The organism is Luteibacter sp. CQ10 (assembly GCF_040900725.1).
Lineage (GTDB): Bacteria > Pseudomonadota > Gammaproteobacteria > Xanthomonadales > Rhodanobacteraceae > Luteibacter.
The window spans coordinates 170,635-397,835 of the sequence record NZ_JAEUYM010000003.1 but is presented as its reverse complement, the minus strand read 5'-3'; the positions used below and the strand labels follow the sequence as shown (position 1 = coordinate 397,835).

The following is a 227,201-nucleotide window of genomic DNA, read 5'->3' as shown; positions in this document are numbered from 1 at the left end:
GAATGACCATGTGCGGATAGACGACAACGTCACGCAAGGGCAGGACCGGAAGCAGGTCCAGCTCGGCGCCGCTCGTGGTTTGGCTGCGATTCTTCGCCATGTGCTTGGGGTTTCCCTCGGAGATTTTTTAGGGCTCGCCCCGACACTGCGCCGGAGCCGCCATGAACGTCAAGTGGTGGCTCGGCAAGGATCGATCAAGTGCCGGACGCCGAAACGAAAACGGCCCCGGCGCCTAGGGACGCCGGGGCCGCCGGGAGGGCGGGAAGCAGCCGTCAGGCCGCGTCGCCACCCTCACCCGCGATGCGCTGCTGCTGCAGGTTGCCGCGGTAGATCAGGTAAGGCTCAGCCTGGCCTTCGATGACGGCATCGTCGACCACGACTTTGCTCACGTGCTCCAGGGACGGCAGCTCGAACATCGTGTCGAGGAGCACCTGCTCGAGAATGGTTCGCAGTCCACGTGCGCCGGTCTTGCGCTTGAGCGCGCGACGGGCGATGGCGGACAAGGCCTCCGGACGGAACTCCAGTTCGGCGCCTTCCATCTCGAAGAGCTTGCGGAACTGCTTGGTCACCGCGTTCTTGGGCTCGGTGAGAATCTGCACCAGGGCAGCCTCGTCGAGCTCATCGAGCGTGGCCACGACCGGCAGGCGGCCAACGAACTCCGGAATGAGACCGAAACGGACCAGGTCGGCCGGCTCGACGTCGGCGAGCAACTTGCCGACGTTTTCCGTGCGCGCCTTGGAGCGCACTTCGGCGCCGAAGCCGATGCCGGTGGTCTCGGAACGCTGCTGGATCACCTTCTCCAGTCCGGCGAACGCGCCGCCGCAGATGAAGAGGATGTTGCGCGTATCGACCTGCAGGAATTCCTGCTGCGGGTGCTTGCGGCCACCCTGCGGAGGCACCGACGCCAGCGTGCCTTCGATGAGCTTGAGCAGGGCCTGCTGCACGCCTTCGCCGGACACGTCGCGGGTAATCGACGGGTTCTCGCTCTTGCGCGAGATCTTGTCGATTTCATCGATGTAGACGATGCCGCTCTGCGCCTTCTCGACGTCGTAGTCGCACTTCTGCAGGAGCTTCTGGATGATGTTCTCGACGTCTTCACCCACGTAGCCCGCTTCGGTCAGCGTGGTGGCATCGGCGATGGTGAACGGTACGTTGAGGAGACGGGCCAGCGTTTCGGCCAGCAACGTCTTACCCGAACCGGTGGGACCGATCAGGAGGATGTTGGACTTGCCCAGCTCGACTTCGTCGTTCTTCTGGCGCGATTCCATGCGCTTGTAGTGGTTGTAGACCGCGACGGACAGCGCCTTCTTGGCGCGCGTCTGGCCGACCACGTACTGGTCGAGCGCATCCATGATCTCGCGCGGCTTGGGAAGGTGCGTACGGCCGGTGGCCGCCTTTTCCTCGAGCTCTTCGCGGATGATGTCATTGCACAGCTCAACGCATTCGTCGCAGATGAACACGCTGGGACCGGCAATCAGCTTGCGCACTTCATGCTGGCTCTTGCCGCAGAAGGAGCAGTAAAGGATCTTGCCGCCGTCGTTGGAACGGCTCTGCCGCTCGTCGCTCATGCTATGTGCCCTACTGAGAATCCAGGTGCGCTTTGAGAATAGCACAGCACTCCGCCCCTGGTTCCAGGGGCGAAGTGCCGGTTTTCACAAGCGAAAAGATGAATCAAGCGGATTTGACGGTTTCAACCGTGCGCTTTTCGGCCACCGAGTCGATCAGGCCGTAGGCCTGGGCTTCCGCCCCGCTCATGAAGCGGTCGCGCTCGGTATCACGGGCGATTTCGTCGACCGTCTTGCCGCTGTGGTGGGCCAGAATCGCATTGAGGCGTTCACGCATCGTAAGAATTTCACGGGCGTGGATCTCGATGTCGGTGGCCTGGCCGGAAATGCCACCCGCCCACGGCTGATGGATCATGATGCGGGAGTGCGGCAACGAGAAACGCTTGCCGGCCGCGCCCGCCGCCAGCAGCAAGGCGCCCATCGAAGCCGCCTGGCCGATGCACATGGTGCTGACGTCCGGCTTGATGAACTGCATCGTGTCGTAGATCGCCATGCCCGCGGTGACGGAACCACCGGGGCTGTTGATGTACAGGTTGATGTCCTTGTCCGGGTTTTCGGACTCGAGGAACAGCATCTGGGCGACGATCACATTGGCCATGTAATCGTCGACCGGGCCGACCGCGAAGATGATGCGCTCCTTGAGGAGGCGCGAATAGATGTCGTAGGAACGCTCGCCGCGCGAGGTCTGCTCGACGACGATGGGCACCAGGTTGAGGTTCTGGATCGGAGCCATGGACATTCGGTCTCTCCTTCGTATGGGGCCCGGGTGGTAATCAGACGATCGGCGCTCAGGCGCCGACCGGTCGCATCACCTCGTCGAAGCTCAGTTCCTGGTCGGTGGTCTTGGCGTTGTCCGCCACCCACTCGGCCACCTGGTCTTCCATCACGCGGTTCTGCAATCCCTGCATCAGTTGGGGGTCGCCGTTATACAGTTCAATGACCTTTTCCGGCTCTTCATAGGTAGAGGCAATCGCCGTGAGCATCTCGGCCAGGCGCTTGCGATCCAGGCGCAGCTCGTTCTTGCGGGCGATCTCACCCATCAGGAGAGCGGCCGTGACGCGCTTGCGGGCGAACGGCAGGGCTTCGGCGACCATCTCCGGCGACGGCTGCTGGCCACGCGGCAGGTTGCCCGCGGCGAGGCTCTGCGCCTCGGCGTTGGCCATGAGGTCGGGCACGTCGAGGTCCGGATAGGCGCCGGCCAGCTTCTCGGCCACTTCGGACTTCAGGCGGGCCATCACGGTGGCCTTGAGCTCGCGCTCGAGGTTGGCGCGGACTTCCTTGCGGAAGGTCTCGATGCTGCCGTCGGCCACGCCGAACAGCTTCACGAAATCGTCGTCCACCGCCGGGAGGTTGGGCTCCTGCACCTTGACGATCTTGAAGGTGACCTTGGCGGTCTTGCCGGCCAGCTCGGGGTTGCGGAAGTCCTCGGGGAAGGCGACGTCCTGGACCAGGTCCTCGCCCGCCGTGCGACCGGTGAGGGCCTCGTCGAGGGCCTTGAACAGGGTGCCCGAGCCCAGCACGCTGCCGGCACGTTCCAGGCCTTCGGCCGGGAAGCGGTAGTCGCCGGCCTCGGCGGCGTATTCGAACATCACGAAGTCGCCGTCTTTCGAGGCGCGGGTCACTTCGTCGAAGCTGCGGCGCTGGGTGCGCAGGGTTTCGATCATCTTGTCGATGTCGGCGTCCTTCACCTCGGCCTTCGGACGGGCGATTTCGAGCGAGGCGACGTCGATGGCCGGGAACTCCGGCATCACTTCGAAGGTGGCCGTGTAGGCGATTTCGCCATCGACCGGGTTGCCCGTGGTGTCGACCGACGGGTTGGCGATGGGCTGCAGCTTCTCCTGCTGCACGGCCTCGCGCAGCGTGCTGCCGATGAGTTCGGACAGCGCCTCGCCACGGACCTGCGCGCCGAAACGCTGCTTGATCACGTTGGTGGGCACCTTGCCGGGGCGGAAGCCCTTCAGGCGTACCGTGCGGCCCATTTCCGCGATGCGCTCGCTGACCTGGGTCTCCAGGCGCTCCGCCGGAAACTTCACCGTGAGCTTGCGCCCGAGCTTGCCGACATTCTCAACCGAAACCTGCATGACCTCTCCTGAAACCACCACGTGCCGTGGCGCGATGGCGAACGTCCGTCGCCGTAACCGAAACAAAGGGAATCGCCGCGAACGCCGGGCCGCCGGCGCGACCCCATCCCCGGTGGCGAAAAACCCCGCAAATGACTGCCCATTCTACGTTTCCGCTCCGTACCGCCGCAACCTGCCTCACTCGCCCGCCCAACGCCTGGGGCCACCCCCTTCGGCGCCCAGGGCATCGCCAGGATTGGCCAGGGAACAGGCGGTCAGGGAAAGGCAACCGCAGCCGATGCAGTCCGTCAGGCGGTCCTTCAGATGGCTGAGCTGGGCGATCCGCTGCTCCAGCTCCTTCCGCCACGTCTCGGACATGGCGGCCCAGTCCTCCTTGTCCGGTGGGCGCCCTGGCGGCAGCGAGGCGAAGGCCCGGCCCACGGCCTCCAGCGGGATGCCTACCCGCTGGGCCACGCGGATCACCGCGATCCGCCGCAGCACGTCGGCCGCATAACGGCGCTGGTTGCCGGACGTACGAAGGCTTTGGATCAGCCCCTTTCGCTCGTAGAAGTGCAGGGCCGAGACCGCCACCCCTGCCCGCCTCGCCGCCTCGCCCACGCTCAATTCGCGCATGCCCTTGACCTGAACATTGGTTGAGGTTGCATCCTGCGTCAGGAAGGGTCGCCGCGCAAGCGTGCGACACTGGTCCGATTCGCAAGGAATGTTCATGAACGTGCGCACCCAGGACGCCGATCTTCGCCAGGCACCGGCCGACGAAACGGGCGGCATTCTCTCGCCGCCCTATCGCGCCGCCACCGTCGGCATGGTGGCCCTGATATCCCTCATCGCCTTCGAGGCGCTGGCCGTCACCACCGCCATGCCCACGGTCGCCCGCGAACTGGACGGCCTACGCCTCTATGCCCTGGCCTTCGGTGGCGTGCTGGCCACCAGCATCATCGGCATGACGCTCTCCGGCCGCTGGAGCGACCGTCGCGGGCCCGGGCCCGCCATATGGACGGGCCTGATCGGCTTCGTGACCGGTTTGGTCATCGCCGGGCTTGCCCGGACCATGCCCATCCTCCTGCTGGGGCGCCTGGTGCAGGGCTTCGGCGCGGGATGCCTGTTTCCCGCGCTTTACGTGATCGTCGGACGCCTCTACCCCGAGCGACTTCGGCCGAAGGTCTTCGCCTCGTTCTCGGCGGGCTGGGTGATACCCGCCCTGATCGGGCCGGCGATCAGCGGAGCGATCGTCGAACACTTCGGCTGGCGATGGGTTTTCCTGGCGGTGCCGATCCTCGCCGTCCCGGCCGCCATCGCGCTGCGCGGCGCGCTCCGCACGATGGAACGACCGACCGGCATGCCTGCCGGCCAGCCCGGCCGCTTACCCAACGCCGTGGGCGCCTCCATCGGCGCGTGCCTGCTGTTCGTCGCCGGACAGGAAAGTGGCTGGCTCGCCCTGGCGACATTCGTGCCCGCCATCGCCCTGCTCGTCGGCTGCGGACGCCGACTGCTTCCCAGGGGCACGCTCGTGGCCGCCCATGGCCTGCCCGCCGTCATCGTCTTGCGCGGCGTGGCCGCGTCGGCCTTCTTCGGCACCGAGGCCTTCCTGCCGCTGATGTTCTCGCACGAGCACGGTATGTCCCCGCTGTGGGCCGGCGTCGCCATCAGCGGTGGCGCACTGGGATGGTTCACGGGCTCGTGGTACCAGGGTCACTACGCGACCATCTCGCGCCAGGCGCTGCTCAACCGCGGCACGGCGCTGATGCTGGTCGGCACGATCCTCGCCGCCCTTGGCACCTTCCACGGGACGCCCGTCGCGGTATCCATCGCCGGCTGGATGCTCACCGGCCTGGGCATGGGCATGGCCTACGCCACCGTGTCAGTGCTGACGCTGTCGATGTCGTCGACGGAGGAACAGGGCACGAACAGCTCGGCCTTGCAGCTGTGCGAATCGTTGCTGGTGGCCTCGACGCTGGCCATCGGCGGATCGCTCTTCGCCGCGCTGCTCAACGTGTCCTACACGCTGGCGTTCGCGGCGAACTTCGTCATTACCGTGCTGCTCGCGGGCGCGGGCATCGTGATCGCTCGCCGCACCGATGCGCCGCGCTGACCTTAAGAAATAACCGAAGCAAACCCTCGAAGGCAGCCACGTGATGGCGTCCCGTCGGCGCACGACACGGGATTGCAAAGCGCACGGCGTATCAAATTAGGATCATACTCAACCTTGCCGAATTTACCCGACAAGTTCCGGTGAAAGTTATGAAAAGATTTCGCCTGCACCTCCAACTGCTGACTCTGTAGAGAGACGCACAGAAGATCGTGCGTCTCTCTTGACCAAGCCCATCTGGAATACCAATGGTTCGCGTGGGACGCTCAGTCATCTTGGTACTAGCCTGCGTTGCGTTCGCCCCGATGGTGAACGCCGCCACGATGCAGCAACGATTCGCCGCACTCGATGCGCTATATGAGAAGAGCTACTCGACCTCCGGCGAGCGCGCCAAGGCCGTCGATAGCGCCTTCCTCGCTAGGTTCTCCGATTTATTGAATCCCTCAAAGGTCTCCGCCCTGAGCAATGACGATCTCCGATACGCGTTCTCTGCTGCGAACATCGCTGCCTCCGCCACTTCCGACGCGTCGATAACCCGAGCGATGTGGCAAGTACTCGATGCTCTCTCGAAGAGAAAGCTGGCAACGCGGTCTGATCGCGCGAACTATTGGGGCCAACTGGTGATGGAACGGCGTATGGATGAGGCGAACGCGTACAGCCGAGCCATTCCTGGCAACGCGCTTCCGCTTCAGCCGGTAATCAAGAGGGCTGCTTCGGCCGGTTCGCCGGCTTTTCTCGAGGCAACCGATGCTTCCAAGCGGGTGTTTATTAGTGTTCCGGTCGACGTGACCGAGGGAGCGCGGGTAATCGTTGTCGGACATCCCTATTGTCATTTCACGCGAAATGCTGTGGCCGCGATTGATCAAGAGCCCGAACTTAGTGCGGCTATTGGCAAGGTGGCGATGTTCATCATGCCGCCTCGGCGCACTCTTGACTCGACCGAAGCTGAGGACTGGAACAAGGCACATCCCCGGGAAGCCATGCACCTTGTAGAGCGCAAAACGGACTGGCCCATGGTGGATAGCTGGGATACTCCTACGTTCTACTTTCTCCGCAACGGCCGCGTCGTAACGAAGGTAACCGGCTGGCCTCGCGAGGGTCACATGAGCGAACTAATGGCTGGATTGGCACGTATCGGTGTCAACGTATCCGGCGAGCCCTAAAGGGTCACTAGCAGGACGGTCGAGGAACATCTCCCATTTCCCGTCGAGGAAAATGGGAGATGACGGAGAAGATCGCCTAAGCCACACGACGTTCAAGACCACGGCTGACACCCACGCCCCAGGTCGAGACGGACAGCATGGTCGACGAAGCTGCGCACTCACTGCCTTGCGCAAGTGCAGATGATCTAGCATTTACCTACACGCCACGTGGGCCCACGGCATCGCGGCCGGAGTGCAAAACCTGCAACCATTACCAGCGTCTACTACGCCCTCTGCATAGCCGGTACCTGCCACGCCCACAATCTTTTCCGCTTCGGTTACAAAAACGTCATATGCGACCACCTTCACGTATGAAGCGATCCTCACTCGTAGCTGGTCCGGCGAAATTGCCACATGCGCTTCGGCTGTCGCGGCGATTAGCGCCAATGCCAAGCCCGGTGCTTCGTGATACGTATTCCCTCAAGCAAGCCGTAGCAGTGCTTTGGCACCCAGCGTGCTAGGTGGCAATGGTTAAGGCAGATGCAACTCTTACGATGTCGCAACACCTAAGCGCTTGATTTATCGAAATTAACCATGGTGCAAGAAGAGGGACTCGAACCCTCACGGATTACTCCGCCAGAACCTAAATTTTCCGGAGCCCCTTTCGCGCCAAGCACTTACCCGCCAGATGCCACCACAGGTGCCGTTTCTCAGGTGCCGCGTTGCCACTCAAGTGCCGCCAGGTGCCGCGAGGGGGTAAAAGGTCGAGCCTCAGGGGAACGATAGTTCCTCCCTCCTAAAGATTCCTATAGGGCAATGAAGGACTTCCTTCAGATACCCCAAAGAGACGCCCCGGTTCCCCACGGAGCCGGGGCGTTTTTCGTTCCGGTTCCACCAACAACCCGTCGTCCCACCAGGCCCCCACGAGGGGCCTTTTTCGTTTCTGGAGATCCCGCATGAATATCGTGCAGCCCACCTTGCGTGCTACGTTCGCGCCACAGGGGAAAGGGAACCATTTGGAGGTAGATGTGAAAAGGCATTTTCTAATTGCTTGGACTGCTTTGATATTGAGCTTTATGTCCGTTGAATCTGGCGCTTCGGCCATCGATGTGCAGATAGCTCCTCATTCGGTAGTAAATCAAACGCCTTCCAGCGTCATAACGGTTACGGTCAAAAATACCAGCGGTGGCGTGGTTTACATTCCAAAATTTCTTAGCCCGTTCTATACACCCGACGGCCATTTAATGACGAAACTGTTCGACGTGAAAGATGCGAGCGGCAAGGAAGTTACATTCACAGGCCGAATGGTCCGAGTTGCGCCGAGAGACCCGGATACTTTCTTTCTAAAGATGGAAGCTGGACAATCAATGTCACAGGATATTGACCTGTCCGCCGACTACGACCTCACTGCGGGCGGAACGTTTCAAGTGAGCTACACCCAGGGCTACTCGGTAACTGTCCATACTGACGACAGAGGCGAGATTGATGGCGATTTCTACTTTCAAGCCAGTCAATCCGCGACTGTGTGGATTGACCCAGCGATGGCCCACGCAGTCACGGCGGTATCGCATAGCATGACAAGCTTGCAGGCGCCTCAGGCGTTAGGCAGCCAGCAATGCACCAGTGAGCAGCTCACCACCATTCGTTCGGCCGCGCTGGCGGCTTACAACGTTTCCTACAACGCTCTTCAAGGCATCAAAGCCCTGTACGTTGTCGTAGAGGGTCAAGACTCTTCAGGCACAACGACCTATCAAGGCCGGATCAAGGACGATGCTACTTATACGACTTGGTTCGGCCCTACACAGAACACAGGTGAAGTGCATTACGCAGAGCCTCGGTACGATCAATATTGGGACACGGACGTCGATTTTGAAATGATCCATTTCATGAACTCGATCAGCCTTCGAATCGGTGCTGGGACTTATCTGTGCGGCTGTCCTGGGTATGATTCCCGAGTTGCAGCGTGGACAATCCCGCAGACACAGACAATTAATTTCTGTGATGGGTTCTTCAACCTGAAGCAAATCGATGGAGGCTACGATAGCCAAGTGCTGACCGTGATCCACGAAGTCTCGCATTACGTGGATATGTGGGGCGGCGGAACCGGAGACTACGCGTACGGACGCGGAGCCGCCCGCGTGCTTGCGACAAATGACAAGTTCCTGGCCGTCAGAAATGCCGACAACATCATGTATTACGAAGGCACGTATGTCCGCTAAATATTTTTAGCCTAAGCATCCTGATTCCTCAGAAACCCCGGCCTCTGCCGGGGTTTTCTTTTGTACCTGCTGCGCCTGTAGCTCTCGTTTGGAAATAAGCGTTTTCGGCCAATAACAGCTCGCTGCATGAACCTTTTTCCATAGCCGCCCATGAGGCGGCTTTTTCGTATCCGCACGTCCACCGAAAGGAATCCCCGAAGGTCCCTTCAAGGATCTCAAAGACCGCCGCGCGCGGGACATCTGGGCGCGTGCGCGGAAGGCAGCAGGCATCAAGCATCGGGACTGCGTCATCCACTCCCTACGCCATACATGCGCAAGCCGCCTGCTGGAGAGCGGCGTGGACCTGAAGATTGTGAAGGAGTGGCTGGGCCATAGCTCGATAGCTACCACCGACATCTACACGCACTTACAGACGAAGCAGCTTACGAGCGCGGCGCAGAGCATTCACAGGCTTCGACAGGAGACCAGCGTCGGGGTATGAATCAAAACCCTTTGACCATCCAAAGACAGGAATGGCCGAGAAGATCAAATGCTTGACGAGTCAACAAGAGATAACTGTTTGATCTTTCTCAATACAGGCTGGTGCGAGAAGGGGGACTCGAACCCCCACGGGTCACCCCGCCAGAACCTAAATCTGGTGCGTCTACCAATTCCGCCATACTCGCGCCCGGCAATTCTATGGTTTCCCGCGCCCTTTGGCGACCGGCGGCTATCCGGGCCGCCGGCCTTCACGGCTTACCACTGGTTGTCGTCGAAGTCGCCACTATCGCTCGACGAGCCGTCATCCCACGAACTGCTGTCATTACCCATGTCGATCGGCTCGTTGCGAAGGTCGTCGTAGGCCTGTGAGGACGGACTCTGGCCCGCATCGCCGGAGGTGCCGACGGCACCGACATCCCGGGTCGCTTCGCCGTCGCGGTGGGAGCGGAACGCCTCGTCGAGCAACGCACCCGCCGCCAGTCCGCCCAGGCCGGCCGCGACGGCCGTACCGACGCCCGACGAGGGCGGAGGCGCATAGCCCTGATAGCCACCGCCGTAGGGCGGCGCGCCGTTCATCGGGGGCAGCGGCGGATAACCGTTGAACGCGCTGGCCGTGTCACGCCGGCGGCGCGTCCAGAAGAACGCGATGAGCGCGATCACCACCACGGCGATCAGGATGCCGGTCAGGTGCGACGATCCCCCTTCCCTGCCCTCCGCCGGCCGGCCGGCGCTCAGTAGTGCGGGCGATGCACTGGAACGTCCTCTCGACGCGGGCGCGAGGGCGGCGTCCAGTTCGCGTTGGAAGTGCTGGAACTTCGCCGGGTCGGTGAAGTGCGTGGCCGGGTCCAGACTAGCCGCCTTGTTCGCCTCGGCCTTGGCTTCGCCGATGTTGCCCTCGTGGGCAAGCACTTCAGCGAGCACGTAGTGCGCCTTGGCGCTGCTCGGGTGCTCGGAAACCGCTTCGCGAAGCGCGGCCTCCGCGCCGGCGTAATCGCCGCGCCCGATGAGCGCCTGTACGTCCTTGGGCGAATCGCCGGCGTGGACGCCCGCCGATGTGAGTGCGATCAGCAGAAACGCGAACAGCGATTTATTCATGACGTTCTCAGACGACCGAAGAAAGCCCTTTGACGGGCAAGCGCTACGAAAGTTCGCATACGCTAATCGCGGCCTGAAAAATCACACGTAAAAAAACAGCCGCCTGGATTAATCCAAGCGGCTGTCCGAATTGGTGGGCCGTGTAAGATTCGAACTTACGACCAATTGATTAAGAGTCAACTGCTCTACCAACTGAGCTAACGGCCCGTAAACTTCAATTGTAACATGTCAAAAGTGGGGTGGACGATGGGATTCGAACCCACGGCATCCGGAATCACAATCCGGTACTCTAACCAACTGAGCTACGCCCACCATAAACCTTAATTGGCGCGCCCGACAGGAATCGAACCTGCAACCGTCGGCTTAGAAGGCCGATGCTCTATCCGGTTGAGCTACAGGCGCAGGCACTGTACGTAGAACGCCAATTGGTCGGGGCAGAGGGATTCGAACCCCCGACATCCAGCTCCCAAAGCTGGCGCTCTACCAGACTGAGCTATACCCCGAAACTTCAAGTTTCACCATTATTACCCGGTGAAGCTTTCAGATGCTACGGGTCAAAGCCTAGCCCGTCAATCCGTATGAACACACCACACTTTCAACTACCGCTGCCACCGCATGAATGATCACGATAGCTTGCTTAAAGATGGTGCGCCCGGAGAGATTCGAACTCCCGACCACCAAGTTCGTAGCCTGGTACTCTATCCAACTGAGCTACGGGCGCACACTTTAAACCTTAGACCCGGTGACTATCGCCGTGAAGCGTTAGCGCCGTGCCGAGAAGCGGAATTATTCAGATATTGAGGGTGGGCGTCAACACTTTTCTGAAACTTTTTTTCGCGCAATGGTAACGAAGTGGCGCAAATGGACGTCCAAACCCTTTCGAGAGAAGCAGTTGCACGATGGCTGGAGGCTTCTTCCGCCCTCATCGCGGACAGGGTCCGTCCCCACCCTTCGGTCGAACGTTCGCGGTCTCCACCCGCTCAACGAAGAAGGGCGGCCTCGTGGCCGCCCTTCTCTTTTACAGCTGCGTGGCCGGCTTGCCGACCTTGTCCGGCGCCGAGCCGGCGTCGCCTCGCGGCGGCGGGGGCGGCGTGGAGCCCGGCTTCTGCCAGTCGGCCGGGGGACCCGGCTCACGACCGTTCATGATGTCGTCGATCTGGCGCGCGTCGATGGTTTCGTACTGCAACAGCGCCTCCGCCATCACGTGCAGCTTGTCGATGTTGGTGGTGAGGAGTTCCTTGCTGCGCGCGTAGGCGCGGTCGAGGATGGTGCGCACCACTTCGTCGATCTTGCGCGCGGTCTCGTTGGAGACGCTCTTGTGCTGCGTGACGGAGCGACCGATGAAGACCTCGTCTTCTTCCTCGCCGTACATGACCGGGCCGAGTTCGTCGGACAGGCCCCACTTGGTGGCCATGTTGCGCGCCATCTTGGTAGCGCGCTCGATGTCGTTCGAAGCGCCGGTGGTGATCTTGTCGTGGCCGAAGATGACCTCCTCGGCCACGCGACCACCGTACAGCGAGCACAGCTGGGACTCGATGGCCACCTTGTTCATGCTGTAGCGGTCGCCTTCGGGCAGGTACATCGTGACGCCCAGCGCACGGCCGCGCGGAATGATGGTGACTTTGTAGACGGGGTCGTGCTCGGGCACGAGGCGACCGATGATGGCGTGACCGGCCTCGTGGTAGGCGGTGAGACGCTTCTCTTCGTCGTTCATCGCCATCGAGCGGCGCTCAGCACCCATCAGGATCTTGTCGCGGGCGCGATCCATGTGGCTCATGCGCACTTCGCGGGCGTTCTCGCGCGCGGCGAACAACGCGGCCTCATTGACGAGATTGGCTAGGTCGGCGCCCGAGAAGCCCGGCGTACCACGCGCGATGGTCATCGCGTCCACGTCGGACGACGTCGGCACCTTGCGCATGTGCACCTTGAGGATCTGCTCGCGACCCTTCACGTCAGGCAGGCCGACCACCACCTGGCGGTCGAAGCGGCCCGGGCGAAGCAACGCCGGGTCGAGTACGTCGGGACGATTGGTGGCGGCGATGACGATGATGCCTTCGGTGCCTTCGAAGCCGTCCATCTCGACCAGCAGCTGGTTGAGGGTCTGCTCGCGCTCGTCGTGACCGCCGCCCATACCGGCGCCGCGATGGCGGCCGACGGCGTCGATCTCGTCGATGAAGATGATGCAGGGCGCGTGCTTCTTCGCCTGCTCGAACATGTCGCGCACGCGACTGGCGCCGACGCCGACGAACATCTCGACGAAGTCGGAACCGGAAATGGAGAAGAACGGCACCTTGGCTTCGCCGGCGATGGCCTTGGCCAGCAGCGTCTTACCGGTACCCGGCGGGCCCACCATGAGCACGCCGCGAGGGATCTTGCCGCCGAGCTTCTGGAACTTGCCCGGGTCGCGGAGGAACTCGACCAGTTCGCCGACTTCTTCCTTCGCCTCGTCGCAGCCGGCGACGTCGGTGAAGTTGACCTTGACCTGGTCTTCGCCCTGCAGCTTGGCGCGCGAGCGTCCGAAGCTCATGGCGCCTCGGCCGCCCGAGCCGGCCTGCATCTGACGCATGAACCAGATGAGCACGGCCACGAAGATGATGATCGGCAGCCAGTTGAAGACCAGCCCCAGCAACGAGAAGCCGTTGTCGGCGGGCTCCTGGCGCAGCTCGACGCCCTTGTCGCGCATCTGCTTGACCAGGTCGCTGGTGGACAGGCCGACCACCGGCACCACGGTACGGTAGGAGCCGCCGTCCTTCAGCTTGCCCGTGATGGTGGGCGGCGCCGTGGAGGTGATGGTGGCACTGGCGACGTTGCCGTTATCCACCTGCTGGGCGAAGGTCGTGTAGGACATGTCCTGCGACGATCCGCCGTGCGGGTTGAAGGTCTGGAATACGGTCAGCAGGACCACCGCGATGATCAGCCAGAGCAACAGGTTTTTTGCCATCTCGTTCATGCGCGGTTCTCGCCAGGTTGCCGGGACGCGGACTTGAGGCCGGTCGCCAGCGCATAGACCTCTCGCGAACGCGCGCGGGAGGCCTTCGGTTTACGCATCGTCACGCGACTGAAGTCCGCGCGCAAGTTCTTCAGGTAATCGTCGAAGCCCGCGCCCTGGAAGAGTTTCACGAGAAACGACCCACCGGGCTTCAGCCAGTCGAGGCTGAACTGCCGGGCGAGGTCACACAGGTCCATGGCGCGGATCTGGTCGGCGAGTGCCACACCGGACATATTGGGGGCCATGTCCGACAGGACAAGATCGACTTTCTTGCCTTCCAGCATGCTTTCGAGTTCCCGAAGGACGGATTCTTCACGGAAATCGCCCTGCATGAAGTCCACTCCGGCCAGGCCGGTCATCGGCAGGATGTCCAGGGCAATCACCTTGCCCGTCTCACCCAGGCGCTGCCGGGCCAGCTGCGACCAGCCGCCCGGGGCGGCGCCCAGGTCGACGATGGTCATGCCCGGCTTGATCAGCCGGTCGCGGTCGATCACTTCCTCGAGCTTGAAGACGGCGCGCGAACGCAGGCCCTCGGCCTGCGCCCGTTTGACGTAAACGTCGTCGAAATGCTCCCGAAGCCAGCGGGAACTGCTCTTGCTGCGTGACATCGGGTAACGACCGGTGAAGTAAGCTGCGGTGCCGCATGATACCCTTTGACGCCTATCCGCCGCGAACCGAACCTGAACGCAATGTCGCTTTCCCCTACCCAGCGCCGCTATCTCCGTAGCCTTGCCCACGATCTCCGCCCCGTCATCCTGCTGGGCAACAAGGGAGCCACCGAGGCCGTGGCGAAGGAACTGGCCCAGGCGCTGGACATCCATGAGCTGGTCAAGGTCAAGCTTTCCGGTGGCGACAAGGACGACCGCCGGGAACAGATCGACTACCTCACCGGCCAGACCGGCGCGGAAAACGTCCAGGAAATCGGCCACGTCGTGGTCCTGTTCCGTCGCAACGAACAGGATCCCAAGCTGGCCCTGCCCCGGTAACCCGCCATGGACCTGACGCTCGACCGCCCCGGTGAGTATCTGTTCGTGCGCCGGGTCGGCCCCGATACCGTCACGGTGGTCGACCGCGATTTCCACGCGAGCCTGCTCATCACCCCCGAGCAGGTGATCGACGACTGGGCCGTCACCGACGCGAAGGCCATGAGCCTGGCCGACGTGGACGCCATATCGGCGCTGGGTCCGGAGATCGTGGTCATCGGCACCGGTGAGCGCCAGGTGTTTCCGCCGGCCGAGGTCATGGCCGGCTTCCTGCGTCGCGGCATCGGGGTGGAAGCCATGACCAGCGGCGCCGCGGCGCGCACCTACAGCCTGCTCGCCGGTGAAGGCCGTCGCGTGCTGGCCGCATTCATTCTCCCCCCTCGCGGATAGCACCCATGCGGATCCTGGTCCTCGGTGCCGGCGGGACCGGCGGCTACTTCGGCGGCCGACTGGCCCAGTCCGGCGCGGACGTCACCTTTCTCGTGCGGCCCGAGCGCAGCGCCGTTCTCGACAGGCAAGGGCTCGTCATCCGCAGTCCGCTGGGCGATGCCACCGTGAAGGTCAGGCACGTCACGGCCGAAGGCGCCGCCGCGGCAGGTCCTTTCGATATCGTGCTGCTCTCGTCCAAGGCCTACGACCTGCATTCGGCCATCGAGGCCATCGATCCGGCCGTGGGCGAGCATACGGCGGTGCTGCCGATCCTCAACGGCCTCGCCCACTTCCCCGTGCTCGATAACCGCTTCGGCCCCGATCGGGTGATCGGCGGCCTTTGCGTCATCAGCGCCGCCAAGGGACCGCAGGGCGAGGTAATCCATTTCGGCAACGGTGCGTCGATCACGTTCGGCGAGCGCGACGGACGATCCCACGGCGATCGCTGCGCCAGGCTCGCCGAGGCCTTCGCTACCGCCCAGGTCGACCATCGCCACTCCACCGACATCGTGCGCGACCTGTGGGCGAAGTTCAGCTTCCTCGCCACGCTCGCCGGCATGACCTGCCTGTTCCGCGCGAGCGTGGGCGACATCGTGGGTACCGACGACGGACGTCGGCTCATGGAGCAGTGCTACGAGGAATGCCTCGCGGTAGCCCGTGCCGCGGGTCACGCGGTGCCCGACCAGGCCCGTTCGATGGCGTGGAAGACGCTTACGCAAGAAGGCTCGCCGCTGACGGCATCGATGCTGCGCGACCTGGAGTCGGGCCAGCGCATCGAAAGCGACCACATCGTCGGGGACATGCTCCGGCGTGCGCACGAGGCAGGTGTCAGGGCGCCGATGCTGGAAGCGGCGTGGGTGCATTTGCAGGCGTTCGAGGCGCGCCGATCGCGTTCGCCCTGAGCGAATCGCCGATACGATCGGCTCCCACTCCTTCGGTAGCCAGTTCGCAGAAACCCTGCTACCAGAGGGGTGGGAGCCGATCGTATCGGCGATGGCCGGCGAAGCCGGCCGCACGACTACTTCTGCGGTGGCAGGTACTGCAACGGATCCACTGGATTACCGTCGCGGCGGATCTGGAACTGCAACTCGTCGCGCGTGGCCCCTGACGAGCCCATCTCCGCCACCACCTGCCCGGCCTTCACCTTCTCGCCTTCCTTGACCAGGCGCTTGCGGTTATGGCCGTAGGCGGAAAGGAAGCTGTCGCTGTGCTTGATGATCACCAGCTCGCCATAGCCGACCAGGCCGTTGCCGCTGTAGACGACCACGCCGTCGGCTGCCGCGCGGATGGGATCGCCGTTCTTGCCCGCCACTTCGATGCCGGGAATGGCATCGCCCGATGAAAACTTCTTGATGAGCGAGCCGTCGGCCGGCCAGCGCCAGGTGATGCCGCCCGCGCTGCGCGTGGCGCCGCTGGCGATGATCGGCGTGGCCGCCGACGGATTCTCCACCGGTGCCGGAGGCGCGCTGGCCGGAGCGGCCGGCTGAGGGGGCGGCACCACCGATTCGGCCGGCTTGCCCGCGACCACGACCGGCGTGTTCGTGGTGGTGGCCGGTGCCGGCGCGGCAGGCGGTTGGGTGTCCGCCGCGGTCACCGGCTCGAAGCCGGGTTGAGCGGCCGGCGCTGTCGACGGCTGGCTGGGCGGGGACGGATGCGACGGCGGCGGCGTTGGCACGGCCGCGACGACGGGTGCGCGTTTTGCCGAATCCGGGGGAGACAGGCGGAGTTCCTGCCCGGGCCAGATGGTGTAGGGCGAGGAAATGCCATTCCAGCTGGCGAGCGAGCGGAAGTCGACCTTGTTGCGGAACGCGATGCTGTAGAGCGTGTCGCCCTTCTCCACCCTGTAGCTGCCGCCGGGCGGTGCCGGCGTGGCGACCGCCGCGTGTGACGGCGCCTCGTAACTGCCAGGCGAACGGGTGACGACGACGGAGCTGCGCTCGATGCCGCAGCCGGAGAGGACGAGCCCGGTACCGACGACGGCAGCCAGGGCCAGGGGACGAGTCAGGGACATCGCGGAATTCCTTGCACGGTCACTCATCGCAAGAGGAACCACCATAGGGCCAGGAGTACGAGCACTACGATAACAGCCCACCCGATCCACTCGATGTGTTTGCGCAACATCTGTTCGGCACGTTCGCCGAACAGGCGCACGAGGAGCGCCAGCAACCACACGCGCTTGCCACGCCCGATGAGCATGCACAGAAGGAACGGAACCACCGGCACGCCGACGATGCCGGAGGCCCAGGTGACGAACTTCATCGGCACCACCGGTTGCAGGGCCGCCATCGCCAGCACGATGTACAGGCCGAGCGAATGGGCTTGCATATCCTGCCGGAGGTTTTCCACACCTTTCATGATGGGGTCGAGCAGGTGCATCGACGCCAGCAGCGGCTTCAACGCCTCGAAGGCGAAGTGGCCCAGCGCGTAACCCACCAGGGAGCCCAGCAGCGAGAACAGCAGGCTCCAGTTGGCGAACCGGAAGGCCTTGCGCGGCTCGGCCAGCATCATCGGTGCGAGCATCACTTCCGGCATCACCGGGAAGATGAAGGCTTCGACGAAGGAAAGACCGGCGAGATAGCGCACCGCATGGCGGTGTCGCGCCCAGACGATGGCGCGGTCGTAGAGCGAGGCGAACATCCGCATTCAGCGGGTTTCCTTGTGATGGAGCCGCATCAACCGATGCCGCCCAGAAGCGGAACGAAGCTCACCGGGCCGAGTTCCTCGCGCTCTACCTCACCCCCGGCCGTCTTGCGCAGGCGTACCAGCACCTGCTGGCTGGGCGTACCCACGGGTGCCACGAGCACCCCGCCGGGCTTGAGCTGGTCGAGGAGCTGGAGCGGAACGCGGTCGCCCGCGGCGGTGAGGATGATGGCGTCGAAGGGCGCGTCGGACTCCCAGCCCAGCTTGCCGTCGTCATGGCGCGAGCGGAGGTTTTCGATACCCAGTTGGCGGAAACGGCGCCGAGCCTGGCGAAGCAGCTCTTCTATGCGCTCCACCGTATAAACGGTGGGCACGATGCCCGCGAGCACGGCCGCCTGGTACCCGGAACCCGTGCCGATTTCGAGCACGCGCTCGGGAATGCCGTGCTCGATGAGGGCTTCGGTCATCCGCGCCACGATCCACGGCTGCGAGATGGTCTGCCCGTGCCCGATGGGCAGGGCGGTGTTTTCGTAGGCGCGGGAGTGCAGCGCCTGGTCGATGAAATGGTGCCGGGGCAAGGCGCGGATGACCTCGAGCACGCGTTCGTCGCGGATGCCCTCCTCGGCCAGCTTCGCCACCAGCCGATCGCGGGCGCGCTGGGAGGTCATGCCTTCGCCGCGCAGGGCCGAGGGTGGCAGGGCGTGCAGGTTCACCACGTCAGGCCGCCTCCTTGCCGATGGACGAGGACAGCGCGGTGGCCCACTGGCTGACCTTGTCGAGCGCCTGGAAGCGCGTGAGGTCGGTGTGGATGGGGCTGACCGACACGTAGCCACGGCGCACGGCGTCGAAATCGGTACCCGGGCCCGCGTCTTCCACGTCGCCCGGCGGACCGATCCACCAGATCTCGCGCCCGCGTGGATCTTCACCGCGGATGGCGGGAGCCGAGCGGTGACGCTTGCCGAGACGGGTGACTTCGAAGCCGTGGATGTCGCTCCACGGCACGTCGGGCACGTTGACGTTGAGGATGGTGTCGGCCGGCAGCGGATCGGCGATGAGGCGGCGCATCAGCATCAGCACGGCGCTGGCCGCGGTGTCGTAGTGATGGCCCGAGCCCTCCCGGGTCACCAGCGAAACGGCAATGGCCGGCAATCCCAGGAAGCGACCTTCCATGGCGGCGGAGACCGTGCCGGAATAGATCACGTCGTCGCCGAGGTTGGCCGTGTTGTTGATACCGGACACGACGATGTCGATATCGCGGTCGAGCATGCCGGAAAGGGCCAGGTGCACGCAGTCGGTGGGCGTGCCACCCACACGATAGAAGCCGTTGTCGAGACGATGCGCACGGATCGGCGCGTCGAGCGTGAGCGAATTGCTCGCACCGGAACGATCGCGGTCGGGCGCGACCACGGTGACCGTACCGAACTCGGCCAGACGCCCGGCCAGCACCCGGATGCCCGGGGCGTCCACACCGTCGTCGTTGCTTACCAGAACCTGCATGCTGATCCAGATCGAAACACGGGGAAAGCGACCCCACCTGGGAAGGGGGATGCCGACCGCCCAAGTCTACCGGACCGGGGCGCCGGATTCACCGAGGCGGTGCCCGGATGATCTAGGATGCGGGTCATGAAAAAGCGCACGACATCGGTGCACGACGACGACAGTCGCCTCTTTCGCGAGGCGATCGGCGACGTTCGCCCGATGCAGCCGGTGGAGGACGTGCCCGAAAAGCCCCGTCCCGCGCCGCATCCGTTCATGCGCGATGCCGACGAAGCCGCCGTGCCGGCCGAATCGTTGCTGTTCGACTACGACCCGGCCGACCTGGAGGTGGGCGAGGAACTGTCCTACCTGCGCGACGGTTATCCGCCCAAGCTGCTGCGCCACCTCAAGCGCGGCCAGTTCAGCATCCAGGCGGAGGTCGACCTCCATCAGATGAACGCGGCGGCGGCGCAACTGACCATCGCCGAATTCCTGGCCGAATGCCATCGCGACGGACTGCGCTGCGTGCGCATCATCCATGGCAAGGGCTTGCGGTCCAAGGCCGGCGGCCCCGTGCTCAAGGGACTCACCGACCGGCTGCTCCGGCGCCGGAACGACGTGGTGGCGTTCGCCTCGGCACGACCGATGCAAGGTGGCACCGGCGCGGTCATCGTATTGCTGAAAGCGTAGCCCGCCCCGTCATTCCTGCTAACGCAGGAATCCAGCGCCCCAGTTTTTTTACGCGCCCGGCCGCGCGATCGGCCCTTGCGGTCAATCCCACCGATACGTCGCGCTGGCGTAGTAGTAGCGCCCGTTCCAGCTCAGCGGCGAAAACAGGCTGTACAGGAAATTCCCGTTGGTGGAGTTCGCGTATTTCGTCCGCTCCGGCTTCGCGTCGAACGCGTTGTCCGCCCCCGCCGTGAACGTCCAGCGGTCGATGGTGTAGTCGGCCGAGAGGTCCAACGTCCACCGATGGGAGAAGTTCTGGTCGAGCGCGGGACCGCTGTTGCTGTAGACGGTGAAGGAGCCATACCGCTGTACGTTGGCATGCCCCGCCCATGCGCCGTGCAGGTAATCGAAGCCCACGTCGAGCTTGGTACGCGGATTGGTGTCGGCCAGGATGCCCAGGCGCTCGCGACGCTCCACGCGCTGCACCGCCACGCCGAGATCGTCGAGGATCGGCGGATTGGCCTTCACCTTGGTGACCTCGTTCTCGTTGTACGACCAGCTCACCGTGGTGTTGAGGCGATCGCCGTTGGAGAAGTCGAAACCGTATTGGCTGACGAGGTCGAGGCCACGGGTGCGCGTATCCACCGCGTTGGTGAAATAACGGATGGACTGGTAGGTGGCATCGACGCCGTTGGCGGCGAGATAGCCGTTCACCGCCGGCGTGTTCACCGGGATATTCGACGAAAGGTTGATGCGGTTGGTGATCTTGATCCAGTACGCGTCGACGCTGAGATTCCAGCCGTCCAGCGGAGCCAGCACAAGGCCCAGCGTGGCGCTGCGCGATTTTTCCGGCTTGAGCTTTTCGGCGCCGAGCAGGCTCGCCGCGCGCGAGTCCACCGGGAAGGTGCCCGACTGCACGATGACCTGGCCCTGGCCGAGGTCCTGCAACTGCGAGGAGATGTCGGCGTAATGCTGCTGCACCAGGGTGGGCGCGCGGAAACCCGTGCCGACACTGCCGCGCAGGGCGACGCGTGGCGTGAAGTCGAAGCGGCCGGACAGCGAGCCCGACGTGGTGCCGCCGAAGTCGCTGTAATTCTCGTGGCGGCCAGCCAGCGACACCGCGAACCGGTCGGTGAGATTGGTTTCCAGGTCGATGTATTCGGAGGTGTCGTGGCGCTGCCAGTTGCCCTGAAGGTCGGCGGTGATGCCGCCGTTCGGGCCGTATTGCGATACGGCGTCGCCGGGCTGCACCTTGTAGGCCTGGCGCAGGTACTCCACGCCGAACGAAACGCTTACCGGGTTCGGCAGCCACGAGGGAGAGAATTCCTTGCCGATGTCGAGGTTGGCCACCTGCTGCTGGGTCTTGTAGTCGGGCCCCTGGATGAAGAACGGCGTGGAACCGAACGCACGGTAGTAGTCGGCATTGATGTCGTGGGCACGCTGGTCGTACTCGTTGGAACCGTGGCTCGCCGACAGGTCGTAATGCCAGCCGTCGCCCACTTCACCGCGTACGCCCGCGGTGAGCGTGGTGTCGTCGACGATCGGCACGCTTACCGGCAGGTAGCCGTCGGGATAGATGGCCCGCGCGTTGTTCGAGGCACCGGCCTCGCGATAGAGGCTGGCCGTCTCCGCGCGATCGCGGCGATACAGGGCTTCGACGTAGACCTCCGCCGCCTTGCTGAACTCGTACTGCCCCACCAGCGATACCTTGTTCGAGCGCACCGCCGGATCGCCGAGCCGGTACACGCGCTTGCCGAAGGTCGGTCCCGGCGTCTGGTCCAGGCCGGCACGGTTGGTGTAATCGTTGTTCTGCGAGTCGATGGCGACGTGGACCGAGCCCTTGTCGCCGAGCTTGAAACCGGTATCGGCCGTGAGCTGGCGTTGCAGACCATCGCCCGCGTCGTACCCGCCGAACTTGGCCGTGACTTCGCCGCCCTGCCCCGACTTCTTGAGGATCACGTTGATCACGCCGCCGATGGCATCGGAACCGTAGCGCGCCGACTGCCCGTCGCGCAGCACCTCGATGCGGTCGATGGCCGACAGCGGGATCGCGTTGAGGTCCACCGGATTGGAACCGCGTCCGATGGCGCCGCCGAGGTTGAGGAAGGCTCCCGCGTGCTGCCGCTTGCCGTCGATGAGCACCAACACCTGGTCGGGACTGAGCCCGCGCAGCGTCACCGGGCGCACCACTTCGGCGCCGCTGATCGTGGTGGGCTGCGGAAAGTTCAGCGACGGCACCAGTCGGGCGAGCGCGGCCGACAACTGCGTGGCCCCCGTCTGATGGAGCTGCTGGGGCGTGATGACATCGATGGGTTGGAGCGAGCTGGACACCGTACGCTCGGTGTTGCGGGTGCCCGTGACGATCACCGTGTCGAGCTGGCTGGCCTTGGCCGGGGCCGCCTCCTGGGCGAAGGCAGCGGGCGCCACGCCACTGGCGAGGGCGACGGCGAGAAACAAGGGCGTGCGGCGATACGAAAACATGAGGCGTGGATCCCCTGGACAAGGAGCAAGGCGCCGGCGCGCGACCGCGCCGGAACGGGAACGGACGGCCTCCGGCGGCGACGCGACATGCATCGCCGACCGTAGCGGCCGGAAAGGAATGGAATCGTGACCCGTGACTCAGATCACGGAAGGCGCGAGCGTTTCAGCGCGTGGCGGCTTGGACGCCGCGAATCAGCCCGGTCGACAGCGACAACACGCCGGCGCCACCGAACATCGCGGCGAGGCCACGAACGTCTTCGGAAGGGTCGGCGTGTGAAGGTGGATGTCGGTCACTGGGAGAGTGGATCGCCTGGTGATGAAAGCCGCCGCAGCGGAACGATTGGCAGTGGGCGCGCACCGGATCGCGGCGCGGGAGGGTATTTGTTGCACCGCAACCATCGTTTGTCAACAAGAGTGCATGGGCGGTATGCGATCATCGCGCCCATCCCCCGCAGGCGTGCCGCCATGAACGAATACGACGATTACGACGACGACCGCGATGACGACGAAGACGGCGACGACAGCGTCGAGTCGCAGGTCTGGCAACTTCTGTTGCTCATCAATCCCGGCGACGAAGACGGCGCCCTGCAACAATTCACCGAATACCGCGACCTCGTCGAGGAAGAAGGTGACGACGATCCGATGCGCATCGTTGCCCAGGTCACCGACTGGCGTTCCGGCTTCGAGGTGGATGCCGACGATACCCGCGGCCTGGTCGATGCCATCAACGAACTCGTGGCGCGATGGAACCTCCAGATCGACTGGGATGGCGATCCCGACGACGACGAATTCCACGAAGACATCGACGGGCCCGAACTCTTCAATCGCGCCTTCGACCAGCTCAACGCCCACGGCTATACGCTCTGGTCGCGCGAAGCCGATGCGGACGACGTCTACGCCGGCTGGATCACGCGATCGACCGACGACGAGCCGATGCGCATCGTCGCCACCACCTTGGGCATCAACCTGCGTCTGGGCAGCCAGGTCTCCTGATCGCGAAGGCTTGCCGCCCGGATCGTCCCGACGCATAGTCGGGGCGACCGTCGTCCGGGAGGGGCACACCTTGAGCGGCATACGCGACCTGCACGTTTCCCATTACGCACCGGGGGGCCAGATGGCGCCCCACCATCACGACGAGGCATGGTTCTGCCTCGTCGTCGACGGCGGTTACGAAGAACGCATCCTCGGGATGCGCGACGAATACGCCCCGGGCGACCTGCTCTATTGCCCTGCCCATGCCGAACACGCGCAACGCTTCGGGCAAACCGGCGCGCGCAAGGTGATCTTTTCCGTCGACCAGGCCCTCGGCGAGCGACTCGCCGACCACGAGGCCCGCCTGGACGGACGCCCCCTGCTGCGCCGTTCGCGCGAACTGCTCGCGCTAGGCCGGCGAGTGGTCGCCGAGATGTCGCTCGACGACGCCTTTACCCCCCTGGCCGCCGAATCGGTCGTGCTGGACATGCTGGGTTTCGCCGCGCGGGGCCTCCACGACGAGCGCCATCGTGAACCCGGCTGGCTGAGGCGCGTCCGCGATTACCTGCACGAGGATCCGGGCCGTGACGTCAGCCTGGAAGCGCTCGCGGTGGTGGCCGAACGCCACCCGGTTCACCTGGCGCGCAGCTTCCGGCGTCATCACCACTGCACGGTGGGCGATTACGTGCGGCGGCTACGCGTGGACCGCGCCGCCCGTCTGCTGCGCACCACGCGCCGGCCGCTCATCGACATCGCCCTGGACTGCGGGTTCGCCGGTGCGGCGCAATTCTCACGCTCGTTCCGCGCGGTGCATGCGACCACGCCGAGCGCCTGGCGTGCCATCGTGCGCTAATCCAGGTAAAGCGGGTGGCGCGACGCCTTGATAGCGTCGTCACCATGAAAAAGACACCGCTGTTCGCCGCCCTCGTCCTTATCATCGCCACCTCGTCGCGGGCGGCCGATTACCATATCGACCCGGCGCCCTACTTCGCGACGCCCGTCGCGGAAGCCGCCGACCTCAAGGCGCTGGAGACGGATGTCGCGGCCCTGGCCTCCCCCGCACCGCTCACGCCCGGCAGCCTGCTCGACTACCTGCGGCGTGCGGAGACGCTGCTTTCCCGCGCGCAGCGACACGCCGCGTACCTGCACCTGCGCACGGCGCTGGACATCGATGACCACGAGGCCGCCGACGCGCGCTCGGCCGCCGGGAGCCTGCAGGGCGATCTGATGCTGAAGGTCCGGCAGACCCTTCGACAACTCGACGACGAAGCGTTTCGTGAGGCGGAGGTGGCCGAGCCAAGGCTGGCCCACTACGCCTACGTGCGCGACCGTGCCACCCGGGGCGTGCCGCATGAACTTCCCTCGGCCGAACAGACCGTGCTCGACGCGTTATCGGATACCTCGAGCGACGCGCTGTGGAACACGTACCAGAAGACGCGGCGCGCCACGCGATACGGCACCGTGCACACGGCTCACGGGGATCTGGACGTGGCGAAGGACGCGTCCGCCCTGGCCTCGGATCCGGACCGCGACGTGCGCCGTCAGGCCTGGCGGCAGAAACAGGAGGCCGACGCGGCCCAGGCGGAAACGTATGCGGCCGTACTGGCGGGCGTCGTGCGTCTGAACGACCGCACGGCGAAGCTTCAGCATTTCGACGACGCGCCCGAGGCGGCGTATTTCTCCCGCCTGTTCGACAAGGCGGATGTCCATGCCACCGCTACCGCGGTGGAAGCCCAAGCCGACGTGCTTAAGGACTATCAGCGCCTGCGCGCCGCGAGGGTCGGCAAGCAGCAGGGCATCGATGCCGTGCACAGTTGGGACATGGGCGCCACGGAGCCCGGCTTCACCGCACCGACGTTCGACTACGATCGTCTGCGCGAGATGATTCCCGCGGCACTCGCGCCCTTGGGCGCGGACTACGTCGCCCATTTCAAGTCCCTGCTCGACCCGTCCACGCATCGCACCGATCTCGCGATGGCACAGGGCAGTCGCGTCAACGATGCGTTCTCCATCGCCGCGTCGGGCGTCCCTTCCGGGCTGTTCCTCGGCAAGTGGGAGCACACCGCCCGCGGGGCCAGCGTCGTCGCCCACGAAGGCGGTCACGCCATCCATAGCCAGCTCATGAACGAGCATGGCGTGTCGCCCTTCTACAACCACGGCCCGAGCTGGATGCACGAGGGCATCGCTATCCTCAACGAGATGCTCTTCTACGAATACCTCTACCGGCACGCAGCGGACGCGAAGACCAAGGCGTGGTATCTCCAGGCGCAGCTGGACGAGATGACGCTGGAGATCTTCACGTCCGCCGAGGAGGCCCAACTGGAGGAAGCGATCTATGCCGGCGTGATGGCGGGGCGCATCCGCAAGGCTGCCGATCTGGATGCACTCACCCTGGACACGACCTCTCGCTTCGAGATCTGGCCGTCGATCGATCCAGAGCTGTCCCACGTGTGGATAAGCAAGCGCCTGATGTATGAAGATCCCTTGTACCTCGTGAATTACCTCTATGCGGGACTATGGGCGGCGCGGATGTTCGATATGGCGACGACCGATCCCGCCGATTTCCGCAAGCGTTACGACGCATTGATGGCCGAGGGCTTCGATGCGCCTCCGAAAGCGTTGCTGCGGACGTTCTTCGGGCGCGACGTGTCGCCGGGTGAACTGGTCGAGGCGGATATGGCGTTACTACGGAAGAAAACGAACGACCTCCGCCAGCTCTATTCGGAGATGTAGCCGCCCGCAACCTAGCGCGCCATCCGCTCTTTCAACAGGTCGATGAACGCGCGCACCTTCACCGACGTCTGCTTGCCGGGGTAAACGGCATACACGCCGCCGTCGGGCAGCCGGTAGCCGTCGAGCAACGAAGCGAGCCGACCCGTCGCGATATCCGCGTGCACCACGTAGTCGGGCAGTACCGACATGCCCAACCCGGCCACGACGAACGCATGCGTCGCCAGGGTGCTGTTCGCGCTGGCTACCGGGCGCGTGCGCACCGTGTGCTCGGTACCTGCTTCGTCGGCGAACGTCCAGCGGGTGGGCGACGAAAGTACGCTAAGGGAGATCCAGTCGTGCGCGGCGAGTTCGTCGGGAACGGACGGCTTGCCACGCCGAGCCAGATAGGCGGGCGACGCGACCAGGCATTGGCGAAACGAAGACAGCTTCGCCGCGCGCAGGCTCGAGTCGCGCAGCCAGCCGATGCGAATGGACAGGTCGAAACGTTCCGCGATGACGTCGACGATCTCGTCGCTGACCACCAGTTCCACGCTTACCTGCGGATGAAGCGCCGCGTATTCGGCGAGTACGGGTGCCACGATGGCCGGCCCGTGATCACCCGCGGCGGCCACGCGCAGCGTGCCCGTGGGTGAGTCACGGCATTCGCCGAGGCGGGTGACCGCCGCCTCGGCATCGGCCAGCACCCGCGCACAGTCCTCGTGGAAGCGCTCGCCCGCGTCCGTCAGCGACATGCGCCGCGTGCTGCGTACGAGCAGGGTCACGCCAAGCTCGTCCTCCAGCTTCGCGATGTGCTGGCTGACCATCGCCTTGGTCGTGCCCAACCGCTCGGCGGCGGCGGTGAACGACCCGGCCCGCACAAGGGCGACGAAGACGGCGAGGCGATTGAGGTTGATGTCCGGCGAAGCCATCGGCGCCTCCGATTGTAAAGCCATAATTTACGATGAATTGCCGTAAAGGGCGTTTTTCCGAAACGGCTCGGGGTCCATCCTTGTCGCCATCGTTTCCCCATCCAAGGACATCCACCATGAAGATCGTGCTCTTCGGCGCCACCGGCAACATCGGCCGGGTCATCCTCGATGAGGCCCTTTCCCGTGGCCATGAGGTGATCGCGGTGGTGCGCGACCCCTCGAAGATCACCGCCCGCGACCGCTTGCGCGTGGTGAAAGGCGACGTCACGGACGCGGCGTCGCTGGCGTCTCCGCTCACCGGCGCCGACGCCGCCATCGCCAGCCTCAACGGCGACGTGCGCTCGCAATCGAAGGCCTTGCTGGCCGCGGTCGACTCGGCCGGCGTGCGCCGCTTCGCCTGGGTCGGCGGCGCGGGCAGCCTGGAAACCGCGCCCGGCGTAAGGGTGATCGACGATCCGAATTTCCCTGAGGCATGGAAGGCCAACGCCACCGCGCAGGCCGAGGTACTCGACGCGTTCCGCGCCGCCGATGCCCGCGTCGACTGGACCTACGTCAGTCCTTCGAAGGTGATCGCGCCGGGCGAGCGCAAGGGCACGTTCCGCGTCGGCGGCGATCGGGTACTGAAGGACGCAAGCGGCGAGAGCTTCATTTCCATCGCCGACTTCGCCATCGGGGTGCTCGATCGCATCGAGAAGGGCGATGCCCCGAAGCAGCGAGTGACCTTCGGGTACTGACGTCATCCCCTTCGCCGATGCGATCGGCGCCCACCCCTTCGGTAGCGAGGCATCGGCGAATCGAGGCCACGGAAGGCTATACTCCGGCGATGAACTATCGCCACGCCTACCACGCCGGCAACTTTGCCGACGTCCTCAAACACATGGTGCTCGTGGCCCTGCTCGACGCGCTCAAGCAGAAAGCCACGCCTTTCTGCTACGTCGATACGCATGCCGGTCGCGGCCGCTACGACCTGCGTAGCGTCGAGGCGCGCAAGACCGGCGAGTCCGACGAAGGCTTCGGCGTGCTGCGTACGGCCACCGGCCTGCCGCCCCTGCTATGGAAATGGCTCGAAGCCGTTCGCGCGTGCAACGACGGCGACGAACTGCGTTACTACCCGGGCTCGCCCTGGTTCGCCGCCCACCTGATGCGCGAGGGCGACAGCGCCCAGCTGTGCGAGCTGCATCCGGACGAAGCCGCCGCGCTGCGCCAGGTGTTCCATCACGACGGCCGCGTGCACGTGCACGGGCGCGACGGCTACGAGGCCATGAAGGCGCTCCTGCCGCCGAAGGAAAAACGCGGGCTGGTGTTGATCGACCCGCCGTTCGAGGCACAGGAAGCCGAGTTCCGCCTGATCGAGAAGTCGCTCAAGGCCGCCCTGGAAAAATGGCCCACCGGCATGTATGCCGTGTGGTATCCGATCAAGCTTCGCAGTCATGTGCAGCCGTTCCATCGCTGGCTGACCAAGTGCGGCGCGAAACGCGTGCTGGTGGCCGAGCTGCTCCTGCGGCCCGACGATTCCCCGCTGCGCCTCAATGGCAGTGGCATGGTGATCGTCAACGCGCCGTGGAAGCTCGATGAAGCCCTGCGCGATTCGTTGCGCGTGTTGCCCCGTCTGCTCGGCACCCCGGGCGAATCGGAATACCGGCTTAGCTGGTTGGTGAACGACGAATCCGAAGAGGTGCCTGCCGTCAGGCCTTCCGCCCCACGTTCACCCCGGCGGCGCTAAAGTCGGTTCACCTGCGAAGGAGCCGACCCATGCGCCACACCATCCGACTCGCCCTGCCCGCTTCGCTGTTCGCCCTGGCCCTCGCGGCCTGCGCGCCGGCGCCCATCTACAAGCCCACGCCGAACAACGTCTCCGTGCCGCCCAGCCAGGTGTCACGCGAGCCGGAACGCTACGGCAACGCCGACGTCATCTGGGGTGGGCGCATCGTGCAGGTGCGTAACTTCAGCGATCACAGCGAAATCGAGGTGCTGTCCTATCCGCTCGACGGCTCGCAACGGCCCAAGGCCGACGATACCGGCGCCGGACGCTTCATCGCCTCGATGCCCGGTTACGTCGAAAGCCTGGATTACCCCAGCGGCGGCCTGATCACCGTGGCCGGCCGACTCAACGGCTCGCGCGCCGCCGCCGTGGGCCAGGCCCCCTATACCTTCCCGCTGGTCTCGGTGAACCAGTCGCACGTATGGACGGCCAAGGAAATGCAGGGCGGCCATCCGAACGTCAGCTTCGGCGTGGGTGTCGGCGTCATACGGTAAGATCCTGCGATTCGCCGCCGGCCACGAGGGCCGGCGGACTACCTTCAAAGGGCACGCCGATCCATGTCAGGACACGCCGATTCCAAACGCGCGATCTTCCTCGCGCTCGGGGCCAACTTCGCCATCTTCGTCGCCAAGCTCGTCGCGGCGATCTTCACCGGGTCGGGCGCGATGCTCGCCGAAGCCATCCATTCGCTGGCCGACTGCGGCAACCAGGGCCTCCTGCTGCTGGGCATGCGCCAGGCGAAACGCCCGCCGTCGGCCGACTATCCCCTGGGCTGGGGCCGCGCCCTGTATTTCTGGTCGTTTCTCGTCGCCATCCTGCTCTTCAGCGTGGGCGGCATGTTCTCGGTGTACGAAGGCGTGCACAAGCTCACCCACCCCGAACCGCTGCGCTGGGCGTGGCTGGCGGTCGGCGTGCTGGCGTTCTCGATCGTCACCGAAGGCGTGTCCATGCATGGCTGCCTGCAGGAGGTGAACAAGGCGCGTGACGGCCGCAGCCTTTGGCAGTGGTTTCGGGAAACCCGCGCCAGCGAATTGCTGGTGATCTTCGGCGAAGACCTCGCCGCGCTCGTGGGCCTGTGCCTCGCGTTGATGGCCGTGCTGCTGACCATGCTCACGGGCAACCTCATTTTCGACGCCATCGGCACCATCGCCATCGGCGTGCTGCTCATCCTGGTGGCGGTGGCCGTGGCCCGTGAGGTGAAGGCCCTGCTGATCGGCCAGGGCGTGGAGCCCAAGCGCAAGGCCGAGATGGTGGCCTTCCTCGACGGCCGCGCCGAGATCGAAGTGGTCTACAACGTGCTCACCCTGCAGATGGGTGCCGACGTGATGGTGGCCATCAAGGCGCGCATGGCCCCCGCACCCACCGCGCGGGCGATGATCGAGGCGATCAACATCGTCGAGGCGGATTTCAAGGCGCACTTCAAGGACGTGCGCTGGAGCTTCTTCGAGCCGGATATCGCGGACTGACATCGCCGAGGCCTCCGGTAGCCAGGTCGCCGGAGAGCGGCTACCGAAGGGGTGGGAGCCGATCGTATCGGCGAATCCTACGGGGCGAACACACCCGGGTAGTACAATCGACGGCTTGTCCGCCAACGCCAAAGCCGTCGAACGATGCCCGTAGCGCTTCCCCGCCCGCCGCTTCCCGCCAACGCCAAGACCCGCCGCTACTGGGCGCCCCCCCACGGCTCGTCCTGGGCCCTGGAGGTCGCCGAGGCGGCCCGCGCCCACGACGGCCTGCTGGTGGTGGTGACGCGCGACACGCGCAGCGCCGACAACCTCGAAAGCGAACTGGGCATCTTCGCCGGCGATCTGCCGGTGCTGCACTTCCCCGACTGGGAAACCCTGCCCTACGACGTCTTCAGCCCGCACCCCGAGGTCGTTTCCCAGCGCATCGCCACCCTTTATCGCCTGCCCGGCGTCAAGCGTGGCGTGCTGGTGGTGCCGGTGGCCACCCTGATGCAGCGCATCTCGCCACGCAGCCACATCACCGGTTCCGGGCTCGTGATGCGCAAGGGCCAGAAACTCGACATCGTGGCCGAGCAGCGCCGCCTGGAGGCGGCCGGCTATCGCTTCGTGCCGCAAGTGACCGAACCCGGCGATTTCGCCGTGCGCGGTGCGCTCATCGACATCTACGCCATGGGCGCGAGCGAACCCTATCGCGTCGAGCTGTTCGACGACGAGATCGAATCCATCCGCACGTTCGATCCGGAAACCCAGCGCTCGCAGCACCAGGTGGAAGGCGTGGAGCTGCTTCCGGCGCGCGAATTCCCGGTGACCGACGAAGCGGCCAAGTCGTTCCGCAACGCGCTGCGCGACCGCTTTCCCATCGACGTGCGTCGTTGCCCGCTCTACCAGGACATGAAGGAAGGCGTGACGCCGGGCGGCATCGAGTATTACCTGCCGCTGTTCTTCGCGAAGACCGAAACCCTGTTCGAGTACCTCGCCGGCGACACGCTGTTCGTGCTGGGCGAAGGCGCGCTCGAATCGGCGGCCGCCTTCTGGCAGCAGGTGGCGGACCGCTACGACCAGCGCGCCCACGACATCGAGCGCCCCGTGCTACCGCCCGCCGAGATCTACCTCGCACCGGAACAGCTTCGCGAGCAGCTCAACAAGCAGGTACGGATCGACGTGGTCGACAAGGCCCACGAGCACGCCGTGGACCTCGGCACGCAGCCGGCGCCCGAGCTGCCGCTCAACCGCAAGGGCGAGGAGCCCGGCACGGCACTGCGCCACTTCCTCGCGCATTACCCCGGCCGCGTGCTGGTGGCCGCCGACTCGGCGGGCCGCCGCGAGGCGCTGATCGAGCAACTGGGCGGCGCCGGCCTGAAGCCCGCCGGTATCGACGGCTGGAAGGCCTTTCTCGCCACCGACGAGCATTTCGCCATTACCGTGGCCTCGCTGGAACAGGGCTTCGCGCTGAACGAACCCGCGCTCACGGTGCTGACCGAGCGCGAGCTCTTCGGCGAACGCGTACGCACCGACCGGCGCAAGCGCGCGGGCGCGGCCCGCGACCCCGAAAGCATCATCAAGGATCTCACCGAGCTGTCCATCGGCTCGCCCATCGTCCACATCGACCACGGCGTGGGGCGTTACCAGGGCCTGCTCACGCTCGACGTGGGCGACATGCCCGGCGAGTTCCTCACCATCGAGTACGCCAAGGGTGACAAGCTCTACGTGCCGGTGGCCCAGCTGGGCCTGGTCAGCCGCTACACCGGCACGGCCCCCGAACTGGCGCCGCTGCATTCCCTCGGCGGCGACGCCTGGGAACGCGCGCGCAAGAAAGCCGCCGAGAAGGTGCGCGACGTGGCCGCCGAACTGCTTGCGATCTACGCGCAACGTGAAGCGCGACAGGGCGAGTCGCTGCCGGTGGACCGGCAGATGATCGAGGAATTCGCCGCCACCTTCCCCTTCGAGGAAACCCTCGACCAGCAGCGTGCCATCGACGCCGTCATCACCGATCTCGCCGCGCCACGGGCGATGGATCGCGTGGTTTGCGGCGACGTGGGCTTCGGCAAGACCGAGGTGGCGCTGCGCGCCGCGTTCGCCGCCGCCACCGCCGGCAAGCAGGTGGCCGTACTCGTGCCCACCACCCTGCTCGCCCAGCAGCACTACCGCAACTTCGCCGACCGCTTCGCCGACTGGCCGGTGCGCGTGGAAGTGCTCTCGCGCTTCAAGTCGAAGAAGGAAGTGGACAACGCCCTGGAACGCCTCGCCGATGGCCAGGTCGACGTGATGGTGGGCACGCACAAGCTGCTCCAACCCGACATCCGTTTCAAGAACCTGGGCCTGGTCATCGTCGACGAAGAACAGCGTTTCGGCGTACGCCAGAAAGAGCAACTGAAGAAACTCCGCGCCGAGGTCGATCTCCTCACGCTTACCGCGACGCCGATCCCGCGCACGCTCAACATGGCCATGAGCGGCCTGCGCGATCTCTCGATCATCGCCACGCCGCCCGCGCACCGCACGGCGGTACGCACGCTGATTTCCACCTACCAGCCCACGCTCATCCGGGAAGCCGTCCAGCGCGAACTGGCGCGTGGCGGCCAGGTGTACTTCCTGCACAACGAGGTGGAGTCGATCGAGCGCACCGCCCGTGAACTGGGCGAGCTGGTGCCCGAGGCGCGCATTCGCGTGGCCCACGGCCAGATGCCCGAGCGCGAGCTGGAACAGGTGATGGCCGACTTCCATCGCCAACGCTTCAACGTGCTGGTGTCCACCACCATCATCGAATCGGGCATCGATATTCCCACGGCCAACACGATCATCGTGAACCGCGCCGACCGCTTCGGCCTGGCGCAGTTGCACCAGCTTCGTGGTCGCGTGGGGCGTTCGCACCACCGCGCCTACGCCTACCTGATCGTGCCCGACCGCAAGGCCATGACGGCGGACGCCGAGAAGCGTCTGGAAGCCCTGGCGTCGCTGGAAGAACTGGGTGCGGGTTTCACCCTGGCCACGCACGATCTCGAGATCCGCGGCGCGGGCGAGATGCTGGGCGAGGAGCAGTCCGGCCAGATCCAGGAAATCGGTTTCGGCCTGTATACCGAGTTGCTCGATCGCGCCGTCCGCGCGCTGAAGTCGGGCAAGGTGCCCGATTTCGACCTCACCTCGGAGCACGAGACCGAGGTGGAGCTGCACCTGCCCGCGCTCATTCCGGAGGATTACCTGCCCGACGTGCACACGCGCCTGACGCTGTACAAGCGCATCGCCAGTGCGCGCGACGACGAGGGGCTTCGCGAGTTGCAGGTCGAGATGATCGACCGCTTCGGCCTGCTCCCCGACCAGACCAAGTGCCTTTTCGCTGTGGCCCAGCTGAAGCTGATGGCCACGCCGCTGGGTATCCGCAAGCTCGATTTCGGCCCCAACGGCGGCCGGATCACCTTCAGGGACAAGCCGGACATCGATCCGATGGCCCTCATCAAACTCATCCAGCAGCAGCCGCGGGTGTTCAAGATGGACGGGCAGGACAAGCTGCGCGTCATCATGGAATTGCCGGGGAGCGCGGAGCGGATTCGGACGGCTCAGGAAACGCTCGTGTCGCTGGGAGCACGTCGTCCCTCCTGACCTTCGCCGATACGATCGGCTCCCACCCCTTCGGTAGCAACCTTTCTACCGAAGGGGTGGGAGCCGATCGTATCGGCGAAAAGCGTGCCTCAGGCGACGGGCGTGGCGCGCACCAGATACTGCACGCTGAAGCGCTTATCTTCGTCCATCCACACCTTCTCGACCGAGAGGCCCGCCTTCTCCGCCATCTGCGCAAAGTCGTCGAGCGAGTACTTGCAGCTGTATTCCACCTGCATCGCTTCGTCTTCGCGAAACGCGTAGGTCTCGTTGCCCAGGCGCACGTCCTGGCGCTTCGTGCTCACCAGGGCGGTTTCGATGCGCCCGGCCAAGGCGTTGTAACGCGCGCGATGGCGGAAAGCGGCGACATCGAAATCGGTGCCGATCTCGCGATTGAGGCGAACCAGCATGTTGAGGGTGAAATCGCGCGTGACACCCGCCGCGTCGTTGTACGCGGCCTCGATCTCGGCGGGATCCTTCTTCAGGTCGACCCCGATCAGGATGCCGCCGCCGGCACTCATTTCGGCGCGCATCTGGCGAAGGATCTTCAGCGCATCCTTGCTTTCGAAATTGCCGATGGTGGAGCCGGGAAAGTAGATCACCGTGCGACGAGGCGAGCGCAAGGCCACCGGCAGGCGCAACGGCTGGGTGAAATCCGCGCAGACCGGCTGCATGGGCACGTCGGGAAATTCAGCGGCGAGAACCGCCACGCTTTCCATCAAGGCACTGCGCGAAATCTCCACCGGCACGTAGGCGGCCGGCGACTCCAGGTGCTCGAGCAGCATCCGCGTCTTGATGCCGCTGCCGCTGCCGTATTCCACCAGGCGCACCTCAGGCCCCAGCGTCGCGGCGATATCCGCCGCGTGATCGCGCATGATGGCGATCTCGGTGCGCGTGAGGTAGTACTCCGGCTGCTCGCAGATCGCCTCGAACAAGGCCGACCCGCGCTCGTCGTAGAACAGGCGCGAAGGCAGCTTCTTCGGCTTGGCCGACAGGCCGCGTCGCACCGTCTGCACGGTGTCTTCGATATCCGGATGCCGGTCGTCGACGCGGATGTCTTGGGGTTGAGCGCTCATCGATCGTTTCCCAGTCGAATCCCCGAAAACTGCCAACGGGCATGGGGAGGAAAAAAGTTGCGATACGTGGCTCGCACATGGTCGGCGGGCGTGGCGCATGAACCGCCACGAAGCACCCATTGGCCGTTCATGAACTTGCCGTTGTATTCGCCAAGCGAACCGGCCAGTGGCCGAAAGCCCGGATAGCTGATGTATGGGCTCATCGTCCATTCCCAAACGTCGCCGTACATCTGTCCGAGCGATGTCTCGAACGACGATGCACGGGGTTGGAGCATTCCCGTGTCCTGAAGGTTCCCCTGGACGGGCATATCCTCGGCCAGCGTTTCCCACTCCGTCTCGGTGGGCAGGCGCGCGCCGGCCCACCGCGCGAACGCGTCGGCTTCGAAATAGCTGATGTGGCAGACGGGCGCATGCGGATCGATCTCGCGCCGCCCTTGCAGCGTGAACTCGGTTTCCAGCGCGTCGTCCCAGTACAACGGGCGCTTCCAGCCTTCGGCCTGTACCGTGGCCCAGCCGTCGGACAACCACAGGCCCGGCTGTTCATAGCCGCCGTCGAGCACGAAGGCGCGGTATTCGGCATTGGTCGCCGGCCGGTTTGCGAGCGAGCCCGCCTGGCGATAGGTGCGATGGCGCGGCCCTTCGTTGTCGAAATGGAAGCCCTCGCCTTCGTAGCCGACCTGGACCACCGCTTCATCGAACGGTACGAACCGCAACGACGGCGCAACGACCGACAGGCTGCGCGGCGCATCGGCGTACGCGGGCTCCAGCGGATTCTGCGCGAAGGCATGCTTGATATCGGTCAGGAGCAGTTCCTGGTGCTGCTGCTCATGCTGCACGCCGAGTTCGACCAGCATCGGAAGCTCGGCGTCGTCGCCACGCGCGATCCGCTCCGCCACGGCATCCTCCACGCGACGGCGATAATCGACGACCTCGTCCAGCGAGGGACGCGTGAGCATCCCTCTACGGGGACGGGCATGCATCGGCCCGACGGACTGGTAATACGAATTGAACAGGTAATGCCACTCCGGATTCGACGTGACGTATGCCGGATCCCGGCCGAGCACGAAGTGCTCGAAAAACCACGTGGTATGGGCCAGGTGCCACTTCGTGGGGCTGGCGTCGGGCATCGACTGCACCACCGTGTCCTCCGGCCGGAGGTTCGCCACGAGGGCTGCCGTACGTCGGCGTACGGAAAGAAAGCGAGAGGCGAGATCCGCGCCCGTGGGCGGGATGGGAGCGATGCCGACCGGGCGAAGGCTCATTACGGGGTTCCACGTCGGCGAGGGGACGCCGACCATCGTGAAACGATGCCCGAGCAAACGTTCAACCCGCGTGAGCGGGCGTGGAGCCTACCTTAACGATCGGTGCACCCAGGGCAACGGCCATCTCGTTTTTCGGGACCAACAGGCTTAACGTCTAGCTTCCACACGGAGGGTTCCACCATGAACGTCCGCTACCTGCTCCTCGCCACTTGCCTGGGCTTCACCGGAGCCCTCCAGGCCCAGGATGCGCCCCAGGCGCGCCATGAACTGCCCTTCGCCGATTGCATGCGGACCGACCGCATCAGCAACTACGCGGAGGTCGACGACCGCACGGTCATCGTGGCCAACGGGCCCAATTTCTACCGGATCACCACCGACGTGGCCTGCCCGCGTAAATCCGTCGGCGGCGGCATCCATTTCAAGGGCTCGGCCAGCGTCAAGGCCATCGGTGCCATGCGGATCTGCGGCGGCATCGACGAGCAGATCGTGCGTCGTGACGATCCGCCGTGCCAGATCCAGACCGTGGAGAAGATCGACAAGAAGACCTACCAGAGCCTGGAGAAGAACGCCAAGAAGAAAGGCTCGGGTGCCGAGCCGAATGGCATGGTCAGGTGAGGCTCGCGGGGAGCCGACGTCGTCGGCTCCCACGGCAATAAAAAAAAGCCCGGGCATGGCCCGGGCTCTTTTTGTTCTCGGCGCTCTACCGATCAATAACCGTCGTCGCGCACGTACCGGGTGGAGTACCCGTCGTCGTACGTGGTGGTCGTGGTGGTCACGCGGCGGGTGACGACCGGGCCGTCGTCGTACACGACCGTGGCCGGGCGGCTGTAGTAGACAGGGCGGTCGACGACGACCGTGCGCGGCTGCGTGGCGTTGTAAACCAAGGCACCGACCGTACCGGCGACAATGGCGCCCGCGATCCAACGGCCTGAATGGTCGTAGTGGCCGCGGCCGTAGTAACCGCCGTGGTAGCCGTAGCCGCCGCCATGGTAGTAACCGCCGCGTCCCCAGCCGTGCGCGAACGTGGCGGGCGTGAACGCCATAAGACCCACGGCAGCAAGGGCGATGGCGGACTTGACGAACTTACCTTTCATGACAGTGACCTCCGGGTGTTGGGCGCAGATTCGCGCTACGGCACTGAATCGGAACTGAAGTTTTCTGCACGAGTCTTTCACGTTCTCCACGGGTTCACGAACGGCTTCCTTAGCAACCAGCAGCCATGGATATCGTGACGGCGGGCGAAGTCGAACGGGATGCTCTGCGCGCTCCAGTCTTCGATGGAAAGATGGGGCTCGAGGGCCGCCCGATCAAGCTGGAAACGGCGGAAATTGTTGGAGAACACGATCACGCCGTCAGGCAGCAACCGCTCGGCGCACAGGAGCAGCAGCTTCACGTGGTCGCGCTGCACGTCGAAGTCGTCGGCCTTCTTGGAGTTGGAGAAGGTCGGCGGGTCGACGTAGATCAGGCCGTACTGCATCGAGCGCTTTTCCAGGAACGCCACGGCGTCGTCCTGTACCAGGCGATGGCGGTCGCCGGTGAAACCGTTCAATGCGAGATTTCGCGACGCCCAGTCGAGGTAGGTGCCCGAGAGGTCGACGCTGGTGGTATCCCGCGCGCCGCCGGCGGCGGCATAGACGCTGGCCGTGCCCGTATAGGCGAAGAGGTTGAGGAAGTGCTTGCCGGCCGACAGCTCGCGGATCTTCGCCCGAACCAGGCGATGGTCGAGGAACAGGCCGGTGTCGAGGTAGTCGGTGGGGTTCACGAGGAAGGCCAGGCCGCCCTCGCTCACTTCCACGAATTCGCCGCGCTGGTCGAACTGGCCGTACTTGGAGCCGCCCTTGCCGCGCTCACGGGTCTTCACCGCAATGCGCTCGCGAGGGGTGCCGAACACCTCGCCCGCCACGCGGACGATCTCGCGCATGCGGATGCGCGCCACGTCGACCGGCACGTCCTGCGGCGCCTTGTACTCCTGGATGTGCAGCCAGTCTTCGTAGACGTCGATGGCCGCGGCGTATTCGGGGAGATCCTGGTCGTAGGCACGCCAGCAGGTGATGCCCTCCCGGGACAGGCGCTTACGCAGGTGGCGGACGTTCTTCTCGAGACGATTCTTCAGCATCTCCGCGCCCGCCGAGAGCGGCCTGGCCTCGCGGGGCGCTTCGTCGCGGGCACGCAGGCTGAAGGTCAGCAGCGGGGTCTCCAGGGCGCCGTTGAACAGCGCGTAGCGCTTGTCGGGAGAAAGACGCAGGGCACGGCCCAGCTCCTCGTCGCCGGCCAGCACGGCGGCGCGCCAGCCCGGGAAACGCTCCTTGAGCGCCTTGCCGAGATCCTGGTAGAGGCGCGGCAGTTCGGCACGATCGCCCAGGCGCTCGCCATAGGGCGGGTTGGTGATGACCAGGCCCAGCGGCGTTTCCGGCGGCGGCTCGACGTGCACGGCGTCGCGACGGTCCAGGTGGACGAAGCCGGCCACGTTGGCCGCCTGCGCATTGCGCTTGGCGGTCTGCACCATGTTCGCGTCCGAATCGCTGCCGAAGAACACCGGGCGCAGGTTGCGCATGCCCTCGTCGGCGCGGGCCTTGGCTTCGTCCCACAGGCCACGCCAGAGCGCGTAGTCGTGCTTGAGCCAGCCGAGGAAGCCGTAGTAGCCGCGGCGCAGGCCCGGCGCCACGTCGGCGGCCATGAGCGCGCCCTCGATCAGCAGGGTGCCCGAGCCGCACATCGGATCGACCAGGGCGCCGCCTTCGGCGTAGATGCGCGGCCACTGGGCGCGAACGAGCATGGCCGAGGCCAGGTTTTCCTTTAGCGGCGCCTCGCCTTGGCGCTCGCGCCAGCCGCGACGGTGCAGGGGCGAGCCGGAGAGATCCACCGACAGCGTGGCGCGATCGCGGCGCAGGCGCACGTTCACCCGAAGATCGGGCTCCTCGGGATCCACGTCGGGGCGCGCGCCGCTGGCGGCGCGGAACTGGTCGACGATGGCGTCCTTGGTCTTCAGGGCGATGAACTGGCTATGGGTGAGCTTGCTCTGGGCCGTGTTGGCGTCCACGGCCAGGGTGCCGTGTGCAGCGAGGTGTTCGGCCCAGTCCACCGATTGCACGCCCTCGTAGAGGGCCTCCGGCGTGTCGGCCTCGAACTCGGCCAGGGGCAGCAACACGCGACTGGCCATGCGCGACCACAGGCAGGCGCGATAGGCGGTTTCCAGCGAGCCTTCGAAGGACACGCCGGCCAGCGCCTCCTTCACGTGATCGGCGCCGATGGCGGCCAGTTCGTCCTTGAGCAGGTATTCCAGGCCCTTGGGGCAGGTGGCGAAGAACTTCATGCGAGGCCATCCAGGAAGCGGCGGAACGACGCCTCGATGTCGCCGAGGGTGGCGCCCAGGCGATGGTCGTCGTTCACCAGCAGGGCCGGCATGCCCTGTCCGCGGGCGAAGCCGATGGCCTCGTCGACGGGGCAGACGTCGTCGGCATAGCCGTGCACGAGGAACGACGGCACGCCCGGCCGCACCGCGATGTCGCGCGGATAGCCCGGGATGCGGGTCGGCAAGGCCAGCAGGAACAGCCCGGCCACCGGCGCGTCCAGCGACGCGAGGCCCGAGACGAACGCGCCCATGCTCGATCCGACCAGCACGGGCGGCACGGGCGACGCGGCGATGGCCTCGCCGAGGACGGCCAGGCGCGGATCGACCGAGCCGGCATACCCGTGGAGGTCGTGTTCGCGGTAATCCGGGCGGACCGTGGACCAGCCGAGGGACTCGGCCAGGGCCGCCAGCGCGCTGACCTTGGTGGCGTCGGGACCGGAATCGGAACCGTGGGAAAGGATGATGTGGCCGCGCATGGCGGTCTCCGTACGCGGAATGACCGGCTATGTTATCAAAGCGCCATGATCGACATCCTGTACGCCCCCCTCCCCTACGAAGCCCGCCTGCCCGAACGCGCCGCCGACGGCGTCGACCTCGTCGTGATTCACTGCACCGAACTGCCGGACCTGGCCATGGCGCGCGAATATGGCGAGCGCGTGCTCTACGAAGACCGGGGCACCGGCGCCAGCGGCCATTACTACGTCGACCGCGACGGCACCGTGCTCTGCTACGTCGATCCGCTGCGCACCGCGAACCACACCCGTGGGTACAACCCGCGCTCGATCGGCATCGAGCTGGTCAACCTCGGCCGCTATCCCGACTGGTTCCGCTCGGACAACCAGGTGATGACCGAACCCTATACCGAAGCGCAGCTCGACGCCCTGCGCGGGTTGCTGGTCCATCTCATCGAGCGCTTCCCGTCGCTGCGGCACGTCGCCGGCCACGAAGACCTCGACCTGGCCACCGTCCCCGCCAGCGACGCGCCGGATCGCGAGGTGCCGCGCAAGCGCGACCCCGGCCCGATGTTTCCCTGGGAGCGCGTGTTCGCCGCCCTGCCCCTCGAGCGGCTGGTCGCGGCGTCCCCGCTATAATCGGCCGAATCCGTCTCCATCGCGTGCCACCCAGGATCCCCATGTCGGACAACCACGTCGGCGAACTCGTCGAACTGCTGCAGCTCGAGCGCCTCGAAGACAACCTCTTCCGCGGCCAGAGCCGCGACATCGGCACCCGCTTCGTCTTCGGCGGCCAGGTGCTGGGGCAGGCCCTGTCGGCCGCCCAGCGCACGGTCGATCCCAACCGCGAAGCGCACTCGCTGCATGCGTATTTCCTGCGCGCCGGCGACATCGACGCGCCCATCGTCTACAGCGTGGAACGCACGCGCGACGGCGGCTCGTTCTCCTCGCGGCGCGTGGTCGCCATCCAGCACGGCCAGCCCATCCTCAACGGCTCCATCTCGTTCCAGGAGCCGGAAACCGGCTATGAGCACCAGATGTCGATGCCCGAGGTGCCGGCGCCGGAAGATGTCGAGCCGATGCCTGCGCTCAACGCCGAGCAACTGGGCCGGTTGCCCGAGAAGACCCAGCGCTGGCTGGGCATCGACGGACCCTTCGAGTTCCGCCACGTATGGCCGCGCGACGAACTGCGCCCGGCCAAGCGGCCGCCGTACCAGCACATCTGGTTTCGCCTGACCGGACCGGTCGACGACACGCTGTCGCTGCACCAGGCGTTGCTCGCCTACGCATCGGACTTCCACCTGATCGGCACGGCCACGCTGCCGCACGGCATCTCGTACCTTACCCGCAACATGCAGATGGCCAGCCTCGACCACGCGCTGTGGTTCCATCGCCCGTTCCGCATCGACGAATGGCTGCTCTATTCGTTCGACAGCCCCACGTCGCAGGGCGGCCGCGGCCTCGCACGCGGCATGATCTACTCGCGCGACGGCCGGCTGGTCGCCTCCACCGCGCAGGAAGGCCTCATTCGCGTGCGGCCCGACTGAGCCCCATGAACGTCGATCTGCGGCACCTGCGTTACTTCATCGCCGTGGCCGACGAGTTGCACTTCAGCCGCGCCGCCGAGCGGCTGGGCATCTCCCAGCCACCGCTCAGCCAGCAGATCCGCGATCTCGAGTCGATGCTGGGCGTGCGCCTCCTGCGGCGTACCAACCGCCGCGTGGAACTCACCGACGCCGGCACGGCGTATCTGGCCGCCGCGCGCGACATCCTCGGCCGTGTCGACGATGCCGCCGAGCTGGCGCTACGCGCCAGTCGCGGGGAGATCGGCGAACTGCAGGTCGCCTTCACCCGGTCGACGCCGTTGATCGAGCGCTTCTCCCAGGCCATCCATACGTTTCGCGAAGCGTATCCCGCCGTGCGGCTCGCGCTGGTGGAGCGAAACACGCTGCAGCAGATCGAGGCCTTGCTCGACGGTCGCCAGCAGGTGGGGCTGCTCCGCGCCACCGCCCTGCCCGCGCCGCTGATATCGCACAAGATCGTCGACGACCCGCTCGTGGCCGTGATGCGTGCCGATCATCCGCTGGCGAAGCGCGGTGCCCGTGGCATACGCATGCGGGAACTCGCCGACGAGCGATTCGTCACCTTCAATCGCGCCGCGGGCACCGGCATCCTCGATCAGTTCCTCGCGATGTGCCGCAACGCGGGCTTCACTCCCCGCATCGCGCAGGAGGCCGGCGAGGCCTCGACGATGATCGGGCTGGTGGCCGCCGGATTCGGCGTGGCGGTGTTGCCGCGCGCACTGCGCCACGTGCGGATCGACGGCGTGGTCTATCTCGCCATCGATTCACCGGACGCGGCCAGCGAATTGCACCTCGCCCATCGGCGCGACGACGCGTCGGCGCTGGTGAAGGTGTTCGCGGCGACCCTGCTTGCCGACGGCATTCGCAAATCGTGACGGCCTGAACGGCATTTTTGTACGTTTCCGGCGCGACTTGGAAAATGCCATCCCGTACACAGTTTCCCCACACGGGGGCGGTGCTAATCTCGGGAATGCCAGGCTTGTCTGGCGCCCATCCCCGAGGACCCTTCATGCGTACGTGGAAGAAACCCGCCTACACCGATCTGCGTCTCGGCTTCGAAGTGACGATGTACGTCTCCAACCGCTGATCGTGCTTCACCGCCCCGGTTCGCCGGGGCGTGTCCTCTTTTCCCCGACAACGGATTCCCGTGCATATCCAGGTCCTGGGTTCGGCCGCCGGAGGCGGATTTCCGCAGTGGAACTGCAACTGTGCCAATTGCGCGGGCTTCCGCGCGGGCACGCTCCGCGCCACCGCGCGAACGCAATCGTCCATCGCCATTTCCGACGATGGCGTGCATTGGGTGTTGTGCAACGCCTCCCCGGACATCCGTGCGCAATTGGCCGCGTTCGCGCCGATGCAGCAGAACCGCGCGTTGCGCGACACCGGCATCGCGGCCATCGTGCTATTGGACAGCCAGATCGACCACACCACGGGGCTGCTGAGCCTGCGCGAAGGCTGCCCGCATGAAGTGTGGTGCACCGACATGGTCCACGAGGACCTCAGCACCGGTTTTCCGCTGTTCCGCATGCTCACCCACTGGAACGGCGGCCTCGTGCACCGGCGCATCGTTCCGGGCGAACCGTTCGTCATCGGCGCCTGCCCGAAACTCCGGTTCGCGCCGTTCGCGCTGCGCAGCGCCGCACCGCCGTATTCGCCGCATCGCGGCAATCCCCACCCGGGCGACAACATCGGCCTGGTGGTGGAAGACATCGACACCGGTGGTCGATTGTTCTACGCCCCCGGCCTGGGCGAGGTCGACGACGAACTGCTCGCCGTGATGGCCCAGGCCAACTGCCTGCTCGTCGACGGCACGCTCTGGCACGACGACGAAATGCGTCGTCGCGGCGTCGGCACGCGCACCGGCCGGGAGATGGGCCATCTCGCGCAGTACGGGCCCGGCGGCATGCTCGAGGTGCTCGATCGCCTGTCGAGCGTGCCGCGACGTGTCCTCATCCACATCAACAACACCAATCCCATTCTCGACGACGATTCGCCCGAGCGCGCGGAGCTTACGCGACGCGGCATCGACGTCGCCTGGGACGGCATGGGCATACGACTCTAGGACGCCACGTGACCACCGCGCTCAGTCGCAGCGACTTCGAACAGGCCCTTCGCGACAAGGGCCGTTACTACCACATCCATCACCCTTACCACATGGCGATGTACGAAGGCCGCGCCACGCGGGAGCAGATCCAGGGCTGGGTGGCCAATCGCTTCTACTACCAGGTGAACATTCCCCTGAAGGACGCGGCCATCCTCGCCAATTGTCCCGATCGCGCCGTGCGCCGCGAATGGATCCAGCGCATCCTCGATCACGACGGCGCACCCGGCGAAGGCGGCGGCATCGAAGCGTGGCTCAAGCTCGCCGAGGCGGTGGGGCTCGACCGCGAACAGGTACTCTCGCAGGAACTCGTGCTGCCCGGAGTGCGTTTCGCCGTGGATGCCTACGTCAACTTCGCCCGGCGCGCGAGCTGGCAGGAGGCCGCGAGCAGCTCCCTCACCGAGCTGTTCGCCCCGGAAATCCATCGCGCGCGGCTGAACAGCTGGCCGCAGCACTATCCGTGGATCGACCAGGACGGCTACGACTATTTCCGCACCCGGCTCGGCCAGGCGCGTCGTGACGTCGAACACGGCCTTAGCATCACGCTCGACCACTACACCACGTGGGATGCGCAGCAACGCATGCTCGAGATACTGCAGTTCAAGCTCGACATCCTCTGGAGCATGCTCGACGCCATGAGCATGGCCTACGAGTTGCAACGCCCGCCATACCATACGGTCACGAACGAACGCGCCTGGCACCGGGGTATCGCCCCATGAGCCGCGAGCGTATCCCGCAATGGCGTCCCGGTTACCGGTTCCAATGGGAACCCGCGCAGGACGCCTTCGTTCTCCTCTATCCCGAAGGCATGGTCCGTCTCAACGAGAGCGCGGGCATGATCGGTGAACTCATCGACGGCAAACGCAGCATCGAAGCGATCGTCGTCGCGCTCGCCGCCGAATTCACCGACGCCGACGCCGACGAGATCGGTGCCGACGTCGACGGCTTCATGCAGGTGGCCCATGAAAAGCACTGGCTCCGATTCGACTGACCCCAACCGTCCCGGCATGCCTTTCTGGCTGCTCGCCGAGCTGACGTATCGCTGCCCGTTGCAGTGCCCTTACTGCTCCAATCCCCTGGATTTCGCCGCGCAAGGCCAGGAACTCACCACCGGCGAATGGGTTCGGGTGCTGCGCGAGGCGCGCGCGATGGGCGCGGCCCAACTGGGTTTCTCCGGCGGCGAGCCGCTGGTTCGCCAGGATCTTCCCGAACTGATCGGCGAAGCCCGGCGGCTCGGCTTCTACACCAACCTCATCACCTCCGGCATCGGCCTCACCGAAGAGAAGATCGCCCTGTTCCGCGAGCGCGGGCTCGACCACATCCAGATCAGTTTCCAGGCCAGCGACGAGGACATGAACAACCTCATCGCCGGTTCGCCCAAAGCCTTCGCGCAGAAGCTCGCCATGGCACGCATGGTGAAGGCCCATGGCTACCCGATGGTGCTCAACTTCGTCACGCACCGGCACAACATCGATCGCATCGACCGCATCATCGAGCTATGCCTCTCGCTGGAAGCCGATTACGTGGAACTGGCCACCTGCCAGTTCTACGGCTGGGCGCAACTCAACCGCCTCGGCCTGCTCCCCACGCGCGCGCAACTGGAACACGCCGAACGCGTCACCAACGCGTATCGCGAGCGGCTGGCAAGGGAAAACCATCCCTGCCAGCTGATCTTCGTCACGCCCGATTACTACGAGGAGCGGCCCAAGCCTTGCATGAGCGGCTGGGGCAGCATCTTCCTCACCGTCACGCCCGACGGCACGGCGCTCCCCTGCCACGGCGCGCGCCAGTTGCCCATCGAATTTCCCAACGTGCGAGAGCACGGCCTGGAACACATCTGGTACCGATCGCCCGGCTTCAATCATTTTCGCGGCGACGGCTGGATGCCCGAACCCTGTCGCTCGTGCGACGAGAAAGGCAAGGATTTCGGCGGCTGCCGCTGCCAGGCCTTCATGCTCACCGGCGACGCCGCCGCCACCGATCCGGTCTGCGCCAAGTCGCCCAGGCACGATCTCATCCTCGCCGCGCGCGACGAAGCCGACACGGCGGCGAAACGCATCGATGAACTGACCTATCGCAATGCACCCAATTCCCGGCTCATCGCCCGGGTGACGCCCTCATGAGGACGACGCTCGATGCCGCCCAGGCCGTCGCCGCCAGCGCGGACTTCACCGAACTCGCCGCGGCAGCCGGCATCCTCGCCTATGGCCGCTTCGATCCCGCCGACGGCGCGACACGCCTCTGGTTGCATCGCGACGGACGGGCCACCTGCCTTACGCCGGACGGCTACAGCGTGCGCAGTCGCGTCAATGAATACGGCGGCGGCACTTTCTGCCTCGCCGGGCATGCGGTGTTCTTCGTCAACGAAAGCGACCAGGCCATCTATCGCCAGGAATTCGACGGGAGCGCACCCGTCCGCTTTGGCGGCATCGACGGCGGGCGCTACGGCGACCTCGTGCACGATGCCGTGCACGGGCGCGTGCTCGCCGTGGAGGAACATCACGCGGACGGCGCATTTCCGACCCACCGTCTCGTCGCCTTCGACGGCTCGGGCGCACGGCGGGTGGTGGCCGAAGGCGACGATTTCTACGCCTCGCCGTGCGTGTCGCGCGATGGCGGCGCGATGGCATGGATCGCATGGAGTCGCCCGCACCAGCCATGGACCCGTACCCGTCTGCTGCACCAGGTCGACGGACAGCCGCCACGGATCGTCGCGCATGGCGACGAGGCCGTGCAGCAACCGGGCTTCGATGCGCGCGGTCGACTCGTCGCCCTCACCGATCGCGATGGCTGGTGGCGACCCTGGCGCTTCACCGATCGCGTCGAGCCGCTGCCCGCGCCGACGGCCGATCATGCCGGTGCGCCGTGGCAGATGGGCACGCATACATGGGTCGGGCTCGACGACGGGCGGCTGTTCGTCACCTGGTTCGACCAGGGTTTCGGCCGGCTGTCGCTGCTCGATGGCGATACGCGAACGGATCTCGCACCGTCGTACACCCGCTTCCGCGCCCTGGCCGTCGATGGGGGAACGCTGTACGCGATCGCCGCGTCGCCCACGCGACCGTCGACGGTGCTCGCCATCGATGCCGCGACCGGCAAGGTGACGGTCGTGGCAGGCGGTGAAGCGCCTCTCCCCGACGCATGCATTACGGTGCCGCGCGCCATCTCGTGGCCCGTGGGCGAGGCGACGGCAAGGGGCTTCCTCTACCTGCCCGAGGGCATCGAGCGACCGCCGCTGGTGGTTTTCGTGCATGGGGGGCCCACCTCGGCCACGCATCCGGTCTTCGACGCCCGCATCCAGTTCTGGACCGGCCGGGGCTTCGCCGTGGCCGACGTGAATTACCGCGGCAGTACCGGTTACGGACGCGCGTATCGCGATGCCTTGCACGCGGCCTGGGGCGTGGCCGACGTGGACGACGCCTGCGCGGTGGTGCCATGGCTGGCCTCGCAAGGCCTCGTCGATCCCGCGCGCGCCTTCATTCGCGGCAGCAGCGCGGGCGGGTACACCGTGCTTTGCGCGCTGGCCTTCCGCGACGTCTTCCGCGGCGGCGGCAGCCTCTACGGCGTGAGCGATCCGCTGGCGCTGGGCAGGGCCACGCACAAGTTCGAGGCCGATTACCTCGACTGGCTCATCGGCGACCCCGTGGCCGACGAGGCACGTTATCGCGAACGCACGCCGCTGCTGCACGCCGACGGCATCGACGTGCCGGTGATCTTCTTCCAGGGCCTGCGCGATGCCGTGGTGGTGCCCGAACAGACCGAATCGATGGTGGCGGCGCTTCGCGCGCGCGGCGTACCGTGCGAATACCATGCCTACCCCGACGAGCGGCACGGCTTCCGCCAGGCGGCCAACCTCGCTCATGCGCTGGAGCACGAGCACGCGTTCTATGCGCGGTTGGCGTTCGCGGATTAACCGGGCAGGCGACGCAACTTCAACGCGACGGCCAGACCGCCGAGCACCAGCAGCGTGACGTAACCGGCCACGCCCGCCCAACCGGCATGCGTCCACGCAAGCCCACCGAGCGAACCGGCGATACTCGAACCCATGTAGTACGAGAACAGATAGAACGACGACGCATGCGCCTTGGCGACGGCGGCACGCTTGCCCACCCAACTGCTCGCGATCGAATGCCCGCCGAAGAAACCGAAGGTCAGCATCGCGATGCCGCCGACGATCGCCCACAGCGTGTCGAAAGTGGTGAGCCCGACGCCCGCCAGCATGATGACGAGCGTGATCCAGAGCACGTGGCGCCGCCCCAGCCTTCCCGCGATCGAGCCCATCCAGGCCGAGCTGCCGACGCCGATCAGGTACACCATGAAAATGGCGCCCACGTGCGACTGCGAGAGCGAGAACGGCGGCGCCAGCAGTCGATACGAGGCGTAGTTGTACACCGTGACGAAGGCCCCCATGAGCAGGAAGCCCTCGGCGAACAGCCACGGCAATCCCGCGTCACGCCAGAGCGAACCGAAGGCCGAGGCCAGTGCGCGGGGATGTGCACGGCGACGTTCGAAATGCATCGACGGCGGCAAGCCCTTCGCCACGAGCGCGGCGGCGATGAGGCCCAACAGGCCGATCACGCCCACGGCGACACGCCACGACGCGTGGTCGGCGGCGAAACCCGCGATGAGGCGACCGCCCATGCCGCCGATGGCGTTGCCACCGATGTAAAGGCCCATGGCGAAGCCGAGCGAGTCGGCGTGGATTTCCTCGCTCACGTAGGTCATCGCCACCGCCGGCAGGCCGGCGAGCGTCACGCCGAGCAAGGCGCGCAGCACGAGCAGGGTGCTCCAATCGGTGGCCACCGCCGTGGCCAACACCAGCAGCGACGAGCCCAGCAGCGAGGCGAGCATGATGGGCTTGCGCCCCCAGGCGTCGGACAACGCGCCGGCGAACAGCATCGCCACGGCCAGCACGCCGGTGGTCAGCGACAGGGAAAGCGAACTTTCCGCCGCGTTCACGCCGAAGGCATGCGACAACGCAGGCATCAGTGGCTGCACGCAGTACAGCAGGCCGAAGGTGGCGAAGCCTGACGAGAACAGGGCGAGATTGGTGCGCCGGAAGGCCGGCGTGCCGTGCCGGATGCGGCGGTCGGCGGTGATATCGATGGCGTGGGTCATGCGATAAGGCTAGACCCTGAATTGAGTCGGATCGATATCGCGAAACATCCGGTTCGATATGTCTGGCGAATCATCGCCAGCCCGATTCGCCGATACGATCGGCTCCCACCCCTTCGGTAGCAAGCGTTCGGCGACCAAAGGCGAACCCACGAAGCCCGGCACTCCTGGGTGACTTAACGGTCGGCCTCCGCAGACCCACCACCATCCCATTGGACCGCGGACGCCATTTCCTCGTCCGACAAAGCCAACGCTCCCGCGCCCTCCCCCACCTGCGCCGTCACCACCCGCCCATCCCGCCGCGACAATTCCCGCTCCCCCGTCCCTTCCCGCACCTTCGCCTGCGCGTCGTCCCCGCTGCGCAGCGTCAGCACGGTTTTGCCATCGGTGACGAACCTCACCCCATGCCCCGACTCCAACGGCACGGCCTGCACCACGCCCGCCCATCGCGGCGGTCCGGTGAAGGTGTAACCGGCGGCGGCATCGTGCCAGACGAACCGGCGCATGGGCTGCGCCTCCGGGGCGGGCGAACGGTGCATCCCTGGCGGCGGTGTCTGTTGGGACAGGGGAAGGCCGACGAGCAGCGCGAGAACGAGGGTCTTCATGGAGAAACCTCCCTTGACGGTCGTTCCAGCCTACGCCGATCTGCCGTGACCCGTCAGGCGCCGCGATCGGTGCTTACCGCCGGGTCAGGCACCGATTCGCGCCCACTCGCCCAGGCGAACGCGACGATGCCCGCCACGATCGCTACCGCGCCGCACGCGGCCAACGGTCCCGGAAACGACTCACCGAGAAAGACGAAGCCGATCACCGTGGCGAACAGCAGCTCGGCCGCCTGCATCGCCTCTACCGCGGCCAGCGCGGTCGGCTGCCGCCCCACCCGCTCGGTGGCATGGAAGAACAGCACGGTGGCGATCACGCCCGATGACAGGGCCACCCCGCCGGCCAACATCACCTCGCGCCACGAAGGGGGCCCCACCACGATCCACGACACGATCGCCAGCACCCACCAGAACGGCCAGCTCGACAGCGTCATGCCGAACACGCGTTGCACGGCGCCCAGCCGCGTGCCGGTGCGCTCCAGGTGCAGCAGGATCATCCGATTGCCCAGGGGGTACGCGAACGCCGCGAGGACCACGGCAGCCACCGCCAGCCAGGCCGACGCGTCGAGTGCGCCGTGCGCATGGCCGAGCTGGAGCAACAGCACGCCGGCGACGATCAGAACACCGATCGCCAATACGCCGCCGTGCCAGCGCGCGCGTTCGTCGCGATAGATGAACGGCGCGAGCAAGGGTCCGGCGAGCACCGTGGTCTGGAAGCTTCCCGCCACCAGCCACGACGGGCCGCTGCTGGCCGCCCACGTCAACGGCACGCCGAACAGCACGAAGCCGACACCGCTCCACGCGAGCCAACTGCGTGGATGCGTACGCAGCTCGCGCGGCAGTTCGCCCAGGCCGCCCTGGAACGGCAACACCACCGCGAGCAACGGCAAGGTGAGGAGGTAACGCAGGATCACCGCCCACTGCCAATGGCCACCGCCGCTGACCACGGCGCGGTTGAGCACGTAGGTGAGGGTGAAGAACAGCGCCGAGAGGAGCGCGATGGCGACGGCTTTGGTGGCGTTGGATGGCATGGGCGGACTATGCCAGAGCTCAGACGGGTTCGAGATGCGTGAGCAGCAAGCGCAGGCTCTCCCTGCCCTGCCAATCGTTGACCGTCAACTCGTATGCCGCACGGAACCGCGGCGGCGGCGGCGTGCCGTCGTAGCAACCGAACATCACCGCATCGAGCGGTACGCCGCCCTGCGTGTGGCGCAATTGCAGACGGAGGTGGCGCGTGCCCATCGGTTTCCACGACGCGCACTCGAACACGTTCTCGAACAGCGGCGGCGGAAACCCCTGCCCCCATGGCCCGGCATGGCGAAGCTGCCGCGCGAGGTCGAGCGTGTGGTCGCGGTAGTCGAGTTCACCGTCGGTATGGATGCAGGCCTGCAGGCGCTCGTCGTCGAGGTGCGCGCGGGCCACCGTGTCGAACGCGGCGGCGAAACGGTCGAAGTCGCTCGCTTTGAGGCTCAGGCCGGCCGCCATCGCGTGTCCGCCGAAGCGCAACACGAGGCCAGGATGCCGCGCATCGATTTCCGCCAGCGCGTCGCGGATGTGGAAGCCGGGAATCGACCGTGCCGAACCCCGCAACTCGTCGCTCTCGTCGCCAGCCGGCGCGAACGCCAGCACGGGGCGATGCAGTTTTTCCTTGAGCTTGGACGCCACCAGTCCGACCACGCCGGCATGCCAGCCGGGATCGAACAACGCCACGCCCACCGCGCCCACGTGCGCGGCTTTCGCCACCATGCGCTCGGCTTCGTCGACCATGCCGGCCTGCACTTCGCGACGTTCCTGGTTGATGGCCGACAACTGCTCCGCGTAACGCCGCGCGATATGGACCTCGTCGGTCAGCAGGCAGGCCACGCCGAGCGACATGTCTTCCAACCGGCCGGCCGCGTTGAGGCGGGGGCCGATGGCGAAGGCGAGGTCCGTGGCGGACACGGAAGCCACCGAGCGGTTGCTCGCCTCGACCAGGGCCACGATGCCCGCGCAGGCGCGCCCGGCACGCATGCGCTTCAGGCCCGCCTCGACGAGCACGCGATTGTTGAAATCCAGCGGCACCAGGTCGGCGACGGTGCCCAGCGCGACGAGGTCGAGCAGCACGCCCAGATCGGGCGCCTCGTGCGCGAAGCGGCCGGCCTCGCGCATCGCCGCGCGCAGGCCGAGCAGGAGGTAGAACATTACGCCCACGCCCGCCAGCGCCTTGCTCGGAAAACCGTCGCCGGACAGGTTGGGATTCACCATGGCGTCGGCGTCGGGCAGCACCTCGCCGGGCAAGTGATGGTCGGTCACCAGCACGCGGATGCCGCGCGCACGGGCCGCCGCCACGCCGGCCACGCTCGCCACGCCATTGTCGACGGTGACGATGAGGTCGGGCGCGGGGTCCAGCGAGGCGACCAGGGCCTCGCCCAGGCCGTAACCGTGCACGAAACGATTCGGCACCACGTGGCTGACGTGCTTCGCGCCGAGCAACCGCAAGCCGCGCACGGCCACGGCCGTGCCGGTGGCGCCGTCGCAGTCGTAGTCACCCGCGACCACGATGCGCCAATCCTCGTCGATGGCCTGCATCAGCAACGCCACGGCGCGGTCCATGCCGCCGAGCAGGCTGGGCGCGAGCATGTGCGCGAGCTTGTGTTCGGCGCCGTCGGGCGTGCTCACCCCGCGTGCCGCGTAGAGACGCTGGACCACGGGATGCACGTGCCCGGGCCAGCCGCTGGGCGCATCGTCGACGACGCGGCGGCGCCAGACCTTCGCGGTCATGGCTTGCGCCAGAAGCGCAGGCGGTGGAGCTTGCGCAGCACCGTCCGGCGGCCGTCGGCGAAAGAAAGGCGCAGCTCGTCGCCGGATTCGAGGCGCCCGCGCAGCCAGGGCCACCAGTCGCGGTCGAACGCGGTGGGCTGCACGTCTTGCAGATCCAGCAAGGCGAACGGCACGTCCGTCGCACCCGGCCCGTCGGCGGGCACGCCACGCGCCACCGGGCGGGACTGCACGTCGACGCCGGCCTTCTGACCCAGCGCCCACACCAGCAGATCGTCGCTGTAGATGCGGCCCTGCCCACATTCCACCCATTCGGGCATGGCGCCCGCGCCCCACAGCCAGACGCTGTTCACCGGTGGAAGGCCGTCGCGCAGGCGTTCGGCGTTCTGCGGAAGGTTGTGCAGCACGACCTGCGCCTCGTTGAGCAGCGCGCGCCAGCGGCGTCCCTCCTCCCCTTGCGGCAACTGCCCGAAGAGATCTGCGCCGAGCGCTTCTTCCGGATCGGGAAACGCGGGCACGGGCAGGTCCCCCGGCACGCGCAGTTGCCAATGCTGCGGATCGCCGACGAGCAGGCTCATGCCCTGCTCGTCGAAGGTGTCGCGCAAGGCCGACACCATCGCGGTGGCGTCGTCGGCACTCACGGCGAGGTTGCCGCAACCGAGCAGTCGCGCGCCGTTGAGTTCGGGCTGCACCCAGGCGGGATCGGCGCAGACCCAGAGCGCGTCGCCCGCATCGCCGGCCACCGCCTGGCGAATCAGCGCCGCGGCAGGCAGCGGGCCGCCGGGCCAGCGGAAGTGTTCGGCCAGGGCATGCAGGTAACCGGCCCTGGCGACGGGAAACTCGGTGCCGCGCGCGATCCACCCGGCGAAGTCGGCGACGAAGGCGAGCTTGTCGCGTCCGGGAAGCAGGACGTTGAGCACGCGCGTCATCGTCAGGCCTCGATCTTCTCGAGGATCTCGAGCCATTCGATCTCGAGGGCTTCCTTCTCGCCACGCAATGCCGTCTGGCGTTGGCCCAGTCGCATGAGTTCGGCGGTGGAGCCCTCGTACACCGCGGGATCGGCGAGCTTCGTCTCGATGGACGTCAGTTCCTTGTCCATGTCGGCGATGAGCGATTCGATCTTCTTCACCCGCGCGCGCAGCGGCTTTTCCTTTTCGCGTTCTTCGGCGCTGAGCTTGCGCTTTTCCTTTGCCGACGCCTGGATGGGCGCCTCCGGCGCGGCGGAGGCCACGGCGGCGGTCTTGCGCGTGGTGGCACGGCTGCGCAGCCACTTCGCGTAATCGTCGAGATCGCCGTCGAAGGGCTCGACCTTGCCGTCGGCCACGCGCCAGAACTCGTCGCAAACCATGCCGAGCAGGTGGCGATCGTGCGACACCAGCACCAGCGCGCCGTCGAACGCGGCCAGTGCATCGGCCAGCGCTTCGCGCATGTCGAGGTCGAGATGGTTGGTGGGCTCGTCGAGCAGAAGGAGATTGGGCTTGTCCCAGGCGATCAGCGCGAGCGCCAGGCGCGCGCGCTCGCCGCCCGAGAACGCGTCCACGGGTTCGAAGGCGCGGTCGCCGGGGAAATTCCAGGTGCCGAGGTAATCGCGCAGCACCTGCGCGCCCGCGTTCGGAGCCTTCTGCTGGAGATGATCGAAGGGGCTGGAACCCTCGATCAGGCTTTCCACGGTGTGCTGGGCGAAGTAGCCGATCTTCGTGTCCTTGTGGAAACCGCGTTCGCCGGTCATCGGCGCAAGGTCGCCCACCAGCGACTTCACCATGGTGGACTTGCCCGCGCCGTTGGGTCCGAGCAGGCCGATGCGGTCACCCGACTCCAGGCCGAAGGCCACGTCGCGCAGCACCACGTGCGATCCGTAGCCCGCGTCGATGTGGTCGAGCTGGAGCATCGAGGTGGGCAGGCGATCCGGCGCGGGAAAGGAGAAGCTGAAAGAACGTTCGGCGCGCACGGCCTCCGTACCGGCCATCTTCTCCAGCCGCTTCATGCGCGACTGCGCCTGCTTGGCCTTGCTGGCCTTCGCCTTGAAGCGGTCGATGAACGACTGCAGGTGCGCGCGCTCGGCCTGTTCGCGCTCGTGCGCGATCTGCTGCTGGCGCAGGTGCTCGGCGCGCTGGCGCTCGAACTGCGTGTAATTGCCCGTGTAGAGCTTCGCCGTGCCGTCGTGCAGGTGCATCGTGTGCGAGATCACGCCGTCGAGGAATTCGCGGTCGTGCGAAATGATCAGCAGGGTGCCCTGGTAGCGGCGCAGCCACTCTTCCAGCCAGAGCACGGCGTCGAGGTCGAGGTGGTTGGTGGGCTCGTCGAGCAGCAGGAGGTCGGACGGCGCCATCAGCGCGCGGGCGAGGTTCAGGCGCACGCGCCAGCCGCCGGAGAACGAGGCCACCGGCTGCTCGTGCGTTTCGGGGCTGAAGCCCAGGCCGTGCATCAGGCGGCCGGCGCGCGAGCGCGCGTCGTAGCCGTTGAGTTCCTCGATGCGATGGTGCGCGGCGGCCACGGCTTCGTGGTCTTCCGCGAGGTAGGCGTCCTGCTCGGCCTTGAGCGCGGCGGCCACCTCCACGTCGCCGCCGAGCACGTACTCGATGGCGGGGTCGGGCAAGGCCGGGGTTTCCTGCGCCACCGAGGCCAAGCGCACCTTCGAGGGCATGTCCAGATCGCCCACTTCGGGTTCGAGTTCGCCCTTGAGCGCCGCGAACAGCGTGGACTTGCCGCAGCCGTTGCGGCCGATGACGCCCAGGCTCCAGCCGGTCTGGATGGTGAGGTCCATCTGCGACAGCAGCGTGCGGCTGCCCCGGCGCAGGGCGAGGTTGCGGAACGAGATCATGGCGTGAGGTCAGGCGTGTAGGCGACTGCGCATGATAGCCGCCCGGCCGTGCCCCCGTCGCCCGAAACGCGACGCAGCACACAGCCGTGAAGGCCGCCGCACCGCTCCCGTGGCGTGCCACGGGGCGATCTGCTACAACGGCGTCCTGCGCCGCATGGGGAGCGCAACGGAGCCGATATGCACACTTTCAAGCCTGTTTTCGTCGCGTTCGCACTGGCGGCGGCCGCCTCGTCCGTCCACGCCGGCGACGACCTCCTCGTGCATCGCGTGCAACAGGAAAAGGGCATGAACCTGCCCGCCAAGGGCATGACCATGGCCGAGGTGGAGAAGCGCTTCGGCGCGCCCACGTCGAAGCTCGACGCCCGCGGTGGCGGCAGCCGCCGGCAGCCGGTGATCAACCGCTGGATGTATCCGGGATATATCGTCTATTTCGAGCGCAGCCGGGTCATTCACACGGTGCTCAATACGCCGGCCGGGAACAACAAGGATCCCTCGAATCCGAGGTGATCGCTCCGCACGGTTCGCCGATACGATCGGCTCCCACCCCTTCGGTAGCCCGCTTGCCGAAGCCCGGCTACCGAAGGGGTGGGAGCCGATCGTATCGGCGATAGGCGCGCGGTCATCCTCAGGCCTTACAATAGAGGGCTTCCCCCAAGCCCCCTAGCCGACCATGACCGACACCTCCTACCGCCTGCCCGCCGAATGGGAGCCGCAGGCCGGCGTACTCATCGCCTGGCCGCATGCGGGTACCGACTGGGCCGACCGCCTGGCCGAGGTGGAGACCACCTACGTGGCCCTCGCGGCGGCGGTCACCCGTTTCGAACCGCTGCACGTGATCGTGGCCGACGCCGAGCTGCGCGAGCGCGCCCGGTCGCTGGCCGAACAGGCGGGCGCCGACATGTCGCGCCTGCACTTCATCGAGCTGCCCTACGACGACACCTGGCTGCGCGACTCCGGCCCGATCACGCTCACCGGACCCGACGGCGTGCTGCTCAACGATTACCGCTTCACCGGCTGGGGCGGCAAGTTCGGCGCCGAGCAGGACGACGCGATCATCGCCGGCCTGCTCCAGCGCGGCGTGCTGTCAGGCCTGCCGCACAAGCGCATCGACTGGGCGCTGGAAGGCGGCGGCATCGAGAGCGACGGCAAGGGCACCATCCTCACCACCTGGAAGTGCCTGGTGCAGCGCCATCCCACGCTCAGCCGCGAGTCGATGACCGACACGCTCGCCACCACCCTGCACGCCGACCGCGTGCTGTGGCTGGACAACGGCTACCTTGAAGGCGACGACACCGACGCCCATATCGACACACTCGCGCGCTTCAGCCCGGACGGCGGCATCGTCTACCAGGCCTGCGACGACGCCAGCGATCCGCACTTCGACGAACTTGGCCGCATGGCCGCCGAACTCGCCGCATTGCGCACGCCGGAAGGCGAGCCGTACGTGTTGCACCCGTTGCCCTGGGCTCAGCCGATCATCGACGAAGGTCGCCGCCTCGCGGCGTCCTACGCCAACTACCTGATCGTCAACGGCGCGGTGCTGGTGCCCGCCTATGGCGATCGCGTCGACGCCGACGCCGCGCGCGTCATCGGCCTGGCCCATCCGGGCCGCGAGGTGGTGCAGGTGCCGTGCCGTCCGCTGATCTGGCAGAACGGCAGCCTGCATTGCATCACCATGCAGCTCCCGGCCGACGTCGCCCACTGAATTCGAGGAAGAACGACATGACCCGCAAGACCCTCAAGGTCGCCCTCATCCAGGAAGTCGACCACGGCAGCCGCGACGCCAACCTCGACGCCATCGAAGCCGGCCTGCGCAAGGCCGCCGCGGCCGGTGCCGAACTGGCGCTGCTGCAGGAACTGCACAACGGCCCGTACTTCTGCCAGCGCGAAAGCGTCGAGGTGTTCGACCTCGCGGAGACGATTCCCGGCCCGGGCACCGATCGCGTCGGCGCGCTCGCCGAGGAACTCAAGCTGGTGATCGTCGCCTCGATCTTCGAGAAGCGCGCCACGGGGCTCTATCACAACACCGCGGTGGTGTTCGACCGCTCGCGCGAGATCGCGGGCAAGTACCGCAAGATGCACATCCCCGACGATCCGGCGTTCTACGAGAAGTTCTACTTCACGCCCGGCGACCTCGGCTTCGAGCCCATCCGCACCTCCGTGGGCAAGCTCGGCGTGCTCGTGTGCTGGGACCAGTGGTATCCCGAAGCCGCCCGCCTGATGGCGCTGGCCGGCGCCGACCTGTTGTTCTACCCCACCGCCATCGGCTGGGATCCCAACGACAGCGATGAGGAAAAGGCGCGCCAGCGCGAGGCATGGATCACCGTGCAGCGCGGCCACGCCGTGGCCAACGGGCTGCCCCTGCTCGCGTGCAACCGCACGGGCTACGAGGCCGATCCGTCGAACGTCGGCGCGGGCATCCAGTTCTGGGGTTCGAGCTTCGTCGCCGGTCCGCAGGGCGAGTTCCTCGCCCAGGCCGGCACCGACGCGCCGGAAGTGCTGCTGTGCGACGTGGACATGGAGCGCAGCGAGCACGTTCGCCGCATCTGGCCGTTCCTGCGCGATCGCCGCATCGACGCCTACGGCGACCTGACCAAGCGCTTCCGCGACTGACGCCCACGCCCAAGGACACACCACGCGCATGATGCCCATCGAGAACGACGCCACGCTGCCCGCCGCGCTGGAAGGCCAACCCATCGAGCGCGTCACGCGCGACGGCGTGGAATACGTCATCCTCGGCACGGCGCACGTATCGCGCGCCAGCGTGCAGGCGGTGGACGCGCTGCTCGATCGCGAGCACTTCGACGCCGTGGCGGTGGAGCTGTGCGCCAGCCGTGCGCAAGGCATCCGCGATCCGGAAGCCTTCAAGCAGATGGATCTCTTCCAGGTCATCCGCCAGGGCAAGGCCGGCATGGTCGCGGCCAGCCTCGTGCTGGGCTCGTTCCAGAAACGCCTTGCCTCGCAGTACGGGATCGAGCCCGGCGCGGAAATGAAGGCCGCGATGGACGGTGCCGAAGCACGCGGCATCCCGATGTGGCTGGTCGACCGCGAGGTGGGCACCACGCTCAAGAGGGCATGGCACAGCGTGGGCTTCTTCCAGCGCTTCGGCCTCCTCGCCGGCATGCTCGGCAGCGTGTTCGAGCGCGAGGACATCGCCGAGGAAGACATCGAGAAGCTCAAGCAGTCCGACCTGCTCGAAAGCGCCTTCAGCGATTTCGCCAAGGGCTCGGCGCCGCTCTACCGGGCGCTGATCGCCGAGCGCGACGAATTCATGGCCGCGCGCCTGCGCGAGAACGGCGAACGCATGGACGCCGACGCTCCGTCGCGCAAGGTGCTGGTGGTCATCGGCGCCGGCCACCTGAAGGGCATGAGCGCGCAGCTCGTCGAGCAACATGGCGATGCGCGGGCCACGGCCGACGAGCTGGCCGTGACGCCGGCACCGTCGAAGTGGCCCAAGATCGTTGCCGCGGGCCTCGTGCTGGCGATCTTCGCCGTCATCGGCTACGCCTTCTACCGCAACCCCAGCCTCGGCAAGGACGCCCTGCTCGACTGGGTGCTGCTCACCGGCGGCCTATCCGCGCTGGGCGCGCTCATCGCCGGCGCGCATCCCCTGAGCATCGTGGCGGCCTTCGTGGCCGGGCCGATCAAGCCGTTCCGTCCCGGCATCCCGTCGGGCGCGATCAGCGCGATGGCCGAGGCCTGGATTCGCAAGCCGCGCGTGGGCGATTTCGAGCGGCTGCGCGACGACATCACCCACTGGACCGGCTGGTGGAAGAACCGCGTGGCCCGCACGCTGCTCAACTTCTTCCTGGTCTGCGTCGGCACCATCGCCGGCGAGTACATCGCGGGCATCCACATCCTCAAGAGCATCCTCTGAGGCCGGGGTGAGTTGTCCGTCGTCGCGTACCGCTTCTATACTCCAGCGGATACTCGACCCCGGCCCCGCCCGGCACCCAGGGAACTCTTGATGAAGCGTTCGTATCTGATTGGTCTGATCGTCGTAGCTTTGTGCGCCGCATCCGCCGCGCATGCCGAAGGGGACAAAACCAAGGGGCGGCAGCTCGTCTACACCTGCCATGGATGCCACGGCGTGCCGGGCTATGCGAATGCCTATCCCGATTACCACGTGCCGCACATCGCGGGCCAGAACGAGCAATACCTCGTCAACGCGCTGAAGGCCTACAAGAATGGCGAGCGCAAGCACCCCACCATGGGCGCGCAGGCGCAGAGCATGTCCGACGACGAAATCGCCGACATCGCCGCCTATCTCTCCAGTCTCGCCAAGTAAGCCGCCGAGGACGACACGATGACCCGTGGGTTCACCCTGATTGCCGTCGCCGCCTTGCTGGCGCTCGCCACCACCACCGCATCCGCCGCCGGCGATCCCGCCAGGGGCAAGACGAAGGTCGCCACCTGCGTGGCCTGCCATGGGCAGGACGGCAATGCCGTCGATCCGCAGTATCCCCGCCTCGCCGGCCAGTATTCCGATTACCTCGCGCAGTCGCTGCACGAGTACAAGGACGGCCGCCGCGGCAACGCCATCATGAAGGGCTTCGCCGCTACGCTGTCCGACCAGGACATCGAGGACATTTCCGCCTATTTCTCCAGCATGCCGACGAAGTTGTCGGGGCTGGAGGGTCATGTGCAGGGCGATTGAGGCCGCCACTTACCGCGGGCCCCCTTCGCCGATACGATCGGCTCCCACCCCTTCGGTAGCCCGGTTAGAGCGACCTTTCGACTAAAGGGATGGGAGCCGGTCGCATCGTCGAATCAACCTGCCTTGCGGGCGAAGTAAGGATCCTCGCCGGTCTCGTGGTCGGTGGCGTCACGCACCTCGGTCACCTCGGGAATACGCTCGCGCAGCGTCTTTTCCACGCCATTCTTCAACGTGACGTCGACCATGCCGCAACCGTGGCAGCCGCCGCCGAAGCGCAGCACCACCACGCCGTCCGAGGTGACCTCCACCAGCGAGATGCGCCCGCCGTGGGAGGCGATCTGCGGCGCGATCTCCGTCTCCAGCACGTAGCGCACGCGCTCGACCAGCCCGGCACCCTCGCCTGGGGCCTCGCCCTTGATGCGTGGCGCGCGGATGTTGAGCTGGCTGCCGGTCGGCGTCATCTCGTAGTCGATGTTGGCCGGGTCGAGCCAGCGCATGCTTTCGCCATCGACGTAGAGGTTGAAGCCCTGGCACTCGATGGTCCATTCGTCGCCGGTGAGTTCCGCCGTGCCGCAGAATTCCAGCTCGCACTGCGCGGCCGGCGTGCCCGCCGAGACCACGCGCAGGCGGATGCCGAGGCCGGGCTCGTCCTGCTGGGCCAGCAGACGCTGGAAATGCGCCTGGGCGCGTTCCGAAATGTCGATCATGGGGGCTCCGGGGAAGAGGGCCGGCGGCGTCGCGCCGAAACAGCACCATTTTAGTACGCTTTCGACATGCGCGCCGACCTTTGACATTTCAACCGGTGGCGCGCCACGCTTCGCGACTTCCTCCCTCGGACGCGACCCCATGCCGCTTTCCCCGCTCGCCACCCAGCACTGCCAGCCGCGCAAGGGCGCGGAGCACGCGCTCGATCGCACCGCCATCGACGGCCACTTGGCCTCGCTCCCGGGCTGGGCCGTGACGACCGACGGCAAGGCCATCGTGAAGGATTTTTCCTTCAAGGACTTCCACCACACCCTGGGCTTCATCAACGCCGTGGGCTTCATGGCCAACCAGGAAGACCACCACCCCGACCTCGAAGCGGGTTACGGCCATTGCCAGGTCCTGTGGTCGACCCACGACGTCGGCGGCCTTTCGCTCAACGACTTCATCTGCGCCGCGCGCGTCGAGGCCCTGCTCGACCGCTGACGTGAGGCCACGCCCGTCGACGTGGATCGCGATCGCCGCGGCCGTGCTGGCCGCGATGGCGTTCGTCGGCCTGCCCCGCCTGGGGTCGCAGGTGGTGCGCGCATCGCTGGCCGCCGAAGGGGCGGCCGACCGGGCCGCCTATGCCGCCGGGTCGTCACCCTGGGCCTGGCGATTCGAACGCGCGGACGACATCGTCGCGGGCCACGCGTTCGGCGACGCCGCGCTCGACGAGCGCGGTCACGCGCTGGCCGTCACGACCCGTGGCAACGCGCCGGTCCAGATAGGCTTTCCCATCGCACGGCCCGCCGATCTCGGCGAACTCGATACGCTGACGTTGTCCGTGGACGCCCCCGCGGCCGGGCGGTATGCGCTGCTGGTGCGACAGACCCTCGACGCTCCCCTGCTTCGCGCACCCGTCGGCTTGACGGGGCACATCGCCCTGGACTCACTCGACTGGCGGGACGAGGCGAACCACCCGGCCGCGCCGCCTAAACGCGCGGCCATGCTGCGGCTGGAAGCCACGCTGCCGCCCGGGGAACCCTTGCTGCTGACCTCCGCCGCGCTGGTGTCGGCCAACCCGCGCAACGCCCCCATCCGGCTCGCGATACCTCCTGATCTCTCCACCGAAGCCCTCCTGCGCTGGCGGGACCGCCAACACGCCATTCGTCCCGCGGCCACCGTCGGCGATGCCGCGTCGACGCCTGCCGCCCCGTGGCGCCGAGATGTCGTCCTCGTGATCTACGGTGGCCTGCTGATCGCCGCCGGGCTCCGATTCCTCAAGCCTCGCCCCGCCCGGCTCCACGATGCCGCGCTCGTGCTGCTCGGCCCGATCGGGTTCATCGCGGGCATGGGCCTATCGGCCCGCCCGGCGCCCGTCGACGTGGCGATATTCGGCATGGGCGTGGCTTACGCCGTGTTTCTCACCTGGCGTCGAGCGATCCCGCCCCGGCAGCTCTACGGCTCATGGCGCATGGCCGGATGGCCGCTGCTCGCCATACCGGTGGCGATCGGGCTGGTCGCGGCGGCGGGGCACGCGCCCGCCTGGCCGTCGCCGGGCCGCGTGCTCGTCTATGTCGGCTGGGCCCTTTTCCAGCAATGGCTGCTGCTGGCCGTGTTCGGGGGCATCCTGGCACGGACCCTGCCCCGCCCCATGGCCGTGCTGCTGACGGCGCTGGCCTTCGCGCTACTGCATACGCCCAACGGGCTGCTGATGCAGCTGTGCTTCGTGGCGGAACTGGGGTGGGCGTGGTGGTTCTTCCAGCGGCGTGCCCTGTTGCCGGTGGCGCTGGCGCATGCGGTGGCCGCGGTGGTGCTGCAGGCCGGGCTGGCGGGAGGCATTTTGCGGTCGCTCGAGGTCAGCGCCCGCTACCTGCAGTGATGCCCGCTTCAACCGCGAAGATTGTCCAGGAACGCCTTCAATTCATCCGGCAACGGCGCCGAAAAATCGTAATTCCGGCCGTCCAGGTCGAAGCTCATCCGCGACGCGTGAAGGAACATCCGCTTCAACCCCTTCGCCCGGAACCGCTTGTTGGCTTCCTCGTCGCCGTACTTGGGATCGCCCGCCAGGGGATGGCCGACGTACTGTGCATGCACGCGGATCTGGTGCGTGCGGCCCGTGCCGAGGGTGGCCTGCATCAGGCGACAGCCAGGGTATTGCTCCACTTCCTGGAAGAACGTGAGCGAGGGTTTGCCCGCGTCGTCCACTCTGACCATGCGCTCCCCGCCATGCATCACCGATTTCAGGAGCGGCGCGTTCACGTCGAACTTCGCCTTGCGCGGCGTGCCGGTCATGAGGCAGAGGTATTGCTTGGTGACCGCGTTGTCGCGAATCAGCGCCTGCAACCCGGTAAGGCCCGAACGGGATTTGGACAGCACCAGGACGCCGCTGGTATCGCGATCCAGCCGATGCACCAGCTCCAGGCCGTCGTTGGGCCGGGCGGCCCGGAGCAGTTCGATGGCGCCATGGCTGACCCCGCTCCCCCCATGGGCGGCGATGCCCACCGGCTTGTCGATCACGAGGAAATGCCGGTCCTCGAAGATGACCGAATCGACCACCGCCCTGACCATGCCGGGGGGCGCCACGCCTTCTTCCCGCTCCGCCACGCGGACCGGGGGAATCCGCAACATATCGCCGGCCGCCAGGCGGGTCTCGGGCTTGGCCCGCTTACCGTTGATGCGCACCTGGCCGGTGCGCAGGATGCGGTAGACGAGGCTGCGTGGCACGCCCTTGAGCAGGGTCATCAGGGCGTTGTCCACGCGCTGGCCATCCCTGTCCGGGCCGATTTCGACCAGGCGAACACCTTGGGCCCCGTCGAGGGAAGTTACCGTCTGCATTGATAAAACTCGAAATTGATAGGATACTCGGCGAGCGCCAGGCTCCGCTGAAGACTCATCTCTCGCGGGGTGCCGGTTCCGTCGCGTAAGGCGAGTGTCGCGTCATGCCGTCCGAGGGGGCGGCGGACGAAAAGGCACCCCACATCGTAACGGTTCGGGTTGCGGTTGTCCGGCTGGTCCGTAGGGATGCGGTCCGGTTGCAAGGCGCATATTCACGAATCACGCCGGGCCCAGGTATCGGTCCCGGATCTTATGCCGCTTTAAGCCTCATCGCAGCGGCGCGATCCCCGGCAGGCCGCCCTGTGGCGCCACCGCGGCGCGCGGCCGCGCGGCAAGGCCGAGGAACCCACAATGAAGCGTATGTTGATCAACGCGACTCAGCGCGAAGAGTTGCGTGTGGCCATCGTCGATGGCCAGAACCTGTACGACCTCGATATCGAAATCCCTTCGCGGGAACAGAAAAAAGCCAACATCTACAAGGGTCGCATCACCCGCGTAGAGCCCTCCCTGGAAGCCTGCTTCGTCGATTACGGCGCCGAGCGCCACGGCTTCCTTCCGCTGAAGGAAATCTCCCGCGATTACTTCAATCCCAACGCGGAAGGCAAATCCAACATCCGCGAACTCCTGAAGGAAGGCCAGGAGATCATCGTCCAGGTCGAGAAGGAAGAGCGCGGCAACAAGGGCGCGGCCCTCACCACGTTCATCAGCCTGGCCGGCCGCTACATGGTGCTCATGCCCAACAACCCCCGTGCCGGCGGCGTCTCGCGCCGCATCGAGGGTGAAGACCGGCAGGCCCTCAAGGAGGCCATGGAGCACCTCTCGGTGCCCGACGAGATGGGCCTCATCGTGCGTACCGCCGGCATGGGCCGCGACGCCGAGGAGCTCCAATGGGACCTCGACTACCTCCTGCAGCTGTGGAAATCGATCTCGGCGGCCGCCAACTCGCAGAAGGCGCCGTTCCTGATCTACCAGGAATCCAAGCTCTTCATCCGCGCCCTGCGCGATTACCTGCGCAACGACATCGGCGAGATCCTCATCGACGAGGAGTCCCTCTTCAAGGACGCCCGCGACTTCGTGCAGCAGGTGATGCCCAACAACCTGCGCAAGCTCAAGCTCTACCAGGATCCCACCCCGCTCTTCTCGCGCTACCAGATCGAAACGCAGATCGATAGCATCTTCGAGCGCAACGTCCGCCTGCCCTCCGGCGGCTCGATCGTCATCGACCAGACCGAAGCCCTGACCGCCATCGACATCAACTCGTCGAAGGCCACCAAGGGCAGCGACATCGAAGAGACAGCGTTCAACACCAACCTCGAAGCCGCCACCGAGATCGCCCGCCAGTTGCGCATCCGCGACGCCGGCGGCCTGATCGTCATCGACTTCATCGACATGGACAGCCCGCGCCACCAGCGCGAGGTCGAAGAGCGCCTGAAGGACGCCCTGAAGGCCGATCGCGCCCGCGTGCAGATCGGCCGCATCTCGCGCTTTGGCCTGCTGGAGATGTCCCGCCAGCGCCTGCGTCCGAGCCTGGGCGAGGCCACGCAGATCGTCTGCCCGCGTTGCGAGGGCCACGGCCACATCCGCAGCGTGGAATCCCTGGCGCTGTCCACCCTGCGCCTGATCGAAGAACACGCGATGAAGGAAAACACCGGGCAGGTCCTGGTGCAGGCGCCGCCGTCGGTCGCCAACTTCCTGCTCAACGAGAAGCGCGCCAGCATCGTCGAGATCGAACTGCGCCACAGCGTCCACGTCGTGGTGGTCGCCGATGACAAGCTCGAGACCCCGCACCTGGAAATCACCCGCATCCGCGAAGCGGACATGGGCGAGCACAGCAAGCCGAGCTACGAGCGCACCACGCCCGTGGTCGCCACGGCCTTGCCGAAGATGGGCCAGATGCTCGGCAGCGGCGAACAACCCCTGGTGACCGGCGTCGTGCCGTCGTCGCCCGCCCCGATGCGCGACGAAGTCGAGCCGGTCGCGCCGGCACCGGCCGCCCAGGCCAAGGCCGTACCCGCCGCGCCCACCGGCGGCTTCTTCTCGCGCCTGTTCGGTAGCCTGTTCGGCGGTGGCGCCCAGCCCGCCCCCGCGGCCGCGCCGCCGGCGCCGCCCAAGCGCGAAGACACCCGCCAGGGTGGCCGCAGCGAACGCAACGGCCGTCGTGGCGAAGGCCGCAAGGGCGGCGAGCCACGCCAGGGCTCGTCGCAAGGCCAGCGCAAGGAGCATGCCCAGGGCAAGCCGCAGGGCCAGGGCCAGCAGCAGGCCAAGGGCAACAAGCCCCAGCGCCAGGCCGAGGACAAGCCCCAGCGCCAGAAGGGCAACCGCCCCGAGCAGGAAAAACAGGACAAGCCCCAGCAGCCGGCCGGTGAAGGCCGTCGCCAGCAGCCACGCGGCGAGCGCGCACCGCAGGGCGACAAGACCGAGAAGCTGGACAAGACGACGGCCGCCGCGGCCGTGGCCGCTACGGGTGCGGCCGTAACCGCCGCGCCGACGCGCGCGCCGGTCGAGAAGCCCATCGCCCCGGCGCCTGTCGTCGAAGAAAAGCCGGTATCGCCGGAAGCCGAAGCGACCGACACGGCCTCCACCGACGACAACCTCTCCGCGGCATCCGCCGAAGGCACGCGCGAAGCGGGCGAAGGCGGCCAGCGCCGCCGTCGCGGACGCCGTGGCGGCCGTCGTCGCCGTCGCCAGGAAGACGGTACCCAGGCTGGCGCCCTCGAGGGCTCGGCCGGTGCCGACGATCTCGATGACGAGGACGGCGACGAGACCCCGGCCACCGCTCGCGACAGCGACAGCGTGCCGCCGGTACTGGACACCGCCGAGGCCGCGAAGCATGCCTTCACCGTGGAGAAGCCCAACGAGGTCGCCACGCGCCCCGCCGGCACCACGGACGACGACGGCGACGGTGAAAAGGTGCCTTCGGCGCTCACCCTGCCCTCGCTACCCAAGCTGCCCCCGATCCCGGGCAGTGCGCCCTCCGACGCGCCGGTCGCCTCGGCTGAACCGACGGCGACGCCGGCCGATGCGGCCGACGTGCGTGTCTCCGAGCGTCGCCAGACCGAATCGGATGCCCCGCTGAAGAACGGCTCCCAGGCCGTTTCCGATGCCGAGGCGCCGGTCGAGTTGCCCATCGTCGGTACGTCATCGGACCCGGCGACGGCCTCCGTCGACGCGCCCTCGTCGGCGCTCGACGCGCCCGCCCGCGGACTGGTCGACGAAGCGCCCGCTGCTCCCGTTAAAAACGACGGCGAGCCATCGGTACGCGACGAACCCGCCCTCCCCGCCGAACCGGTGACGCCGACGTTCGCGCCGGTGGCGCCTGCCGCCGCCTCGCCCGCCGTCGAAGCGGCGGAAGAGCCAAGCGTGCCGAAGGCGGATGCCCCCGTCGCCACGGCGACCGCGCCCGCCGCTCCCGCCCGCGTTGAACCGGAAACCGCCGCGCCGAGCGACGAAGAGGCCAAGCGGGAAGCGGCCCTCGATACGCCCGACGTGACGAACACCACGGCGCCGGCTCCGGTCGAGGCACCCGCTTCCGCCGCATCCACGCCGAAGGCACCGGACGCGTCCAATGTCTCCCACGTGTCGCAGCCCTTGTGGGCGGCCCCGGCGCAAGGCGAGCTGCTTACGCGTCCGCGCCAGGAGCCGTCGTCCCACTCCCACGGCGACGAGTCGAAACCCGACGCCTAATCGACACCCAGGGAGGAGCCAGCTCCTCCCTGCCTGGTGTGGGTCGCACACGAAAAAACGCCGGGTCATGCCCGGCGTTTTTTCGTTATGCCGTCGATGCGCTAACTACCGACCTGATGATTGTGCGTATCGAGCAACCCATGAACGGTCATCAGGTGGGCCAACCCCACCACATGATCGACGTGCAGCTTCTCCATGAGTCGCTGTTTATAGGTGGAGACCGTTTTCGGGCTGAGATTGAGACGTTCGCCAATGGAGGTGAGCGGCATGCCGCGCACCAGCATCATCGCCACCTCCATCTCGCGCGTGGACAGGCTATCGAACGGTGAATCCGAGCCGTCGAGCGTCGCCAGCGCCAGCTGCTGCGCCACCGTGGGCGCCAGGTAACGGCGACCGCTGGCCACGCTTCGCACGGCGCTCAGCAGCTCCTCCGCGTTGCACCCCTTGGTGAGGTATCCCAACGCACCGGCATCGAGCAGGCGCTTGGGGAACCGTGCGTCGTCGACGACGGTGAGGATGACGATGTTGGTTCGCAGTTTGGCGCGGATGACCCGCTCCGTCAGCTCGACACCGCTCATGCCCGGCATGTGGACATCGACCAGAGCGATGTCGGGGGACTGTGCCCTGATGAGTCGCAGACCTTCTTCCGCCGTCCCTGCCTCCCCTCGAATCCGGAAATCCGCCTGTTGCTGCAGGATCATCCGAAAACCGGTCCGAACCAACTCGTGGTCGTCAACCAATACTACGTTAATCATTTGGTGCCCTCCCTGGGCCGACTGTACTTCTGAGCGCGCTCCATCAAAAGCGCACAGCCTGCGAATGCATACAATGCCAGATGTGCAGGCGAGACAACCAGCGTCCCAGTATGATCCGAACTGTCCCTGGCCTCATATAGCGGAGTTACCCTCGCTTTAAGCCAGGAAAATTCCCGTACACGTTGTCGCTGAAGCCTCACAGGAAAATGTGAGTGCTTTCTTAGTTTTCGCGCCATGTCGCCAGAAAGGGGTGTTCACTCCCCCTCACGGGACACTGACGAAACCGTCAGCCGCGGACACGCAAGGTGGACCCTCCCCACCCACCACGGAGGTTGTCCCATGGCCAATGAAAAAGGCCGTCCGCCGCAGCACCCCGGACAGAACGATCCGCCGCCGAAGGACCCGTCACCGTCGACCCGTCAACCGGAGACGGATGCGTCTGGCGATCCGCTGGACGATACCGGGGAAGACAACCAGCACAAGAAGCCGGACTAGTCCCTTACCCGCTCGTGGCGCAGCCTACGCTGCGCCTTTCCGGCCAGTATCCGCCTCACCAGCACGATGCCGGCAAGGACGGCGAGAACCGGCCCCCAGCGGCCACCCGTCGCCTGTACGAGCAGCCTGCCGGCGGCCATCGCGCCGATGGTGTTTGTTCGATCGTTCGGCATGTCCACGCCCTCGCCGTGCCCTGTGGCAGGCAGACTCCGATGCGGCGGATGCCGACGACGTGAAAGGGTTGCCTAGGGCGCCTGCACGCGACGCGACGACGCGGCGTATCATGCAGGCCGGTTCCATCCTCGCCACGTGCCATGCGCAAAAGCCTGTCCGACTACCTGCCGTGGATCGCCATCGTGCTCGCGGTCATCGTCGCGGCCGTGTATTTCGACACCCGCTCGAAAAACGCCGGGACACCCGAGACCTACGAAAGCTGCATCGCCCGCCTGACGGTATCGGACGAAAGCGAGGCAGATCGCGCGTTGAATCGTTCGATCTGTGCCGACAAGCCGAAAGCGCCGCCCACGAGTGCCGGCAAATAAAAAAGCCCCGGCGTTAGCCGAGGCTTTTTTGAATCTGGAGCGGGAAACGAGACTCGAACTCGCGACCCCGACCTTGGCAAGGTCGTGCTCTACCAACTGAGCTATTCCCGCTTGGTGAGCCGGTCATTATAGGGCGATTTTCGATTCGTGCAAGCCCGTCGAATTCAGGCGGGAAAAACCGCGGCAATCGCCTCGACGGGCCGACGCAGCAGGGTCTCGTTGAAGGCGATCGGCAGTCGGCCGTCCTGCGCCCCGCCCAGGGCGATGTCGGCCTGGTGGGCGCGCTCGCCCAGTCCCGCGGCCACGCGGTCGTCGAGGCGGAGGATGGCGATGTTGCTTGCCCGCGGCACGCGTTCCACACGGATACCTGGCACGGTGTCGAGGCGCTTGAGCAAGGCCTCGCCCGCGGCGCGGACCTTGGCGAAGCGTTCGGTGAAGCCATCCAGGTGGCGCAGCGCGGGAAGCGCGGCGGGCCAGCCGTGATAGAGGGTGCCGCCAAAGATGTGGCGTACGTGGCGAGCGCGCTCCATGCGTGCCTTGTCGCCGGCGAGGATCGCGCCGAACGGCGCGCCCAGGTACTTGTAGAGCGATACGTAGACCGTATCGAACGGCGCGGCGTACGTGCGGGGATCGAAACCCGCCTGCCCGCTCATCAGCAGGAGGCGCGCGCCGTCCAGGTGCATGCCCGTGCCGTTGGGCCTGGCCAGCTCCGACAGGCGCTGGATCACCGAAAGATCCACGCACGAACCGTCGAGGCGGCGTACCGGGCTTTCGATCGAGATCGCGCCGATCTCCACGGGATAGGGATCTTCCCCGCGCTGGTTGAACGCCGCTTCCGCGGATGCGACCAGCGCCTCGTCGGTGCCACCATCGAGCGGCACGGGATTGATGCCGCTGAGTACCGGCGTAGCGTCTTCTTCGTCACGGTAGACGTGGCTTTCCTTCTGCAGGAGCAGGTGGCGACGTTCGCCACAGAGAATGCGCAGGGCGACCTGGTTCGCCATGGTGCCGGTAGGCATGAAGACGGCATCTTCCTTGCCGAGCATGGCGGCGAAACGCGCCTCGAGCTTGCCTACGGCGCCTTCGTGCAGATAGGCGTCGCCGATGTCGGTATCGCCTTGCAGCGCGGCTTCCAGTTGCCCCGGGTAATGAATGGCCCGCGACGGGATGCCGTCGCCCACCAGCGCGACCACCTTCTCGACGGGAATCGGCTTGCCCGTCGGCGCGGCCCATGCCGAACCGCCCGTGGCGAGCGCGAGCGCGCCCACCGGTACCGACTGGATGAACTCACGACGACTGACCATGCCAAAGCCCCCGCGGTGGTGGATCACTGGAGGCTCGCACGGCAGGGGATCCGGGCCATGTGCCGAAAGGTGGAGGTATCCGCAAGTCGCTTCGCCGATACGATCGGCTCCCACCCCTTCGGTAGGACGCTATCTACCGAAGGGGTGAAGCCGAACCCCGCCTACCTCGGACAGACCTGCGAGGTCGCCCCCAGCAGCGCAGGCACCACGCGAGGAGCGACCACGATGCGATCGAGGTCGGGCGCGAAGCCGGTGGCATTGCCGAGCTGGATCGTGTTGCGTCCCTTCAGCAACCGCACCTCGACCACCTTCGCCACCGGATCGTCGAAACTGCTGCCGTCCAGGGCCAGGTCTTGCGGCGTGGCGCCGTTGATCGACATCTGCAAACCGCGCGGCCCGCTGGTCGCGTAGTCGATCTCGAGCTGGTAGATGCCCTCCCTCGGCACGCTGACGTTGGTGAACGTGACCGAATTGGCGCTGCCGCCGCCGATGTTGCCGGCCTTGGCCAGGCCCGAGAAGTAATTGCTGAAGCCGGCGGTGACCGTGCCGCCCAACGTCGCCGACTCGGCCTCATAGGTGGTGGCGTCCGAACGCGGCGCATCGCCGCGACCGCTGATGGCGATGCGGTCGAGGTCCGGCGGATAGCTCACCGCGTTGCCGAACTGGATGCGGTTGTTGCCCTTGCGCAGGCACACCGGCACGACGCTGCTCGAGGGCAACTGGAAGCTGCCGCCGCCGGAGTTGAAGGTCTGCTGCGGGCCATCGTTGACCTGGAAGAGATACGAACGCAGGCCTTGCGTCATCGAATCGATGCGCATCAGGTACGAACCGTCGCGCGGTGCGTACACATCGTTGAAGGTCACGGTATTGTTCGCACCCAGGCCGAGACCGCCGACCTTCTTTCCACCGGAACAGGCCACGCAATCAAAGGCGGTCGCCGTGCCGCCCAGCACCGCGGCTTCGGCTTCGTGGCTGACCGACGGGTCGGCCGCCACGTGTCCGGGAAGCGCCTGCACCAGCAGCAGCTGCGTGCCGTGCCCGGGAAGGATCGTCACGTGGTTGCCGAAGGACGGGCCAAGCTCCTTGTGGCTCCACAGGTCGCGAACGCGAAGCGCACCGGTGATGCCCATGTCCTTCCAAGGCAGCTCGACCACGGCCTTGGTCGCGTTCATGTTGAACAACGCCACGTAGTAACGCCCGTTGCCGAGATCGCTCACCCACACCGGCAATTCACCGCCGCGAAGCTGCTTCGCCGGCTTGCCCGACTGGTTCACCGCGATCACTTCGTCGTTGGTGGCGATGGCCTTCCCGTCGGCGTCGAGCTTGGTGAGGTCGCCGCCGAGGTAGAGCGGCGCATTGGCCATCGACCACAGCGTGAAGGCCGAGCGCTTCTCGTCGAGGCTCAGGCCGTCGAGCGCGCCGTCGCCGATATCCAGCGAATCGAGGTCGTTCCAGCCTTGCGACGGTCCGGTCACGTCCTGCCAGCCGGGAAGATCACGGAAGCGCTTCTCGATGCGCGGCCAGTTGGTGAGCGTAGCGCAGCGGCTTTCACACTCCACGTCGTCGTCGATGCGGCGCGCGTTCGACCAGGTGCGCCAGACGTCGATGTAATCCTTGTCCACCTGCCACGACACGGTGAACCAGATGGGCCGCCCGCTCCGCGCGATGGCCTTCGACCACGCGGCGACGTCGTCGCGGTTGTCGATGTGCAGGTCGTCGCTGTACGAACCCGGGGTGACGCCATCGAGCTTGATGAAATCCACGCCCCAGGACGCGAACAACGCCACCACCGAATCCATGTATTCCTGCGCGCCCGGCTTGGAGAAATCGATCTTGTAGTGATACGGCGATTCCCCCGGACCGCCGAAGGCGTTACCCGCGCGATGCGGCAGCGCCAGGATGTCCTGGATGTGGTACGGCGTGCCGAGGATGGGATAGTTGGCCTGCACCGCCGGCTCTTCCACGCCGGGAATCCAGTAGATGCCCGCCTTCTGCCCGTTGGCGTGGATGTGGTCGATCATCGCCTTGATATCGGGGAACGTCGTCGGATCGGGAATCGGACGGCCGTTGCCGTCGAAGGCGCCCATCCAGCCCGAATCGAGGTTGATGTAGGTGTAGCCATGCTCCTGCAGGCCCGACGCCTTGAGCGCGTCGGACTGCTTGATCATGTTGGCTTGCGTAAGGAAGTCGGACTCGATCGTCTGCTGGCTGAAACTGCTCCAGCCCAGATACGGCCTTTGCGCGACGCCGTTGACCTGGGCCGAAGCACCCGTGGCGAGGGCAAGCAATCCGCAGGCGATGGCGAGGCGGGTGCGTGACGGAAACGAAGCGTTGCGATCGTGCATGGCGCGACTCCATGGGTGAAGGAAGCACCCGCTCTCGCGGGCACCGGTAGAAACCCTTGGTCGAACGTTCGATGACGTGGCGCGCTGCGCGCCGCCGGCGCGGACGATCTCAGGACTCGCGCGTGAACACCGCGCCCGCCGCCACGAGATCGCCCTTCAACATCAGGTCCAGGCCGTGCTGCATCCAGTAGGCGCCGCTCGCCACCTCGGGCGTGCCGGGCATGGCCTTGCCGTGGATGAAACGCAGGCGGTAATGCGCTTTCGGATCGAGCCCGCGCAAACGCAGCGTCGGGAAGGGACGCGCTTCCTCGCCCTGCCGCTGGAAAGCGAACAGCACGGCCTGCTTGCCGTCGGTCGACACCGACTCGGTGGCCGACCACGGTGCCCGGTTCTGCGGCGACACCAGGCGGTAGAGGTCGCCACGCTGCACGGTGGCGCGAATGGTCTTGTACTCGGCGATGTAATGGCGTGCCGTTTGCTCGTCCGCCGGCGTCCACTCCAGCAGGTTCGCGCCGATGCCCAGGCCACCCTGCATCGAGGAAAGGAAACGGAAATCCAGCGAACTGGTGCGGTTGTTCACCCAATTGGGCGAGCCGGTGACCCAGGCCATCATCGTCGCCGGCGCATAGGCCTGGCTGAAGCCGTCCTGGATGGAGAGGCGATCGGACGGATCGGTATTGTCCGAAGGCCACACCTCGTCGGTGAGCGCCATCACGCCCAGGTCGACGCGCGCGCCGCCGCCCGAGCACGATTCGATCTCCAGCCCCGGATGACGCTCGCGCAAACGGCGGAAGATGTCGTAGAGGTTGCGCACGTAGGTCACGTAGACCTTCTGCTGCTCCTCCGGCGACATCTGCGGCCAGCCCGGCTCGGACCAGTTGCGGTTGTAGTCCCACTTCAGGAACTGGATGTCGTTCTCGGCGAGCAGCTTGTCGAGCACGTCGGTCACGTAGGCCTTCACGTCGTCGCGCGCGAGGTTGAGCACGAGCTGGTTGCGCCCCTCGCTGCGCTGGCGACCCGGAAAGTTGAGCACCCAATCCGGATGCGCGCGATAGAGGTCGCTGTCGGGATTGACCATCTCCGGCTCCACCCACAGGCCGAAGCTCATGCCGAGCCCGTGCACCTTGTCGATGAGCGGCTTGAGGCCATTCGGGAACTTCGTGCGGTTCACCGTCCAGTCGCCGAGGCCGGCATGGTCGCTATTGCGCGCGCCGAACCAGCCGTCATCGACCACGAAGCGCTCTACACCGAGCGCGGCGGCCTTTTCGGCCAGCTTTTCCTGCCCCGCCTCGTTCACATTGAATTCGGTGGCCTCCCACGAGTTGTAGAGCACGGGGCGCGGTTTCGCCGACGGGCCTTCGGGAAGGATGCGGTTGCGTTCGAAGCGATGCAGCAGGCGCGAGGCCTCGCCCGCGCCGTCCGGCGTGTAACCGGCGTAGAAGACGGGCGTATCCAGCGATTCGCCCGGTTTCAGGCGATAACCGAAGTCGAACGTATTGAAACCGCCGGTGACGCGCACCTGGCCGAGGATGTCCTCGTCCACGCGAATGCGCCACGAGCCGCTCCACGCCAGTGCGCCGAACCAGACGTCGCCGTGCTCTTCGCTCCATTCACTACCGCGGCCGATCGCGAACCAGGGATTGTTCTCGTCGCCGGTGCTGCCGCGACGGCTTTCCAGCACGGTGGCGCCCGGCGCGATGGCACGGGTCTGCAGGTGCCATTCGCCGGCCCAGGTGCCGGTGAGATAGCGCAGCGAGTAATCGCCGGCGGGAAGGCTCCAGGTGGCGGCGGCCGCCTCGTCGACGGTGAGCGCCTGCTTGCTCTTGTTCTCGATGTGCGCGGAGCGGCCGACGATGCCCGTGGCCGCGTCCATGGTGTAGCGCAGCGTCACTTCCACGCCCGCCTGCTTGTCATCCATGCGGATCGACAGGCCGTCGCCTTCCACGCGATAGCTTTCATAGCGAAGCACGAGGTCGCGATTGCCGTCGTCGAAGCGCACCTTCAGCGCGGGCGTGGTGGTGATCGCCCCGCCCCACCCTGCGTATTCCTGGCGTGTGACGGCGGCGGAGGGATCGAACGAGGAACGCTGCGGGGGGATCTGTGCCGGGCCGAGCGGATCGTCCTGCGCCAGCCGGGCACCCCAATAGAGCGTCTGCAGGCGGCCGTCGGCGTTCACGCCCATGGCATAGGTGACGCCGGCCGAGTCGAGGCGGAATACCTGGTGCTGCGCATCGTAGCGGGGCGTGACGTCTTTCGATGCCGCGAAGGCCGACGGTGCGATGAAGGCGCCACCGGCCAGGACCAGCGCAACACGGGATGCATGGAAACGGAACATCGGCGGATCGTCCTCTTTGTTCGTAGGTCGGCCAGTGTGGTGTCGCGAGCGCGGCGCACTCAACCGACGGGTGCTTCCACGCGAAAAAGGAACCTCCGTTCCATGGAGGTTCCGCGGGCAAGCTCGGTCATGCCGTTGGCGACGGCACCACCCGGGAGGTGGACGGCATCGATGGGATGGTCCACCGGTTCGAAACAGAAGAAATCCTCGCCGGCCGGCACGTAGAGCACGTAGACGTGGTCTTCCGCGTCGATGTGCAGCTTCAAGCGCTGGGCGGGCCACTCTACGGTCGCGTGGCCGGACCATCCGGTGAAGGCATGGTTGAGCCCCTCGTCGGGCAGCGGCGCCGCCGAGGTGAAGTCCCATGCGCGCGGCGGCGCGACATGCTCCGTCGGCATCGGACCGTGCCCGTCGTTGAGCCAGACGCCGGTGGCAGGCGCATGCAGGCGCACGCCACCGTGGCGGGGAAAGAACGGGTGCAGGCCGATGCCGAACGGCAAGGTCGCCTCGCCCGTGTTGATCACCCGCAAGCGCACGTCGAGCACACCGTTGGCGAGCGCGTAACGCATCGTGGCGTGATAGGCGTAACCGCCGGGCAACCGGTCTTCCAGGGTCATCCGCGCCGTGCGGGCGTCCCGGGTCTCCACCGTCCACGGCCTCTGCCAGGCACTGCCGTGGATCGGATACGGATCGTCGTCGCGATTGGGGGACAGGTCGACGCGTTGCTCCCCATGGGTGAAACCGCCGTCGGCGATGCGGTTGCTCCACGGCACCAACGGATAACAGGCGAGCCGGTTCGGCTCCGGTCGGCCCGGCGCCACCTCGCGGCTGCCGTCGTAAGGCCGCATCAAGGGCACGGCACCGTCGTCGGCCAGCCAGTCGAACCGCGCGACGCCTCCTCCCACCTCGGGCAGGAGCACAACGCGAAGCCGGCCATCTTCGAGCTCGATCACGTCAGAACGTTCCCCAGTCGTATGACGCGCCGACGGCGAAAGCCCGCCCGGTCTGCAACGTCCCAGGGGCCAATTGTAGTATTTTATTATAATCGGGCCGCAAGCTGCGGCGCAGCAAACGCCTGAACCGCGCCGACGCGACGGTCCGGCTAGCTCTTCCGGGCGCGGCGGCCACGGCCGCTGATGTTGTCGCGCGACTCGGCGACCATGCGCAGCATGGCCTGCCGGGCCACTTCGGGCTGCCGTTTCTTCACCGCTTCGTACACCTTCTCATGGTGCGGAAGGGCCAGCTTGAAGTTCTCCGAATTGCGCGCGGAAAGCAGGAAGAACGTGCCCAGCGCGGTCTCGATCACGGAGAAGAGCGACACCATGAGCTCATTGTTGGTGGCGCGCAGCATGGTCTCGTGGAAGGCGAGGTCCGCCTCCGCCCAGGCATCGAGGTCTTCGGAGGCGGCCATCGCCTCGTAGGCGGCCTTCAGATCCTCCAACTGTTTGGGCGTACGCCGCTTCGCTGCGGCCGCGGCCGCGGCGGGCTCGATAAGCTCTCGCATTTCCACGAGTTTTTCGACGAAGCTCTCCGTAGGCATCAGCGCGCACCGCCAGGCCAGCACGTCGGCGTCGAGCTGGTTCCAGTACATCGCATCGCGCACGCGGGCGCCGGTGCGCTGGCGCGACTCGATGAGGCCCTTGGTCACGAGCACCTTCATCGCCTCGCGCAGGGCCGTGCGGCTCACTTTCATCTGTTCGGCCAGCACCTCTTCGCGGGGCAGCCCTTCCCCCGGCTTGAGCTTGCCGCCGACGATCATCTGACCCAACTCCTGGACCACTTGGCCATGCAGGTTGCGCGTGGTCACGGGCTTCACGATGCGTCGCTCCTCAAGGACTTGGCGTGTCGAATCACGCGCGGCAACGCTACACAGCGCCGTCCTCGGGAGTCAAATCCGCCCGTGCGGCGGCCACGCGTGCCACCGGGGGAGCCTCGGCGCCAAGGTCGCTCAGGAATGTCGGAAGAAGAGGTACACGGCGCGATACGGAATGCGGACGTCGCTACCCGCGTGCGCGGCATCGCAACCCGACCCGGGAGCGACGCCCCCTTCGGTGCGCGTCCGCACGACGAACTCGACGGTCGCCATGCTTCCCGCGCCCTCATGCGCCTTCGCGCGCAGCACCAGCCAGGCTACCGCGCCCGCGTCCGGCGAGGGCGAGGTGTTCAACGCTTCGCCGACGACCGAACTGCCGTCCGACGACTGCCATGTGGGGCCGGCGAAATGCTTCCCGACGACGTTGCCCTTCGCGTCCTTCAGCGTCGCTTCCGGCGCTTTCAGTTGCCACGCGTAGGAGCCGGCCTTGGCAGTGCACGTGTAGATCTGCACGCCATCGGCGAACGCTTCGCTGGCTTTCGGCGATGTCGCAATATCTTGCGACATCGCGATGGGCGCGAAGGAAAAAGCGCATGCCGCGATGGCAAGGGACCGAAAACGACGAACCGGTGTCGATGAACGCATACGTCGTACCGCGAGTAGGTAATCGCTTCAATCATCGTCCATTGCGACGCCACGGAGTGAGGCACAGGTTGCAAATACGCATCGTCACGGCCGTCCATCCGTCCATCGCTTGGCAACCCAAAATCATCCTGATACAACCCAGATACACGCCATCGTCCCAGGCATCGGCAACGACGGTGGCGCGAAGCTGTTCGACGCGAATCCGCGTTTACCGGGGTGCCACCGACACGCTCCACGACGACGTCGCCGCCGGTGACCGTGCACGCGTTGCCCCGTGTTTCATTCCCTCCTATCCACGAAGGTGAGTCAACGATGCCCGACCGTAAGCGCGCCACCCTCGATCGCACCTCCCGGAAGGTCCTGGCCCTCTGCATGGGCATGGCCTTCGCCGGGAGCGTCTTCGCGCAATCCACCACCGGTTCGGTAGCAGGCACCGTCGGCGGTGGAGGGGCTGGGCAAACGGTGCGTATCGAGGGCTCGAACGGCGTACGCCGCGAGGTCGGCGTCGATGCTTCCGGTCACTACCAGGCATCGTCGCTGCCCGTCGGCACGTATCGCGTGAGCCTCGTGCGTGACGGCGCGACCGTCACCACGCGCGAGGGCGTCGAGCTTCGCGTCGGCGGTTCGGCGCAGATCGACTTCGCGGGTGCGGCGGGTGCGGGCGCCGCCTCCGCCACGGAACTGGGCGGCGTGAACGTGTCGGCGACCACGCAGCCGCCCATCGACGTATCGACCGTCGACTCGCGCACCGTGATCACGTCGCAACAGCTCAGCCAGCTTCCCCTGGCCCGCACCGCCGAGGACATCGCCCTGCTCGCGCCGGGCACGGCCAGCTCGGGCGCGCTTTACGGCAGCCGTATCGGCGGTGGCGGCAACCTCGTGTCCTTCGGCGGTTCGAGCGGCGCCGAGAACGCCTATTACATCAACGGATTCAACACCACCGACCCCTACAAGGGAGAGGGTGCGCTGCAACTCCCCTATGGCGCCATCGACCAGCAGGAGGTGCTCACCGGCGGCTACAGCGCGAAGTACGGGCGCTCGGATGGCGGCGTGATCAACCAGGTGGGCAAGAGCGGCACCAACACCTGGCACTTCGGCTTCCAGGCCCAGTGGAGCCCGCAGTCGCTCCAGTCCTCGCCCGACAACATCCGCTACGCGAACAATCGCTTCGCGGGCCAGTTGTACGACTACCGCAACGACGACAAGAGCTGGACGACGACCTATAGCGCCTACATCGGCGGCCCGCTGATCGAGAACCGCCTGTATCTCTTCGCGGCGGCCGAGGAAGACACGACGCGCGGCTACACCACGGCCACCAACGCCGATCCGTCGAACCCGGATGCCGCGGCTTCCCGGCTGCACTACAAGAACAAGACGCCGAAGTGGTACGGCAAGATCAACTGGAACATCACCGACAACAACATCCTGGAACTGACCGGCATCCATAGCGAGCAGTCGGGCTCGGGCACGAACACGAACTTCAGCTACGCCAACCTCGCCACCGACGGCACCACCGTGCCCAACGTGCTCACCAAGAGCGGCGGCACGGCCTACATCGGCAAGTTCACCAGCTACGTCACCGACGACATCACCTTCACCGCCCTGTGGGGACGGATGCGCCTGCACGACTACAACTCGCCGGCCGGTTACGATCCCACCCTGCCCTACCTTCAGAACATCACCGACCAGGACCCGCAGATCACCGGTGGCCGCTCGATCAGCAACCTGCAGACGATCTCGTCGCTGTCCGCGCCCGACCAGGGCTCACAGAACACCAGCCTGCAACTGAACGTCGAATGGAAGCTCGGCGACCACACGCTCAACCTCGGCATCGACAACGACAAGCCCGAGACCATCGACCAGGGCAACAACCAGTCCACCTGGACGTACGGACAGAGCGCGGGCGCCATCGACGTCGCCAACGGCATCGGCGCACCGGGCGGACGGGGCTATTACGTGGTCAACGAGATCACCAACGGGGCCGCGGGCGTAAAAACCGTGGAAAAGGCCCAGTACATCGAAGACAACTGGCAGGTCAACGACCGTTTCCTGCTCACCGTGGGCGTGCGCAACGACGCCTTCGCCAACTACAACAACAGCAGCGTCAAGTTCACCTCGCAGAACCACAACTGGTCGCCGCGCGCGGGCTTCAGTTGGGACGTGTTCGGCGACGCCACGCTGAAGGTGTTCGGCAACCTCGGCCGCTACTACCTCGCCATCAACAACAACACGGCCTACGACGGCGCCACGGGCTACCTGTGGCAGCGCGACTACTACACCTATACGGGCATCGCCGCCAACGGCATGCCGACGGGCCTGGCGGAGTTCGGCTCGTACAACGTCAACGGCCACACGGGCCAGGCGCCCGACCCGGCGACGGTAGCCTCGAAGAACCTCGGCGCGGAATATCAGGACGAGTTCATCCTCGGCGCCACCAAGGCACTGGGCGACGCCTGGATCGCGGGCGTCAAGGGCACGTTCCGCAAGCTACGGCAGATTTCCGACGACGTCTGCGACAGCGACAACCTGCTCATCGACAAGACCAAGGCCCTCTACGGACTCACCGACGACCAGATCACTGCCAATCGCGGCGCCTGCTACATCTTCAACCCGGGCAAGAGCAACGACTTCCGCGTGGCCACCACCAACGGCTACGTGACCACGCGCATGAGCGATGCCGACTGGGGTTTCGCGCAGGGGCCCAAGCGCAACTACTACGCGCTGGAAATGTTCCTCGAGCATCCGCTGGCGAACGGCCCCTGGGGCGGCCGGCTCGACTACGTGTTCTCGCGCAGCTACGGCAATTCCTCGGGCCTGCTCACCGCGAGCCGCGGCGACGACTCGGTGGGTGTGACCCAGGACTGGGACAACGCCTACGTGATGGAAAACGCCAACGGCCTGGCCAGCAACAACCATACGCACCAGATCAAGTTCAACGGGGTCTACCGCTTCTCGCCCGAATGGATGGTGTCCGGCGTGATCCGGCTCGCCTCCGGTGCACCGCGATACTGCCTGGGCTTCTACGGACCCACCCCCGACGACCCGGCCACCAACACGCCCGACGGATACGGCAGCCTCTACCACTGGTGCAACGGCCAGCCGTCCCCGCCCGGCAAGCAAGGCGACCTGCCCTGGACGCGCCAGGTGGACGTGAACCTCACCTATGCACCCGCCTTCGCCGACCACAAGTTGTCGTTCAACCTGAGCGTGTTCAACGCGCTCAACGAACAGCGGCCGCTGGCGATCTATTCACGCTTCAATTCCAGCGCCACGCCGTCGCAGCGCAACGACCTTTACGGCACCGCCACGGTGCTGGAGCCGCCACGTTACGTGCGTTTCGGCGTGAATTACGATTTCTGAGGTACGCGACACGATGTCAGTCAAGGCAACACGTTCGTTCGCCATGCTGGCGAGCCTAGCTCTCGCCAGCATGGCCTCCCTCGCCGACACGACGCCTTCGCTGCGCGAGGCGGCATCGACGGAGCCGCGCCTCGCGCGTCCACCGGGCACGGCGTGCGAGGTTCCGCTCTTCGAGGATCACGCATTCGGCCAGACGGGCGATCCCAAGGCCATGACGGCCACGCCGCTCGCGTTCGACTACCGACCGCCCGAGGGCTGCGCCGGGCCTTGGGCGAAGGTGGTGCTGGAAGCCGATTTCTCCGTTCCCGCCGGCAAGCAATACGATCGCACCGCGTCGATCTGGCTCGGCGGCGCGAACGTCTATTTCGGCACCACCCAGGAGCCCGATGCGAAGAACGGGGCAAGTTGGCACGTCGAGCGCGACCTCACTGACTATGCCGCCCTCTTCCGTTCCGCCCGGCCGGGGCAGGCCATCGTCAACAACTGGCTGAGCGAGCGCTACACCAGCGCGATCACCGGTAGCGCCCGCCTCGTGTTCTATCCCGCCGGAGCAGGCGCGCCGCAGGGCGTTGCCGCGGATGCCGTCTATCCCCTCGGCGCCGACCCACGCGGTAACGCGACCATCGTCCAGGACGGCAGGGAAACGCTGAGCCGCACGCTCACGCTGCCGCGTAACGTCACGCAGGCGTACCTGGACGTCATCGCCCAGAGCCAGGGCAACGACGAGCCCTGGTACACCTGCATCGATGACGCCTATGTCGCCCGTACGCAGACCTTCGCGCTGGAGTCGCCCTACGAGGGCGCCCCCTTGCAGGAATGCGGTGGCGGCAACCTGCGGCAGGTGCTGGTCAGCATCGACAACCAACCCGCGGGCCTTGCGCCGGTCTATCCGTGGACGTACACCGGCGGCGTCGACCCGCATCTATGGCGCCCCATTCCAGACATCCAGACGTTGAACTTTACACCCTATCGCGTCGACCTGACCCCGTTCGCGGCCCTATTGGACGACGGCCGTCCGCATGACGTGTCGGTGCGGGTGCTCGGCGCGAACCGGTTCTTCAACCTGGCCGCCAGCCTGCTCATCCACCAGGACGCAAAGCGAGAGACACTGACCGGAAAGCTGATATCCAACGACCTCGCGGCCCGTTCCGACCTGGGGACACCCCACGTCGAAAGCACCCTGCATGCCGCGAGTGACGGTCGCATCGAAGGCACGGTAAACACAACACGCAAGGACAGCTACCGGATCGTCGGGCAACTGGAAACCTCGCGGGGCACGGTCCGCACGGAAGTGGCGCAAGTGTCGTCGTTCGCGAATCGCCAGACCTTCATGCGCCCGGATGCGCCCACCTGGCATCAGGTGATCGATCAGGCATCGGACACCGACGAGACGACCACGACGCGCGTCGGCAACGCCCCTGCGACCGAGCGACACCGGACATCGTCCTATCCTCTCCGGCTGGACGTGACCAAACACGTAGCGAAGGATGGGAGCTTCCACGGTGTGATCGACATGACCCAGGGGCTCCGCGTGCAAAAGGGGATCCTTCGCGGAGGCGATCGCGCCTTCGATAGCCATCTCGATGTTTCCATGCAAAGCCGCGACGAAGCCGACTTCAACAGCATGGGAAGCTCGATCGCCAACTCTCGTCACCAGCACTCGATTCAGCGCCTGTCGTTCAAGGACTCCCTGGGTAGCTGCGTGGATACGACACTCGAATCGCGCGGCGAAGCGATGTCCCACGTCACGCAAGGCAACGGGTGCGACGGCGGATCGAATCGTCTGGGATGGCGGTCGACGGTGATGCCTTAGCGCGTCGTCGTGCGCTCATGGCGAGACGACTCCCCTCACGAGCATATGAAGGGAGGTCGCCGTGGCGGGAATCAGCTATTCAGCAGCGCGACCGCAGGCTTCTTGTTGGCCGGAGCCATCTGGTCCGACTTCTTCGGGGAGAGATTGCCCAGGGCCTGGCCGAACGTGTCGTTCACGGCCGGCGGCGGACACGAATTGTTGTTACACGTCCAACACGTGTCCGGGCTACCACCTGCGGCCATGCAGGTCTGGTAGTGGTTGTAGCAGGTCATGCAGGTCATTTCCGCCGACGCCGTTGCCGACACGGCGATACCCGCCATGAAAAGACCGCTCGCGATCGCACCTGTGAGGAACTTCATATGAAAAATCCTTCTGAATGATGGAATGACATGGCTTGCCGCGCGTGCCGTTGCCTCGTGCGTCCGAGCGATGGCACTAGCCGGAATGCCCCCTGGCCTGACCCGCAGGCAATTCAACGTATCGCGACATACCTGCCGCGTCTACGAACGCAGCGAGTCCGGGAACACGCGTGGATGGCGGCGGCCGCGCCGTACGGGGTTTCCCTCCCTTCGTGTAGTCCTTTCCCTACAAAATTTTCCGTGAAGACCTACAGAAGGCAACCCGGCAAGAACCAAAGCTTCCACCTGCAACCGGACCATGGGGCGGCGTATCCAAGGCATCAAGCCAACCCGTAAAGGAACGGAACGATGCCAGCCAGCGCGCTTACCCTTGCACTCGCTATCGCGATCGACGCGGCCGCGTCGTCGTCCTCCGCGCAGGTCGATGCCTGCGAGTTCGCTCGCCATCCGCCACCGGCCGCCATGAGCATCCCGTTCGACATGGTCGACGGGCGCGTTTACGTCCAGGCACGGGTCGACGGGAAAGGTCCCTTTCGGTTTGCGGTCGATACCGGGGCCAGCGGCATCGGTCGACTCGACCGGTCCCTGCTCGACGCCCTCCATCTTCAAACGAGCGGGCGGATGGACCATTCCGACGGCGTGCGAACGGCGACCGAGGAGACCACGCGCCTCGCGTCCCTCGCTCTCGGCGGATTCGTCAAGAAGGATGTCGACGTCATCACCCGGGACTACAAACGGCACGCGGCGAACGGCGCGTCTTTCGATGGCATCCTTGCCCGGGGCTTCTTTGCCGACGGCGTGCTGTCGATCGACTACTCGGCCCGGAAGCTGACTTTCAGCACCGATGCGTCCCTTGCCGATCACGATACCTTGCACTACGACCGCGCGTTCCGCGTGCCGATTCGCGTCCACGGTGACGTTTTGCAAGCGAATCTCGATACGGGTGCGAACGTCGCGATGGTCGTTCCCCGCGCGTTGTGGCCGACAGTGTCGAATACGCCGCTCGAACCCGCCGGCCAGGCCAGGCTCTCGAATTCGTCCATCGCATGGGACCGTGGCGTGGTCGACGGGCCCGTCACCGTCGGTTCCCTCTCGCTTTCCCGCGTGGAGGCCCGGGTATCCGATCGCTACCCGGAGATCCTGCTCGGTGCCCACGCCCTGAAAGACACGACGCTCGTCATCGACCAACGATCGCAACGCATCGCCCTCTGCCCGTCCTCGTCGTGATCGACGTCGTCCTCTAGACCTTGTCCCATTGCATCCGTGCATGCGCCTGCATGGCGCATTGCGTGCCCATGTCGGTCAGCACGCTGATGGCGCCCATGGAGAGCATCAGTCGGCGGCGATCGAGGATCTCCGAGTCACCGATCATCTCGCTCACCAGCTCGGTCAGACCCTTGGCGTACTGCAGCCATTCGGTCGCGTCGTTGAGCAGTTCGTCGGTGGTGGCTTCGGGCACGAGGCCATAGCTTCCGTTGCCGAGCATCCAGGGTTCTTTGCGTTCGTCCATTAGGTACTCCTTGTGTTTGCCCACGGCCTGAGGTGCGACACGCCTTGAAAGGGCGTGCCGCGGGTGGAGCCATCGCTCGAAGACGATGAGGCTCGACGGCCTGCCCGTGTCCGGGCGCCGGGCGTTTAGGTTGGGAAGTGGGGTGCGGCGTCAGCCGGATTCAGGCCGAGCGCTTACGCGCCGGGTCGTACGGCTGAGAAAAGTCGCAGTAAACACGGCGGGCGCCGCGGTTCGTCAACCGCGTCTGGAAGGTGGCCAGACGGCCCGGTAATCGTCGAAGGTGCTGCCGCGGGGAAGCGGCGGGCGCGTAGATGCCTTAGTATTCGGCTTAGCCATCGTCAATTCCATGATTGATTGTGGTCAGCGGGGTAGTCGGTGTTGGTAGCACCTCTGCCCCGCGCTCACCGCTTCGAGCGATGGTCGTCTGCGGCACCACGTGACCAGCAACGCAGACGACGTGAAGACCCTACCAAAACGACATCGTGTTGTCTGTAGGGCACGTCGATCCATGTCGTGTTCGATCGCACGAAGGGACATGACGGATGGAACTTCGCAATGGGGGCGACACATGCAAGGAGCGTCGGTTGAGCGGAAAGAATGACGCACGGCTGCACGACGCAACGCGACGCCACGGCGTGTGGATCGCGCTCGGCATCACGGGCGTGCTCATCGCGCCCCATCTCGGTGTGCCGACGCTGGTGTATCCGCTGTTCGGGTTCGCGCTATGCACCGCCATGCTCGCGATGCAGCGACGACGGTGGTCCGACGTGGGCTTCCGCTGGCGGGGATGCCGTCCCACCCCGCTACTAGTGGGAGGCACCCTGGGCGTGTTCTATGCCCTCGCCAACGACGTCGTCATCGGTCCGCTCCTGTTCCGGCTCATCGGCACGTACCCCGACTTCTCCGACTTCGACTTCGTACGCGCCCACGTCTCCGGGTATCTGATCGCGCTCGCCCTCTCGTGGATCGTCGGCGGGCTTTACGAAGAGCTGGTGTTTCGTGGATTCCTGTACGACGCGCTGCTGCGTTATCTCCCTGTGCGACACGCCCGCACGCCGATCGCCGTGACGGCGACGGCCGTCGCCTTCGCCGCCTACCACTGGCAGCTCGGTGCGTTCGGCATCGCCAACGCCTTTGTCTTCGCGTGGTTCGTGGCGGCGGTGCGTTACCGTTGGCCCGATAACCTCTGGTACGCCATCAGCTTCCATGCATGCGCCGACATGACGGCCTTCACGCTCATGCGGCTCGGCTACCTCTAAGGCCGCGACGCCGATGAAGGATCAGCGATCGCGCCGGACGAGCGTCACGGCCTGCAGGATGTTGTCGACGACGAACGAAGGATCCTCGTGCGGAAGCCCATGCCCCGCGGTCGCGGCGATGTTTTGATGGCTGTCCGACGACAGGGACAGGAATTGCTTCTGCATGCGCTGCGTGGCGTCTTCGAGCTTGATGGCCAAGGGCTCCGGGAGGCCGGGCGCCATGCGAAAGCGCGGGCTATGCGTCGCCACCACGACGGGCTTGGAACCCAGCGAACGCAAGGCCTTCGCCTGCGTGGTGCTTGCCGCGAAGTCCAGCATTTCCGGATTCTTGGACGGGTCGCTCGCCATCGAGGTGAGGAAATCGCGCGCCTCGGTGATGGCCTTGTTCTCGTCGCGCGCCGGCGGGGGAAGCAGCGACAGCCAGGTGCGCGCCTGGTCGGGATGCGTGGACGAGACCAGCACCAATCCCGCGGTGTCGTCCGGATAGCGACTCGCGAACACTTGCGCGTGGAGACCGCCGATGGAATGTCCGACCAGGAGATACGGACCGCGCACATGGGCGGCGCCCAGCGCCGCATGGAGGTCGTTGGCCGAGTCCATGCTGGTACGCGGTCCGGGCGGCGCCTTCGAACTCGCTCCCTGACCCGCGCGGTCGTAGAGACAGACCCTCGTGACCGCCGCGACCCGATGGGCGATCCGCTGCCAGCCCTGGTCTTCGACAGGCGCCGTACCCATGCCGGCATCGATCACGGCGACCGGATCCCCCTTGCCTTCGCAGGACAGATGGATGGACCGCCCGCCGATGTCGACATCGCCCTCCCACTGGCCCGCGGAAACGGCATCCGCTGCCGACACGTCGGCAACGGCCGTGAAGATCACCAGGAGAATCGCGATGAGGCGCATGGCACCAGCTCCATGGAAAGACCATGCGATGTTTCGCGCGATGGCGTCGGGCGAACAGTGCCATTCGGTAGGGAGGCTGGCAGTCATACGCAATACCGGCAGAAATCCGTGAAGCCGTCATCCGTTTTTCCCCGTCATTCGTACGGTGGGTATGCGCACCCAATACCGCCGCCACTGGAACCTGGCACGGCTGCTCTCGGGGTTGGAGCTGGCCGGACACCTGACCCCCGATGCCCAGTCCAAGGCACTGGGAGGCATCGTCACTTCCCGACGCCTCTTGCGGATCGTCCTGGGCGGGCGAATCCATACGGACACGGCGAGGGCCATCGAGCACCGCCTCAATCTGCCGAGGCGGTGGATGGATCAGGAACCGACCGGGCGTGCCGTCAGCGATAGCGTGCAAAGCCAGGAGGGAGAGTCGCCCGATCGATCCGCCCCCGCCGGTCACACGGCCGCACCCTCCTGATACGCCGCGTGACGCGTGGCCCACGTTCGCGCGGTTGGCTTATGCTTTACCGCATGTCCGCCGCCTCCCGCTTACGATGATTCCACCCGTCCCGCGCTGGATCTGGCCCTGGGCGGTGCTGCTTCCCGCCGTCGCCGGCAGCGTCAACGCCGCCGCCCTCCTGGCACTGAATCATGGGGGCGTCACTCACCTCACGGGCATCTCCACCGAGGGCGCCATCGGGCTCGGTTCGGGCCACGTCGCCCTCATCGTCCATGCGGCCGGCGTAATCGCCCTGTTCACCGGGGGCTGCGCCGTGAGCGCGTGGATCGCACGGGGACCGCGATGGATACCTTCCGTATCGGCAGCGGTGCTGCTTCTCCTGGTGTCGGCGCTGCTGGTGTCCGCGAGCGCGTTACTCGATACCACCCCCTGGCTCGGCGTCATGGTATGTGCCGCCGCGATGGGCGTGCAGAACGGCACCACCTCGGTGACCTCCGGGGCGGTCCTGCGAACCTCCCATCTCACGGGCATGTTCACCGACCTGGGCATCGCCCTGGGACAAACAGCGAGACGCGGGACCGTCGATCGTCGGCGTGTCGCGATCTGCCTGATCGTCACGGCGAGCTTCATCGTCGGCGCCGTGCTGGGGACCGTGCTGTTCGATCGATGGCAGGCTCGCGGCCTGCTCGTCAGTGCGCTGCTGGCGCTGGCGGCTGCTGGCTGCACTGTTCTATCTCACGTAAAACAGGCACAAAAAGGCGAGTGACCCGTGTCAGGTCACTCGCTCCGAACGGACAATCCAACGCACTCAGCCTATCTGGGCGAACGAGCCATGCGAGAACCGATAGAAATCGGCGTCCACTGGGCGGTCATCGAGACCGAGGAAGCGCCCGGCCAGCGGGGCGGCTGGGTGGCCCGCTGGGCCGTCTATGCGGATCGCGAAAGCGCATGCCACGACCCGGGGCTCCAGGGCGCTTCCCTGGTGTCCGGTTCGACTGCCCTCTTCCCGTCGCGCGAAGACGCCTACGCGAGGGCGATGCTGGACGCCAGCCGAACCGGATCGGTCATCAGCGGCACCTACCGGGGCAACGCCGCCCCCTGACGATACCGGTGCCCTAAAGGCCCGCCCCGAAAGGCGGGCCGAGTCGCCGTCAGGCTACGTCACGCTCGATCTGGCGCACGGGCGCGGCGCGCTCCGGCGACGTGCTGACCGGGATGGTGCGCGGCTTCTCCGCCTCGGGGATCTCGCGGGTGAGTTCGATGGACAGAAGGCCGTGCGCGAGCGTCGCCCCGGTGACTTCCATGTGCTCGGCGAGCTGGAAGCGTCGGCTGAACACCCGGGCGGGGATACCGCGATGCAGGTCTTCGCCCTGGGACGCGTCCTTGCGCTCGCCGCTAACGATGAGCGTGCCCTTGTGAACGGTCACGGCCACCTCGTCTTCGGTGAAGCCGGGCACGGCGATCGACAGGCGGAAGCGGTTGTCGGAAAGGCGGATCGAATCGAAGGGCGGAAAGTCGTCCCCCTGCCGCTGCGCGGTGGCCTCCAGGAGGTCGAAGACACGGTCGAAGCCCGTGCCGGAACGGGAAAGGGGCGAGATGTCGAGAAGAGTACGCATGGCAAATCCTCCGAAAGTGCAAGGACATGGAATGGGTGCTCGCCTGTCGTCCAGGCTAGGCCGGCGGGTGCCGGCGAATAGGCAGATAGGGGCTGGCCGTCGTGGTTCAAGGGGGGCGATTCAGGTTCTGTTTGGCCGTCTAAACCTTCCCCCCTGGCTCCACGAGCGCACCGCGGCATGCCGGATGCTCGAAGCAGACTGCGTGGGAAGTATGCCGGAGGACCACTTCCCTGCACTCCACACTTTTTATACGATCCGCAACGGGGAAAACAGGGATATGGCCTATGCGAAGGTTCGCGTTAATCGTTGCTACATGGCTGGCATGGCCACTTGCTGGCTGCGTTAGCGTGCCGCCACAAGCCCAAGGGCTCACGGCAGTGACGAGAAGCGATGCCCTCGTCATCAAGGAAGGTACGTATTACGACGAGGTGAAAGGCCTACTGAAAATCCACTGGCGCTACACCCTGCTGCCCGGCGTATACCGGGCCGAAAAGGAAAACGCGTCCGGCGTTTTCTATCGGGGCACGGACCGCGCTGTCGTCCTGGAACGCCTTGACGAAAACGGTCATACCAAAAGCCCTGGCGCGATTTACAGGACGGGAGGGGTCTGGGTTCCCAAGGGCAATCCCAAAGACCTGAGAATCTACAATGACGTGGAAGCGACGGAGCACCTTGGCCCGGGCATCACCGAGAACGGACGACCCAGCGCCATCGTCCATGTCACCGCGCCCCCGGGCGCATCCATAGCGCAGACTGGACTGGGTACGGGTATCGGTGCGGGCGCCGTCGGCGCGGCTATCCAGGCGGACGTCGGAAAGATCGTCCTCTGGGATCCACCTGGCGCCACGACGTTCGCGGACAGAGTGCTGCAGGATTTGCAGTGATGCTCGCGCGAGGACATCGCAGGGATACATCCATGGCGACTCGAGGTATTTTCGCGGGATCCATGCTTGCCGCCGCGTTGGCCGTTCCGGCCATGCCCGCGCCGGGAAACAAGCCGATGATGACGCCGGGCCCGCCCGTCTTCATCAGCTACGAGGAGCGGTGCACGATCGCGGCAGGCCTCGTCCAGCACGCTCGAATGGCTCATGACAAAGGTAAACCAGAAGAAGTCTACCTAAAGGAGATCGCCGACGGCCGTCTCACATCGGAGATACCCGATGCGAAGTTTATGGAAACCATCCGGACCACGGCCGATTGGGCATACGGCGCGCCGGCAGGAGGCACACCCGAGTTGGTGGGTAGCTACTACCGGAAAGGCTGTCTCGCCTCGTCACACTCGGCCGGGAAATAGGCTTGGCAACGCCCTTCCGATCCCATTACATCATCCGCATGTGAATAACGTTATGGAGAGACGACGGAAGCAGCGTGTGCAGAATTCAGTTTGGTGAGCGTCTCTCGGGACAAAGACAGCAGCGACGTACCTGAAGGCGATGGCGTCCGGCCGCCAATTCATCGATGCGATTCCGCTTTCTGGGAGTGGTCATGAAAACCGCACCCCAATTGCCGTGAAATACGCGTCACGCGCAGCCTTCATGGCCGCGTCCGCGCTATCGAGATAGTCCGAGGTCCAGAGCACCTTGCCGCTGGGCCGGTGCACAAGTTGCCCCTCCCAAGACGGCCCGTCAGGGCCAATGTGACTTTTGACATGTGGATCAACCTCCGACCTCGGGATTTTCTCGACCATGTGTGACGTCCCATTCGCTTCAGTGCGCCGATGGTGCGCCACTCAGAGGGGGCCGGCAAGCTGTGAGCGGCAATCACTACATCATCGACACGGCCAAGCTGAAGCGCCTCTCCGGGCTTAGCAGCCGGCCGCCGCGAAACGCCGAGCCAGCGCATCTCCGGCATGGACGGAGCCGAAAGACCGTGGACGAAAGTCGAGGTGGTCGACAGGGGGCTCGGTGTATCCTTGGCCGCTACCTATGGCACTTCGTCCCACGGTGCGATACGCAATGCGCTTGCAGGGTTCCGCGTGCCAGGTCAGCAAGCAACTTAGAACCGAAGTTCGACCGCCGCGCTGCAAGTGTTGAGTTCGATCGGAGCTACGTTCGCTGGAGGCACCAAGTCACATTCATCGAGCGCTCCGAATCTGACGATCCACTCGACCTACCCGGACGTATCGGCTTCGGAGGCATGGTGCTTGCAGCGTGGACACTCAAGGAATTCCAAAACATGCCGCTAAGGAGGCACCGTCGTTTTGGATGAATTTCCCTATGAAGGGTATTGGCACGGCTTTAGCGTTCATCGCTACGTTTGCGTTTATGGCGACGCCTGCGAAGGCTGGCAACGACACCGGGGACGAGCTTTACGCTTCCCTGAAGCGCTTCGTCGATTCGGTGGAAGGGCATCCTCCTTCACCGGATGAGGCTAAGGACTTCGCCATGGCACAAAGCCTGGGATACGTTCTGGGCGTATGGGACGGAATCATGATCCAGCGCGTCATGGATAAGAAGGACACGCGTTGTATGCCACCGAGCCTGTCGAACGTTGCGTTGTCTCGAACAATCCTTAAGCACATTGACGCGAAGCCAGGCGATAGATCGATCGGTGCCACCTATGTCGTGGCGAACGCGATTCTAGATGCTTATCCCTGCCTCAAGACTCTGAAGTAAGACGGCGTGGCCGAGGGCCCGTTTCAGCCAAAATCTGGGACTGAACCGTGCGACTGAAGTAGCACCGGATCGCTGTAATCCCCGGTCTCGACATTCACCGCCCGAGCAAAGGCAATCACCCCGGCACAGGTCTCTCCTAGCTGAGCCGCCCTGCTCCTCGGCTGGACCTCCGTTTTTGAAGGTCACGGGCGACATCGGCATCAGTGTCCCGTGCTGCCCAACATAAAGCCCTTCCATGGTGCCCCCGGTGTGGAATCGTGGCGCCACGATTTGCGTCAATACCGGAAAAGGCAAAGACGTTCGGGGATCCATCGAGCAATGCCTGGTCAAGGCGAGCAGCCGAAAGAAGCAGCCACCCATACGGACACCGCACGGCGGGGGATGGAGAGGTGCAGTCGTGAGCCTAGGCACCCTCGGCTTTGCTACTTGCGTCTCAGCACCCAAGGTATCCCTGTCATGAAAGGCGCGAAGGGCCGTGAACGACGGTCGAGGCGGTCAAGTTGAGGGAGGCGATCACGCTCGCCGAAGACGCGGAGACCGCCGAGGGTATCCGTCGCGGGGGCTCGCTCGACAACGTGGTTACCTGGACGCCACGCCTGCACGCGGAATGGGACGCGGCGAAAGGCTTGCGCGACAGGTTCCACGATCCATGGCCGTACCGATGCACGCCAAGGATCGGCTCGTGTTCGTGAATCAGACCGGTGTTCCACTCGAAGAGCAGCTTCGACAGTAGCTTGCGATCAAGGAAGGCATTCTGACATCGGAGCAGCGTTTCGGCCCGCATGACCTGAAGCGGATAGGCATCACCGGCACGAAGGGCACGCTTGGCGAGAAACAGCAAGCCAGCGATCACAAAGCTCAGTAGATACTGGACGCTTACGATTTCGACGTGCCGGTCGTTAGCACACCCGAAAAAGAGTAATTTTTACGGGTGCTTTGGAATGCGCTCATTGCGATGCGCCATACCCGCTGGCAGACATGGTGCCCGGAGTGGGACTCGAACACCACGGCGTAAGCTTTGGGAGACAATGTCCGGAGTTTATAACTGGCCGATCGTACTCACAGGTGTACTCACAAAATCACGCGCCTGCTAGAGATCCTTCCAGACTTCCGTGAGTTCCTTGATACGAGCCACCGGCAAAACCTTGTTGTGCGGCAGTGCGGCTTTCAGGGCCGTGATCACGTTTTTTGCCAGCACACCGCGGTAGACCTTGGGATTCTTCGCAACCGCGGACGCAATATCCTGCTCCTTGTATTCCCCAATGAGGTCTGTCATCGCCAGGTAGGAATTCCAGTCGAGAAACGGATGGTCGGCCTCAAGCATCGGGATGAGGGCCGCCATAAGGTCGGGGTTTCGTGCTTGCCCGGGGCTCGGCGCGCTATTGATCAGAAAGCACCGGGTCACCGGGGAGACGGTCGCCACGACAAAAAACTTATTCTTCGGCTTGGCGCATGTCTGGCATAGCAGGTGGTAGACCTGACCGGGAGCAACTTGGGTGGGCATCCGTGCGCTTCTCGCTCTTAAGCCGTGCCTGGGAACGGGTCACGCACGTGCTCGAGCACGTCTTGTCCAAGCATCGCTGCGATGGTTTCCACGGGCATGTAGTCAGCCTGTGTGGCCCGATCAGCCCACACCTCTTCCCATGCCTTGTCATGAGCTGCCCTACGGAGGCCAGCCCACCCGGTTGCCTTATAAGTGGCGATTGCCTCGTCCAAGCATTCGACGTCTGAACGGCTCAACTCGTCGTAGTCAGGATCCCGAGCGACGGTGAACTTATTGCTTCCGAGGAACTGAAAGGCGGCCTTCGCCGCTTCGGCGCCTGTCGCGCGAGGCTCGTCGCCTCGTACCGCCTTCAGCATGCGGTAGGCACCGTCCGGCGCCGGCCCATTCTCCATGGCCACGTATGCGTCGCCCGCGATAAAGCGACCGAAGCGCTCAAGATGCGCGCGGTCAGCCAAGTACATCATCTTCATCGCCGCGTAGAGATCGGCTTCTGAGTTACGGAAAAGATAGGCAAGTGCTGCCACCGCCTTCTCAACCTGGAAATTCATTCGAATCATGGCATGGCCTCCCGGCCATCATCGGCTCTCGTGATCGACACATCCCTTTGTGACACCCTGGCGTTCGCCTGAGGCTCGGAGCGTTGTCAACTCTTGACATGCCCATTGTAGGGTCGTAGTCCATAGATTTCCAGAGGCGGCCACAACCGGCCAAATCGTCCCTGAACGCGCCTCCTGCGGAATGTCGAGCCCGAGAACCTACCCGGGCTGGATCGCGAGCCCTGAGAACGGCTGGCGAAAAAATAGCCACATGCTCCGACATCCCCTGCTCAAGGCGCCCTCCCCTCGCCCGATCGATACCGCGGCCATCCAGCGTCGCCAGCTCGCCATGCGCGGCACCTGCCGCCGGCACGGAAACTATGCTGCCAACATCCTCGTGCGCGGCGTGGTGATCGCTTCGGGATGCCAGGGGTGCGGCCAGGCGGTGCGCCGCTGATGGGTTACCCGCGCGGCGATCGATGGGCTGCGCGGAAAGCAGCGCAGGACGATGCTCGCTACCGGAACGCCTGGATCGAGTGCCCCAAGCACGGCGGCTACAACCCCTATCGCAAGCACTTCGGCACCTGGGAGCACCAGGAGTGCCCGGGATGCCAGCGGGCGCGCTATGAGGCATGGAAGGCGGAAGACGCCGCAGCAACTACGAACGGTCATCCAGACCCTTCGGCTTCCGCATAGGCCGCGCGGCGGCCTGCTCAAGCCGCTCCACGCGGCGATGCTCGATGACGGCATCTACGTCCACCATGTGGTGCTTCAGCCATCGCTCGACGAAATATTTGGCGCGCCGCTCACTCGTGGCGTAGCAGTGAAGGCGGTCCCTCCACTCTGGTCCCGTTCGGACCTGGCTTAGCGAGATGCCTTCACGCGCCGTCGAGGAAGCCGCGCCCACGTCCACGCCGCCGGCGTAAGCCAACCACGGGCCGATGCCGTTCGTCTCCCACACGATGGGGAGCTCGGGAACGAAGAGCGGCGGGTGCGAGGGCATCGGCACACGCTACTAGACGCGTGTCTCACTCGATCGGATAACGACCGTCACACCTTCACGTCGTAGTAAATGGCATAAAAACCCCGCAGATGCGGGGTTCTGATTCAATCAGCTTGATCGTTCTTTGCACTGGCCTCTAGAGAGGCAACAAGCGTGAAAGCTCTCTTCAGTTCATTCTTCTGTGATTCCGACCATTCAAATGCGGGAGTTCCCGTCGGTGCCGAGGCACTCACGTTGCCAAGGCCTGTCTGCGGCGCGCTTCCATTGCGCTTCGAAAGAAATTCGTTGATGGTGGACACTTCTCTCGTATGTCTATTCATGATAGTTCCTCGCTGACCAAGGTCAGAATTAAGCTCGGCTGCTCCACTAGTGAAAGGGATCAAGTTGTGTTGCGACACGCCAAAATCTACGAAGCGCGTTGTCCCGCCGGTGCACGGATCCAGGCCGGCAGCCGTTGCCACAGAGGTCTTCACACACCTGTTCGTTGAAAAACAGGTCAGGGCGTGCGTAGCCCCAGTACCAGCAAATCTAGCTTCATCATTGTAGTCAAGCGTACCTCCTATCCCGGGATCGAACACATCGCCGTTAGAAGTTACGATATGGAACACTACGTGGCACAACTCACCGTTTTCTCGACGATTCAAGGCGGGCATATTTTCCAAATCCAGCTCATCCCTGCCGAACCACTCCATCCATCCTTCGATCAGAATCGCGTCGCCCGCGCAAACCATCGTACTCATGCGCTTCATGGCGATCTTGTGAAAGCCATAGTCGTCCAAGAACACAATGTGGTCGCCATCAACCTCCGCAGACCAGCGAGAATCGGAGGCAATCACAATTTTTTTCTTGTCGATCGCGTTTGTGGTCATCCCGTCCTGTCCTTTTCCACCGGGCGGAGAAACCCGGCGACCGGCAGTGGCCGGCACGACAAGAGGGCTCCCCCAAACCCAAACACTAGAGCCCCGTACTCCGCAGGGTGCAGGGGCCCTAACCTATTGGCGCGAAAGGTATCAAGCCTTGACGGTCACCAACAAGTATTACTTTCAGGCTAGCGACCTTTCGCCACACCTACGATTTCGGCAGCGAGGTGGAAAACTTGAGGCCAGGCAAGGGCCGGCCCGCTGAAACGAGTGGCGCCTGTAGGGCTTCCCCTACACGGGGATCAGGCTTTCCCTGACACGCCCGGGCGGCTCAGGCAGCGTCCTTCGCGACCAGCTCGTGCTCGTAGTAGGCGTCGATCGGGTCGGCAAGGATGCGCTCCATGTCGGCCAGTCGGCCGGGCTGGGGATCGAGCCAGGCATCCAGGTTTTCGGGCTTGATGGGGATGACGCACCGATCGTGACCGGCGGCCGCCACTTCGGGCGGTGGGTCGCGGGTGATGGCGGCGACGGAGTAGAAGCCAGGCTCGTCGCCCTCGGGCTCCACGTAGCGCCACAGGCGCGCCAGGAGCATCTCTTGCTCGGGCTCTGGGCGGAATTCCAGTTCCACGGGCACGTCGCGCTCGCCGGGGACCAGCTCGCGTTGCTGGAGACGATGGAGCGAAACCGACTCGAAGAAACGCCGGGCAACCATGACGCCGTGGTTGTAGCCCCACGGCTTCCGCCAGACGGTCGTCAGCGACTCCATGCGGGCGTTGTAGGTGCCGGGCTTGGCCCGCTCCTTGGCGTCGTCCCAGCCCGGCAGGCGGCAGCGGAGCGCATGGGCATCACCCGGCGCTAGCCGGTGGCGTGGTCGCGGATCAGCACGGGCACCAGGTCGCCGGGCCAGATGCGCGCGTATTCGGCACCGCCGGCATAGTGGCTGACCTCGGCCAGCTTCGCGCGGGCGGCAGCGATCTTGTTGGTGGCCACGCGCCGGTCGGTCTTCGTGGGCTTCGGGCCCGGCCAGCACGACCTCGGCCTTGGCCAAGCGTGCGGATTGCTTGGCGATCTCGTCCTCGATCGCAGCAGACGCTTCACGGTACGCCGCCCGGGAGACTTCCCTGGCCTCCTGCTCATCCGGCTCCGTCGAGTCGACGAAGGCGTCGCGCATCGCCTTCGGCACGCCCTTGATCCAAATGCCCTTCTGCCGGGTCCAGCCCGCCATCTCGACGAATGCTTGATGTCCATGTGTCCACCGAGGCGGCGGTACTTGGTGAAGTCGGCAACAATTTGGGCGGAGTAGCACATGGGTGCCAGCATAGCGCCGCGGCGTGAGGGCTATGTCAGGAGGTGACCTCGACCGGCGCATGCACGACATCGTCGATATGCCTTGTCCCCTGGTGCATTGGCGCATTGTTACGTGAACGTCAGATATCCTGACGGCCCGGCAACCAGCTCAAGGACAGCCCCATGCAACACCGCGTGACTCTATCTTTTGTCGATAAGGAGAATTGGGACCATGGAGTGAGTATCACGCTTACAGTTGAATCTTCGACGACCGTTTCGAAGCTTTCTGACTTTGTTGGCGGCGTTGCTAACTTAGAGAACAGCTACGCCCATAGCAATACCGCCTTCGCTATAGAATCTAGCCCGAGGTCGTGGTGCGTGTTTCTGCTAAACGCAAATAAGCAGTACGAGCTTATTGGACCCAAGCTTCCTCCTAAAGATGGGCCACGCGGAGATGCAATCGTCCTCGATCTCGTTCCCGGCACTGACATTTACCTCGCATGCGACAGCGGATCCTCGTATGAATATCGCGTTTCGCCTCAGGGCGTTCAACGCATTGATGCAACGCGCCAGTGGTAAGGACAATCAGGGGGTCGTTGGTTCGAGTCCAACTTCGGGCGCCAAATATCAAAGGCTTGCAGAGATGCAGGCCTTTTTTGCGTCTAACGTTCCCAGATTCGTCTAACGCCGGGCTCGTTGATGCGTCGACCAAGCAGAGCGTCCTCGCCGACGACCCGATACGGACGCCAGAGAAAGATGCCTTCGCCCGTGCGATCAAGCAGCTCGGCGGAATCAAGAAGGGTGCGGAACGGAAAAATCTGTCCGAGCATTACCTCCTCGAAATCATCTACAGCGGGAACGCTCCCGACGCGCACGACTGTGCCAGCGTCGAAAAGGCATGCAATCGCGCGGTAACCTGCGAAGAGATGCGCAAGGATCTCACCTGGTTTCGCGATCCCGCCGGCGAGGTAGTGGGTTATGCCGAACGGATCGACGCTTCCGCACATGACCTCGATGCTACTATCGCCGAGCATGTGCGCCAGAAGGCGTCAGCCACATCTTCTAACGGATCGATCGACTCTCTCTTCGGGGGCCAGAACAAGAACGCCATCCAGTTCTGGCAGAACGTGGCGCTCACTTCGTGGTCAGAGGAAGCGCTCAAAGGCTGTAGCGATGAAACCATGGGGCGAATCGCAAACGGCGCGGAGAATCTCCTTTCTGGGTTCGAGCGCGGCATCGCTTCCGCTAACAAGATTATTTGGGCGGCCATCCAGTCGAAGTGGCTCGACATGGAGGTAATCGCTGACCTTAACTGGCTTCTGTCAAGTATCGGCGAGTATGCCATCGAATTGCGCGAGCTCAAAAGCGATATGGAGTTCCACCTGAAGGAGCGCCGCGCATGATCTCCACCGCTCCCGAGATGGTCATCGATACTCCGGCCGAAGGCGCTGTCAGCCGCCGGGCCCTGTACCTCCCTCACCCGTTCGGCTGACGGAGGCACAGTGCAAACTGCATCGATCACGATCATCATGCGTCTCTTCACTGGCAATGTTGGTGCGCGTGATGAGCAGCGAACTGTGGCTGACGGCCGAGGAAGTGGCCGAGTTGACCGGCGATACTAGGGCGGAAGGCCGCTGGTCGAGCGAGTGGCAGTAGTGAAAAAGCAGAAAACTCCCACCGCCAAGAAGAGCGAACTCAATTGGGATGCGCTGATCGAGTTAGGGAAGCCTCGAAAGCGGAGTTGAGCGATGTGGCGAGCCTGCATGCCGCAAAGTGGTCACATAGCAAGAATGCTCTGCATGCAGACACTAAGATGGCCGTTTCAGCTGAATGGATTAACATACGCGCCGACCTGCTCAAGCCCGCCCCTCGCCAGCTCAAGCGAGGCCTGCGCGAGGCCCAGTTCAAGATTGATCTTGCCGAGCGCATCGTGCACCTCCTGAAATCCATCCCCAGGCTTGAGTTGCATTCCTTCATTGCCGAGCCACGCAACATAGTAGGTGGAGCTAATGCCCTGCGCGATGCTCCCAAGCCATCGGCGATCAAAGACGTCTATTCCAGACATCAGCGTCCGCATACCTTCCGTCACATTGATACCGCTGTTTCGAACCGCGCCCCTCGCCGCATCCCAGTTGCCCGCAGCTTGCGCGAATGCCACGGAACGCTGCACGTCCCGGAGTCTGGAGATCATGCGATCGATATCGTCGATAGCCAAGAATGCAAGAGCAAGCGCACGCGCCTGTCTTTGCTTTTCGAGTTCTTCCTGGCCGGCTCGTTGAGTGTACGAGGCTGCCCACATAGCGCCCATGACGGCAGCGCCGGCACCAACCATCGCGCCAACCAGTGTCGCGCTGTACTCAGGCAAGTGGAACCCCAGCGGCAGCATTGTGAAAAGACCCGCGGCGTATGCGCAGATCGCGCCGAACAAGGCCGGCGCATGGTCTGCAAGCCACCTACGAGCTTTCGCTGGAAACGCTGCCATGCATGAACTCCCCATCCTTTTCATCGCACCGTTGCTATCTCTATCAGTCGTCTTCGACGAACTCCGAGATGTCCTCACCCGCGACCAGCAGATTGGCAACGGCGATGCCTTCATTCAATGCCGCCTGCCGGGCCTTGAAAGCATCGTCGAAGGACGAGGTCGAACCGCCTGCGAGCGATTTATCGCCTTCCACGAATGGCCGCTTGTAGATAGACCAGTGGCCGCTGAACTTCCCGGCTCCATGCCCCAGCGCGCTAGGCGTCATGATCTCAACATCGTACTCGCCGACCGGATATCCCATGCGTGAAATCCCCCTGTTTACGATCGGCCCAATGGTGCGCCTTGACCAGGCCCGCCGCAAGAACGAGGAGGTGCCGCATGGCGGCTGAAGGGAATGGCAGCGTGCCGGCGGTGCGCAACCTGATAAGGCTGACCTAGGTGCAGAAGCGCACGGCCCTGAGCCGGAGCTCGATCTACGCCAAGGTCGCCGAAGGGACGTTCCCTCGCCCGGTCAAGCGGGGATCTTCCTCGGTTTGGGTAGACACCGAGGTGCAGGCATGGATCGATTCCCTCATCGCAAGCCGCGATCAACGGGCCGCGTGATGTCGATCACGTCGGCACCTCGGCGCAGTCGATCCAGCGTATCGGCCCACGCCTGCATCATCTTTCGCCGCTCCGGAAGGTATTGTGCGTAATTGTAAGCAGCGCGCACCCCGTCCTTCTCGCAGTGCGCCAACTGTCGCTCGATCCAATCGCCATCGAAGCCGTCCTCATTGATGAGCGTCGACGCCATCGAGCGGAAACCGTGCGCTGTCATCTGGTCGTTGCCATAACCCATCCGCCGTAGGGCGGCATTGAACGTGTTCTCGCTCATGGTTCGACTGGGACCGCGTAACGAGGGGAAGACGTATCGACCGCGCCCCGTGACCGGACGCAGCTCGTCGAGGATGGCTTGGGCCTGGCGGGACAACGGAACGATATGGGTGACTCTCGCTTTCATTTTTTCGCTGGGAATGCGCCACTCCGCCCCGTCCTCGGCGATCTCTTTCCTCTCCCACTTCCGCAGTTCCCCAGGCCGCACGAACGTAAGTGCCGAGAGCAACAGGGCGCATCGGGTTACGAAGTGCCCAGCGAAGCTGTCGATCGCCCGCATGAGCTCTCCGACGCCCGGCTTGTCGGTCACGCTGGCGTGGTGTCTCACCTTGGCCGTGGTCAGCGCGCCCTTCAGGTCAGCCGTGGGATCTCGCTCTCCCCTGCCCGTTCCGATGGCGTAGCGGAAAACCTGGCCGGAACGCTGCTTAAGCCGCTGGGCCGTTTCAAGCTTTCCAAGGCTCTCCGGTCGACGAAGAAGGACGAGCATTTCCGGTGCCGTCAGTGACCGCACGGGTCGCTTGCCGATCCATGGGAACGCATACGTCTCGAAGAGCCACAACGCTTTCGTGCGCGTCGACTCTGACCACTTCGCCTGTTTGGCCATCCACTCCCTGGCCACCGCCTCGAAACTGTCCTCCGCGGCGATAAGCGCTTGAGCCCTAGATTGCTGACGGGCTTGGGACGGATCGATTCCTTTCGCGAGTAGGTCGCGCTGCCGGTCCCGCTCCTTCCGCGCCTCCTGCAACGACATCGAGGGATAGACGCCCAGGCTGAGCATCTTCGCTTTGCCGGCATGCCTGTATCGCAGACGCCACGCCTTAAGCCCCGTTGGACGAACCTCGATGCAGAGACCCGCCGTATCCGAAACGCGGTAAAGCGCAGGCCGAGGCTTGAGGGCGCGGAGTTTCGTGTCGGTGAGAGCTGCCATGTGAGTAACGTTCGGGAGAGACGACGGAATACGTCGAGGTTACTCACACTCGTACTCACATGCTGAGCTGGATGCACATGGACAGCCATGGACGCCGAAAGACAAAAAAGCCCGCATTAAGCGGGCTTATCTATCTCAACTGGACGTGTGTGGATGCCCTTGGACGGGTTCCTGGTGCCCGGAGTGGGACTCGAACCCACATACCCTTGCGGATGAGGGATTTTAAGTCCCTTGCGTCTACCGATTTCGCCATCCGGGCTAAAGAAAAAAGGCGCATCGCGTGAGCGGTGCGCCTTGGAATGCGATGGAGGCCGAGGTCGGAATCGAACCGGCGTACGCGGATTTGCAGTCCGCTGCATGACCACTCTGCCACCCGGCCATCGCTGCGCACGCGGAGAGTATCCGATAGCGCTTAAAAAACAAAACCTCGGTCACCCGAGGCTTTGTGAGAATCCTGGAGCGGGAAACGAGACTCGAACTCGCGACCCCGACCTTGGCAAGGTCGTGCTCTACCAACTGAGCTATTCCCGCGTCGTGGTCCAGCTATTCTAGGGGAGAACCGGAATGTGTCAACCACTTTGCACAGGGTTTTTTTCCGTTTTTTTCACCTCTTCCACCCCGCCCTGCAGCGCCGGCCACGCGGCGCGCAGGTAGTCCAGGCCCGACCAGATGGTCAGGACGCCCGCCACCACCAGCAGGGCCTCGCCGATGTGGTAGAAGCGCAGGGTCTCGGCGTCGTGCTGGAGCAGCAGCACCACCAGCGCGATCATTTGCATGGCGGTCTTCAGCTTGCCCAGGAAGGCCACCTTCACCTTCGACCGGGCGCCGATCTCGGCCATCCACTCACGCAGGGCCGAGACGCTGATCTCGCGCCCCACGATCACCGCCGCCGTCACCGCCAGCAGGATGCCGGGCCAGCCGCCCGGGTTGGACTGCACCAGGAGGAACAGCGTGATGGCCACCATGAGCTTGTCGGCCACCGGGTCGAGGAAGGCGCCGAACGCCGAGGTCAGGTTGAGCCGCCGGGCCAGGTAGCCGTCGAGCCAGTCGGTGACGCCGGCCAGCACGAAGACGACGGCGGCGGTCAGGTTGGCCCCCCGGAACGGCAGGTAGTAGACGATCACCATCACCGGGAGCAAGAGCACGCGGAAAAGGGTGAGCCAGGTGGGCAGGTTGATTCGCATGGGTTCAGCCGGTTCCGGGAAGTGCCGCGTGGTCGCGCACCTCCATTCGATCAGGGGTGCAGCATGGCATAGATGCGTTCGGCGAGGCCGCGATCAATACCCTTGACGCTCATCAATTCTTCGACGCCCGCGGCTTCGACCCCCGCCAGGCCACCGAAGGCCTTGAGTAGCGCCGCTCTTCGCCGGGCGCCGACGCCGGCCACGTCTTCGAGCGTACTGCGTTCACGTGCCGCCTCGCGCCGCCTGCGGTGGCCGCTGATGGCGAAACGGTGCGCTTCGTCACGTACCGCGGCCACCAGGTGGAGCGCCGGCGACGACGTGCCGGGATGCAGCGTGCGGCCACTCTCGGCGAGCACGAGGGTTTCCTCGCCCGCCCGTCGGCCGGGACCCTTCGCCACGCCGACCATGCGCACGCCTTCGACGCCGAGTTCGCGCAGCACGTCCATGGCCTGGGCCACCTGGCCGGTACCGCCGTCGATGAGCAGGATGTCGGGCTTGGCCCCACCTTCCACCACCTTCTTGAACCGGCGCGTGAGCGCCTGGTGCATGGCGGCGTAGTCGTCGCCCGGGGTGATGCCGCTGATGTTGAAACGACGGTAGTGGGACTTCTCGGGGCCTTCCGGGCCGAACACCACGCAGGACGCCACGGTGGCCTCGCCGCGCGTATGGCTGATATCGAAGCACTCGATGCGGCGTGGCGTGGCGTCCAGCTCGAGCACTTTCTGCAGATCGTCGAAACGCGCCAGCAGCGTGTGGCGGCTGGCGAGCCGCGACGTGAGCGCCGCGCTGGCATTGCGCTGGGCCATCTCGAGGAAGCGTGCACGCTCGCCGCGCACACTAGGCTTGATCGACACCGCGTAGCCCGCGTGTTCGGACAGCACGCCCGCCAGCACGTCCACCTCTTCCACCGGATCGCTCAACACCAGCTCGCGCGGCACCTGGCGCTCAAGGTAGTACTGCGCGATGAACTGGGAGAGCACGTCGGATACCGACGCATCCGTGGGCAGGCTCGGGAAGAAGTCGCGCGACCCCAGGCTCACGCCGTTGCGGAAGAACAACACGCTGACGCAGGCCATGCCGCCCTCCAGGCAGCAGGCGATCACGTCCATGTCGGCGCTGGCGCCCTGCACGAAGTGCTGGGCCTGGAGCTTGCGCAGCGCCGCCACCTGATCGCGCAACGTCGCCGCGCGCTCGAAGTTGAGCGCGGCGCTGGCCTTCTCCATCGACCCGGCCAACTCATCGATCACCGCGCTGCTGCGGCCCTCGAGGAACATCTCGGCATGGCGCACGTCGCTGCGGTAGTCGTCCACGTCGATCAGCTTCACGCACGGCGCGCTGCAACGGCCGATCTGGTGTTGCAGGCAGGGACGCGAGCGATTACGGAAGTAGCTGTCCTCGCACTGACGCACCTTGAACAGCTTCTGCATCAGGCCCAGGCTCTCGCGCACGGCGAAGGTGCTGGGGTACGGGCCGAAGTATCGCCCCGGCCCGCTCTTGGCGCCGCGATGGAAGGCCAGGCGCGGGTAGTCCTCACCGCCGGAGAGGTAGATGTACGGGTAGCTCTTGTCGTCGCGAAGCACGATGTTGTATCGCGGCTTCAACGACTTGATGAGCTGGGATTCGAGCAGCAGGGCCTCGCCCGCGGTGCGGGTCAGCGTGACCTCGGCGCGGGCGATCTGCGACACCATCGAGGCGATGCGCGGATCCATCGGCGGCTTGAGGAAGTAGTTGCCGACGCGCTTCTTGAGGTTGGCGGCCTTGCCGACGTACAGCAGTTCGTCTTCCGCGTCGAAGTAGCGGTAGACCCCGGGCGAGGTGGTGAGGTGACGAACGAAGGCCTTGCCGTCGAACGGATGCGACTCGGTGTGCTCCATCGCGCCATTTTAGCGCGCGGCGGGTGTCTCGACATGAAAAACGCCGGCATGGGGCAAGCCATGCCGGCGAGGGCCTTCCGTGGGTTGTCGCCGTCCGTGGGGGTCATCCTGGCGACAGAGATAGGTTAAGGGCGCGCCCGCGCCGTGGCACTCGGGCCGTCCACCAGATTGGTCTCGGCCCTGGCCCGTTTTGCGTGTGGGCGAACCCTTACATGCCCGCCAGCCAGCGCTCGGCGCGCTCGAGGTCTTCGGCGGTGTCGATGCCCGGCGGGAACGGCTCGGGCGTGTCGCGGACCGAAATCGCGTAGCCGTGCTCGAGGGCGCGCAGCTGCTCGAGCGACTCGGCCTGCTCAAGGGGCGTGCGCGGCAGGGCCGCCAGGCGCCGCAGGAAACCGGCGCGGTAGGCGTAGATCCCGATATGGCGCAGGAACGGCACCGCCGGGGGGAGCGTTTCGCGGTCTTTCGCGAAGGCATCGCGGGCCCAGGGCGATGGCGCACGGGTGAAATAGAGCGCCCGGCCGTTGGCGGCGCGCACCACCTTGACGATGTTGGGATCGAACAGCTCGTGCGCCTGGGTGATCGGGGTCGCCAGGGTCGCCATCGGCGCCTCGTCGCCGGCCAGCGTCGCGACCACGGCGCGGATGCCGGCGGCCGGTGCGAAGGGCTCGTCGCCCTGGAGGTTGACCACGATGGTGTCCTCGGGCCAGCCGAACTGGGAGGCGGTTTCCGCGATGCGGTCGGTGCCCGAGGCGTGGTCCTCACGGGTCATGCAAACCAGGATGTCGCCGCAGCCACGTACGTCACCCTTCACCCGCTCATCGTCGGTGGCGATCACCACCTGGGCCGCACCGGCCTGGCTCGCCCGCGTCGCGACGCGACGGATCATCGATTCGCCGGCGATCTTCAGCAGGGGCTTGCCGGGCAGGCGCGTGGAGCCGAAGCGGGCGGGCACCACGACGACGAAGGGAGGGAGCTTGGCGGCCATGGGGGCTTCCGGGAGGGGCGGTAGGCCGGGAAGCGTGTCGCGAAAAAAGTCCCTGTGCAAGCCATGCCGTGCCGCCGCTCGTACATCGCCGATGCGATCGGCTCCCACCCCTTCGGTAGGACAGTGCCATCAACTGATGGAGGCCGTGCTACCGAAGGGGTGGGAGCCGACCGTGTCGGCGAACCGACGAAGCGTCAGGTTGCCGGTGCGAGGTTGAACCCCACTCCGTTCGCCCGTTCCATGAACCCCGGGAACGAGGTCGCCACGTTGGCGCAGTCGCCGATGGTGATCGGCGCGGTGGCCACGAGGCCCGCGATGGCGAAGCTCATCGCGATGCGATGGTCGCCGTGGCTGTCGATGTGGCCGCCGCCGATCGCACCGCCCTGGATGATCGCGCCATCGGGCAGTTCGTCGATCTTCACGCCGCAGGCCTTCAGGCCGTTCGCCATGCTGGCGATGCGGTCGGATTCCTTCACGCGAAGTTCGGCCGCGCCACGGATCGTGGTCATGCCCTCGGCCGTCGCCGCGGCCACGAACAAGGCGGGAAACTCGTCGATCATGTCGGGCACGACGTCGAGCGGCAGGGCCACGCCATGCAACGGACGATGGCGGACCACGAGGTCGGCGATGTCTTCGCCCCCGCTGGTGCGTTCGTTTTCGACCGAGATGTCGGCGCCCATGAGTTCCAGCGCGGCAAGCAGGCCCGTGCGTCGCGGATTCAGGCCCACGGCCCTCAGGCGCAACTCGGAGCCCGGCACGATGCAGGCGGCCACGATGAAGAACGCCGCCGACGAGAAATCGGCGGGCACGTCGACATCGACCGCGCGCAGCCCATGGCCGCCTTCGAGTTTCGCCCGGCCGGGCGAATACTCGATGGGATACCCGAACGCCTTGAGCATGCTTTCGGTGTAGTCGCGGGTGGGATGCGGCTCGATCACCTCGGTGCTGCCCTCGGCATACAACCCCGCCAGCAGCAACGCCGACTTGATCTGCGCGCTGGCCACCGGCGGACGGTACGTGATGCCCTTGAGCTGGCGTCCGCCATGGATATGCAACGGCGGCATGCCGTCGCGGGTGTCGATGAGCGCGCCCATCTCACCCAGCGGATCGGTCACGCGGCGCATGGGACGACGCGAAAGCGACTCGTCGCCGACCAGCGTGCTGTCGAACGCCTGGCCCGCGAGCAGGCCCGCCAGCAGGCGCATGCCGGTGCCGGCGTTGCCGCAGTCGAGCGCTTCGTTGCTACCGCGCAGGCCGTGCAGGCCCACGCCGTGCACGATGCGCTCGCCCGGTGCGGGCGTGTCGAACCGCACGCCGAGCTTGCCGAGGATGGCGGCGGTGGCGCGGGTGTCCTCGCCTTCGAGGAAACCGCGGATGTGCGAGGTGCCTTCCGCCAGCGCGCCGAACATCAGTGCGCGGTGCGACACGGATTTGTCGCCGGGCACCGTGATGTCGCCACGCAGGGGACCGCCCGCGCGGCTTGTCCAGTCCAGACGGGTCATGGCAGGCGCTCCAGGAGTCGTTGCAGTTCGGCGCGGCTACCCACGCTGATGCGAATGGTGGTCAACAGGCCGTATCCGACCATCGGTCGCACGATCACGCCACTGGCATACAGGTGCGATTCGAGTTCCGCGGCATCGCGACCCACGTCCACCAGCACGAAGTTGGTCTGCGACGGGAACACACGCATGCCGCGGGCGGTGAGTTCGCCCGCCAGCCATTCGCGATCGCGCTTGTTGGTCTCGCGCACGCGGGCACGATGCTCGTGATCGCCCAGCGCGGCTTCGGCGGCGGCGAGGGCCACGCCATTGACGTTGAACGACTCACGCAGGCGTTCGCACACCATCGCCACCGACGGATGGCTCAGCATGTAACCCACGCGCAAACCCGCCAGCGCATGCGCCTTGGAGAACGTACGGGTGACGATCAGGTTGGGATAGCGCCCGAGCAGGTGCATCGCGGTGCTGAGCCCCGGCGCGTCGACGTATTCGTTGTACGCCTCGTCGACCACGACCAGCGTGCTCGACGGCACCTCGGAAAGAAACCGCTCGAGCGCGGCATCGGTGAACCAGGTGCCGGTCGGATTGTTGGGATTGGCGAGGTAGACCAGGCGCGTCTGCGGCGTGACCGCCTTCGCCATGGCGTCGAGATCGTGACCGAGTGGCGCCTCGGGATGATCCAAAGGCAATGCCGGAACCGCGATGCCGGGCGCGCCCGCGGCCGCCGCCGCGATGGGATATACCGCGAAGCTGAAACGCGAGAACACCACGGGATGCTCGGCATCGGCGAAGCACTGCGCCAGCAGCATCAAGAGTTCGTGCGAACCGTTGCCCAGCGTGATGGCGGATGCGGGCACGCCCCACTCATCGGAAAGCCTGCGCTTGAGCGATGCGCCGAGCGGATCGGGATAACGGAAGACGTCGTCCAGCACGCGCGTGGCGGCGCGAAGGGCGAGCTTGCTCGGACCGAGCGGATTTTCGTTGGACCCCAGCTCGGAGAGCACGTCGCCGAAGCGTGCGCGCAGCGTGGGGAGGTCGTGACCGGGATCGTAGGCGCGAAGTGCCGACGTCGCCCGGTTGGCGAGCGCGGCCGCGTCGAACCCGGCACTCACGGCAAGGCGACCGGGTAGGAGCCGAGCACCCGCACGTCGGCGGCAGCGGGCTTCATCTCGTTCAAGGCGGCTTGCACGGCATCGTCATCCACGTGACCGGAGATGTCGATGAAGAACGCATACTGCCACTTGCCCGTATGCGCGGGACGCGACTCGATGCGATTCATGCTCACGTTGTGATGCGCGAGCGGGCTGAGCACGTCATAGAGCGCACCCGGCTTGTCTTTCACCGCGACCAGCAACGAGGTGCGGTCGTTGCCCGAGGCCGGGAAGATCGAGCGGCCGATGACGAGGAAGCGCGTGGTGTTGTCCGAGCGATCTTCGATGGGACCGGCGATGATCTTCAGGCCATAGACGCGCGCCGCGGTTTCGCCCGCGATGGCGGCCGAGTCGGACGACAGGCGCGCCATGCGCGCGGCTTCCGCGTTGCTCGACACCGGGATGCGCTCGGCATCGGGCAGGTTCACGCGCAGCCATGCCTGGCACTGCTGCAGCGACTGCGGATGCGAGTAGATGCGCTTGACGTCCTTGAGCTCGCCCGTGAGCGAGATCAGGTTCTGGTGCACGCGCAATTCCACTTCGCCGCAGATGGTGGCCTTGGACACCAGGAACATGTCCAGCGTCATCTGGATCATGCCCTGCCCCGAGTTTTCCACCGGCACCACGCCGAAATCGGCGTTGCCCGCGGTGACCTCCTGGAACACTTCCTCGATGCTGCCCAGCGGCAAGCCGTAGGCGGCATGGCCGAAATGCTTGCGCACGGCCTGTTCGCTGAAGGTGCCTTCAGGCCCGAGAAAGCCGATCTTCAGCGGCTGCTGCTGCGACAGGCACGACGACATGATCTCGCGGAACAGGCGCACCAACTCCGCGTTGGGCAGCGGACCGTCGTTGCGGTCGATCACGCCGCGCAGCACCTGGGCTTCGCGTTCGGGTCGGTAATACTCCACCGCCGCCTTCAACGGGCCCTTGGCCCGCCCGACCTGTTGCGCCCAACGGGCGCGCTCGCTGATGAGCGATTGCAGTTGCTGGTCGATGCTGTCGATGCGCTGGCGCGCTTCGGTCAGCGTGGCTTGTTTATCGGCGGGAGACTTGCTCATGGGATATGTGGGAGGCGGCTAAATGGTTGCAATTGAAAGGGATATCGCCGCTCGCGATGCTGCATTGCGGCGATCTTTCGACTTTAACCGTGCCGCGCCGCAAAGTCCCGCATAAATTTCACGAGTTCGTTGACCGCATCCAGCGACACCGCGTTGTACAGCGAGGCGCGCATGCCGCCGACGGCCTTGTGACCCTTGAGCGCGAGGAAGCCCGCGGCTTCGGATTCGGCGAGGAAAACCGCATCGAGCGCGGCATCGTGCAGGGTGAAAGGCACGTTCATCCGCGATCGTGCCGACACCTCGACCGGGCTTCGGTAGAAACCGTTGGAGCCGTCGATGGTTTCATACAAAACCGTTGCCTTGCGCGCATTGGTTTCGCCCATCGCGACGAGGCCGCCCTGCGCTTCCAACCATGCGAAGGTGAGCCCGGCGAGGTACCACCCCCACGTGTTGGGCGTGTTGAGCATGGAATCGTTCGCGGCATGCTCGGCGTAGCGGAAGATCTTCGCCATGGGACGGCCGGCCCGCGCGAGCAGGTCGTCGCGAACGATCATGACGACCAGGCCGGAGGGGCCGATGTTCTTCTGCGCGCCGGCGTAGATGAGGCCGAAGCGCGACACGTCGAGGGGTTCGCTGAGGATGCTCGACGACAGGTCGGCCACCAACGGGACGTCGCCCACGTCGGGAATGTCATGGAACTCGACGCCGTGGATGGTTTCGTTCGGCGTGTAGTGCACGTAGGCGGCGCCGGGCGAGAGCGTCCAGGTGTCTCGCGGCGGCAGCTTGAGGTAATCGTCGGCCACGGAGGTGGCCGCGACACGCGCGTCGATGTACGGCGACGCCTCACGCACGGCTTTCTCGCCCCAGTGGCCGGTGACGATGTAGTCGGCATGGTCGCCGGGGCCGGCCAGGTTCATCGGGATCTGCGCGAAGTGCTGCGTGGCACCTCCCTGCAGGAACAGCACCTTGTACCCCTCGGGCACGCTCAACAGGCGGCGGAGACTGGCCTCGGCTTCGGCGGCCAACGCCATGAAACGCTTGCCACGATGGGACAGCTCCATCACCGAGGCACCGGATCCGTTCCAGTCCAGCATGTCCTGCTGCGCGCGGCGTAGCACCGCTTCCGGCAAGGCGGCCGGTCCCGCGCTGAAGTTCCAGGCTCTCGTCACGCTCGACACCTTCATGGGGAGGAAGCCGCCATTATGCGCGAGCCGGATGGGAGCGGACCCTGTCCGAAATGTGGCAACGGCGTGCTAGAGACGCACGAACAGGACGGCGGCGATACCGATGGCGAGCAGGACGGCCGTGACGATCAGCCACCAGACGTCGCCGCGGGCGCCGCCGGACTCATCGTTGGCGGCTTCGAGCGGCACGTCGGAGGGGGGCGGCGCCAGCACGGGCTCCGCCGCCCAACCGGGCGCATCGAGCACGAAACGATGATGGGCGATGCCGATCTGGTCGCCCGGCTGGAGCACGGCCCGCACCACGGTGACGCCGTTCACGCGCGTGGCGTGGCGGGCCGGCACCCGGGATGCGTCGAGAACGAGTTCGTCGTCGTCCCAGGCCAGTCCGAGCAGCGCCGCGTCGTTGCCGGGCAATTCGAGCGGCAGCGCGCCATGGGTGGCACCCAGCTCGAGGCGGTCGCCGATCGGCACGACGCGACCCGACAGGGGTCCCGCCACCGGACGCAGGGCGGCCGTGCAGCGAGCCTCGTTCGGGGGCACGGATTCGCGGGCATCGACGTCGGTATCGTCACGGATGAGCATCCGGCATTCGCCCAGGGCGAGGCTGTCGCCGGAACGCAGCAGCGCCCATTCGCGTACCGGACGCGCGTTGACGTAGACCTTCCCGGCGTCGGGCACCACCTCGAGCACCAGGCCGCGGCGGTCGTGATGGATGCGCACGTGACGCGGCGCGACCTGCCCCTCGGATACCACGAGGTCGTTTTCCTCGGAACGGCCGATCGTGAGCACGGGGCGTGACCAGTGGAAATCACCTCGAGCCGAGCTGACGAATTCGATACGCATGGGGAAACCGGGACGTTGACGACATGACTTTAGCAGGTTGCAGTATCTGATTGAAACGTAAAGGTGTCGTGATCGTCGCCCAACGTGGCTGCTAAACTGTGTGATTCATCCTTTCATCGGAATACCCATGGCCAAGATCGACATCCGCCGTCCTCATGGCAAGACCCTCCCCGAGGCCCGCGCGGTGGTCGAGAAGGTGGCCGCCCGCATGAGCGAAAAGTTCGGCACGAAAGGCGGGTGGGAAGGCGATGCCTATGCGTTCGCCGGTTCGGGCGTGAAAGGCGCCATCGCGGTGTCCGACAGCGACGTGCACGTGACCGCCGAGTTGGGGATGCTGCTATCGGCCATGAAGGGCATGATCGAGGGCGAGATCCGGAAGAAGCTGGACGAACACTTCGCCTGAACCCCTTTCGCCCGGACGGGTGGCCCCGGGTAGCCGGGGTATGCCATAATACGGGACTTATGCGGCCACTCCGGCCACCCATCCGACCCGGAACACATGGCAAAAGACGACGTCATCGAAATGGAAGGCACGGTTCAGGAAACCCTGCCCAATACCATGTTCCGCGTGCAGCTCGAGAACGGGCACGTCATTACCGCCCATATCTCCGGTCGCATGCGCAAGCATTACATCCGTATCCTCACAGGCGACAAGGTGAAGGTCGAAATGACCCCCTACGACCTGACCAAGGGCCGGATCACCTACCGTATGAAGTAAGCGCGCTTCGGCGCCGCTTCATAAAAAAAGAAAGCCGCGGCATGCCGCGGCTTTTTTGTGGCTGTATTTCCCGCGAAAGGGGCCGGCAGGGCGGCCCCTTTCGTTCCCCGGTTTACGCCGTGGCCGTGGCCGGCTCCGCCGACTCGGTTTCCACGTGCAGATCGTCGCCTTCCACCGACAGGGTGACCTTGCCGCCTTCGGCCAGCTTGCCGAAGAGCAGCTCGTCGGCGAGCGCACGCTTGACCTTGTCCTGGATCACGCGGGCCATCGGACGGGCACCCATCTGCGGATCGAAGCCGTGCTCGGCCAACCAGCGGCGGGCCTCCGGGCTCACGTCCACGCTGACCTTCTTCTCGGCCAGCTGGCTTTCCAGCTCGATGAGGAACTTGTCCACCACGCGCAGGATGTGGTCGAAGTCCAGCGAGTTGAACTGGATGATGGCATCCAGGCGGTTGCGGAACTCCGGCGTGAACAGGCGGCGGATGGTTTCCATGGCGTCCGGGGCGTGGTTCTGCTTCACGAAGCCGATGCCGCGGCGCGAAGCCAGCTGGGCGCCGGCGTTCGTCGTCATCACGATGATGACGTTCTTGAAGTTCGCCTCGCGACCGTTGGTGTCCGTGAGCACGCCGCGGTCCATCACCTGCAGCAGGATGTTGTAGACGTCCGGATGGGCCTTCTCGATCTCGTCGAGCAACAGCACGCAGTGCGGATGCTTGGTGATCTGCTCGGTGAGCAGGCCGCCCTGGTCGAAACCGACGTAGCCCGGGGGGGCGCCGACCAGGCGCGAGACGGAGTGGGCTTCCATGTATTCGGACATGTCGAAGCGCACCATCTCGATGCCCAGCTGCATCGCGAGCTGACGGGTAACCTCCGTCTTGCCGACGCCCGTGGGGCCGGCGAGCAGGAAGCTGCCGATCGGCTTGGACGGATCGCCCAGACCCGAACGCGCCATCTTGATCGACGAGGCCAGCGCCTCGATCGCGCCGTCCTGGCCGAACACCACCATCTTCAGGTTGCGCTCGAGATTGCGAAGCACGTCACGATCCGAAGCCGATACCTGCTTGGGCGGAATGCGCGCCATCTTCGCCACGATGAACTCGATCTCGGCGACGTCGACCTTGCCCGTGCGCTCGTCTTCCGGCAGCAGGCGCTGGCGGGCACCGGCTTCGTCGATGACGTCGATGGCCTTGTCCGGCAACAGGCGATCAGGGATGTGCTTGACCGAGAGGTCCACCGCCGCGCGAAGGGCTTCGCCGGTGTACTCCACCGAGTGATGCTCCTCGAAACGGGTCTTCAGGCCACGCAGGATCTCGATGGAGTCGGCCACGGTGGGCTCGACCACGTCGATCTTCTGGAAACGGCGGGCCAAGGCGCGGTCCTTCTCGAACACGCCGCGGAATTCCTGGAACGTGGTCGAACCGATGCAGCGCAGCTCGCCGGAGGCCAGCATGGGCTTGATCAGGTTCGAGGCGTCCATGGTGCCGCCCGACGCGGAGCCCGCACCGATGATGGTGTGGATCTCGTCGATGAACAGGATGGCGTTCGGCTGCTTCTTGAGCTGGCCGATGACCGCCTTCAGCCGCTTCTCGAAGTCGCCGCGATACTTGGTGCCGGCCACGAGCGCACCGAGGTCGAGCGACCAGATGGTGCAGTCTTCGAGCACCTCGGGCACCTGCCCTTCGACGATGCGCTTGGCCAGGCCCTCGGCCAGGGCCGTCTTGCCCACGCCGGCCTCGCCCACATAGAGCGGGTTGTTCTTGCGGCGGCGGCAGAGCACCTGGATGGTGCGCTCCACCTCGTCGTGACGGCCGATCAGGGGGTCGATCTTGCCCTGGATGGCCAGCTCGTTGAGGTTGGAGGCGTACTCGCTGAGCGGGTTGCCCTTGCCCTCGCCACCGTCCTCGCCGTCACGGTCGTTGCTCGGCGCGACCGACGACGACTCGTCGCTGATCTTGGCGATGCCGTGCGAGATGTAGTTGACCACGTCCAGGCGGGTGATTTCCTGCTGGTGCAGGAAGTACACGGCGTGGGAGTCCTTCTCGCCGAAAATGGCCACCAGCACGTTGGCGCCGGTGACTTCCTTACGGCCCGACGACTGCACGTGGTAGACCGCGCGCTGGAGCACGCGCTGGAAACCCAGCGTGGGCTGCGTGTCGCGTTCGTCACCGGCGGGAAGGACGGGGACGGTCTCGGCGATGATCCGTTGCAGGTCCGCGGCCAGGCGCGGAAGGTCGACGCCGCAGGCGCGCAGGGCGGCCAGGGCGGAGGTGTTTTCGGTAAGGGCGAGCAGAAGGTGCTCCACGGTCATGAATTCGTGGCGCTGCTCGCGGGCCTGCTTGTAGCAGTGCCCGATGGTGACTTCGAGATCCTTGCTGAACATACGGACCGTCTCCGATAGCTGTGGGCGGCGGGGTCAAGCCCTTGTGGGTGCCGCATGTATCCCAGATGGGGGACTGGTTACATCTTTTCCATAGTGCACAACAGCGGGTGTTGATGAGAGCGTGAGTACTCGTTGACCTGTGTCACCTTGGTTTCTGCCACCTCCCGGGTGAACACGCCGCACACGCCTTTTCCGCGGGTGTGGACGTGGAGCATCACCTGGACCGCCTTCTCCTGGTCCATGCCGAAGAAGCTGCGCAACACCTCGATCACGAAATCCATGGGGGTGAAGTCGTCGTTCAGCAAAACGACCTGGAAGAGCGGAGGCTTCGCCGTCTCCGGGCGGGTGGTCTCCAGCGCGAGCCCATGCCCGCGGTCGCTTTCCCGATCGTGTTCGTGTTCCTGGGACATTTAAGAAGAACCTTAGGTACGCGATTCGATTATATACACCCGCCACCGGACCGGTTTCGGGGTTGATACCCACAGGTAATGGCACAATAGGCCGTTTTCCAGAGCTCATCCCCCATTCGACCGATGTCATCCCCAGCCCCCCAGGCCGAAAACGTTTGGTGCCCCCGCGTGACGGTGGCCTGCGTCGTCGCGCGCGGCGACCGCTTCCTCATGGTGGAGGAAGAGGTCTTCGGCGAGCTTGCCTATAACCAGCCCGCCGGGCACCTCGATCCCGGCGAGACGCTGCAGGCCGCCGCCGTGCGTGAAACGCTGGAAGAAACCGGCCACACCATCGCGCTGGACGCCTTCCTCGGCACCTGGCAATGGATGAGCCCCGAGCACGGGGAGCAGGTGCTGCGCTTTGCCTTCAGCGGGCACGCCGTCGCCCACGATCCGGCGCGCACGCTCGATACCGGCATCCGCCGCGCGCTCTGGCTGCGCCGCGACGAGATCCGGTCCCTGGGGCCGCGCCTGCGCAGCCCACTGATCCTCGACACCATCGATGCCTGGCTCGACGGCCGGCGCCTGCCGCTGGACACCGTCGCCAGCCTGTTGCCGGGGGCGTGCCCGTGAAGGTGATCCTCGGCGTCTCCGGGGGCGTGGACTCCTCCGTGGCGGCCCTGCTGCTCCAGCAGGCCGGCCACGAGGTGGAAGGCATGTTCATGCAGAACTGGGAAGAAGACGACCGCTCCGGCCCCTGCACCACCGACGACGACAGGAAGGACGCCGTGGCCGTCTGCGGACGCCTGGGCATCCCCTTCCATGCGCGCAACTTCGCGGGCGAGTACTGGGACGGCGTGTTCGCCTACTTCCTGGCCGAATACGCGGCCGGCCGCACGCCGAACCCCGACGTGCTCTGCAACCGCGAAATCAAGTTCAAGACCTTCCTCGAGCACGCCCAGGCCCTGGGGGCGGAGAAGATCGCCACGGGCCATTACGCGCGGGTGGACCTGCGCGACGGGCGGTATCGCCTGCTGCGCGCGGTGGACGCGGGCAAGGACCAGAGCTACTTCCTCCATGCCCTCGGCCAGCACCAGCTCGCCGCCACGCTGTTTCCCGTCGGCGAGATCCAGAAATCGCAAGTACGTGCGATGGCCCGCGACGCAAACCTCGCCACGCACGCCAAGAAGGATTCCACCGGTATCTGCTTCATCGGCGAACGCGACTTCCGGTCGTTCCTGTCGCACTACCTGCCGGCGAAACCCGGCGCGATGGTCGATCCGGAGGGCCGGGTCATCGGCGAGCACCAGGGCGTGATGTATTACACGCTGGGCCAGCGCAACGGACTGGGCATCGGCGGTCGCGCGGGGGCGTCGAACGACCCCTGGTACGTGGTGGGCAAGGACGTCGCCGCCAACACGTTGATCGTCGCCCAGGGCGGCGAGAACGCATGGCTGCAGTCGCATCGCCTGGAAGCCACCGACGCGACCTGGGTGTCGGGTGAACCACCCGCCCCGTCGTTCCGCTGCACGGCCAAGACGCGTTACCGGCAGGAGGATCAGGCCTGCACGGTGGACGTGCGCGAAAACACCTTGCGCGTGGTGTTCGATGAACCGCAGCGTGCCGTCACCCCAGGCCAGTCGGTGGTGCTCTACGACGGCGAGGCGTGCCTCGGGGGTGCCGTGATTGCCGCCACGGATGCACCGTATGGCGGCCTGTAACCTTTCCGGGACCTCGTGCGGGAGCCGACGTCGCCGGCAATGCGAGGTCACGGCGGCGCTTATCGCCGCCCTGGCCGGCTCCCGCGATCTGCCTTTATCCCGATGCATTCCCGAGCCCAACGAATGAACGAAGAACGCGTGCTCGCCCTCGCCGGCGTCTTCCAGGGCGCCGCCCTGGCCCAGCAACTGGCCACCGAAGGCCGTTGCGACGACGTAGCCTACGAGGCCAGCCTCGCCAGCGTGTTTCGCATCGACGCCGATTCGGTGGCGGCCGTGTACGGCGGCGTGAGCGGCGTACGTCGCGGGCTGCGCACGCTCGTCGCGCAGTTCGAGGACAGCACCCGCGATATCGCGGTGATGCGCATGGCCGTGACGGTGCTGCGCCTGGAGCGCTCGCTGTCGCGCAACCGCGCGCTGCTCGACCGCCTGCAGGAAGGCATCGTCTCGGCGCAACGGCAGGTGGAGCATTTCGGGATCGACCATCCCAACGTCTCGGCTCGGCTTGCCGAGCTGTATGCCGGCACGCTGTCCACGCTCAAGCCGCGCGTGATGGTCACCGGCAACCCGACCCATCTCCAGCAGAAGGCCAACGTCGACCGCGTGCGCGCCGCGTTGCTGGCCGCGGTACGTTCGGCGGTGCTGTGGCGCCAGGTCGGCGGACGGCAGTGGCAGATTCTTTTCTATCGCAAGCAGTGCGCGATGTTGGCCCGGGGGCTGCTGACCGGGTCGACGCTCGATAACGGGCTCTGAGGCGAGATTGATTCACCGATACGATCGGCTCCCACCCCTTCGGTAGAGAACTTCCTACCAACGGGGTGGGAGCCGATCGTATCGGCGAATCAGGTCGCCGCGGCGTCCAGTCCGGGAATCGTCCCCGCCAGCGTCCGCAACAAATCGGCAAACCCCAGCAAATCCTCCCGCCATGGGGTGGCACTACGCCAGTACAAGGCGATATGCCGCCCCGGCCGCGCGCCCTCCACCGCCGCCAGCACCACGTTGGGAATCGACCCCAATCGCTCGTGGGCGAGAATCGGCACGAGCGAATAGCCGCCGCGCAGGGCCACCAGGGTGGCGAGGCTCTCGATGCTCAGGTCCTGGATGCGTTCGGGCCGCGCCATGCCCGTCATGCCCAGGTCGGACACACCGCTGCCATGGCTCTCCGCCATCAGCGTGGCATCGGCGGCATCCAGTTCGGCAAGCGCGATCGACGGCCGTGCCGCCAGCGGATGGCCCTTCTGCAACAGCAGTTCGTAGGGTTCGAAGAACAGGGGTACCGAGTCCAGCCCCGTCGAGGCGGCGCTCGGCGGCGCCAGCACGGCGTCCAGCTCACCCTCCCCCAGGCGCCGCAGCAGCCCGCGCGGCTTGCCCTCGGAAATCGTCAGGCGCGTGCCGGGAAAACGCTGGGGAAACGGCTCGATCACGTGAGGCAGCAGGTAGGGCCCCAGCGTCGAGGGCACCCCGAGTCGCAATTCGCCGCCGAAGGCGACGTCGCCCACCCTGGCCGCCTGTTCGAGGTGCTCGGCGGCGGCGAGCACGGCGTCGATGTATCCGAGCAGGCGTTGGCCGCTGGCCGTGGCCACCACGCGACGGCCGCCGCGCTCGAACAGCGGCACGCCCAGCGCCTGCTCCACTTTCTGCACCTGGTGGGAGAGGCCGGACGGGCTGATGTACATGGCCCGGGCGGCGCTGTTGAAGCTGCCTTCGCGGGCGACGGCCTGGACCAGGGCGAGGTCGCGCAGCGACACCGAGGACAGGGCCATCGAAATCATCGAACGCTGCATGCCATCAAATGCGTTTGCGCCCATTCTCCGCCGCCCTCATCCTTTTGCCGCCGATTTTCGCGCGGCGTGCGCCCTGGAACGGGCATTGTAGCCGTCCTCCGGTCTCATGGCGGTCGCATACCGGTCGCAGACTGCGCGATAATCCCCGCTTTGACGGTCCGCCCGGGCCCGTCAGGCCTCCCCAGCTAAAGAACGCCACGCCAGGAGTACAGCATGAAAGACTCGTTCTCGGTCCGAGACAGTATCGAAGTCAACGGCAAGCGCCACGCCATCGCCAGCCTGGCCAAATTCGGCGACAAGTTCGATATCAAGCGCCTGCCCTACTCCATGAAGATCCTGCTGGAGAACCTCCTCCGCCAGGAAGACGGCGTGAACGTCACCGCGAAGGAAATCGAGGCCGTCGCCAAGTGGGACGCCAAGGCCGAGCCGGATACCGAAATCTCCTTCATGCCCGCCCGCGTGGTCCTCCAGGACTTCACCGGCGTGCCCTGCGTGGTCGACCTGGCCGCCATGCGCGACGCCGTAGTGAAGCTCGGCGGCGACGCCAAGCGCATCAATCCGCTGGTTCCGGCCGAGCTGGTCATCGACCACTCCGTGCAGGTCGACGCCTTCGGCGCCGAGTCGGCCCTGGAGAAGAACGTCGAGATCGAATTCGAGCGCAACCAGGAGCGCTACTCCTTCCTGCGCTGGGGCCAGAAGGCCTTCAACAACTTCGCCGTGGTGCCGCCGCGCACGGGCATCGTCCACCAGGTCAACCTGGAAAACCTCGCCCGCGTCGTGTTCACCAGCGACGTGAACGGCGAATCGTTCGCCTATCCCGACAGCGTGTTCGGCACCGACTCGCACACCACGATGATCAACGGCATCGGCGTGCTGGGCTGGGGCGTGGGTGGCATCGAAGCCGAAGCCGCCATGCTCGGCCAGCCGTCGTCCATGCTGATCCCGCAGGTCGTCGGCTTCCGCCTCACCGGCAAGCTGTCCGAAGGCGTCACCGCCACCGACCTCGTGCTCACCGTCACCCAAATGCTGCGCAAGCTCGGCGTCGTGGGCAAGTTCGTCGAATTCTTCGGCAACGGCCTGCAGAACCTGCCGCTGGCCGATCGCGCCACCATCGCCAACATGGCCCCGGAATACGGCGCCACCTGCGGCATCTTCCCGGTCGACCAGGAAGCCCTGAACTACCTCCACCTGTCCGGTCGCGACGACGCCCAGATCAAGCTGGTGGAAACCTACGCCAAGGCCCAGGGCCTGTGGCACGACGCGAACTCGCCGGAGCCGGAATTCACCACCGTGCTCGAACTCGACATGGGCGACGTCAAGCCCTCGCTCGCCGGTCCGAAGCGTCCGCAGGACCGCGTGCTGCTCGAAGGCGTGCAGCAGAGCTTCCTCGACGCGGTCGGCCCGCTCACCGCCAACCGCAAGCCGCGTAACGGCGACATCGCCCGCCTCGAGAACGAAGGCGGCGGCACCGCCAATGGCAACGAAGCCAACCGCATCAACGACGAAGGCGTGCTGGTGGAGAAGGACGGCGCGTCGTTCCGCATCAACGACGGCTCGGTCGTGATCGCCGCGATCACCTCCTGCACCAACACCTCGAACCCGGCCGTGATGCTCGCCGCCGGCCTGGTGGCGAAGAAGGCCGCCGCCCGCGGCCTCACCTCCAAGCCGTGGGTGAAGCCCTCGCTCGGACCGGGCTCGCTCGTGGTCACCGAGTACCTGAAGAAGACCGGCCTGCTCGCCGAGCTGGAGAAGGTCAACTTCTTCGTCGTCGGCTACGGCTGCACCACCTGCATCGGCAACTCCGGCCCCCTGCCGGCCGAGATCAGCAAGGGCATCGCCGAGGGCGACCTCGCCGTGGCGTCGGTGCTTTCGGGCAACCGCAACTTCGAAGGCCGCGTGCATCCCGAGGTGAAGATGAACTACCTGGCCTCGCCGCCGCTGGTGGTCGCCTACGCCCTCGCCGGCACGCTGAACATCGACCTCACGAAGGACGCCATCGGCACGGGCAGCGACGGCCAGCCGGTGTACCTGAAGGACATCTGGCCGAGCAACCAGGAGATCTCTGATCTCATCGCCGGCGCCATCACCCCGCAGATGTTCAAGGACAGCTACGCCGACGTCTTCAAGGGCGACAGCCGCTGGAACCAGATCGCCTCGCCGGACGGCCAGACCTACGCCTGGGACGATTCCACCTACATCAAGAACCCGCCCTACTTCGACGGCATGGCCGCCGAAGCCGGCACCATCGAAGACATCCACGGCGCGCGCGCCATGGGCATCTTCGGCGACTCGATCACCACCGACCACATCTCGCCGGCCGGTTCGATCAAGAAGGACAGCCCGGCGGGCCGTTTCCTGATCTCCAAGGGCGTGGAGCCGAAGGACTTCAACTCCTACGGCTCGCGTCGCGGCAACGACGACGTGATGGTGCGCGGCACCTTCGCCAACATCCGCATCAAGAACCTGATGCTCGACGGCGTCGAAGGCGGCTACACCAAGTACATCCCCACCGGCGAACAGATGGCCATCTACGACGCGGCCATGAAGTACAAGGCCGACGGCACGCCGCTGGTCGTCCTCGCGGGCAAGGAATACGGCACGGGGTCGTCGCGTGACTGGGCCGCCAAGGGCACCCTGCTGCTCGGCGTGAAGGCCGTGATCGCGGAGAGCTTCGAGCGCATCCACCGTTCGAACCTGGTCGGCATGGGCGTGCTGCCCTGCCAGTTCCAGGACGGCGAGAACGCGCAGACGCTCGGCCTGAAGGGCGACGAGACCTTCGACGTCACCGGCCTCAACGGCGGCGAGTCGAAGACGGCCACGGTCAAGGCCACGCGTCCGGACGGTTCGGTCAAGGAGTTCACCGTGAAGGTGCTGCTGCTGACGCCGAAGGAGCGCGAGTTCTTCCGCCACGGCGGCATCCTGCAGTACGTGCTTCGCTCGCTGGCGAAGGCGGCGTAAGACGAAGAAGCCCCGGGATTCCGGGGCTTCTTTTTGGGCCGCATCGCCGATTCGCGACAACCGGGTGCAAGGCGCTGGGCTCCCGCGTACGCGGGAGCGACGAGCTACAAGATTTCGATCCGTCGTTCCAGGCACGCAAAGCCTGCCCCTGCGAAAGCAGGGGAACCTAGCGCCGGGCAAGCGGTTTTCGCGACCTCCAACCTACGGGTTCCTACAGAGCCCGGCTCCACGTCGCCGTAAAGCACCGCCACTCCCCATCCTCCTTCCGCCACCCGCTCTCCACCCGATACGCGCCGGCATCGTCTGGCAGCAGCCCCGAGCCCGCCGCCAAGGTCACCGTGAACGTGGCGATCATGCGCTCCCCGCGCCGCTCGACCGACACCGGCCCCGTCAGCGCGTGGATCTTCCGCCCGCGAAACGCCAATACCCGTATGAGGTTCCCGAGCCCACGCTTGTCGAGCTGGCCCACGTTGCCGTCGAAACCGTCGCTGAGCGCATTCACCGCGTCACCGGCATGACCGGCTTCGGCGGCCGACAGGGAGGCGGCAATCGCTTCGCGCACCTGCGCCTCGTCGGCCGTGCGATGGCATCCGGCAAGCCCGGCCGCGATCATGAGCACCAAGAAAATTCGCAAAACGAAACGCATGGTTTCCCCCTACAAACGACGTTGCAATGCGGCTTGCCGCTATACGCGCGCGTATGCTCCAATGCCGCGAGCTTACGACGGCAGGCCGTGTGACCGTCACCACTGGAGTCCATCCCATCCATGAGCACCGAGCGTCCGTGGCTTGATCATTACCCCGACGGCGTACCGGCGGAAGTCGACATCGACACCTTCCGATCCGTTGCCGCGCTTTGCGAAGATTCCTTCGCGAAATTCGCCGACCACCCCGCGTTCCGGAATTTCGGTCACACGCTCACCTACCGCCAGATCGACGAGCTGTCGAAGGCCTTCGCCGGATATCTCTCGGGCGAACTGGGACTGAAGAAAGGCGATCGCATCGCGATCATGCTGCCGAACCTGCTGCAGTATCCCATCGCGCTGTTCGGTGCCCTTCGCCTCGGCCTCACGGTGGTCAACACCAATCCGCTCTATACGCCGCGCGAATTGAACCACCAGTTGGAAGACTCCGGCGCCAAGGTGCTGGTCGTGCTCGACAACTTTGCCTCCACCGCGCAGAAGGCGCTCGACGGCACGAAGGTGCAGCACATCGTCACCACCGCCGTGGGCGACCTGATCGGCTTTCCCAAGGGAGCCATCATCAATTTCGTGGTGAAGTCGATCCGCAAGGAAGTGCCCGCTTACGACCTGCCCAAGGCGGTTCGCTTCAAGGATGCCCTCGCCCGCGGCCGCCATCACGCGATGCCCAAGGTCGACGTCGCCCCCGACGATCTCGCCTTCCTGCAGTACACCGGCGGCACGACGGGCGTGGCGAAGGGCGCGATGCTCACCCATCGCAACATGGTCGCCAACATGCTGCAGACGCGCCCGTGGGTGGCGAACCACGCCACGCCGGGCGAGGAAGTCATCATCACGGCGCTGCCGCTGTACCACATCTTCTCGCTCACGGTGAATTGCCTCATCTTCACCAGCCTGGGCGGCCTCAACGTGCTCATCACCAATCCGCGCGACATGCCCGGTTTCGTGAAGGAGCTGAAGAAAACCTCGTTCACCGCCATCACGGGCGTGAGCACCCTGTTCAACGGCCTGCTTAACACGCCGGGTTTCGAGCAGGTCGATTTTTCCCGCCTGCATTTGGCGATGGCTGGCGGCATGGCGCTGCAACGCGCGGTGGCCGAGCGTTGGAAGAAGGTCACCGGCCGTCCGATCATCGAGGGTTACGGTCTCACCGAAACCTCGCCGGTGGCGTTCGCCAATCGCGTGGACATCACCGACTACACCGGCTCCATCGGCTACCCCATTCCCAACACCGATGCGCAGATCCGCGACGACCAGGGCCATCCCCTGCCGATCGGCGAAGAGGGCGAGCTCTGCATCCGCGGCCCGCAGGTGATGAAGGGCTATTGGGCGCAGCCGGAGGAAACCGCCAAGGTGCTTTCCGACGACGGTTGGCTGCGCACGGGTGACATCGCGAAGATGGATGCCTCGGGGCAGGCGTTCATCGTCGACCGCAAGAAAGACATGATCCTCGTGTCGGGCTTCAACGTGTATCCGAACGAGATCGAGGCCACCGTGATGCACCACCCGGGCGTGGCCGAAGTGGCCGCCGTGGGCGTCGACGACGAGCATTCGGGGGAGGTGGTGAAGCTCTTCGTGGTGCGAAAGGACCCCTCGCTCACCGAAGAGGCCCTGCGCGAGTACTGCCGGGAAAACCTCACCGGCTACAAGCGGCCCAAGCACATCGAATTCCGCGATGCGCTGCCCAAGAGCAACGTGGGCAAGATCCTCCGTCGCGAGCTACGCGACGAGGAAAGGAAGAAGAAGGCCGCCAAGGCCTGAGGCCGTCGCTTCGCGGGATTCGCGGACACGGTCCGCTCCCGCCACTCACTCCTCGTGCCACGCCTCGAGCGTATCGGCATAGCCCCCGAGCAGCTCCCACAGCGGAGCCTGCTTCTCCTCGGGAATGAGCGAATACTTCAGCCCGATCTGACGGGCGGAGGCGCGGGCCACCTCGGCCTCCATGTTGATGTGCAGGTCGTGGGCAAACACGACGTCGAGTATCCATACCTGGCCCACGGCACCGCTCCAGCGCTGGGGGCGCTTCAGCAGCACGCCCGTGGCCGAGATGTCGATCAGGTCGGTCGAAAAGGCCTCGTGCCCCCGGCTCATGAGCACGGCGGCAGGCACCTTCATGCGTGCATGGCGCTCATGCGCCTGTTGCGCGGTGGCCTTGTCAGGAAACATCAGCTCTTCCACCCATCCCGGTGCCTTGTCCTCGTTAGCGATCGACATGACCGCACCTCGCAAAACTTACGTTCCGTGTCACTTAGCGACACATTAGCGCAGTACGAGGCGGCTGACACCGTCTGCCGGGTCACTCCTTACCACGCGTTTTCAGCACCCCCGCCCGGACCAGCGCCCCGGCGCCGAAGCGCTGGTTGATGCTGTCCTGGACGCCATCGGGGCGCTTTTCCGACGCTGGCGCGGCGAACATGTCCTGTTGCTCGTCGCCGTACCGGGCATCGAACCCCGACAAGGACACGCCGAGCAGGCGCAACCTCGGCCGGGGATGTTGGTTCCACCACAAGTCAAGCAAGCGACGTGCCACGGCATAGATCGCCGGCGTGGCGTTGCCCGGCACGGGCAGCTGGGCCTGGCGGCTATGGGTGACGAAGGGCGGCTCGCGGAGCTTCACCGACACCGTGCGACCTTCCAGACCTTTCGCCCGCGCCCGGGCCCCTACCCGCTCGCACTGGCGAAGCAGCCAGGCCTCGGCGATCGGCAGGGTGTCCAGGTCGGTTTCGAACGTCCATTCCGCGCTGATGGAGACCTCGGCCGCCTCGGCCACCACCGGTCGGGCATCCTCGCCCCGGCAAAGCGCCCGCAGCTGCGCCCCATGACGCGCCCCCACCGCCTTGTGCAGGCGCCAGTCGTCGGCACGCAGGAGGTCGCCGATGGTGCGTATGCCCATCTTCTGCAGGGCCTCCTCAGCCACCTTGCCGACCGTCCACATCCGTCCGATCGGCAGGGGCTCGAGATACCCGCGTACGTCGTCGGGCCGGATGACCAGGAAACCGTCAGGCTTGGACAGTTCGCTGGCCAGCTTGGCCAGCAGCTTGTTATGGGACATGCCTACCGATGCGTTCAGTCCGGTCCTCGTACGGATGTCGTCCTTGATCCGGCGCCCGATGACTTCGATGGATGAGAAAAGCCTTAAGCTCGCCGAGACGTCGAGAAAGGCCTCGTCCAGCGACAGTCCCTCGATGGTGGGCGTGAACTGCGCGAATACATCGAAGACCACGTCGGATATGGCCTTGTACCGGTCGTGACGGGGAAAGATGTATACCCCGCCCGGGCAGCGCCGCCGCGCCTCGGCCGTGGGCATGGCCGAGCGCACGCCGTATTTGCGCGCCTCGTAATTGGCCGTGGACACCACGCCGCGGCGTCCCAGCCCGGCCACGATGACCGGCTTTCCGACCAGCGAGGGATCGTCCAGCTCCTCCACCGACGCGTAGAAGGCGTCCATGTCGACATGAATGATGGCTCGCTGGGCCGGCTGCATGGGCCTATTGTGCCGGATCGGCCCCTGGGCGCGCTGGACTTGGGCGGGCCCAGGCGATACTCTGTGTGTCATCGGGTGAACTTATTCGGGCGCCGCGCCCTGTCGGTCCGTGGACGTGGACCGAACGTGGCGGACTCGTCGTTCCTTCACGGGTATTGACCCTTCCGGGGTGTTCAGCGTGTGCCTTCCGCTCGTCGGCGACGATGCGTGGCATGCCGGACCCAGGCGGTGCAGCCGCCGGACGGCATCGATGGTTGCTTGCGTTCCCGGCCGCTCCCGCGGCCCTTCTGACGTGTGCCGATGACTAACGAGACAACCGAAGTTCAGGTCCTCGAAACACCACGCGACGCTTTCGCTGGCGTGCCGCAACAACAGGAAATGCCCCTGGCGCTCGTGCGCGGGCAGCCTGTGTTGCAGATGCCGCAAGACCTGTACATCCCGCCGGATGCGCTCGAAGTCATCCTCGAGTCGTTCGAAGGGCCGCTCGACCTGCTGCTCTACCTGATCCGCAGGCAGAACCTCGACATCCTCGACATCCCGGTCGCCGAGATCACCCGGCAGTACATGGACTACATCGGGATGATGCGTGAGGTGATGCGCCTGGAGCTGGCGGCGGAATACCTGCTGATGGCCGCGATCCTCGCGGAAATCAAATCCAGGTTGCTGCTGCCCCGCCCCCCGGCGGAGGAAGGCCTCGAGGACGATCCGCGCGCCGAGCTGGTGCGCCGGTTGCAGGAGTACGAACGCTTCAAGAAGGCCGCGCAGGACATCGACGAACTGCCGCGCCTGGAACGCGATACCACCGTGGTGCACGCCTTCGTCGGCGAACACAACGTGGTGCGCGTACCGCCGCCGCTCGACCTGAAGGAACTGCTGCTCGCGCTCAAGGACGTGCTCAACCGCGCCGAGTTGTTCACGCACCATGCCATCCAGCGCGAACCGCTCAGCGTCCGCCAACGCATGGGCGAAGTGCTCGGGGCACTCGGCGGCAATACGTTCCACCGGTTCGAAACGCTGTTCGACGTCAGCGAAGGTCGGCTCGGCGTCGTGGTCACCTTCCTGGCCATGCTGGAGCTCGCCAAGGAAATGCTCGTCGAGATCGTGCAGGAGGAAGCCCTCGGCCCGATCTACCTGCGTACGAAAGTGCGCACGGAGGGCGAGCAGGACGAACTGCTCGCCTGAAGGCCCGTCGAGGGCCTGCAAGCAACCCGCCGCCCGATGCGGCGCTTTCGTGAAACCCATCCGCGCCATGGCGTGGCACATCGAAAGGCCTATGCAACCCGAACAACTCAAACCCATCGTGGAAGCGGCGCTGCTGGCGTCGACCCAGCCGATGACGGTCCTGCAGCTGAAGGGGCTCTTCGGCGAGGACGAGGACATCGGCGGCGACGAACTGGCCGCGGCGCTGGCGTCGCTGGCGGCGGATTGCGAAGGCCGCGGCGTGGAACTGGTCGAGGTCGCCTCCGGCTGGCGCTATCAGGTCCGTCGCGAGGTACACGGATGGGTGTCGCGCATGTGGGCCGAGAAGCCGAGCCGGTACTCCCGCGCCCTGCTGGAAACGTTGGCGCTCATCGCCTACCGCCAGCCGATCACCCGCCCCGAAATCGAGCAGATCCGTGGCGTGGTGGTGTCTTCCAACATCATCAAGACGATGGAAGAGCGCGAATGGATCCGCGTGGTGGGTTACCGTGACGTGCCGGGCAAGCCCGCGCTGTTCGGCACCACCCGCGCCTTCCTCGATTACTTCAACCTGAAGTCGCTGGACGCGCTGCCGCCTCTGTCCGAAATCCGCGACCTCGACGACATCAACCCGCAGTTGCGCCTCGACGGCGACGCGGAACCCGCGCCGGCCCGCGCGGCCCTGCCCGACGACGTCGACACCGACCCGGCCGGCGACACCACCGAATCCGACGACGACGCCCCGGCCCCGACCGGCGCGTCCGACGACACCACCGCCGAGGCATCCGCCGCCCTTCCGGGCGAGGACGAACCGGCAACCGAACGGCCTGCCGGCGACGACGTCGCCGCGGCATCCCCCACTGCCGACGAGGCAGAGAACACCACGCGCGCCGACGACGAAGACAGCGACGGCGCCGAGAAAGACACCGAGGAGTCACGCGCATGAATGCGCCCCAACGATCCGTACTCTCCCTGAAGCGCGGCGGCGAACGCCCCGACGACAACCAGCAGCTCGAAGAGCGCCTGCACAAGGTGCTGGCCAACGCGGGCCTCGGCTCGCGCCGCATGCTCGAGCAGCGCATCCAGGCCGGCGAGGTCGAAGTCAACGGCACCGCCGCCACCATCGGCTCGAGCGTGCATGCGGGCGACCGCGTGGTGCTCGACGGCAAGCAGTTCGTCGTGGCCACCGATAGCCGCAGCGACGCCGAGGTGCTGGTCTACCACAAGCCCGAGGGCGTGGTGACCACCCGCGAAGACACCGAGGGCCGTCCCACCGTGTTCGAACAGCTGCCGCGCCTGAAGGGTGCGCGCTGGGTCGCCGTGGGCCGCCTCGACATCAACACCACCGGCCTGCTGCTGCTCACCACCGACGGCGAACTCGCCAACGCGCTGATGCACCCCAAGAGCGGCCTCGAACGCGAGTACCTGTGCCGCGTGCACGGCGAAGTGCCCGACGAGGTCATCGAGCGGCTGAAGGCCGGCGTGGAACTGGAAGACGGCCCGGCCCGCTTCGACGAGATCGGCGTCATCAGCCGCGGCGGCAGCCACAGCTGGTTCCGCGTCACCATCCGCGAAGGCCGTAACCGCGAAGTCCGCCGCCTGTGGGACTCGCAGGGTTTCCTCGTCAGCCGCCTCAAGCGCATCCGCTACGGCAGCGTCGAGTTGCCCCGCGCCCTGCGCCGCGGCGATTGCGAATCGCTCGACGAAGCAGCCATCAAGGAACTGCGCGAGCGTTCCGGCCTCGGCGCCCCCGCGCCGGTGCTCACCCTCAATGCCGTCGTTCACCAGCGCCGCGCGCCGCGTCACGTCACCGAGTACCGCCCCGAGAAGAGCACCGCCGGCGGCTGGAGTTCGGCGCGTCACGACGAGGCCCGCGAACTGACCGCGTTCGACCGCATCCGCGACGACAATCCGCGTGGCGGCCGGGGCGGCCGTGGCGGCCCGCGCAAGCCGGGGCGTGAAGTGAACGGCAACGTGGCCCGTCCGGAGCGCCCGGCCAAGCCGCGCCGCGCACGCGCCGTGGCGCCGGGCCAGGAGCTTCCGGCCATGCGCACCTGGTTCGCCGGCGACAGCCGCACCGGTGGCGGCAACACCCAGGGCAATGCCAACGGCAATACCGCCGGCAACCGCGGCAACCGCGGACCCCGCGGGGGCCAGGGCCAGGGTGGCGGTAATCGCGCCATGGGCCAGGGCGGCAACCGCGCGGGCGGTCCGTCGGGCGGCGGCAACCGCATGGGCGGCCCGAACCGCGCCGGCGGCAATCGCGGCTCGGGCGGCAAGGGCCGTGGTGGTCCGGCCGGTGGCGGCGGCAACCGTGGCGGTCGTCCCGGCGGCGGCAACCGCGGTGGCGGTGGTAATCGCGGCGGCAACTTCTGAGCGTGCTCGCGATCTGGCATAACCCCCGTTGTTCGAAGTCGCGCGAGACGCTGGCGCTGCTTCAGGCGCGGGGGCTCGAGCCCGCCGTGGTCGAGTACCTGAAAACGCCGCCTTCGGCGGCCGAGATCGATGCCGTGCTGACGATGCTCGGCATCGGACCGCGCGAGTTGATGCGCAGGGGTGAGGCGGAATACGCCTCCGTGTCGGCCGATGCCTCGCGCGACGCATTGATCGCCGCGATGGTGGCGATGCCGAAACTGATCGAGCGGCCGGTGGTGATCCACGACGGCAAGGCGGCCATCGGGCGGCCGCCTGAAGCGGTGCTCGCGATTCTCTGACGCTATCGCGAGCGTGCATTCGCCGATGCGATCGGCTCCCACCCCTTCGGTAGCAGAGCTACGAAAAACCTTGTTTACGATCGGGTCCCACCCTCGTTAGCAGGATGATGGAAGATCTTGCTACCGAAGGGGTGGGAGCCGATCGCATCGGCGAATGCTCAGCGATGCCGCGAGGCGAGCTTTCGGGCGACCTGTTCGAAACCGAGCCCTCGCGCACGCAACACCACCATCAGGTGGAACACCAGATCGGCCGCTTCGCCGAGCAAAGCCTCGTCGTCTTCGGCCACGGCGGCCAGCGCGGTCTCCACACCCTCCTCGCCCACTTTCTGCGCCATGCGGCGAATGCCGCCTTCGAACAGTCGGGTCGTATAGCTGCCTTCCGGCCGCTCCGCATGGCGCGATGCCACCAACGCATCCAGTTCCGCCAGGAAGCCCAGCGCGGGCGTGACGTCGTCGCCAAAGCAACTGGACGTGCCCGTGTGGCAGGTCGGCCCGGCAGGCAACGCGCGAACGAGCAAGGTATCGGCGTCGCAGTCCTGCCGGACATCCACCAACGACAGCGTGTCGCCCGAGGTTTCGCCCTTGGTCCACAAGCGCCGCTTGCTGCGGCTGTAGAACGTCACCAGCCCGCTTTGACGCGTTTTCGCCAGCGCCTCGGCGTCCATGTAACCCAGCATCAGCACCTCGCCGGTGCGCGCATGCTGCACCACGGCCGGTACCAGGCCATCGCCCTTGGCGAAGTCGGGATGTATCTCGCTCATGCGCGTACCTCGATGCCCCGCGCGCGCAGTTCGCGCTTCAGGGCGGGAATGGCGATTTCGCCGGAATGGAACACGCTGGCGGCCAACGCGGCATCGACGTCGGCATCGTCGAACACGTCGCCGAAGTGCGCCGCCGTTCCGGCGCCTCCCGAGGCCACCAGGGGCACGCGGCAAAGCGCGCGGGCCGCGCGCAGCTGTTCGATATCGTAGCCGCGCCGCACGCCGTCGGTGCCCATGCAGTTGAGCACGATCTCGCCGGCGCCGAGCAACTGCGCTTCCACGAGCCAGTCCAGCGTACGCTGGCGCAATGCACGGGTTTTCGACGGATCGCCGGTGTACTGACGCACGCGCCATTCGCCGTCGTCGTCGCGCAGGCTGTCCACGCCCACCACCACGCATTGCACGCCGAAGGCCTCGGCCAGTTCGCCGATCAATGCCGGTCGTTCCAGCGCGGGTGAATTGATCGAGACCTTGTCGGCGCCGGCATGCAATACCTCGCGCGCGTCCTCGACGCTGCGGATGCCGCCGGCCACGCAGAAGGGAATGTCGATCTCGCGGGCCACCTTCTCCACCCAGTCACGATCGACGCGGCGTCCTTCGGGGCTGGCCGTGATGTCGTAGAACACGAGCTCATCCGCGCCTTCGTCGCGATAACGCAGCGCCAGTTCGACGATGCCGCCGACCACCACGTGGTCGCGAAAACGCACGCCCTTCACCACCTGGCCGTCGCGCACGTCCAGGCAGGGCACGATGCGACGGCTCAGCATGACACCCCCGCGACGGCCAGCGCCTGCGCAACCGTGAATTCGCCTTGCAGAAGCGCGCGCCCGAGAATCACGCCGGACAGCCCGCGCGACGCCAGCGCCTCGATGTCGTCGAGCGAACGGACGCCTCCGGAGGCCTGGACCTCGAAGGACGGCGCGATGCGCGCCACGTGATCGTAGAGCTCGACGTTCGGGCCGGTCATGGTGCCGTCGCGATCGATGTCGGTGCACAGCAGATGCCTCGCACCGGCGTCCGCATAGAACGGAAGGAGTTCGTCGAGCGTGCGCGTCTCGTCGGCGGTCCAGCCCGCGCTGGGGAGGGTCCATGCGCCGTCCCGAAAGCGGGTGTCCAGCGCCAGCACGATGCGATCCGCACCGTACCGGGCCATCCAGCCCGCCACCGTTTCCGGCGCGCGGATGGCGACGCTGCCGACGACGACGCGGCTCACGCCCGCATCGAGCAATCGGAGTACGCCCTCCTCGTCGCGAACGCCTCCTCCGGCCTGGACCCGCAACGTCCCGGCGGCCGCGATGCTGCCGAGCGTCACCAGGTTTTCGAAGCGGCCCGTGCGCGCGCCGTCGAGGTCCACCACGTGCAACCAGGCGGCGCCGTCATCGGCATAACGCTTGGCGAGCACGAGCGGGTCCACGTCGAACGTGGTCTGGCGATCGTAATCGCCCTTGAACAGGCGCACGACCTTGCCGTCGCGAAGATCGATGGCGGGAATCGGTAACGTCATAGCGAGAGAAAATTCCGCAGGAGCCGGGCGCCCACGCCGGCCGAACGCTCCGGGTGGAACTGCATGCCCATGAAATTGCCGGCGGCGATGACGGCGGAAAAGCGCTCGCCATGCTCGCTCGATGCAAGGGTGTAATCGCCGGCGGGCACGGCATAACTGTGTACGAAGTAGGCGGTATCCGCGTCGTCCAGCCCGTTCGTGAGCGGATGGTCCACGTCACGATGCAGGCGGTTCCAGCCCATGTGGGGCACGCGCAGGCCGGGCCGATCGACGAAGCGTCGAACGGTGGACGGCACGAGGCCGAGGCATTCGGTGTCGCTCTCTTCCGAACGCTCGCACAACAGCTGCATGCCGAGACATACGCCGAGCACGGGCTGGGTCAGTCCACGCAACACCTCGACCAAGCCGGCGTCATGCAAGCGCCGCATGCCGGGCGCGGCCGCGCCTACCCCAGGGAGGATCACATGACTGGCCGCGCGTATCCGCGCGGCGTCGGAGGTGAGTTCCGCGTCCGTCCCCAGGCGCTGCAGGGCATAGCGCACGGAGCCGATGTTCGTGCCGCCCGCGTCGACGAGAACCACCCGCTTCACAGGCTGCCCTTCGTGCTGGGCAACTCGGCGCCTTCGCGACGGATGGCCTGGCGCAGCGTGCGGGCGACCACCTTGAAGCATCCCTCCACCATGTGGTGGGCGTTTTCGCCATGGACGGTGAGATGCAGGTTCGCGCCGAGGGTTTCGCAGAGCGAGCGGAAGAAGTGCGGCACGAGTTCGGTCGGCACGTCGCCCACGCGTTCGCGCGGGAACGTCCCTTCGAATACGAAGTAAGGCCGACCGGAGAGATCCAGCTCGGCACGCGCGGCGCTCTCGTCCATCGGCAAGGCGAAGCCGTAGCGCCCGATGCCGCGCTTGTCGCCGAGCGCCTGCCTCAATGCCTGGCCCAGTGCCAACGCGCAGTCCTCGATGGTGTGGTGCTCGTCGATGTGCGTGTCGCCGTCGCACGTCAGCTGCATCGCGAATCCGCCGTGCTTGCCGATCTGTTCGAGCATGTGGTCGAAGAAGCCGAGCCCCGTGCGGACCTGGGGCTCGGCCACGCGGTCGAGATCGACGGCGACACGGATCGACGTCTCCTTCGTGCGCCGCACGACCTCGGCGGTGCGCGGCGCATCGAGCAGGGCGTGGGCGACGGCGGCCCAGTCCATGCCTTCGGGGCCGACGCGAAAGCCGCGCACGCCCATGTTCTCGGCGAAGCGGATGTCGCTCTCGCGATCCCCCACCATCGCCGACTGCGCGCGGCTCCAGCCGTCGTCGGCCAGCCAATGGCGGGCAAGACCGGTGGCGGGCTTGCGCGTGTCGAGGTTCTCGTGCGGAAAACTGCGGTCTATCAGCTGCTCGCGGAAGCCGATGCCTTGCGAAGCGAGGATGCGCAGCAGCAGTTCATGCGGGCCATCGAAGGACGCCTGCGGAAACGACGGCGTGCCCAGGCCGTCCTGGTTGGTGACCATCACCAGCTCGTAACCGGCGGCGACGCAACGCTGCAGCGCGGCGATGACGCCCGGCATGAGCGCCAGCTTTTCGTAACTGTCGATCTGCTGGTCGGCCGGTTCTTCGATCAGGCAGCCGTCGCGATCGACGAAAAGGATCTTGCGGCTCATGCCGGCACTCCCGCCCTCAGCACCGCGAGCACGCGGTCGTTTTCGTTGCCGGTCCCGACGGTGATGCGCAAGGCATCGCCCAGGCCGGGGTACCTCGTGATGTCGCGCACGACGATGCCCGCCGCGTAGAGGCGCCGGTACGTGCCCGCCGGGTCGTCGAAACGCACGGCGAGAAAATTGGCGTGCGAGGGCAATACCTCGCGCACGCCGGGCAGGCGCGCCAGTTCGACGGCCATGCGCGAACGTTCGCCGAGGATTTCCTGGAGGTGGTGGCGCTGGAGCCGACGGCCCTCGTACGACAGCGCGGCCAGCGCCGCGTCGACGCAGGGCGACGGCAAGGGATACGGCGGGATGATCCGGCGCAGCAGGCCGATCACGTCCTGGTGCGCGATCAACGTGCCGATGCGCGCTCCCGCGAGCGACCAGGCCTTGGACAGCGTACGCAACACGGCCACGTTGTCGAATTCGTCGATCAGCGTCGCGGCGCTTCGTGCGCCGCTGAACTCGGCATAGGCCTCGTCGACCACCAGCACCGCGCGCCCGGCGAGTTCGGTGGCGAGACGGCGCAGCGTGGCGATGTCCACGAGGTTGCCCGTGGGATTGTTCGGCGTGCAGACGAAGACCAGGCGCGTATCGGGCGTGACCGCCGCGAGCAGGCGATCCGCGTCGAGCGCGCCCGATGGTTCCAGCGGCGATTCGATGACGGCGGCGCCCTGGATGCGTGCGCTGACGGCATACATGCCGAACGTCGGCGGCGAGATCAGCACCGCATCGCGGCCGGCCCGGCAGAACGCGCGCACGAGCAGGTCGATGGCCTCGTCGCTGCCGCGCGTGACGAGCACGCGCGAGGCATCGCTGTCGTACAGCTCCGCCAGGGCATTGACCAGGGCGCGTGGCTGCGGATCGGGATAACGGTTGAGTCCGTCGCCGCCGGGAATGTTCGGTGGGCGCGAGGATTCGTTCGCATTGAGCAGCACGGTGCCCCCGGACGCTTCCATGCGCGCGCTCGAGTACGGCGCCATGGCGCGGATGTCTTCACGGGCGAGGTCGAGCACGCTCATGCGACGGCATCCATGGCGGCGAGGCGCAGCGTGACCGCGCGGCGATGCGCCTCGAGTTGTTCGGCGGCGGCGAGCGTGGCGGCGCAGGGGCCGATGGCGCGCAGGCCTTCGGCGCTGGCCTCCTGCACCGTCACCTGCTTCTGGAAGCTGGCCACGGACACGCCGCTGTAGCTGCGCGCGTAACCGTAGGTGGGCAGGACGTGGTTGCTGCCGCTGCAGTAATCGCCCAGCGACTCGGGGGTCCAGTCGCCGAGGAAGACCGAGCCGGCCGATTCCACGCCGTCGAGCAGTGCGCGGGGATCGGCGGTCTGGATGATCAGGTGCTCGGGCGCGTAGCGATTGCTCACGTCGAGGGCCTGGGCCAGGTCGCGCACGCGCACGAGGCGACTTTCGGCGAGCGCCATGGCGGCGATGTCGGCCCGTGGCAGTTCGCGGCGCTGGCGTTCCACTTCGCCCTCGACGCGATCGAGCAGCGCGGCGGACGGGCTGACCAGCAGCACCTGCGAATCGGGCCCGTGTTCGGCCTGCGAGAGAAGATCCGCCGCGACGAAACGCGGATCGGCATCGCCATCGGCGATCACCAGCACCTCGGATGGCCCGGCGGGCATGTCGATGGCCGCGCCGTCGGGATCGCCCGCGACCTGCAATTTCGCTTCCGTCACCCAGGCGTTGCCGGGGCCGAAGAGCTTGTCGCAACGGGGCACCGATGCCGTGCCGTAGGCCATGGCGGCGATCGCCTGCGCGCCGCCCAGCTTGAACACGCGATGCACGCCGGTGACCTTGGCCGCGTAGAGCACGGCGTCGTCGCAACGTCCGTCGGCCTGTACCGGCGTACACAGCACCACGTCGCGGCAACCGGCGATGGCGGCGGGCACGCCCAGCATGATCGCCGTGGACGGCAGCGGTGCACCGCCGGCGGGCACGTAAAGGCCCACGCGACGAATGGGGCGCAGGATCCGTTCCACGCGCACGCCCGGTGCCGTATCCACGGCGACGGGGGTAGGCGCGGCGGCGCGATGGAACCGCTCGATGCGCCCGGCGGCTTCGCGAATGGCGGCTTTCAGTTCAGGCGACAGGCGCGCTTCGGCCGCGGCGAACTCATCGTCGCGCACGTGCAGCGCATCCAGCGCGGTGCCGTCGTAGCGCGCCGTGAATTCACGCAGTGCCTCGTCGCCCCGCGCGCGGACGGCGGCAACGATGGTCTCCACGCCCTCGCGCAATGCGACGGCCCGCGATTGCGCCGGGCGAGCCAGCGCGGCGGCGCGCCCCGCGTCATCGAGGTCGTTCCAGTCGATCCGTTTCATGCCAGCATCTTCTCCACCGGCAGCACCAGCATGTCGCGGGCGCCGGCACGTTTCATGTCTTCGAGCTGGCGCCAGCTCACCGAGCCGGCGCACAGCGCCTGCACCACCACCTGGTCGGGGGCACCGTCCACGGCCGTGAGCGTGGGCACGGGCATGCCCGGCAGCAGGCGGGTGATGTCGTCGAGCGCATCGCGCGGGGCCTGCAACAGGATCAGGCGCGAATCGCGCACCTGGATCACGCCGTCGAGGCGGCGAAGCAGCAACTCGGCGATCTCGCCGCGTTCGTCGGCGGGCATGTCCCGGTGGCCCGCGAGCACCGCCTCGCTCTCGAACACCACGGCCGCTTCGCGCAGTTGGTTCGCCATGAGCGTGGCCCCGCTGGAGACGAGGTCGCAGATGGCATCGGCGGTGCCCAGGCGCGGCGCGATCTCGACCGAACCGGCCAGGTACACCACCTTGGCGTCCACCCCGTGCGTACGCAGCCATTCACCGGTCAAACCGGGATAGGACGTGGCGATGCGCCGGCCATCCAGTTGCGCGGGGCTTTCGTAGCCGTCTTCCTGGGGCACGGCGATGGACAGCCGGCAACCGCCGAAACCCAGGCGGCGCAGTTCGGCGAGGCCCTCGCCCGCCTCGGGCTGGGAGAGCTGGAATTCACGCAGCACGTTGCGACCGACGATGCCCAGGTCGCAGACGCCCTCGGCGATGAGCCCGGGAATGTCGTCGTCGCGAACGAGCAGCAGGTCCACCGGCTCACCCTCTCCGAAGCAGAACAGCTTGTCGCGGCTCTGCCGGAACTTCAGGCCGCAGCGGGCCAGCAGCTCCTGCGCCGGCTCGGTAAGGCGGCCGGACTTCTGCATGGCGATGCGCAGGCGATCACGCGGCTTCATACGGCACCTTCGACGTTACGGCGGGCGGCCGCGGCCATGTAGCCGCCGTTGCCCTGGTTGAGATAGCGGGCCACGCGCCCGATGGTCGTGATGCTCACGGCCGTGCGTTCGTGGATGTCCCGGTAGGAGCGCCCTTCCAGCAGGAAGGGCACCACCTTCCAGCGGTCGACCATGACTTCGATCTCGGCCGGGGTGCAGAGGTCGTGCAGGAAGGCGCGCATCTCCTCCACGGAGGAAAGTGCCAGCAGGGCCTCGCAGAGACTGGTCTCGGCCGAGCCATCGGGCGTTTGGGGGTCGATCGAGCGGCGCTTCATAGTGTACTAACGCGTTAATACGATAACGCATCGTACCGTTGCAACCTTTCCGTGGCAAGCGCTGACACGTCATTGCGCCTTTCTTCCATATACCGGAGGGCGACGGCTCGCCAAGATGCCCGCAGTGCCTGTTACCAGCGAGTCCCCGCATGAGCTACCTCGTGCCCAGTTCGGTGATCGTCGCCGACGACCACCCGGTGGTCGTCGCGGGCGTGGAATCCATCCTCCGGCCGCACGGCCACCACGTGGTCGCCCGGGCCCACGACACCGACACCCTCTTCGCGTGCCTGGCCGACACCCGTTGCAACGTGCTGGTCACCGATTTCTCCATGCCGGACGGCCGCCTCCCCGACGGCCTGCCCATGATCCGGCGCGTACGTAAGCTGCATCCGCATGTCGGGATCGTCGTCCTCACCATGCTGTCCAACCCGGCCGTGCTGCGCACGTTGCTCGACCTGGGTGTCGCCGCCCTCTTCGACAAACGCACCAGCCTGCGGGACATTCCGGTCGCCGTGCACGCGGCCGGTATCGGCCGCCACTACCTGAGCCCGGCGATCCGCCGGCTCTTTCAGGAAACCGCCTGCGCGGACCGCACGGAAAAACTCGACGGGCGGCTCTCGCCGAAGGAGAGGGAAGTACTTCGCGCCTACGCCCAGGGGCATGCCCTGGCCGACATCGCCACGGCGATGGGGCGCAGCTTCAAGACGATCAGCCGGCAAAAGCGCTCGGCCATGGGCAAGCTGGGCATCGCCAACGATGCCCAGCTGTATCAGTACCTTGCCGGAGTGACGGGTTAGGCCACGAGGCGACCCGACGCCACCAGTTCACACACGCGGGCCACGTCGCCATCCATGGCGCGATCGCGCTGCATGAAAGCCACGTGCTCACGCAGCGTGGAAAGCGCCTGGCGAACGGCACGGCCGCCATGGAAATCCTCGGCACTGGCCAGGGCCTCCATCAGGGCCTTCACTTCGGTCTCGAACCGGGCGTAATGCGGCGAGTCGCTGCGCGGCGCGCCGGAGATCTTCGCCGCCAGCGCCTGCCAGTCGCCACGATGGGCGAGCGTGCGCGCCGCGTTGAGCATGTCCTGGCGGTATTCCAGGGCCTGCGCGGCGGTGTAGAGCTCCATGGCCAGCACGTGGCCGAGGTCTTCGGTCATTTCCAGCACGTGGCGGGCTTCGTTGGCGCCCATGGAGACATGGTCTTCGGCGTTGGCGCTGGTGGGCACCGAATACACCGAGGCCGGATGCGCGCGCGTGGCGAGGTCGTTCACGAGCGCCGCGGCGGTGTACTGCACGATCATGAAGCCCGAATCCGTCGCGTCCTCGTTACCGATGAGGAAGGCAGGCAGGCCGTCGTTGTTGGCCGGGTCGACCAGCTTGGCCGTGCGACGCTCCGAGATCGAGGCCAGCACCGGAATGGCGGCCTTCACGTAGCTCATGGCCAGGGCCAGCGGCATGCCATGGAAATGGCCGGCGGAAATCACCTGATCCTCGATGACCTCGGCGTTCTCCGCATCCGGGAACACCAGCGGATTGTCGGTGACGGCGTTCAGTTCGATGTCGAACACGCGGCAAGCCTGCTCCCAGGCATCACGCACGGCGCCATGCACCTGCGGCGCACAACGCAGGCAATACGCATCCTGCGGCTGATGCTTCTTGCCGCCCTTGAACGGCAGGAAACGCGAGTAGAACGCCTCCTTGCCATGGCGCTGGGTGGCCGGCACCCAGTCCCAGCCGATATCGAAACGATGGGCCTGGTCGGCGGGTTCGCTCCACGAGTCGGACAGCCACGGACGGAAACGCGGCACCAGGTGGTAGGCGATGTCGGCGAGGGTGGAGCCTTCCAGGAGGCCGCGGACGTTACGCGCGGTAGCCACCTGGCCCGGATGCGGACGCAGGCCGTGCACTTCTTCCGCGTAGGCGCCGGTGCGGCCGGCGAACGCGTCGAGCGTCATCGCCGCGGCGAGATCGGCCGTGCGGATCAGCATGTCCATGGTGTCCAGCGCCAGCACGCCGGTGGCGAGCATCTGCGTGGTGCCGTTGTTGAGGGCCAGGCCCTCCTTGAACGACAGGCGCACGGGCGCCAGCCCCGCGCGAGCCAGGGCGTCGGCGCCCTTCAGGCGCTCCCCCTGGTAGAACGCTTCGCCACCGCCGAGCAGCACGATGGCCAGGTGCGAGAGCGGCGCGAGGTCGCCGCTGGCACCGACCGATCCCTTCTCGGGGATCACCGGAATGACGCCGCGGTTGAGCAGTTCGGCGAGGGCGCGAAGCGTCTCCACGCGAATGCCGGAGTGGCCGCGCATCAGGGTGTTCACGCGAATGGCGAGCATCGCGCGAACGACGTCGACGGCGAACGGCTTACCCACGCAGACCGCGTGCGTGATGATGAGGTTGTGCTGAAGTTCTTCCAGCAACGTGCCTTCGCGCGGCTCGGGGTTGCCGCCCGGCAGTTCGTCGCGCACGCGATGCGCTCCCAGCAGCTTGTCGGCATTGCTGCCGAACCCCGTGGTGACGCCGTAGATCGGCTCTCCCCCACCCACCTTTTCGGCCAGGAAGTCGGCCGCGCGCTTCACCTTCAGCAACTGGGTTTCGTCCAGCCGGATCGAGGCCCCCTGGCGGGCGATGGCGGCGACCTGGGCGCGGGTGAGGCTGCGCCCATCGAGAAGGATGCTGGTGGTCATGGAAGAGGCCGTGGACAAGGTGGAAGTTAGCGGCCGATGTCGGCCTGGGCCAGTTCGACGCGAAGCGTCTTCACCAGTTCGGCGCGAGCCACCTCGAACTGGTCTTCGCGGCGAAGGTCCTTCACCGTGACCACGCCCTTGGCGATTTCGTCTTCGCCGATGACGATGACGAAGCGGATGCCGGCACGATCGGCGTATTTGAACTGCTTGCCGAGCTTGCCGCTCTCCATCACCACCTCGGTGGCGATGCCGGCGTTGCGCAGCTCCGTAGCGACGGCGATGTACTGCGGCAGGAGGGCCGGATCCATCTGCGTCACCAGCACGTCGACCGTGCTCCGCGCGGTCGATACGAGGCCGGCGTCGCGCAGTTGCCAATACAGGCGCGTGAGGCCGATGGAGATGCCCACGCCCGGCAGGTGCGACTTGGTGTACTGGCCGGCGAGGTTTTCGTACCGGCCGCCCGAGCAGATCGAACCGATGCCGGGATGATCGTTGAGCGTGGTCTCGTAGACCGTGCCGGTGTAGTAGTCCAGTCCACGCGCGATGGAGAGATTGAGCGCGAAATGGGTCTCGGGCACGCCGAAGTCGCGGATGAGCGACAGGACTTCCTTCAGTTCGTTGCGGCCCTGCTCCATGGTTTCCGGGCCGGCGCCGAGCGCATCGAGCTTGGCGAACGCGTCATCCACCGAGGTGGAACGCACCTGCACGAAATCGAGGATCGTCGCGGCGACCTCGGCCGACAGGCCGAAGGCTTCACCGGTGAGCGTATCGCGCACGTAATCGGGGCCGCGCTTGTCGAGTTTGTCGACCTCGCGCAGCACGAGCATCTGCTGCTCGGCGTCGGCGATGCCCAGGTTCTCGAAGAAACCGCGCATCAGCTTGCGGTTGTTGAGCTGGATGGTGAACGCACCGATGTTCAGTTCACGGAACACGCTGTGGATGACCGCGGGAATCTCCGCGTCGTAACGCACCGACAGCGAATCCTTGCCGATCACGTCGATGTCGCACTGGTAGAACTCGCGGAAACGGCCGCGCTGGGCGCGCTCGCCGCGGTACACGCGCTGCATCTGGTAGCGGCGGAACGGGAAGCTGAGGTCGTGCTCGTGCTCGGCCACGTAACGGGCGAGCGGCACGGTCAGGTCGAAGCGCAGGGCCAGCTCGGGCACGCCGCCCTTCTCCGCCGCGTTGAGCGAGCCGGTCGACTGCACGAAGTAGACCTGGCGCTCGGTCTCGCCACCGGTCTTGGTCAGCAGCACGTCGCTATGCTCGATCACCGGCGTCTCGATCGGCAGGAAGCCGAAACGCTCATAGTTGCGGCGAATCGTATCCAGCATGCGTTGGAAAGCGATCTGGTCGAGCGGCAGGAGCTCGAGGACACCGGGCATGGTGCGGGCCGGGGTGAGTGCCATGCAATTCCTCTTGGGACAGGCTGTACGGACGCCGCCATGCGGCAGCCCGTAAGAGTAACAGATGGCGTACCCCGGCTCTGGCGCCACCCGGTAAAAAAGACGTGAACCCCTGTTGCCAACCGAGCTGGCCATGGCTAATATACGCGGCTCCCGTCGGGGTGTAGCTCAGCCTGGTAGAGCGCTACGTTCGGGACGTAGAAGTCGCAGGTTCGAATCCTGTCTCCCCGACCACCATTCGAAGAATCAAGGCTCTGAACCGACGTTCAGGGCCTTTTTTCTTTACCGCCTTCCCAGGTTGGAAGCGGGCACATCGGAAAAATCGTACATTTCGTTCTTCTGGTTGAAGGCGAGAGGGTTTGTCCCGATGCACGATCCCCAGCTCCCCGGTCGCCGGGGTTTTCTCCGGGCGTCCGTTCTCGGCGCACTGACCTCCGCCTTGCCCGTGGAAGCCACCGATGCGGCGGAGAAGCCGGTCGCCGCGCCCGTCTTTCCGCAGGCACCGTTGGCGCCACAGCCTTTCCAGTTCCTGCCGGCCGGCTCGATCCGCCCGTCGGGATGGCTCCGGCGCCAACTGGAGATCCAGGCGAACGGCCTCGGCGGCCACGTGGACGAGACGTGGCCCGATCTGGGACCGCGCAGCGGATGGCTCGGCGGCGACGGCGAATCCTGGGAACGGGGACCGTACTTCCTCGACGGCCTGCTACCCCTGGCCTGGCAACTCGACTCACCCGCGCTGAAAGCGAAGGCGCAACGCTTCATCGACTGGACGCTCGAACATCCGTGGCCGAATGGCATGTTCGGTCCGAAAAGCAACGACGACTGGTGGCCGCGCATGGTCATGCTCAAGGTACTGACGCAGTACCAGGAGCTGACCGGCGACGCACGCGTCATCCCCTTCATGACACGCTACTTTCATTACCAGCTGGGCGCCCTGCCCGCGCGTCCCTTGCGTGACTGGGGCCGCATGCGCTGGCAGGACGAAGTCGCTTCGGTGCTCTGGCTGTATTCGCGCACGCATGATGCGAAGCTCCTCGAACTCGCCGCCCTGCTCAAGAAGCAGGGCTACGACTGGCAGGGTATGTTCGCCGATTTTCCGTTCCGGGAGAAAACCGACGCCAAGCTCGTGGAAGCCAAGGGCGGCAAGGACGCCTTCATGGAAGACGACGGTTTGCAGGTGCATGGCGTCAACGTCGCCCAGGCCCTGAAGGCCTCGCCGGTGTGGTCGCTGATATCGCGCGATGCGGACGACCGCGCCGCGATCCGTCACCAGCTCGAACAACTCGACCGATACCACGGCCTGCCCAACGGCATGTTTTCCGCCGACGAACACCTGGCCGGACGCAGTCCGTCGCAGGGCATCGAGCTATGCGCGATCGTGGAGGCCATGTATTCGCTCGAGACGGCCCTCGCCATCACCGGCGACGCCGCGCTGGGCGACCGTATCGAGCGGATCGCCTACAACGCGTTGCCCGCGGCCTTCACCGACGACATGTGGGCGCACCAATACGACCAGCAGCCCAACCAGGTGGAATGCAGCCTGCATCGCCGCCCCTGGACCACCAACGGCCCAGAGGCGAACCTGTTCGGCCTCGATCCGCACTTTGGCTGCTGCACGGCCAACTTCCACCAGGGCTGGCCGAAGCTGACGGCAAGCTTATGGATGGCCTGCGCGGACGGCGGCCTCGCCGCGACCGTCTACGCCCCCTGCCACGTCAGCACGACCGTGCGCGGCACGCCGATCGAGATCGAGCAGGCGACCGATTATCCCTTCCGCGACGATATCGCGATCACCTTGCGGCCGCGTTCGCCGGTGACGTTTCCCTTGCGTTTGCGCGTGCCCGCCTGGTGCACCACCCCGTCCCTGCGCGTCAACGGAAAGCCCGTGGATTCGACACCCGACCAAGGCTTTCTCACCCTCGAGCGGGAATGGAAACCCGGCGATCGCGTGCAGCTCTCGCTGCCCGCCACGGTCGTCACCGAAAAAGGGTTCAACGATTCGATCAGCCTCAGCCGGGGGCCAATCGTGTTTTCGCTGCCGATCGGCGAAGCCTGGGTCAAATGGCGCAAGCGCGGTCTCACCAACGACTGGCAGGTCTACCCGACGTCGTCGTGGAACTACGCCGTGAAAGTCCGAGGCGACATCGAACGACACCCCATCGCGGCACGACCCTTCGGCGGTGCCGCGCCAGCGGTGACGCTCGCCGTCGAAGGGCGGCTCGTGGCGTGGAAAGCGGAGGAAGGCGCCGCCGATCCCGTGCCGGCCAGCCCGGCCATGGAAGACGAACCGGGCACGGTTCTGCACCTCGTGCCCTACGCCGGCGCCAAGCTGCGGATCACGTCGTTTCCGCCACTGGACGCGTGAGCGACGCGTAAGGCGACTTCGCAGCACGGGCGCCGGTTGCGCATGGCCTGCACATCGAGACCGGTAGGCTCAGGCCATGACCGCGTTCCATATCGTTTGCTGGATAAGCCTCGCCATCGGCGCGCTTTGCGCCGCCTGGCTGGGCGCTCACCTCCTGCGCCGTCCGGCCCGGATGGCCGTCATGAACATCGTCTGGCCCACCTGCGCCCTGTTCGGCTCCCTGGCTGTCGTGTGGCTCTACCGCAGGTACGGCGAGCACGCCGAAAGCCAACCGCGCTGGGCGAGCGTGGCCAAGGGAACGCTTCATTGCGGCAGCGGCTGCACGCTCGGTGACGTCCTTGCCGAAGCTTCGGTCCTCGCCATGCCTGGCCTGGCCATAGCCTTCGGCTGGCATGGGCTCTTTTCGGACCGCATCTACGCGACGTGGGTTTTGGATACCCTGCTCGCCTTCGGCTTCGGCATCGCTTTTCAGTACTTTGCGATCGTGCCCATGCGTCACCTCACGCCGGGCGAGGGACTGAAGGCAGCCATCCGGGCGGACTCCGCCTCGCTCCTTGCATGGCAGGTAGGCATGTTCGGGGTCATGGCGATCTTTCAATTCGGGCTTTACCCGCATTTTCTCGGGCGCCGCCCCGGAGCCGGCACCGTCGAGTTCTGGTTCGCCATGCAATGGGCCATGATCGCCGGCTTCGTAACCAGCTACCCGGTGAACGCGTGGCTCGTCCGACGCGGCATCAAGGAAGCCATGTAGCGAGGTCGTCATGACGTCCTGAGCGACCCCGACATATCGCCCACGAAAAAGCCCTGACGAGTCAGGGCTTTTTCGTAACTGGCGGAGAGTGAGGGATTCGAACCCTCGATAAGGCTTTTGACCCTATACTCCCTTAGCAGGGGAGCCCCTTCGGCCTCTCGGGCAACTCTCCAAGATGGTTGTCTCGACGGCCGTGCCGACTCGACGAGCCAGCAAGGATACTTGCCCTTGCCCGCTCCGTAAAGCGTTAGTGATCGTTTCCGGAGTGATCCCCGGTGTCGCCCTCGTTCTTGATGCGCTGGTAGATTTCTTCGCGATGGACAGCGACGTTCTTCGGTGCATTGATACCGATGCGCACCTGGTTACCCTTCACACCCAGGACGGTGACGGTCACCTCGTCGCCGATCATCAGGGTTTCACCGACCCGGCGGGTCAGAATCAGCATGATTGATACTCCATAAAATCAGGTATTGGCTTCCCCACCAACGACAACCTCACCCCGAGTGCTTGTCGCCGATGGATCGACGTGTCGACCATCGAAGGCCGAACTGCCTTCCCCGGCTCTAAGTTGTGCTTGTCGCTGACCAGCTGTCCTGCCATGTCGGTCCGACGGGTCGATACCGAGGGACGCTTTCGACATTCGACTGATACTAGCTGAGCCAAACCAGCCCGCGCAACGCACGGCATCCGAAAAAGGGGAGGTCAGGTCACCCCGCGGCAACCTGACGCGAGACGCGTATGCTTCCGTTCAGCGAAGCCGGCCTTCCACCCACCCCGGCATGCCCGCGAGTATCGAGGGCAACTCGGGGGTATCCAGGCCGCCGCCCTGGGCCATGTCGGGGCGACCGCCACCCTTACCCTCGATGCGCGATGCCACTTCGGCCACGAGGTCGCCCGCCTTCACCCGGCCCAGCGCGGCGCCGCCGACGCCGGCCACCAGGGACACGCGACCGTCCACGGCACCGGCAAGGATCACGGCGCAATCGCCCAACTGCTGCTTGAGCACGTCGACACTGTCGCGCAACGACTTCGCGTCCAGGCCTTCGAGGCGAGCGGCCACCACCTTGATGCCCGCCACGTCGACCGCCGACGCCGCGAGGTCGGCCGACGCCGAACTGGCCGCTTTTGCCTTGAACGATTCGATCTCGCGCTCGAGCTTTTTCTGCCGGTCGAACAACTGGCGAAGCTTCTCAACCACGTCGTCGCCCGTGGCGGCCAGCAGGCCCGACACCTCGCCGAGGATGCGCTCCTCGTCGGCGATGCGCGCCATGGCACCCGCGCCGGTCACCGCCTCGATGCGGCGCACGCCGGAAGCCACGCCGGACTCGGACACGATCTTGAACACGCCGATGTCACCGGTGCGCGACACGTGCGTGCCGCCGCACAGTTCGGTGGAGAAATCGCCCATGCGGAGCACGCGCACTTCGGAGCCGTACTTCTCGCCGAACAGGGCGATGGCGCCGAATTCGATGGCTTCGTCGTAGCCCATGTTGTGGATTTCGGCCTGCGCGTTGCGACGCACTTCATCGTTGACCATGCGTTCGATCTGCGCCAGCTCTTCCGGCGTCACGGCCTTGAAGTGCGAGAAATCGAAACGCAGGCGTTCGGGCGCGACGAGCGACCCCTTCTGCGCCACGTGGTCACCGAGCACGGCGCGCAGCGCGGCATGCAGCAGATGCGTGGCCGAGTGGTTGAGTACGGTGGCCTGGCGCTGTGCCGCGTCGACCGACGCGCCGACGACGTCACCCTTGCGCAGCGGCGCCGATCCCTGCCACGTGCCGAAATGGGCGAAGAACGCCCCGCCCACCTTCTGGGTGTCCTGCACGGCGAGCGCGCCCGAGGGATTGCGGATCATGCCGGTGTCGCCGACCTGCCCGCCGGACTCGGCGTAGAACGGCGTGCGATCGAGGAGAAGAAACCCTTCCTCGCCATCGGCGAGGGAATCCACCGCCTTGCCATCGCGAACGATCGCCACCACGCGCGCATCGGCCAGGTCGAGCGCGTCGTATCCGGTGAACACCGTGGGCGCGAGCACGCTGGCCACCTCGGCAGGCAACTGCGCCTTGGTGGCGAAATTGCTGGCGGCGCGCGCACGCGCGCGCTGCTCGCCCATGGAGCGCTCGAAGCCCTCCATGTCGACGGTCATGCCGCGCTCGCGGGCGATGTCGGCGGTGAGGTCGACCGGAAAACCATAGGTATCGTAAAGACGGAACGCGTCCGCTCCGGGAATGACCTGCCCCGACTTCGCCGCGACGTCGTCGAACAGACGCATGCCGTGCTCGAGGGTTTCGCCGAAACGCTCCTCCTCGGTCTTGAGCGCCTGCTCCACGAAAGCACGCTTGGCGGCGAGATCGGGATACGCCTCGCCCATCTCCGCGACGAGCGGCGCCACCATCTTCCAGAAGAAATCGCCGCGCACGCCGAGCATCCAGCCGTGGCGCAAGGCACGGCGAATGATGCGGCGAAGCACGTAACCGCGCCCTTCGTTCGAGGGCAGCACGCCGTCGACGATGAGAAAGGAAGCCGCACGAATATGATCGGCGATCACGCGCAGCGACTTGTTGCCGAGGTCGGCGGTGCCGGTCAGGCGCGATGCCTCGCCGATCAGGTGCGCGAAGAGATCGATCTCGTAGTTGGAATGCACGTGCTGGAGCACGGCGGCCAGGCGCTCCAGGCCCATGCCGGTGTCCACGCAGGGTGCGGGCAGCGGCGAGAGCGTGCCGTCCGGCGCGCGATCGAACTGCATGAACACCAGGTTCCAGATTTCGATGTAGCGGTCGCCATCCTCGTCGGGCGAGCCCGGGGGACCGCCGGCCACGTCGGGGCCGTGGTCATAGAAGATTTCGGTACAGGGGCCGCAGGGGCCGGTATCGGCCATCTGCCAGAAGTTGTCCGACGCGTACGGCGCGCCCTTGTTGTCGCCGATGCGGACGATGCGCTCGGCGGGCACACCCATCTCGTCGCGCCAGATGCCGTAGGCCTCGTCGTCAGTGTGATAGACCGTGACCCACAGGCGCTCGGCCGGCAGCTTATAGACGTCGGTGAGCAGCTCCCAGGCATAACGGATGGCGTCACGCTTGAAATAGTCGCCGAACGACCAGTTGCCCAGCATCTCGAAGAAGGTGTGGTGGCGGGCGGTGTAGCCCACCTGGTCGAGGTCGTTGTGCTTGCCGCCGGCGCGCAGGCAGCGCTGCACGTCGGCGGCGCGCACGTAACCCGGCTTTTCGCTGCCCAGGAACACGTTCTTGAACGGGACCATGCCCGAATTGGTGAACAGCAGCGTGGGGTCGTTCGACGGCACCAGCGATGCCGAGGGCACGATGGTGTGGTCCTTGGAGCGGAAAAAGTCGAGGAAGGTCGAACGAATATCGGCGGTTTTCATGATCGATCGTGGCTGGGGGCCGCGTATCGCGGAAACACCCGTCCAGAATCAAGGCAGTTGCCTTCAATCGTCGTCGGCGTCTTCCGCATCGGCGTGGGTAAGAACACGTACTGTGGCGGCGGCGAAGCCGCGACGCAAGAGGAACTGCGCCCTGCGGGCCCGTTCGGCCGGGTCCGGAGAGGGGCCGCCGTATCGGCGGCGCAGCTGGTCGGCGGCCAATCGATGCCAGTCGACGTCCGCGACGTCGAGCAACTGGCGCACGACCCCGTCGGGAATACCCTGGCTGCGCAACTCGGCGCGAATGCGGGCGGGCCCATAGCCCTGCCCTACCCGGCTGCGGACCAGCGACTCGGCGAACCGGCCGTCGTTCTGGTATCCCTGGTCTCCCAGGCGTTCCAGCGCGGCAGAGGACTCGTCACGCTCGAAACCGCCGCGTTCCAGCTTCTGCCGAAGTTCGCGGCGAGAATGTTCGCGCCGGGCCAGCAGGCCCAGCGCCTTGTCGTACGCGCTGCGGGCGGGGCGATCGGCCTTACCGCCGCCCCGCTCCGAACCCTGCTCAGGCTTCTTCGACCGCATCCTGCTCGGCGTCGTCGGCGGAAGGCTTGGCGCCCGGCTTCACCAGCAGGCGAGCGCGCAGCTCGGTGTCGATCTCGTTGGCGATGGCCGGGTTGTCGCGCAGGAACTGGCGGACGTTTTCCTTGCCCTGGCCGATGCGATCCCCCTTGTAGCTGTACCAGGCACCCGACTTGTCGATGAGGTTTTCGCGCACGCCCAGCTCGATGATCTCGCCTTCGCGCGAGGTACCCTCGCCATAGAGGATCTCGAATTCGGTCTGGCGGAACGGCGGAGCCACCTTGTTCTTCACCACCTTCACCCGGGTTTCCGAACCGATGACCTCTTCGCCCTTCTTGACCGCACCGATACGGCGAATGTCCAGGCGCACCGAGGCATAGAACTTGAGGGCGTTGCCGCCGGTGGTGGTTTCCGGGCTGCCGAACATCACGCCGATCTTCATGCGGATCTGGTTGATGAAGATGACCAGGCAGTTGGATTTCTTGATGTTTGCCGTGAGCTTGCGCAGCGCCTGGCTCATCAGGCGGGCATGCAGGCCCACGTGGGAGTCGCCCATCTCGCCCTCGATTTCGGCCTTGGGCGTGAGCGCCGCCACCGAATCGACCACCACGAGGTCGACCGCGCCGGAACGCACCAGCATGTCGGCGATCTCGAGCGCCTGCTCACCCGTATCCGGCTGGCTGACCAGCAGGTCGGCAACGTTGACGCCGAGTTTTTCCGCATAGGACGGGTCGAGGGCGTGCTCGGCATCGACGAAGGCGGCGGTGCCGCCGTTGCGCTGGCACGAAGCGATGGCCTGCAGCGTCAGGGTGGTTTTACCGGAAGACTCCGGCCCATAGATCTCGACGATACGGCCGCGCGGCAGGCCGCCGATGCCCAGCGCGATATCCAGGCCGAGGGAACCCGTCGACACGGTATCGATCTGGTCGTCGACGCGATCGCCCAGACGCATCACGGCGCCCTTGCCGAACTGCTTCTCGATCTGGCCAAGGGCGCTGGCCAGCGCCTTGCGCTTGTTGTCGTCCATCATGGTTTCCGGTGTCGTGTTCAGTGAAGGGATCTTGCCCGACCGTGGTCTCAGCGACTGCGATCCGCAATCGGCAAGTGTGCCATAGGGAGCACGGATCAGTGCCGAAGCTCCTCGACCATTCCAGCAAGGGCCGCCGCCACCGTCTGCCGTCGCACCGCTTCGCGATCGCCGCCGAAATGGAAGAGCTTCGCGTGGGCGTAGCCCCCGCGGCGCTTCCAGCCGATCCAGACCGTACCGACGGGTTTGTCCGCCGTGCCGCCGGACGGACCGGCGATGCCGGTTACCGCGACCGCCACACCCGCGCCATAACGGGCCACCGCACCCGACACCATCTCCAACACCGTTTCCTCACTGACGGCACCCGTGCGCTCGAGCGTGCGGGGATTGACCCCCAGCAGGGACTCCTTCGCGCTATAGCTATAGGTCACCACCCCCGCCTCGAACCAGGCCGAACTGCCGGCCAGGTCGGTGAGCGACTTGGCGATCCACCCTCCTGTGCAGGATTCGGCCGTCGCGACCATTACCCGGCGGTCGAGAGCCGCCTCGGCGACCTTGCCTGCCAGATCCATGAGGTCGGCATCGGAGGGGATTTTCTCTTCGGACATGCGGACTGCGCCTTTTCGCCATGCGGAAACGGCAGGTTCTACACCTGGGCAGGGCCTACGCCAAGCCTCGGATCGAGGCGACCGGGCATCCGAACCGGCCTACACGACGCCGTCTCGGGACGCCCGATCATGCACGCGGCCGTACGAACGGGACATCGTCGCAGTGGCAACCATCGCAGGGCGATGAAAGCACCATCGCCCCCCGCCCCTATTCCAAGAGAGACGGCGGCAACGAGACCTCACGATACCGCCAGCCGCCACTTCCGCAACCCTTAATTGGCACACGCCCTCGCACATGACACTTTACGCGAGCGATACTCCCGCGTATGGTCGGCGAGCCGCGCATGCTTCATGAATCAAGGATCGTCCCGTGCCTCGGCACCTCGCATTCCCATCGCCAGCCCGAGCCGGGTGCCCTTCCTCAGTGCGCGCGAGCGGTCCCAGGCGATACACCGAAACACCACCGCATGATGACAAGCGGCGCCCCCCCTGTTTCAGCATCTCGATACACCTGTATCACGCGTGATACGTAAGATATTGCGCCGTGTCATCGAACGAAAACATGACTGTCAATGTTTCGACGCCCCCTTGCTGTTGCAATGCACGAGGCTCGGAAGCGGCAGGAGAGCCGCCCACGCCCCATGTGTTTATTCCGTGAAAACAATCACGAAGCGATCACAATTCCGTGCTAGCCAAACGAAAGATGATGAGTTATTTTTTTGGCGCGGACCTCGTCCGCTGTTAGGGGGATCCGTCAGAGTCAAGCCAAAGCTACGAAAAACCGCAGTCTAGACATCGCGGTTTTGCGTCGGACGGTGTCTCAGGAGTTACAACGTTGACCGGACGATACACGTCGTCCCAAACAGGAAGTTTTCAATGGATAGCTGGCAAGCAGTGCGGGCCCGGGGGGCTCGTCGGTCGTATCGACAATCGGGGTATCCACGGGCATCCGCCAAGGGCGGACAACTTGCGAGGCATAGCGATGGCTATGCGTTTTCGCGCGCCCTGTCGCGACCTCCCTCCGAATAAGCAGTCAAACCGTACCGGGTGTCAGCCGGTGTCCGTCGATGGACCGACGCCGTGACCCGTAATCAGAAAGATCTTGCCTTTCAGAGAGTTACGAGTTAAACGTGAAAATATCCTTCTTCTCTACGCTGCGACTTGGCACGTCATCGATGCTGTGCCTTGCTCTAATCGGTTGCGGAACACCCATGGCGAAGGATTTCGGGGGTTCCTGGAAGCCCGTCAACCACTACGACGACAAGCCCACCGAGATTCCGCTCGCGGTGCCATACACCTATTACGCCTCCCCGATGGACGGAACCCTGAAGACGATGCTGACGCGCTGGGGCGCCGATACCAGCAGGAAGGTGTCCTATCGTCTGCGTTCGGACTTCACGCTTCCCAAATCTGCGTCACAGATTCATACGTCCGAGGCACGCGACGCCGCCGCCCAGCTGAGTGCCATCTATGCACCGCAGGGCGTGGCCGTGCTGATCGACGGTCCGCAGATCGTCGTCGAGGAGGTGAGCAGCGTGACCGCGCCGACCCCGTCCGAGGGGGCGCCCCCGGCGTCGCCTCCCGCCGCCGCCGCGACGGAGGCGAAACCCGCCGCCGCCCCGGACGCCAAGTGACGGGCCGCTGACGATGCTCAAGAAAAAGGAATCCCCGAAGATCGATGAGGCCGTATCGCGGTCGGTGAACTTCGAAGTCTCCATCGCCGACCTGGCCAAGCGCAGCGAGCGCCGCGCCTGGATCGTGGCGATGTGTTCGCTGTTCGTGTCCCTTTGCCTGATCGGCGGCTACTTCTACATCCTTCCGCTGAAGGAGAAGGTGCCGTACCTCATCATGGCCGATGCATACACCGGCACCAGTTCGCTGTCGCAGCTGACCGACGACGTGCTCAATCGGAAAATCACGGCACGCGATGCCGTCAACCGCAGCAACATCACGCACTTCATCATGGCGCGCGAGGCATTCGACTACGACATGATCCTGCTGCGCGACTGGGACACGGTCATGACGATGTCGTCGCAGAAGCTCGCCGATGAGTACATGGCGCTGAATTCGTCGCGCAATCCCGCCGCGCCGTTCAAGACCTACGGTCGCGACCGCGCCATCCGGGTGAAGATCCTCAGCATCGTGATGATCCCCAGCGAAACACCGGGGAACGCCCCGATCGGCGCCACGGTGCGCTTCCAGCGGTCGGTCTACAACAAGAACACGGGAGCGACCACCCCGCTGGACAACAAGATCGCCACGATGGCCTTCGTCTACAAGCCGAACCTGCGCATGGACGATCGCTACCGCGTCGAAAATCCGCTGGGATTCCAGGTGACCGGCTATCGCGTGGATAACGACTACGCCGATACCGCCCCTCCCGAGGTTCCGACCGATCCGGCCGCGAACCCCGCGGCACCGACCGCGGCCGCGCCTGGGGGCGAAGTGCCCCCGCAGGCGACACCCGATGCCGCTTCCACCATGACAGGGCAGCCGCAGCCTGCGACGCAGGCTCCCGCCGCCAACCAACCCGCCACCCAACCCACCGCTCAGCCTTCCGCCGCGGCACCCGCCGCTCAGGGCCAGGGCGGCAGCGTGAACGGAGTCCGTCGCTGATGAGCCACCGATCCATTCCGCCCCTCCCGGTCCTCGCGTGGGGTGCCTTGCTGGTCCTGGGCCCTGCGTCGGCCATGGCCGATTCCGTCTCCCGGACAACGATGCCGACGGTCTCGTCGACGAGTGTTCCCTCGCCGGCACTGGAGACCTACGCCTACGAGCCCAACCGCATCTATACGGTGCGTACCGGCCTTGGCATCACGACGCAGATCGAACTGAGCCCCAACGAAAAGATCCTCGACTACAGCACCGGCTTCAGCAGTGGCTGGGAGTTGACCCGTCGCGAGAACGTCTTCTACGTGAAGCCGAAGAACGTCGACGTCGATACCAACATGATGGTGCGCACGGCCACGCATTCGTACATCTTCGAACTCAAGGTCGTCGCCACCGACTGGAAGACGCTCGACCAAGCCCGTCGCGCGGGCGTGCAATACAAGGTCACTTTCAGCTATCCCTCGGATACCAGCTTCCTCGCCGAGACCAAGAAGGTGGAAGACGCGCCGATGCTGGACACGTCGCTGGTCAAGGGGCGCGATTACAACTTCGACTACGACTACGCCAAGACCCGCAAGACCGCGATCTGGATCGTGCCGACCAACGTCTACGACGACGGTCGCTTCACGTATATCAAGATGCCGGACCTCAAGCAGTTCCCGACGGGCAATTTCCCGACGGTGTACATGCGTGAGAAGGAGCATGGCGTGGAATCGGTGGTGAACACCACCGTGGAAGGCAACACGATCATCGTCCACGGTACGTACAACTACCTGGTGATTCGTCACGACAACAACGTCGTGGGTCTGCGAAGGAACACGAAGAAGTGAGCCCGAATAATCCCTACCATCCGGATGACGAATCGGCACGCGGCGACACCGTGCCGCCGCGGGACGAGCGCGCGCAGCAGCGGGAGCCGCTTTCGGGCAATCCGTACGCCGCCAACCAGCAGCGCCAGGCGCAGCCCGACCTCGACGCCGGCGCTCCGCAATTGGCGGAAGCCGACGTCCGGCGCATGAATCGCCGTGCCATCGCGTTCCTTGCCGGCATCGTCGTGTTGCTGCTCGCCGTGGGCTACTTCCTGCTGACCGGTGGCTCCGGCAACTCCGCCCCGCCGCCGAAACCGCGGGAGGAAACGGTCACGGTGCCCTCGGTACCCAAGCCGCTGCCCGACCTGCCGCCGCAGCAACCGGCCCAGCCCATCGCGCTGGCTCCGCCGCCGCCACTTCCCACGCCCGAGCAGACCCGGCCGGCGAAGATGAACCTGCCCTCGCGGCCGGCTGGCCCCACCCTGCTGGAACGCCGTATCGCGGCAGCGGAACAATCCAGCGCCGCGATCGCCGGCGGTCCGTCGGGCGGCGGTGCGCCGGGCCCCGGCGGCTTCGGCCCGGGGGGCTACTTCGGCCCCCAGCAGGCGCCGACGCAGTCCTACAACGGCGTGCCCATCAATTCGGCCTATGGAGCCAAGGACCTGTCCGGCGTATCGAGCGCCGACCCGCTGACGCATCCCGATACGCTGATGCTGCGCGGCACCTTCATCCGCTGCACCCTCGAAACGAAGATCATCACCGACATCCCGGGATTCACCTCCTGCGTGGTGACCGAACCGGTGTATTCGTTCACCGGCAAGCGACTGCTGCTCCCGAAAGGCTCGAAGGTGCTCGGCAAGTACGATCAGGAACCCAACGGCCCGCGCGTGGCGGTGATCTGGGACCGCATCGTCACGCCGACCGGCATCGACGTGAACATGGCCAGCCCGGGCATCGATACGTTGGGTGGCGCCGGCCATCCGGGCATCTACCGCGCCCACTGGGGTAGCCGCATCGGTTCGGCGCTGCTCATCAGCCTCTTCAGCGACGCGTTCAAGTACGAGGCGGCCGAGCATGGCCCACGTCAGACCACCATCAGCAACGGCGTGGTCACGCAGAGCCCGTTCGAAAGCAATACCGCTCAGACGCTCCAGGATCTCGCCAACCAGGCCGTCCGCCGCGCCGCCAACCGCCCCGCCACGGTCACGATCAACCAGGGCACCGTGCTGGACATCTACGTCGCCAAGGATGTCGATTTCGCCGGCGTGGTCGCGCGGTACTGACGAGCCCACGATGAACGAACCCGCCCTCGCCGTCGTCGGAAACGATTTCCTGGACTACCAGTACGAAGTGCTGGGCGTCCGGGACTTCCTGGCGTCGCCGGACGTCACCGAAATCTGCATCAACCGGCCGGGCGAGCTCTATCTCGAATCGCGTGGCGAATGGCGCCGCGTGGAGGTGCCCAGTCTCACGTTCGAACGCGCCCGGCAGTTCTGCACGGCCGTGGTCAACGAAAGCAATACGGGACAGCGCATCACGGATACCGATCCGGTGGTGTCGCTCACCTTCCCCACCGGTCAGCGCGCGCAGTTCGTGATTCCGCCCGCCTGCGAGGCGGGTCGTGTCTCGATCACGATCCGCTTGCCTTCCCGGCAAACGAAAACACTGGCGCAATACCAGGAAGACGGCTTCTTCGACCAGGTCGTCGAAGGCAGCAACGTGTTGAGCGACGTCGATCGCGAACTGCTCGAGTTGCGCGCGGAACGTCGCTATGCCGATTTCTTCCGTCGGGCCGTGCTCGGCAAGAAGAACATCGTCGTGGCCGGTGCCACCGGCAGCGGCAAGACCACCTTCATGAAATCGCTGGTCAACCACATTCCGGCGGACGAGCGTCTCGTCACCATCGAAGACGCGCGCGAGCTGTTCATCGACCAGCCCAATGTCGTCCACCTGCTCTATTCCAAGGGCGGGCAAAGCTCCGCGAACGTTACCGCAAAGAGCTGCATGGAGGCCTGCCTGCGCATGAAGCCGGACAGGATCATCCTTGCCGAGCTGCGCGGCGACGAGTCGTTTTACTTCATCCGAAATTGCGCATCCGGGCACCCCGGGTCGATCACAAGCTGCCATGCAGGCAGCGTCGAGCAGACCTGGGATCAGCTCGCGTTGATGGTGAAGGCGTCCAACGAGGGCGCCGGATTGGAGTTCGCCACGATCAAGCGCCTGCTGATGCTCACCATCGACATCGTGGTGCACATCCGGGCGCACGCCGGTAAGCGACACATCACCGGCATCGATTTCAACCCCGCCCGGGCGATGGGCGGGGGGTAACGCACGCGTCACCCAAGGTCATGAAACAGGAGCTGTAAAGGTGCTACCAGGACTTGAAATGATGGGTTGCCAAAACCTCGCCGTTCCGGCGGAGGTGATGCAGCACGTCGTCAACGTCGAATCGAGCCGCAACCCCTACGCCATCGGCGTGGTGGGCGGCCAGCTCGTGCGCCAGCCGCAGAACCTGCCCGAGGCAGTCGCTACCGTGCGCATGCTCGAGGAGAAGGGCTACAACTATTCCCTGGGTGTCGCGCAGGTGAACCGCGCCAACCTGGGCAAGTACGGCCTCGACTCCTACGAGAAAGCTTTCGACCTGTGCCCGAACCTCAAGGCGGGCTCGCAGATCCTCGCCCAGTGCTACGCGAGTGCGGGCGGCGACTGGGGCAAGGCGTTCAGCTGCTACTACTCCGGCAACTTCGTCACCGGCTACCAGGACGGCTACGTCCAGAAGATCTTCGATTCGATGGCTCGCCAGGCCGCCATGGTCGGCGCTAGCCCCATCCCCTTGCAGATCGCCTCCGGCGCGGCCACGGCGATGGCGAAAGCGGCACCCACCGTCACCACCAACGACGCCGCCGCTCGCGTGGCCATGCGCAGCGTCGCCGATGCCGCGCTGTCGGCCGCCATCGCGCCCGCCATCAGCCGCGTGTCTGCCGTGGGACCGCAGGCGAGCATGCCCCCCACCGGGTCGGGCATGTCCGCCGCCGACCTGCGGTTGATCGACCAAGCCCAGCTGAGCGTTGCGCAGGCGGCTCTCCAGCAGAGGCAGACCGTCGTCGGCGATCCCACGCCACCGCCCGGGCCGATCCCTACCGACCCGGATACAGCCGCCGTGATGAGCCAGATCGGCGCACGCCTGCCCGCGTCGACGTTGCGGCCAGGCCAGATTCCGACCGACGCGAACACGGCCGCGGTCATGGCCGGCGTCGGCGTGTCGGCTACCTCGCCGCAGGGCAACCAGGCGGCGTTGCCCGCGAACGACGACAACGGCGTGTTCGTGCCGCAGGTGCGCGGACCCAACGACCCCGCGCCCACCACCGGCGTGCCGACGCCCGCACCGCGGGTGCCGGCCGTCGACGGCGCCGATCTTCGCAACGGAGGTGGCGATGGCGCCTTCGTCTTTTGAATTACCGGCCGGTGCGCGCACCGGTCGTCCGAATCGCCCGGTCATCCGTCCTGAGGGATGCCGGCGATGGCCCTCGGGCCGCCTCATTGCACCGGCCGCCTCGGCGCAATGGTTCCACCCCAACGGCTACCCACGTAGCCATTCCGGTGACTGCCCCGAGCAGTCGCGATATTGAATCAACCGTTGAATTTAGGAGTTACCGCGATGGCCCAGCCGTCTGACCACACCACGATCGATCCGTCGAACGCACCGCTCGCCAGCAAGATCGCCTTCGCCCTCATCACCACCGCGCTGATGCTTCCCGCCGTGGCGTTTGGCGATGACCTCGGCGATACCGGCAACAAGGTTTGCGGTTTCTTCCAGAACATCAACTCGCTGCTCAACGCCGCGTCCATCGTCGTGGTGACCATCGCAGTGATCTTCTCGGGCTACCAGATCGCCTTCGCCCATAAGCGCATCGCCGACGTGGCGCCGGCCCTCATCGGCGGCGTGCTCATCGGTGCCGCCGCGCAGGTCGCCAAGATGGTCGTCGGCGGAACCGGCTCCTCCGCCGGCGGCCAAACCGCCCAGGCTTGCACGTCGAGCAGCGGCCGCGACGTAGGCGCCGGCACGGGCGGCCTGATCATCGACGCGATCACGCACGCCCAGCACTTCGTGCAAAGCCTGCACCTGCATGTATAAGAACGCGCTGTTCCGCGGTTGTACCCGTCCGCCCATGTTCATGGGGGTGCCTTACATCCCCTTTTTCATGGGCGCGGGTACCGGTCTGCTGCTCTCGTTCTACATCAACATGTATTACCTACTCACCATTCCGGTGGTCATCTTCGTCATGCGCCAAATGGCCAAGCGCGACGAAATGATCTTCCGCCTGCTCGGGTTGCGGCTCCAGTTCCGCACACGGGTGCGGAACCTGAAGGAGCATGAAGGCATGTGGGTGTTCACGCCGAACAGCTACCGCGATCCCTCGAAGACATCGAAACGCTGACAGCCAGGTGCCCTGGCAGGCAACTGCCAGGGCCTTTGAAGATCCACACGGTAAACCGCCATGTTCACGCCCGACGCTCCCATAGCCGACCATATCCCCCTGTCGACCCACGTCTCGCCGACCGTCGTCAAGACGACCGCGGGCGATTTCCTCATGGTCTGGCGGCTGGGCGGCCTGCCCTTCGTCGGTCGTGAGGAATGGGAGATCGAACACCGCCACAACACGTTCAACCGCATGCTGCAGACGCTTCGCGCGCCCGACTTCGTCAACGTGGCGTTCTGGGTGCACGACATCCGTCGCCGTCGCAGGGTCAAGGACACCAGCAAGTTCGAGCATGAGTTCAACCAGTCGATGTCCGACGCGTACTTCAGTGCGCTCTCGGCACAGAAGCTCATGCAGAACGAGCTCTACCTGACGATGATCTATCGCCCCGTGGTCGAGGGTAAGCGCTTCATCGAGAAGTCTTCCGACGTCTCGCGGCTCGAGGCGGAACAGAAGCAGGCCATCACCAAGATCCTCGAACTGGCCGGCAACGTGGAGGCCGTTCTCAAGGATTACGCGCCCAATCGCCTGGGCATGTACGAAGCGCCGAACGGGATCGTCTTCTCGGAGGTACTGGAGCACTTCGGGTACATCCTCAACCGCATCGACGAACCGGTGCCGGTGCTGCAGGCCGCCGTCAAGGACTATCTCGCCGTGAGCCGCCAGCGGTTCTCGAACCGCACGGGCGACTTCGTGCTGACGACGCCTTCGGGCGTGAATCACTTCGGCGCCATCCTCAACGTCAAGGAATACCCCGACGGGACGTACCCCGGCATCCTCAACGGACTGAAGTACCTCGATTTCGAGTACGTCATCACGCATTCGTTCAGTCCCATGGGCCGCCAAGCCGCGCTCAAGGCACTGGAACGCACCAAGGGCATGATGATTTCCTCCGGCGACAAGGCCGTGAGCCAGATCATCGAGATGGACCAGGCCATGGACCAACTCGCCTCGGGCAACTTCGTGCTCGGCGAATACCATTTCTCCCTCGCCGTCTACGCGCCGTCCCAGGAAGCGCTCAGCCAGCAGCTCGCGACGACCCGCGCCGAACTATCCAACGCCGGCTTCGTCTCGGTGAAGGAAGACCTCGCGGTGACCGCCGCCTTCTACGCGCAGTTTCCGGGCAACTGGAAATATCGCACGCGCCTGGCCAACGTCAGCTCGCTCAACTTCCTCGGCCTGTCGCCTCTGCACAACTTCGCCACGGGCAAGAAGGAAAACAACCCCTGGGGTGACGCCGTCACCACGTTGCAGACCACGAACGGCCAGCCCTACTTCTTCAATTTCCACGCGACGCACCCGGCCGAGAACTCGTTCGGCGAGAAAGCCATCGCCAATACCATGGTCATCGGCAAGTCCGGCACCGGCAAGACGGCCCTCATCAACTTCCTGCTGAGCCAGGTGCAGAAGCTCGACCCGGCACCGACGATCTTCTTCTTCGACAAGGACCGCGGCGCGGAGATCTTCGTCCGCGCCTGCGGCGGCAACTACCTCGCCCTGGAGAACGGCAAGCCCACGGGTTTCAATCCGTTCCAGTGCGAACGCACGGAAGAGAACGTGCAGTTCCTCGCCGACCTCATCAAGGTGCTGGCGGGCAAGCCCGTCTACAGCTCGCGTGAGGAAGAGGACATCTTCCGCGCGGTCGAATCCATGCTCGACACGCCCATGCACCTGCGCAACATGACCAATTTCCAGAAGAGCCTGCCGAACCTCGGCGACGACGGCATCTTCGTCCGCATGCGCAAATGGACCTCGGGCAATTCCCTCGGCTGGGTCTTCGACAACCCGCGGGATACGGTGGACCTTTCCAAGGCGAACATCATCGGCTTCGACTACACCGACATCATCGACAATCCGGAAGTCCGTGCGCCGGTCATCAACTATCTCATCCATCGCCTGGAAGCGATCATCGACGGCCGTCGACTCATCTATGTGATGGACGAGTTCTGGAAGATCCTCGACGGCAAGGGTGGCCTGAAAGAGTTCGCGAAGAACAAGCAGAAGACCATCCGTAAGCAGAACGGCATGGGCATCTTCGCGACGCAGAGCCCCGAAGACGCGTTGGCCAGCGACATCGCCGCCGCCCTCATCGAACAGACGGCCACGATGATCCTGCTGCCCAACCCGAATGCCAGCCGCGAAGACTACGTCGAAGGCCTCAAGCTCACCGAAGCCGAATACCAGGTGGTGGTGAGCCTCGACGAACGCTCACGCTGCTTCCTCGTGAAGCAGGGCCACGCCTCGGCGGTCTGCCAGCTCAACCTGCGCGGCATGGACGACGCGCTTTCGGTGATCTCGGCCTCTACCGACAACATCGAGATCATGCACGAGATCCTGCAGGCACGCGGCGAGACGCTGGGCGTTCACCCCGACGATCTCCAGCCCACCCAATGGCTCCCCCAGTTCTACGAAAACCGCAAGGGCAGCGGCAAGAAGCCCACCCCCGGCCCCCAGTCTTCCCGCACCGCGCGCAGCGCGGCGGGTTGAGCAATACAGTACGTCGATCGGAGAACGACTCATGTCAACCATCCCTGTCAAGACCTTTCGTCTGCCTTCGTCACTCCGGCGCCTCGCACTGCTGGCCGCCGTCGCGATCGTCGGCGGCCTGTCGGCACCGGCCGCCCATGCCCAGTGGGCCGTCAACGATACGGATGCCAATACCAAGCTCGAAACCGCGAACAAGACGCTGGAAAAGATCAAGGAAAACCTGGGCGATCAGGTAGGCGACGGTAAGACGCTCAACGGCAACCTCGACCTGATTCGTCAAAAGATGTCGATCGGCGCATTCGTCGAAAAACGTCCTGGCGACCGGGCTTCCGATCCCGACTCGGCGTTGCCGAAGAAGGACGCTCCGGAGGCCACCCTCGTGAAGGACGATTCGTCTTGCAAGCAGCTGCCCGACCCGCAGCAGGAGAATTGCAAGAAGATCATCGAGATCCAGAACGCGCAGTACAAGTTCATGGCGGCCATGTACGCCAATTCCGCGGTGCGTGACCAAACGCTGCGCGACATCATCGCGGACAGGAAGAATATCGATCCCAATGACGTGAACTCGCTCGGCAAACTCGAGGAGAACACCAATCAGCTGACGGCGCTGTACAACCTGATCGCGCTCGACCAGCAGCAGATCCAGACGGTGAACTACGCGTACGACGCGAACCTCAAGTTTCTTCGCGAAGAACAGGCGCGTCTGTCTCGCGAAGCGAACACGGGCAAACCCAGCAGTTCCGCCGGCTCGGGACTGGGCTTTCCGCTGCCGGGCGGCGGCTCGATCGACATCGGCTCGGCGATCGGCGCGTTGGTGACGGGGGGCGTGCTGGACGCGGCGCTTCACGATGCGCATTCGAAGGAGCCCGAGGGCTACAAGACCCTGGCGATCGGCAAGTCCAACGGTTGGTAAAGGCCGCATCCGGATGCATCACGCTCCGGGCGGTCGACGGCACTTCGCATCATTCATTTCAAGGAAAACGGTTCGATGATCGAATCGATCGGAAACCTGGTCGCTCCTGCGCTGGCTCTTGCCGGCGACCCGGTCGGCGACGCCACCAAGTTCGTCTTCTTCAAGACGATCAACGACTTTCTTCGCACCGAAATCGACTACATGCAGTGGCGGTTGCTGTCCAGCGCGGCGACGATCATCGGCGGTGTTGCCGTGGTCATCCTCACCGTGTGGATCATGTGGCAAGGCTTCCGCATCGTCTCGGGCCAGTCGCGGCAACCGATGATGGCGCTGGTGGGCGACGCCGCCAAGGCGACCCTCATCGTGTTCATCGCCACGACGGCCGCCGCCACCTCGAGCTCCGTGTACTGGGCGCTTTCGGATGGCATGTCGTCCACCATCGCCCAATACGTGACGGATGACGGCGACAGCCCGTTCCAGTCCATCGACCGCAACCTCGCGCAAATGGAAGTGGCGATGGGGATCATCGACAGCATGGACACGGGCAACCAGACGGCGGAACAGGAAGCGAAGGACCGCAATCGCTGGTTCACCGGCATCGGCATCGCGGGCCCGGCCGTCGTGGCCGGCTCGATGCTTCTGCTCAACAAGATCGCCCTGGCCCTGTTCATCGGCTTCGGCCCGATCTTCATCATGTGCCTGCTGTTCGACGCCACCAAGCAGCTGTTCCAGAAATGGCTGCTCTACGGCATAGGCACCGTCTTCTCCCTGGCCGTGCTCTCGGTGATGGTGAGCATCGCCATGAAGATGATGACGGCGATCACGGCCGCCTTCGCGGCGAAGTACCTCACCTCGATGGGCCTGACCGGCTCGGCCAGCGGCACCGACGGTATCAACAGCATGGCGCTCCAGCAGGGCGGCGTCGGCCTGCTGCTCTCCACGCTCATCATCATGGCGCCGCCGATGGCGGCCGCGTTCTTCCAGGGGACACTCGGCCAGTTCGCGTCGTATTCTTCGTTCGGGTCGATCGGGTCGCAGATTGGAGCGCAGGATGCGCAGGCGATTGCGCAAGGGAGAGCCCCAACCGGGGGATACAGGCCAACCCCTAACACAGAAGTTCCACATGACCGTGCGGGCGAGATGCGAACCCCCGTTTTAGCTTTTGGCAAACAGGATACCGGCGCGTCACCGGGTGGCGACACGATTAAACCTTCTCGTAGTTGAAGAAATGAAATTCACAGCCTTTACTTTCGTTATCCTTCTCCTGATGCCATTGGCAGGCCATGCGCAATGTGCGCCAGGCATCCCCGCAGCGGGCAATCCTGGGTGTATCCCGCCTACTGCTCCTAATTCACCATACAACCAAGATGCTGGCCAGCCCACGGCTGCCCAGCAGCCCGCAGACGTTTGGGAAGATAGGTGGGGGTCCGTTGCCATGGACTCAAACACCGGAAGTGCTGGGGTGGCCGAGAAGAAATCCACGAAGGGCGAGGCTGTGCGTACTGCGTTAGACCAATGCCGATCGAGCGGCGGGAGTGATTGCAGAGAGCTATTGACGTATCACAACCAATGTGTGGCGGTCGCACAGAACCGGAGTGGAGGACCAGTCGACGCTTACGGCGGGGCTCGCCTAAAAGATGCAGAAGTGCATGCCTTGGAAGCGTGCGGGGGCGAGGAAAAATGCAGGATTATGTACAAGGCCTGCAGCTATCAGGAGCGTGTGAATTAGCGAAAGCCGCGACGGAAACGCACGCTGGGTTGCGCAGGCTGAAGCTATCTTTCATTCGGTCGCATGAGACGAAAGCTCGAAGTGCCTAGACAAATGACTTAGCAAGGCACTCGATCAATGCCGCCAGAACGGAGGGAAGTCGTGCGAGATCCTGGTCTCCTACTACAACCAATGCGCCGCCGTCGCACAGCGCCAGAGTGGAGGCCCTGTTTCCGTTGCCCGCTCGGCCGATGAAAGAAAGGCGGGCGACATGGCTGTCGATGCGTGCGGCGGAAAATCCACATGCGTGGTCGTCTACAGCGCCTGCAGCGACGCTGTGCGAGTGCAGTGACGTGAGCATGACCAACCCATTCGCAGACTGACGATGTCTCACCCTGCAAACGCACGGCCTCCAGTCAATCGGCAGGTCCATGATGTGCAACAGCCATGACGAGAGCCTGATCGTGACATGCGCTCCGGAAAACCGTCGTCGCCGGATGCAGCTAGCAGCCGATCCTGGCTCAGGTCGAACGGGAACGGGCTTTTTTGAGGAACTTGATCGACATGGCCGTGAATAGACCAAAGACAGCTCTCATTGCTCTCATCGCGTGGCTTATCGCGAACGACTGTGCCTTCGGCGCCGAGACGACCGCCCCGGTGGAAGTCCTTCGGGCGGCTCCCGTCGACACGCAGCTGGTTCTCTACAAAGCCAGCGGTAACGCGCCGGATGCCGATGCTGTGGCTGTCTACGAAGCGGCGGCCGACCTCTACGGCTCACGTAAGCGCGAACTGATTGTCTTCCGTAAGCAAGAAGGCGCATTCAAGGAGGTCGTCCGAAGCGATCGCATCATCGCCTGCTCCACGTGTAGTCCCGAGCGGGGCGATGCGTTCATGGACGGTGAACAGGTGACATTGACACCAGGCCATCTCGATATCGTCCAGGTTTACGGTGCCGAGCGTCCCACCGATGTAACCTTTGCCTTCGCGTATCGAGACGGACAATGGCGAGTGACCGCGGCGACCCGTCATGACGGCGACGGTCGCACGACGGAACTGGCCAGGCCCTCCTCCGGCATTCTGAAGGATTTCGATGGTGGATGGCGACAGGTCTCGTTATGGAACGCGCTACTCGTGAATGACGCGAAGCATTCGTTTCGCTTTATCCTCGGCAAGCCCAGCGAGCGCGCACTCGAAAGCAGCATTGCCGAAGCGCTCGAGGCCGACCATGGCTGGCGGGTTTCGGCCCGCGTCAAAGACGGTTGCCTGGCCCTGGCTCGCGACGCCGCCGACACGTTCTTTCCCGTCGCCAAGCCGAACACGTCTTCGAAGAACGCGGCTTCGCAGGAGGCGATGGCCGCTTGTGGAGCCCAGGGAAAGGGCGAGTGTGAATCGGTGCGCACCAGCTGTAGCACCGGCCCCATTTAAAGGACTTCAATCGTGCGTATGTTTCGTACCTTCGCCATCGGCGCCCTTACGAGCCTTGCATCCCTCACCGTATCGGCCTCATCCGCCGATACACGCGGCGCTTCCGCCGTGGCCGATGCGTGGATAGGCCACGAGGCGTCGGACCTGTTGATGCAGTGGCCCGTCGACCGCGGTTTCCAGCAGACCGAACTGGGTGACGGCGTCACCGCCTACGAATATCACTTCGGCACCGAGGCGTACCATGCGGTGGGGAGCAACACGACGCTGGGCGCAGGCCCGACGCCGGGTGGCGTGATGCAGACGGTGTCTTACTACGACTACTGGGTTCCCGCCCAGACCCATTGCGTGGTGGTGTTCTTCGCCAATCGCGACGGCATCATCGACAACTACAAGTTCAACGGCAGTAAGTGTCGCCCCTACATGAGTGGATGGGGACGGCCAAAAAACAGCTGAAACGTTCGGCCCCGGTCAGGGGGCTTATTTAGTGACTCAATCCTAGGTGACGTATGAAAAGGATGCTTGCCCTCGCCTTCTTGGCGCTCGTTCTCTCCCCCACCATGGCCATGGCCGATGACCTGCGCCACGGTGTCGTGATGCAGATCAAACCCATCGACAACCGCGGCGACGACGAAAGCGACCAGCACAAGGAAGGACGAAAGTGGGGTCGTGGCGTCGGCGCCATGCTCAGCAGCATGTCGCTCGGCAAGCTCGGCGGCGGTACGGCTTCTTACGCCGCGGGCAGAGCGATGCCGGAAGCCGGCGACGCCATCGGCGGGAAGATCGCCGGCCAGGGCCCGTCGGCGCATTTCATGGTGAGCGTCAAGCTCGACGACGGCCATACGCTGTCGCTCGTGCAGCCGGGCGACAAGGTCAACGGTCTAGGCCAGGGTAGCCGCGTGGCCATTTCAGGCTCCGGTGGCTCGGCGATCATCAGCGCCGAGTGATTCGGGCGGGCGCGCGGGCCAGGGCGCGACGGGAACCCGGGCGGTTATCCACCACATTGATTCGGTCCATGACCTCCATACTCCGTGCTGCGGTTCTTGCCCTGATAGCGTCGTCGTCGAGCGCTTCTGCGCAGGCGGCCTCGCCCTACGTTCGCTCCCCAACCGCCGCCACGGCAGCCACCACGATGGATAAAGGACAGAAGATGGACGACCTTAAGCCATTCGTAAGGGACGGCTCGCGAATCCTCGAATCCATGACGGGCGACCTGACGGGATCGGGGCGCTCCGACACCGTACTGGTGATCGATCCCCCTGGCGTATCCGAGGGAAAGCTCGGCGAAGGACCCGCGCGGACCGTGCTCCTGCTTGTACGCGCCGTCGGAGGCGGCCTTCGCCTGGCCAGCGCGAACGCCCACGTGGTGCCCTGCGCCACCTGCGGCGGCGTGGCGGGCGATCCGTTCGGTTATATAAAAATCGAGCACGGCGCGTTTACCATCGTCAACGGTGGAGGAAGCCGGGAGCGCTGGTCCGACGCATACACGTTCACGTATGCCAGCGAGCGCCGCGACTGGATCGTCACCCGGGTCGTGCGAAAGGTGACGGATACGGAAAGCGGCGCGGAAAAACACATCGAACTGGGCCCCGAGGAACTCGGTTCAACTTCATTCCATGATTTCGACCCAGCGAAGGTTCCGGAGGTGAACCTTCCTTGAGCACTCCGTCCCGCCAGACGGACGGGTAAGCGCAGCGAACGTCGCTGCCATTGTCGAAGGTTAACCAGGAGTTCCAAATGGCGATTGACCGTGAGACCCAGGTGATGATGGACGCCTATGCGGCGGGCATCCGCTCGCCCAGGGAACTGGCCAATTTCATGGCCCAGGTCACGCATGAATCGAACGGCCTCAACCGTCTTGAAGAAAGCTTCCGCTACACGCGGAACGTTCACCAGATTCCCGTGCAGGCGGCCTGGCGCGAAGGTTCCGATGCGCTGGAGTCGGCGCGCAAGGCGGCCCTTCAAGGCAAGCCCGAAAAGCTCGCCGAACTCATGTACGGCGGCCGCAACGGCAACGACGCACCAGGCGATGGCTGGAATTATCGCGGACGCGGCTACCTTCCGCTCAACGGCAAGGACAACTATCGCGCCGCCGGTGAGGCGCTCGGGGTAGACCTCGTCGGCAAGCCGGAGCTTGCGGCGGAGCCAGCCCATGCGTCGAGAATCGCGGCCTGGTACTGGGAAAACCGCATTCCCGAACAAGCGAGGGAAAACGTCAAGGAGGCCACTCGCGCCATCAACGGCAAGTTCAATGGCCTGGAAGACCGCGAGCGTCGCTTCGGCGAATGGGAACGCAGGCTCACGCCCGAGGTCATGCAGCGGCTGGAAAGCGGGCATGTCGGCAAGACGCTGCCAGAGGCGCCCAAGACGGCCGACGCCCCACTCCATCGCGCGGGAGTGCCCCATGGTTCCCCCTCCGGCTTGAGCACGGCCGACCAGGCGCTGCTCGAGCAGGCGCGCAGGGCCGTCCACGAACTCGACAGGCAACACGGACGGCAGCCGGATCAGTTCAGCGAGAACCTCTCGGGCTCGCTCGCCGCATCCGCCAAACGCGACGGCCTCACCCGGATCGACAGCGTGGTGCTCAGCGACGACGCCAGCCGAGCCTTCGCGGTGCAGGGAAACACCGATTCACCCCACAAGCGGGTGAGCGAACTGCCCACGGGCGATGCCGTGAACACGCCGATCGAACAAAGCCTCGCCGCCATGAAGCAGATACCCGATCCGGCGCAGGCCCCCTCGCAGGATCAGCCATCCCAGCAGCAACGCCCTCCTTCCTCGGAACCCGGCCCGGGACGATGACCATGCGATGTTGCCGAAACGCGCACATTCGAGCTGCGAAGATCCGATTAACGTGTGGGAGAAAGCAACGCGGAACCAGGGGTTAAGCCGTCGGGACGACGCGCATGGCACGCAAGGAGACACCGCCGAACGAAAGTCAGACAGGAGCTTCATATGGCGATTGATCGTGAAATGCAGGTGCTTGATGCGGCCTACGCGGAGGGCATCCGCTCTCCGAGGGAGCTGGCTAACTTCATGGCCCAGGTAACCCACGAATCCAACGGCCTCAACCGGCTGGAGGAGAGTTTTCGATACATGCGGGGCATCGCCCAGATACCCACGCAGGCCGCGTGGCGGGAGGGCCCCCAGGTGCTGGAGGCCGCGCGCAAGGAGGCCCTGCTGGGGCGCCCCGAGAGGTTGGCCGAGCTGATGTACGGCGAGCGAAACGGCAATGACCAGCCCGGTGACGGCCTTCGTTACCGCGGACGCGGCTACCTGCCGGTGCCGGGGAAGAGCCACTATCGAGCGGCGGGCCTGGCATTGGGCATCGACCTCGTGAGCCAACCTGACCTGGCCGCCGAGCCGGCGCATGCCGCGCGGATCGCCGCGTGGTATTGGCGCAACCATGTGCCGCCGGCCGCGCGCGAAGACGTGCGGCATGCCACCCAGGCGCTCAACGGCAAGCTCTACGGCCTCGACGACCGTCGCGAGCGTTTCGAGACGTGGCAAAGCCGCCTATCGCCCCAGCTCATGCAACGCCTCCATGATGAGCACCGCGACCCATCGGCACGCGACGCCGATAGCCACGCGGAGACCGCCCGCCCCGCGGCGGATGTCGCCATCCGTCGCACCGACGAAGGCCGGCGCAAGAAAAAGGTCGATGACGATCCCTCCGCGACCCCGTCCGCCGCCGACACGGCGGACGACATCGATCCCGTGCTCATGTACGAACTGCAACGCGACGTGATGGAAGCCACCACCGAGTACGTCGCCGTGCCCGAACGCCCCCACCATCGGCATCGCCACCATCCGTCCCACCTTGTCGCGTCGCCGCCACCGACGCTCCATCAGCCGACACATCCACGGCACGCACTGTTCAACCAGGCGCTCGACGCGGTGCAGCGGCTCGACAAGGACCACCGTCGCGATTCCGACGAACGCAGCGAACGGTTGGCGGCGGCCCTGACCGTCGCGGCCCACCATAAGGGCATGGAGCGCATCGACCACGTGGCGCTCAACGACGACGCCACCCGCATCTTCGCCGTTCAGGGCGACCTCCACTCGCCGCATAAACAGGTCGCCGAGGTGAATACCGCCCATGCCATCGAGACCCCCATGGAACGCAGCGCGATGATCCTGGCCTTGAACCGTCCGTCGCCCACGCCGGAGCAAGGGAGCGAGCCGCAGCACGCCGTCAAATCCGTTCCCGGACCTTGAAGCACCGGCGGCCGATGCCCGCCGGACCGCTGGACGCGCTGTCGCATGGACGATAAGTCGCATTGATTCCACGCACCGGGCGCCATCCCGCCATGCACCCTGAAACCACGCACCGCCTATAGGACCGCACCATGTCGAAGACGATCATCTCCGTTCTGATTGCCCTGATCACGATGTCGGCCTGCGCCGAGCAGGCTGACGACCGGCATCGCAGCGTGGCCTCGACCCAGGCCGTGCTCCAGAAAATGGCTCCCACCGCGAAAATCACCTGCAAGGATGACGGATACGGCCAGGCCGCGTGCGAGGCGGATGGCGTGGAGGTGGACCTCCTCGGCTGCGGCAAAGGAGGCCTTTATGGCGTCACCAGCGGCAAGGACGGCATCGATCTCAATCAATCCATCCAGGGCAAGGGGCGGGTACTGGCGCACGTGGCGGACCGCCAGTTCGTCTGCGTAGCCGCCATCGAAAAGAACAGCGACGCACCGAATTACTACGTCATCGCCATACCCACGGCGAGCGTACCGGAATGCAAGGGAAGCGGGCTGTGCGAAGGGGCCGATCACCCGGTCCAATTGAAGCGAGCCACGACCGGGAAGTCATGCAAAGCGGACGGAAACGGTGAATACACCGGTGATTGCGCGGCGGGCTGGGTGCGAGAGTCCGAACTGGACCAGTACGCCGACGGCATCTGACCTTTCTACAGCCAGGAGTTACACATGAATCGGGATATCTACAACGAAGCACGTATCCACTTCTTCGAGTCCGGCCAGCGATACGAATACGGCCGCCCTGACATGACGCTCCATTCGAGAACGAATGGACCCACCGACCCCAGTCGCACCGAAGAAGACAGGGACCACGACGGCAAGCGTGGCGTCGATTGCTCGTCGTTCGTCTGGCGCGGCCTGCACGACGCCGGCTACGCCGTGGGCGACAAGCCCTTCGATACGCATACGCTCTTCAACGGCCACACAGTGGAGCCCTACGCCCGCCAGCATTTCGACGTCATTTCCGCCGAGGACGCGCGTAAGCCGAACGGCCGGCTGGAAGCCGGCGACATCATCATGTTCCGCAGCACGAAGGACGGCAGCCAACATGTCGGCATCGTGCGCGACTACGATGCGCAAGGGCACATCCGCTTCATCGGCTCGCAGGTCAGCACCGGCCCCGCGCAGGTGGAGATCAAGCCCGGCGGCTACTGGGACGGTGGCAAGGACGGGATGCAAATCGTCGGCGCGCTACGGGCGAAACCCGAGTTCCAGACGCGCCAGCCGCTGCACGACGGCCAGGCGACGAAGGAACCCGCACTTGCGCACCCTTCTGCTGGCGCTGAACCACACCACCCCTCCGCGAAGGCACCTGAGGCCGCGGCGCCGCAAGGGCACGACGGCGTCCTTCGCGAAGGCGCGCACGGCGCGAGCGTGAAGGAGCTTCAGGAGCGCCTCAATGCGCTCGGCGTCACCGACGCCCGGGGTCACCGCCTGGAACCTGACAGCCAGTACGGCCAGCACACCCGCGAGGCCGTCGAGACGTACCAGCGTGCCCACGGGCTCGAGCCGGATGGCGAAGTCGGCCCGAAGACCCTCGCATCCATGCGCGCCCAGGGCAAGGCGACACCGGGCCTGAACTCGCCCGACCATGCGGGCAACACGATATTCAACGGCGCGACGGATGCAACGAAGCGACTGGACGAACGACACGGCCGTACTCCCGACGAGCAGAGCCAGCGCATCGCCGGTGCCGCCACCGTCGCCGCCATGAAAGGCGGTCTCGACCACATCGACCATATCGTGATGAACGACGACGGCAGCAAGGGCTACGCGGTCCAGGGCGACCTCAACTCGCCGTTGAAGAAGGTCGCCGAGTTTGACGTCAACACGGCCCTCGCCACCCCGCTGGAGAAGAGCAGCGAGGCGGCCCTTCAGGTCCAGAACCAGGCGCATGCCCAGGCCCCGCTACAGCAGCAACAGCAGGCCGATCAGCATCAGCAGAACCCACAGCAGCTGGCACAGCCCAGGACGGCCTGAGGAGACGGCGATGACACGTCACGACCTCCCTCGGCCATGGCGTGCCATCGCCCTGCCGCTTTCTCTTTTCCTGATCTTCCCAGCCTACGGTGAAGCCATGAAACAACCCGACGTGAAGCTCAATCCCAAACCGCGCATGCGCTACGAGATCACCGCGACGGTGCACGGCGCGCCCGGTCCCTTCGAGCGCATCGACGGTCACGTGGATTACGAAGTCAGCAACCCCGCCTGCGTGCCGATGACGCCCGTCATGGGCGCCACCGTGGTACCGCGCAAGCGGGTGCCCGTGACGTTCACGCGGAGCGGCGACGGCCAGTTCCGCGGCGAGGTCTACATGGATTACCTCCAGGACGAAGACTACTTCGGCCAGGGCGTGTGCCATTGGGCCGTGGTCGGCGCCACGGCCGACTTCCATCACCGCGAGGTGAACTTCAGCCCGGCGATCTACAAGGACGACATCCTCGGCAAGCGCGAGGTGGTGAAGTATTTCTCGAAGACGTCGTACGAGCATGCCGATAGCGAGCGCATCGACATCGGCGCGAACGACACCAGCGCGTTCAATGACGCCGCGGCCACGTTCTCGATCACGCTCCACGCCGCGGAGCGGCTGCCGTGAGCCCGCGGTCGACGGACTACGCCCTGCTCTCGCAGGACGTGTACCACGACACCGCCGTCAACCAGACCGTCAAGCTCGACGGCATCACCTACCGCGTGCTCGACGCGGCGAACGACCCGATCACCGGTTTCCAGGCCCAGGCCTACGTCCGCGAAGACGTGCAGCCCCAGCAGGTGATCGTCGCCTTCCGCGGCACGGAGTTCGACCGCCAGCCGGTACGCGACGGCGGCGTCGACGCCGGCATGGTGCTCACCGGCCTCAACCTGCAGACGCCCGATGCCCTGGCCTTCACCCGCCGCGTGATGAACGAGGCGAACAAGGCCGCGGAGAACGAAGGCCGCAAACCACCCGAGATCACGGTCACCGGCCATTCCCTGGGCGGGACGCTGGCGGAGATCAGCGCCTACGAATTCGGGCTCAAGGGCGAAACCTTCAACGCCTATGGCGCGGCGGGCCTTCGCCAGGGTATTCCCGAAGGCGGCACGCAGGTGATCGATCACGTGCGCGCGGGCGACCTCGTCAGCGCGGCCAGTGCGCATTTCGGCGAAGTGCGCGTCTACGCCGCCCAGCAGGACATCGACACGCTGACCAAGGCGGGCTACCGCGACGACAGCGGCCTGTTGTCCTTACGCAACCCGATCAAGGCCACCGACTTCAGCGCCCACGCCATCGACAACTTCATCCCGGACAGCAAGCTGCTCGGCCAGTCGATCCTCAGCGAGGAAAGCCAGGCCCGTTACCGCGCCCACGAAGGCATGGTCGACCGCTACCGCGACGACGTGATGGACATCCGCAAGGGCATCTCCGCGCCGTGGGAGATTCCCCATGCCATCGGCGAGCTGAAGGACTTCGTCGAGCGCGAGGCGCTGGAGAAAGTCGGCGAAGGTTTGCAGGCCATCGAGCACGGCGTGGAAGACGTGGTCCACAAGGTGGAAGAAGGCTTCGAACACCTGAAGGAAGGCGTGCAGCATGTCAGGGAAGAGATCGGGGAAGGTATCCATGCCATCGAGGAAAAAGCTTCGAGTGCGTGGCATACGTTGACGCATCCAAGTGACTGGTTCGACCATGGAAAAGTCGATGCCAACCTGACCGATACAGACCATCCCGACCGCCGCCTATTCGAGCAAGCCATTAATGCCGTGCACCGGTTGGACGCTCAGCACCATCGCGTTCCAGATCAGAATAGTCAGCGCTTTGCCGCTTCGCTGACCGTGGCCGCACGCAAGGAGGGCCTTCAGCGAATCGACCATGTGGTTCTCTCTCAGGATGGCGAACAGGCATACGCCATTCAGGGTGACATCGAGTCCCCTTTGAAAAAGGTCGCCATGACCGATACGTCACGGGCAATTGCAACCTCCGTCGAGGCAAGCAGCGGGGAATGGCGAGAGACTGCCAACCGCGAGCAACAACGCGCCACATCAAACAGTATCGAGCAGCGGCAGAGGGCGACACATCCGTTCGACTGGCCTTCGATGTAGTTCTCTAATCAACACAGGCAAAAGATCCATGAAAAAATTTCTCTTGCTTCTTTGCGCAATCTCGTCAACGGCTGCGATTGGAGAGGAAGGATATCGCGGCTACACGCGCTACAGGAAGAACGATCCATTCGTACTTTGCACTTACGGACAACTGAACCCCATGCGCTGTTGGTGGCCCATGGATCCGACCGCTCCCACCCACTTCGAGAATCCCGACTGCGACCCTCCGAACACAGAAACCGGCCGTCCATGGTCGGATGACGATTGGGCGTCGTTGTATGACTACGAAGCCATCTGTCCGAAAGCCAAGCACACTGGCAGGTGGACCGGTGAAGGAACAGGCGAGCAAATTCCGATGATTCATTGATTGGACCAAGGATTCGTTACATGAAACACAGGGGATATTGGGCCGCTGGCCTCCTTGTCGTCACACTTGTCGTTGGCGAATTTCTGGCCGGATATTTCACGCTGGTCTTCATAGGCTTGAAGCAAACGCCGCTGGCCTGGAACACCTTCATCACCTACGCCCGCGCACTCGACCTCAAGGAAGTCCAACCCTACGTCTGGAAAATCAAAACCGCCGGCGCCATCGGCTTCCTGATCCCGCTCATCCTCTGGTGCGTGGCAGCCTACTTCCTGTTCCGCTCGAAGAAACAGTCGATGCACGGCGACGCCCGTTTCGCCTCCTCGGGTGACCTGCGCGGCAAGAAGATGCTCTCCCCTGCCCCCAACGGCATCCTGGTCGGCAAATTCAAGGGCGACCTCGTTCGCCTGCCGGGCCAGCAGTTCGTGATCCTCGCCGCGCCGACGCGCTCGGGGAAGGGCGTGGGCGTGGTGATCCCGAACCTGCTCGAATACCAGGAGTCGGTGGTCGTACTGGACATCAAGCAGGAGAACTTCGACCTCACCAGCGGCTGGCGCGCCAGCCAGGGGCAGGAGATCTACCTGTTCAATCCGTTCGCGGAGGATCGCCGCACGCATCGCTGGAATCCGCTGAGTTACGTCTCGAAGGACCCCGCCTTCCGCGTGTCCGACCTCATGAGCATCGCCTCGATGCTCTACCCCGATGTCTCGGACGACCAGAAGTTCTGGGTGAGCCAGGCGCGCAACGCTTTCATGGCCTTCACGCTCTACCTCTGCGAGAAGTGGGATCACGACGAGGAGAACGGCTTGCCGATGATCCTTCGCACCAAGCCGACGCTGGGCATGGTCTATCGCCTGTCGTCCGGCGACGGTACCGACCTGCGCGAGCTCTACACGCGACTGTCGAAGGAGCCCTTCCTCAGCGGCAACGCGCAGTCGGCCTTCGCCAACCTGCTGTCGCAGGCGAACGAGACGTTCGCGTCGATCCTCGGCACCTTCAAGGAGCCGCTCAATGCCTGGATCAATCCGGTGCTCGACGCCGCCACCAGCGAGGACGACTTCCTGCTCACCGACGTGCGCAAGAAGAAGATGACGATCTACATCGGCATCCTGCCCAACAAGCTGGCCGAAAGCCGTCTCATCGTGAACCTGTTCTTCAGCCAGCTTATCAACCTCAACACCAAGGATCTGCCGCAGAACAACCCCGCGCTGAAGCATCAATGCCTGCTGCTGATGGACGAATTCACTTCCATCGGCAAGGTGGAGATCATCGCGTCGGCGGTGTCGTACATGGCCGGCTACAACGTGCGCCTGCTGCCGATCATCCAGAGCATGGCCCAGCTCGACGCCGTCTATGGAAAGGACGTGTCGCGCACCGTCATCACCAACCACGCGCTGCAGATCGTCTACGCCCCGCGCGAACAGCAGGACGCCAACGACTACTCCGAGATGCTGGGCTACACCACGGTGCGTCGCGAGAACATCACCAAGAGCAAGAAGGGTGACGTGAGCCGAAGCCATACCGAGGAGAAGCGCGCCCTGATGCTCCCGCAGGAACTCAAGGCGATGGGCACGGAAAAGGAAGTGTTCCTCTACGAGGGCATTCCCCACCCGGTGATGTGCGAGAAGATCCGTTACTACGAAGACAAGTACTTCACCTCGCGCCTGATGAAGAAGGTGGACGTGCCGCAACTGGCCGTCTGACCCGCGAAGCGACGACCGGTAACGAAACGTTACCGGTCGTTTGCATGCCATCGTTTAAGCCGCGTCAGGGTGGGGAGCGGGCCATGGCGCCCTTGGCTGGATGGCGATGATGGTGCGGATGATATGGGGCGAGCTTATGGGGCAACAGACCATTCGCCTCGCTGTCGCGACGCGGTATCGCCCCCCGAAACCGTCGCTTCTAAGGCTCTCGATTTACCCGCGCGGCGGGGGGTGGTGCTGATTAGGATGGGTCTGCAGGTCCGGCACCCGCCCTGCATCTCTTTTTTCATCAAGGAGCCCACCATGACCGTTCTCGTGCTTCTCAACGGCCTCGAGCCGTCCATCGTTTTCTCGTTGACCCTGCTGGGCGTCCTCAGTCAACCGAAGAGGGTGCTGAAGAAGGGCCGGCCCCTCTTCCCGCCTCAGGTTTGCCATCGCCTCGCGAAAGAAGTTTTGAATGCCCTGGCTGCCGTTGCCCACGAATTCACCTTGCCTACGGAATGGCCTCGCATCGCTCTGATCATCAAAATCTTCCTCTGCGCCTCTTGCTATGTGCTGGGCATGTCAACGGCAGTGCTTGTGCTCGCCGAAGGGGCTGTGGTGATCCGTGCATCGGCATCCCCCGGACAGGCTCTTTTGGGCGGTACTTTCGTGATGTTGATCGGCCTGAGTGGGTGGTGGATGGTGTGTCAGGCCGAACAACTCCGCGTGCACCTGTGCAATGGCCCTCGACGAGTCAGCCCACGGCGTCACGGATACTGACCGCCTGTCAGCGGTAGCCCCACGGTGGATGCATCCACGGGGCACGCAGGCAAACGGGCTAGATGGCCGTCCATGGCGGCCCGTTTACCGAAATTCGCATATGGCTGGTGGTGACCACGCGCTACGCTACCGGGCACCAAACCGACCATGGAGGTCTTATGCACATCCGTCGCACCCTGCCGTCCCTCGCCCTGCTCGCCGGGCTGCTTGCCGACCCTGCCCTCGCCGCCGCTCCGCCAGCCACGGGACTCGGCCAATCGTGGCCAAACACCACCGATGTCAGCACCAATCCGAATTGGCATGTGTATGTGTTCGCGCGCGGCTCGACCCGATACATCCAGATCAATGACGCCCAAGGGGTGGTTCGGGGGGCCTTTGCCCGAACGCCTTACAGCTTGGTCGGCCTGCCCATCGGCACCGACGCGGGCAACCTGTCGACCCCCGACGAACCCCTGCCGCCGCCGGCGAGCCGCCAGTCGGTGCAGGTCTATCAGGGCGATGGCGTCCAGGCGTTTGTCGCGCCGCAGCCGGACGGTACAGCTCGCCTGATGCTAGTGTCGAGCGATTGCAAGGCCGATCCGATCAACTGCAACAAGGGCAGCCCCTGACGGTCAGCGCTCTCGTAGCAGCGGGTGGGCGGCAGGCTGGCGCTTGCCGCCCACCAACAACCCAGCGGACATGACAAAAGCCAAGGCGACCTGGCAATAGATGACCGCCGGGTCGCGCACGATGTGGCTGGTCAGCGCCAAGGCAATGCTGGCACCCGTGCCCGCCATTGCCGTGCCGCGCCACCCGTAACGCCACGCCATGGCGACCATCGGCAGGATCATCGCCAATCGCGCGAGTTGCTGGGCACCCGGCGCCTCGCTGGTGTTGGCCATCCAGGTCAAGGCAACCAGCACCGGCGCCACCCCCATGCATGTGTCCCGCACCAGCGGACTGCGCAGGACCGACCATACCGAGGGCGTGACCCGCCACCGGTCCTGGAGCGCCAGGAGGGTCGGCACGAGGGTAAGACCGCCAAGGTAACCGCCGAGCATGTACGCGCTGAAACCGACCCAAAGCAACGGTCCAGGCGAGCCGTCGGTCGACAGGGCCATCAGGGCAATCCACAGGGAGGCCGTGTCGCGCAGGGTACTCAGCGCCGCGCAGCACAGGGTCGCCGTGACGACATAGCCCATGCACAGGCGACCGTCGGGGTCGCGCAATGCGCCCCAGCGGCGTAATGGTTTCATGCCGGCCATACAAACGACGATTTGTGGCACCGCGGCGGCCACGGCCCAGGCAGGGCCGAAGTCGTCGATGCAGGCCAAGGCGTTTTCCAGCACGGGGAGGAACTCTCCCAGCGCGAGGGCGGGCCAAAGCCGCATCGGCACCAGCAACAGGCAACACAGCCGAAAGCCGACCGTCAGCTCCCAATGGGCCAGGCTCAACTCGTAGGCAATCCGGTAAAAAGCGGCGTATGCGGCCGCCACGGCAACGTGTTGTCCCCAGATTTTCCAGTGCTCCATGCCGACCCTCACGCCATCCCCTTTAGCGTCCCTCATGACAGCGGCAAGGGTGGCAGAAACCGCTGGCAAAATCTCGCGATAAGCCGTGGGCGACAGCCCAAATCATAGGCTGATGCCGAAAACGCACTGCGGTTGCTCTGGAGCGTACGAATCGTGGCGCCGCCTCCAACTCGACCGTGCACCCACGCCTTGACACCCGACTCGTTGATCGCACGCACAGTCCCGGGGCGATCGGCCCCAGCGTCGTGCCGCAAGCGGTGATGGAACGCAGGCCTGCCGCCGTCAGTGCAAGTTTCAGCGTGTCCATCGTCTTCCGTTGACCTGGCATCCGGCTTCGAAAGCACGCCGCCGTGGGCGCGCTGAGCGTCCCGCACACGTGACGAAACGTCATCGGTCTTTTCCAACCCGTCACTTCAGTCGTCGATCCACCCTTGCTTCAATGACGGTGTTCCGCCACGGCGGACCGTCTATCGAAACGACCGGAGGATCCCATCATGACCACACACAAGACCGCCCTGATCGTCGGCGCGTCGAGGGGCCTCGGCCTCGCGCTCGCCGAGGCGTTCTGCACGCGGGGATGGCGGGTCATCGCCACGTCCCGAGGCAAGGCGAACGGGCTGGACGAGCTGGGCGCGCGTTACCCCGGCACGCTTGAACACGAGCACGTCGATATCGACGACCTGGCTACCGTGCGCGCACTCCATGACCGCCTGCAAGGACGCCAGCTCGACGTGCTGTTCGTCAACGCCGGGATCGCGAAAGCCAACGAGCTGACGCCGCTCGACGTCGCCGAAAGCGACTTCCTCGACATGATGCGCACCAATGCGCTGGCCCCGATGCGAGTGGTCGAACTGTTCCATGACCGGGTCGATGCCGGGAAAGGCGTGATCGCCGTCATGTCGTCGGAAATCGGCAGCATCGGCAACGCGAACGGCTTCTGGGAGCTTTACAGCGCGAGCAAGGCGGCCCTGAACATGCTGCTGGCCTCGTTCCACGCACGCCACCCCGGCGACCGGCGCGCCATGCTGGCGGTGGCGCCGGGCTGGGTACGCACGGACATGGGCACGCAGGATGCCACGCTGGACATTTCCGACAGCATTCCCCGGGTGGTCGACGTGGTCGAGGCGAACGCGGGCAAGCCGGGGCTGCGCTTCGTCGATCGGCACGGCGCCATCCTGCCCTGGTAGGCGCGCGGCACGCGGAACGTCGCCGTTCCAACGACGGTATCATGTACGACCGGCCCGCCACGGTTGGCGGGCCTTCGGCATGGAACCTCGCAAAATCATGGCTTTAGCAGAAGACATCTCGGCCGCCGCCGGGCACACGCCGTTCATGCGGCAGTACCTCGCGGCAAAGGCTGAGCATCCCGACATCCTGCTGTTCTTCCGGATGGGGGACTTCTACGAGCTGTTCTACGACGACGCCCGCAAGGCGGCGCGCCTGCTCGACATCACCCTCACCCAGCGCGGCCAGTCGGCCGGCGCGCCGATTCCCATGGCCGGCGTGCCCTACCACGCGGTGGAGGGATACCTCGCCCGCCTGGTGAAGCTGGGCGAATCCGTCGCCCTCTGCGAGCAGATCGGCGATCCGGCCACGTCGAAGGGGCCGGTGAAGCGCGAAGTGGTGCGCATCGTCACGCCGGGCACGGTCACCGATGCCGCGTTGATGGAAGAGCGCCGCGACAACCTCCTTCTGTCCATCGCCGCCGGCCCGAAGGGCTACGGCCTGGCCTGGGTGGACCTCTCCACCGGCCGCTTCCTGCTCACCGAGGTGGCTTCACCCGAAGGCCTCGCCGCCGAACTGGCCCGCCTGCAACCGGCCGAGACGCTGGTCAGCGAAGACGTGGCCTGGCCGAAGCTGGTCAGCACCCTGCCCGGCCTGCGCAAGCGCCAGCCCTGGCATTTCGACGGCGACGCGGCCACCCGCGAACTGTGCCGCTTCTTCAAGACGCGCGACCTGCGCGGCTTCGGCGTCGACGCCCTGCCCCTGGCGGTCGCCGCCGCGGGCTGCCTGCTCGGCTACGTGGAAGAAACCCAGAAGAGCGCGTTGCCCCACCTCACCGGCATGGCGGTGGAAAACGCCAGCGAAACGATCGCGATGGACGCCGCCACGCGGCGCAACCTCGAGATCGACACGCACCAGAGCGGCAACGTCGACAACACGCTGCTCGGCGTGCTCGATGAAACCGTCACCCCGATGGGCGCGCGCCTCCTGCGCCGTTGGCTCAACCGCCCGCTGCGCGACCGCACGACCCTGCGCGGCCGGCACCAGGCCATCGGCAGCCTCATCGATCACCGCCGCCACGGCAGCCTGCGCGAGCGCCTGCGCGGCGTGGGCGACCTCGAACGCATCCTCGCCCGCGTGGCGCTTCGCTCGGCGCGTCCGCGCGACCTCTCCACGCTGCGCGACGGCCTGGCCGCCGCACCCGCCTTGCGCGAGGACATCGCCGGCATCGACAGCCCGCTGCTGCACGCCCTCGTCGAGCGCATCGGCGATCACGCCGACACCGCCGCCCTGCTCGCCCGCGCCGTCGTGCCGCAGCCGCCGGTGCTGCTGCGCGATGGCGGCGTGCTCGCCGAAGGCTACGACGACGAACTCGACGAGCTGCGCCGCCTTTCGACCAACGCCGACCAGTTCCTGGTCGACATGGAGGAGCGCGAAAAAGCCGCCAGCGGCATTCCGACGCTGAAGGTCGGCTACAACCGCGTGCACGGTTATTACATCGAGATCACCAAGGCCCAGGCCGACAAGGCGCCGCAGCACTACACGCGCCGCCAGACAACGAAGAACGCCGAGCGCTACATCACCGAAGAGCTCAAGCAGTTCGAAGACAAGGTGCTCTCGGCGAAGGAGCGCTCGCTGATGCGCGAACGCGCGCTCTACGAACTCCTGCTCGACAAGCTCATCGAACGCTTGCCGGAACTGAAGACCGCCGCCTCGGCGATGGCCGAACTCGACGTGCTGGCCGACCTCGCCGAACGCGCCGAAACGCTCGACTGGGCCATGCCCGAACTCTCCGACGCACCCGGCATCCGCATCGAACGCGGCCGCCATCCGGTGGTGGAGAAGGTGCGCGACGAGCCGTTCGAGCCGAACGACCTCGTGCTCGACAAGGGCCGGCGCATGCTGGTGATCACCGGCCCGAACATGGGCGGTAAATCCACCTACATGCGCCAGAACGCGCTCATCGTGCTGCTCGCCCACGTGGGCAGCTACGTACCGGCTTCGTCGGCCGTCATCGGCCCCATCGACCGCATCTTCACCCGCATCGGCGCGGGCGACGATCTCTCGCGCGGCCAGTCCACCTTCATGGTGGAGATGAGCGAAACGGCGAACATCCTGCACAACGCCACCGATTGCAGCCTCGTGCTGATGGACGAGGTCGGGCGCGGCACCAGCACCTACGACGGCCTGTCGCTCGCCCGCGCGGCGGCCGTGCACCTGGCCTCGGTCAGCTGCGCGTTCACGTTGTTCGCCACGCACTACTTCGAGCTCACGGAGCTGGCGGGCGAGTTCCGCACCATCGCCAACGTGCACCTGGATGCCGTGGAATACGGCGAGCAACTGGTGTTCATGCATACGGTGAAGGACGGCCCGGCCAATCGCAGCTTCGGCCTGCAGGTGGCGGCGCTGGCCGGCTTGCCGAAGACGGTGATCGCCGATGCGCGCAGCTACCTCGCGGCGCTCGAGCAGGGCCACGAAGTGACGGCCGCGGTCGCCGCCCCGCCCTCCCCGGCACCGCAGATGGGCCTGTTCGCGCCGCCGTTGCCTTCGCCGGTGGAAGAAGCCCTGCGCGCCATCGACCCCGACGACCTGAGCCCGCGCGATGCGCTGGAGCAGATCTATAAGCTGCGGAAAATGTTGCGCTGAAGCATTGAGACGCCCTATCGCCACGATCTGAACAATCGAATTCACTCCGGGACACGGCCTGCCTATAGTGGCGGCGCTCGCTCTCTTCGATGTTTCAGGTTTCACGGGGCCTTACGACTCTCCATCTTCCGGTCCCGTGGCGTCCCCTACCCCCACCCCGCGTCAGCAGCCCGGGGTGGGGATTGGGGGGCGGATTTCAGCCAAGACGGCTTCCGGTTCCCGCGGCAGCATCGGCATCCTTTTCCATGGATACGCCGATGAAGACCCTGATCGCCGGCTGGCTCGCCCTGGCCCTCGCCACGACCGCTTCCGCCACACCCCCGGATCGCCTGTCGCCGGGCGATCACACCGCCGACGTGGACGGCCTCCGTTTTCACTATCGCGTAGAGGGACACGGGCCCTTGCTCGTGGTGCAGGCGCCGGGATGGGGCATCGGCACCGATTACCTCGCCAACGGGTTGGCGCCGCTGCGGACGCACTTCACGGTGCTGACGTATGACCCGCGGGGTACCGGCGGTTCGACGCCGGTACGTGCCAACGATCACTTGGGCAACGCCGACTTGGCGAACGACCTCGAACGGCTTCGCACGTATTGGGGCCTGTCGAGGATGAACCTTCTGGGCCATTCCAACGGAAGCGCCATCGCCATCGTGTATGCGGAAACGCATCCGGCGCAGGTCGACAAGCTCGTACTGGTCGGTTCGCAATTGCTCGGCTACACGGGGGATTCCGGTCCCGCCTACGATGCCGAGAAGGCGCGCAGGAAAGCCTCCCCGGATTTCGCCTGGCTGCTCGCGCACATCGGAGACAAGGCGCCCTCCGACGACCGGGGATTCACCACCTATTTCCGCGAACGCGTGGGCTTTTACGTCTATGACCCCGGCAAGGACGCGCCGACCATCGTCCGCCAATTGACGAATACCATGTCGAGGTCGATGAATCGCGCGTTCGACGAATCGCCGGCCACGGACAAGGCACCGCCGCTGTCCGACCTGGGCAAGATCACCGCGAAGACCCTGGTCGTGGAGGGCCGCCAGGATCCGGTATGCCCCCTGGCCGAATCGGAATTCCTGCGTGACGGCATCCACGGGGCGCGCCTCGTGACCATCGACAAGTCCGGTCACTTTCCGTGGGTCGAGCAGCCCGATGCGTTCTTCGCGCCGGTGACGTCGTTTCTGTCCGAATGATCAGCGTCCGGCCGGCACGCTCAGGCGAGCCATCAGCCACACCATGATCGCCGATGCGGCGAAGACGAAGAAACGAAAGCTGGCGGCGGGAAACAGGACAAGGTGGATGCCGACGAAAGCCGCCGGCAGCACCAGTAGCCCGATGAAACGCGTGCGCTCCGCGAGCGCCTCGTCGCGTCGCCTGCCGAACCATGCCGCGAACATTCCCATGCCGTAGATGGCGCCCTGGGGATGCATCGCCAGACCCATCGCAGCCGTCACGTAGGGCCTCAGGTAATCGCCGAGCGCATGCGACGGCGCGAGCGTCGCCGGGTACGGCGACTTGTGGATGAACGACATGTTGAACAACGTGAGCCATCCGTAGGCGCCATGCGATACCGCCAGGTAGCCGGTGATCGCCACGGCCATCGCCACCGTGGCGCGCACGCGCGAGGTATCGATGAAGGCATGGGCGCATAACAAGGCCGAAAACAGTACGAAATCCGTGCGTACCAGCGGCAGGAGGGCAGCGACGACGACGAGCCAGCCGCTGCGCCGGAGAAGCGCAAGCAAAGCCAGTAGCGCAAACGCGCAGGCCATCGCATCGGGTGAGGAAAGGCTGGCGATGTCCAACATCCCCGCCGGCAAGGCGATCACGGGCACCGCCACGAGCGATACGCCAACCTCACGGCACAGTGCCGCCAGCAACAGCACCGACACGGCGGCGAATGCGGCGCTTACCACGTGGGTCGCCTTCGGATAACCCATGCCGGTCGCCGCATGGATCGCACGCAGGGTCTGCACATACGCCACGCGAGTCCGATAGAACGGAAGCTGCTGGGACAGCGACGCGGGATCGGAAAACACGGTCCGCCGGTAGTCGTCCTGCTGGGTCATCAACTGGAACGTGGACCGATCGACGGCGGCGCCCAGGCTGTCGAACGTCACCCTGCTCAGGTCGGCACCCCGGTGACCGTCCGCGCTCGACGCCGCGGCGACGTAGCCGATCAGGTCCCAGTTATTGGCCGGTCGGCGAAGGCCGAACGCCAACACTGCAACCACCGTCAAGGCCGTGAACAACAGACCGAGCGCCTGCGGCCACTTCGCGATCGTCCCACCCATGCTCGACAACTCCCCACCGTGAAGCGGTAGGTGCTTCTTGCGACGGCAAGCGTTGCCTCAGAGGGTTTTTTTCAGATCCTGGATCAGGCGGCGGGACCGCTTGTCGGGACGGGAGTCGGGGCGCAGCAGCGCACCGCCGGTCAGCCGGCGATCTTCACGCTGGCGCTCGCGCTCGGCCGCGCTTTCTTCCGTTTCGGCGTAGAGCTTGCGGGCTTCCGGGGCCGGGCCGCGCTTTTCCGAGAGCGCCTCCACGATACAGGCGAGCCGTTCCTCGCCGCGGGTCACCCGCACGGTATCGCCGACGTGTACCGTCTTCGCGGGCTTGCAGGTGGTGCCGTTCAGTTCCACCTTGCCGCCGTCGATCGCCTGCTTGGCGAGGCTGCGGGTCTTGAAGAAACGCGCGGCCCAGAGCCACACGTCGGCGCGAACGCCCGGTGTCGTTGCGTGTTCGGTCATGCGGCCAAGTGTGTGGCCGGTTCGCGGCAAACCCAAGCCTCAGGCCAGCATCAGATTGCCCAGCGGCACGGTGGCCAGCGACAGCAGGATGCCCGCGCCGAGCACGGTATTCGCCAGCTGGGGTTCCAGCCCGTGCTGGTCGGCGAGGATGGCGGCCGAGATCATCGGCGCCATGGCCGCCTGGAGGACGCTGACGGTCAGCACCAGGCCCTCTATCCCCGTCGCACGCCCCAGGACGAAGACGGCGAGCGGTGCCAGCAGGAGTTTCCAGCCGAGCCCCACCACCAGCGGACCGACCTGTTCGCGACGCACGTGGAGCTGGAATTGAAGACCCACGGAGAACAGGGCCAACGGCGTGAGGGTCTGGCCCACCTGCATCAGCAGACGGTCGACGGCGTCCGGCCAACCTCCCGCGATGCCGACGACCACGCCGGTGAGCAAGGCCAGGAATGCGGGAAACGTGAACACGCGGCGCAGGACGACGCCCACACGGGTGCCCTTGCCCGAATACAGCGAAGCCACCGCGATGCCGCCCGCCGCAAGCAAGGGAAAACATCCCATCTGGTCGGCGATCACGGCGATGGAGAGCCCTTCCTTGCCGTGCATGGCCTCCATCATCGGATAGCCCATGAACGAGGTGTTGCCCAGGCCACAGACGAGGGTCAGGCAACCGATGCGTTGTCGCGACCAGCCGAGCAGGCGGCCCAGCGACGCGAAGACGAGCCAGGCACCGAAGAAGGTAACGTACATGCCGGCGACCGGCAGCCAGAGGTGCGCGTCGAACGTCACGCGTGGCACGAGGGCCAGCACGAGGGCCGGCAGGGCCACGTTGAGCACCCACCAGTTGATGCCGGGAACGATCCCGTCGGGCAGGCTCGCGTAGCGTCGGCACAGGATGCCGAGGGCCAGGCAGGCGAAGAGGACGAGCAATGCGGACATGGTGCTGAAGATAGCAAACGCCGCCGTCGCTCCACCGCCGTTCGCCGATGCGATCGGCTCCCACCCCTTCGGTAGCAAGCCCGTCCCTTCGCTGGCGTCGCTACCGCAGGCATGGAAGCGGTGCGATCGGCGTCCCCTTCGGCAGCATAGCTACCGAAGGGGTGGGAGCGGATCGTATCCGCGAATCCTACGAAGCGCTACGAATCAGCCCAGCAACACCCGATTCATCCGCTGCACGAACGCCGCCGGATCGGACAGTTGCGCACCGGCCGTGATTTCGGCCTGCTCGAGCAGCAGACCGGCCAGGTCGGCGGCCTTGGTGTCGTCGGACTCATCGGCAAGCCGCTTCACCAGCGGATGCGACGGATTGATTTCCAGCACCGGCTTCGAATCCGGCACGTCCTGCCCGGCTTCGCGCAGCAGACGAGCCATGTGCGGCGCCATCTCGAAGTCCGACAGCGCCAGGCACGACGGCGAATCGGTAAGACGAGCCGACACGCGAACGTCGCTCACGCGCTCGCCAAGCAGGCTCTTCGCCCGTTCCAGCAACGGCGCGGCCTCGGCGCTGGCCGCTTCCTGCTTCGCCTTGTCGGCTTCGTCCAGCGGGAAGTCGCCCTTGGCGACGTTGCGCAGGCGCTTGCCGTCGTATTCGTTGAGGTAGCCCAGCATCCACTCGTCGACACGGTCGAACATGAGCAGCACTTCGATGCCCTTGGCCCTCAACGCCTCGAGCTGCGGGCTGCCCGCGGCGGCGGCGAAGCTGTCGGCGGTGACGTACCAGATGGCGTCCTGGCCCACCACCATGCGACCGACGTAGTCGTCGAACGACACCGTCTTCGCCGCGCCTTCGCCCTTGGTCGAAGCGAAGCGCAGCAGCTTCGCAATGCGCTCGCGGTTGGACGCGTCCTCGACGATGCCTTCCTTCAGCGTATTGCCGAAGCTGTTGAGGAACGACGCGAACTTCTCCGGTTCATCGCGCGCCAGCTTGTCGAGCAGGTCGAGCACGCGCTTGACGCAGGCGGCCTTGATCTTTTCCAGCTGGCGATTGTGCTGGAGGATCTCGCGGCTCACGTTGAGCGGCAGGTCGTCCGCATCGACCACGCCGCGCACGAAACGCAGGTAGTTCGGCAGCAGCTCTTCGGCCGCGTCCATGATGAAGACGCGCTTGATGTAGAGCTTCAATCCCTTGCGCTCGTCGCGGCCGCCCATCATCAGGTCGAACGGCGGCTGCTCGGGCACGTAGAGCAGCGTGGTGAAGCTCTGGCTGCCTTCCACGCGGTTGTGCGTCCAGGCCAGCGGATCGTTGAAGTCGTGGCCGAGCGCCTTGTAGAAGCTCTTGTACTCGTCGTCGGTGATCTCGGTCCTGGCGCGCGTCCACAACGCCGAGGCGGAGTTGATGGTTTCCCAGTCGGTCGGGTCGGGCTTACCGTCCTTCTCCTGCGGCATGCGGATCGGGAAGGCCACGTGGTCGGAATACTTGGTGACCAGCGAACGCAGCTGCCAGCGCTTGAGGAACTCGTCCTCGCCCTCCTTCAGATGGAGCACCACGGTGGTGCCGCGTTCGGTGACGTTGGTGTCTTCCAGCGAGTACTCGCCCTTGCCGTCGCTTTCCCAACGCACGCCCGCCTCGGTGGGCTGGCCCGCGCGGCGGGTGATGACGGTGACCCTGTCGGCGACCACGAAGGCGGAATAGAAGCCCACGCCGAACTGGCCGATCAGGCGCGCGTCGGCCTTCTGTTCGCCGGAAAGGGCCTCGAGGTAGCGGCGGGTACCCGAGCTGGCGATGGTGCCGATGTTGGCCACCACCTCATCCCGGCTCATGCCGATGCCGTTGTCGCGGACGCTGATGGTGCGCGCCTCGGGATCCCAGGAGATCTGGATGCGCAGGTCGGCGTCGTCCGCGGTGAGGCTGGCGTCGGCCAGCGCTTCGAACCGCAGCTTGTCGCAGGCGTCGGAGGCGTTGGAGATTAGCTCGCGCAGGAAGATTTCCTTGTGCGAGTAGAGGGAATGGGTCACCAGGTGCAGGACCTGGGCGACCTCGGCTTCGAACTTACGGGTTTCCTGGCTCACGGTGCCGTTCCTTCAGGTTGGGACAGAACCGCGATTATGGGGACGTTGGGGGCGGGACAAAACCCCGGGGGCCGGAGAAGTCAGTCGGTCGCTACGCGGCCTGGGAACAACCGTAAGTGGGGGGCGCGGCCCTATCGACGAACGGCGGCCCCTTGGGGCCGCCGCTTAAGGTTCACGGCCAGCCGCCCTGCGCTGGCGACTTACGGGCCGCAAGGCGGCCGGCTTACGCCCGCTGCAACGCCGCGATGCGCTCCTCGATGGGCGGGTGGCTCATGAACAGGCGCTTGAAGCCCGAGGCGAGGTGACCGGAAATGCCGAAGGCCTGGATGGTCTGCGGCAGGGTGGTGTCGCCGTGGTTGCCCGACAGGCGCTGCAGGGCCGAGATCATCGAGCCGCGGCCGGCCAGGCTGGCACCCGCGGCGTCGGCGCGGAACTCGCGCCAGCGGGAGAACCACATGACGATCATCGAGGCGAACAGGCCGAAGACGATCTGCAGGATCATCACGGTGACGAAATAGCCGATGCCGCCCTCGCCCTCGCGGTCGCGGCCACCGCTGAGCCAGCTGTCGACCACCCGCCCCACGACGCGGGCCAGCACGATCACCAGCGTGTTGAGCACGCCCTGGATCAGGGTGAGCGTCACCATGTCGCCGTTCGCGACGTGGCCGATCTCGTGGCCGAGCACGGCCGACACCTGTTCGCGGTCCATCTGCTGGAGCAGGCCCGTGCTCACCGCCACGAGCGCGTTGTTGCGGGTCATGCCGGTGGCGAACGCGTTCATTTCCGGCGCGTCGTACACGGCCACCTCGGGCATGCCGATGCCGGCCTTGTCCGCGTGGCGGCGCACCGTCTCGAGAAGCCAGCGTTCGGTCTCGTTGGCCGGCTGCTCGATCACCCGGGCGCCGGTGGACATCTTGGCCGTCCACTTGGAGATCGCCAGCGAGATGAAGGCGCCGCCCATGCCGAAGACGGCGGCGAAGACGATCAGCCCACCCAGGCCCATCCCGCGCTGTGCCGCCCACTGGTCGATGCCGAGCAGGTGGCAGACGGCCGAGAGCAGGAAGATGACCGCGAGGTTGGTGGCGACGAACAAAGCAATGCGTTTGAACATGATGTTTTCTCTCACGGCGGCTGGCTATGGGGCGCCGCTCGGGTGAAGTTTTCGGGGCGAAGGCTGAACGATTCAATGGTTCAGCAGCCTTTCACCGCGCGAAGGCCGGTGCGACGCGGTTCAGCCACGAGCGGCTTGGCCTACACTGTCGGCCTCGCGCCACCCACGCCTTGAGAAACGTCTCATCCTTGGTTCCGTCCCCCGTCTACCGCGGCCGCTTCGCCCCCTCGCCGACCGGCGCGCTGCACTTCGGCTCGCTAGTTGCCGCCGTCGGCAGCTGGATGGTGGCGCGGCACGCCGGCGGGCGCTGGCTGCTGCGCGTGGAGGACATCGACCCGCCGCGCGAAGTTCCGGGCTCGGCCCCCTCCATCCTCCGGACGCTGGAGGCGTTCGGCATGCGAGCCGACGAGCCGGTGGTCTACCAGTCGCACCGCCATGCGGCCTATGAGGCCGCCTTCGACCGGCTTCGCGAGCGCGACCGCGTGTTCCCGTGCTGGTGCAGCCGGGCCGAACTGGCCGCGCGCGGGGGCATGCATCGCGACGGCCGGTGCATCGCTCCGCCCGATCCCTCGCGACCTCCCGCCTGGCGCCTGCGCACGCCGGACGAGACCATCCGCTGGACCGACGACCTGCAGGGCCCGCAGGCGGAAAACCTCCGCGAATCGGCGGGCGATTTCGTGATTCGTCGCGTGGAAGGGTTGTGGGCCTACCAGCTAGCCTGTGTGGTGGACGACGCCGCACAGCACGTCACCCACGTGGTACGCGGTGCCGACCTGCTCGACTCCACGGCCCGGCAGATTCACCTCCAGCATCTTCTCGGCCTGCCGACGCCCGGTTACCTGCACCTGCCGCTGGTGCGGGACGCCGACGGTCGCAAGCTGTCCAAATCCGCGTCGGCCCTGCCGGTGGATCCCGCCGATCCCCTGCCGGCCCTTCGCCAGGCACTGGGCTGGCTCGGCGTCGACGTGCCGGAAGGACCGGCCACGCCGGAAAACCTGCTGGCCGCGGCGATCAACACGTTCGATCCTGCGTCGCTTCGCCGCAGTAGTCTTGGGCAGGCGACGGCGTTATAAGAACCGATTGCCCGCGAGGCGGGCTCCACACGAAGGCATAAAGGGTTGGGATGAAGCACGGCATTACGCAACGCACCGCACTGGTCACCGGCGGTACCGGCGGCATCGGTACGGCGATCGTGCGATACCTCGCCCAGCAGGGCCACCGCGTGGCCACCAATTACCGCGACGAAGCCAGGGCGGCGGCGTGGCGCGAAGACATGATCCGCGACGGCATCGACGTGACCATGGTGCCGGGCGACGTTTCCGACCCCGTGTCGGCGGCCGCCATGATCCGTGCCGTGGAAGAGCGCGTCGGCCCGGTCGAGATCCTCGTCAACAATGCCGGCATCACCCGCGACACCACCTTCCACAAGATGGATTACCAGCAGTGGACCGAGGTGGTGAACACCAACCTCAACGCCTGCTTCAACGTGACCCGGCCGGTCATCGAGGGCATGCGCTCGCGGCAATGGGGACGCATCGTGCAGATCAGCTCGATCAACGGCCAGAAAGGCCAGTACGGGCAGGCCAACTACGCGGCGGCGAAGGCCGGCGTGCATGGCTTCACCATCTCGCTGGCCCAGGAAAACGCGCGGTTCGGCATCACGGTGAACACGGTGTCGCCGGGTTACGTGGCCACCGACCTGGTGATGGCCGTGCCGGAAGACATCCGCGCGAAGATCGTTTCGCAGATTCCCGTCGGACGCCTGGGGCGCCCCGAGGAAATCGCGCACGCGGTGGCCTTCCTGACCTCGGAGGATTCCGGCTGGATCACCGGCTCCAACCTCGCCATCAACGGTGGGCATTACATGGGCTGGTAGCGCTTTGCCCGGCAGGAGCCGATTCATCGCCGATCAACGTTGCGGCGTCACCGCTTCGTTGGCTTTCGCTCCTACCGAGCCGTCTGAAGGCCCAAGTCCTCGAGTGCCCCGGGTTCCTTGATCGCCACCCCGTTGTGGTGCGCCCGGAACTTGGCCATGTCCAGATAGGCCCAGCGGCGGGCGCGCATCACCGAGCCCAGCGGCCGGTGGGCCGTCACACCATGCCATGGACTGAACGCCAACCGGTCGTCGATGGCCGCGTGGCGCTCCTGGTCCCATGCCGATTGCGGCGAAACCACGATACGCGCCACGTCGAGATAGGGACTCGTCTCCTCCGGCCACGCCACCGAGGCGTCTTCGATGGGCATGCTCTGCGGATCGGTACGGAACTGGACGCGCAGGTCCCACTCGCCGCCCTGCGTCGCGAAATGTTCGATCATGGCGTCGCGCAGACCGTTCGGACGCCCGCTGAGGTCGACCGCCGCGTCGGTCAACGCCGTGAGGTTGGGCGAATGCGGCGCCACCGACACTTTCACCACGTAATCGCCGAAGCGCAGCGGCGCCTGGCTGTAATAGGTGTCTCCCAACGGATTCGTTTCCGGTTGGCCGCCGAGGGTCAGCAGCGTGGCGCTCTTGCCACCGAAGGCCTCGATCACGCGTTCGGCGCCCCGCAGGATGGCCGACAAGGCTTTCTTCGCCCCCTCGGCCCGATCCGTGGTGGCCGCGATCGGTTTCAGCCTGGCGGCGAATTTCTTCGCGGTCGAGGCGTTGAACGCCGGGGAATTCACCATGACGAAGTCCTGCGTGGCGGCGTCCCGGCTATCGGGTAGCCGCTCGCCGTCGACGTTCAGGATCTTCACCGCCATGCCGCGCGGCGTGGAGACGTTGTCGTCGAGGATGTCGCCCGGCACGGTCGACAGACGCATCACCAGGGGGTAGCGGCCCGCCCGGGCGAAGATGCCCTGGGCCAGCTCGCGGGGCAGGTCGTCCGGCACGATCATCTCGCCGGTGAGCAGTGCGTGGCTTTTCGCATGCACCGAGCGGTTCGCGTGCCCCTCGTGCCTGAGCGTGGTCTGGTTGATCTCGGTGAGGGTTCGGATCAAATCTTCGACCGTCTTCTCCTCGTCCGGATCGATCTCCTCCAGCCTGTCGTCATAGGGAATCGGCGCGGGATGGAGAGACAGGGGCATGGCACGGCCTCGGATGGATGTCGAGGCATCGTGCAACCGAGGATGTGAACGTGTGGTGGCGGCAATCGCCGATACGTGCGCTACATGAGCTTGTAGCTGAAGGTGAGGTTCCAGCGCTTCTCCCGCGTACCGCTCTCGGGCGGTTTATCCCCCGTCGGCTTCGCCAGCGCGAAGTCGATCGAATAGTGTTTCGAATCCGATACACGCAGGCCGACGGCCGCCGAATCCAGCTTGTCGATCAGCGGCCGCGCGCCGTTCAGATACACGCGCGCGCTCTGGTAGGCCACATAGGGCACGATCGACTTGATCCACGACTGTCCCGAGACGAACGCCCGGTTCACCTCGAACGATGCCGCCCAGCCGCTGTCGCCCGCCGCGTCACCCGGGTCGTACGCATACGCATAGCTCGGGCCGCCGAAGTTGATCTGCTCGGTGGACGGCAGGGTGTCGTCGCTGTACTGGCCGGTCATGCGCAGGACGGTGCCGATCTTGTGCGCCCATTGCTCCGACCACAGGCCGCTGGCCATGTAGCGGGTGAACGACACGTCGGGTAGCGTCGTCGCGATTCCGCCGGCGACATTGGTGATCGCTCGCGAGTAGGCCCCCATCGAATCGAAACCGTGCGCCGCGCCGACGCTGAACTGCACGGTGCGCCTGGGCGCCACGCGCAACCAGGCCAGCTCGGCGTTGAGCACGCGCACGCTGGATTGCAGTGCGATCATCGCCCCCGTATCCACGTTGCGATAACGGTCGTCCTGCCGGGAGCCATAGACGCCCATCGTCAGGTTCAGGCGCTTCGTATTGGTGAGCACGAGAGGATAGATGGCCGAAAGCGCCAGGCGATCCTGGGTGAGGCGATGGTCGAGGTACGACGGCAACTGGCTGCTGTCGGTATCCGGATTGCCCCAATAGCGACTGGCATCCACCCTCGCCTGCCAACCTCGCGAACCGATCGGTTCCAGCCACCCAGCCGAATAGAAGCGCTGGCCGCCGCCGTTCGGAAACAGCGTGGAAAGGCTCAGCTGCTCGCCCAGGGGAGTGGCGCCGTTCTCGAGCACGTTGAACACGCCCTGCGTACCCGGGTGGTTGAAATCCAGTCCATAGCTCACGTCGTAGCGTTGCCGCTTGACGCTCAGGTCGAGGCTCGTCGCGCCGTCGGTGGTGGTCGGCGGAGGCACGTTCGCCCCTACCTGCACGCCGGGCAACTGGCCGAGCAACTGCGTGTAGCGCTCGAACGTTTCCTGCCGCAAGGGACGTTCGCCCATGACGTGGTTCGCCATGGCGCGGATGCGGTTTTCCATGTTGCCGGCGTCGCCGGTGATCTTCACCTCGGCGACGTAACCCTCCACCGCGGTGATCTTCACCACGCCGTTGGCGAACGTCTGCGCCGGCACGAACGCGAACGAAAGCGCGTAGCCCCTGTCCTTGTACATCGCCGTGACCTTGTTCGCCGTCTCGACGAGATCGCGCACGGTCACCTGCTTGCCGCGCATCGGCGCGAAAAGGTCGGCCACGGAGGAAAAGGGAATCGACTTCACGCCGGTCACGTCGAAGCGCGAGGGCGTAACGCGAGTGGCGAGCAGTGCTTCCATCGCTTGCGTGGGTGCCTGCACGTTGACCTGCACCGACGGCGCCTGCTTTGGCGCTTCGGTGCGCGGAAGGGTCTGCAAGGGGTTGGCGGGAACGCGCACCTGGGCGGGCGCGGCACATACGACGGTCATGCCGAGAAGGCACCCGAACCATCGATTCATGGAAACTCCCTGCGAGCGATGCCGAACTTCACCCTAGCGGGGCGATACCGAAGACGATGCGCGTTTCCGGAAACGGGCGGTGCGTTGCGCACCGCCCGTTCGCCGTCCGTCAGCGACGTTTGCCGCCCAAGGCGCTGCCGAGGCCGTTGAGCAACCCTTCCACCGGGTTGTTCTGCGCACTGCCGCCGGTGCCGCCCGCCGTGTTGGTCACGCTCGATACCGTGTTCGTCACGCCGCTCACCACCCCACCGACGAGACCGCCCACGGGATTCTGGCTGGCGCCACCGCCGCCGGTGGCCGTCCCGCCGACCGCCGCGACCGTGCTTGTCACGCCGTTCACCAGGCCACCGACGAGACCGCCGCCCGCGCCGCCCTGGCCGGAGATACCGGTCGCATCCGCCACGTTGTTGACGAGCGTGTTCACCGGATTGGTGACGGCGGAGACCGGACTCGTCGGCGAGGTTACCGCCGCGACGGTGTCGCCCGCCTTACTGGCCAGGCCGGCCACCGTGTTGGTCACCGGGGAAAGCGCCGCAAGCGGGCTGGAGGGATTGGTGAGGTTGCTGACCAGGCCGGCCGCGCCATCGAGCGCGGCGTTCACGCCCGCTCCCGTGTTGGCGATGGTGGCGTTGGTGCCGCCCGCCTTGCCCAGGCCGCTGTTCAGCGCACCGCTGACGCCGGCAAGCGTACCGCCCGTGTCCTGCACGGCCTGACCCGCGAGCGCGGTCAGGCTACCCAGCTGCCCCGGCACCTGCGCACCGGAAACGTCCTTGCCGAGGTTGGTGACGCCCTGGGCGACGCCGCCGGTGAGGCCGCCCGCCGCCGTTCCCGTCGCCGCGACGAGGTTGCCCGATTCGATCGGCGACGCGCTGCTTCCGATGGACGACGCGATCGGATTCAGCACGTCGCTGACCGTCTGCGTCAACGTATCGCCCGCACCGCTACCCAACGCGCCGCCCAACTGATCGCCCAGGTGGTCGACGCCGTCGCCGATCTTGCCGACGAGGGATCCCGCGGCCGACGTGATCGGTGCGATCGGCGTACCGCCACCGACGGTGGCCACGCCGCCCCCGAGGTCCTGCACCGCCTCACCCGCGTAATTCACCACGTTGCCAAGGCTGCTGGCGGTCGTGCCGACCGGGTTGTCGATGTTGCCGGTCTGACCGAGGCCATTGCTCAGGCCATTGCCGAGCGCCGTCACGGCCTGGCCCAGATCGTCGACGGCACTACCCACCGAGGTCGTGAGGCCGCCGGTGCCGCCCAGGGCCGTCACGGCCGGAATCTGGGTACCTACCCCCGAGACGGTGCCGCCGACCGACGAGACGATATTGCCCAGTCCGGTGCTCACGGCGCCGACGGCGTTGCTGGCCGGCGTGGGCGTGGTACCGCCGCCGTTGTTGCCGCCACCGTTATCGCCACCACCGTTATCGCCACCACCGTTATCGCCACCACCGTTATCGCCACCACCGTTGTTTCCGCCGCCGTTGTCGCCGCCGCCGGTATTACCGCCACCGTTGTTGCCGCCCCCGGTGTTTCCACCGCCGGTATTACCGCCTCCGTTGTCGCCGCCGGTGTTCCCACCGTTATTGCCGCCGTTGTCGCCGGTACCGCCGGTACCTCCACCGTTGTCGCCAGCGCCGCCCGGGTTCACGGTGGTACCGCCAACGCCACCCGAATGCGTCGAGCCATGGCCGCTGCATGCGGTGATCGACACCATCGCCGCAACCATGCAGCTCGCGAGCACGGTGCGTGAAAGAGTCCTGCCGAAAGTCTTCTCGCCCATTTCGATCTCCCCGAACGCAGCAGCGTTCCGTTGAGCCCCTGCCTAGGAGCGACACTCGGACTGAGACCCACGTCACAGCCTCGGACCCATCTAAGTCCCCGAGGGAAAGATCGATTACGCAAAATTGGCAGGTGGAACGATTTCCGTTAGGCCAAATCGGCCAAACGTGAAAACATGTCGTGACAATGTCAAAAAGCTTTGATTTAGATCGATAAAAGCTTAGTTTTCGGTGGGTATGGCGTGAACCGGTGGAATACCGGGCCAAAGCCAGACGATAGCTGACGGCAAGGATGGCAAGTCACGCGACCGTTGATGAAACGGAGGGTGGACGCTCCCGGTGTCTGCAGACCGGGTCGCCATAGGCACCGGCATTCGCCAGCGCGACGCTTCGTATGCGTCGAGGTGTGCCGTGGCAAGCACGCACGCCTAAAAAAACGCCCCGCGGAGGGGGCGTTTCCGTGACTTCAATGCACGGTGAAAAGCTTATCGAAGCCGGCGATGCGCAGGGTGTTGCGCAACTGCGCACTGGCATTGACCAGGCGGATTTCCGCGCGGTCGCCGCCGGCGTGTTCGCGCAGGAGCATCAGCATGCCCAGCGCGGAGCTGTCCATCGTGTTGACCTCTTCCAGGTCGAGCACGTAGCTGCGCGCGGCGGGCACGTCGCCCAGGCACACGTCGTGGAACGCGCGATGGATGGAGAAATCGAAGCGATCGCCCAGGTGGAGCGTGAGCGTGCCCTGTTCGGTGTCGTGGTGGACGTTGATGGCCATGATGGAATCCTTCAGAACAGGTCGATGTCGCCGGCGGCCATGGACTGCTGCAGCGCAGGGCCGCGCGAGCGCAGGCGGGCACGTTCGCGCTGCTCGGCCAGGCGGGCGCGCACGCGCTGGGCGCGGGCATTAAGTTCGCTGGCGTCGGCCGGCGCGCAAGCCAGCTCTTCGATGTCGCGCGTGCAGTCGGCGGTGATTTCCTGCAGTTCCACCAGGCGCGTGCGCGTCTGGTGCAGGAGCTGGCTGAGGATGTCCTCGAACTGCAGCGAACGGATGGTGGTGGAGACGTCGTTGCCCAGGCCGCGGTTGATGGTGGCTGCCTCATCGGCGGCGGCGCTGGTGCGCGCGTTCGACTCGGTGATGCTCGACATCATGTCGTCGATGTCGCCCTTGGCCTGCAGAGCCACGTTCATGTCCTGCGAGGCCATGTGGCCGACCAGTTCACGCAGATGTTCCATCGCGGTGCGCGAGCGCTCCACGTGGGTACCGATCTTCTCGTTGAACTGGTTGCTGTGCTGGGCGAGGTTGCGGATCTCACCCGCCACCACCGCGAAGCCGCGGCCGGATTCGCCCGCGCGTGCCGCTTCGATGGCGGCGTTGAGCGCCAGCAGGTTGGTTTCCTCGGCGATGGTGTTCACGTTCTTCAGCAGCGCGAACACGGCGTCCATTTCTTTCGCCATGCCGTCGATGCGGTAGACGATGCGCAGGCTCTCGCGGGAGAGCTGCACGATGAGGCCCACGAAATGTTCGAGCAGCCCGGCCGTGCGCGAGGCGAAGTCCTGCACCGAGATGCCCTTGCCGCCACTCTCGATGATCTCGCCCAACAGTTTCTGCTGCTTACCGGTCTTCTGCGACAGGCCGTTGAAGCCGCCACCGAGGTCGGCCACGGCGTCGCGCAGCAGGTCGAGCGCCTGGTTCAGTTCGCGGCTGGCGTGGCCGAGTTCGTCAACGATGGCGCTGCGCACGTCTTCCATCGCCTCGCGCACCGAGGCCTCGTCGCTGGATGCGGTGTTGAGCACCACTTCCACTTCGGGCAACGGCGCAGGGCGCAGGGCGATGGCGATCCAGGTGGCGGCCAGCAGCGCCACCACGACGGGAGCGACCCAGGCCGCGTGGAACACCAGGACCAGGAGCAGCGCCACGACGCTGGCGGCGAAGCCGATGCTGCGTTCGTTCTTGGGAATGACCATGATGGAAGTCTCGTTCTTCAGGTGCCGACGCGGGCGGCGGCGGAAACGGGTGTATGGGCCAGTTCGAGCAGGCGGGCGGCGATCGCGTCCAGCGGAAGCATCTCCGCGGCGGCACCGGCCTTCCAGGCGGCGCCGGGCATGCCCCACACCACCGAGCTGGCTTCGTCCTGGACGAGCGTGGGCGCACCGCTCTCCTTCAATTCGCCCAGGCCGCGCGCGCCGTCGTCGCCCATGCCGGTGAGCAGGCAGCCGATGGTGGCGGCGCCGACGCTGGCGGCCATGGAGCGGAACAGCACGTCCACCGAGGGCTTGTGCCGGTTCACCGGCGGGCCGTCGTGCAGGCGGCAGACGTGGCGCGCGCCGTCCCACATCACCAGCAGGTGCTGGCTGCCGGGGGCGATGTAGACGTGTCCGGCCTGGATGGGCTGGCCGTCGCGGGCCTCGCACACCTTCATCGCCGAGCAGGTGTCCATGCGCGCCGCGAAGGGGCCGCTGAAAGCGGCGGGGATGTGCTGGGTGATCACGATGGGCGGCGCCGTGGGCGGCATCGCCTCGAGCACCACGCGGATCGCCTCGGTGCCGCCGGTGGAGGCGCCGATCGCGATGATGCGCGTGCCGCCGCGGGTGCCCGGCGTCTGCGCGCGCGGCAGCACCGCGTCCGCGGAAAGGCGCGGCGCCACGTCGAGCCGGGTGACGGTCGAACGCTCGCGCGGCTTCGCGCCGGCGGCGAGGCGAACCTTGGCGCAGATCTCCGGCGCGTGCTCCATGAAGGTGTTGGCCAGGTCGGCGGCGGGCTTGGTGAAGAAATCCACCGCGCCCAGTTCCAGCGCGCGCAGGGTCACGTCGGCGCCTTTCTCGGTCAGCGTGGACACCATCACCACCGGCATCGGCCGCAGGCGCATCAGGTTCTCGAGGAAGGTCAGGCCGTCCATGCGCGGCATCTCGACGTCGAGCGTGAGCACGTCGGGGTTGAGCGCCTTGATCTTCTCACGCGCGATCAGCGGGTCCGGGGCGGCGCCCACCACTTCGATGCCCGGATCGGACTCGAGCATGGTGGTCAGCACCTTACGGACCAGGGCCGAATCGTCGACGATGAGAACGCGTACTTTCTGCATGGGCTCTCGCCGCTGGGTTGCTGGACATCCTCGTCGGCGGGCCGACCGGACCATGAATCGCGAAATGGAGCGTCAGAACAGCTCCACCTCTCCCTTTATCGGATCGTCGGCCAATCGCTTGAGGTATCGCTTCTCGCGATCGGCCAGGTGGGTGTCGTGCGTGGCGCGCAGCTGGCGCACGCGCACGCGTCCGCTCACCGGGAAGAACTGCACGTGGCGCGGATAGATGTCGCCCACGTCGGCCGCGCAGAGCTTGAGCTTTTCGGTAGCGATGTAACGCTGCACGAAGGCGATGTTGCGCTGGCCGATGTCGGTCATGGTGGACAGCACGCGACCGCCGCCGAAGATCTTCACTTCGAGGTCGTCGCGACGGCCGCCCGCCTTGAGGATGGCGTTGATCAGCTGTTCCATCGCATCGTTGCCGTAGCGCGCGGCACGGCCGACGGTGGAGCTCCAGTTGTCGCGTTCGCCGGCGGGCTCGGGCAGCATGAAGTGGTTCATGCCGCCGATGCGCCGTTTCGTGTCGCGCACGCAGGCCGACACGCACGAGCCGAGCACCGTGGAGATCATCTCTTCCTGCATGCTCACGTAGAACTCGCCGGGCAGGATCTTCACCGTGACCACTTCCTGGGCGGGATCCCAGAAACGGCGCAGGTGCTCGAATCCCGGCAGCACGCTCTTGGGATCGAAGCCGGCGAAGGTGCGCGGCAGCGCGACGGCGGTGTCGCTCATGTACGTTTCCGGTAGACCGTGCGGCCGATCAGGTCGAAGTCCTCGGACAGTCCATACATGGATTCCGAGTGACCCAGGAACAGGTAGCCGCGGCTTTCCAGCATGCCGGCGTAGCGGGAGAACAGTCGCTGCTTCGTCGGCTTGTCGAAGTAGATGACGACGTTGCGGCAGAAGATGGCGTCGAACTTGCCCTGCATGGGCCAGTCGTGGAGCAGGTTGAGCGGCTGGATGGTCACCAGCTCGCGCAGGCGCGGATGCACGCGGGCATAGCCGTCGTAGCTTCCCTCGCCGCGCTGGAACCAGCGCTTGCGGCGCGCTTCGCTCACGCCGCCCAGCCGATCCACCGGGTACACGCCCCTGCGCGCGGTTTCCAGCGCCTGCGGCGAGAGGTCGGTGGCGAGGATCTTGGCGTCGACGGTCGCACCCGTGCGCTCAAGCGCCTCGGCCAGCACCATCGCCAGGGCGTACGGTTCCTCGCCGGTGGAACAGCCCGCCGACCAGATGCGCAGGCGGCCGCCGCGCTTTTCGTCGAGCCAGCGCGGCAGCAGCTCGTCCACGAGCAGGTCGTAGTGGTGCATCTCGCGGAAGAACGAGGTGACGTTGGTGCTGATGCAGCTGGCCAGTTCACCCAGCTCGGAGGCCGGATCGCGACGCAACAGGTCGCAATAGGCGGCGAAACCGGCCAGGTTCAGCGCGCGCAGGCGCCGCAGCAGACGGCCCTGCACGAGCTGGCGCTTATGTTCACCCAGCGAGATGCCGCACTGCTGCAACACGAACTCACGCAGGAAACCGAACTCGGCGTCGCCGAGGCTGGGTCCCTGGGCGCCCGCCGCGGCGGCATCGCCGTTGTCGACGAGCGCGTTCATCGATCAGAACTCCTTCCACACCGCCGCGTCGGCCGACTCGGCCGGACGCGAGGCACGCGGGGCCGGCGCGGGCGCCGTTTCGCGCACGGAGGCGAACAAGGTCTCCATCTCCACCTGGGTGGCGTCCTTGCGCGGCGCGCGGGCGGCCGCGGCCTGGCCGCTCACCTGGAAGAACGACACCTGGCGACTCAGCTCGGTGGCCTGCTCGTGCATCGCGCGGGCGGCGGCGGCGGATTCCTCGACCAGCGCGGCGTTCTGCTGGGTCATTTCGTCCATCTGCAGCACGGCGTGGTTCACCTGGTCGATGCCGGCCGACTGCTCGGAGCTGGCGGCGGCGATCTCGGCGACGATGTCGGTCACCTTCTTCACGCTGTCGACGATCTCCGCCAACGCCTTGCCCGACTGGTCGACAAGTTCGGAGCCGGCCTTCACCTTGCTGGCGCTGTCGTTGATGAGGCCCTTGATCTCCTTGGCCGCACCCGCCGAACGCTGCGCGAGGTTGCGCACCTCGGTGGCCACCACGGCGAAGCCGCGGCCCTGCTCACCGGCACGCGCGGCTTCCACCGCGGCGTTGAGCGCGAGCAGGTTGGTCTGGAAGGCGATCTCGTCGATGAGGCTGACGATGTCGGAAATCTTCTTCGACGACGCGTTGATCTCGCGCATGGCGACGACGGTCTGCGCCACCACTTCGCCGCCCTTCTCCGCCTGCTCGCGGGCACCGCGGGCGAGCTGGTTGGCGTGGCTGGCGTTCTCGGCGTTCTGCTTCACGGTGGAGGTCATCTCCTCCATCGACGAGGCGGTTTCCTCGAGGCTGGAGGCCTGTTCCTGCGTACGCTGGGAGAGATCGTCGTTGCCGCGCGAGATCTGCTGCGCGGCGGTGCTGACCGAGGTGGAACCGTGGCGCACTTCGGTGACGATCGCGGCGAGTCGATCGTCCATGGTGCGGAAAGCCGACTGAAGCTGGCCCAGTTCGTCCTGGCGGGTCACCTGGATGTCGTGGCCGAGCTTGCCGGCGGCGATCTCGTGGGCCACCGCCACCGTCTGCGACAGCGTGCGCAGGATCGAACGGATGACCAGCACGGCGATGACGAGGCAGATGGCCAGGCCGATCAGCAGCGAGGTGATCGACAACGCACGGATCGTCCGGTACTGCGCGGATTCCTTGTCGAAGATGGCCTGGGCTTCCTTGCGCTTGCCCTCGATGAGGCTGCTCAACTGCGACTGGCGGTCCATCAGCAACGGACGGACCTGCAGTTCGAGCACGTCGGAAGCGCCCTGGTCGCCTTCCTTCAGGGCGTCGACCATGTCGTTCTTGGCCTGCACATAGTCGTCGTTCGTGGCCTGCCACTTGTCGTAGGCCTTCTTGATGTCGGCGGACATCGGCAGCTTGCGGAACTCGGCCTTGCGGGCGTCGAGGTCGGCCTGGTACTTCTCGAACTCGGCGATCTTCTGCTTCACCTGGTCGGGATTGCCCACCTTGGCCGCGGCCTCGCCGAGCACGATGAAGGAGAGCAGTGACTGCGTGTTCACGCGGCTGAGCAGTTCGGAGGGCACCAGCTCCTCCTCGTAGATCTGGCGCATGCCTTCGTTCTGGAAGTGCATCGCGCCCAGGCCCACCGCCGCGCCACCGAAGAGCATCAGCGTGAGCAGGCCGAGCACGCCGTACAGGCGACCGCGTACGGTCAGGGCGGGAATCTTAAAGCTGAACTTCTTCATCACGGTTCCAATCGTCAAGGTGCGACAAGGGCGATCCGGGCTTTACACGCCGAACGGGGCCCCTCCCCGCCGGCATGCCCATGCTCAGGCGACGGCTTTCGCTTCCTGGGACGCCAGGGCGGCTTCCAGCATCTGCGCGTCCTGCGGTTGCAGCAGGCGATCCACGTCGAGGAGCAGCACCATGCGCTCGCCGACGGAGGTCAGTCCCTTCAGGTATTCGGTATCGACGGTGGTGCCCATGTCGGGCACCGGACGAATGCCGTCCGGCGCGACTTCGACCACGTCGGACACGGCATCGACCACGATGCCGAACTGGCGGCCGGCCACCATCACGATCACGCAGACGGTGGTGGCGGTGTATTCCTCCCGGGCCAGGCCGAAGCGCAGGCGCAGGTCGAGCACCGGCACGATGGCGCCACGCAGGTTGAGCACGCCGAGCACGTAGGACGGCGCCTGGGGGATACGGGTCACCGGCGTCCAGCCGCGGATCTCGCGCACGGCGAGGATGTCGACGCCGTATTCCTCGTTGCCGAGGTTCACGGTCAGGTACTGGGCGGCCTCGGCGGCGGAGGCGATGCTGGCTGGCTGGTTCATGTCGTTCCCACGGCGGATCGGATCGGGCAGTGGCCCCCTTCGTTAGGGGGTATCGGCCGGGATCGTGGGGACTTGAGGGTGGGCTTGCCGGAAAAACTCCTAGGCACCCGCAAACCGCGATCGGCTCCCACCCCTCCGGTAGCGAAGTCGTCGCCTACCGGAGGGGTGGGAGCCGATCGTATCGGCGAATCGAGCTGGCCCGGTCAGGCCGCCTTGCGGCGCGCCTGCATGCGCACCAGGCCGGTGACGTCGGCGATGAGCGCCACGGCGCCGTCGGGGAGGATGGTGGCGCCCGAGATGCCCATCACGCGACGGTAGTTGGCTTCCAGCGACTTGACCACGGCCTGCTGCTGGCCGATCAGCTCGTCGACGAACAGGCCGATGCGCGTGCCCTCGGCTTCCACCACGATGACGATGCCCTGGTCCACGGACCGGCGCTCGCCATCGCAGCCGAACACGTCGAACAGGCGGACGATGGGCAGCCATTCGTCGCGGAAGCGGAACAGCTCGCCGCCACCGACCACGCTGCGCACGAGATCGGCCTTGACCTGCACCGACTCCACGATCGACACGAGCGGCACGATGTAGGTTTCGCTGCCCACGGCGGCGGTGAGGCCGTCGATGATGGCCAGCGTCAACGGCAAGGTGATGGTGAACGTGGTGCCCTTGCCGTGCACGCTGCGGATGTTCACCGTGCCACCCAGGTCCATCACGTTGCGGCGGACCACGTCCATGCCCACGCCACGCCCGGAGAGATCGGTGGTGGTCGCGGCGGTGGAGAAGCCCGCCTCGAAAATCAGTTCGGCCACGGCATCGTCGGACATGCCCTCGCCCGAGGCGATGATGCCGCGCTGCACGGCCTTGGCCACGATGGCGTCGCGGTTGAGGCCCGCGCCGTCGTCGGCCACTTCCACCACGATGGAACCCCCGCGGTGGAAGGCCTCCATGCGCAACGTGCCGGTGTCGGACTTGCCGGCCGCCGTGCGCTTGGCGGGCACTTCCAGGCCGTGGTCGATGGCGTTGCGCACGAGGTGCACCAGCGGATCGCCGATCTTCTCGAGCACGGTCTTGTCCAGCTCGGTGGTTTCGCCTCGCAGGTCGAGCACCACCTTCTTGTCGAGCTTCTGCGCCAGGTCGCGCACGAGACGCGGGAAGCGGTTGAACACGGTGCTGATCGGCAGCATGCGGATGCTCATCACGCTTTCCTGCAATTCGCGCGTGTGGCGCGCGAGCTGGGCCAGGCCGTGGCGGAACATCTCGAGCTGGGCCTCGCCCACGCCCTCGTTGAACTGGCTGAGCATGGCCTGGGTGATGACGAGCTCGCCCACCAGGTTGATCAGCGTGTCGATCTTTTCGATGCCGACGCGAACCGAGCTCGATTCGCTGTTGGCGGCCACCTCGCGTACGGTGCGCGGCGCGGCGGGCGCCGCCGGTGCGGCCACCGGAGCGGGCGCGGCGACGCGCGGCGTCACCGTGAGTTCGCAATCGCCGTCTACCCAGTCGAACACGCCTTCGACGGCGGCGCGCTTGGCGCCGGCATCGAGACGCAGCGTGTAAGCCAGGTACGAGGCGGTCGGGTCCATGTCGGCCAGCGAAGGCAGCTTCGACGCGTCCACCGTGGTGGCGAGCGGGCCGAGGGCTTCCAGTTCGCGGAACATGCGTGCCGGGTCGTTACCGGTCTTGAGCAGGTAATCGAAGGGACGGAACGCGATGTCCCAGCCCTCGATGGCTTCCGTGGGTGCGGCCGCCTTCGCGGCGACCGGTGCGGCCGCGCCGCCGACCATGGCCGACAGCTCGGCCAGCAGCGACTGGCTTTCGGCGGTGGCGCCGGGCTGGCCCGCCATCTGCAGCGAAAGCATGTCACGGATGACGTCGCCCGAACGCAACAGCAACTCGACGACGGCCTTTTCCATCGGACGGCGGCCACTGCGGACCTCGTCCATCAGGTTTTCGGCCACGTGCGTGAAAGCCGCCACGTCGGCGAAACCGAAGGTGGCCGCGCCGCCCTTGATCGAGTGGGCGGCGCGGAACACCACGTTGATCAGCTCCGGATCGTCGGCACCCTCGTCCAACGCGAGGAGCGCCTGCTCCATGGCGTCGAGACCCTCGAGGCTCTCTTCGTGGAACGCCTTGTGGAATTGCGCCAGATCGACTTTGGACATGGGAGAAACCTGGAGTGACCGGAACGAACGGGGTATCGGATCAGCCGAGCACGCGGGCGACGGTCGCCAGCAGCTGGTCGGGGTCGAACGGCTTGACGAGCCAGCCGGTGGCGCCGGCGGCCTTGCCTTCCATCTTCTTTTCCGGGTTGGACTCGGTGGTGAGCATGAGGATCGGCACGCCGCTGTAACCGCCCATCGTGCGCATCTCGCGCACCATCGAGATGCCGTCCATCACCGGCATGTTCACGTCCGCCAGCACGAGGTCGAACTTGTGGACGCCCGCCTGGTCGAGCGCCGCGCGGCCGTTGTCGGCCTCTTCGACGTCATGGCCGGCGCCACGCAGGGTGAAGGCCACCATGCTGCGCATGGAAGCCGAGTCGTCTACCGCGAGAATCTTTGCCATCGGAGCACCTTCAGTTCACGCCGGCACGGGCCGGCAGTTCAATCAATTCGCTAAGGCCCAGCACGGCGACGCCGCGATGGAGGGAATCGCTCGCGCCACGCCAGCGGACGGCGAGGCCGGCCGCGCGCGCGTCGCGCGAAAAGGCGGCCAGCACCTGCAGGCCCGCCGTGTCGATCTGGTTCACGGCCGAGCCGTCGATGTCCACCGGCTTGCCCGCGGTCAGCGCCGCCAGCAGGGTGTCGCGCAGCGCGGGGGCCGCGCCGATGCGCAGGTCCGCGTCGAGCGCAAGCGCGCCAGCCGTGTTCTTGGAGGATTTGCCAGCCATCGTCCTACCCTTATGCCCCCGTTGCCCGGGGAGGCGTTCGTGAGGCTTATCGGCCCTCGTCCGCAAACCTTTAGGCCGGGGCCTTCGGCGGCAGGATCAGCATGGCGTCGCCGTAGGAGAAGAAGCGGTAGCGCTGCAACACTGCGTAGCGATAGGCGTCGAGGATGGCCTCCTTGCCCGCCAGGGCCGAGACCAGCATCAGCAGCGTCGACTGCGGCAGGTGGAAGTTGGTGATCAGGGCGTCGATGCTGGTGATGCGATAGCCGGGGAAAATGAAGATCTGCGTCTCCCCGGCGAACGGCCTCAGCACGCCGTCGACCGTGGCGCTTTCCAGCGCCCGCACCACCGTGGTGCCCACCGCGATCACGCGGCCGCCCGCCTCGCGGGTGGCGCGGATCTTTTCCACCAGCGAGGCGCCCACGTTGAGCCATTCGCGATGCATCACGTGGTCGCGCACGTCGTCGGCGCGCATCGGCTGGAAGGTGCCCGCGCCGACGTGAAGGGTGACGTAGCCGAAATCGACGCCCTTCCCGCGGAGCTGGGCCAGCAGGGCCTCGTCGAAATGCAGGCCCGCCGTGGGGGCGGCCACCGCGCCCGGCTCGCGGGCGAACACGGTCTGGTATCGCTCCTTGTCTTCCTCGCCGGCACCGCGCTCGATGTAAGGCGGCAACGGCATCTCGCCAAGGCGCGAGAGGATGCGCTCGAGGGGCTCGTCGCCTTCGAAACGCAGCTTGAAGAACTCGCCTTCACGGCCTAGCACGGTGATGAGGCTGCCGTCGGCCAGCACGATGCGTCCGCCTTCCTTGGGCTTCTTGCTCACGCCGAGCTGGGCGCGTGCCTCGTGGGCACCGGTCACCCGCTCGATCAGGATCTCCACCGCGCCGCCGGATTCCTTGTTGCCATGGAGGCGGGCCGGCAGCACGCGGGTGTCGTTGAACACCAGCAGATCACCGGGCTTCACGAGGTCGGGCAGTTCGTGGAACTTGCGATTGGACTTGCTGCCCGCCGCGACGTCGACCACCAGCAGGCGGCTTCCCGAGCGCCGCGCCAGGGGCGCCTGCGCGATGAGATCGGGCGGCAGGTCGAAGTCGAAATCGGATTTCTTCACGAAGGGGGCCGTACGTGGAATGACGGCAGATTATCGCGCAAGCCACGATGCCTTGCTTGGCCGCGACCGACCAGCCGCCATGCCGCCCCCTGCTGGGTAGGAGCCGATTCATCGGCGACAGCCCGATGGCGACACGGTTAGGGATCGCCGATGAATCGGCTCCTACCCAGCCGGGGAACCGGTCCTTATAGCCAGCCTTTCTGCCGGGCCAGGCGGTAGGCCTCGATGCGGTTGGTCGCGCCGAGCTTGCCGATGGCTTCGGAGAGGTAATTGCGCACCGTTCCGTGCGACAGGTTGAGCTGGGCGCCGATCTCGCTGGCCGAACTGCCCTCGCCCGCCAGGCGCAGCACCTGCCGCTCGCGGTCGTTCAGTGGATCGGCCTCCGACCACGCTTCCAGCGCCAGTTGCGGATCGATGGCCCGGCCGCCGCGATGCACGGTGCGCAGCGCGTCGGCGAGCCCTTCGGCGGGCGCGTCCTTCAGCAGGTAGCCGCTCACGCCCGCATCCAGCGCACGGCGCAGGAACCCGGGGCGGGCGAAGGTGGTGACGATCACCACCTTCACCGGCAATTCGTGGCGGTGTACGCGCTGCGCGATCTCCAGGCCCGTGAGGCCGGGCATCTCGATATCGGTGACCAGCACGTCGGGCTTGAGCCGTTGCAGCTCGCGCCACGCGGTTTCGCCGTCCGGAGCGGAGCCGAGCACCTCGATGTCGGATTCGAGATTGAGCAGCGCCGACAAGGCGCCACGCACCATGGCCTGGTCTTCGGCAAGCAGCACGCGGATCATGCGGCGGACTCCGTCAGCACCGATGCGAGCGCGACGCCGACGGTGAGCGTGGTGCCTTGCCGCGCCGGCGAGTCGATGGCGAGCGTACCGCCGATCTGCCGTACGCGTTCGCGCATGCCCGAGACGCCGTTGCCATGCACGGCGAGACCGCCGCGTCCGTTGTCACTGATCCGCATCGAGAAATCCTTGCCGTTCTGGGTGATGTCCACGCGCGCCGTGCTGGCCTGCGAATGGCGATGGATGTTGGTGACCGCTTCCCTCAGCACGAGGGCCAGCGAGGCCTGCACGGACTCGGGCAGGTCCAGTCGTTCGGGCAGCGAGGTTTCCAGCGTGACGCCGGACGCCTCGAGCATGACCCGCGCCGATACCAGCTCGCTGGCGAGGTCGCCCGCGCGCAGGCCGGTCACGGCACTGCGTACCTCGCCCAACGTATGGCGGGCGACGCGTTCGACCTCTTCCATCTCCCGTTGCGCACGCGCCGGATCGGCGAGTGCCAGGCGCCGGGCCAGTTCGGACTTCAGCGTGATGAGTGAAAGTGTATGGCCGAGCAGGTCATGCAGGTCGCGTCCGATGCGCTCGCGCTCGGCCAGCGTGGCCAGTCGCCGAACCTCGGCTTGCGACAGCCGCAATGCCAGGTCGCGACGAACCGAGCGCACGTAGAGGTAATTGCTCGTACCGCCGGCGATGCCGGCGATGGCCACGACGAGGATATGGACGGCCGGAATGCCGAACCACGCCCACCACGCGCAGGCGAGCAGCGTGGCGGCTGCCGTGACGCCGAGCCACAGGCGCGGGCGCGCGGCGAAGGCCAGCAAGGCAAGACCGATGGCGATGTGGCCGATCGCCACGCCGTTCACCGGCCACACCGCGAAGCCCGTCGCCACGATGGCGAGCGCGTTGAACGGTATGCGCCTGAGCGGCCCGAGGAACACCCCGGCGTAGCACACCAGATACACGGCGATGGAGAGAAGCGTGGGCGCGAACCACCGCCACGAAAACGCGGAAACCACCAGCGGCGCCTGGACCAGGGCGAACAGCCAGCCCAGCTGCAGGCCGGCCTGCCAGCGCAGGTAGATCGGCGAGTGCAGGCTGCCGAGCAACGAGTCGCGTGGCGGGGGCGGCAGGCGCATCACGACGCGATCCGATCGGCTTCGATCGCCGACGCACGCGCGATGCGCTCGGCGGCAAGCAAGGGTACGGCGACCTGCAGCCGGGTGCCCTTGCCGCGCTCGGATTCGATGCGCAGCGTTCCGCCGAGCGCCTTCACGCGTTCGCGCATGCCGCACAGGCCGTTGCCTTCGGTATCGACGCCACCGCGACCGTTGTCGACGATGCACAACGTGAGCACGTCTTTTTCCACCGCGACCTTCGCCTCGGCCACGGTGGCCTGCGCATGGCGGTGGATGTTGGTCACCGCCTCGCGCAGCACGAGGGCCAACCCCGCCTCCATGCGTTCGGGCAAGGCGGGCACGTCGGTCACGTAATCGAAGTTCACCATCGAGGCGTTGAGCATCAGGCGTGCGGACGCGAGTTCGGCGGCGAGGCCCGTCGCCCGGATGCCGGTGACCGCCGAACGCACCTCGGCCAGCGCATGCCTGGCGACGCCCTCGGCCTCCTCCATCTCCCGGCGGGCCGCATCCACGTCGCGATCGATGAGGCGACGCGACAGCTCGAGCTTCAGCGTGATCAGCGACAGGGTATGCCCGAGCAGGTCGTGCAGGTCACGGCCGATGCGCTCGCGTTCGGCCGTGGCGGCGAGGCGCCGGACTTCGTCGTGGGAGAGCTTCAGTTCGGCGTCATGCTTCGCGCTGGCCCGGTAGAACAGGTTCACCGTGCCCACGGAAACCGAGATCAGCGAGAGGAACGCCATCTCTTGCCAGGGCCAGTCGTTGGTCCATTCGACGACACCCCAATACGCGGCCAGCACGATGGCCATGCGCAGGTACGCTACCGAAAAGGACGCATTCAGGCCGACGAAGCTGCACGCGTAGACGATGAAGCAACTACCGCCGCCATGGTCGGCCCAGATGCAATCCATGCCCAGCACCGCCATGGCCGCGCCGAACCACGGAGCTTGCCGCACGGGGCGGGTCAGTACGCACGCATAAAGAAAAAGGAACGTGGGAAACGCCAGCAGGGTCACTTCGGTCCATCGCGGCGGCAAGGCCTCGCGACCGAGAAGATCGATGAAGAAGTAGATCGTCCAGATCAGGTGGAACAGGTTCGCCGCGCGCTGCCGCGGCTTCTCGCCGAAGCGGACCCACAGCGAATCCGGCGTCGGTTCGAACCACGAGCGGGCCATGGGCGTGTCCGTTGAGAGGCGTGGCTGCATGCTACTTCAACCGTGGCGGCGCAGGCGACGGGCGGCGATGGCGATGAACGCCCCGGTGAAACCCACCAGCACCAGAACGTGCATCGCGATGCCACCCTCCCCCAGTCCCACCGCCGCCAGCGCCAGCCGGTCGAGGTGATAGGCCGGCCATAGCGGCGCGATCGAGCGCAGCGCCTCCGGCATCATCGACAACGGGAACCACAGACCGGACAGGAACGCCATCGGCAGGTAGATGAGGTTGACGATGCCCGGCGCGCCCTGTCCCTTCACCAGCGTGCCCACCAGCAGGCCGAGCGCGCAGAACGGCAGGACGCCGACGATCTCGACGAGGTAGAACGCGGCGATGCGCGGTGCCGGCATCGGCACGTGCGCGGCGAACACCGCCAGCAGGATCAGCAGCGTGGCGACGATGGCGGCGACCAGCAGGGCCATGCACATCTTGCCGGCGAGGTAGGCGCCCGGCGGCATGGGCAGGGCCCGCTTGAGCGTGAGCAGGCCGGTGTCGCGCTCCAGCGCCAGCGACACGCCGAAACCGAACAGGCCCGGGGCCATCACGCCGAAGGTGCCGTACGACGCGAGCAGGTAGCGCGCCGCGTCGGGACCGTTGCCGTGCGCCAGCACGATGCCGAACATGACGTAGAACACAGAGGGAAAAAGCAGTGTCGGCAGGAGGAAGCCCGGGTTGCGCAGGTAGCGCACGCACTCGGCGCGGGCCTCCTGCACGTAAGCGTTGAACAGGCGGCCCGCGCCCATCACGGGAACGGCGGTGCTTTCGATGACGGCGCTCATGCGGCCTCCAGGGTGGTATCCGCGACATCGTCGCGGGTGATGTCGGCGAAGGCCTCGGCGAGGCTCGCGCGCTGCACTTCCAGTTCGGCCAAATCGGCATCCTCGGCGAGCAACCGGCGCACGGCGGCTTCGGCCTGCGTGGTGGCGATCGTCAGCCGCCCCTCGTGCACGCTCGCCGACACCACGCCCGGCCACCGCCAGGCGGCGTCGGCGCCCACGCTCGTCACGCAACGCACGCGGCAGGTGGCCACGCGGGCACGCAAGGCATCGACCGTGCCCTCGGAAATCACCCGGCCCTTGGCGATCACGCAGACGCGATCGGCCAGCGCCTCGGCTTCTTCGAGGTAATGCGTCGTCAGCACCACCGCGCAGCCCTCGGCGACGAGACGCCGGATCGCCGCCCAGAGCGACTGCCGGGCCGCGAGGTCCATGCCCACCGTGGGCTCGTCGAGAAAGAGCAGTTCCGGCTTGCCCGCCAGCGCCATGGCGAACTGCACCCGGCGCTGCTGGCCGCCCGAAAGCGCTTCGTAGCGACGGCCGAGCAGGTCGTCGATCCCCGCCAGCGCCGCGCATTCGGCCAGCGAGCGCGGCTCGGGGTAATAGCTGGCGGTGAGACGCAGCAGCTCGCCCACCTTCAGCGTGGGCGGCAGCGTGGCCGATTGCAGCATCACGCCGATGCGGCGGCGCGCCTCGATGTCCTGCGGATCGCGGCCGAACAGGGTGGCGCGTCCTTCGTTCGCGCGGTGCAGGCCCAGCAGCAGGCCAATGGCGGTGCTCTTGCCCGCGCCGTTCGGACCGAGCAAGGCCACCAGCTCCCCGCGATGGATATCGAGATCGATGCGTTCCAGCGCCTTTACGGCGCCATAGCGCTTGGAAACCTGTTCGAGCCTGGCAATGCGGGTATCGTCGTTCATGGGTGCCCTCCTTGCGATGCAACATATTCGCGTGCAACCCCTTGGCGGCAGTCGCTTGCGTCATTGTGCGGATGTGACAAGCGTCATCCCGGGGGTTACGCGCATAAAAACCGCATGCTATGCTCGGTGAATAAACCCTTTATTTATATGCACTTAGCTACCACTTTGGGCATATGGACGAAAGGGAGAAACGACAGTACCCGCGTCATTCGAATTACGAGGAGTGGTTATGGACGTCATCGGCCTTCTGCGCGAATTGCGCGATTTCGGCGGCAAACAGCGCACCCGTGGCCTGCCCGATGCCACCGTGGAGCGCTTCGCTCGCGACGACGCGACGCTGGTGCGCGCCGTGGAAGAGGCCGTGGCCTATCACCGCGACCTCCGTGACGGCATGGCCGATTTTCTGCGCATGGACGAATCCGAGCAGATCCATCATCTCCAGTCAGGCCTGGTCAACTTCTATCCCGACGACGGCGTGAACCCCTACGTACCGGCCGCCGCGCGCGGTCCGTGGATCGTCACCCTCAAGGGCGCGGTGCTGCACGACGACGGCGGCTACGGCATGCTCGGCTTCGGCCACAATCCGGAGCACATCCTCGAAGCGATGTCCCGTCCGCAGGTGATGGCCAACGTGATGACGGCCAACGTCTCGCAGCTTCGCCTTTCGGACGCGCTGCGCCGGGAGATCGGCCGCACCCGCGGAGGCAGCCCGTATTCCCACTTCCTGTGCCTGAATTCCGGTTCGGAATCGGTGACACTGGCCGGCCGCATCGCCGACGTCAACGCTCGCCTGATGACCGATCCGGGTGCGCGCCATGCCGGCCGCACGATCAAGCGTCTCGCGGTGAAGGGAGCGTTCCACGGCCGCACCGAGCGCCCCGCCATCTACTCGGATTCGTCGCGCCGCAACTACCAGCAGCACCTCGCGAGCTTCCGCAACGAGGACACGCTGCTCACCGTCGATCCGTACAACGTGGCCCAGTTGAAGGCCGCGTTCGCCGAAGCCGAGCAGAAGGGCTGGTTCATCGAAGCCATGTTCCTCGAGCCGGTGATGGGCGAAGGCGATCCCGGCCGTGCGCTCACGCCGGAGTTCTATGCCGCCGCACGCGAGCTCACCCGTGAACACGGCACGCTGCTGCTGGTGGATTCCATCCAGGCGGGCCTGCGCGCGCACGGCGTGCTGTCCATCGTGGACTACCCGGGCTTCGAAGGGCTCGAGGCGCCGGACATGGAAACCTTCTCCAAGGCGCTCAACGCCGGGCAGTATCCGCTGTCGGTGCTGGCGGTGTCCGCGCGCGTGGCGGGGCTGTATCGCAAGGGCATCTACGGCAACACCATGACCGCCAACCCGCGCGCGCTCGACGTGGCGGTGGCGACGATGCACGAACTCACCGACGACGTGCGCCGTAACATCGTGGAGCGCGGCAAGGAATTCGTGCAGAAGTTCGAGGCTCTGAAGAACGAACTGGGCGGCCTCATCACCAAGGTGCAGGGCACGGGGCTGTTGTTCTCCTGCGAACTGGCGCCCGAGTTCAAGTGCTTCGGCGAAGGCTCCACCGAGGAATACATGCGCGAGCGCGGCATCGGCGTGATCCACGGCGGCGCGAATTCGCTGCGATTCACGCCGCATTTCCGCGTGACGAGCGCCGAGGTCGATCTCATCGTCGAGGAAGTGCGGCATGCGCTGACCGAGGGACCGCGGCGGAGCGAATCCAAAGCCGCTTGAGCGCATCGCTAAACCGTACTCAACGCGCTGGGTTCCTGCTTTCGCAGGAACGACGTGAGGTGGTTTGACACGTAGCGTTCGATCTTTCGGCTCGTCGTTCCTGCGGCGGCAGGAAGCCAGCGCCTTGCATCCGGTTTTCACGAGACGGGGATGCGGCTTTTCGAGCGGGAGGCGCGTAGGCCCACGCATTCACCCCGGCAAACGAACCGACCGCCGAGAAAAGTCGTAAGCTCCCCTCCGCCGGATTGGCCCGGCCTCACGTAGGGGTTCGTCATGCGTACGCAGATTCGTGTCCTCGCCGTTTCCGCCTTTTTCGCCTTCGCCGGGGCCGCGTTCGCCGCCCAGGAAACGCCCGCGAAGAAGGACCTTACTCCCCAGCAGCAGCGCATGAGCACCTGCAACGGCCAGGCGGCCGGCAAGAAGGGTGACGAGCGCAAGGCGTTCATGAGCAGCTGCCTGAAGGGCGAGCAGCCGGCCAAGATGACCCAGCAGGACAAGATGAAGAAGTGCAACGCGGATGCCGCGGGCAAGAAGGGCGATGAGCGCAAGGCGTTCATGAGCAGCTGCCTCAAGGGTTGAGCGCTGACAGCCCGGTAGGAGCCGATTCATCGGCGATCCGCGCCGCGGGGTCGACGCTCCGTTGGGTTTTCGCCGATGAATCGGCTCCTACCGAGCTGTCTTCGCAGGTGGGCATTACAATGCCGGGAGTTCTCCCAGCACCGGCCGCCCCATGAAAATCGTCGAAGTCCGCCACCCCCTCATCCAGCACAAGCTCGGCCTCATGCGCCTGGCCGGGATCAGCACCAAAGAGTTCCGCGAGCTGGCCTCGGAAGTGGCCGCCCTGCTCACGTACGAAGCCACGGCCGACCTGGAAACGGAAACCAAGACGGTCGACGGTTGGGCCGGTCCGGTCGAGGTCGCCCACATCAAGGGCAAGAAGGTCACCATCGTGCCGATCCTCCGCGCGGGCCTGGGCATGCTCACCGGCGTGCTGGAGATGATCCCCGCCGCGCGCGTGAGCGTGGTGGGCCTGCAGCGCGACGAGGAAACCCTCGAACCGATCACCTATTACGAGAAGCTCACCGGCGGCATGGACGAGCGCACGGCGATCATCGTCGATCCCATGCTCGCCACGGCGGGCACGCTGGTGGCCACCGTGGACATGCTCAAGGCCGCCGGCGCGAAGCGCATCAAGGGCCTGTTCCTCGTCGCGGCGCCCGAGGGCCTGAAGCGTATCGAGGCGGCCCACCCCGACATCGAGATCTACGTGGCCTCCATCGACGAACGCCTGAACGAGCTGGGCTATATCCTCCCCGGCCTGGGCGATGCCGGCGACAAGATCTTCGGTACCAAGCAAAAATCCGCCTGAGCTGCCGGATGTGTCACATCCGGCTGTCACATAGCTGGGGCACACTCGCCCAGCGGGCCTGACAGGGGGAACACCGCGCCAGCGCATGGCGGGTGCTTCGGGTCGCGTACAACCGACGACATTCGAAGGGGAATACACGACTATGCGTTCGACCACGTCACGGCGCGCCCTCTGGGCGGCGCTGGCCGGCTTTGTCTCCGTCGTGCCGCTCCACGCGGCCGACCTGTCGATCACCCAGTTCCGCGTCCGCGGCCCCGCCGGGGGCAACGACGAATTCGTCGAAGTGCAGAACGGCGGCAGCGCCCCGCTCGACGTGTCGGGCTTCAAGCTCAACGCGTCGAACGCCACCGGCGTCACCGGCACGCGCTTCACCTTTCCCGGCGGCGTGACGATCCAGCCCGGCTGCTTCGTGCTGCTGGGCAACAAGACCAGCCCGGGCTACTCCGGCGCCATCCCCGCCGACTACACCTATGCCACCGGCATCACCGACGACGGTGGCCTCGCCCTGCTGGATACCGCGGGCAACGTGCTCGACCAGGTGGGCCTGAGCGCCGGTTCGGCCTACAAGCTCGGTACGCCGCTGGCATCGCTCGGCAGCGGCAATGCCGACCAGGGTTACCTGCGCAAGACCACCGGCGGCGGCCTGCCGCAGGGCACGGGCGACAATTCGGCCGACTGGGTGAAGGTGGCTCCGACCACGCCGCACAACGCCGCCTCGGCCTGCGTCGCCCAAGGCCCGAGCCTGTCGATCGCCGACGCCTCGGTGAGCCTGCGCAACGCCGACGACGTGACGATGCCCTTCACCGTGACGCTGAGCCAGCCGCAGGCCGCCGACGTCTCCGTGCACGCCGCCACCGCCGACGACACCGCCACGGTGGCCGCCGGCGACTACGACGCCGTCGACACCACGGTGACCATCCCCGCCGGCCAGACCACGGCGAGCTTCGACGTGAACGTGCACGGGGCGAAGGCGTCCGGCCCGGACAAGGCGTTCAAGGTGAACCTTTCCGGCGCCACCGGCGACGTCACCCTGGCGAAGGCCTCGGCCATCGGCGCGATCCTCAACGAAATCCCGGTCACCGCCGAGATCTGGCAGATCACCGGCCACGACCAGGTATCGCCGCTGCTGGGCAAGCGCGTGTCCACCACGGGCAACGTGGTGACGGCGGTGGGTCCGCAGGGCTTCACCATCCAGACGCCCGACCATCGCGCCGATGCCGATGCCCTCACCTCGAACGGCATCTACGTGTTCACCAGCGCGCCGCCGACGGTGAAGTCGGGCGACGTGGTGAACGTGGATGCCACGGTCGACAACTTCTTCAACCTGCCGGAGCTCAAGGACGCCACGATCGTCACGACGATGCACGGTGCGCGCCTGCCGAAAGCCGTGGCGTTCGACGACAAGGTGCCGTCGCACGATCCGAATCATCTCTCGTGCGGTCCGACCAACTTCCAGTGCTACGTCGGCATGCGCGTGGCCATCGACACCGGCACGATTACCACGGGCAACCTGCGCTTCAGCGGCGAACCGTTCGCCGAGGTGTATATCACCACCGACGGCAACCGCTCGCTGCGCCAGCCGGGCGTACGCTTCACCGTGCCGGTGCCCGACGGCGTGACCCTGCCGAACTGGAACGGCAACCCGCAGGTGCTGAAGATGAACACCGCCGACTTCGGCGCCGTGGCGGCCGATACGCCGTTCAACGCGGGCACCACGTTCCGCGCCGAAGGCGTGATCTCCTACGCGTTCGGTGCGTACACCTTCATTCCCAGCAAGATCACCATCAAGAAGGCGGCGACGCTGCCGCGCCCCGTGGACGCGCGTCCGTTCTACGCCGTGCGCGTGGGCGCGCTGAATACCGAGCGCTTCTGCGACACGGAGTTCAACACCACGTTCACCTGCTCGGGCGGCAGCGCCGAACCCACCGCCGACGAGGTGAAGCTGAAGACGCAGCGCCTGTCGGCCTACATCGGCGGCGTGCTCAAGCTACCGGACATTCTCTCGGTGGAAGAGGTCAAGAGCCTCACCGTGCTGCAGGGTCTCGCCAAGCAGCTGGGTGACGATTACCCGGCCCAGTACGAAGCCTTTCTCCAGCAGGGCCACGATCCCAGCGGCATCAACGTGGGCTTCCTCGTGCGCACCGACCGCGTGCACGTGGTGGATGTGCGCCAGCTCGACGCCGACGCCACGTGGGACGACCAGGGCGGCACGTCGTTCCTGCATGACCATCCGCCGCTGCTGCTCACCGCCGACGTACCGTCGATCGTCGGCCGCATGCGCGTCAACGTGATCTCGGTGCACCCGAAGGCCCGCCAGAACGTGGACAAGACCGGCAGCGCCGCCGATCGCGATCGCCAGAAGCGCTTCCTGCAGGCCGTGTCGCTGGCCAAGCAGGTGCAGATCCTGCAGACCGACCGCAAGAACCTCCTCGCGCCGCTGCTGGTCGTGGGGGACTTCAACGCCTACCCCTTCAGCGACGGCTTCACCGACGTGGTGGGCCTGGTCTCGGGCAAGTACGACGATAGCCAGAACCTGCTCAAGCTCGGCAAGAACCTGGTCAAGCCCACGCTATGGAACGCCGTGGATTCGGTGCCGGAGAACGACCGCTATTCGTTCCTGTTCACCGAGAACTTCGGCAACATCCAGGGCCAGGCGCCGCGTTCGGTGCCGACGCACCAGGTCCTGGACAACGCGTTGCTCAACACGGTGGCCCGCGGCCTGTTCCTGAACATGCAGTTCGGTCGCGGCAACCTCGACGCGCCGGTGCAGACGCTGGACGACGCGGCGAAGGAGACGGGCGTGAAGAAGGCGATCGGCTCGTCCGATCACGACGGTTTCGTGGTGGACATGCTGGCGTTGCCGACGATCATCCTGTAAGCCCCGACGCCCGGTTCCTGCCGGGCGCCTGTTTGCGGATACGATCCGCTCCCACCCCTTCGGTAGCGATGCTGCCTCACGCAGGCTACCGAAGGGGTGGGAGCCGATCGTATCGGCGAACTCAGCGCGCGAAGCGGTTCGTCGCGCGAACCAGCTCCCGCGCGATCCCCGGCTCGAACGCCGAATGCCCCGCGTCCTGCACGATCTTCAGATCGGCCTCCGGGAACGCGCGATGCAGGTCCCAGGCGCTACGCATCGGGCATACCACGTCGTAGCGTCCCTGCACGATCACCGTGGGGATATGGCGAATCCTGCCCACGTCGCGCAGCAACTGCCCGTCGACCTCGAAGAACCCGGCGTTGACGAAGTAGTGGCATTCGATGCGTGCGAAGGCCAGGGCGAACTCGTCTTCACCACTGGAGGCGATGTGCGATTCGTCCTGGTAGAGGTAGCTCGTGGCACCCTCCCACACCGACCACGCGCGCGCCGCCGCCACGCGCACGGCGGGATCGGCATGCGTGAGGCGGCGGTGGTAGGCACTGATGAGGTCACCGTGCTCGGCCTGCGGAATGGCCGAGAGGTAGGTCTCCCACGCATCGGGATACAGGTCGCTGCAACCGGACTGGTAGAACCATTCCAGTTCCGTCCGGCGGAGCATGAAGATGCCGCGCAGCACCAGTTCGGTAACCCTGCCCGGATGCGCCTGCGCGTAGGCCAGCGCCAGCGTCGATCCCCAGGAGCCGCCGAAGACCTGCCAGCGGTCGATGTCCAGGTGCTCGCGCAGCCGCTCGATGTCGGCCACGAGATCCCAGGTGGTGTTGTCTGTGAGTTCCGCATGCGGCGTGGAACGGCCGCATCCGCGCTGGTCGAACAGCACGATGCGGTACTTCGCCGGATCGAAGAAGCGGCGGCAGCGCGGGTTGGTGCCGCCGCCCGGGCCGCCGTGCAGGAACACCACCGGCTTGCCGTGGGGGTTACCGCTTTCCTCGAAATAGAGGGTATGCAGCGGCGACACCTTCAGCATGCCGCTGTTGTACGGCTCGAGCGGCGGGTAGAGGTCGGTGGAATCCTGGGTCATGCTCGTGCTCTGGAAAACGGGAGAGAGATTCCAAGGCTAACGGGGGCAGCCCGGCAACGCCACCGACACGACCGCCCGCTACAGTAACTTGCCCGGATTCATGACGCCGTTGGGGTCCCAAACGGCCTTGATCCCACGCATGAGGGCGATCTCCCCGGGCGACCTCACGCTCGACAGCCAGGGCTTCTTGACCAGGCCGATACCGTGCTCGGCCGAGATGCTGCCCTCGTGGCGGCGCAAGGTCTCCACCAGCATCGAGGTCACGTGCTCGCACTGGGCCACGAAGGCGTCGTTGTCGAGGCCGGCCGGTTTCAACACGTTGATATGCAGGTTGCCATCGCCGATGTGGCCGAACCAGACCACCTCGAAATCCGGGTACTCGACCGCGAGCAGGCGCTGCATGTCGTCCATGAAAGCGGGGACGGCGGCTATCCGCACCGATACGTCGTTCTTGTAGGGACGATGCCGGGCAAGGCTCTCGGTGATGCCCTCGCGCAACCGCCACAGCGAACTGGCCTGGGCGTCACTGGACGCGATGACGCCGTCGACGACCCAGCCCTCCCCCACGCATAGCTCGAAGAAAGCCATCGCCGCATCCTTCGCCGCTTCGTCGGCGGCGTCGAACTCGGTCACCACGTAGAAAGGATGCACGGTATCGAAGGGATCCTGCCCGCCGTGCGCCTTGACGTGCGCGAGCGCGCGATCGGTGAAGAATTCGAAGGCTTCCAGGCGAAGGCGGTGACGGGCTTCGGCGAATACCTTCATCAGGGCATCCATGGCCGGCACGGCCAGCAGCATGACCTGCGTCTGCAGCGGGGGCGAGGTAAGCCACAGCGTGGCCTCGACGACGATGCCGAGGGTGCCTTCCGAGCCGATCACCAGATGCCGGAGATCGTACCCGGAGGCGTTCTTGACCAGGCCGCGATTGAGGTCGAGCAGCTCACCGTGGCCCGTCACCACCTTGAGTCCCGCCACCCACTGGCGGGTGTTGCCGTAGCGGATCACGCGGATGCCGCCGGCATTGGTCGCGATATTGCCGCCGATCTGGCAGGAACCGCGCGCCGCGAAGTCCACCGGATAGATGAGGCTGTGCTCGCGCGCGGCATTCTGCACCGCTTCGAGCGCGATGCCCGGCTGCACGGTGAGGGTACGGTCGATGGGATCGAAACCGAGCACCCGGTTCATCCGGTCGAGGCTGACGACCAGCTCGCCCCGGGCGGCCACGGCGCCGCCGGAGAGGCCCGTGCGCCCACCGGAAGGCACGATCGCCACGCTCGCGCCGTTCGCCCAGCGGACGATGGCCTGCACCTCGGCGATGTCCGCCGGAAAGGCCACGGCCATCGGCGCGGGCGTCCATCGCCGCGTCCAGTCGCGGCCGTGGTGTTCGAGATCGCCGGCATCGATCGACAGCTTGAGTCCCGGCAGGAGGCCGGCGAGCTCGGTCACACGAGGGTCGGTCATAGGGACGTCCAGACATCGGGTGCCCCAGCGTGCCAGCGTCGGGCAGTGCGCGTCCATCGTCCCTTTTCGTAGGAGGCATCTGGCATAGTGGGTTTCCTCATCCAGGACCGGTCACGCCCCATGAAGCGCACGTCGTACCCGAAAGAAGACATCAAGGTGCTGCTGCTCGAGGGGGTCAGCCGGAGCGCGCTGGAGACGTTCAGGCAGGCCGGATATTCGCAGATCGAGTTCCACGAGAAGTCGCTGCCGGACGACGAGCTGCGCGAGCGCATCGCCGACGCGCACATCGTGGGCATCCGCTCGCGCACCCACCTCACCGCCGAGGTGCTGGCCGAGGCCCGCCGCCTGATCGCGGTGGGCTGTTTCTGCATCGGCACCAACCAGGTCGATGCCGCCGCGGCCGAGCGGCTGGGCGTGCCGGTGTTCAACGCGCCCTACTCCAACACGCGCAGCGTGGCCGAGCTGGTCATCGCCGAAACGATCATGCTGGTGCGCCGCATCCCCGAGAAGAATGCCGAATGCCATCGGGGCGGCTGGTCGAAGTCGGCCGCCGGCAGCTTCGAGGTGCGCGACAAGGTGCTGGGCATCGTCGGCTACGGCCACATCGGCACCCAGGTGGGCGTGCTGGCGGAATCCCTGGGCATGCGGGTGATCTTCCACGATATCGAGCCCAAGCTCTCCCTCGGCAACGCACGCCCGGCCGCCAGTCTCGACGACCTGCTCGAGCGGGCCGACGTGGTCACCCTGCACGTGCCGGAAACGGCACAGACCAAGAACATGATCGGCACCGCCGAGCTGGCCCGCATGCGGCCCGGTGCCATGCTGGTGAACGCCTCCCGCGGTACCGTGGTCGACATCGACGCCCTGGCGGCCGCCCTCCAGTCGAAACACCTGGCGGGTGCCGCCGTCGACGTCTTTCCGGTGGAGCCCAAGGGCAACGGCGACCCGTTCGTCTCGCCTCTGGTGGGCATGGACAACGTGATCCTCACCCCCCACGTCGGCGGCAGCACGGCCGAGGCGCAGGAAAACATCGGCATCGAGGTGGCGTCCAAGCTGGTGCGCTACAGCGACAACGGCAGCACGCTCTCGGCGGTGAACTTCCCCGAGGTGTCCCTGCCCGGCCACCCCACCAGCCGCCGTCTCCTGCACATCCACCGCAACATCCCCGGCGTGCTTTCCCAGGTGAACGACGTGTTCTCCCGCGCGGCGGTGAACATCGACGGCCAGTACCTGCAGACCTCACCGCAGGTGGGTTACGTGGTGATCGACGTGACCACCACCGAGGAACGCGCCGCCGCCCTGCGCAACGAGCTGGCGGCCATCGACGGCACGCTCAAGGCACGGGTTCTCTACTGACCGCGTCGTCGGACACGACGCGCGCACGGCCCCGCTCCTTCGCCAGGTAAAGGCGGCGGTCGGCCACGTCGATGAACGGATTCACCTCGTCGTGCTCCTTCGGCACGATGGTGTTCACGCCCGCGCTCAGGGTGAGGCGGTGGCCGGTGCCGATGCCCGCGTGCAGGATCAATGCCTTGTCGACGAGATCGAGGCAACGCCAGGCCTGCGCCATGGCCGTGCCTTCGTCGGTGTCCGGCAGCAGCAGCACGAACTCCTCGCCACCGAAGCGGCACAGCAGGTCGCGCGGCCCGCGCAGGATGCCGGTCAGCGCCTTCGCCACGCGCTTGAGGCACTCGTCACCCTCGAGGTGGCCGTAGTGGTCGTTGTATTGCTTGAAGTAGTCGATATCCAGCACCACCACCGACAGCGGCTGGCGCAGGCGGCGCGCTTCACGCCACTCCACGTCCATCACCTTGTCGAAACGTCGGCGATTGGCCACGCCGGTCAGGCCGTCCTTGTAGGACAGCTCTTCCAGTTCGCGCTGCATGTCGAGCAGCTTTTCCTCGGTGCGCTTGCGCTCGCTGATGTCGAACATGAAGCCGATCAGCGCATTGGGCGTACCGTCGGGATTGCGCACCACGTGCACCACGTCGCGGATCCAGACGAATTCGCCGTCCTTGCGCAGTGCGCGATAGTCGGCCTCGTGATCGATGCCGGCCTGCGACTGCGACACGCAGAAGTTGAATACCCACTCACGATCTTCCGGATGGATACGATCGGACCAGTCCTGCACGGTGGCCCAGGATTGCGGCGACCAGCCGAGCAGTTCTTCGATCTGCGGCCCGATGTAGGCGAAGCGCAGCGTCGCCCAGTCGATTTTCCAGGGGATGGCCCGCGTGGATTCGAGCAGGGTCTTATAGACCCCCGGCTCTTCGTTGAGGATCTCGTCTTCAATGCTCATGGGTGACTTGCATGGCGGTCGAAAGGGGAGCCGGCGGGTTCGTGGCGCGGGCATGGAGCTGGATCAGGTTCGCCGGCTCGTCGTAGTCGATGCGAACGCCTGCGCGCAGGTCACGGCGCATCAGGCGGATCATCGTGTCCACGACGGCGTCGTCGTACGTCCCCGGCGCCTCGCCCGTGACCTCCGCCAGGCGGCCGCGCACCGGTTCGGCGTCGCTCACCACCGGACAGATGCGATAGCGATATTGGCCACCGATGCGCTCGGGCGGAAGGTCCATGAAGCGTTCGTCGATCTGCCGGAACGAACTCAGCGACAACCGGTAGGCATTGTTGCCCAGGACCGGCAGGTCGTCCGGCACCGGTCCGTTCTCGTCGAGCACCTGGAGGCTCGTCGCCAGGGGCAGCAGTTCCTTCATGCGGAACATGCCGTCGATTTCGCGATTCTTCACGCGGGCGAGGTTGGCCAGCAGTTCGCCCAGGGAGGCATGCCCGATCACGGCGGCCTGCTTGGGCAGGCCACCCCAGGCGCCGTCGGCGCCGTTGAGCAGGGCTTCGATCATGGAGGCGTTTTCGAAGCCACCGCCGGCGTGCAGGTGCACGAGGATCTTCATCCGCTCAGGCAGGATCGCGCGTGCGGCGGCGACGTAGGCGCCCACCTGGAACGGCATGTAGGTGCCGCGATCGTCCTCCATGGTGATGCCTTCGATCGGGAGGCTGCCGATCAGTTCGAGCACGTCGAAGGTGTCGTCGGGCGTTTCGGCGAACGCATCGCAACCGTCCACGATATTGATGAAGATACGCGGCGGACCGCCGTTCTCGCCCTTCACGTTGTCGATCAGCCACTGCACGCTCGCCGGGATGCTGCGCTTGAGCGTATCCAGGTCGTACATCTTGGCCATGCCGAACGGGCTCAGGTAGATCTCGTGGACCGTGTTCGGCACGCCGTAGTCGCGAAGTTTCACCTGCGAGGGGTCGGGCGTGAAGCGACCGTCGGCATCGACCAGGCCGATGGCGGTGAACGCGAAACATCCGCGCAGATCGGCGCCGGTGTCGCGCAGCTTGCGCATGAAATCGTCGTCGACCTCGAGTTCGTCGGGTATCGCGTAATCGAGCGTGCCCAGGGAGATATTCTTGAAACCGAACTCGCGCAGGCGCGGCAGGATGGCCATCTTTTCGTCGATGGTCTGGCCGACGCGCGAGCCTACCGGGTTCTCGCGCAAGGAAAGATCGATCAGGAAGGGCCGGATTCCGGCGAGCAGGTCGATCTTGTCCTGCGCCGCTTTCAAGGCCGCATGGGCGCGGTCGCGGGCATCGGTTGATGACATCGTTCTTTCCCCCCGGAAGCGGCATCCGCACGAAAATCGTCTGCCGGTCTATCGGCCGGCGGACGCCATACTTGAGAGCGGATGCCCAGGGGAAATGTGAAGACGTTGCCGGAACTTTCCTAGAGGGCTGAATAACTTGCACGGGTCCGGCCGAATCGGCCTAGCGATAGGCTCAGGGACGCGCCCGAAGGACACCTCGTCGGATGCTCGAGGCGACCGCCGCGCAGACCCAAGAAAGCCGACCAAAGAAAAAGGCGCCCCACTGGGACGCCTTTCGAAATAAATGGTCGGGGTGGCGAGATTCGAACTCGCGACCACTACACCCCCAGCGTAGTGCGCTACCAGGCTGCGCTACACCCCGACGAGCTAACGATTGTAACAGCTTCGATGCCGCCAGCGGAAGCGCCGGTCAGCGACGAAGCAGGGTAAGTACCTCTTCGAGTTCGAGCCTGACCTGGCGCACGATCTGGTGCGACATGCTCGCCTCCATCCGGGCCTGGGGGCCGTCGAGGCGGGCACGTGCGCCCGTGATGGTGAAGCCCTCGTCGTACAGCAACGAACGGATCTGCCGGATCATGAGCACGTCGTGGCGCTGGTAATAGCGACGGTTGCCGCGACGCTTGACGGGCTTGAGGGCGGGAAACTCCTGCTCCCAATAGCGAAGCACGTGCGGCTTGACGCCGCAAAGCTCGCTGACCTCACCGATGGTGAAGTAGCGCTTTGCCGGGATCGCCGGAAGTTCGGTGTTATTCCCTGGATCCAGCATAGCCCTCGACTCTTACCTTGAGTTTCTGGCCGGGGCGGAAAGTGACTACCCGCCGGGCCGAGATGGGGATTTCTTCGCCGGTCTTCGGATTGCGACCGGGCCGCTGATTCTTCTGGCGCAAGTCGAAGTTGCCGAAGCCCGACAGCTTGACCTGCTCGCCCTTCTCGAGCGCCTCGCGCACGACCTCGAAGTACGCGTCCACGAATTCCTTGGCCTCGCGCTTGTTGAGGCCTACGTCGAGGAAAAGCCGCTCGGCCATTTCCGCCTTGGTCAGCGCCATCTCATCCTCGCATTCTTGCCTTGCATGTTTTCTCCAATGCCCCCACCGCTTCTGCCACGCGAGCGTCGGCATCTTCGTCGGTAAGGGTGCGTGAAGCGTCCTGTAAAATCAAGCCCATAGCGAGACTCTTTCGCCCTTCCTCGATTCCCTTGCCCGCATAGCGGTCGAACAGGCGGATCTCCCGCAGCGTCTCGCCCAAGGTTCCGCGCACGGCGGCCTCGACACTGGCCCAGGTCACCTCCTCGGGCAGCTCCACGGCGATGTCCCGGCGCACGGCGGGGAAGCGGGCCACGCGCGTCGCACTGGGCAGGCGACGCGCCAGCAACGGCTCGAGCGCCACCTCCATCACGTGCACGTCGGCGCCGAGATCGAGCACCTTGGCCAGCGCCGGGTGCAGTGCGCCGATGAAACCGGCCGGGTGGCCGTCGCGCAGCACGCGGGCACCCCGACCGGGATGCAGCCACGACGGCAGGTCGGCGGTGTCCACCGACCAGCGGGCCGGTTCACCGGTACGGGCGATCAACGCATCGAGATCACCCTTGAGATCGAAGAAATCGATCGGTCGCGAGGGCTCGCCCCACTGTTCGGCACGAGCGCTCCCGGAGGCGACCACGGCCACGCGGTCGACCTCGTCGGGGGCCCCTCCCGTGGCATGGAAGCTACGGGCCACCTCGAACAGGCGCACGCGCTCCTGCTGGCGGGCAGCGTTGTAGCGCAGTGCCTCGACCAGGCCGGGCAGCAACGAGGTACGCATCACGGCCAGGTCGGCCGATAGCGGGTTGGCCAACGGCACCCAGGCGGCGTCGACACCCCACGTCCTGAGCAGGTCGGCGTTGACGAACGACAGCGTCACCGCCTCGAAATAGCCGCGTGACACGAGCTGATCTCGCAGCTGCATCGCGGACAGGCGCGCTTCCGGCTCGGGCTCGAGGGCGATCTTGCCCGCGGGCGTGGTGGTGGGAATACGTTCGTAACCGTGGATGCGGGCGACCTCTTCGATGAGGTCTTCCTCGCGTTCGATGTCGAAGCGGCTGCTGGGCGGGGTGATCCGCCAGCCGTCGGCGACTTCTTCCACCGCCATGCCCAGCGCGGTGAAGATGCGCGAGACCTCGCTCGCGGCCACCTCGATGCCGAGCACGCGGCGCAGGCGCGCATGGCGCAGCAGCACCGGCGCGTGCTCGCGGAGGTCTTCGCTCCGCTCAGCGACGACGATCGGTCCCGCCTTGCCACCGGCGATGTCCAGCAACAGCTCCGTGGCACGCTCCAGGGCGCGACGGGGAAGCGCGGGATCGACGCCACGCTCGAAACGATGCGACGCGTCGGTATGCAGCCCGAGCTTGCGCGCGCGCCCCATGATGGCCGACGGCGCGAAATGCGCGGCCTCGAGGAACACGTTGCGGGTCGTGTCGGTAAAGCGCGAATCGAAACCGCCCATCACGCCGGCGACGGCGAGCGGACGAGCCTCGTCGGCGATGACCAGGAACGAGGGATCGAGCTTCGCCTCGTTGCCGTCGAGCAGCTTGAGGGTTTCACCCTGCGTGGCGTGACGGACGACGATCGACCCGGCGAGCTTGTCGTTGTCGAACGCGTGCATCGGCTGCCCCAGCTCGAGCATCACGTACTGGGTGATGTCGACCACGGCGCCGATCGGGCGGATGCCCGCTCGACGCAAACGCTCGGCCAGCCACAGCGGCGAGGGAGCGCTCGCGTCGATGCCTTCGATCACGCGGCCGAGGTAGCGCGGCGCGTCGGCGCCTGCTTCGAGCCTCACCGTCCGCGTCGCGGCCGACGCCACCGCCGCCTCGCCCACGCCGATGGACTTCACCCGGCTGCCGAACAGCGCGGCCACGTCGTGCGCGAGGCCGTTGAGGCCGAGCACGTCGGGACGGTTCGGGGTGACCTTCAGCTCGATGCTGGCATCGGGCAGGCCGAGATACGCGGTCAACGACTGCCCTAGCGGCGCGTCGGACGGCAGTTCGAGCAGACCCGAGGCGTCGGCGTCGATGCCCAGCTCCTTCGCGGAACAGAGCATGCCGAAGGATTCGACGCCACGCAGCTTGGCCGCCTTGATCTGGATACCGCCCGGCAACGTGCCGCCGACGGTGGCCAGCGGCACGCGGATGCCCACGCGGGCGTTGGGGGCGCCGCAGACGATCTGCAGCGGGGCACCCTGCCCCGTGCTCACGCTGCATACCTGCAGGCGATCGGCCTCGGGATGCTTCGCCGCCGCGACGATCTCGGCGACGACGACGCCGTCGAGGTTCTCGCCCAGCGGCGTGACGTCTTCGACTTCGAGGCCGGCCATGGTGAGGGCATGCACGAGCGCGGCGCGGTCCGCGTCGACGGTCACCAGCTCACGCAACCAGTTTTCGGAGAATTTCATGGGAGCGACTCGTTGAACGGGGTGGGCGGATCAGGCGAACTGGCGAAGGAAGCGCAGGTCGTTGTCGAAGAACGCGCGCAGATCGCTTACGCCGTAGCGCAGCATGGCGAAGCGCTCGACACCCAGGCCGAACGCGAAGCCCGTGTAACGCTCCGGATCGATGCCGCAGTTCTTCAGCACGGCGGGGTGCACCATGCCGCAGCCCAACACTTCGAGCCAGCGCGTGGAGCCGTCTTCGGCATCCCAGCGAATGTCCACCTCGGCCGACGGCTCGGTGAACGGGAAGTAGCTCGGACGAAAGCGCATTTCGAAATCGCGCTCGAAGAAGGCGCGAACGAACTCCGCCAGCGTGCCCTTCAGATCGGCGAAGCTGGAGGTTTCGTCGACCAGCAGGCCCTCGATCTGATGGAACATCGGCGAGTGGGTCTGGTCGGAATCGCTGCGGTAGACCTTGCCCGGCGCGATGATGCGGATGGGCGGCTGGCGGCCGCGCATCGAGCGAATCTGCACCGGCGAGGTATGCGTGCGCAGCAAGCGCCCGTCACCGAAATAGAAGGTGTCGTGCATCGCCCGCGCGGGATGGTGCGGCGGGAAATTCAGCGCCTCGAAATTGTGCCAGTCGTCTTCGATCTCGGGGCCGTCGGCACGCTGGTAGCCAAGCCGGCCGAAGATGTCGGCGATGCGCTCGAGGGCGCGGGTGATCGGATGGATGCCGCCGAAGTCGCCGTCGCGGCCCGGCAGGGTGACATCGATGCGCTCGGAAGCGAGGCGGCGGTCGAGTTCGGCCTGTTCCAGCGTCCGCTTGCGGGCGGCGATGGCATCGGTCAGACGCTCCTTGACGCGATTGACCTCGGCGCCTCGCGCCTTGCGCTCCTCGGCGGAGAGCTGGCCTAGCGCCTTCAGGGCGGCGGTGATCGCGCCGTTCTTGCCCAGCAGGGCGACGCGGACGGCATCCAGGGCCTCGAGCGAGACGGCGGACTCGATGTCGCTCAGGGAGGCGTCGATTTGCTCGATCGATTCCATCGGTTTTCCTGATGTTTTCAGGCACACAAAAAAAGATGGGGAGAAGGCAAGGCCTTCTCCCCACGTTATCCATCATCGCGCGGCAGGTGTTACCGCGCGTGGTAAAGCGGATTACGCAGCCAGACTGGCCTTGGCCTTCTCTGCGATCGCGCCAAACGCCTTGATGTCGTGCACGGCGAGGTCGGCGAGGACCTTGCGGTCGACCGAGATGTTGGCCTTGGCCAGACCGTTGATCAGACGGCTGTACGACAGACCGAACTGACGGGCGGCGGCATTGATACGGACGATCCACAGCGCGCGGAACTGACGCTTGCGCTGCTTGCGGCCGATGTACGCGTACTGACCGGCCTTGATGACGGCCTGGTTGGCTACGCGGAAGACCTTGCGGCGGGCGTTGTAATAACCCTTGGCACGGCCGATGATTTTCTTGTGACGACGACGGGCGGTAACACCGCGCTTAACACGAGCCATTACTTAGTCTCCCTTAGAGATACGGCAACATGCGAGCCACACCCTTGGTGTCGCACGCCTTGACGTGGTTGGGAGCGCGCAGGCCGCGCTTACGCTTGGTCGACTTCTTGGTCAGGATGTGCGACTTGAAGGCGTGACCGGCCTTGAACTTGCCCGAAGCGGTCTTGCGAAAACGCTTCGCGGCCGCCCGGTTGGTCTTGATCTTGGGCATCGGAATGCTCCGTATCTACGATTGCTGACTGATCCGGCGGCGGGGCCTCGCGGCGCCTGCGCTTTCCTTCCTGCCGGGGACGGTGATCGGCCCTTCCTTGCGGGCCGAGCCGGCGATTATACACAAATCGTGAAAATTCAACACTCAGCCATGGTGGGGCGTTCCCTACCCGTCATTCCTGCGAACGCAGGAATCCAGAGCCCCGGTGCCGAGACTGGCGGAGGAGTCAGAGCGAAAAACCGTAGGAAGCTCGTCGCGACAGCCTGATGTCAGGCGCTGGGCTCCCGCGTGCGCGGGAGCGACGTCTCAGTGGACATGAGAACGGCGCCCTGGGGCGCCGTTCGGGACGATCAGATCTTCTTCTTCGGACCGATCATCATGACCATCTGCCGGCCTTCGAGGCGGGGGAAAGACTCCACCACGCCGTCTTCGCCGATATCGGCCTGGATCTTCCTGGCGAGGTTCTGGCCGAGGTCCTGGTGGGACATCTCACGGCCGCGGAAGCGGATCGTGACCTTCACCTTGTCGCCTTCCTCGAGGAACTCGCGCATCTTGCGCAGCTTGATGTCGTAGTCGCCCACGTCGGTCACGGGGCGGAACTTCACTTCCTTGATTTCGACCTGCTTCTGTTTCTTCTTGGCGGCCTGGGCCTTCTTCTGGGCTTCGAACTTGAACTTGCCGAAATCCATGATCTTGCAGACCGGCGGATCGCCGTTCGGCTGGATTTCGACGAGGTCGAGACCGTCCTCCTCGGCGCGGCGGATGGCCTCACGGGTATCCATGATGCCCAGCTGCTCGCCCTCGGGACCCAGCACGCGCACTTTGGGCACGCGGATCTCGTTGTTCTTGCGATTGCCCTTGTTATCGGTCGTAGCGATAACGCTATCCTCCAGAAGAATGAACCCTATGGCGAGCCCGTGCCTTCAGCGACGGGCCTCTGCCTCCAGTTTCGCGGCGAAGTCGGCCACCGGCATGCTGCCGAGGTCTTCGCCACCGCGAGTACGTACGGAAACGGTACCCTGTTCCTTCTCGCGGTCACCGACCACGATGAGGTAGGGCACTTTCTGCATCGTATGCTGCCGGATTTTATATCCGACCTTTTCGTTGCGCAAATCGGCATCCACCCTGAAGCCTTGTCCAACAAGGGCTTGCGTGACCTCACGCACATAATCGGCCTGAGCGTCGGTAATACCGAACACGACGGCCTGAATGGGGGCGAGCCACGGCGGAAGCAAGCCCGCGTGATGCTCGATGAGAATACC

General features: G+C 65.8%; 214 protein-coding genes, 13 tRNA genes and 2 pseudogenes (2 of these 229 only partly in view). 101 read left to right on the top strand and 128 right to left on the bottom strand.

Annotation, left to right across the window (positions count from 1 at the left end):
* The 5 genes from lon to soxR form a co-directional block, all read right to left on the bottom strand.
* Positions 1-100, bottom strand: partial view of an endopeptidase La gene (lon, locus tag JNG39_RS14845; RefSeq protein ID WP_368312507.1) — the start only. The gene continues 2,408 nt to the left of window position 1, outside the view; the window shows 100 of its 2,508 coding nt (coding positions 1-100); its start codon is at positions 98-100; the stop codon falls past the left edge of the window.
* Between the two features lie 172 nt (positions 101-272).
* The gene (clpX, locus tag JNG39_RS14840; RefSeq protein WP_144910262.1) at positions 273-1,568 is read right to left on the bottom strand and encodes an ATP-dependent Clp protease ATP-binding subunit ClpX; all 1,296 of its coding nucleotides are present in this window, start codon (positions 1,566-1,568) and stop codon (positions 273-275) included.
* A 103-nt stretch (positions 1,569-1,671) separates the two neighbouring features.
* A complete protein-coding gene (clpP, locus tag JNG39_RS14835; RefSeq protein ID WP_247367819.1) occupies positions 1,672-2,304 on the bottom strand; it encodes an ATP-dependent Clp endopeptidase proteolytic subunit ClpP in 633 nt (210 codons plus the stop codon).
* A 49-nt stretch (positions 2,305-2,353) separates the two neighbouring features.
* A complete protein-coding gene (gene tig / locus JNG39_RS14830) occupies positions 2,354-3,646 on the bottom strand; it encodes a trigger factor (protein WP_368312505.1) in 1,293 nt (430 codons plus the stop codon).
* A 177-nt stretch (positions 3,647-3,823) separates the two neighbouring features.
* Positions 3,824-4,258 (bottom strand): redox-sensitive transcriptional activator SoxR, encoded by a 435-nt coding sequence (gene soxR, locus JNG39_RS14825; protein ID WP_368312503.1) that lies wholly within the window; start codon positions 4,256-4,258, stop codon positions 3,824-3,826.
* 94 nt (positions 4,259-4,352) lie between these two features.
* Here soxR and JNG39_RS14820 point away from each other — a divergent pair, with 94 nt between their 5' ends.
* The 4 genes from JNG39_RS14820 (at position 4,353) to JNG39_RS14805 (ending at position 9,574) form a co-directional block, all read left to right on the top strand.
* Positions 4,353-5,735, top strand: coding sequence for an MFS transporter (locus tag JNG39_RS14820; protein WP_368312502.1), 1,383 nt, complete (start codon positions 4,353-4,355; stop codon positions 5,733-5,735).
* A 302-nt stretch (positions 5,736-6,037) separates the two neighbouring features.
* Positions 6,038-6,895, top strand: a complete 858-nt coding sequence (locus JNG39_RS14815; protein ID WP_368312501.1) for a hypothetical protein — start codon at positions 6,038-6,040, stop codon at positions 6,893-6,895.
* Positions 6,896-7,830: 935 nt separating this feature from the next.
* The gene (locus tag JNG39_RS14810) at positions 7,831-9,093 is read left to right on the top strand and encodes a M35 family metallo-endopeptidase (RefSeq protein WP_368312498.1); all 1,263 of its coding nucleotides are present in this window, start codon (positions 7,831-7,833) and stop codon (positions 9,091-9,093) included.
* A gap of 190 nt (positions 9,094-9,283) precedes the next feature.
* Positions 9,284-9,574 (top strand): tyrosine-type recombinase/integrase, encoded by a 291-nt coding sequence (locus tag JNG39_RS14805; RefSeq protein ID WP_368312836.1) that lies wholly within the window; start codon positions 9,284-9,286, stop codon positions 9,572-9,574.
* A 99-nt stretch (positions 9,575-9,673) separates the two neighbouring features.
* Here JNG39_RS14805 and JNG39_RS14800 read toward each other — a convergent pair.
* From JNG39_RS14800 to rlmE, 9 genes are all read right to left on the bottom strand, one after another.
* A tRNA-Leu gene (locus JNG39_RS14800) sits at positions 9,674-9,758 on the bottom strand.
* A 70-nt stretch (positions 9,759-9,828) separates the two neighbouring features.
* Positions 9,829-10,668 (bottom strand): tetratricopeptide repeat protein, encoded by an 840-nt coding sequence (locus JNG39_RS14795; RefSeq protein ID WP_368312495.1) that lies wholly within the window; start codon positions 10,666-10,668, stop codon positions 9,829-9,831.
* A 131-nt stretch (positions 10,669-10,799) separates the two neighbouring features.
* Positions 10,800-10,875: transfer RNA gene (locus JNG39_RS14790), tRNA-Lys, on the bottom strand.
* Positions 10,876-10,903: 28 nt separating this feature from the next.
* A tRNA-His gene (locus tag JNG39_RS14785) sits at positions 10,904-10,980 on the bottom strand.
* A gap of 13 nt (positions 10,981-10,993) precedes the next feature.
* Positions 10,994-11,070: transfer RNA gene (locus tag JNG39_RS14780), tRNA-Arg, on the bottom strand.
* Positions 11,071-11,094: 24 nt separating this feature from the next.
* Positions 11,095-11,171 (bottom strand) — tRNA-Pro (locus tag JNG39_RS14775).
* 141 nt (positions 11,172-11,312) lie between these two features.
* Positions 11,313-11,389 (bottom strand) — tRNA-Arg (locus tag JNG39_RS14770).
* 297 nt (positions 11,390-11,686) lie between these two features.
* Positions 11,687-13,618 carry an ATP-dependent zinc metalloprotease FtsH gene (gene ftsH, locus JNG39_RS14765; RefSeq protein ID WP_368312492.1) on the bottom strand — a complete coding sequence of 644 codons (1,932 nt, stop codon included), beginning with the start codon at positions 13,616-13,618 and terminating at the stop codon, positions 11,687-11,689.
* A complete protein-coding gene (gene rlmE, locus JNG39_RS14760; RefSeq protein WP_368312491.1) occupies positions 13,615-14,265 on the bottom strand; it encodes a 23S rRNA (uridine(2552)-2'-O)-methyltransferase RlmE in 651 nt (216 codons plus the stop codon). The genes ftsH and rlmE overlap by 4 nt, the downstream gene beginning before the upstream one ends.
* Before the next feature lie 81 nt (positions 14,266-14,346).
* Between rlmE and yhbY the strand changes: the two genes are divergently transcribed.
* Genes yhbY through panE form a run of 3 tightly spaced genes read left to right on the top strand, consistent with a single transcriptional unit; the run spans position 14,347 to position 15,971 of the window.
* Positions 14,347-14,643: a ribosome assembly RNA-binding protein YhbY gene (yhbY, locus tag JNG39_RS14755; protein WP_247367835.1), complete on the top strand. Its 297-nt coding sequence runs from the start codon at positions 14,347-14,349 to the stop codon at positions 14,641-14,643.
* Positions 14,644-14,649: 6 nt separating this feature from the next.
* Complete coding sequence (locus tag JNG39_RS14750; RefSeq protein ID WP_368312490.1) at positions 14,650-15,030, top strand: Mth938-like domain-containing protein; 381 nt, start codon at positions 14,650-14,652, stop codon at positions 15,028-15,030.
* Positions 15,031-15,035: 5 nt separating this feature from the next.
* Complete coding sequence (gene panE / locus JNG39_RS14745) at positions 15,036-15,971, top strand: 2-dehydropantoate 2-reductase (RefSeq protein ID WP_368312488.1); 936 nt, start codon at positions 15,036-15,038, stop codon at positions 15,969-15,971.
* A gap of 116 nt (positions 15,972-16,087) precedes the next feature.
* On the opposite strand, the gene JNG39_RS14740 is transcribed toward panE, so the two are convergent.
* From JNG39_RS14740 to surE, 4 genes are read right to left on the bottom strand one after another with little or no spacing between them, the layout of a single operon-like run.
* Entirely contained in the window at positions 16,088-17,080 is a 993-nt protein-coding gene (locus JNG39_RS14740) for a peptidoglycan DD-metalloendopeptidase family protein (RefSeq protein WP_368312487.1), read from the bottom strand.
* A gap of 23 nt (positions 17,081-17,103) precedes the next feature.
* On the bottom strand, positions 17,104-17,712 hold the full coding sequence (locus JNG39_RS14735; protein ID WP_368312486.1) for a YqaA family protein: 609 nt from the start codon (positions 17,710-17,712) through the stop codon (positions 17,104-17,106).
* Positions 17,713-17,741: 29 nt separating this feature from the next.
* Positions 17,742-18,422, bottom strand: a complete 681-nt coding sequence (locus JNG39_RS14730; protein ID WP_368312834.1) for a protein-L-isoaspartate(D-aspartate) O-methyltransferase — start codon at positions 18,420-18,422, stop codon at positions 17,742-17,744.
* A gap of 4 nt (positions 18,423-18,426) precedes the next feature.
* Positions 18,427-19,206, bottom strand: coding sequence for a 5'/3'-nucleotidase SurE (surE, locus tag JNG39_RS14725; RefSeq protein ID WP_368312484.1), 780 nt, complete (start codon positions 19,204-19,206; stop codon positions 18,427-18,429).
* A 126-nt stretch (positions 19,207-19,332) separates the two neighbouring features.
* Between surE and JNG39_RS14720 the strand changes: the two genes are divergently transcribed.
* On the top strand, positions 19,333-19,875 hold the full coding sequence (locus tag JNG39_RS14720; protein ID WP_368312482.1) for a Smr/MutS family protein: 543 nt from the start codon (positions 19,333-19,335) through the stop codon (positions 19,873-19,875).
* Positions 19,876-19,956: 81 nt separating this feature from the next.
* On the opposite strand, the gene JNG39_RS14715 is transcribed toward JNG39_RS14720, so the two are convergent.
* The gene (locus JNG39_RS14715; protein WP_368312481.1) at positions 19,957-22,335 is read right to left on the bottom strand and encodes a TonB-dependent receptor plug domain-containing protein; all 2,379 of its coding nucleotides are present in this window, start codon (positions 22,333-22,335) and stop codon (positions 19,957-19,959) included.
* Positions 22,336-22,800: 465 nt separating this feature from the next.
* Between JNG39_RS14715 and JNG39_RS14710 the strand changes: the two genes are divergently transcribed.
* The 3 genes from JNG39_RS14710 to JNG39_RS14700 all read left to right on the top strand — a co-directional run bounded on the left by JNG39_RS14710 (position 22,801) and on the right by JNG39_RS14700 (position 26,040).
* Positions 22,801-23,328, top strand: coding sequence for a hypothetical protein (locus JNG39_RS14710; RefSeq protein ID WP_368312479.1), 528 nt, complete (start codon positions 22,801-22,803; stop codon positions 23,326-23,328).
* Between the two features lie 70 nt (positions 23,329-23,398).
* On the top strand, positions 23,399-24,160 hold the full coding sequence (locus JNG39_RS14705) for a helix-turn-helix domain-containing protein (RefSeq protein WP_368312477.1): 762 nt from the start codon (positions 23,399-23,401) through the stop codon (positions 24,158-24,160).
* Positions 24,161-24,204: 44 nt separating this feature from the next.
* Positions 24,205-26,040, top strand: a complete 1,836-nt coding sequence (locus JNG39_RS14700) for a M3 family metallopeptidase (RefSeq protein ID WP_368312475.1) — start codon at positions 24,205-24,207, stop codon at positions 26,038-26,040.
* An 11-nt stretch (positions 26,041-26,051) separates the two neighbouring features.
* Here the strand turns inward: JNG39_RS14700 and JNG39_RS14695 are convergent, their stop codons facing one another.
* Positions 26,052-26,948 (bottom strand): LysR family transcriptional regulator, encoded by an 897-nt coding sequence (locus JNG39_RS14695; RefSeq protein ID WP_368312474.1) that lies wholly within the window; start codon positions 26,946-26,948, stop codon positions 26,052-26,054.
* A gap of 116 nt (positions 26,949-27,064) precedes the next feature.
* On the opposite strand from JNG39_RS14695, the gene JNG39_RS14690 reads away from it, so the two are divergent.
* The 5 genes from JNG39_RS14690 to mfd all read left to right on the top strand — a co-directional run bounded on the left by JNG39_RS14690 (position 27,065) and on the right by mfd (position 33,770).
* The gene (locus JNG39_RS14690; RefSeq protein ID WP_368312473.1) at positions 27,065-27,682 is read left to right on the top strand and encodes an NAD(P)-dependent oxidoreductase; all 618 of its coding nucleotides are present in this window, start codon (positions 27,065-27,067) and stop codon (positions 27,680-27,682) included.
* Between the two features lie 89 nt (positions 27,683-27,771).
* The gene (locus tag JNG39_RS14685) at positions 27,772-28,671 is read left to right on the top strand and encodes a 23S rRNA (adenine(2030)-N(6))-methyltransferase RlmJ (protein WP_368312472.1); all 900 of its coding nucleotides are present in this window, start codon (positions 27,772-27,774) and stop codon (positions 28,669-28,671) included.
* Positions 28,672-28,700: 29 nt separating this feature from the next.
* Positions 28,701-29,204: a Slp family lipoprotein gene (locus tag JNG39_RS14680; protein ID WP_368312470.1), complete on the top strand. Its 504-nt coding sequence runs from the start codon at positions 28,701-28,703 to the stop codon at positions 29,202-29,204.
* Positions 29,205-29,267: 63 nt separating this feature from the next.
* Positions 29,268-30,176 (top strand): cation diffusion facilitator family transporter, encoded by a 909-nt coding sequence (locus JNG39_RS14675; RefSeq protein WP_368312469.1) that lies wholly within the window; start codon positions 29,268-29,270, stop codon positions 30,174-30,176.
* A 144-nt stretch (positions 30,177-30,320) separates the two neighbouring features.
* Positions 30,321-33,770 carry a transcription-repair coupling factor gene (mfd, locus tag JNG39_RS14670; RefSeq protein WP_368312467.1) on the top strand — a complete coding sequence of 1,150 codons (3,450 nt, stop codon included), beginning with the start codon at positions 30,321-30,323 and terminating at the stop codon, positions 33,768-33,770.
* A gap of 89 nt (positions 33,771-33,859) precedes the next feature.
* On the opposite strand, the gene egtD is transcribed toward mfd, so the two are convergent.
* Both egtD and egtB read right to left on the bottom strand, forming a co-directional pair.
* Positions 33,860-34,843, bottom strand: coding sequence for an L-histidine N(alpha)-methyltransferase (gene egtD, locus JNG39_RS14665; protein ID WP_368312465.1), 984 nt, complete (start codon positions 34,841-34,843; stop codon positions 33,860-33,862).
* Positions 34,840-36,105, bottom strand: a complete 1,266-nt coding sequence (egtB, locus tag JNG39_RS14660; protein WP_368312463.1) for an ergothioneine biosynthesis protein EgtB — start codon at positions 36,103-36,105, stop codon at positions 34,840-34,842. The genes egtD and egtB overlap by 4 nt, the downstream gene beginning before the upstream one ends.
* 180 nt (positions 36,106-36,285) lie before the next feature.
* Here egtB and JNG39_RS14655 point away from each other — a divergent pair, with 180 nt between their 5' ends.
* Positions 36,286-36,720 carry a DUF6491 family protein gene (locus JNG39_RS14655; RefSeq protein ID WP_368312462.1) on the top strand — a complete coding sequence of 145 codons (435 nt, stop codon included), beginning with the start codon at positions 36,286-36,288 and terminating at the stop codon, positions 36,718-36,720.
* Between the two features lie 92 nt (positions 36,721-36,812).
* Here JNG39_RS14655 and JNG39_RS14650 read toward each other — a convergent pair whose 3' ends face one another.
* The 3 genes from JNG39_RS14650 to JNG39_RS14640 form a co-directional block, all read right to left on the bottom strand.
* Positions 36,813-37,199, bottom strand: a complete 387-nt coding sequence (locus JNG39_RS14650; RefSeq protein WP_144910108.1) for a hypothetical protein — start codon at positions 37,197-37,199, stop codon at positions 36,813-36,815.
* A gap of 77 nt (positions 37,200-37,276) precedes the next feature.
* The gene (rlmKL, locus tag JNG39_RS14645) at positions 37,277-39,418 is read right to left on the bottom strand and encodes a bifunctional 23S rRNA (guanine(2069)-N(7))-methyltransferase RlmK/23S rRNA (guanine(2445)-N(2))-methyltransferase RlmL (protein ID WP_368312460.1); all 2,142 of its coding nucleotides are present in this window, start codon (positions 39,416-39,418) and stop codon (positions 37,277-37,279) included.
* Complete coding sequence (locus JNG39_RS14640; RefSeq protein WP_368312459.1) at positions 39,415-39,933, bottom strand: alpha/beta hydrolase; 519 nt, start codon at positions 39,931-39,933, stop codon at positions 39,415-39,417. The genes rlmKL and JNG39_RS14640 overlap by 4 nt, the downstream gene beginning before the upstream one ends.
* Before the next feature lie 45 nt (positions 39,934-39,978).
* On the opposite strand from JNG39_RS14640, the gene JNG39_RS14635 reads away from it, so the two are divergent.
* The 9 genes from JNG39_RS14635 to JNG39_RS14595 all read left to right on the top strand — a co-directional run bounded on the left by JNG39_RS14635 (position 39,979) and on the right by JNG39_RS14595 (position 47,506).
* Positions 39,979-40,548: an N-acetylmuramoyl-L-alanine amidase gene (locus JNG39_RS14635; protein WP_368312457.1), complete on the top strand. Its 570-nt coding sequence runs from the start codon at positions 39,979-39,981 to the stop codon at positions 40,546-40,548.
* Positions 40,549-40,589: 41 nt separating this feature from the next.
* Positions 40,590-41,456: an acyl-CoA thioesterase II gene (gene tesB / locus JNG39_RS14630; RefSeq protein ID WP_368312454.1), complete on the top strand. Its 867-nt coding sequence runs from the start codon at positions 40,590-40,592 to the stop codon at positions 41,454-41,456.
* A gap of 5 nt (positions 41,457-41,461) precedes the next feature.
* Positions 41,462-42,367 carry a LysR family transcriptional regulator gene (locus JNG39_RS14625; RefSeq protein ID WP_368312452.1) on the top strand — a complete coding sequence of 302 codons (906 nt, stop codon included), beginning with the start codon at positions 41,462-41,464 and terminating at the stop codon, positions 42,365-42,367.
* A gap of 134 nt (positions 42,368-42,501) precedes the next feature.
* A complete protein-coding gene (gene pqqA / locus JNG39_RS14620; RefSeq protein WP_144910575.1) occupies positions 42,502-42,579 on the top strand; it encodes a pyrroloquinoline quinone precursor peptide PqqA in 78 nt (25 codons plus the stop codon).
* A 60-nt stretch (positions 42,580-42,639) separates the two neighbouring features.
* Positions 42,640-43,554, top strand: a complete 915-nt coding sequence (gene pqqB / locus JNG39_RS14615; protein WP_368312449.1) for a pyrroloquinoline quinone biosynthesis protein PqqB — start codon at positions 42,640-42,642, stop codon at positions 43,552-43,554.
* Between the two features lie 8 nt (positions 43,555-43,562).
* The gene (pqqC, locus tag JNG39_RS14610) at positions 43,563-44,312 is read left to right on the top strand and encodes a pyrroloquinoline-quinone synthase PqqC (protein ID WP_368312446.1); all 750 of its coding nucleotides are present in this window, start codon (positions 43,563-43,565) and stop codon (positions 44,310-44,312) included.
* On the top strand, positions 44,309-44,584 hold the full coding sequence (gene pqqD / locus JNG39_RS14605; protein ID WP_368312445.1) for a pyrroloquinoline quinone biosynthesis peptide chaperone PqqD: 276 nt from the start codon (positions 44,309-44,311) through the stop codon (positions 44,582-44,584). Before pqqC ends, pqqD begins: the two co-directional genes overlap by 4 nt.
* Positions 44,556-45,716, top strand: coding sequence for a pyrroloquinoline quinone biosynthesis protein PqqE (gene pqqE, locus JNG39_RS14600; RefSeq protein ID WP_368312443.1), 1,161 nt, complete (start codon positions 44,556-44,558; stop codon positions 45,714-45,716). Before pqqD ends, pqqE begins: the two co-directional genes overlap by 29 nt.
* Entirely contained in the window at positions 45,713-47,506 is a 1,794-nt protein-coding gene (locus JNG39_RS14595; RefSeq protein WP_368312442.1) for an alpha/beta hydrolase family protein, read from the top strand. Before pqqE ends, JNG39_RS14595 begins: the two co-directional genes overlap by 4 nt.
* Here JNG39_RS14595 and JNG39_RS14590 read toward each other — a convergent pair.
* From JNG39_RS14590 to JNG39_RS14565, 6 genes are all read right to left on the bottom strand, one after another.
* Entirely contained in the window at positions 47,503-48,711 is a 1,209-nt protein-coding gene (locus tag JNG39_RS14590; protein ID WP_368312439.1) for an MFS transporter, read from the bottom strand. The two genes, JNG39_RS14595 and JNG39_RS14590, sit on opposite strands and share 4 nt — an antisense overlap.
* Positions 48,712-48,884: 173 nt before the next feature.
* Positions 48,885-49,313 carry a hypothetical protein gene (locus JNG39_RS14585; protein ID WP_368312438.1) on the bottom strand — a complete coding sequence of 143 codons (429 nt, stop codon included), beginning with the start codon at positions 49,311-49,313 and terminating at the stop codon, positions 48,885-48,887.
* Positions 49,314-49,366: 53 nt separating this feature from the next.
* Positions 49,367-50,341 carry a multidrug resistance efflux transporter family protein gene (locus tag JNG39_RS14580; protein ID WP_368312436.1) on the bottom strand — a complete coding sequence of 325 codons (975 nt, stop codon included), beginning with the start codon at positions 50,339-50,341 and terminating at the stop codon, positions 49,367-49,369.
* Positions 50,342-50,360: 19 nt separating this feature from the next.
* Positions 50,361-52,070 (bottom strand): single-stranded-DNA-specific exonuclease RecJ, encoded by a 1,710-nt coding sequence (gene recJ / locus JNG39_RS14575; RefSeq protein WP_368312434.1) that lies wholly within the window; start codon positions 52,068-52,070, stop codon positions 50,361-50,363.
* Positions 52,067-52,996: a phosphoglycerate mutase gene (locus tag JNG39_RS14570; protein WP_368312431.1), complete on the bottom strand. Its 930-nt coding sequence runs from the start codon at positions 52,994-52,996 to the stop codon at positions 52,067-52,069. The genes recJ and JNG39_RS14570 overlap by 4 nt, the downstream gene beginning before the upstream one ends.
* 2 nt (positions 52,997-52,998) lie before the next feature.
* On the bottom strand, positions 52,999-54,888 hold the full coding sequence (locus JNG39_RS14565) for an ATP-binding cassette domain-containing protein (protein ID WP_144910078.1): 1,890 nt from the start codon (positions 54,886-54,888) through the stop codon (positions 52,999-53,001).
* Between the two features lie 177 nt (positions 54,889-55,065).
* Between JNG39_RS14565 and JNG39_RS14560 the strand changes: the two genes are divergently transcribed.
* From JNG39_RS14560 to JNG39_RS14535, 6 genes are all read left to right on the top strand, one after another.
* The gene (locus tag JNG39_RS14560; RefSeq protein ID WP_368312429.1) at positions 55,066-55,395 is read left to right on the top strand and encodes a hypothetical protein; all 330 of its coding nucleotides are present in this window, start codon (positions 55,066-55,068) and stop codon (positions 55,393-55,395) included.
* A gap of 163 nt (positions 55,396-55,558) precedes the next feature.
* Entirely contained in the window at positions 55,559-56,593 is a 1,035-nt protein-coding gene (locus tag JNG39_RS14555; RefSeq protein WP_368312426.1) for an agmatine/peptidylarginine deiminase, read from the top strand.
* A gap of 17 nt (positions 56,594-56,610) precedes the next feature.
* A complete protein-coding gene (locus JNG39_RS14550) occupies positions 56,611-57,501 on the top strand; it encodes a carbon-nitrogen hydrolase (protein WP_368312425.1) in 891 nt (296 codons plus the stop codon).
* Between the two features lie 28 nt (positions 57,502-57,529).
* The gene (locus JNG39_RS14545) at positions 57,530-58,765 is read left to right on the top strand and encodes a TraB/GumN family protein (protein ID WP_368312423.1); all 1,236 of its coding nucleotides are present in this window, start codon (positions 57,530-57,532) and stop codon (positions 58,763-58,765) included.
* Positions 58,766-58,855: 90 nt separating this feature from the next.
* A complete protein-coding gene (locus JNG39_RS14540; protein WP_144910068.1) occupies positions 58,856-59,176 on the top strand; it encodes a cytochrome c in 321 nt (106 codons plus the stop codon).
* A gap of 18 nt (positions 59,177-59,194) precedes the next feature.
* Positions 59,195-59,545 (top strand): cytochrome c, encoded by a 351-nt coding sequence (locus JNG39_RS14535; protein WP_368312421.1) that lies wholly within the window; start codon positions 59,195-59,197, stop codon positions 59,543-59,545.
* Positions 59,546-59,658: 113 nt separating this feature from the next.
* Here the strand turns inward: JNG39_RS14535 and JNG39_RS14530 are convergent, their stop codons facing one another.
* A complete protein-coding gene (locus tag JNG39_RS14530; RefSeq protein WP_368312419.1) occupies positions 59,659-60,252 on the bottom strand; it encodes an NfuA family Fe-S biogenesis protein in 594 nt (197 codons plus the stop codon).
* A gap of 139 nt (positions 60,253-60,391) precedes the next feature.
* Here JNG39_RS14530 and JNG39_RS14525 point away from each other — a divergent pair, with 139 nt between their 5' ends.
* Together JNG39_RS14525 and JNG39_RS14520 are read left to right on the top strand one after the other, a co-directional pair.
* Complete coding sequence (locus JNG39_RS14525) at positions 60,392-60,733, top strand: 4a-hydroxytetrahydrobiopterin dehydratase (RefSeq protein ID WP_368312417.1); 342 nt, start codon at positions 60,392-60,394, stop codon at positions 60,731-60,733.
* Between the two features lies 1 nt (position 60,734).
* Entirely contained in the window at positions 60,735-62,111 is a 1,377-nt protein-coding gene (locus tag JNG39_RS14520) for a CPBP family glutamic-type intramembrane protease (RefSeq protein ID WP_368312415.1), read from the top strand.
* An 8-nt stretch (positions 62,112-62,119) separates the two neighbouring features.
* On the opposite strand, the gene JNG39_RS14515 is transcribed toward JNG39_RS14520, so the two are convergent.
* On the bottom strand, positions 62,120-63,067 hold the full coding sequence (locus tag JNG39_RS14515) for an RluA family pseudouridine synthase (RefSeq protein ID WP_368312414.1): 948 nt from the start codon (positions 63,065-63,067) through the stop codon (positions 62,120-62,122).
* A gap of 351 nt (positions 63,068-63,418) precedes the next feature.
* Between JNG39_RS14515 and JNG39_RS14510 the strand changes: the two genes are divergently transcribed.
* Complete coding sequence (locus JNG39_RS14510; RefSeq protein ID WP_368312411.1) at positions 63,419-66,751, top strand: Rne/Rng family ribonuclease; 3,333 nt, start codon at positions 63,419-63,421, stop codon at positions 66,749-66,751.
* 101 nt (positions 66,752-66,852) lie between these two features.
* Here JNG39_RS14510 and JNG39_RS14505 read toward each other — a convergent pair whose 3' ends face one another.
* The gene (locus JNG39_RS14505) at positions 66,853-67,506 is read right to left on the bottom strand and encodes a response regulator (protein WP_368312410.1); all 654 of its coding nucleotides are present in this window, start codon (positions 67,504-67,506) and stop codon (positions 66,853-66,855) included.
* A gap of 339 nt (positions 67,507-67,845) precedes the next feature.
* Between JNG39_RS14505 and JNG39_RS14500 the strand changes: the two genes are divergently transcribed.
* Positions 67,846-68,001, top strand: a complete 156-nt coding sequence (locus tag JNG39_RS14500; protein WP_247367945.1) for a hypothetical protein — start codon at positions 67,846-67,848, stop codon at positions 67,999-68,001.
* Here the strand turns inward: JNG39_RS14500 and JNG39_RS14495 are convergent.
* Complete coding sequence (locus JNG39_RS14495) at positions 67,998-68,174, bottom strand: hypothetical protein (protein ID WP_368312407.1); 177 nt, start codon at positions 68,172-68,174, stop codon at positions 67,998-68,000. The genes JNG39_RS14500 and JNG39_RS14495 overlap by 4 nt on opposite strands.
* Positions 68,175-68,357: 183 nt before the next feature.
* On the opposite strand from JNG39_RS14495, the gene JNG39_RS14490 reads away from it, so the two are divergent.
* Positions 68,358-68,543, top strand: coding sequence for a hypothetical protein (locus JNG39_RS14490; protein WP_368312404.1), 186 nt, complete (start codon positions 68,358-68,360; stop codon positions 68,541-68,543).
* Positions 68,544-68,578: 35 nt separating this feature from the next.
* Here JNG39_RS14490 and JNG39_RS14485 read toward each other — a convergent pair.
* The 7 genes from JNG39_RS14485 to JNG39_RS14455 form a co-directional block, all read right to left on the bottom strand.
* Positions 68,579-68,654, bottom strand: a tRNA-Gly gene (locus tag JNG39_RS14485).
* Between the two features lie 53 nt (positions 68,655-68,707).
* Positions 68,708-69,847: a low specificity L-threonine aldolase gene (locus tag JNG39_RS14480; RefSeq protein ID WP_368312402.1), complete on the bottom strand. Its 1,140-nt coding sequence runs from the start codon at positions 69,845-69,847 to the stop codon at positions 68,708-68,710.
* A 161-nt stretch (positions 69,848-70,008) separates the two neighbouring features.
* Positions 70,009-72,192, bottom strand: coding sequence for a CBM35 domain-containing protein (locus JNG39_RS14475; protein ID WP_368312401.1), 2,184 nt, complete (start codon positions 72,190-72,192; stop codon positions 70,009-70,011).
* Between the two features lie 109 nt (positions 72,193-72,301).
* Positions 72,302-74,527 carry an alpha-galactosidase gene (locus JNG39_RS14470; RefSeq protein ID WP_368312399.1) on the bottom strand — a complete coding sequence of 742 codons (2,226 nt, stop codon included), beginning with the start codon at positions 74,525-74,527 and terminating at the stop codon, positions 72,302-72,304.
* A gap of 59 nt (positions 74,528-74,586) precedes the next feature.
* Entirely contained in the window at positions 74,587-75,480 is an 894-nt protein-coding gene (locus JNG39_RS14465) for an aldose 1-epimerase (protein ID WP_368312396.1), read from the bottom strand.
* 149 nt (positions 75,481-75,629) lie between these two features.
* Positions 75,630-76,343 carry a FadR/GntR family transcriptional regulator gene (locus JNG39_RS14460; protein WP_368312394.1) on the bottom strand — a complete coding sequence of 238 codons (714 nt, stop codon included), beginning with the start codon at positions 76,341-76,343 and terminating at the stop codon, positions 75,630-75,632.
* Positions 76,344-76,475: 132 nt separating this feature from the next.
* Positions 76,476-76,907, bottom strand: coding sequence for a DUF3455 domain-containing protein (locus tag JNG39_RS14455; RefSeq protein ID WP_368312392.1), 432 nt, complete (start codon positions 76,905-76,907; stop codon positions 76,476-76,478).
* A 390-nt stretch (positions 76,908-77,297) separates the two neighbouring features.
* Here JNG39_RS14455 and JNG39_RS14450 point away from each other — a divergent pair, with 390 nt between their 5' ends.
* Together JNG39_RS14450 and JNG39_RS14445 are read left to right on the top strand one after the other, a co-directional pair.
* Complete coding sequence (locus JNG39_RS14450) at positions 77,298-80,345, top strand: TonB-dependent receptor (protein ID WP_368312390.1); 3,048 nt, start codon at positions 77,298-77,300, stop codon at positions 80,343-80,345.
* Positions 80,346-80,358: 13 nt separating this feature from the next.
* Positions 80,359-82,158: a peptide-N4-asparagine amidase gene (locus tag JNG39_RS14445; protein WP_368312388.1), complete on the top strand. Its 1,800-nt coding sequence runs from the start codon at positions 80,359-80,361 to the stop codon at positions 82,156-82,158.
* 71 nt (positions 82,159-82,229) lie between these two features.
* Here JNG39_RS14445 and JNG39_RS14440 read toward each other — a convergent pair whose 3' ends face one another.
* Positions 82,230-82,517 (bottom strand): hypothetical protein, encoded by a 288-nt coding sequence (locus JNG39_RS14440; protein ID WP_368312385.1) that lies wholly within the window; start codon positions 82,515-82,517, stop codon positions 82,230-82,232.
* Positions 82,518-82,865: 348 nt separating this feature from the next.
* Between JNG39_RS14440 and JNG39_RS14435 the strand changes: the two genes are divergently transcribed.
* Positions 82,866-83,744, top strand: coding sequence for an aspartyl protease family protein (locus JNG39_RS14435; protein WP_368312384.1), 879 nt, complete (start codon positions 82,866-82,868; stop codon positions 83,742-83,744).
* A gap of 13 nt (positions 83,745-83,757) precedes the next feature.
* On the opposite strand, the gene JNG39_RS14430 is transcribed toward JNG39_RS14435, so the two are convergent.
* Positions 83,758-84,027, bottom strand: a complete 270-nt coding sequence (locus JNG39_RS14430) for a hypothetical protein (RefSeq protein ID WP_144914093.1) — start codon at positions 84,025-84,027, stop codon at positions 83,758-83,760.
* Positions 84,028-84,611: 584 nt separating this feature from the next.
* On the opposite strand from JNG39_RS14430, the gene JNG39_RS14425 reads away from it, so the two are divergent.
* Entirely contained in the window at positions 84,612-85,286 is a 675-nt protein-coding gene (locus JNG39_RS14425) for a CPBP family intramembrane glutamic endopeptidase (RefSeq protein WP_368312382.1), read from the top strand.
* Positions 85,287-85,307: 21 nt separating this feature from the next.
* On the opposite strand, the gene JNG39_RS14420 is transcribed toward JNG39_RS14425, so the two are convergent.
* On the bottom strand, positions 85,308-86,189 hold the full coding sequence (locus JNG39_RS14420; protein ID WP_368312380.1) for an alpha/beta fold hydrolase: 882 nt from the start codon (positions 86,187-86,189) through the stop codon (positions 85,308-85,310).
* Between the two features lie 151 nt (positions 86,190-86,340).
* Here JNG39_RS14420 and JNG39_RS14415 point away from each other — a divergent pair, with 151 nt between their 5' ends.
* From JNG39_RS14415 to JNG39_RS14405, 3 genes are all read left to right on the top strand, one after another.
* Positions 86,341-86,655 carry a hypothetical protein gene (locus JNG39_RS14415; protein ID WP_368312379.1) on the top strand — a complete coding sequence of 105 codons (315 nt, stop codon included), beginning with the start codon at positions 86,341-86,343 and terminating at the stop codon, positions 86,653-86,655.
* A 76-nt stretch (positions 86,656-86,731) separates the two neighbouring features.
* On the top strand, positions 86,732-87,403 hold the full coding sequence (locus tag JNG39_RS14410; RefSeq protein WP_368312378.1) for a YoaK family protein: 672 nt from the start codon (positions 86,732-86,734) through the stop codon (positions 87,401-87,403).
* Between the two features lie 66 nt (positions 87,404-87,469).
* Complete coding sequence (locus JNG39_RS14405; protein ID WP_368312376.1) at positions 87,470-87,739, top strand: hypothetical protein; 270 nt, start codon at positions 87,470-87,472, stop codon at positions 87,737-87,739.
* A 49-nt stretch (positions 87,740-87,788) separates the two neighbouring features.
* Here the strand turns inward: JNG39_RS14405 and JNG39_RS14400 are convergent, their stop codons facing one another.
* The gene (locus JNG39_RS14400; protein ID WP_368312374.1) at positions 87,789-88,253 is read right to left on the bottom strand and encodes an Hsp20 family protein; all 465 of its coding nucleotides are present in this window, start codon (positions 88,251-88,253) and stop codon (positions 87,789-87,791) included.
* A 377-nt stretch (positions 88,254-88,630) separates the two neighbouring features.
* Between JNG39_RS14400 and JNG39_RS14395 the strand changes: the two genes are divergently transcribed.
* The 3 genes from JNG39_RS14395 to JNG39_RS14385 all read left to right on the top strand — a co-directional run bounded on the left by JNG39_RS14395 (position 88,631) and on the right by JNG39_RS14385 (position 90,868).
* Positions 88,631-89,137 (top strand): hypothetical protein, encoded by a 507-nt coding sequence (locus JNG39_RS14395; RefSeq protein WP_368312372.1) that lies wholly within the window; start codon positions 88,631-88,633, stop codon positions 89,135-89,137.
* A 32-nt stretch (positions 89,138-89,169) separates the two neighbouring features.
* On the top strand, positions 89,170-89,547 hold the full coding sequence (locus JNG39_RS14390) for a hypothetical protein (protein ID WP_368312371.1): 378 nt from the start codon (positions 89,170-89,172) through the stop codon (positions 89,545-89,547).
* An 856-nt stretch (positions 89,548-90,403) separates the two neighbouring features.
* Complete coding sequence (locus JNG39_RS14385; protein ID WP_368312369.1) at positions 90,404-90,868, top strand: Rap1a/Tai family immunity protein; 465 nt, start codon at positions 90,404-90,406, stop codon at positions 90,866-90,868.
* Positions 90,869-91,322: 454 nt separating this feature from the next.
* On the opposite strand, the gene JNG39_RS14380 is transcribed toward JNG39_RS14385, so the two are convergent.
* From JNG39_RS14380 to JNG39_RS14370, 3 genes are all read right to left on the bottom strand, one after another.
* A complete protein-coding gene (locus JNG39_RS14380; RefSeq protein WP_368312366.1) occupies positions 91,323-91,709 on the bottom strand; it encodes a hypothetical protein in 387 nt (128 codons plus the stop codon).
* Positions 91,710-91,958: 249 nt separating this feature from the next.
* Positions 91,959-92,372 (bottom strand): hypothetical protein, encoded by a 414-nt coding sequence (locus tag JNG39_RS14375; RefSeq protein ID WP_368312365.1) that lies wholly within the window; start codon positions 92,370-92,372, stop codon positions 91,959-91,961.
* A 17-nt stretch (positions 92,373-92,389) separates the two neighbouring features.
* Complete coding sequence (locus tag JNG39_RS14370; protein ID WP_368312364.1) at positions 92,390-92,929, bottom strand: Panacea domain-containing protein; 540 nt, start codon at positions 92,927-92,929, stop codon at positions 92,390-92,392.
* A gap of 250 nt (positions 92,930-93,179) precedes the next feature.
* On the opposite strand from JNG39_RS14370, the gene JNG39_RS14365 reads away from it, so the two are divergent.
* Positions 93,180-93,365, top strand: a complete 186-nt coding sequence (locus JNG39_RS14365; RefSeq protein WP_368312362.1) for a hypothetical protein — start codon at positions 93,180-93,182, stop codon at positions 93,363-93,365.
* A 201-nt stretch (positions 93,366-93,566) separates the two neighbouring features.
* Here JNG39_RS14365 and JNG39_RS14360 read toward each other — a convergent pair whose 3' ends face one another.
* The 4 genes from JNG39_RS14360 to JNG39_RS14345 form a co-directional block, all read right to left on the bottom strand.
* Positions 93,567-93,911: a hypothetical protein gene (locus JNG39_RS14360; RefSeq protein ID WP_368312360.1), complete on the bottom strand. Its 345-nt coding sequence runs from the start codon at positions 93,909-93,911 to the stop codon at positions 93,567-93,569.
* Between the two features lie 104 nt (positions 93,912-94,015).
* Positions 94,016-94,780 (bottom strand): hypothetical protein, encoded by a 765-nt coding sequence (locus JNG39_RS14355; RefSeq protein WP_368312358.1) that lies wholly within the window; start codon positions 94,778-94,780, stop codon positions 94,016-94,018.
* Between the two features lie 322 nt (positions 94,781-95,102).
* Complete coding sequence (locus JNG39_RS14350) at positions 95,103-95,537, bottom strand: SOS response-associated peptidase family protein (RefSeq protein ID WP_368312357.1); 435 nt, start codon at positions 95,535-95,537, stop codon at positions 95,103-95,105.
* Between the two features lie 89 nt (positions 95,538-95,626).
* Positions 95,627-95,761 carry a hypothetical protein gene (locus JNG39_RS14345; protein WP_368312355.1) on the bottom strand — a complete coding sequence of 45 codons (135 nt, stop codon included), beginning with the start codon at positions 95,759-95,761 and terminating at the stop codon, positions 95,627-95,629.
* Positions 95,762-96,714: 953 nt separating this feature from the next.
* Between JNG39_RS14345 and JNG39_RS14340 the strand changes: the two genes are divergently transcribed.
* Positions 96,715-97,461 (top strand): YdaS family helix-turn-helix protein, encoded by a 747-nt coding sequence (locus JNG39_RS14340; RefSeq protein ID WP_368312352.1) that lies wholly within the window; start codon positions 96,715-96,717, stop codon positions 97,459-97,461.
* Between the two features lie 419 nt (positions 97,462-97,880).
* Here the strand turns inward: JNG39_RS14340 and JNG39_RS14335 are convergent, their stop codons facing one another.
* On the bottom strand, positions 97,881-98,540 hold the full coding sequence (locus tag JNG39_RS14335; RefSeq protein ID WP_368312351.1) for a hypothetical protein: 660 nt from the start codon (positions 98,538-98,540) through the stop codon (positions 97,881-97,883).
* A gap of 43 nt (positions 98,541-98,583) precedes the next feature.
* Positions 98,584-98,841 (bottom strand): hypothetical protein, encoded by a 258-nt coding sequence (locus tag JNG39_RS14330; RefSeq protein WP_368312349.1) that lies wholly within the window; start codon positions 98,839-98,841, stop codon positions 98,584-98,586.
* A 137-nt stretch (positions 98,842-98,978) separates the two neighbouring features.
* On the opposite strand from JNG39_RS14330, the gene JNG39_RS14325 reads away from it, so the two are divergent.
* On the top strand, positions 98,979-99,143 hold the full coding sequence (locus JNG39_RS14325; RefSeq protein ID WP_368312348.1) for a helix-turn-helix transcriptional regulator: 165 nt from the start codon (positions 98,979-98,981) through the stop codon (positions 99,141-99,143).
* Here the strand turns inward: JNG39_RS14325 and JNG39_RS14320 are convergent.
* From JNG39_RS14320 to JNG39_RS14265, 12 genes are all read right to left on the bottom strand, one after another.
* Positions 99,112-100,341 carry a tyrosine-type recombinase/integrase gene (locus JNG39_RS14320; protein WP_368312346.1) on the bottom strand — a complete coding sequence of 410 codons (1,230 nt, stop codon included), beginning with the start codon at positions 100,339-100,341 and terminating at the stop codon, positions 99,112-99,114. The genes JNG39_RS14325 and JNG39_RS14320 overlap by 32 nt on opposite strands.
* A 172-nt stretch (positions 100,342-100,513) precedes the next feature.
* Positions 100,514-100,600: transfer RNA gene (locus JNG39_RS14315), tRNA-Leu, on the bottom strand.
* 46 nt (positions 100,601-100,646) lie between these two features.
* Positions 100,647-100,720: transfer RNA gene (locus JNG39_RS14310), tRNA-Cys, on the bottom strand.
* A 76-nt stretch (positions 100,721-100,796) separates the two neighbouring features.
* Positions 100,797-100,872, bottom strand: a tRNA-Gly gene (locus tag JNG39_RS14305).
* 38 nt (positions 100,873-100,910) lie between these two features.
* Positions 100,911-101,525, bottom strand: coding sequence for a CDP-diacylglycerol--glycerol-3-phosphate 3-phosphatidyltransferase (gene pgsA / locus JNG39_RS14300; RefSeq protein WP_368312344.1), 615 nt, complete (start codon positions 101,523-101,525; stop codon positions 100,911-100,913).
* Positions 101,526-101,575: 50 nt separating this feature from the next.
* The gene (gene uvrC / locus JNG39_RS14295; protein ID WP_368312343.1) at positions 101,576-103,399 is read right to left on the bottom strand and encodes an excinuclease ABC subunit UvrC; all 1,824 of its coding nucleotides are present in this window, start codon (positions 103,397-103,399) and stop codon (positions 101,576-101,578) included.
* A 208-nt stretch (positions 103,400-103,607) separates the two neighbouring features.
* Positions 103,608-104,384 carry a 3-deoxy-manno-octulosonate cytidylyltransferase gene (gene kdsB, locus JNG39_RS14290; RefSeq protein ID WP_368312341.1) on the bottom strand — a complete coding sequence of 259 codons (777 nt, stop codon included), beginning with the start codon at positions 104,382-104,384 and terminating at the stop codon, positions 103,608-103,610.
* Positions 104,385-104,578: 194 nt separating this feature from the next.
* Positions 104,579-105,886, bottom strand: a complete 1,308-nt coding sequence (gene aroA, locus JNG39_RS14285; RefSeq protein WP_368312339.1) for a 3-phosphoshikimate 1-carboxyvinyltransferase — start codon at positions 105,884-105,886, stop codon at positions 104,579-104,581.
* Entirely contained in the window at positions 105,883-106,995 is a 1,113-nt protein-coding gene (gene hisC / locus JNG39_RS14280) for a histidinol-phosphate transaminase (protein ID WP_368312337.1), read from the bottom strand. Before hisC (JNG39_RS14280) ends, aroA begins: the two co-directional genes overlap by 4 nt.
* The gene (pheA, locus tag JNG39_RS14275; protein ID WP_368312335.1) at positions 106,992-108,092 is read right to left on the bottom strand and encodes a prephenate dehydratase; all 1,101 of its coding nucleotides are present in this window, start codon (positions 108,090-108,092) and stop codon (positions 106,992-106,994) included. Before pheA ends, hisC (JNG39_RS14280) begins: the two co-directional genes overlap by 4 nt.
* An 83-nt stretch (positions 108,093-108,175) precedes the next feature.
* Positions 108,176-109,261 carry a 3-phosphoserine/phosphohydroxythreonine transaminase gene (gene serC, locus JNG39_RS14270; protein ID WP_368312333.1) on the bottom strand — a complete coding sequence of 362 codons (1,086 nt, stop codon included), beginning with the start codon at positions 109,259-109,261 and terminating at the stop codon, positions 108,176-108,178.
* 84 nt (positions 109,262-109,345) lie between these two features.
* Positions 109,346-110,119 (bottom strand): FHA domain-containing protein, encoded by a 774-nt coding sequence (locus JNG39_RS14265; protein ID WP_368312331.1) that lies wholly within the window; start codon positions 110,117-110,119, stop codon positions 109,346-109,348.
* Positions 110,120-110,246: 127 nt separating this feature from the next.
* On the opposite strand from JNG39_RS14265, the gene JNG39_RS14260 reads away from it, so the two are divergent.
* Together JNG39_RS14260 and infA are read left to right on the top strand one after the other, a co-directional pair.
* The gene (locus JNG39_RS14260; protein WP_368312328.1) at positions 110,247-110,522 is read left to right on the top strand and encodes a polyhydroxyalkanoic acid system family protein; all 276 of its coding nucleotides are present in this window, start codon (positions 110,247-110,249) and stop codon (positions 110,520-110,522) included.
* Positions 110,523-110,618: 96 nt separating this feature from the next.
* The gene (infA, locus tag JNG39_RS14255; RefSeq protein ID WP_019466733.1) at positions 110,619-110,837 is read left to right on the top strand and encodes a translation initiation factor IF-1; all 219 of its coding nucleotides are present in this window, start codon (positions 110,619-110,621) and stop codon (positions 110,835-110,837) included.
* A 112-nt stretch (positions 110,838-110,949) separates the two neighbouring features.
* Here infA and clpA read toward each other — a convergent pair whose 3' ends face one another.
* Positions 110,950-113,217: an ATP-dependent Clp protease ATP-binding subunit ClpA gene (gene clpA / locus JNG39_RS14250; RefSeq protein ID WP_368312326.1), complete on the bottom strand. Its 2,268-nt coding sequence runs from the start codon at positions 113,215-113,217 to the stop codon at positions 110,950-110,952.
* Between the two features lie 77 nt (positions 113,218-113,294).
* A complete protein-coding gene (gene clpS / locus JNG39_RS14245) occupies positions 113,295-113,627 on the bottom strand; it encodes an ATP-dependent Clp protease adapter ClpS (RefSeq protein WP_144909987.1) in 333 nt (110 codons plus the stop codon).
* A 123-nt stretch (positions 113,628-113,750) separates the two neighbouring features.
* Here clpS and JNG39_RS14240 point away from each other — a divergent pair, with 123 nt between their 5' ends.
* The 3 genes from JNG39_RS14240 to hflD all read left to right on the top strand — a co-directional run bounded on the left by JNG39_RS14240 (position 113,751) and on the right by hflD (position 116,077).
* Complete coding sequence (locus JNG39_RS14240) at positions 113,751-114,239, top strand: NUDIX hydrolase (protein ID WP_368312323.1); 489 nt, start codon at positions 113,751-113,753, stop codon at positions 114,237-114,239.
* Complete coding sequence (gene mnmA / locus JNG39_RS14235; RefSeq protein ID WP_368312321.1) at positions 114,236-115,327, top strand: tRNA 2-thiouridine(34) synthase MnmA; 1,092 nt, start codon at positions 114,236-114,238, stop codon at positions 115,325-115,327. The genes JNG39_RS14240 and mnmA overlap by 4 nt, the downstream gene beginning before the upstream one ends.
* Before the next feature lie 123 nt (positions 115,328-115,450).
* Positions 115,451-116,077, top strand: coding sequence for a high frequency lysogenization protein HflD (gene hflD / locus JNG39_RS14230; RefSeq protein ID WP_368312319.1), 627 nt, complete (start codon positions 115,451-115,453; stop codon positions 116,075-116,077).
* Between the two features lie 89 nt (positions 116,078-116,166).
* Here the strand turns inward: hflD and JNG39_RS14225 are convergent, their stop codons facing one another.
* Entirely contained in the window at positions 116,167-117,108 is a 942-nt protein-coding gene (locus JNG39_RS14225) for a LysR family transcriptional regulator (RefSeq protein ID WP_368312317.1), read from the bottom strand.
* A gap of 213 nt (positions 117,109-117,321) precedes the next feature.
* Between JNG39_RS14225 and acnA the strand changes: the two genes are divergently transcribed.
* Positions 117,322-120,066, top strand: a complete 2,745-nt coding sequence (gene acnA / locus JNG39_RS14220) for an aconitate hydratase AcnA (RefSeq protein WP_368312315.1) — start codon at positions 117,322-117,324, stop codon at positions 120,064-120,066.
* Positions 120,067-120,277: 211 nt separating this feature from the next.
* Here the strand turns inward: acnA and JNG39_RS14215 are convergent, their stop codons facing one another.
* A complete protein-coding gene (locus JNG39_RS14215; protein ID WP_368312314.1) occupies positions 120,278-120,712 on the bottom strand; it encodes a hypothetical protein in 435 nt (144 codons plus the stop codon).
* Between the two features lie 120 nt (positions 120,713-120,832).
* Here JNG39_RS14215 and JNG39_RS14210 point away from each other — a divergent pair, with 120 nt between their 5' ends.
* Complete coding sequence (locus JNG39_RS14210; RefSeq protein ID WP_368312313.1) at positions 120,833-122,527, top strand: AMP-binding protein; 1,695 nt, start codon at positions 120,833-120,835, stop codon at positions 122,525-122,527.
* A gap of 45 nt (positions 122,528-122,572) precedes the next feature.
* Here JNG39_RS14210 and JNG39_RS14205 read toward each other — a convergent pair whose 3' ends face one another.
* Both JNG39_RS14205 and dinB read right to left on the bottom strand, forming a co-directional pair.
* Positions 122,573-122,980 carry a PilZ domain-containing protein gene (locus JNG39_RS14205; protein ID WP_247368155.1) on the bottom strand — a complete coding sequence of 136 codons (408 nt, stop codon included), beginning with the start codon at positions 122,978-122,980 and terminating at the stop codon, positions 122,573-122,575.
* Between the two features lie 82 nt (positions 122,981-123,062).
* Entirely contained in the window at positions 123,063-124,250 is a 1,188-nt protein-coding gene (gene dinB, locus JNG39_RS14200; RefSeq protein WP_368312312.1) for a DNA polymerase IV, read from the bottom strand.
* A 378-nt stretch (positions 124,251-124,628) separates the two neighbouring features.
* Here dinB and JNG39_RS14195 point away from each other — a divergent pair, with 378 nt between their 5' ends.
* From JNG39_RS14195 to arsC, 4 genes are all read left to right on the top strand, one after another.
* Positions 124,629-125,432, top strand: a complete 804-nt coding sequence (locus JNG39_RS14195; protein WP_368312832.1) for a ScpA family protein — start codon at positions 124,629-124,631, stop codon at positions 125,430-125,432.
* 91 nt (positions 125,433-125,523) lie between these two features.
* Positions 125,524-126,375 carry an SMC-Scp complex subunit ScpB gene (scpB, locus tag JNG39_RS14190; RefSeq protein ID WP_368312311.1) on the top strand — a complete coding sequence of 284 codons (852 nt, stop codon included), beginning with the start codon at positions 125,524-125,526 and terminating at the stop codon, positions 126,373-126,375.
* A complete protein-coding gene (locus JNG39_RS14185) occupies positions 126,372-127,805 on the top strand; it encodes a pseudouridine synthase (protein ID WP_368312310.1) in 1,434 nt (477 codons plus the stop codon). The genes scpB and JNG39_RS14185 overlap by 4 nt, the downstream gene beginning before the upstream one ends.
* 2 nt (positions 127,806-127,807) lie before the next feature.
* Positions 127,808-128,143 carry an arsenate reductase (glutaredoxin) gene (gene arsC, locus JNG39_RS14180; protein ID WP_368312309.1) on the top strand — a complete coding sequence of 112 codons (336 nt, stop codon included), beginning with the start codon at positions 127,808-127,810 and terminating at the stop codon, positions 128,141-128,143.
* Between the two features lie 158 nt (positions 128,144-128,301).
* Here arsC and hisIE read toward each other — a convergent pair whose 3' ends face one another.
* The 9 genes from hisIE to JNG39_RS14135 are packed head-to-tail and all read right to left on the bottom strand — an operon-like array spanning position 128,302 to position 135,628.
* Positions 128,302-128,904 (bottom strand): bifunctional phosphoribosyl-AMP cyclohydrolase/phosphoribosyl-ATP diphosphatase HisIE, encoded by a 603-nt coding sequence (gene hisIE / locus JNG39_RS14175; RefSeq protein ID WP_368312308.1) that lies wholly within the window; start codon positions 128,902-128,904, stop codon positions 128,302-128,304.
* Positions 128,901-129,671, bottom strand: coding sequence for an imidazole glycerol phosphate synthase subunit HisF (gene hisF, locus JNG39_RS14170; RefSeq protein WP_368312307.1), 771 nt, complete (start codon positions 129,669-129,671; stop codon positions 128,901-128,903). The genes hisIE and hisF overlap by 4 nt, the downstream gene beginning before the upstream one ends.
* Positions 129,665-130,408 carry a 1-(5-phosphoribosyl)-5-[(5-phosphoribosylamino)methylideneamino]imidazole-4-carboxamide isomerase gene (gene hisA / locus JNG39_RS14165; RefSeq protein WP_368312305.1) on the bottom strand — a complete coding sequence of 248 codons (744 nt, stop codon included), beginning with the start codon at positions 130,406-130,408 and terminating at the stop codon, positions 129,665-129,667. The genes hisF and hisA overlap by 7 nt, the downstream gene beginning before the upstream one ends.
* Positions 130,405-130,998, bottom strand: a complete 594-nt coding sequence (gene hisH / locus JNG39_RS14160; RefSeq protein WP_368312303.1) for an imidazole glycerol phosphate synthase subunit HisH — start codon at positions 130,996-130,998, stop codon at positions 130,405-130,407. Before hisH ends, hisA begins: the two co-directional genes overlap by 4 nt.
* Complete coding sequence (gene hisB / locus JNG39_RS14155; protein WP_368312301.1) at positions 130,995-132,059, bottom strand: bifunctional histidinol-phosphatase/imidazoleglycerol-phosphate dehydratase HisB; 1,065 nt, start codon at positions 132,057-132,059, stop codon at positions 130,995-130,997. Before hisB ends, hisH begins: the two co-directional genes overlap by 4 nt.
* Positions 132,056-133,120, bottom strand: a complete 1,065-nt coding sequence (gene hisC, locus JNG39_RS14150) for a histidinol-phosphate transaminase (RefSeq protein ID WP_368312299.1) — start codon at positions 133,118-133,120, stop codon at positions 132,056-132,058. The genes hisB and hisC (JNG39_RS14150) overlap by 4 nt, the downstream gene beginning before the upstream one ends.
* Positions 133,117-134,424: a histidinol dehydrogenase gene (hisD, locus tag JNG39_RS14145; RefSeq protein ID WP_368312297.1), complete on the bottom strand. Its 1,308-nt coding sequence runs from the start codon at positions 134,422-134,424 to the stop codon at positions 133,117-133,119. The genes hisC (JNG39_RS14150) and hisD overlap by 4 nt, the downstream gene beginning before the upstream one ends.
* Positions 134,421-135,314, bottom strand: a complete 894-nt coding sequence (gene hisG / locus JNG39_RS14140) for an ATP phosphoribosyltransferase (protein ID WP_368312294.1) — start codon at positions 135,312-135,314, stop codon at positions 134,421-134,423. The genes hisD and hisG overlap by 4 nt, the downstream gene beginning before the upstream one ends.
* Positions 135,311-135,628: a YerC/YecD family TrpR-related protein gene (locus JNG39_RS14135; protein ID WP_144909945.1), complete on the bottom strand. Its 318-nt coding sequence runs from the start codon at positions 135,626-135,628 to the stop codon at positions 135,311-135,313. The genes hisG and JNG39_RS14135 overlap by 4 nt, the downstream gene beginning before the upstream one ends.
* A gap of 149 nt (positions 135,629-135,777) precedes the next feature.
* Between JNG39_RS14135 and JNG39_RS14130 the strand changes: the two genes are divergently transcribed.
* The gene (locus JNG39_RS14130) at positions 135,778-136,425 is read left to right on the top strand and encodes a response regulator (RefSeq protein ID WP_368312292.1); all 648 of its coding nucleotides are present in this window, start codon (positions 135,778-135,780) and stop codon (positions 136,423-136,425) included.
* Here the strand turns inward: JNG39_RS14130 and hutH are convergent.
* Entirely contained in the window at positions 136,422-138,311 is a 1,890-nt protein-coding gene (gene hutH, locus JNG39_RS14125; protein ID WP_368312289.1) for a histidine ammonia-lyase, read from the bottom strand. The genes JNG39_RS14130 and hutH overlap by 4 nt on opposite strands.
* 26 nt (positions 138,312-138,337) lie before the next feature.
* Entirely contained in the window at positions 138,338-139,720 is a 1,383-nt protein-coding gene (gene hisS / locus JNG39_RS14120; protein WP_368312287.1) for a histidine--tRNA ligase, read from the bottom strand.
* Positions 139,721-139,874: 154 nt separating this feature from the next.
* On the opposite strand from hisS, the gene JNG39_RS14115 reads away from it, so the two are divergent.
* The 3 genes from JNG39_RS14115 to JNG39_RS14105 all read left to right on the top strand — a co-directional run bounded on the left by JNG39_RS14115 (position 139,875) and on the right by JNG39_RS14105 (position 142,833).
* Positions 139,875-139,951: transfer RNA gene (locus JNG39_RS14115), tRNA-Pro, on the top strand.
* Between the two features lie 133 nt (positions 139,952-140,084).
* Complete coding sequence (locus JNG39_RS14110; RefSeq protein ID WP_368312285.1) at positions 140,085-142,082, top strand: beta-L-arabinofuranosidase domain-containing protein; 1,998 nt, start codon at positions 140,085-140,087, stop codon at positions 142,080-142,082.
* A gap of 76 nt (positions 142,083-142,158) precedes the next feature.
* Positions 142,159-142,833 carry a DUF4396 domain-containing protein gene (locus JNG39_RS14105; RefSeq protein WP_368312283.1) on the top strand — a complete coding sequence of 225 codons (675 nt, stop codon included), beginning with the start codon at positions 142,159-142,161 and terminating at the stop codon, positions 142,831-142,833.
* Positions 142,834-142,912: 79 nt separating this feature from the next.
* Here the strand turns inward: JNG39_RS14105 and JNG39_RS14100 are convergent.
* From JNG39_RS14100 to JNG39_RS14075, 6 genes are all read right to left on the bottom strand, one after another.
* Positions 142,913-143,005: transfer RNA gene (locus tag JNG39_RS14100), tRNA-Ser, on the bottom strand.
* A 75-nt stretch (positions 143,006-143,080) separates the two neighbouring features.
* Positions 143,081-143,278 carry a carbon storage regulator CsrA gene (gene csrA / locus JNG39_RS14095; RefSeq protein WP_144909934.1) on the bottom strand — a complete coding sequence of 66 codons (198 nt, stop codon included), beginning with the start codon at positions 143,276-143,278 and terminating at the stop codon, positions 143,081-143,083.
* A 303-nt stretch (positions 143,279-143,581) separates the two neighbouring features.
* Positions 143,582-146,215, bottom strand: coding sequence for an alanine--tRNA ligase (gene alaS / locus JNG39_RS14090; protein WP_368312280.1), 2,634 nt, complete (start codon positions 146,213-146,215; stop codon positions 143,582-143,584).
* A gap of 63 nt (positions 146,216-146,278) precedes the next feature.
* Entirely contained in the window at positions 146,279-146,791 is a 513-nt protein-coding gene (locus JNG39_RS14085) for a regulatory protein RecX (protein WP_368312277.1), read from the bottom strand.
* Positions 146,772-147,815 (bottom strand): recombinase RecA, encoded by a 1,044-nt coding sequence (gene recA / locus JNG39_RS14080; protein WP_368312276.1) that lies wholly within the window; start codon positions 147,813-147,815, stop codon positions 146,772-146,774. Before recA ends, JNG39_RS14085 begins: the two co-directional genes overlap by 20 nt.
* A 98-nt stretch (positions 147,816-147,913) precedes the next feature.
* Positions 147,914-148,423, bottom strand: a complete 510-nt coding sequence (locus tag JNG39_RS14075; RefSeq protein ID WP_368312273.1) for a CinA family protein — start codon at positions 148,421-148,423, stop codon at positions 147,914-147,916.
* A gap of 1,175 nt (positions 148,424-149,598) precedes the next feature.
* On the opposite strand from JNG39_RS14075, the gene JNG39_RS14070 reads away from it, so the two are divergent.
* The 26 genes and pseudogenes from JNG39_RS14070 to JNG39_RS13945 all read left to right on the top strand — a co-directional run bounded on the left by JNG39_RS14070 (position 149,599) and on the right by JNG39_RS13945 (position 174,629).
* Positions 149,599-150,057 (top strand): hypothetical protein, encoded by a 459-nt coding sequence (locus JNG39_RS14070; RefSeq protein WP_368312271.1) that lies wholly within the window; start codon positions 149,599-149,601, stop codon positions 150,055-150,057.
* Between the two features lie 13 nt (positions 150,058-150,070).
* A complete protein-coding gene (locus tag JNG39_RS14065; RefSeq protein ID WP_368312270.1) occupies positions 150,071-151,039 on the top strand; it encodes a virB8 family protein in 969 nt (322 codons plus the stop codon).
* A 101-nt stretch (positions 151,040-151,140) separates the two neighbouring features.
* Positions 151,141-151,863, top strand: a complete 723-nt coding sequence (locus JNG39_RS14060) for a TrbG/VirB9 family P-type conjugative transfer protein (RefSeq protein WP_368312831.1) — start codon at positions 151,141-151,143, stop codon at positions 151,861-151,863.
* Positions 151,860-153,125: a TrbI/VirB10 family protein gene (locus JNG39_RS14055; protein WP_368312269.1), complete on the top strand. Its 1,266-nt coding sequence runs from the start codon at positions 151,860-151,862 to the stop codon at positions 153,123-153,125. The genes JNG39_RS14060 and JNG39_RS14055 overlap by 4 nt, the downstream gene beginning before the upstream one ends.
* Before the next feature lie 10 nt (positions 153,126-153,135).
* Positions 153,136-154,170, top strand: coding sequence for a P-type DNA transfer ATPase VirB11 (gene virB11, locus JNG39_RS14050; protein ID WP_368312266.1), 1,035 nt, complete (start codon positions 153,136-153,138; stop codon positions 154,168-154,170).
* Positions 154,171-154,228: 58 nt separating this feature from the next.
* A pseudogene (locus JNG39_RS14045) lies at positions 154,229-154,678 on the top strand (lytic transglycosylase domain-containing protein); the annotation flags it as partial.
* Between the two features lie 822 nt (positions 154,679-155,500).
* Entirely contained in the window at positions 155,501-155,977 is a 477-nt protein-coding gene (locus JNG39_RS14040; RefSeq protein WP_368312264.1) for a TrbC/VirB2 family protein, read from the top strand.
* Positions 155,970-156,281: a type IV secretion system protein VirB3 gene (locus JNG39_RS14035; protein WP_368312263.1), complete on the top strand. Its 312-nt coding sequence runs from the start codon at positions 155,970-155,972 to the stop codon at positions 156,279-156,281. The genes JNG39_RS14040 and JNG39_RS14035 overlap by 8 nt, the downstream gene beginning before the upstream one ends.
* 60 nt (positions 156,282-156,341) lie before the next feature.
* Complete coding sequence (locus JNG39_RS14030) at positions 156,342-158,810, top strand: VirB4 family type IV secretion/conjugal transfer ATPase (protein WP_368312261.1); 2,469 nt, start codon at positions 156,342-156,344, stop codon at positions 158,808-158,810.
* Between the two features lie 31 nt (positions 158,811-158,841).
* Positions 158,842-159,723 (top strand): hypothetical protein, encoded by an 882-nt coding sequence (locus tag JNG39_RS14025; RefSeq protein ID WP_368312259.1) that lies wholly within the window; start codon positions 158,842-158,844, stop codon positions 159,721-159,723.
* Between the two features lie 75 nt (positions 159,724-159,798).
* Complete coding sequence (locus tag JNG39_RS14020; RefSeq protein WP_368312258.1) at positions 159,799-160,947, top strand: type IV secretion system protein; 1,149 nt, start codon at positions 159,799-159,801, stop codon at positions 160,945-160,947.
* Positions 160,948-160,951: 4 nt separating this feature from the next.
* Positions 160,952-161,452: a DUF4189 domain-containing protein gene (locus JNG39_RS14015; RefSeq protein ID WP_368312256.1), complete on the top strand. Its 501-nt coding sequence runs from the start codon at positions 160,952-160,954 to the stop codon at positions 161,450-161,452.
* A gap of 115 nt (positions 161,453-161,567) precedes the next feature.
* Positions 161,568-161,783: pseudogene (locus tag JNG39_RS14010) on the top strand (DUF4189 domain-containing protein); the annotation flags it as partial.
* Between the two features lie 212 nt (positions 161,784-161,995).
* Positions 161,996-162,856 carry a hypothetical protein gene (locus JNG39_RS14005; RefSeq protein WP_368312254.1) on the top strand — a complete coding sequence of 287 codons (861 nt, stop codon included), beginning with the start codon at positions 161,996-161,998 and terminating at the stop codon, positions 162,854-162,856.
* An 18-nt stretch (positions 162,857-162,874) separates the two neighbouring features.
* Positions 162,875-163,309, top strand: coding sequence for a hypothetical protein (locus tag JNG39_RS14000; protein ID WP_368312829.1), 435 nt, complete (start codon positions 162,875-162,877; stop codon positions 163,307-163,309).
* A 62-nt stretch (positions 163,310-163,371) separates the two neighbouring features.
* Positions 163,372-163,800 carry a hypothetical protein gene (locus JNG39_RS13995; protein WP_368312251.1) on the top strand — a complete coding sequence of 143 codons (429 nt, stop codon included), beginning with the start codon at positions 163,372-163,374 and terminating at the stop codon, positions 163,798-163,800.
* 56 nt (positions 163,801-163,856) lie between these two features.
* The gene (locus tag JNG39_RS13990; RefSeq protein WP_368312249.1) at positions 163,857-164,513 is read left to right on the top strand and encodes a hypothetical protein; all 657 of its coding nucleotides are present in this window, start codon (positions 163,857-163,859) and stop codon (positions 164,511-164,513) included.
* Positions 164,514-164,590: 77 nt separating this feature from the next.
* Positions 164,591-165,655 carry an XVIPCD domain-containing protein gene (locus tag JNG39_RS13985; RefSeq protein WP_368312247.1) on the top strand — a complete coding sequence of 355 codons (1,065 nt, stop codon included), beginning with the start codon at positions 164,591-164,593 and terminating at the stop codon, positions 165,653-165,655.
* 153 nt (positions 165,656-165,808) lie between these two features.
* Positions 165,809-167,071 carry an XVIPCD domain-containing protein gene (locus tag JNG39_RS13980; RefSeq protein WP_368312245.1) on the top strand — a complete coding sequence of 421 codons (1,263 nt, stop codon included), beginning with the start codon at positions 165,809-165,811 and terminating at the stop codon, positions 167,069-167,071.
* A 131-nt stretch (positions 167,072-167,202) separates the two neighbouring features.
* Complete coding sequence (locus tag JNG39_RS13975) at positions 167,203-167,763, top strand: hypothetical protein (RefSeq protein ID WP_368312243.1); 561 nt, start codon at positions 167,203-167,205, stop codon at positions 167,761-167,763.
* A 24-nt stretch (positions 167,764-167,787) separates the two neighbouring features.
* Entirely contained in the window at positions 167,788-169,098 is a 1,311-nt protein-coding gene (locus JNG39_RS13970; protein WP_368312242.1) for an XVIPCD domain-containing protein, read from the top strand.
* Positions 169,099-169,195: 97 nt separating this feature from the next.
* A complete protein-coding gene (locus tag JNG39_RS13965) occupies positions 169,196-169,714 on the top strand; it encodes a hypothetical protein (protein ID WP_368312240.1) in 519 nt (172 codons plus the stop codon).
* 95 nt (positions 169,715-169,809) lie between these two features.
* Positions 169,810-171,192 (top strand): XVIPCD domain-containing protein, encoded by a 1,383-nt coding sequence (locus JNG39_RS13960; RefSeq protein WP_368312238.1) that lies wholly within the window; start codon positions 169,810-169,812, stop codon positions 171,190-171,192.
* A 387-nt stretch (positions 171,193-171,579) separates the two neighbouring features.
* Positions 171,580-173,259, top strand: a complete 1,680-nt coding sequence (locus tag JNG39_RS13955) for a type IV secretory system conjugative DNA transfer family protein (RefSeq protein WP_368312237.1) — start codon at positions 171,580-171,582, stop codon at positions 173,257-173,259.
* 303 nt (positions 173,260-173,562) lie between these two features.
* Positions 173,563-174,021 carry a hypothetical protein gene (locus JNG39_RS13950; RefSeq protein ID WP_368312235.1) on the top strand — a complete coding sequence of 153 codons (459 nt, stop codon included), beginning with the start codon at positions 173,563-173,565 and terminating at the stop codon, positions 174,019-174,021.
* Positions 174,022-174,179: 158 nt separating this feature from the next.
* A complete protein-coding gene (locus tag JNG39_RS13945; protein WP_368312234.1) occupies positions 174,180-174,629 on the top strand; it encodes a hypothetical protein in 450 nt (149 codons plus the stop codon).
* 3 nt (positions 174,630-174,632) lie between these two features.
* Here the strand turns inward: JNG39_RS13945 and JNG39_RS13940 are convergent, their stop codons facing one another.
* A complete protein-coding gene (locus JNG39_RS13940; protein ID WP_368312232.1) occupies positions 174,633-175,532 on the bottom strand; it encodes an MASE1 domain-containing protein in 900 nt (299 codons plus the stop codon).
* A 494-nt stretch (positions 175,533-176,026) separates the two neighbouring features.
* Here JNG39_RS13940 and JNG39_RS13935 point away from each other — a divergent pair, with 494 nt between their 5' ends.
* From JNG39_RS13935 to JNG39_RS13925, 3 genes are all read left to right on the top strand, one after another.
* A complete protein-coding gene (locus JNG39_RS13935) occupies positions 176,027-176,719 on the top strand; it encodes an SDR family NAD(P)-dependent oxidoreductase (protein WP_368312231.1) in 693 nt (230 codons plus the stop codon).
* Positions 176,720-176,816: 97 nt separating this feature from the next.
* Positions 176,817-179,402, top strand: coding sequence for a DNA mismatch repair protein MutS (gene mutS, locus JNG39_RS13930; protein ID WP_368312230.1), 2,586 nt, complete (start codon positions 176,817-176,819; stop codon positions 179,400-179,402).
* A gap of 257 nt (positions 179,403-179,659) precedes the next feature.
* Entirely contained in the window at positions 179,660-180,589 is a 930-nt protein-coding gene (locus JNG39_RS13925; protein WP_368312228.1) for an alpha/beta fold hydrolase, read from the top strand.
* Here JNG39_RS13925 and JNG39_RS13920 read toward each other — a convergent pair whose 3' ends face one another.
* From JNG39_RS13920 to htpX, 5 genes are all read right to left on the bottom strand, one after another.
* The gene (locus JNG39_RS13920; protein ID WP_368312226.1) at positions 180,590-181,690 is read right to left on the bottom strand and encodes a hypothetical protein; all 1,101 of its coding nucleotides are present in this window, start codon (positions 181,688-181,690) and stop codon (positions 180,590-180,592) included.
* A 57-nt stretch (positions 181,691-181,747) separates the two neighbouring features.
* On the bottom strand, positions 181,748-182,146 hold the full coding sequence (locus JNG39_RS13915; protein ID WP_368312224.1) for an RNA-binding S4 domain-containing protein: 399 nt from the start codon (positions 182,144-182,146) through the stop codon (positions 181,748-181,750).
* 39 nt (positions 182,147-182,185) lie between these two features.
* Entirely contained in the window at positions 182,186-183,085 is a 900-nt protein-coding gene (locus JNG39_RS13910) for an AEC family transporter (RefSeq protein ID WP_368312222.1), read from the bottom strand.
* Between the two features lie 204 nt (positions 183,086-183,289).
* Positions 183,290-185,155, bottom strand: coding sequence for a molecular chaperone HtpG (gene htpG, locus JNG39_RS13905; protein ID WP_368312221.1), 1,866 nt, complete (start codon positions 185,153-185,155; stop codon positions 183,290-183,292).
* Between the two features lie 223 nt (positions 185,156-185,378).
* Entirely contained in the window at positions 185,379-186,266 is an 888-nt protein-coding gene (gene htpX / locus JNG39_RS13900) for a protease HtpX (protein ID WP_368312219.1), read from the bottom strand.
* A 188-nt stretch (positions 186,267-186,454) separates the two neighbouring features.
* On the opposite strand from htpX, the gene gluQRS reads away from it, so the two are divergent.
* Positions 186,455-187,339, top strand: coding sequence for a tRNA glutamyl-Q(34) synthetase GluQRS (gene gluQRS / locus JNG39_RS13895; RefSeq protein ID WP_368312216.1), 885 nt, complete (start codon positions 186,455-186,457; stop codon positions 187,337-187,339).
* A 62-nt stretch (positions 187,340-187,401) separates the two neighbouring features.
* A complete protein-coding gene (gene phbB, locus JNG39_RS13890; RefSeq protein ID WP_368312828.1) occupies positions 187,402-188,142 on the top strand; it encodes an acetoacetyl-CoA reductase in 741 nt (246 codons plus the stop codon).
* Positions 188,143-188,213: 71 nt separating this feature from the next.
* On the opposite strand, the gene JNG39_RS13885 is transcribed toward phbB, so the two are convergent.
* The 19 genes from JNG39_RS13885 to JNG39_RS13795 form a co-directional block, all read right to left on the bottom strand.
* Positions 188,214-189,332, bottom strand: a complete 1,119-nt coding sequence (locus JNG39_RS13885; protein WP_368312215.1) for a catalase family protein — start codon at positions 189,330-189,332, stop codon at positions 188,214-188,216.
* An 80-nt stretch (positions 189,333-189,412) separates the two neighbouring features.
* Positions 189,413-191,083, bottom strand: coding sequence for a ShlB/FhaC/HecB family hemolysin secretion/activation protein (locus JNG39_RS13880; protein ID WP_368312212.1), 1,671 nt, complete (start codon positions 191,081-191,083; stop codon positions 189,413-189,415).
* 109 nt (positions 191,084-191,192) lie between these two features.
* Positions 191,193-192,866 carry a collagen-like triple helix repeat-containing protein gene (locus JNG39_RS13875; protein WP_368312211.1) on the bottom strand — a complete coding sequence of 558 codons (1,674 nt, stop codon included), beginning with the start codon at positions 192,864-192,866 and terminating at the stop codon, positions 191,193-191,195.
* A 464-nt stretch (positions 192,867-193,330) separates the two neighbouring features.
* The gene (locus JNG39_RS13870) at positions 193,331-193,636 is read right to left on the bottom strand and encodes an STAS domain-containing protein (protein ID WP_247368352.1); all 306 of its coding nucleotides are present in this window, start codon (positions 193,634-193,636) and stop codon (positions 193,331-193,333) included.
* A gap of 11 nt (positions 193,637-193,647) precedes the next feature.
* On the bottom strand, positions 193,648-194,826 hold the full coding sequence (locus JNG39_RS13865; RefSeq protein ID WP_368312208.1) for a methyl-accepting chemotaxis protein: 1,179 nt from the start codon (positions 194,824-194,826) through the stop codon (positions 193,648-193,650).
* A 17-nt stretch (positions 194,827-194,843) separates the two neighbouring features.
* Positions 194,844-195,941 carry a chemotaxis response regulator protein-glutamate methylesterase gene (locus JNG39_RS13860; protein WP_247368357.1) on the bottom strand — a complete coding sequence of 366 codons (1,098 nt, stop codon included), beginning with the start codon at positions 195,939-195,941 and terminating at the stop codon, positions 194,844-194,846.
* A 72-nt stretch (positions 195,942-196,013) separates the two neighbouring features.
* On the bottom strand, positions 196,014-196,673 hold the full coding sequence (cheD, locus tag JNG39_RS13855; protein WP_368312207.1) for a chemoreceptor glutamine deamidase CheD: 660 nt from the start codon (positions 196,671-196,673) through the stop codon (positions 196,014-196,016).
* Positions 196,670-197,539, bottom strand: a complete 870-nt coding sequence (locus JNG39_RS13850) for a protein-glutamate O-methyltransferase CheR (RefSeq protein WP_368312205.1) — start codon at positions 197,537-197,539, stop codon at positions 196,670-196,672. The genes cheD and JNG39_RS13850 overlap by 4 nt, the downstream gene beginning before the upstream one ends.
* A gap of 3 nt (positions 197,540-197,542) precedes the next feature.
* The gene (locus JNG39_RS13845) at positions 197,543-199,255 is read right to left on the bottom strand and encodes a methyl-accepting chemotaxis protein (RefSeq protein WP_368312203.1); all 1,713 of its coding nucleotides are present in this window, start codon (positions 199,253-199,255) and stop codon (positions 197,543-197,545) included.
* Positions 199,256-199,339: 84 nt separating this feature from the next.
* Entirely contained in the window at positions 199,340-199,849 is a 510-nt protein-coding gene (locus tag JNG39_RS13840; protein WP_368312202.1) for a chemotaxis protein CheW, read from the bottom strand.
* Positions 199,850-200,052: 203 nt separating this feature from the next.
* Positions 200,053-202,011, bottom strand: a complete 1,959-nt coding sequence (locus tag JNG39_RS13835; protein ID WP_368312201.1) for a chemotaxis protein CheA — start codon at positions 202,009-202,011, stop codon at positions 200,053-200,055.
* 40 nt (positions 202,012-202,051) lie between these two features.
* Positions 202,052-202,414, bottom strand: coding sequence for a response regulator (locus tag JNG39_RS13830; RefSeq protein WP_144909830.1), 363 nt, complete (start codon positions 202,412-202,414; stop codon positions 202,052-202,054).
* A gap of 10 nt (positions 202,415-202,424) precedes the next feature.
* Positions 202,425-202,739 carry a lipid asymmetry maintenance protein MlaB gene (locus tag JNG39_RS13825; RefSeq protein WP_368312200.1) on the bottom strand — a complete coding sequence of 105 codons (315 nt, stop codon included), beginning with the start codon at positions 202,737-202,739 and terminating at the stop codon, positions 202,425-202,427.
* A gap of 70 nt (positions 202,740-202,809) precedes the next feature.
* Positions 202,810-203,847 carry a tRNA preQ1(34) S-adenosylmethionine ribosyltransferase-isomerase QueA gene (gene queA, locus JNG39_RS13820; protein ID WP_368312198.1) on the bottom strand — a complete coding sequence of 346 codons (1,038 nt, stop codon included), beginning with the start codon at positions 203,845-203,847 and terminating at the stop codon, positions 202,810-202,812.
* 185 nt (positions 203,848-204,032) lie between these two features.
* Positions 204,033-204,635, bottom strand: a complete 603-nt coding sequence (locus tag JNG39_RS13815) for a response regulator transcription factor (RefSeq protein ID WP_368312197.1) — start codon at positions 204,633-204,635, stop codon at positions 204,033-204,035.
* Complete coding sequence (locus JNG39_RS13810; RefSeq protein ID WP_368312195.1) at positions 204,632-205,765, bottom strand: histidine kinase; 1,134 nt, start codon at positions 205,763-205,765, stop codon at positions 204,632-204,634. Before JNG39_RS13810 ends, JNG39_RS13815 begins: the two co-directional genes overlap by 4 nt.
* On the bottom strand, positions 205,765-206,937 hold the full coding sequence (locus tag JNG39_RS13805) for a sensor histidine kinase (protein WP_368312194.1): 1,173 nt from the start codon (positions 206,935-206,937) through the stop codon (positions 205,765-205,767). The genes JNG39_RS13810 and JNG39_RS13805 overlap by 1 nt, the downstream gene beginning before the upstream one ends.
* 36 nt (positions 206,938-206,973) lie before the next feature.
* Positions 206,974-207,756, bottom strand: coding sequence for an ABC transporter permease (locus JNG39_RS13800; protein WP_368312193.1), 783 nt, complete (start codon positions 207,754-207,756; stop codon positions 206,974-206,976).
* The gene (locus JNG39_RS13795) at positions 207,753-208,670 is read right to left on the bottom strand and encodes an ABC transporter ATP-binding protein (RefSeq protein ID WP_368312191.1); all 918 of its coding nucleotides are present in this window, start codon (positions 208,668-208,670) and stop codon (positions 207,753-207,755) included. Before JNG39_RS13795 ends, JNG39_RS13800 begins: the two co-directional genes overlap by 4 nt.
* Before the next feature lie 229 nt (positions 208,671-208,899).
* Here JNG39_RS13795 and JNG39_RS13790 point away from each other — a divergent pair, with 229 nt between their 5' ends.
* From JNG39_RS13790 to JNG39_RS13775, 4 genes are all read left to right on the top strand, one after another.
* The gene (locus tag JNG39_RS13790; protein ID WP_368312189.1) at positions 208,900-210,396 is read left to right on the top strand and encodes an aminotransferase class III-fold pyridoxal phosphate-dependent enzyme; all 1,497 of its coding nucleotides are present in this window, start codon (positions 208,900-208,902) and stop codon (positions 210,394-210,396) included.
* A 273-nt stretch (positions 210,397-210,669) separates the two neighbouring features.
* Positions 210,670-210,975 carry a PsiF family protein gene (locus JNG39_RS13785; RefSeq protein WP_368312187.1) on the top strand — a complete coding sequence of 102 codons (306 nt, stop codon included), beginning with the start codon at positions 210,670-210,672 and terminating at the stop codon, positions 210,973-210,975.
* A gap of 151 nt (positions 210,976-211,126) precedes the next feature.
* Positions 211,127-211,765 carry a uracil phosphoribosyltransferase gene (upp, locus tag JNG39_RS13780; RefSeq protein WP_368312185.1) on the top strand — a complete coding sequence of 213 codons (639 nt, stop codon included), beginning with the start codon at positions 211,127-211,129 and terminating at the stop codon, positions 211,763-211,765.
* A 142-nt stretch (positions 211,766-211,907) separates the two neighbouring features.
* Positions 211,908-214,643, top strand: a complete 2,736-nt coding sequence (locus JNG39_RS13775) for a lamin tail domain-containing protein (protein WP_368312183.1) — start codon at positions 211,908-211,910, stop codon at positions 214,641-214,643.
* Positions 214,644-214,764: 121 nt separating this feature from the next.
* Here the strand turns inward: JNG39_RS13775 and pip are convergent, their stop codons facing one another.
* Positions 214,765-215,721 carry a prolyl aminopeptidase gene (pip, locus tag JNG39_RS13770; RefSeq protein WP_368312180.1) on the bottom strand — a complete coding sequence of 319 codons (957 nt, stop codon included), beginning with the start codon at positions 215,719-215,721 and terminating at the stop codon, positions 214,765-214,767.
* Between the two features lie 78 nt (positions 215,722-215,799).
* Complete coding sequence (locus JNG39_RS13765; protein WP_368312179.1) at positions 215,800-217,182, bottom strand: FAD-binding oxidoreductase; 1,383 nt, start codon at positions 217,180-217,182, stop codon at positions 215,800-215,802.
* A gap of 120 nt (positions 217,183-217,302) precedes the next feature.
* On the opposite strand from JNG39_RS13765, the gene serA reads away from it, so the two are divergent.
* Positions 217,303-218,538 carry a phosphoglycerate dehydrogenase gene (gene serA / locus JNG39_RS13760; RefSeq protein ID WP_368312177.1) on the top strand — a complete coding sequence of 412 codons (1,236 nt, stop codon included), beginning with the start codon at positions 217,303-217,305 and terminating at the stop codon, positions 218,536-218,538.
* On the opposite strand, the gene JNG39_RS13755 is transcribed toward serA, so the two are convergent.
* The 11 genes from JNG39_RS13755 to thrS form a co-directional block, all read right to left on the bottom strand.
* Positions 218,516-219,481, bottom strand: a complete 966-nt coding sequence (locus tag JNG39_RS13755) for a GGDEF domain-containing protein (protein ID WP_368312175.1) — start codon at positions 219,479-219,481, stop codon at positions 218,516-218,518. The two genes, serA and JNG39_RS13755, sit on opposite strands and share 23 nt — an antisense overlap.
* Positions 219,471-220,805: a homocitrate synthase gene (locus JNG39_RS13750; protein WP_368312174.1), complete on the bottom strand. Its 1,335-nt coding sequence runs from the start codon at positions 220,803-220,805 to the stop codon at positions 219,471-219,473. Before JNG39_RS13750 ends, JNG39_RS13755 begins: the two co-directional genes overlap by 11 nt.
* A 284-nt stretch (positions 220,806-221,089) precedes the next feature.
* Positions 221,090-221,166 (bottom strand) — tRNA-Pro (locus JNG39_RS13745).
* A gap of 48 nt (positions 221,167-221,214) precedes the next feature.
* A complete protein-coding gene (locus JNG39_RS13740) occupies positions 221,215-221,571 on the bottom strand; it encodes a MerR family transcriptional regulator (RefSeq protein WP_368312171.1) in 357 nt (118 codons plus the stop codon).
* Positions 221,552-221,851, bottom strand: coding sequence for an integration host factor subunit alpha (gene ihfA, locus JNG39_RS13735; protein WP_144909793.1), 300 nt, complete (start codon positions 221,849-221,851; stop codon positions 221,552-221,554). Before ihfA ends, JNG39_RS13740 begins: the two co-directional genes overlap by 20 nt.
* Position 221,852: 1 nt before the next feature.
* On the bottom strand, positions 221,853-224,234 hold the full coding sequence (pheT, locus tag JNG39_RS13730) for a phenylalanine--tRNA ligase subunit beta (RefSeq protein ID WP_368312169.1): 2,382 nt from the start codon (positions 224,232-224,234) through the stop codon (positions 221,853-221,855).
* 30 nt (positions 224,235-224,264) lie between these two features.
* Positions 224,265-225,257 (bottom strand): phenylalanine--tRNA ligase subunit alpha, encoded by a 993-nt coding sequence (gene pheS, locus JNG39_RS13725; RefSeq protein ID WP_368312167.1) that lies wholly within the window; start codon positions 225,255-225,257, stop codon positions 224,265-224,267.
* 111 nt (positions 225,258-225,368) lie between these two features.
* Positions 225,369-225,728, bottom strand: coding sequence for a 50S ribosomal protein L20 (gene rplT / locus JNG39_RS13720; protein WP_072322974.1), 360 nt, complete (start codon positions 225,726-225,728; stop codon positions 225,369-225,371).
* Between the two features lie 13 nt (positions 225,729-225,741).
* The gene (gene rpmI, locus JNG39_RS13715) at positions 225,742-225,939 is read right to left on the bottom strand and encodes a 50S ribosomal protein L35 (protein WP_036114929.1); all 198 of its coding nucleotides are present in this window, start codon (positions 225,937-225,939) and stop codon (positions 225,742-225,744) included.
* A 350-nt stretch (positions 225,940-226,289) separates the two neighbouring features.
* Entirely contained in the window at positions 226,290-226,817 is a 528-nt protein-coding gene (gene infC / locus JNG39_RS13710; protein ID WP_345780027.1) for a translation initiation factor IF-3, read from the bottom strand.
* Between the two features lie 45 nt (positions 226,818-226,862).
* Positions 226,863-227,201, bottom strand: the 3' portion of a protein-coding gene (gene thrS / locus JNG39_RS13705) for a threonine--tRNA ligase (protein ID WP_368312166.1). Its footprint extends 1,563 nt past the window's final position; 339 of the gene's 1,902 nt are visible here — the last part of the coding sequence; the start codon falls outside the window, past its right edge — the gene reads right to left on this strand; its stop codon occupies positions 226,863-226,865.

Bases quoted from the DNA above. Each gene is read 5' to 3' on its own strand.
- clpX (WP_144910262.1), bottom strand. From the start codon at position 1,568: ATGAGCGACGAGCGGCAGAGCCGTTCCAACGACGGCGGCAAGATCCTT.
- clpP (WP_247367819.1), bottom strand. From the start codon at position 2,304: ATGTCCATGGCTCCGATCCAGAACCTCAACCTGGTGCCCATCGTCGTC.
- tig (WP_368312505.1), bottom strand. From the start codon at position 3,646: ATGCAGGTTTCGGTTGAGAATGTCGGCAAGCTCGGGCGCAAGCTCACG.
- soxR (WP_368312503.1), bottom strand. From the start codon at position 4,258: ATGCGCGAATTGAGCGTGGGCGAGGCGGCGAGGCGGGCAGGGGTGGCG.
- JNG39_RS14820 (WP_368312502.1), top strand. From the start codon at position 4,353: ATGAACGTGCGCACCCAGGACGCCGATCTTCGCCAGGCACCGGCCGAC.
- JNG39_RS14815 (WP_368312501.1), top strand. From the start codon at position 6,038: ATGGTGAACGCCGCCACGATGCAGCAACGATTCGCCGCACTCGATGCG.
- JNG39_RS14810 (WP_368312498.1), top strand. From the start codon at position 7,831: ATGAATATCGTGCAGCCCACCTTGCGTGCTACGTTCGCGCCACAGGGG.
- JNG39_RS14795 (WP_368312495.1), bottom strand. From the start codon at position 10,668: ATGAATAAATCGCTGTTCGCGTTTCTGCTGATCGCACTCACATCGGCG.
- ftsH (WP_368312492.1), bottom strand. From the start codon at position 13,618: ATGAACGAGATGGCAAAAAACCTGTTGCTCTGGCTGATCATCGCGGTG.
- rlmE (WP_368312491.1), bottom strand. From the start codon at position 14,265: ATGTCACGCAGCAAGAGCAGTTCCCGCTGGCTTCGGGAGCATTTCGAC.
- yhbY (WP_247367835.1), top strand. From the start codon at position 14,347: ATGTCGCTTTCCCCTACCCAGCGCCGCTATCTCCGTAGCCTTGCCCAC.
- JNG39_RS14750 (WP_368312490.1), top strand. From the start codon at position 14,650: ATGGACCTGACGCTCGACCGCCCCGGTGAGTATCTGTTCGTGCGCCGG.
- panE (WP_368312488.1), top strand. From the start codon at position 15,036: ATGCGGATCCTGGTCCTCGGTGCCGGCGGGACCGGCGGCTACTTCGGC.
- JNG39_RS14740 (WP_368312487.1), bottom strand. From the start codon at position 17,080: ATGTCCCTGACTCGTCCCCTGGCCCTGGCTGCCGTCGTCGGTACCGGG.
- JNG39_RS14735 (WP_368312486.1), bottom strand. From the start codon at position 17,712: ATGCGGATGTTCGCCTCGCTCTACGACCGCGCCATCGTCTGGGCGCGA.
- surE (WP_368312484.1), bottom strand. From the start codon at position 19,206: ATGCAGGTTCTGGTAAGCAACGACGACGGTGTGGACGCCCCGGGCATC.
- JNG39_RS14720 (WP_368312482.1), top strand. From the start codon at position 19,333: ATGAAAAAGCGCACGACATCGGTGCACGACGACGACAGTCGCCTCTTT.
- JNG39_RS14715 (WP_368312481.1), bottom strand. From the start codon at position 22,335: ATGTTTTCGTATCGCCGCACGCCCTTGTTTCTCGCCGTCGCCCTCGCC.
- JNG39_RS14710 (WP_368312479.1), top strand. From the start codon at position 22,801: ATGAACGAATACGACGATTACGACGACGACCGCGATGACGACGAAGAC.
- JNG39_RS14700 (WP_368312475.1), top strand. From the start codon at position 24,205: ATGAAAAAGACACCGCTGTTCGCCGCCCTCGTCCTTATCATCGCCACC.
- JNG39_RS14695 (WP_368312474.1), bottom strand. From the start codon at position 26,948: ATGGCTTCGCCGGACATCAACCTCAATCGCCTCGCCGTCTTCGTCGCC.
- JNG39_RS14690 (WP_368312473.1), top strand. From the start codon at position 27,065: ATGAAGATCGTGCTCTTCGGCGCCACCGGCAACATCGGCCGGGTCATC.
- JNG39_RS14685 (WP_368312472.1), top strand. From the start codon at position 27,772: ATGAACTATCGCCACGCCTACCACGCCGGCAACTTTGCCGACGTCCTC.
- JNG39_RS14680 (WP_368312470.1), top strand. From the start codon at position 28,701: ATGCGCCACACCATCCGACTCGCCCTGCCCGCTTCGCTGTTCGCCCTG.
- JNG39_RS14675 (WP_368312469.1), top strand. From the start codon at position 29,268: ATGTCAGGACACGCCGATTCCAAACGCGCGATCTTCCTCGCGCTCGGG.
- mfd (WP_368312467.1), top strand. From the start codon at position 30,321: ATGCCCGTAGCGCTTCCCCGCCCGCCGCTTCCCGCCAACGCCAAGACC.
- egtD (WP_368312465.1), bottom strand. From the start codon at position 34,843: ATGAGCGCTCAACCCCAAGACATCCGCGTCGACGACCGGCATCCGGAT.
- egtB (WP_368312463.1), bottom strand. From the start codon at position 36,105: ATGAGCCTTCGCCCGGTCGGCATCGCTCCCATCCCGCCCACGGGCGCG.
- JNG39_RS14655 (WP_368312462.1), top strand. From the start codon at position 36,286: ATGAACGTCCGCTACCTGCTCCTCGCCACTTGCCTGGGCTTCACCGGA.
- JNG39_RS14650 (WP_144910108.1), bottom strand. From the start codon at position 37,199: ATGAAAGGTAAGTTCGTCAAGTCCGCCATCGCCCTTGCTGCCGTGGGT.
- rlmKL (WP_368312460.1), bottom strand. From the start codon at position 39,418: ATGAAGTTCTTCGCCACCTGCCCCAAGGGCCTGGAATACCTGCTCAAG.
- JNG39_RS14640 (WP_368312459.1), bottom strand. From the start codon at position 39,933: ATGCGCGGCCACATCATCCTTTCCCACGGTTCCGATTCCGGTCCCGAC.
- JNG39_RS14635 (WP_368312457.1), top strand. From the start codon at position 39,979: ATGATCGACATCCTGTACGCCCCCCTCCCCTACGAAGCCCGCCTGCCC.
- tesB (WP_368312454.1), top strand. From the start codon at position 40,590: ATGTCGGACAACCACGTCGGCGAACTCGTCGAACTGCTGCAGCTCGAG.
- JNG39_RS14625 (WP_368312452.1), top strand. From the start codon at position 41,462: ATGAACGTCGATCTGCGGCACCTGCGTTACTTCATCGCCGTGGCCGAC.
- pqqA (WP_144910575.1), top strand. From the start codon at position 42,502: ATGCGTACGTGGAAGAAACCCGCCTACACCGATCTGCGTCTCGGCTTC.
- pqqD (WP_368312445.1), top strand. From the start codon at position 44,309: ATGAGCCGCGAGCGTATCCCGCAATGGCGTCCCGGTTACCGGTTCCAA.
- pqqE (WP_368312443.1), top strand. From the start codon at position 44,556: ATGAAAAGCACTGGCTCCGATTCGACTGACCCCAACCGTCCCGGCATG.
- JNG39_RS14595 (WP_368312442.1), top strand. From the start codon at position 45,713: ATGAGGACGACGCTCGATGCCGCCCAGGCCGTCGCCGCCAGCGCGGAC.
- JNG39_RS14590 (WP_368312439.1), bottom strand. From the start codon at position 48,711: ATGACCCACGCCATCGATATCACCGCCGACCGCCGCATCCGGCACGGC.
- JNG39_RS14585 (WP_368312438.1), bottom strand. From the start codon at position 49,313: ATGAAGACCCTCGTTCTCGCGCTGCTCGTCGGCCTTCCCCTGTCCCAA.
- JNG39_RS14580 (WP_368312436.1), bottom strand. From the start codon at position 50,341: ATGCCATCCAACGCCACCAAAGCCGTCGCCATCGCGCTCCTCTCGGCG.
- recJ (WP_368312434.1), bottom strand. From the start codon at position 52,070: ATGACCGCGAAGGTCTGGCGCCGCCGCGTCGTCGACGATGCGCCCAGC.
- JNG39_RS14570 (WP_368312431.1), bottom strand. From the start codon at position 52,996: ATGACGCGCGTGCTCAACGTCCTGCTTCCCGGACGCGACAAGCTCGCC.
- JNG39_RS14565 (WP_144910078.1), bottom strand. From the start codon at position 54,888: ATGATCTCGTTCCGCAACCTCGCCCTGCGCCGGGGCAGCCGCACGCTG.
- JNG39_RS14560 (WP_368312429.1), top strand. From the start codon at position 55,066: ATGCACACTTTCAAGCCTGTTTTCGTCGCGTTCGCACTGGCGGCGGCC.
- JNG39_RS14555 (WP_368312426.1), top strand. From the start codon at position 55,559: ATGACCGACACCTCCTACCGCCTGCCCGCCGAATGGGAGCCGCAGGCC.
- JNG39_RS14550 (WP_368312425.1), top strand. From the start codon at position 56,611: ATGACCCGCAAGACCCTCAAGGTCGCCCTCATCCAGGAAGTCGACCAC.
- JNG39_RS14545 (WP_368312423.1), top strand. From the start codon at position 57,530: ATGATGCCCATCGAGAACGACGCCACGCTGCCCGCCGCGCTGGAAGGC.
- JNG39_RS14540 (WP_144910068.1), top strand. From the start codon at position 58,856: ATGAAGCGTTCGTATCTGATTGGTCTGATCGTCGTAGCTTTGTGCGCC.
- JNG39_RS14535 (WP_368312421.1), top strand. From the start codon at position 59,195: ATGACCCGTGGGTTCACCCTGATTGCCGTCGCCGCCTTGCTGGCGCTC.
- JNG39_RS14530 (WP_368312419.1), bottom strand. From the start codon at position 60,252: ATGATCGACATTTCGGAACGCGCCCAGGCGCATTTCCAGCGTCTGCTG.
- JNG39_RS14525 (WP_368312417.1), top strand. From the start codon at position 60,392: ATGCCGCTTTCCCCGCTCGCCACCCAGCACTGCCAGCCGCGCAAGGGC.
- JNG39_RS14515 (WP_368312414.1), bottom strand. From the start codon at position 63,067: ATGCAGACGGTAACTTCCCTCGACGGGGCCCAAGGTGTTCGCCTGGTC.
- JNG39_RS14510 (WP_368312411.1), top strand. From the start codon at position 63,419: ATGAAGCGTATGTTGATCAACGCGACTCAGCGCGAAGAGTTGCGTGTG.
- JNG39_RS14505 (WP_368312410.1), bottom strand. From the start codon at position 67,506: ATGATTAACGTAGTATTGGTTGACGACCACGAGTTGGTTCGGACCGGT.
- JNG39_RS14500 (WP_247367945.1), top strand. From the start codon at position 67,846: ATGGCCAATGAAAAAGGCCGTCCGCCGCAGCACCCCGGACAGAACGAT.
- JNG39_RS14495 (WP_368312407.1), bottom strand. From the start codon at position 68,174: ATGCCGAACGATCGAACAAACACCATCGGCGCGATGGCCGCCGGCAGG.
- JNG39_RS14480 (WP_368312402.1), bottom strand. From the start codon at position 69,847: ATGGTCAGTCGTCGTGAGTTCATCCAGTCGGTACCGGTGGGCGCGCTC.
- JNG39_RS14475 (WP_368312401.1), bottom strand. From the start codon at position 72,192: ATGCACGATCGCAACGCTTCGTTTCCGTCACGCACCCGCCTCGCCATC.
- JNG39_RS14470 (WP_368312399.1), bottom strand. From the start codon at position 74,527: ATGTTCCGTTTCCATGCATCCCGTGTTGCGCTGGTCCTGGCCGGTGGC.
- JNG39_RS14455 (WP_368312392.1), bottom strand. From the start codon at position 76,907: ATGTCGCAAGATATTGCGACATCGCCGAAAGCCAGCGAAGCGTTCGCC.
- JNG39_RS14450 (WP_368312390.1), top strand. From the start codon at position 77,298: ATGCCCGACCGTAAGCGCGCCACCCTCGATCGCACCTCCCGGAAGGTC.
- JNG39_RS14445 (WP_368312388.1), top strand. From the start codon at position 80,359: ATGTCAGTCAAGGCAACACGTTCGTTCGCCATGCTGGCGAGCCTAGCT.
- JNG39_RS14440 (WP_368312385.1), bottom strand. From the start codon at position 82,517: ATGAAGTTCCTCACAGGTGCGATCGCGAGCGGTCTTTTCATGGCGGGT.
- JNG39_RS14435 (WP_368312384.1), top strand. From the start codon at position 82,866: ATGCCAGCCAGCGCGCTTACCCTTGCACTCGCTATCGCGATCGACGCG.
- JNG39_RS14430 (WP_144914093.1), bottom strand. From the start codon at position 84,027: ATGGACGAACGCAAAGAACCCTGGATGCTCGGCAACGGAAGCTATGGC.
- JNG39_RS14420 (WP_368312380.1), bottom strand. From the start codon at position 86,189: ATGCGCCTCATCGCGATTCTCCTGGTGATCTTCACGGCCGTTGCCGAC.
- JNG39_RS14415 (WP_368312379.1), top strand. From the start codon at position 86,341: ATGCGCACCCAATACCGCCGCCACTGGAACCTGGCACGGCTGCTCTCG.
- JNG39_RS14410 (WP_368312378.1), top strand. From the start codon at position 86,732: ATGATTCCACCCGTCCCGCGCTGGATCTGGCCCTGGGCGGTGCTGCTT.
- JNG39_RS14405 (WP_368312376.1), top strand. From the start codon at position 87,470: ATGCGAGAACCGATAGAAATCGGCGTCCACTGGGCGGTCATCGAGACC.
- JNG39_RS14400 (WP_368312374.1), bottom strand. From the start codon at position 88,253: ATGCGTACTCTTCTCGACATCTCGCCCCTTTCCCGTTCCGGCACGGGC.
- JNG39_RS14390 (WP_368312371.1), top strand. From the start codon at position 89,170: ATGGCGACTCGAGGTATTTTCGCGGGATCCATGCTTGCCGCCGCGTTG.
- JNG39_RS14375 (WP_368312365.1), bottom strand. From the start codon at position 92,372: ATGCCCACCCAAGTTGCTCCCGGTCAGGTCTACCACCTGCTATGCCAG.
- JNG39_RS14370 (WP_368312364.1), bottom strand. From the start codon at position 92,929: ATGATTCGAATGAATTTCCAGGTTGAGAAGGCGGTGGCAGCACTTGCC.
- JNG39_RS14365 (WP_368312362.1), top strand. From the start codon at position 93,180: ATGCTCCGACATCCCCTGCTCAAGGCGCCCTCCCCTCGCCCGATCGAT.
- JNG39_RS14360 (WP_368312360.1), bottom strand. From the start codon at position 93,911: ATGCCCTCGCACCCGCCGCTCTTCGTTCCCGAGCTCCCCATCGTGTGG.
- JNG39_RS14355 (WP_368312358.1), bottom strand. From the start codon at position 94,780: ATGACCACAAACGCGATCGACAAGAAAAAAATTGTGATTGCCTCCGAT.
- JNG39_RS14350 (WP_368312357.1), bottom strand. From the start codon at position 95,537: ATGGAGTCGCTGACGACCGTCTGGCGGAAGCCGTGGGGCTACAACCAC.
- JNG39_RS14335 (WP_368312351.1), bottom strand. From the start codon at position 98,540: ATGGCAGCGTTTCCAGCGAAAGCTCGTAGGTGGCTTGCAGACCATGCG.
- JNG39_RS14330 (WP_368312349.1), bottom strand. From the start codon at position 98,841: ATGGGATATCCGGTCGGCGAGTACGATGTTGAGATCATGACGCCTAGC.
- JNG39_RS14320 (WP_368312346.1), bottom strand. From the start codon at position 100,341: ATGGCAGCTCTCACCGACACGAAACTCCGCGCCCTCAAGCCTCGGCCT.
- pgsA (WP_368312344.1), bottom strand. From the start codon at position 101,525: ATGCGAATCAACCTGCCCACCTGGCTCACCCTTTTCCGCGTGCTCTTG.
- uvrC (WP_368312343.1), bottom strand. From the start codon at position 103,399: ATGGAGCACACCGAGTCGCATCCGTTCGACGGCAAGGCCTTCGTTCGT.
- kdsB (WP_368312341.1), bottom strand. From the start codon at position 104,384: ATGGCCGCCAAGCTCCCTCCCTTCGTCGTCGTGGTGCCCGCCCGCTTC.
- aroA (WP_368312339.1), bottom strand. From the start codon at position 105,886: ATGACCCGTCTGGACTGGACAAGCCGCGCGGGCGGTCCCCTGCGTGGC.
- pheA (WP_368312335.1), bottom strand. From the start codon at position 108,092: ATGAGCAAGTCTCCCGCCGATAAACAAGCCACGCTGACCGAAGCGCGC.
- JNG39_RS14265 (WP_368312331.1), bottom strand. From the start codon at position 110,119: ATGCGTATCGAATTCGTCAGCTCGGCTCGAGGTGATTTCCACTGGTCA.
- JNG39_RS14260 (WP_368312328.1), top strand. From the start codon at position 110,247: ATGGCCAAGATCGACATCCGCCGTCCTCATGGCAAGACCCTCCCCGAG.
- infA (WP_019466733.1), top strand. From the start codon at position 110,619: ATGGCAAAAGACGACGTCATCGAAATGGAAGGCACGGTTCAGGAAACC.
- clpA (WP_368312326.1), bottom strand. From the start codon at position 113,217: ATGTTCAGCAAGGATCTCGAAGTCACCATCGGGCACTGCTACAAGCAG.
- clpS (WP_144909987.1), bottom strand. From the start codon at position 113,627: ATGTCCCAGGAACACGAACACGATCGGGAAAGCGACCGCGGGCATGGG.
- JNG39_RS14240 (WP_368312323.1), top strand. From the start codon at position 113,751: ATGTCATCCCCAGCCCCCCAGGCCGAAAACGTTTGGTGCCCCCGCGTG.
- hflD (WP_368312319.1), top strand. From the start codon at position 115,451: ATGAACGAAGAACGCGTGCTCGCCCTCGCCGGCGTCTTCCAGGGCGCC.
- JNG39_RS14225 (WP_368312317.1), bottom strand. From the start codon at position 117,108: ATGCAGCGTTCGATGATTTCGATGGCCCTGTCCTCGGTGTCGCTGCGC.
- acnA (WP_368312315.1), top strand. From the start codon at position 117,322: ATGAAAGACTCGTTCTCGGTCCGAGACAGTATCGAAGTCAACGGCAAG.
- JNG39_RS14215 (WP_368312314.1), bottom strand. From the start codon at position 120,712: ATGCGTTTCGTTTTGCGAATTTTCTTGGTGCTCATGATCGCGGCCGGG.
- JNG39_RS14210 (WP_368312313.1), top strand. From the start codon at position 120,833: ATGAGCACCGAGCGTCCGTGGCTTGATCATTACCCCGACGGCGTACCG.
- JNG39_RS14205 (WP_247368155.1), bottom strand. From the start codon at position 122,980: ATGTCGATCGCTAACGAGGACAAGGCACCGGGATGGGTGGAAGAGCTG.
- dinB (WP_368312312.1), bottom strand. From the start codon at position 124,250: ATGCAGCCGGCCCAGCGAGCCATCATTCATGTCGACATGGACGCCTTC.
- JNG39_RS14195 (WP_368312832.1), top strand. From the start codon at position 124,629: ATGCCCCTGGCGCTCGTGCGCGGGCAGCCTGTGTTGCAGATGCCGCAA.
- scpB (WP_368312311.1), top strand. From the start codon at position 125,524: ATGCAACCCGAACAACTCAAACCCATCGTGGAAGCGGCGCTGCTGGCG.
- JNG39_RS14185 (WP_368312310.1), top strand. From the start codon at position 126,372: ATGAATGCGCCCCAACGATCCGTACTCTCCCTGAAGCGCGGCGGCGAA.
- hisIE (WP_368312308.1), bottom strand. From the start codon at position 128,904: ATGAGCGAGATACATCCCGACTTCGCCAAGGGCGATGGCCTGGTACCG.
- hisF (WP_368312307.1), bottom strand. From the start codon at position 129,671: ATGCTGAGCCGTCGCATCGTGCCCTGCCTGGACGTGCGCGACGGCCAG.
- hisA (WP_368312305.1), bottom strand. From the start codon at position 130,408: ATGACGTTACCGATTCCCGCCATCGATCTTCGCGACGGCAAGGTCGTG.
- hisB (WP_368312301.1), bottom strand. From the start codon at position 132,059: ATGAGCCGCAAGATCCTTTTCGTCGATCGCGACGGCTGCCTGATCGAA.
- hisC (WP_368312299.1), bottom strand. From the start codon at position 133,120: ATGAGCGTGCTCGACCTCGCCCGTGAAGACATCCGCGCCATGGCGCCG.
- hisD (WP_368312297.1), bottom strand. From the start codon at position 134,424: ATGAAACGGATCGACTGGAACGACCTCGATGACGCGGGGCGCGCCGCC.
- hisG (WP_368312294.1), bottom strand. From the start codon at position 135,314: ATGAAGCCGCGTGATCGCCTGCGCATCGCCATGCAGAAGTCCGGCCGC.
- JNG39_RS14135 (WP_144909945.1), bottom strand. From the start codon at position 135,628: ATGAAGCGCCGCTCGATCGACCCCCAAACGCCCGATGGCTCGGCCGAG.
- JNG39_RS14130 (WP_368312292.1), top strand. From the start codon at position 135,778: ATGAGCTACCTCGTGCCCAGTTCGGTGATCGTCGCCGACGACCACCCG.
- hutH (WP_368312289.1), bottom strand. From the start codon at position 138,311: ATGACCACCAGCATCCTTCTCGATGGGCGCAGCCTCACCCGCGCCCAG.
- hisS (WP_368312287.1), bottom strand. From the start codon at position 139,720: ATGGCACTCACCCCGGCCCGCACCATGCCCGGTGTCCTCGAGCTCCTG.
- JNG39_RS14110 (WP_368312285.1), top strand. From the start codon at position 140,085: ATGCACGATCCCCAGCTCCCCGGTCGCCGGGGTTTTCTCCGGGCGTCC.
- JNG39_RS14105 (WP_368312283.1), top strand. From the start codon at position 142,159: ATGACCGCGTTCCATATCGTTTGCTGGATAAGCCTCGCCATCGGCGCG.
- csrA (WP_144909934.1), bottom strand. From the start codon at position 143,278: ATGCTGATTCTGACCCGCCGGGTCGGTGAAACCCTGATGATCGGCGAC.
- alaS (WP_368312280.1), bottom strand. From the start codon at position 146,215: ATGAAAACCGCCGATATTCGTTCGACCTTCCTCGACTTTTTCCGCTCC.
- JNG39_RS14085 (WP_368312277.1), bottom strand. From the start codon at position 146,791: ATGCGGTCGAAGAAGCCTGAGCAGGGTTCGGAGCGGGGCGGCGGTAAG.
- recA (WP_368312276.1), bottom strand. From the start codon at position 147,815: ATGGACGACAACAAGCGCAAGGCGCTGGCCAGCGCCCTTGGCCAGATC.
- JNG39_RS14075 (WP_368312273.1), bottom strand. From the start codon at position 148,423: ATGTCCGAAGAGAAAATCCCCTCCGATGCCGACCTCATGGATCTGGCA.
- JNG39_RS14070 (WP_368312271.1), top strand. From the start codon at position 149,599: ATGCTGTGCCTTGCTCTAATCGGTTGCGGAACACCCATGGCGAAGGAT.
- JNG39_RS14065 (WP_368312270.1), top strand. From the start codon at position 150,071: ATGCTCAAGAAAAAGGAATCCCCGAAGATCGATGAGGCCGTATCGCGG.
- JNG39_RS14060 (WP_368312831.1), top strand. From the start codon at position 151,141: ATGCCGACGGTCTCGTCGACGAGTGTTCCCTCGCCGGCACTGGAGACC.
- virB11 (WP_368312266.1), top strand. From the start codon at position 153,136: ATGAACGAACCCGCCCTCGCCGTCGTCGGAAACGATTTCCTGGACTAC.
- JNG39_RS14040 (WP_368312264.1), top strand. From the start codon at position 155,501: ATGGCCCAGCCGTCTGACCACACCACGATCGATCCGTCGAACGCACCG.
- JNG39_RS14035 (WP_368312263.1), top strand. From the start codon at position 155,970: ATGTATAAGAACGCGCTGTTCCGCGGTTGTACCCGTCCGCCCATGTTC.
- JNG39_RS14030 (WP_368312261.1), top strand. From the start codon at position 156,342: ATGTTCACGCCCGACGCTCCCATAGCCGACCATATCCCCCTGTCGACC.
- JNG39_RS14025 (WP_368312259.1), top strand. From the start codon at position 158,842: ATGTCAACCATCCCTGTCAAGACCTTTCGTCTGCCTTCGTCACTCCGG.
- JNG39_RS14020 (WP_368312258.1), top strand. From the start codon at position 159,799: ATGATCGAATCGATCGGAAACCTGGTCGCTCCTGCGCTGGCTCTTGCC.
- JNG39_RS14015 (WP_368312256.1), top strand. From the start codon at position 160,952: ATGAAATTCACAGCCTTTACTTTCGTTATCCTTCTCCTGATGCCATTG.
- JNG39_RS14005 (WP_368312254.1), top strand. From the start codon at position 161,996: ATGGCCGTGAATAGACCAAAGACAGCTCTCATTGCTCTCATCGCGTGG.
- JNG39_RS14000 (WP_368312829.1), top strand. From the start codon at position 162,875: ATGTTTCGTACCTTCGCCATCGGCGCCCTTACGAGCCTTGCATCCCTC.
- JNG39_RS13995 (WP_368312251.1), top strand. From the start codon at position 163,372: ATGCTTGCCCTCGCCTTCTTGGCGCTCGTTCTCTCCCCCACCATGGCC.
- JNG39_RS13985 (WP_368312247.1), top strand. From the start codon at position 164,591: ATGGCGATTGACCGTGAGACCCAGGTGATGATGGACGCCTATGCGGCG.
- JNG39_RS13980 (WP_368312245.1), top strand. From the start codon at position 165,809: ATGGCGATTGATCGTGAAATGCAGGTGCTTGATGCGGCCTACGCGGAG.
- JNG39_RS13975 (WP_368312243.1), top strand. From the start codon at position 167,203: ATGTCGAAGACGATCATCTCCGTTCTGATTGCCCTGATCACGATGTCG.
- JNG39_RS13970 (WP_368312242.1), top strand. From the start codon at position 167,788: ATGAATCGGGATATCTACAACGAAGCACGTATCCACTTCTTCGAGTCC.
- JNG39_RS13965 (WP_368312240.1), top strand. From the start codon at position 169,196: ATGAAACAACCCGACGTGAAGCTCAATCCCAAACCGCGCATGCGCTAC.
- JNG39_RS13955 (WP_368312237.1), top strand. From the start codon at position 171,580: ATGAAACACAGGGGATATTGGGCCGCTGGCCTCCTTGTCGTCACACTT.
- JNG39_RS13950 (WP_368312235.1), top strand. From the start codon at position 173,563: ATGACCGTTCTCGTGCTTCTCAACGGCCTCGAGCCGTCCATCGTTTTC.
- JNG39_RS13945 (WP_368312234.1), top strand. From the start codon at position 174,180: ATGCACATCCGTCGCACCCTGCCGTCCCTCGCCCTGCTCGCCGGGCTG.
- JNG39_RS13940 (WP_368312232.1), bottom strand. From the start codon at position 175,532: ATGGAGCACTGGAAAATCTGGGGACAACACGTTGCCGTGGCGGCCGCA.
- JNG39_RS13935 (WP_368312231.1), top strand. From the start codon at position 176,027: ATGACCACACACAAGACCGCCCTGATCGTCGGCGCGTCGAGGGGCCTC.
- mutS (WP_368312230.1), top strand. From the start codon at position 176,817: ATGGCTTTAGCAGAAGACATCTCGGCCGCCGCCGGGCACACGCCGTTC.
- JNG39_RS13925 (WP_368312228.1), top strand. From the start codon at position 179,660: ATGAAGACCCTGATCGCCGGCTGGCTCGCCCTGGCCCTCGCCACGACC.
- JNG39_RS13920 (WP_368312226.1), bottom strand. From the start codon at position 181,690: ATGGGTGGGACGATCGCGAAGTGGCCGCAGGCGCTCGGTCTGTTGTTC.
- JNG39_RS13915 (WP_368312224.1), bottom strand. From the start codon at position 182,146: ATGACCGAACACGCAACGACACCGGGCGTTCGCGCCGACGTGTGGCTC.
- JNG39_RS13910 (WP_368312222.1), bottom strand. From the start codon at position 183,085: ATGTCCGCATTGCTCGTCCTCTTCGCCTGCCTGGCCCTCGGCATCCTG.
- htpX (WP_368312219.1), bottom strand. From the start codon at position 186,266: ATGTTCAAACGCATTGCTTTGTTCGTCGCCACCAACCTCGCGGTCATC.
- JNG39_RS13885 (WP_368312215.1), bottom strand. From the start codon at position 189,332: ATGCCCCTGTCTCTCCATCCCGCGCCGATTCCCTATGACGACAGGCTG.
- JNG39_RS13880 (WP_368312212.1), bottom strand. From the start codon at position 191,083: ATGAATCGATGGTTCGGGTGCCTTCTCGGCATGACCGTCGTATGTGCC.
- JNG39_RS13875 (WP_368312211.1), bottom strand. From the start codon at position 192,866: ATGGGCGAGAAGACTTTCGGCAGGACTCTTTCACGCACCGTGCTCGCG.
- JNG39_RS13870 (WP_247368352.1), bottom strand. From the start codon at position 193,636: ATGGCCATCAACGTCCACCACGACACCGAACAGGGCACGCTCACGCTC.
- JNG39_RS13865 (WP_368312208.1), bottom strand. From the start codon at position 194,826: ATGGTCATTCCCAAGAACGAACGCAGCATCGGCTTCGCCGCCAGCGTC.
- JNG39_RS13860 (WP_247368357.1), bottom strand. From the start codon at position 195,941: ATGCAGAAAGTACGCGTTCTCATCGTCGACGATTCGGCCCTGGTCCGT.
- cheD (WP_368312207.1), bottom strand. From the start codon at position 196,673: ATGAGCGACACCGCCGTCGCGCTGCCGCGCACCTTCGCCGGCTTCGAT.
- JNG39_RS13850 (WP_368312205.1), bottom strand. From the start codon at position 197,539: ATGAACGCGCTCGTCGACAACGGCGATGCCGCCGCGGCGGGCGCCCAG.
- JNG39_RS13845 (WP_368312203.1), bottom strand. From the start codon at position 199,255: ATGAAGAAGTTCAGCTTTAAGATTCCCGCCCTGACCGTACGCGGTCGC.
- JNG39_RS13840 (WP_368312202.1), bottom strand. From the start codon at position 199,849: ATGAACCAGCCAGCCAGCATCGCCTCCGCCGCCGAGGCCGCCCAGTAC.
- JNG39_RS13835 (WP_368312201.1), bottom strand. From the start codon at position 202,011: ATGTCCAAAGTCGATCTGGCGCAATTCCACAAGGCGTTCCACGAAGAG.
- JNG39_RS13830 (WP_144909830.1), bottom strand. From the start codon at position 202,414: ATGGCAAAGATTCTCGCGGTAGACGACTCGGCTTCCATGCGCAGCATG.
- JNG39_RS13825 (WP_368312200.1), bottom strand. From the start codon at position 202,739: ATGGCTGGCAAATCCTCCAAGAACACGGCTGGCGCGCTTGCGCTCGAC.
- JNG39_RS13815 (WP_368312197.1), bottom strand. From the start codon at position 204,635: ATGATCCGCGTGCTGCTTGCCGAAGACCAGGCCATGGTGCGTGGCGCC.
- JNG39_RS13810 (WP_368312195.1), bottom strand. From the start codon at position 205,765: ATGCGCCTGCCGCCCCCGCCACGCGACTCGTTGCTCGGCAGCCTGCAC.
- JNG39_RS13805 (WP_368312194.1), bottom strand. From the start codon at position 206,937: ATGGCCCGCTCGTGGTTCGAACCGACGCCGGATTCGCTGTGGGTCCGC.
- JNG39_RS13800 (WP_368312193.1), bottom strand. From the start codon at position 207,756: ATGAGCGCCGTCATCGAAAGCACCGCCGTTCCCGTGATGGGCGCGGGC.
- JNG39_RS13795 (WP_368312191.1), bottom strand. From the start codon at position 208,670: ATGAACGACGATACCCGCATTGCCAGGCTCGAACAGGTTTCCAAGCGC.
- JNG39_RS13790 (WP_368312189.1), top strand. From the start codon at position 208,900: ATGGACGTCATCGGCCTTCTGCGCGAATTGCGCGATTTCGGCGGCAAA.
- JNG39_RS13785 (WP_368312187.1), top strand. From the start codon at position 210,670: ATGCGTACGCAGATTCGTGTCCTCGCCGTTTCCGCCTTTTTCGCCTTC.
- upp (WP_368312185.1), top strand. From the start codon at position 211,127: ATGAAAATCGTCGAAGTCCGCCACCCCCTCATCCAGCACAAGCTCGGC.
- JNG39_RS13775 (WP_368312183.1), top strand. From the start codon at position 211,908: ATGCGTTCGACCACGTCACGGCGCGCCCTCTGGGCGGCGCTGGCCGGC.
- pip (WP_368312180.1), bottom strand. From the start codon at position 215,721: ATGACCCAGGATTCCACCGACCTCTACCCGCCGCTCGAGCCGTACAAC.
- JNG39_RS13765 (WP_368312179.1), bottom strand. From the start codon at position 217,182: ATGACCGACCCTCGTGTGACCGAGCTCGCCGGCCTCCTGCCGGGACTC.
- serA (WP_368312177.1), top strand. From the start codon at position 217,303: ATGAAGCGCACGTCGTACCCGAAAGAAGACATCAAGGTGCTGCTGCTC.
- JNG39_RS13755 (WP_368312175.1), bottom strand. From the start codon at position 219,481: ATGAGCATTGAAGACGAGATCCTCAACGAAGAGCCGGGGGTCTATAAG.
- JNG39_RS13750 (WP_368312174.1), bottom strand. From the start codon at position 220,805: ATGTCATCAACCGATGCCCGCGACCGCGCCCATGCGGCCTTGAAAGCG.
- JNG39_RS13740 (WP_368312171.1), bottom strand. From the start codon at position 221,571: ATGCTGGATCCAGGGAATAACACCGAACTTCCGGCGATCCCGGCAAAG.
- ihfA (WP_144909793.1), bottom strand. From the start codon at position 221,851: ATGGCGCTGACCAAGGCGGAAATGGCCGAGCGGCTTTTCCTCGACGTA.
- pheT (WP_368312169.1), bottom strand. From the start codon at position 224,234: ATGAAATTCTCCGAAAACTGGTTGCGTGAGCTGGTGACCGTCGACGCG.
- pheS (WP_368312167.1), bottom strand. From the start codon at position 225,257: ATGGAATCGATCGAGCAAATCGACGCCTCCCTGAGCGACATCGAGTCC.
- rplT (WP_072322974.1), bottom strand. From the start codon at position 225,728: ATGGCTCGTGTTAAGCGCGGTGTTACCGCCCGTCGTCGTCACAAGAAA.
- rpmI (WP_036114929.1), bottom strand. From the start codon at position 225,939: ATGCCCAAGATCAAGACCAACCGGGCGGCCGCGAAGCGTTTTCGCAAG.